We start from the raw sequence: 230686 nt of genomic DNA on the forward strand, positions 1-230686 counted from the left end.
AATACGTGGAGCGTGTGAAATAATCAATGACTCCATTGCAACATCAAACAGGCCCGGTCATCAGATTTGGGCCTATTTTGTTTCGACAGGGATGCAGAGCGCGAATTTGTGCTATTTTTATCCGCAAGTATTTAGACAGTGGAAGAGATTCTGAGGAACCAGATAGAGAAAATTGTTAAGCTAACCGATGAAGAGTTTAGGTTTGTGCTGTCTCACTTCGATATCAGGTCGTATAAAAAACACCAGTATGTGCAACAGGCGGGCAATTCAGCGCCAAATGATCACTTTGTGGTGAAAGGGCTGTTGCGATCTTTTTTTACAGAGGAAAGCGGCAAAGTACATATTTTACAGTTTACTATGGAAGACTGGTGGATCTCCGATCCGCAGGCTTATCACAATGCGCAGGCGGCAACGCTAAATATTGATTGCCTGGAAGATACCCAGTTATATACCATTTCATTAGCAAAGCGGGAGCAGCTTTGTGCTGAACTTCGAAAAATGGAATACTTTTTCCGCAAAAAAACGCAGGCGGGTTATATCGCCCTGCAAAAACGGATTCAGTCGTTAATGAGCCAAAGCGCAAAAGATCGTTACGATCAGTTCCTTTCGCTTTATCCGCAACTTTCACAGCGTTTGCCTAAAGCGCTTATCGCCTCCTATTTAGGTATCTCCCGCGAAACACTCAGTCGCATGGCCGACCATTGATGTGACTTTTGTCACTTGATTTTTGTGAGCTATGTCCTTTGTAGCGCAACATTGCTTCCCCACCTTTGTTGCGTAAATACAATCGTAACAAATACCATGAATAAAATAGCATTAGTAGTAGGCGCAAGCGGTATCACCGGCAGTAATCTGGCGAATGAATTACTAGCCAACGGATGGACTACCTACGGGCTAGCCCGTAAACCGAATATGGAAATTAACGGCCTTTTGCCGGTTTCTGCTGATCTTTTAAGCACAGAGAGCCTAACCAAGGCATTGGCAGATATTGCCCCCACCCATGTTTACATCACCAGTTGGATGCGGAATGACACAGAGGCGGAGAACATCCGTGTGAACAGCCTGATGGTGCGCAACCTGCTGGACGTGTTATCGGTAAAAAAATCCGTGCAGCATGTGGCACTGGTAACAGGGCTTAAACACTATCTCGGCCCATTTGAGGCTTACGCCAAAGAAGGTTTTTTACCAGAAACCCCGTTAAGAGAAGAACATCCCCGCCTGGACATAGAAAACTTTTACTATGCGCAGGAAGACGAAGTATATGCCGCCGCCGCTCGCGATGGCTTTACCTGGAGCATTCACCGTCCGCATACCGTTATCGGTAAGGCAGTGGGCAATATGATGAACCTGGGCACCACGCTGGCTGTATATGCCACTATTTGTAAAGAAACTGGTCGTCCGTTTATCTATCCGGGTTCTGCTGCACAATGGAACGGCTTATCTGATGTAACCGACGCAAGGGTGCTGGCCAAGCAATTGCTTTGGGCATCAACCACAGATGCGGGTCGCAACGAAGCCTTTAATATCGTCAACGGCGATGTATTCCGCTGGAGCTGGTTATGGAAACAAATAGCAGATTATTTTGGTGTAGAGGCTTCCGGCTTCGATGGTAACATTCACCCGCTGGAAGCAGAAATGGCTAATGATGCACCGGTTTGGAAAGATATTGCCGAGCGCTACCATTTAAAAGAACATGATCTGAGCCGCCTTGCATCCGCCTGGCACACTGATCTTGACCTGGGGAGGCCGATAGAAGTAATGACAGATATGTCTAAAAGCCGCAAACTGGGTTTTGCCGTTTACCAAAAAACCAGCGACTCGTTTTTTGATCTGTTTGACCAGTTAAAAGCTGAGCAGCTGATTCCGTAATTATCGCACTAGAAATTAATAGGAGGCCCTGGTCTATATATATCGTAGTTACGCCATATATAGATCGGGGCTTTTGCTAATAAGTATCGAGTATAATTAGCCTAATCTAAAATGAAATACATAACCGGTTTGATACGCCGATTTGCAGTATCCGATTCCAAGTTATTTTAATGAAGTACTTTCTTTAAATCTTTTGCGGGCTGAAGAATATGGCTGTCTTCCAGCCAATCGGCCAAACGATCCGGCCAGTGGTTGATAGATTTTAGCTTTCGGTTGGTGCCCATGTTAAAGGCATGATCACCTTGAGCGTATAAGTGCATCTCTACAGGCACTTTGGCATCGCGGTAGCGTTGCAATAATTGGATAAGCGGTAGTGAACAGCAGGCATCGTCATTCGCCGCCACTAAAAATGCAGGCGGGGCATCTGGCGCAATCCGTTCCGGCACATAGGAAGGGCCAGGATACACTTGCACAATAAAGTTAGGCTTAGCGTTTACACGGTCTATTGGGTCGACGGATTGAGAGTTGCCCTCGTAGCCGCCAAATGCAATCATATCTACCACTTCGCCACCTGCAGAAAAACCCATCAGTCCAATTCGGTTTGGGTCGATGCCAAATTCAGCCGCCCGGCTGCGAACCAGGCGCAAGGCCCGGTAGCCATCCTGCTTGGCATGGACTTCTATTTTGTAAGGAGATAACGTGTCGCGGCCCAATCGATATTTCAAGATGAAAACGGTAATGCCTAAATCGTTGTAAAACTTAGCCGGCGCGACACCTTCAGCATTATAAACTAATAATCGATGACCACCGCCAGGGCAGATAATCACTGCCGCGCCATTAGCTTTACCCGCAGGAGGGCTATAGACAGTAAGGGAGGGGTTATGGATGTTTTTTACCCAATAGTCTTTGGCCTGCTCGGGTTCATTGCGGCGGCTTTCAAAACCTGGCGCACCTTCCTTCCAAAGAGGAATAACAGTCTGCGCTCCGGCTGCAAAGCCGTAAAATAGCCCAAATGTTACCAGAAGCGATTTAATAGCGTTTTTCATTATGGCGATATAAGTTTTTACAGAAAACAGAAAATTCACTATCAAAATAGCAGAACAAATGGCTTACTGAGACATGAAATTTTTCCACCACGCTGAAACAAGCGGGCCTGTTACTTCTGTTGGTTTACCTGGTTCTGGTAAAAGTAGCTTAATATTTTTGTCTTTGCTAGCATTTACCAGTCTTTCTGCCGGCTCAAACCAGGCGTGCGGAGCCAGGTTAAAAGTACCCCAATGGATACCCATCATTATGTTGCCCCGCAGGTCCAGATGGGCGTTGGATGCATTATCGGGCCCCATGTGGATATCCGCCCAGTGCTGTCCATACGCACCAATTTCCAGCATGGTTAAATCAAAAGGGCCGTAGGTATTCCCGATCTCCTTAAAATCGGGGGAGTAGCCGGAATCTGCACCGAAATAAATATTATGCTTTGGCCCTTTAATTACAAATGACGACCATAAAGTTTCATCCCGGTTGATGATGCCCCGCCCCGAAAAATGCCTTGCCGGTGCAGCGGTGATATTACAATTGCCTATCATCACGCTGTCGCCCCAGTCTACTTCATGTATATAGTTACCTGCAATGCCCCAGCTTTTGAGGTACCGGGCAACGCCCAAAGAACAAATAAAGGGGACATGCTTATCGGCAAAGAACTTGATCGTAGCTTCGTCCAGGTGATCATAATGATCGTGAGAGGAAATGATCACATCCAGTTTGGGGAGTTCGGCCAGGGTAATAGGTGGCTGAAAGAAGCGCTTAGGCCCAAATGCCTGGGAAAATGACACACGCTGGCTCCATACCGGATCGGTAAGAATACGGATGCCATCAACTTCAATCAACAAACTGGAATGCCCCACCCAGGTAACCCGCAAACCGCTGGCAGGAGGCGTATCGTAAACAGATACATCTGTTTTAAAAGGGCCAAGCGGAATTTTTGGCGTATTCTCTGCCTTATTATTGATGTATTCTTTTAGGATAGGCACAAACTTTCCAAATCCGGCGGATTCGGTTGGTATGGTATTGATAAACTTGCTGCCCGATTTGTGTGATCCGGATAAACTCATGATTTCGCTGTTAGCAGTAATATAACTTTGCAAAAACGCTAATGTAAATAGTTTGGTTTATCTGGCTGACTTATTTCAGTAGGAATTCAATACTTGCATCGCAAAATTGCAATAGTGTGGCAGGAAGTGTATTCGGCAGGTAGGGATGTGTTGCATTAAAAACATGGTCGGCCCCTTCTATTACAGTCAACCCGGCATTTGGCTGTGCTTTATGCAGATCTTCGGCGTGGCTTAAGGGTACGCTGGTATCACCGTCGCCATGTACAATGAGCCAGGGCTGGCTTATTGTGGCAGCTTTGGCAGCAATATCCAAACGTTCCGGGTTATTCTCCAGATCGTTTAACAGGCTAACTTTGTATGGCATGTTTTGACCCGTGCGCGAGTTGGGCAGGTACATTACGCCCTGTAACTTCCATTGCTCTTCGGCTTGTTTTGGCCATAGGTTATAAAAGCTGGAAATTGCAGCCATCGTAACCAGTTTAGTTATACGTCTATCTTCGGCTGTTTTAATGATACTAATACCGCCGCCCATGCTGTGGCCAATAAGGAAAACACTACGTACTGCAGGGATATATGATCCGCCGCAGGTAAAATCAATTACTGCATTTAAATCCTCCAGCTCAAAACTAAAAGTGTTGTCACTAAAGGCGATCAGGTCGGTAAAGTCCAGTGGGCTTACAGTTGTGGTGCCATTATGCGAAAAATTAAATTTGAGGAACCGAAAGCCATTTTCGGCAAAGTATCGGGCTACCAGGTTGTGCGTGCCCCAATCCTTAAACCCCCGGATACCATGGGCGAATATTACCAGCGGGGCGCTAGAGTTGGTGTCGTCGAAAGTAACATCGGCCAACATGGCCCTGCCTTTGGCACCCGGGATGGTATAGTAGTTTTTGCGGATCATAAGCGCAATTTAGTCATGATGCAGCAAAAAAATCATCGCGATGAAATTTTTTGTGACTACATAAAACAGGCGCGTTAACTATAGGTCATGCGTGCTTGTTTAGTAGACTTGGTTGTAGCTTATATTTTCTTCCCGTTAAAGCTGATATTGTACAAGTCCGTCCGCCTGTCTTTCAGATTCTGTACACTACCGTATTCGTGCAATTCGTTTAATATGGAAAGATCAACATCTGCTATTACGATCATCTCGCTGTTCGGTGTAGCTTCAGATTGGATCCCATTGGTAGGAAATCCAAAATCCGATGGCGTGAACACCGCCGATTGTGCATAAGAAATACCCATGTTGTTTACATTGGGCAAATTGCCAACGCAACCTGCAATAGCTACGTAACATTCGTTCTCTACAGCGCGTGCCTGGGCGCAAAACTTAACCCGGTTATAACCATTTTGGGTATCGGTAAGGAAAGGGACAAAAAGAATTTGCATATCCTGGCTGGCCAGTATTCGCGATAATTCCGGAAACTCGACATCATAGCAAATGAGGATGCCTATCTTACCTGCATCAGTATCAAATGCGATCACTTCGTTTCCGCCGCGCATCCCCCAGGAATTAATTTCGGAAGGGGTGGGGTGGATCTTAGTGGTTTCTTCCATACTGCCGTTCCGCCTGAAGAGGTAAGATACGTTGTACATCGAATCATCTTCGATCTTGGGCATGCTTCCCGCAATGATATTAACATTGTAGGATACGGCTAGTTTTGCAAAAGCCTCTACAAGCGGCTGCGTGTACTGCGCCAGTTCGCGCATTGCCTTGGCCGAATCAAGGTGATTATAGTCCGCCATCAACGGTGTGTTGAATAATTCCGGAAACAGGATGAAATCCGATTGGTAATCACTCACCGCATCCACAAAGTATTCAGCATGCTTCATCAGCTCGCTAATGTTACTGTACGGGCGCATTTGCCATTGCACCAGGCCTATCCGCACAACCGTTTTATGATTAATTGCCGTAGTTGGTTCTTCAAAATAAACATTGTTCCATTCTATCAGTGTAGCAAATCCTTTACTGCGGCTATCTTCCGGGAGGTAATTACGCAAAATTTTGCGCACATGGAAGTCATTTGCCAATTGGAATGACAAGGTAGGATCATAGATCTCTTTGTATTTTACCTTGTCGATATATTGTTTTGGCGTAAGATCATTTTGAAACTTTTGGTAATTGGGTATTCGGCCACCTGCAATAATACTTTTTAAGTTGAGGTTTTCACATAGTGATTTACGGGCCTCATACAAACGGCGGGCAAGGCGCAATCCTCTATATTTAGGATGCACAAAAATATCTATACCATACAACACATCACCTTTATCTGTATGTGTTTTAAAGGTACTGTCGCCGGTAATTTGTTTGTAGGTATGGGTATCGCCAAATTTGGAATAGTCCACTATGATGGAAAGCGCACAGCCTACCACTACATCATTTACAGTAACACAAATTTGCCCTTCGGGAAATAGTTTGATCAGTTTTTTAATAGACGCGGCATCCCAGTAATCCTCATCCATATCGATGTAGGCCGATTTCATCGATTTTTTTAATTCCTGATAATCCTGTACATCGAGATTACGTAGTTCAATACTTTGCAAATCCATAATTTCGTAACGGGTATTTACTGCAATTGTTTGATGATATTAGTCCGAAAGTACGAGCAGTTGCAAAGGCTGATGATTGATCTGTAAGCTCTTGTAGTAAAATGTACAAGCATTGTTCCGGCTTCCTCTCGGTTACTTACGGTGCCACCAGGCCCAGAAGATCAATAATGGCTGAAGTACGATCAGCCGGATCCAGGCGATTAATGGTGTAACCATTAGTTTACCTAAAAGGAATGGTGCATCTGCAACCATTTGGGTATGAACCGGGATGAAAGCGATCAGCATCAGAATAATTCCGTAAGCGCCAACCTTCCGGGTTCGCGGACTTATTAATAATAATGCAAATGCAATCTCGAAAAATCCGGCCATTATGTTTAAGACCACAGGAAAAGGCAGGTAAGCAGGTATGATGTGGATGTAAGAATCCGGACTGCGAAAGTGGTTAATACCTGCAAGCGTGTAGCCAATGATTAGAATTATCAGGCTGATTTTTTTAAATGTTTGCATTATTCATAGTTGAGATATTTTGAAAAACGAAATAAAGGCCAAATAAGATGAAAGTTTTTGCGAATTACGCTTAATTTATAAACATTCTAAATACTTCTGTTTGACAAAGCCTTGACATTGCAACCCACGTGGTATATTACTTTTGTGGGGTCAAATTTAAAACTGCTTTGAAGTATCTAAAGGTAATAGCTTTTACGCATAAACAGATTGAGCTGAAGGAATTGGGAAAGTTGGTTATATGCCAGGAAAACCTTACCGATAAGTTGCATGAAGTTAAAGCACGTTTTAACATAGGCGAAATATTTTACCTGGCTACCTGTAACCGCGTAGAATTTGTGCTAAGCACCCCTCAAAAGGTAGACAGGCAGTTTGCCCAGGAATTTATTGAGGCATTGGAAATTGGTCTTTGTTCACACGCAATGGGCACTTTTTTAGATGCTGCCTCTATCTACGAAGATCATGCTGCTATGGAGCACCTTTTACGCACTTCATGCTCGTTAGAGAGTTTGATCGTTGGCGAAAAGGAGATCCTTGCTCAATTACGCAAAGCTTACGACAACGGCCGGGAAGCCGGGCTTACCGGTGATAAACTTCGCCTCATTATGGAGTGTGTTGTAAAAACGGCCAAGGAAGTTTACACTTATACTAATATTTCAAAGAACCCAATTTCGGTTGTTTCCCTGGCTTATCGCAAATTGAAGGATTTGAAGCTTTGCTCAAACGCGCGGATCCTGATCATTGGCGCCGGAGAAACCAATAGAAATATCTCCAAGTATCTTCAAAAACATAGGTTCTCCAATTTTTCGGTTTTTAACCGCACCCTTTCTAAGGCGCAGCAATTAGCTAAAGATCTGGGAGGAGAGGCTTTTGAATTGGAAGACTTAAAGAATTATAGTAAAGGCTTTGATGTGATTATTACCTGTACCTCTGCAGTAGAACCCATCATAACCCCGGAAATTTACACCTCGTTATTAAACGGGGAAACCGACCGCAAAACCATTGTGGATTTGGCTATCCCCAATGATACGGCAGCTGAAGTGCTGGAGCAATTTGAAGTTAACTTTATTGAAGTACACTCGCTTAATGAAGTAGCCAAGAAGAACCTGCAGGAACGCTACCACGAACTTACACATGCTGAGGCTATCATTGAGCAAAACATCAGTGAGTTTTTGGTGATGCTGAAGCAACGCCGCATCGAACTAGCGATGCGCCAGGTGCCGGAGAAGATTAAAGAGATCCGTAACAATGCTGTGAATACCGTTTTTGCTGATGAAGTACAAAGCCTTGACAAGGAATCGCGTGAGATCCTGGAAAAGGTGATGAACTACATGGAGAAGAAATATATCAGTGTACCCATGATCATGGCGAAAGATATAATGATCAACAGTAACTAAATCTTATTGCATCCGCATACATTATGTAAGCTGCCGCGAGTTTAGCGAAGCGTAACTCGTGGTGTTGCACAATTTAAGCTTCCAGCTTAAATTATAAAGAAAACAAATATCAATTAATCCTTTGTTAAGCTGCCGCGAGTTTAGCGAAGCGTAACTCGTGGTGTTGCACAATTTAAGCTTCCAGCTTAAATTATAAAGAAAACAAATATCAATTAATCCTTTGTTAAGCTGCCGCGAGTTTAGCGAAGCGTAACTCGTGGTATTGCAATTTAAGCTTCCAGCTTAAATTATATAAAAATCAATTTATCGATTAATCCTTTGCCACCTGCGTAATCTCTAGCACTGCTGTATAGATAATGTTCAGGCTCGTCCACCCAACCTGCAACTACAGGATTATTGTGGATATATTCAAGTTTTTGGTCTAGTACATGATTGCTCCAAAGTTCGATGGGGTGATTTCCCTGCTGCCAAAACTGAAATTTTTCATTATTTGGATTTGCCCGGCCATCACGTTCAAAAAACCAGAGCAGCCAGTCGCGCCTGCTCTCCTGCGGATTTTCGCTTATTGCTGTGGTCAGTTTTTTTGAAGTATGTCGTTTAATATCTCTCATAATGTTTTCCAAAGGCTGGCCGGTTGTGCCGATGATGAGATGTACATGGTTGCTCATGATCACCCATGCATATAACTCTAGTCCTTTCATCTCTATGCAATACTTCAAACTGTCTACAAGTATCTCCTTATACACGCGCCGGGTAAACACATCGATCCATCATATAACTGTAAAAGTTACAAAATACAGGCACTGCTGGTCGCGAAATTTATAGTTACTGCTCATGCAGGTAAATTAATAAATTGTGTTTAAAGCTGGAAGCTTTAAACATGTATTGCCACGAGTTACGCTTCGCTAAACTCGCGGCAGCGTAGGTTACGCTTCGCTAAACTCGCGGCATCAGAGTAACGGGCTACCCTGAGCTAAATTCTCCACAGTCGCCAGTGTTTGAAATTTATTTCATTAGCTTTATTTATAAAAAGCTATGGGCCTTATTACTCCAAATATTATTGTATCAAATCCAATCCCTCGGCAAACAATTATATATTATTCAAAAGATGATGCGGTTGTGAAATTGACTGGGACGCTTATTTTCTTGTGCATAGGCATAAATTTCCTTTGCACAGATTTCACTTTAGCCGGCGCGCCTATTGCCATTTGTGCTATTTATCAGTTCTACCTTAAGAGCAGAATTCTTTTAGACTCCCGTCCGCAAATAATAATAAGTCTGAAAGGTATTCAAACTGCTTCTGCGGCATTTTGTAAATGGGATCAGGTACTAGAGTCCAAAGTATCAGGCAACTTTGAGGGCAGAGGGGCCAGACCATGCCTCGAATATCGATATCATAATGTCAAAGTGAAATTAAGGGTCGATCATTTGAATATCACTCCTCAAAATCTCCATACCCTGTTAGCCTACTATCAACAACCTTGGGTGTTTCGTAGTAACTGTTAATAAGTGCACCGGTCAAATTCACCAGCTTTAACCTTTCGCCTTTAAGCTTTTACCTTTCCTGGGTCATATTGTTGCAATTCGTTCAATTACGGTTCCGTAACCTGCCGTAAAAAATTAAATTTGCAGTAAAAATTAATACCCGTTGGACAGAAAAATAATAATAGGAACGCGTGGCAGCGAATTAGCTTTATGGCAGGCCAATTTTGTAAAAGATAGCCTGGAAGCGATACACATATCCGCCGAACTTAAAATTATAAAAACACAGGGCGACCGCATCCTCAACCTCAGCTTTGATAAGCTGGAAGGCAAAGGCTTTTTTACTAAAGAGCTTGAAGAGGAACTGCTGGCCGGTACGATAGATATTGCGGTACACTCACACAAAGATCTACCTACTGAAAACCCACCCGGATTGGTAATTGCTGCGGTTTCAGAGCGGGAAGACCCTGCCGAACTGCTGCTTATCCTAAAGGATTGTGTAGATGTACGTCAGCGCTTGTCTGTTAAGTTTGGCGGCCTTATCGGTACATCATCCAATCGCCGCAAAGCTCAGCTATTAGCCGTACGGCCGGATTTGGAAATAAAGGAACTTCGTGGAAACGTAGGCACCCGGATAGGTAAGCTGCGCGATGAGAAATATCACGGGATTATGCTGGCAAAAGCCGGTGTGAGCCGACTGGGGATCGACCTGAGCGAATTCCATGTAGAAGAATTAGGGCCCACAGAATTTATCCCGGCCCCTGCACAGGGAGTGCTGGCGATACAGATTCGTGAAAAGGACCATATCCTTTACGAAGCATTGCAGGATCTTAATCATCCTGACGTAGCTGCGCAGCTTTCGGTAGAACGTAATATATTGAAGTTATTTGGAGGTGGTTGCCACCTGCCGCTTGGTGTTTACTGCCGTAAGGATGATGATAAATACCAGGTGTTTACCTCAAAAGCCGAAGACGGCGAGGGTTTTCCGGACAGGCTCTTCATTGAGTCGGATACTTTGGAAAATTTACCTCAAAAGATAGTAGCTAAGTTTGCTAAAGACAGGACGTTCCCATCTAAAGTATTTATTTCAAGGGATATCGGCTCCGGAAGCTACTTCCGCAGGGCGCTGGAAAAAAATAAGATAGAAATAGAAGCACGTTCTCTTATTCGTACCGTACGAACCATTACGCGTTTTGATAGCTATATCCTCAAACATATCGATTGGGTATTCTTCACCAGTAAAAACGCGGTTGAATACTTCTTTCAGCTTAAGCCTCAGTTTACTAAAAATGTAAAGTTTGGCGTAATGGGTACCGGCTCGGAAGACATGTTGCGTAAAAACGGCTACTTTGCCGATTTTGTTGGCGAAAGCAACGATACCACAGAGGTTGCCGCCGATTTTGCGGCTATAGCGAATGGTTTAGCGATATTATTCCCCGGAGCAGATAATCCTATGAGGAGTATACAGCAAGGTTTATCTGCTGATACTAAAATTATCGATCTGCCGGTTTACGAAACCGTGCTCGAAGAAAATGTACAGCAAACCGGTGCTGATATCCTGGTATTTACCAGCCCGAGCAACGTTGAAGCTTATTTTATAGATAATCTGCTTCAGCCGCAGCAGAAGGTCATTGCCATAGGCAAATCTACAGGTAAAAAATTCGAAGAAATGGGTGTAAGCTACAAATTGCCTTTCTCTCCGGATGAAATAGGTTTGGCAGAAGCGGTGTTTGGGATGTGAGCCCTTAACCCCTAAAGGGGAATTGTAGTGGGCCAATTAATAAACAAAAAATTCAAAAAACTCCCCCTTCAGGGGGATGGGGGGCATATGTTACAACGACCAAGAAGAAATCGTAAAAGTGAGGTTATTCGACAGATGGTTCAGGAAACGCATGTAAGTGCGGCTAACCTGATCTTTCCACTGTTTATTGTGGATGGTGATAACCAGAAGACCGAAGTAGCATCCATGCCCGGTATATTTCGTTATTCCATTGATAACCTGCTGCGCGAAATAGAAAGCTGCATGAAATTAGGGTTAAAGTCTTTTGATTTATTCCCAAATATTCATGATGACTTTAAGGATAAATACGCTACTGAGAGCCACCGCGAAGAGAGCCTTTACCTGCGCGCCATCCGTGCGGTGAAAAAGGAATTCCCCGAGGCATGCGTAATTACCGATGTAGCGATGGATCCTTACAGTAGCGACGGCCATGATGGCGTCGTAGAGAACGGTGAGATCATTAACGATGCTACATTAGAAATTTTAGGCAAAATGGCATTGGCCCATGCCCGTAGTGGTGCCGATATTATTGCGCCAAGCGATATGATGGACGGCAGGGTTGGGTATATCCGCAAAACACTGGATGATGCCGGCTTTAGTAACGTATCCATCATGTCATATTCAGCCAAATATGCCAGTGCTTTCTATGGTCCTTTTAGGGATGCGTTGAACTCTGCACCCAAATTTGGAGATAAAAAAACCTACCAGATGAACCCTGCCAACCAGCGTGAAGCTTTGATAGAAGCGAACCTTGACGAACTGGAAGGGGCCGACTTCCTCATGGTAAAACCCGCTCTGGCCTACCTGGATGTGATCAAACTAATAAAAGACAATACCGAACTGCCTGTTGCTGCCTATAATGTGAGCGGCGAATATGCAATGATAAAAGCTGCGGTACAAAACGGCTGGCTAAATGAGCAGCGCGCCACCATGGAGGTGCTTACCAGCATCCGCAGGGCAGGTGCTACAGCTATACTAACTTATCATGCTAAAGAAGTGCTGGAAAATAAGTGGCTGTAGGGCAATATTGAATAAAGCAGCATTGCATCCACCATGGCAATGCCGGTACTAAATATAAAAAGATGCAAATACCTGATATCAGCAGAGCAAAATCTGCAGCATTATACGAAAAAGCAAAGACCTATTTCCCCGGAGGCGTTAATTCCCCGGTAAGGGCGTTTAAATCTGTTTATGGTACACCACTTTTTATTGAAAAAGGCGATGGGAGCCATATCTGGGATGCGGATGGCAATGAGTTTATAGATTTTTGCTGCTCGTGGGGGCCACTGATATTGGGGCATAACCATGCTGCTGTTCGTAATAAGGTGATGGAAGTGATGCAGAACGGAATGTCCTTCGGGGCACCCACTGCGCTGGAAAATGATCTGGCAGAACTTATTCTGAGCAATAACCGCTATATCGAAAAGATCCGTTTTGTAAGCTCGGGTACCGAAGCGGTAATGTCTGCCATCAGGCTGGCAAGGGGCTATACCAAACGCGATAAGATCTTGAAATTTGAAGGCTGCTACCATGGGCATACTGATGCTTTATTGGTAAAGGCCGGCTCCGGACTGGTGACTTTTGGGGAAAGCTCATCTGCAGGCATTCCAAAAGCCTTTGCTGATGAAACAATTGTGGTTGGTTTAAATGATACCTATGCGGTTGACAAAGCCTTTGCCGATTTTAAAGACCAGATAGCAGTAGTGATCATCGAGCCCATTCCTGCTAACAATGGCTTATTACTGCAAACTAAAGAATACCTGGAATACCTGCGTGAGGTGTGTACCGCCAATGGTAGTATGCTGTTGTTTGATGAAGTGATTTCTGGCTTTAGGGTAGGCTTTGAAGGCGCTGCCGGCTATTACGGTATCCAGCCGGATATCATAACTTACGGTAAGATCATCGGTGGTGGGCTGCCGGTAGGCGCTTATGGCGCATCGGCAGAAGTAATGGATCATATTTCACCGGTAGGTTCAGTTTATCAGGCAGGCACTTTATCCGGCAATCCGGTTGCTATGGCAGCAGGCGTAGCGCAGTTGGGTGAGTTGGTAAAACCGGGTTTCTATGAAAGCCAGCTGCAGACAACAGAAGCATTTGTTGAGGGCATTCGTAAATTCGTGGCCGAGCGTGGTTATGAGTTCAAGGTTTTTACCATAGGCTCTATCTTTTGGTTTGCCTTTACGGATAAGGAGAGCATTCGTACAGCAGATGATATCGACCCGGCCAGCATGCTTAAATTTAAGGTAATGCACCGGGAACTGATCAACCGCGGTATTTATTTAGGTCCTTCAGGCTACGAAGTTGGCTTTATATCGTCAGCCCATACAATAGCCGATTTGGAAACAACAAAAACAGCTATCTTTGATAGCCTTGATATCGTGTTTGGAAACCAGTAGGCAGTTAGCAAACACGCAACACCTGCCGCTTATTATTCACACTAAGAAAATGAAGAAATCGCTTGTTATTTTTTATGCCATTATCATTTATGCGGTAGCAGAACTGATGTGGTGGGGGTATATGCTGGTAAATCTGCAGCCCCGGCGGTTTGCCATGATCATGGGTGAAGGCTCTATGTTTGTTATCGTGTTTTTAACAGGTGCATTTTATATGCATAAGTCGCTTGCCAAAGAGCGCAAGCTGATGGAGCAGAAGAAGAATTTCCTGCTATCCGTTACCCATGAATTGAAATCGCCTCTGGCATCTATCAAGATCCTTTTACAAACTATCCAGAAGCGTGATCTGAGTAAAGCGCAGATCCTTGATTTTATAGATAAGTCCCTTTTAGATGTAGAGCGACTGGATGATATGGTGGAGAATATGCTATTGGCATCCAAAATCGAAAACCGCTCTTACAGCTTTCCTAAAGCAGAGTTTAATTTGTCAGTTTTGGTGGATAGTATTGTTAACCGACTGCAGATTACAAAATGTGATTGCAACCAGCAGATCATCAATGCGGAGATAGAGCCTAAGATAGAGATCACCGGGGATAAGTTTGCGCTTACTTCGGTAGTAACCAACCTGGTAGAGAATGCAGTAAAATATTCAAAACCTTGTATGGCTGTGGATGTTAAACTTTTTTCTAAAGATGGCAAGGTGTATTTCCAGGTGGCTGATCATGGCATCGGTATAGCCGATAATGAGAAAACCCGTATTTTTGATAAGTTTTACCGCGTGGGTAGCGAAGATACCCGCAATACCAAGGGCACCGGGCTTGGATTATATATTGTAAAAGAAGTGCTGGATAAGCACCAGGCCAGTATTAGAGTGAAGGATAACCGCCCCGAAGGCAGTGTTTTTGAAGTTGTATTTGCATAAACCAATTATAGAGATGACGCCCACAAAAAAAAGAATTTTACTAGCTGAAGACGAAGACCATTTGTTAGAAGCCATCAAATTAAACCTGGAGCTGGAAGGTTATAAAGTTTCTACAGCAAATAACGGTAAAAAAGCACTCCAGATTTTTAAAGAAGAGCGTTTTAATCTGGTGATACTGGATGTGATGATGCCGGAGATTGATGGGTTTGTGGTTGCAGAAACCATCCGCCTGGAAAACTCTGAAGTACCCATTATGTTCCTTACTGCCAAAAATACCAATGAGGATAAGATCTCCGGCCTTAAAAAAGGAGCGGATGATTACCTAACAAAACCTTTTAACCTGGAAGAACTGATTTTGAGGGTTAATAACCTGGTTAAGCGTAGTCTCAAAGGGGAAGACCTGAAAGAATTTAATAGCTACAAAATAGGTGAGAAAACTATCCATTTTAATTCATTTGAATTGGTGAACGAGGATGGCAGCATTACCCCTTTAACCAAAAAGGAAACAATGCTGCTGAAGCTTTTGATAGAGCGCCGTAACGAGGCTGTATCGCGCGAGCAGATCCTGGAGACGGTTTGGAATTATGATGTATATCCGAGTACCCGCACCATCGATAACTTTATCTTAACCTTCCGCAAGTATTTTGAACCGGATCCTAAAAATCCTGTATATTTTCACTCTATCCGCGGCGTGGGTTACAAGTTTACAGATCAGCACTAGTACATGTTTACAAAACGGGCACGCATATTAGTCACCGGTCTTTTTGTGATACTGCTTACGGTAGTTTTGTATATGCACATTTACCCTTTGGCTGCCGTTTGTGTAATGTTTATTGTGCTGCTGATTTGGGGGTATTATAAACAGGGGCCAATTGTACTGGCCGCCAAGCATTTTCACGACAAAGATTATCGTGGCGCCGAGCGTTTGTTGAATGAGGTTAACCGGCCGGAATGGCTGAGTAAACGGCGCAGGGGTTTTTATGAGTTCATCTACGGCGGTATCTGCATGCAGAAAAAAGATTATGATGAAGCTGAACGCCACTATGAAATAGCAGCCCAGTACCCGCTTCGCAGTGCAAATGACCATGTGGCCGCGCTGATGCATGTGGCCAATATTAATGTACGCAACGGTAATTTTGAAAAGGCCAAAGCCTATTTACAACTCGCCGAAAAGCATAAAGATAAAATAACTGCTAAAATGAAAGACGTAATGAGTCGCGTTGAGCAGGAATTGAAAAAACACTAAAATAGAGGCAAGACTTTAAGCGTCAGGAAGCAAGATGGATTTTTCTTGCTTCCTGGTTCTTATCTTCTTACCTCTCCAATATTATGAGAGATTCGTTATTAATAAAAGCCGCATTTTCAGAAGCAATAGAACGTCCACCCGTATGGATGATGCGCCAGGCAGGCCGTTTTATGCCACAATACTGGGAAATCAAAAACAAGTACTCCTTCCTGGAAATGTGCAAAACGCCGGAGATCGCTGCTGATGTAACCATGCTACCGGTTGATCTGCTGGATATTGATGCAGCTATTCTATTTTCCGATATACTCGTAACCGGTGAAGCAATGGGCGGCGACTTAAGCTTTACCCAAGGTATCGGCCCCAAATTTGCCAACCCGGTACGCACGCAGGCCGATATAGATAACCTGCAAACTGAAGTAGGCGATAAACTGCAATATGTGGCCGATGCCATTAAAGTCATTCAGCAACGGCTGAACGGTAAAATACCTTTGATCGGTTTTGCAGGTGCTCCATTTACTGTAATGAGTTATTTAGTGGAGGGCGGATCATCTAAAGATTTTAAGCTAACCAAGTTGATGCTGCACAACCACCCGGAAATGGCGCATCAGTTATTGTCAAAAATAGCAACGGTTACAGCCGACTACCTAAACCTGCAAATTGCTGCCGGGGTAAATGCCGTGCAGATCTTTGATAGCTGGGCTCAGGCTTTATCATGGGATGATTATACCGAGTTTTCGCACCGCTACATTGTGGAGATCATTAGCAAGCTTAACCGGAAAGATATTCCGGTAATCTCATTTTGTAAAGGCAGTTCGGTATTTGCACCGCTAATGGCAGAGGCCAAGCCGGATGTAGTATCTATCGACTGGAATGTTGATCTGTTAGATATCAAGAATCGTTTACCGCAAGGTATTGCTGTACAGGGTAACCTGGATCCGCATATTTTGTATGCCGATAAGAAAGTGATCAAAGAACGCATTTACCGCCTGTTCGACCGTATGAAAGGTGAAAAAGGCTTCATCTTCAACCTTGGGCACGGCATCATGCCGGATATTCCGTTTGATAATGTGAAGTACGCGGTTGAGGTGATAAAAGAGTATAGATAAGCCCCCCAGCCCCCTGAAGGGGGAGTAGGAGGATGAATTTCAAATTGTCATTGTGAGAAACGAAGCAATCTCTAAACTATGCAGATCGAATATGCAGATCGGGAGATTACTTCGTGCCTCGCAATGACGTGTTAGGAAAGCATGTACCAATACGTTTTAGCCATACATATCATCTTTGTAGTCTGCTGGATGGCGGGGCTATTTTATATTGTACGTTTGTTTATATATCACCGCGAGGCGCAGGATAAGCCGGAACCTGCGCGTAGCATCCTGTCGGAGCAATTCGAAATCATCGAGAAGAAGCTGTGGTGGATCATCGCAACTCCAAGTATGTATTTCGTGATCCTTGCCGGTGCTACCATGCTGCATCTTAATCCCGGTTTGTGGAAAATGCCCTGGCTGCATGTAAAGCTCACTTTTGTGGTGGCACTGATCGCCTATCACTTTATTTGCCAGAAAATTATGAAGCAAATGGCAAAAGGTACCTACAAGTGGACTTCCCTACAGCTTCGCCTTTGGAACGAAGTAGCCACTATTTTCCTGTTCGCTATTGTTTTCCTGGTGGTATTAAAAAGTGCCGTCAATTGGATCTTTGGCGTTATTGGTATTATCCTTTTTAGCCTCATTATCATGTCGGCGGTAAAGGTTTATAAGTATTTTAGGGAGAAGAGGTAAGTTATGCAATGCTGCCTTCATGTAAATTGCTTACCGGGAAAATCAGATCGCAATTGTTCCAATTTAAATTTCCCTGATTTAGACTGAATTTGCAAACAGTTTTTCATCCAGATATTTTGATATTGACGGGTGTTGAGCTTTGATCAGAAATGGTTTGAAATCAACCCGTTTGGTAGTGTTATCACTAAATTTTATTTCGATTACAAAATTTCCTAATAGTTCGCCGAAGTGACTTCTATAACTTCAATGGAAACTAATTCTGTGTAATCCTGGGTAATTTTCATTTTAATCTTTCTGTAATATTTATTTGCCCAAATAAACAACCCCATCCTTCATCACAAAGCCTACCTGCTTTACGGCTTTAATATCTACGGAAGGATCACCGCTAACGGCAACCAGATCCGCTACGTAACCTGCCTTGATATTCCCCGAAGTCTTCATTCCGAAAACTGCTGCGTTCACCGATGTAGCCGACCGAAGCACGTCTATAGGTTTCATGCCATACTCCACCATCAGCAGCATTTCCAATGAGTTATTGCCATGAGTAAACACGCCTACATCGCCGCCCATGCAAATGGTTACACCGGCCTTTAGTGCTTCGGTGAAGATGTAATGCTTATGCTTTACACTTTCCGGCTCCGGGTCGATGCCTTTCTTCCAGCCGTGGTAGAACTGGATGGATTCTGTAGCAGCCAGCGTTGGGCAAAGGGCAATTCTTTTTGCTTTCATCTGTTTAAATAACTCCGGTGTGCCGCCATCTCCGTGCTCAATGGTACTTACACCGGCAGCTATGGCTCTGCGCAATCCCTCTTCGGTACCAGAATGTACCACCACCTGCCTGCCGCTGCTGCCAGCAACCGCTACGGCCGTTTTTAGTTCCTGCTCGGTAAAAGTAGGCTCCGACGCCCCGTCCACTCCCCACCGGTAATCGGCATAAAGTTTTATCACATCCGCGCCGTATCCAATCTGCGAGCGTATTACGCGGGTAAGTCCTTCGCTGCCATCCGCTTCTTCTGCACCTTTTATCAGGTTCAACTCGCTCACGCCGCTTTTGGGCCCGTAGCTGCCCGTGGCAACAATAGCCCTTGTGGCAACCAGCATCCGCGGTCCTGGCACTACCCCCTTGTCAATGGCGGTTTTTAATCCCGCATCGTCATACCCGGCACCTTCAGTACCTAAATCCCTAACTGTCGTAAATCCTGCCATCAACGTTGCTCTGGCGTGTTCTACGGCCCGGGCCGTACGTTCAGCGCGGCTTTCGGTCAGCACCTGCTGGTCCCAGGAAGTTTCGTTGTATGGATGCAGGAATAAATGCGAGTGGCCTTCAATCATGCCCGGCATCAGCGTGCTCCCTTTAAGTACTATCACTTTAGCGGAGGCTGGTACCGCCATAGATGATGGTTCTCCCGCGGCTTCAATATGCTTACCTTTTACCAATACCCACCAACCCTGATGAATCTGGTTACCATCGAAAACACGGTCGGGTTTTAGAATGGTATAAGCATCCTGAGCAGAGAGTTGAATTTGGAGTAAAATTAGGGCTACTATTAACGAAAGGAACTTTTTCATAAATGATTTAGGTAGAGGATTGTAATTTAGGCATTATTGCCTTTATTAATGAAAATATAGCCAGTTTTTTCAGTTGGGGGTCAGCTGTCGTTTATATACTTTACAATGATCTATATTAGGAAGATCATTCTCTTGTCTTGTTTCCGAATTATTTACAACCTCATGCAACCATTAGGCAACAATCGCCATCTTACTTTTAAATGATGTTTGTGGAACCTAGGCTCACTATTGACGAACTGGTATTGCGTTGCAAAGCCGGGCAGCGTAAGGCGCAGGAAATGCTGTACAAGCTGCTGGCTGCAAAAATGATGGGCGTGTGCCTGCGATATGCCACCGACCGGATGGAAGCCGAGGACATGCTGCAGAATGGGTTTATCAAGGTTTTTCAAAAGATGCAGGACTACCGGGGCGATGGATCTTTTGAGGGATGGGTAAGGCGCATCATGGTGCACAGCTCCATCGAATATTACCGCAAACATCACCGCATGATGCAGCTGGTTGAATTTGATGAGGCAGGGCTGGAACCGTCAGTAAATGCAGCAGCGGCATCGAGCCTGGAGGCAAAAGACCTGTTAGCGCTGGTAACAGCCCTATCGCCGGGTTACCGTATGGTATTTAACCTTTATGCCATTGATGGGTATTCGCACAAGGAGATCGCTGAGATAGTTGGCATTAGCGAGGGTGCCAGCAAGTCGCAACTCTCCAGGGCCAGGGCAGTTTTAAAGGAACAAATTTTACAGATTGAAAAAAAAAGCTATGAGTATGCAGGATAAAGAATTTGATGAATTATTCCGCTCCAAACTCGGGAGTTTTGAGTCGGAACCCTCCAGAGAGCGTTGGGACAGCATAGCTTCAGAAGTAAACTTAAGTAAACCCGGGCGTTCGGCCTTACCTTTTATCGGCATAGCTGCCAGTATACTGATAGTGATCACAGCCGGTGTGTTCTTTCTAAAGCCATCAAAAGTAACGAACGTTAAAGCGGATCAGGTAATAGTAGCCCGTAACCGCCAGCAGCCTAAAGTAACTATGGCCCCGCAGTATATCCCTCCGGCAGCAGTAGTAAAAGTGCAGGAGCCAGTTATTGCCTTGGCCCCCCAAAACATCATAAAACGGCGGAACATAGAAAATAGCGGTGTAGTCAAACAAGAAGTCGCTTTAGCTGTCGTTAACCCCGGGGAAGCGGCAATTGAAGAGCATCCTTTGGCCGGTGTTCAAAAACAGCCAGACGTGTTAGCAGTCACTTTGCCGCCTGTTCAATCGCTGGTGAGTAACGCGGAAAAGGCACCGGCTAAGCTCAATGCACAGCCAGACGTGGCTGTAGGATCGGTACAAGTGCCACCGGTTAAAGCTATTGCGTTAACCCGCCTTAAAAAGCGTGGTATTAGTACTTTTGGCGACCTTATTAATGTAGTGGTAGCCAGTGTGGATAAACGGAAAGACAAGCTGATCGAATTCAGTAACAAGGATGACGATGAATCATTAGTTACAGGTTTAAACCTGGGCATTGTAAAAGTTAAAAAAGAAGAAGTTATAGCAACCAATAAATAAAATGAAACACACCATATTTACCCTTATTATATGTTTTGCTGCAGCCAGCGTGTTTGCACAGACTAACCCGGCGGATACCGCCAAAAAGCCAATGGCCGATTCGGCTACCACGGTTGTTGATACCATTAAAAAAGTTAAAAAAAGAAAACTTAACATAAGCTTTGGCAAAAATGATGACGATGCAAAACCCGATACCTCCTACACGTCATCAAAAGCACCGGGCTTCTCGTTCGGGCTTACCTTTACACGCTTTGATATCGGTTTAACCACCCTCAACGATAATGGCAGCTTTAAACTCTCGCCTGCAAACAATTTTCTGCGGTACCGGTCATGGCGGAGCAGTAACATCGGTTTTGATGTATTGCAAATCGGTTATAGGTTCAGCAGTTCGTTCAGGATCTACACTTCCGGCGGGTTCGACTGGATCAACCTGCGCCTGCGCGAACGCGGCACCGTATTGCGCGACCAGGACGTGTTAACTTTTGTGCCCGATAATGTGAACTACAGTAAAAACCGGCTTACCGCCAGTTACCTGCGCGTACCGGTAGCGTTCGACTTTCGCACCCGCGATGATGCCGACGGCCGCAGATTTCACTTTGTAGGGGGGCTGGATATGGGCCTGCTGCTGAGTAGCAGCCTGAAGCAGGAAAGCCAGCAAAACGGCGATCAAAAACGCAGCGGTGATTACCACTTTACTAAATTTCGTTATGGTCCATTTTTAAGAGTAGGCTATGGCGCTATAGGTTTCTATGCTAAATATTACCTCAACGATACCTTCGACGATAGCCCCGCACAGGCCGGTTTAAGAAGCTTTAACGTGGGGATGAGCGTAGGCTGGTAAGATACCGGTTGGATTAAATCTGCAGGGTTTCCCGACGTTAATTTGCGGCGAGTGTTCATTTGTGTAGCATTTCGGTTTTAAGTTCTTCCGCTTATTTGGTCAGTCTTTTGTTGTGCTAAATCACTGTTCCTGCTTTTGTGCTACAAACCAGGGTACAGATTTGTATATTGCACCCCATGGATCATGTTCCTTTTCTGCAGGCGGTTTCGGTGAGTAAGTTGTATCCTGGTGTTATGGCATCAGGGGTTAAAGAGATCAGTATCGAGATCCAACCCGGTAAAATAACCGCTATTATTGGTGAAAGCGGCAGTGGTAAAAGCACCTTACTAAGAATGCTGTATGGGTTACTTTCTCCTAATGAGGGAACGGTTTTTTTTAAAGGTGAGCGTATTTGGGGGCCGGAGGAAAAGCTGATACCGGGCCATGAGCAAATGAAGATGGTTACGCAGCACACCGACGATTTAAACCTTTTTGCCCGTGTGTGGGACAATGTAGCTGCTATGCTGCCAAGTACCAACGTAAAGCTGAAGGAAGAAAAAACGGAGGCAGTACTTACCCAGCTGAACATGATGCAAATGGCCTATAAGCGTGTTGCCGATCTGAGCGGTGGCGAGAAACAGCGTGTTGCTATTGCCCGTGCTATTATTACCCGCCCGCAGGTGTTATTTTTAGATGAGCCCTTTAACCAGGTGGATACCTCTTTTAGGGAGGGCCTCCAGCACGATATCCGGCAGATAGTAAAAGAGAGTGGCATCACCGTGGTAATGGTATCGCATGACCCGGCAGAAGTGCTGTCAATGGCAGATGAACTGGTGGTGATCCGCAACGGCGAAATTGTAGAGGCCGATCATCCCAAGAAGCTCTATCAACACCCTAAATACTTATATACTGCCGAGCTGCTGAGCAATTGCAATGTGCTTACGGCAAATGAGGCCGAAATGTGCGGCATATCAACCACCAAAGAGTTTGTAGTGGTGTATCCCGAATGGATCAGATTGAGTGCATCACCTGATGCGATGATGTGGACGGTTGAGGAGGTATTATTCAAAGGTTTTTACGAGGACCTTATCCTCAGGAACGAGTGTGTACTGCTGCGTGTGGTAAACGGCGAGAACGACCGCTTTAAACCCGGCGACCAAATTGGCATTAAGATCAAAAAATGGCTGGAATATTAAAATTTGCCCAAGGTATTGACTACATGTTCCTAATGTAATATCCAGGATTTCGTTTAATGATGGCACCCCCTGCGGACCGGGCTTTTCAGGGCTTCGCTTCGCTGCGGCCCTCCGGGCTAATCCCTTACAATCCCTCGTGCGGCATCATGCAGATATTTACCCCATGGAAAAGCAATACCCCTGATCAGCTTATCGAAGGCATCTAATTTAAGGGCGCTGCTGGTCTGTTACCCTTTCTCTTTTTTCCACTGCGCTTTTAAGGTTCGGTAAGGTTCAATGCCTTCTGCAGCCTTCCACTTTTGGTAAAAAATGGCAGCGGCTTTGGCTTTTTCGTCCTCGCCGGTCCCGCGTTGCAGCTGCTGGTAGTTGTGCGCTTTATCGTACTTTTTGCCGCCTTTGTAATTAGCGTAGCGCCTTGCCCTGGTATAACCCATCTGCAAATACTTGCGGGCCATATCCATCCCCACAAAATCATCTTGCTTCACAAAATCAAGGAATTGGTTATAGATGGCATCACTGCTTTCTATGGCGATGGCTTCCGTTTTAAAGCGCCAGTGCCGGCCAATCTCACCTTTGTAAGGCTCGCAGATCAGTACGCCCTGCTCGCCCTTGCCAACGCGGTATAGCTCCGGATGAACGCGATAGTTGATGTCCGGCTTCCATGCATATTGGTCAACTTTGAAATTTAAATAGCTGGGTTTATCCATCAGTGATAAACCTTTACCGTTCTTAAACTGCTTCTATTGCCGGGTGTCATCAACACCACGTTAGCTATCTCGGTAGCATAATCTTTAATTTCCATTAGCTGATTTTTGTAGGCTGACTTATCGTCGGCTTTATACGAGGTTATAGTTCTTCTCTTTCAGGCAAAATAACAATCTGAACACGTAATAGTTTATCCCTGTCTTTGTGTTACGTTCGCGCCCGCAACAATGGAAACACTGTAAACGCCTCTGAACAGCCCGAACACCCCCGAACATACCCGATTTTGGGACGATGAAAAAGAATAGTTTGAAATTGAACGGCAATTGTTAAAGGTTGTCTAAGTCCCAGCGCTTATTTAAAAGGCCGCAACGCGTAGCCAGTTTGTTGTATATAGACTATATCGAAAATATCAGCCTCAAAATATGTCAGGCGATACTGTGCTTAGCATTCAATTTTCACGAAAGCACCAATTTGAACCAGGCGCAATCACAAGTAGCGCTAAAGTATAACGTGGCGATGAAATTGTCTACGAGGCGCTTTGCCAACCTTTTTGATCCGATAGCATGTGGTCATTACCAAAAATCGCCCATAACCGCCTTTTCTTTGTGATCTAAATCAAATGATAGCAGACTGGCTCTGCCGTTACTTTGTGTAATAAATACAAGGTATCATGAACAGTAAAAACCACTTAAAAGAGAACCGTGAGCAGCTCATGGTTCTATCTATCCTTATTTCCGTGTTAGTTCCCAGATCTGCAACCAATAACAGATATGCTGTTTGGGAAGAAACCGTTCCGCCGCTGGCTGGGCCACCACCGCATTCGCATACCGACGAAGAAGTTTTTTATGTGCTGCACGGCGAATTTGAATTTATGTTAAATGGTGCGCTGATACCAGCTTTACCAGGCAGTGTAATTCATATCCCGTCAAACGATCTGCACACGTATAAAAATACCGGCAACAAAACAGGCAAACTATTGACATTAGCCACGCCAGGGTTGCTTGTTGATTATTTTCATGTAATTGGGCAACCGGTAAGATCGGTTAATGATATTCCTGACTTGAATATCCAACCAGATGTTTCGAAAATAGACCCGGGAAAAGCCTTCGCATTTGCAGCTAACTATGGAGTGACTTTTCATCTGTAATTCTTAAATTAGTCAGCAATTCAAAAACCGTGATCGCAATTCAAAAATTCAGGAATGAAGCTGGTGTTATTTATGCAACATTAGTTTATCAACCAGTAAAAAACTATTTGCTGATGCGTTGGATCGGCAATTCCTCGGAAGACGAAGTGAAAAGAGCTTCGATGGGGATGATGCAGTGGCAAAAAAATGAAGGACAAGCCAAAAAATGCCGCTTTCACGTTCATGATACCAAAGAGATGCAAGGTGCCTGGATTGGTGTTGTAGATTGGATCCGGGACGAAATGTGGCCCTTTTGTTACCAATGCGGTTTAAGATATAATATCAGCGTTACCTCGCCCGATCTATTCTCAAAAATGTCGTCTATCGCGCTTAAAAAACAAAATTCGAACCAAGTGACTACGGTGCTTTTTGAAACCCTGCCTGCTGCAGAAAGCTGGCTTACTGAAAAGTACAAGTCATTGAATTAGCCCGGATATTTGGCACCCGGAATGCCCAAAAAAGTCTGCAGTCTTGTTATCCTTAAAACAAATTTAAAATTAGTCATGATTTGTTGGTCAGGACAAGCACAGCAAGCAGTATCAAACGCTTCCCATTTGTAATCAGCGCAATTTGCTGATCTCTCAGTGACGGCGATTGCCCGTATAATGTTGTGGATGCCGAAACTAAATATGCGGGTAACACCATCATCATGCCGTGTTTTATTTCTGTATGTTGGTAGGTCGGAAGTTTAGATTGGCAGCAGCCTCTGATAAGCTAAGTATATAATTGCTTGATATTGTAACGTTTATCTGCATTTTGTCGTCTTATTGAGATGAGAGTGCTCTACAATATCGAACGGCTCATCAACCCATCGCCTGAGGAAAGACAAGCGCTGGAGGCATTGGTAAGTATCCGGCAACTGGAAAAAAATGAACATTTTTTAAATGAAGGAGATTTTTGTGAATCTATCGCATTTATTGAAAAAGGGAGTATCCGTTATTACTACCAACTGGAGGACCGGCAGGTATGTAAGGGTTTCCTGCTGGAAAACGGTTTGGTTTGTTCCTTTGGCAGCTTGTTTTCACAGGAGCCCTCTACCATTTACATCCAGGCAATGGAAGAAACCGAGCTTGTGGAACTGAATTACCGCGCAGTGGAGGAGTTGTGCATTAAATACCCGGTGTGGAATAAGCTGGCGCGCATCATTATTCAGGAGCAGGTAATCCATGCAGAAAAACGCGAAAGCGGGTTTTTGAAAGATTCCCCAGAAACGCGCTTCCACACGCTGATAGCGGAACATCCCACTATTTTTAAGCGCGTACCGCTGCAATATATTGCCAGTTATTTGGGCATGAGCCGCGAAACGCTTAGTAGATACCGTCATAAATTGAACAAGTAAGAGTTGCTTTTGTGATTTAAATCAAATAGAAAACCAGTAGTGGCTAACGTTCTTTGCATGATTAATCAACACCGGCAAGAGTGGTAAAATTAAAACGTAAACCAATAAAATGCGATGATGCAGGTGTTTGAAAAGAATAAATTTTATACGTAATTATTAAAAAAATGAAAACAAACCTAACCTTTGCGCTATGCGCAATTTTATTACTGTGCGCTTGTAAAAAATAAAAAAGCGACTACAAAGCTCCATTAATTCAAGTAATTCCAGAGCAGGAGACGATCCAGCCTGTGGATGGTACAACGGCCACTAAGAATAGTATTGTTTATACCCAAATTAATCAGCAGTTATCTTACAACAAATTCATAACCATTGATGCCGACCACAATGGAAAGAATGATTTTTACTTCACCAGCGTTTTAATTGGGCAGGATAATCAGTCGCATTTGTTTTTAATGGCGAGCCCGGTTTCAGCAAGCGGGGCCAAATTGTTACTGGATGTTAGCCAGGAACTGGTGGTTGGTTTTTGGGGAAAACCCGTAGATGCTGATATGCAGATAGGGGCTGCCGAGCCGGCCAACACCAGCTGGAGCAACTATTTAACAAAGGGAATGATGCTGGATGTGATAGAAAATAGCCAGCAAGGGGATTTGTATGACGGGCCTTGGGTAGCCAAAGCCGATAAATACCTGGCTATGCAAATTATTATCAGCGGTAAAGTTCATTACGGATGGATCCATTTTACCCATAACGTAAATGAAAAGCGCATGATGATACTTGGCTTTGCTTACAATGATGTAGCTGGAGCAGCAATCAAGGCGGGGCAGACGCAGTAATAACGCAAATAGGAGATACAGAGCCACAGTAATTTTTCCTGTTTTAATGGATTAATTGCAAAAGCAAATTAGGTTACGAATGTGATCGATATAACACTTATCACATTTGTAACCTAATTAAACTAGAATAAAGATTTTAAAGTAAGCTGCCTTAGATAGCAGATCAGGTTTTCTCTTTCCTAGTAGCGCAAAATTGTTAGATCGTAATTATACCATCTCTATAATTTTTAATTACCGTAAACAGCTCCGGCGCTTCAAGATCGAGGGCGGATGCCGTTAGGTGAACTTCTAAATTTCCGTTGTCATCTTCTGCGCCATCTGTCAGCAATTTAGAAAGCTTTTTGCGAATAATCGGGATGTATTTTTCCGGCTTATCTATTGTTAGTGTGATCAAGGTATCACCCCCTACTTTATTGAGAGTCATATCTGCAATGTCCTCCCAACGCATCAGCCCTGCGGCTTTACTCACCGCGGTAACTTTTGCAATTATGCCTTCGTTATTAAGTATAATTAGCGCAGACTTATCTGTCAGGGAGATGAACATTTTGGTAATAACGATCGCCAGGATCAATCCAAATAAACCCGAAGCTGCGGCTAATTTAGCACTGAAAACGTCGCCAAATGCACCGATGCTGTATAAAAACAATAATACAAGTACCACCAATATTCCAGCGCATGCTAAGATCAGCTTGACTGACTTTTTTTTATTTCTGTAAAATTCCATGACCAATTTTGAGGTTTGAAACCGGAATTTAATTCCAGGTTACATTTAGGTTATTGTCTTTAGCGAACGCTTTGCCCTTGGAGAGCAACGCAGCATAGTGCTTTTCAAACTGCGCACTATATTTTTCCTCAATCGATCTGATGATCTCATCTTTTTGCGCTTGCGAAGCTTTTGCATCGCACAACTTTGCATATGCAGTATACTCATTTTGATATACTGGAATCACAAACTCGTAGAGTGCCACTGACTGTTCTTTGATAGCTTTTCTGTGATCATCATTTGCAGTTAGCGCTTTGATATCTTTAAGCGCTTTTTCCATAAATAATATATTATTCTTCACATAGATGGAGGCTTCATCGCCCTTTTTTTTACTCGAAGGAATGTCCGGGAATTCAGTTGTTTCATCATTGATGTGTTTTGCTAATTTAGGTGTTCCGAAATCTACTATCGTATTGGTATTTAAAACAGCCACGTCAAAAAACTTGTCTGCAGGTTCCGAACAGGATTGCATCAATAAAGAGCATGTTAAAAGCAGTGCCAAGGAAAATTTACTGGAAGTGGTGTTAAAAATACTTGTCATGTAATTAAGTGGTTGATTCAATTGTTTCTAAACTTGATTGGATGATTATGCCTGCATTTTGCAGAGATTGAAAGAACGAACCGGTCCTCATTGTTAGCAGGGACGGCATCAGTTAGCACAGCGTTATATTTACATCGTGTTCTCCGAGGCCTACGATTTGAAATTATAACTCTTGACCTTCAGTAAAGCTGAAACCGTATTGCCTTTTGCACGATAGCGTTCAGTATCGATTTAAAAACGCCAACGTCCCTAAATTTCTGTTTGGTAAGGTAGCAGCAGCTATATTGAGCTGAATTTTTACACCTTATCATCAACAATTAGCCAAAGGCTGGTAAAGGTGGTTGCTATGTGCAACGCTTTATAGCAGATATGGTTTTACCTGATTCCCTTATCCGCCCGCCCTTTATTGGAAAGGGCCAATCATTTGCCGCTACTCAGCCAATTTTATCAGTTAAATTCTTTCAATTTCAATTTGGTACTTATACCCACGTAATGCATAACAGATTCAATTGATCAAATGCATTACAAACTAATATCTTTACTAGATAAAATTATGAACCAGGCAAATTCCAATCGACACATTTTGTTAATAGCGTTATTAGTGCTATTGGGTTTAACCTCCCCAAATATTAGCCAGGCACAGCTACGCAATGCTCGATTTAAAAATAACCCGCCAGTCGCCGACACACTATTGACGCGGTTCCAATCTCCGCCGGATTCTGCCAGATCAAGGGTCTATTGGTTTTGGATATACAACCGGGTTACAAAAGAAGGCATCACCAGAGATCTCGAAGAATTCAGAGCGAAGGGTATTAGTGGCGTGAACCTGATCTGCAACGGTGGCTATGGCGGTAAGGAACCATTACTGGGAGTTGACTTTTTAGGTAAAGAGTGGCGGACGCTTTTCAGACATGCTATTCGTGAAGCAAAAAGGCTGCATCTGGAATTTGGTTTCAACCTGGCAGGAGGATGGACGTTAATGGGTCCTTCTGTTACGCAGGACGATGCCATGAAAAAAATTGTAACAGCAGAGCTTACCGTTAATGGCGGGACAAAATTTTCCGGAGCGCTGCCGCAGCCTGAGCAGATTGAGGGGTATTATCATGATATTACCGTTCAGGCCTATCCATTGCCAGCCACTGATAAAATCGTTGATCTAAAAATGGTCATAGATATTTCATCGCATTTAAATCCTAATGGCGTTTTGAACTGGACTGTACCACCCGGAAAATGGGTGATCTTAAGAAGCGGTTATACGCTAACGGGCCATCCCTGGAGCAAATGGAAAGCGTACCCGGATGGTGACACGTTTAAAGGCGGCGAAGGTTATGAGATCGACTATCTAAGTAAAGCTGCATTGGACAATTACTTTAACTATTTAGGTAAAACCGTTATTGAAGAGGCAAAAAAGGCAGGAGGGAAAATCGACTATCTGTGGAGCGACAGTTGGGAATGCGGTAAACTAACCTGGACGCAGGATTTTCCCAATCAGTTCAAGAAATTCCGTGGTTATGACCTGAAACCTTTCTTGCCGGTTTTAGCAGGGTACACTGTTGTCGATTCTGCAATCACTGCACGTTTCCGGGAGGATTTTGATAGGACGATTCAGGATTGTATCGCTGAGAATTGCTATGGACATTTTGCCTACTTATGCCATCAATATGGAATGAAAGTTGGTAACGAAGCGGGCGGGCCCAATGATATCCCTCCACAAGATGTTTTAAAGAATTTTAGTACCAGTGATATATTAGCCGGCGAATTTTGGGTAAACGGACATCGAAATGCGCCGGGCGGATACAATAAAAACCGAAATTCGAGACTTAATCTGAAGCAGACTGCTACCGCAGCGCATGTGTATGGTAAAAAACAAGCGGAAGCCGAAGCTTTTACAGAACAGGAAAAAGATGCCACCCATTGGACACTTGGCCCATCTGATTTAAAACCTTACGCCAATGATGCCTTTGTTGAAGGTATCAATCGCTTAATGCTACATTCTGCAACCAGCCAGCCCCCGTCTGACGGCAAGCCGGGCTATGAGTATTGTGCCGGAACTCATTTTTCTCCAAATATTACCTGGTGGGAACAATCGTCTGCCTTTTTCAACTACCTCAATCGTTGCCAGTACATGCTTCAGCAAGGAAACTTTTTTGCAGATGTGTGCTACTATCTGGGAGAAAGACCGCCGCTTTTGGCACCCCCCAAATACAGTATACCGACACTTGGTGCCGGCTATGACTGCGATTACATTAACCCGGATGTGCTTCTTAACAGGATGACCGTAAGGAACGGGCGTATTGTATTGGCCGGAGGAATGGTTTACAAACTGTTTGTTTTACAAAATTGTGTTTCCCCAACGCCGGAAATTGCGGCCGAGGTTGGGCGGTATCAGGGGCTAAAGGTTTCGCCAATTCCTTCCAGAGAAATGTCATTGCCTGTAATCAGGAAAATAAGAAGCTTAATTTATATGGGGGCTACAGTGGTTGGCGCACCTCCTGAAAATGCCGGGGAGCTTAACGGTCACCCGGTAACTGATGCGGAGGTTAGAAAAATTGCCACAGAAATTTGGGGCGACCTTGACGGTAAAACACGAACAGAGCGCAGATTAGGTAAAGGCCGTGTAATTTGGGGGAAAACGGAGAGAGAGATCTTAAAAGCTGATGGTGTAATACCAGACATGACCTTTACTGGCCAAGCTGAAGATGCAGATCAGTTTAATTATATCCATCGTCAGGATGGTGAGACGGAAATTTATTTCGTAATCAACCGGACTAATAAAAAACAAACACACGACTTTACTTTTAGAATTGCCGGTAAACAGCCCGAAATATGGGATGCATTAACTGGTAAAAAGACCAACGCAACGGCTTACAAGCAAACAAACGATGAAACAACGATGCCGTTGGACCTTGACCCATTCGGTTCTTATTTTATCGTGTTTCGGAAATCTGGTCATTCTAATGGTACTGCCGCACATAACTTTCCGCAATTGGTTCAACTGAGTACTTTGGTTGGGCCGTGGAACGTATCATTTGACCCTACCTGGGGTGGCTCGTCGAAGACTACCTTCCCTGAGTTGGTCAGCTGGACTAAACGCCGGGAAGAAGGGATTAAACACTACTCGGGTTTGGCAACCTACAGCAAAACTTTTGATCTGGAAGCTGCCGCAGCTGAAAGTTTATCAGAAAAAGATAAAAGAATATTTCTTGATCTTGGTGAAGTGAAAAATGTGGCGGTGGTACGCGTTAACGGAAAAGATTTAGGTGTTTTATGGTGCGCCCCCTGGCGTGTTGATATTACTGATGCATTAAAACAGAAGGGCAATGTATTACAAATTGATATCATCAATTTATGGGCAAACCGGGTGGTTCATGATCTCAGCCTTCCGAAAGAAAAAAGATTAACTAAGACTCACGAAAGCTTTCGGTTTGACATGTTGAATGTGAACACTCCTCCGCTTGAGTCTGGATTAATTGGCCCGGTCAGGCTTTTTACGGCAACAAAATAAACGATTGGGGCAAAAAAAGGCATTTAAACGATTCGGGTAATGCAGAGCAACCAGCGTTCTAAGTCTAATTATTGGCGTTAACTGTTGAAATAGATGTTGATGGAATGTTTGACTGGGTTCAATTAGCTGGCGTTGGTGACAATACGCCCTTTTGGGATGAAAGTGTTCACAGCACAGCTGATGCACGAACGAAATATGGAGCAAATGCAGTAGACGCCAGCGGCCAAACTCTAAAGACCCAATACAGGATACCAATATTATTTTGGCTATAGCCAAAATGATTGGGGTATTCAGATGAATCAAGCTCAGCAAGCGCCATATGAGCAAACCTGGGCTGCTTTCCAGAATGGTGTGAATGGAAATAGTCGTGGTTTAGCTATGGCCCAAGGTACTGCCATGCTAGCTACAATGGTAATGGGTGGTGGCTTGACTGCAGGAGAATCCGCAGGTAACTTTTTGATTAATGGGGTGGGAAGAAAAGCCGCTATTGCTGAAGGTATAGCTTTAGAATCACCTGCAAGTAGCCAAGTATTGAATTTTACATCGAAAGTTTTACAATCTAAATTCAAGCATGCCGGAGATTTTGGGGTATTAAGCAATTACGGTAGAGGGGCGGCTAGCGAGTTCAGTGCTGCAATCAATCAACATATAAATGCTGAGGGTACGCAACTTATTCAGGGTGCTTATCGTAATGGGAATAATCTAGTAAACTTCTATTTGAATGTCGAATCCGGTTTAAACGTAGTTTCAAGTAGAGCAGGACAATTCATCACTGGTGCTAGATTAAGCCCGGAACAAGTGCAATCAATATTAACTAGAGGATTTTTATGGTAGGCTTATGAAATTAATAGACAAAAAATCAGTAGAAAAATATGTTATTCTGTCCCGTCAATTTATAGATAAAGCTATTACCGGCGCCGATTTTGAAAATATGTTTATTAAAACAAGAAGGGAGGATAAATATTGGCTCGAAGGTCGTTTTGATAAGGATATAGGTAAGATCCTAGATGTTTTATTTTTGGATGTGAGTGATTATGTCCCGGATGAATTATACGATATTGATGATCCTATCAACATAAATGAAAACGAATTAAATAACAGAGTAAGAGAAGCTCTTGTGAAACTGGAGAAATTGATTTTATAAAAATGTTGGGAATTTCGAACACCTAAAAAAGTGAGCTTATTTAACGACTACAAGACTCACAGCCTGGCGCCTACTGGCGCGGGTTGCAGCGTAAGCCAAGCGCGGGGCGTACTCGTGTCTAAGCACTTGCAAAGTAGCCCCCCGCTCCCGCAAGAGATCGCTGCCGCCAGCGTCCCCGCTGGTGTGCCAGTATGCAAAGTAATCGGTATGCAGATACCCGCAACTTTTAGAAGATATGTGCAGCTTCGGCATAGGGATAGGAGTGGATACCGGCCTTGTGGCTAATGCCTGCGCAGTATAAACGGATAGCCCGGCCCGGAGGGAATGCCCAAAAAGATAATTTGGCGCCGATGCAGTTCCATGCTATAATAGACAAGGGGCACAGGCTACGTACGCATGCTAGCGGCGATGAAAAGAAGTAAGCAACACCAGCTAACGATCGCAACGTTCTACCTTTCTCTTGTAGCTTCAGTATAAATTTACACTTGTTTTAGCAGGGAGAAATTTCTATCAGGATGACAAAAACATGCGTAATTGCATCAAAAAGCCTATTTTACGGCAACAAAAAAGGGTAAGCGACCATTAAAATGTGCTTACCCTTTTGCTCCTGAGCCTGGACTCGAACCAGGGACCCTCTGATTAACAGTCAGATGCTCTAACCAGCTGAGCTACTCAGGAATCTGGTTATTTACTCCTTGCTTTTTGTCTGCCGCTAACTTGCTGATGCAAATTGTTGGCGTTTTTTCCGTTTGGAGTGGTGCAAAAGTATGATTATTGAGGTAATTTCACAATATTTGCGAAAAAAAAATTAAAAATATTTTTACATGAGTTTGTTAGTTATTGGTACTGTGGCGTTTGACGCAATTGAAACCCCCTTCGGAAAAACAGAAAAAATCGTTGGAGGGGCTGCAACCTATGCCGGATTGGCCGCTTCTTACTTTTATGACAAGGTAAAAATCGTGGCTGTAGTGGGTGATGACTTCCCTGCCGAAGAGATTGCCGATTTAAATGCGCATAAAATCGATACCGAAGGACTGCAGATTAAGAAAGGTGAAAAATCCTTCTTTTGGAGTGGTAAGTATCATAATGATATGAACACGCGTGATACGCTTGTTACCGATTTAAACGTGCTAGCCGATTTTGATCCTGTGATCCCTGAGAGCTACCAGGACTGCGAATACCTCATGCTGGGTAATCTAACCCCACAGGTGCAGCAAACGGTTATCAGACGCCTTAAAAACCGCCCAAAACTAATCGTAATGGATACGATGAACTTCTGGATGGATATTGCACTGGACGATTTGTTGGAAACCATTAAAATGGTGGATGTATTAACCATTAACGATGCCGAAGCACGCCAGCTTTCAGGAGAGTATTCGCTGGTGAAGGCTGCCGCCAAGATCCTGGCGATGGGTCCAAAATATTTGATCATAAAAAAAGGTGAGCATGGTGCGCTGCTTTTTCATGAGGACCATATCTTCTCGGCCCCTGCTTTACCGTTGGCAGAGGTTTTCGACCCGACCGGTGCGGGGGATACCTTTGCAGGTGGCTTTATCGGCTATATGGCAAAAGTAGGCACTATCAATTTCAACAACATGAAAAACGCCATCATATTCGGTTCGGCACTGGCGTCGTTCTGCGTAGAGAAATTTGGCACCGAAAAAATTAAAAATCTTACTGCCGAAGAAGTAGCGGCGCGCATACAGCAGTTTGTTCAGCTTTCTTCTTTCGAAATTTAAAAGGGCATTATCAATTACTAAAGGCGCAAAGCGGATTTCATCCCGAACTTTGCGCCTTTTTTATTTCTCAACAGGATCATAATAATACTGCGGAACCAGCATTGTTAACTAGTTATCCCCGCCCGGGGATGCTAAACTGTTATTTTTCAATCAATCTGGCAGGCATGATTCCAAAGACGGTTCTATAGCTTTCTAAGAACCCTCGGCGCTTTTTACAGGCGCAAGCACTCAGTTTTTCAAGGTCAGCAACAATTCATCCAGCTGGTGCAGATCTTTGGTAAAGCCTTCTTCAAAATTCATAGCTAAAGTTTTTTCAAGGTCAGCAAGGGTATCGAAGGTGTATAGCAAGTCTACCTTCACCTTATTGCCTTTTGTGGTGAACGTGCCGTTCCACAAGTTTTGGGCAAAGTTCGGACTCATGCTTCCATTTTCGTCACAAAAGCCATCGATAGCCGAAAAGGATGTTTCAGTTTCAATAGCCACGTAGTTTACCCTACTCCAAAACGTGCCCACATCCGGTACAATCATGGCATAATGCCAATAGCCCCCCGGGCGGAAATCCATTGTTTTGGTTTCCACACGGCAGGGTTCTGGTCCCCACCATTGGTCCAGCAATTCGGCAGTTGTCCATGCCTTCCATACCAGTGCCGGGTCACCATTAAACTCGCGAATCACGCGAATGGTGTTGTTTTTCTTGTTGACAGAAAACTCGAAAAATAGATTATTGCTCATTTTCTTCAATGCTTTTAGCGCATTATAGCCGCCTGTTATTGGCTGCATTGCACGGAATTGACGTCGCCCTTTCTATCGATCTGGGTTTATCAAAATCCGCTTACAAATATACGCAACTGGCTGTTTGTTAAAGTATTCTGAATTTATTTTGGGTCAATTAAATATTGTAAGTCATACGACTGTTGAAAAACCTTAAAAAAATCCCTCAAACATCTGATGTTTAAAATAAACATCGTATGTTTGTATCAACAATAACATAATGACGAATCAAAAATTATCAGACCAGGTTGCTGCGAAGCTAAGGCAGGATATTGCCGGAGGGAAATATAAAAGCGGCGAAAAAATACCTGCTGAACCTGAGTTGATGAAAGTTTACAAGGTTGGCCGTTCATCTGTCCGTGAAGCGGTTAAGAGCCTCGTTAATGCCGGGATTTTAAAAGTGCAACAGGGGGCGGGGACATTTGTGAACGAAACACTACCTGAAGAAAATATAGCCGATCGTTTACGGATAGCCGATTTTGAGGAGATCAACGTTGTGCGGATATTGCTGGAAGAAGAAATTGTAAAACTGGCAGTGGAAAACCATACACCGGCCCACCTGGATGAGATGGCAAATCAGCTGGCATTACGTAAGCAGGCTATTGCAGATGAAGACAGGCAAGCCTGCACCAATGCTGATGTAGCTTTTCATATGGCTATGGCTCACGCATCCAATAATAAGGTGCTGGTTGCTTTATACCAGAATTTCACGCATACCATCCGGACCTTCTTTTCTCAACGTGAAGAGATGGGAATTGGGCATTTTGCCATGAGCCACCATCTGCACCAAGATCTTTTACGGGCGGTAAAAGCGAAGCGGAAAAAACAGGCGCAGGAAATCATCCGGAATATTTTAGCTAATAATTACTAACACAATCCAATCATGACAATTCTCACATTTACATTAATACTACTGGCAGGGGTATATTTGGCCGGGCTGGTTGGTTCGCTTACCGGCTTGGGTGGTGGCGTAGTAGTGATTCCATTACTAACGCTGGTTTTTCATGTAGACATCCGGTACGCCATTGGCGCGGCATTGCTGGCTTCCATTGCTAATTCATCAGGTGCAGCCAGCGCCTACGTAAAGGAAGGCATCACCAATATCCGCCTGGGTATGTTCCTGGAGATAGCAACTACAATTGGTGCGGTTGGTGGTGCGGTAATTGCCGTTTATACGCCCACCAATACCATTGCTATACTTTTCGGGGTCATTCTGCTTTTTTCGGCCGCCATGACTATCCGTAAAAAAAACCAGGAAGCTCTGGTAACCGGCAGTGCACTGTCTTTAAAACTAAAGTTAAATAGCAGTTATCCTACTAAAGATGGTGTGGTTAGCTACCAGTTAAAAAATGTGGGGGCCGGCTTTTCTATCATGACGCTGGCGGGCGTAATGTCGGGCTTGCTGGGTATCGGGTCTGGCGCGCTCAAGGTTTTGGCTATGGATTCAACCATGCGGATTCCGTTCAAAGTCAGTACTACCACAAGCAACTTCATGATTGGCGTAACGGCCGCAGCAAGTGCAGTTGTATATCTGCAACGCGGCTATATGGATGCCGGAATTGCTTTCCCGGTTGTGCTGGGTGTATTGGGTGGCGCATTCACAGGGTCGAAATTATTGACCCGCATAGACCCCAAATATTTGAAATACCTGTTTTGCATAGCTATCTCTTTTGTGGCAATAGAGATGATTTATAACGGCTATAATCACCAATTTTAATACCCAATTCTTTTACAATGAAAAAGCTAATTTCAAAACATTTTTTTGCCGATCAGGATATCGAACAATTTATAGGCCTGCAGTTAAGATACGGAGTGGTGACTGCGAGCCTGATCGTTCTTTTTGGTGGATTGATCTATCTTGCCCAGTCCGGGCAAATGCCATTACCTGCCTATCACCATTTTATTGGTGTCAGCGGTGGTTACACTTCCTTCGGCCAAATTATTACAGGCGTGAAAAATATGCAGGCCAAAGGAGTGATTGAATTAGGCGTGGTTGTACTTATTGCAACGCCAATTTTGCGGATCTTTTTTTCGCTGATTGGCTTTATAATGGAAAAAGATAAAATGTATATCGTGATTACAACCATTGTATTAACAGTGATGATGTTAAGTATTTTCGGTGGACTGAAAATATAGGCTCTTGCTGCCCCAAGGGCATTGAAAATCGTTATTAAATCCGCTACCGGCTATTGATCACAATGAATTTCAGTGCCAGATACAAAAACTAACGAAATCAAACTGCGAAATTATGCCAGCAAATAAAGCCATCAATCAGCACCTGCTTCCGCAGGTATAAAAACAAAAAAGCTGCTTCCCTGGCCATGTACGCTTTCAAAGTTTATCCGTCCGCCCTGGCGTTCTATAAATTCCTTGCATAGCAGCAACCCAAGGCCTACACCTTTTTCATTGTTGGTGCCGTAGCCGGGTTCGGTATTAATAGTAAATATTTTATCCTTCTTGCCCGGGTGTATGCCCTGGCCGTTATCGCTAACGGTTATCTTACACTCATACTGCAATAGTTGGGCATCCACATGAATATTGCCGCCATTCGGCGTGAATTTAATTGCGTTGCTAACCAGGTTGCGAATCACCAATTGCAGCATATTGATATCTGCAATTACTTGCAACGCCGGGTCAATATGATAATTCAAGGCAATAGATTTTTTATGAGCCTGCATCTTGCCCATTTCCAATGTGCTTTTTATCAGATCGAGCAGGTTTGCCTTTACCAAATTGATAGCAGGTCCCTCCATTTGCGTTTTAGACCATTGTAATAAATTGGTAAGCATTTCCATAGTGCTATTGGTAGCCCTAAGCAATTCCTGCTCAATCTTAAGGCGTTGCGGGCTCTCCAGTTCATTTTCGTTTAGCAGCTCCAGGTAACTTTGTATGTTAATCAGCGGCGTGCGCATATCATGCGATATGATAGACATCAACTTGTTTTTTTCGATGTCGCTCTTTTCCAGCTGCTCTTTTTGCTGTAGTATATGCTGATTTTGTACTTTAATAGCCATTGCTTTTTCTTCTGTAGCTATTCGTTCTTTATCATAATTTTTACGGATGTACTTGATAACGATATACATGGTAATCACCGGCAGCGGGAACGCCGTGATCCTGTCAATTAGTTCGCCTGCACCGGCAGCGAAGGGGTGCTTCACTATGTCAGGGTGATAGTAGGCCACAAGGTGCAAAGCCAGGAAACTTATGATATAGACAATTAACCAAACCAGGTGCTGCCGGTAAGGGGAGATAGCAAATAACAGTAACAGGTATGCGGGCCAGATGATATCTGTTGAACCATTGATGCCGGAATTGGCGAAATAATTAATGGAAAAAATAATTATGCCGATCACCCCAAATAAAAAACTACTGTGCGGTTTGTTTTGATAACGGGATTTATAGTACTCGTACAAAAAAAACAAACTAAAGAGCAAGCTGGAAAAAGAGGCTACATAGATGCCGGCAAAAAAGTTATATGGAACATAAAAAGCAGCAAGAATACTTAAACCGATACTAATGGAGTGGAATATTCTGCTTTCTAATGGGAAATCTGAAGAACATCCTATCAGCTTAAGCCAAAGGGAATTGATTTTTTTTATCATAGGTAGTAGCAGCCTCTAAAATTAATAATTTAATTTATAAACAAATCAGGTTGCTGTGACCGAATAAACGTAGAACCTACCCATTAATTTTCTTGTAAGTAATTTCCGCTATAGCGCCATGTAAACATTCTGTTTAATGCATTCATTACTGATTTTGTGGTTGGTTTTGATATCTAATTTTTCTCAACTCACTGGTAGCCAGTATGTTTTTGGTCAACGCCACTAATCAGGCGTGGTTAATTTTTTATTTTTTAATTTTGCCAGAGCTAATACTTCTACAATGTCTATAACCACCGAAAGCGAAAGAGCCGGAATGCAGGAGGCTAGTGATGCCGTTGCCATAACACTCAAAAAGATGCGCGAGTTTGCCAAACCGGGCATTTCAACCAGGGAACTTGACGAATACGGCGGTAAATTGCTGACTGAAATGGGTGCACGGTCGGCTCCAAAGCTTACCTATAATTTCCCGGGGCATACTTGTATCAGTATAAATAATGAAGTGGCCCACGGCCTGCCTTCAGCTAACACGATACTGCAGGAGGGCGACCTGGTAAACATTGATGTATCGGCAGAGCTGAATGGCTACTGGGCAGATAATGGCGGCTCATTTGTACTGGGCGAAGACCTGCACGGCCATGGCAAATTAGTAGCCGCCTCCAAAGAAATTCTGCAAAAAGCAATCAGCAACATTAAAGGTGGTGTCCGGATCTCGGATATCGGCAAACTGATAGAAACGGAAGCAAAAAAAGCGGGCTACACGGTTATAAAAAACCTAACCGGGCACGGTGTTGGCCGAAGCTTGCACGAAAAGCCACATGAAATAGCTAATTATTGCGACAGGTATAATACAGAACGATTCAGGAAAAATTCGGTTGTAGCGATAGAGACCTTTATTTCAACCCGGTCTACCATTGCCGAAACCCAAGCAGACGGGTGGACACTGACCGGCAATAAAGGTGGTTTTGTTGCCCAGCACGAACACACCATTATGGTAACCGGCGGCCAACCGGTAATATTTACTGCACAAAATGGCATCTGGGATTAATTAGCATTGCCCATCCGGGCTTCCAACAGTCCATCCACTTTAAACTTGCCAATGGGCATGGCAGCCCGCTATGCTCAATGGCAAGTTGCATGCTTTTCAATAGCCACGCTACTCCATCATTTTTTTGTTAAAATATGTTAAAACACCTATTTTTCATACTGGGCACAGATTTGCCTGCTAATATTGTTGTATATCAAAAGCGAATTTTATATTAGTCGATACAACATTGTTTTCTGCCGTGACTAGGCTGCGATCCCTGATTGTCAGTAATAATTTAACGTGTTAATTAATAATAACTGAAAAATGGACAGAAAAGAATTTTTTGCATCAATGGGTGTAGGCGCGGCATCATTGGCGGTATTAAGCTGCCTGGGCTGTGGCAAAGGCTCCGGCTCTTCAAACGGAACTGCTACAGTGGCACCTGTCGGCGTTGATTTTACATTGGACCTTAGCGCTTCGGCCAATGCCGCTTTAACCGCAAACGGAGGTTATTTAATATCGCATGGTGTTTTGGTGGCCCGTAACGCGGCGGGTAATTTTATGGCGGTACAGGAATCCTGTACGCATGCAAACTATCCGTTGGTTTACCAGGCTGGAGCCACACGTTTTTATTGCAACAATCACGGTGCTACCTTTACGGAAAAAGGAATTGTTACCGGGGGGCCAACCAGCAGGTCGCTGGCGGTTTACAGCACAAACCTATCGGGCACATCATTACGTATTTACTCATAAAATAAAATCATGAAACTTTTATTTGTCATATTTTTATCGTTGTTTACAGTCCCTGCCATTCAATGGTCTGGAGATTTCAATTCCGCACAGGCAGCAGCAAAGCAAACGCATAAACTAATTGTCATCAATTTTTCTGGCAGCGACTGGTGCGGGCCCTGCATCCGTACCCGCAAAGAGATATTGGAGACAAAAGCCTTTGAAGATACGCTACCGATCACTTGCTGTTGGTCCGCGCTGATTTTCCCCGTCAAAAGAAAAATCAATTACCAAAGGATCAGGTAAAGCGGAACGAGGAACTTGCAGATAAATACAATCCTGATGGTGAATTCCCGCTTACTTTGCTGGTTGATGAAAATGGAAAGGTTTTAAAAAAATGGGACGGTTTCCCAAATGTAACGCCTCAAAATTTTGTTGATCAAATTGCGCAGCGTACAAATGCAGCCCGTTGAAACCATGACTGCTGAAACAGTTCACAAACGGGTACTAAAACTGATGGGCAACCGCTTTGAAATAAGCGTTGTTGCTGATGATCGTATTCGGGCAAATGAACTGATAGATTTGGCAGTTGCCGAGATAAACAGGATAGAGCACTTATTAACCACCTTTAGTGATGATAGCCAAACCAATCAGGTAAATGCAAACGCAGGGGTTGCCCCGGTTAAGGTGGACCGGGAAGTGTTTGATCTGATTGCCCGCTCACTAAAGATCTCCGAACTTACGCAAGGCGCATTTGATATCACCTATGGTTCCATAGATAAAAGTCTCTGGAATTTCGACCTGAATATGAAATCCTTGCCCGATGCTGAAACAGCACAAGCATCTGTTAGGCTCATCAATTATAAAAACGTAGTGCTTGATAGCGAAAACACAACGGTGTTTTTAAAGGAAGCCGGCATGCGCATAGGCTTTGGCGGAATAGGTAAGGGCTATGCAGCGGATAAGGCAAAAGTTATATTACAGCATAATGGGGTGAAAAGTGGCATTGTAAATGCTGCCGGGGACCTGATTACCTGGGGAACACGGCCAAATGGTAAGCCCTGGACTATCGCAATTGCCGATCCGGACCAGGAAAATACACCGCTATCTACCTTAAACATAAGTAACATGGCGGTTGCCACATCTGGTAACTATGCCAAATATGTGATCATTGGAGGGAAAAAATATTCTCATACCATCGATCCAAAAACCGGCCTGCCGGTAAGCGGCATAAAAAGCGTAAGCATTGTTAGCCCAAGCGCTGAATTTGCGGATGCCATGGCTACCCCCGTCACCGTTATGGGAGCCTACGTAGGGCTCAATCTGATAAACCAGCTGCAAAATGTAGCCTGCGTAATTGTAACCGACGATAGTAAAATATATACATCAAAAAATATCAATATTAAATAAAATGAAAAAAATGCCCCCTAAGTTTTTTCTGATGCTTGGCGTAGCCGGGCTGCTTGGCCTTGCATCCTGTACAGCGGTTAAGCCTTACCAAAAAAACCGTTTAAACGATTCAGAAATGGATCTGACTGCCCGTAAATCTCAAAAGTTCGAGCAAAGTTTCCAGCTATACCGCGAAGGTGGTTCTGGTGCTAATGGTGGTAAAAGCGGCGGTGGCTGCGGGTGTAATTAATTTTAGGATATCTAAATGAGAAAAATATATTTAGGTGTGCTTGCCCTTTATTTGGGTATCTTATCGTCACACGCACAAACCAAACCGCAACCAGCAAAAGACTCTACCAATTATGAGTCGAGAAAGCTTAAAATCGATGAGATCAACTTCGTATCTGCCTATTATCACCAGGATGGTAACAACTCGGCTGTAACGGGTGGTATCGGTACCGAAAAACTAACCGATTTTGCCAATACGCTCGATCTGCAGATGTCCCGTTATAGCAAAACCGGCAAAAAGCATACCTTCAATTTCGAGTTGGGCGTAGATCATTACACCTCGGCATCATCAGATAAGATAGATCCCTACAGCCTATCTTCTGCGTCAATGCAGGATACCCGTATATACCCCTCTCTCAACTGGACAATATCTAACGATAAAACCGGCAATGCATTTGGTGTCACTGCTTCTTACTCGCATGAGTTTGATTACCAGTCATTCGGGGGCGGAATTAACCTAACCCGATTATCGAAAAATAAAAACACGCAGTTTGATTTTAAAGCTAATGTTTTTTTAGATACCTGGAAAGTTATCCTGCCGGTTGAACTACGCCCGCCCGGTTACGGATCGGGTTCTGAAAAGGATGATAATCGCCCGGTAGACTACAAGCCTCGTAACTCCTTCAGTACATCGTTTTCGCTATCGCAGGTGCTTACCAGCAGGCTGCAGGCCGCTTTAATTGTAGAGCCATCTTACCAGCACGGGTTGCTGGCTACCAAATATCAGCGCGATTATTTTACAGACGGATCTGCACGGGTAGAAAACCTGCCGGATAACCGCTACAAATTGCCTATCGGTTTAAGATTTAACTACTTTTTAGATGACCATTTTATCATCCGCACCTTTTACAGGTATTATATGGACAACTGGGGAATACGTGCCCATACCGCCGAAATAGAAATCCCGGTGAAACTGACCTCCTTTGTCTCTGTTAGTCCGTTTTACCGTTACAATACCCAGGTTGGTACCCGGTATTTTGCGCCATATGGCCAGCATAATCCTAACGCACAATTTTACACAAGCGATTATGACCTCTCCAGCCTGCATAGCAATTTTGTAGGAGCAAATATCAGGTTGTCGCCTCCAAATGGTGTGTTTGGATCAGAACACTTTAGTTCGCTGGAGCTGCGTGCCGGGCATTATATGCGATCCACAGGTTTAAATTCAAATATTGTAACGCTGGCGATGAAATTTAAATAAGATACCAATAGGATGAGGAAAAGCGGGGCTCAACCAGCTCCGCTTTTTTATTTTTCTAGAGGAATTGATTGGTATAATTTTTTAAGGTTTTGCAATAGGTGTTCAAGGTTTTTTATGTTAAATACTTCAGCAAAGTTAGCCTCTTAAAGTCTGTGAGGGTAAAGCCCTGTAAGCAAACTTATTACTTATGATATGTATCTTCTCGATCAATCCTGCATCTACAGCCTCTTTAAGCCGGTTGTAAAAAGAGCTGATACTCATTTTGAAGCCTTTTTGAGAAAGTGCTGACCAGAGAAATTCTGCATCAGCGGTCTCCTTCGTATCATTAATTATTTCTACAATTAATGCAATGATCCTGCTATGGGCTATTTGTTTACTGGTTAATTTAGACCTGGACGACCTGAAAGTTTGCGATTGTCTATCCATCACACGATTAATTTTCGTTTCGGCCACCGTTGATCATGTCTGATACGATGCCTTTGCCTTCTTTGCGTTCGGCCATTAACACGCCTGCTATATGTACCAAAATAAATGCAATGATCAGATACATGCAAAATCCATGAACTTCTTTTACAGCATGCCTGATAGATTTATAAGCGGCAAAAGCGTCCTCAAAAGCAAGGAACAAACCAGTAATAACCATGATAATAAGCAGCACATAAAATACCGAGTAGATAGCTTTTACGGTAAGTTCATGCCTTGCCAGTTCGCGCTCTTTTTTAATGGTTTTATACTGATGGTAAGCCGTATTTATTTTTCGGATAAACTTTTGATCGGCTAATTGAAAAAACTCCAGTACCAGTCTAAAAAGAAGCAAGGCTGCAAGTGCATAGCCAAAATAAATATGTATTCCCCATACACTATCGCTTAAAACATGAGCTACAGACCTTGTTTGCTCGTCGCTTAACTTAGCTCCCGATTTTTCAAATTCGGTTTTCATTAGCTCAGCGGTGGTGTGGTCGTCTGTAATGGTTGCATTAATAGCAACGGTAATCAGCGATCCGCTTATTCCAATTAAATTTATCCAATGCCATAAGCGTAGCGGCGATGAAAATCGTTTAATCTTTGAGGGCTGCTGCACATCATGCCTGATAGGTTCGATAATAGCCATAGGGTATAAAGTTTAAATATTAAAAGTAGTAGCCAATACTGAAGTAAAACTGAATTAAGCCTGGGTTAATGTTATTATGCGTGTTTAAAGTTTGAATACAGATTGTATTCAGATTAATTGGGTAACTAGCGTTACTTTTATTAAAGATAAATGTATGCTTTTTAAACGCGTAAATTTAAAGCACTGTGAAGATACTTATAGTTGAAGATGAACAAGGCCTGCGCGATAATATGCTCAGCTATTTAAGCGGTGACAACAACGTTTGCGAAAGCTGCGGCAACCTGGCAGCAGCTACGGCTAAACTGGCCAGTTATAGCTATGACTTTGTTTTATTGGATATTGGCTTGCCGGATGGTGAGGGCTTTACACTACTGCGTTACCTTAAGGATGAAATGCGAAGTGAAGCAGTGATTATCATTTCTGCCAGGAACTCGTTAGACGACAGGATAAAAGGATTGGATATTGGCGCGGATGATTACCTGGTGAAACCATTTCACCTGGCCGAGTTAAAGGCGCGTATTTTCGCGGTATTTCGGCGGAAAGCCAGCAACAGTAATAACAAACTTGTTTTTAACGAAATTGCTATCGATCTTAATGGGCGTACGGTTACCATAAATGGTACTGAAATGGTATTAACCCGGAAGGAATACGATATGTTATTGTACCTTATTGCCAACAAAGGCAAGGTGGTGGCTAAAACTGCCATTGCAGAACACCTTTGGGGCGATGAAATGGATATGCATGACAACTTCGATTTTTTGTACTCTCATGTAAAAAATCTTCGCAAGAAAATTCTCGATCTTACGACTAACGATTATCTGAAATCGGTTTATGGCATTGGATATAAGTTTACCGATAGATGAAACTGGCAGCTCATTATAACAGGGTAAATATTATCGCCACGCTTTCCGTTTTAGTTTTCGGTGCAATAATCTATTATTTTGCCATTAACCAGATTGCTACCAAATTACTGGATGATCATCTATCAGAAGAAGTATCGGAGGTTTTAGGCTATATCGATGCCAACCAAAGGTTACCCAAAGAGGCAGATTTTGATGAAGACCAAACCCGGTTTTATAAAGTAAACGGCAAGCCCCTGCCTACCAGGTTTTACGATACGGTTTATATTAAAACAAAATTAGTAAGTAACCGGTCGGGCAGGGCAGTAGAAGGCAGTGTGCTGTTCAAAGGCGATTTGTACAGGTTTACCATCATTATATCTAAAGAGGGAACAGAGAATTTTGTGCAGATCATCGCAATGATCACATTGGCACTGATGCTCGGGCTTTTCCTGATTTTATTTTTAACCAACAGATACCTGCTCAACGGCTTGTGGCAGCCCTTCTATAAAACCCTAGGTCAGTTAAAAGCTTTCAACATAGAAGCGCCTGCTAAATTTTTAGGCGGCAACACAAAAGTCGACGAATTTAAAGAACTGGATAACGCTGTTTATATCATGACGAACCGCGTTGCAAGCGATTATCAAAATCTCAAGCAATTTACCGAGAACGCATCGCACGAGATGATGACGCCGCTCTCGGTTATTACCGCTAAACTGGATACGCTGATACAGGACGAAACGCTGCAACAAGAGCAATTTGAACAGATTACTGATATTTACAGTGCTGCGGGTAAATTGGCAAGGCTTAGTCAATCGCTGCTGTTGCTGGTTAAAATAGAAAACGACCAAATTGCTGATATCGAGCGATTAGATCTGGAACAGCTTGTAAACGAAAAGCTAAAGCAGTTTCAGGAATTATTCGCCTCTAAAGTCATCATCATAAATGTTTCGCTAGCAAATAAAGAGGTGCAAGCCAGCAGATACCTGGTAGATATCTTGCTGAACAATTTGTTCAGTAATGCGGTGAGGCATAATGTCAACGGGGGGAGGTTGAATATCTATCTGAACAGCGGACAGCTCATTTTTCAGAACCAGGGAACGGCAACTGCGCTCGACGGCGAAAAGATTTTTGATCGTTTTCAAAAAGGTAATAGTTCAGAAGGGGTGGGGCTGGGTTTAACCATTGTTAAAAATATCTGCCATTCTTACGGATGGAAACTGGCGTATAAATACACCGATGGACTTCACACCTTTATTATTCAATTTTAAACAGGTTTATTTTACTCAAAGATATGCATACGCAAACCGAAAAACATTTTATTACCAGAAGCGGCTGGCTGCGTGCAGCCGTATTGGGTGCTAATGACGGCATCCTTTCTACCACCAGCCTTGCAATAGGTATTGCCGCGGCCAGCCAAACCAGGAACCCAATTGTGCTTGCCGCCATTGCCGGCGTAGTAGCGGGTGCCTTATCCATGGCTGCGGGGGAGTACGTTTCTGTTAGTTCACAAGCGGATGTAGAAGCTTCCGATCTGGAAAGAGAAAAACTGGAACTAGCTACCATGCCTGAATCTGAACTGGAGGAACTGGCCAAAATTTACGAAGGCAGGGGCCTGACAGAGGAACTGGCGAAGGAGGTTGCCGTACAGCTAACAGCGCACGATGCCTTAGAAGCTCACGCGCGGGATGAGTTGGGGATTAACGAATTTACCCAGGCCCAGCCGCTTACTGCGGCGCTGACGTCTGCGCTTGCCTTTACTGTGGGAGGCGCGCTGCCGGTGCTTGTGTCTTTTTTTGCCCCGGTAAAAGAAATGATCTACTACCAGTACGGGTTCTCTATTTTATTTTTAGCTTTTTCAGGTGCAGTCGCATCCAGCGCGGGTGGCTCGGGTATGCTTAAATCAATTGTCCGCATTTGTATTTGGGGAACGTTTGCAATGGGGATGTCGGCCTTGGTGGGTCATTTGTTTGGCGTGCAAACACCATAAATGTAGCCCTGCCCGGTTTTTAATATTTTACCATTGCAGTTCTGCATCTAACAACCTGGTTTCAAAGTCCTCTATCGGGAATTTGCTGGTAATTATTTTGATGAGCATCTCTGCAGCTATTTCGCCCATTTCAAAAGCGCGTTGCCTCACAATGGAAATTTGCGGGTGCAAAAGGTCTATCACATCAGAATTGGAGAAACCTATAATGGGTAGGTTTAAATGGGCCGGAAGTTTTTTAAAAGCTCGTAAGCTGGCCGTACTTAACCTGTCGCTGGCAATAAACATCGCATCTGGCTGGTAGTTTAAAAGCTTTTTTATTTCGGCTTCAACCTCCTGCTTATCCCTGCCGCCGGCGTGGCAGTAACTCACCAGGTCTTCATTAAGTTCAACGCCGTGTTCTTGCAGTGCTTTTTTATAGCCGTTTAACCTTTCAATGGTGATTGATAAATGCGGAGCGTTAGCCAGGTGAGCTATCCTGCCGTACCCTTTACTCAGGAGCAGATTGGTTGCATCGTAAGATGCTTTAAAGTTATCCGTAGTGACTTTATAGGTATCGATAGTATCTACAATGCGGTCAAAAAAAACAATGGGCAGGCCCTTATGATGCAGATCTGCAATGTGGCTGTAATCTGTGGTTTGTGCAGACATTGATATCAGTAAACCATCTACAGATCTGTTAGCCAGGTGCTCTATATTGACCAATTCACGCTCGTATGAATCATGGCTTTGCGAAATGATGATGTTGTAGCCGTTTTTGTAGGCAACCGATTCGATGCCGTTTATTGTTTGAGCAAAAAAGCTGTTTGCTACATCCGCCACCATCACCCCTATGGAATAACTCTGTTTATTGCGCAAACTAAGTGCTATTGGGTTAGAATGATAGTTTATTTTAGTGGCATAATCCAGAATCGTCTTCTTGGTTTTTGCTCCAATTTCATGGCTGTCACGCAATGCCCTCGAAACAGTAGACGGCGATACGGATAATGCAAGGGCGATATCTTTGATAGTAGCAGCTTTAAACATGATTACCGGGATAGATGTACTTTCAAAACTAACATTAAAGTTTTTAAAACGGCTTTAAACGTTTGGCAACGTTTGCGTAGTTATTTATACCCTTATCTATGGTTAACAGCCATTTACTCATTAATATCGTGTAATCCTAATGAGAATTCCCAACCCGGCCCAGCAATTCCATCAAGTAGCCGGTGAAATAATTAGCCGGATATAGACGAATCGCAACCGTAAGCGAGCGGGGTACCTTTCGATAAAATCTGTTAGCTTTAATTTAAATATTAACTGATGAAAACGATCATTCTGCAAATATTCCTGACAACCCTCTATCTAAGCAGCTCTGCACAAAACACCGTGATCAAGTACCTTTCCGGTACAGATAAAGATCATACTGTGCAATGGGATTTTTATTGTACTGGTGGCCGCAAAAGTGGCAGCTGGACAAAAATTGCCGTCCCATCCAATTGGGAGCAGCAAGGCTTTGGTACCTATAATTATGGGCACGATAAGGTAAAAGCCAACGAACAGGGCCGTTATAAATATCAATTTGCTTCGCCCGTTTTGGCCGGCAAAAAAGTATTTATAGTTTTTGAAGGCTCCATGACTGATACGAAGGTAATGGTAAACGGTAAGCAGGCGGGTGAAGTGCACCAGGGTTCTTTTTACCGGTTTAAATACGACATAACCGAGCTGCTAAAACCTATGGGGGACAATCTTTTAGAAGTAATGGTTGATAAAACATCCGCTAACTCATCAGTAAACGATGCCGAAAGGGGGAATAGCGATTTTTGGGTATTGGGTGGTATCTACCGGCCCGTATACCTGGAGATAGCGCCCGCCACCTTCATAGCGCGTACATCGGTCAATGCCAAAGCCGACGGATCTTTTTTACTAAACGTTTTTGCCCTTAATTTAAAAGGAGGCGAGACTATTGTTGGGCAGGTACAAACGCTGAGCGGCCAAAATGTGGGTGCCCCAATGGTAGTGAAGGCTGACGCCAAAGCTGATAGCCTGCAGTTGAAAGGCCGGTTTAATCAGCCTTTATTATGGAGCGCGGAGTTTCCAAATCTGTACCAGGTTATCGTAAGTATCAAAGGCAAACAGGGGATCGGTCACACCATTAAACAAAAATTTGGTTTCCGCACAGTGGAGTTGCGTGTTAACGACGGATTTTATGTAAACGGAGCCCGGGTGATCTTAAAAGGTACCAACCGCCATAGCTTTTGGCCCGAAACCGGGCGCACATTGAGCAAGGCCGTGCAATTAATGGATGCCGGGTTGATGAAGCAGATGAACAATAACGCCGTGCGGATGTCGCATTACCCGCCCGATCCTGAATTTTTGGATGTATGCGATTCACTTGGACTTTATGTGCTGGACGAGTTAACCGGCTGGCAGGCAAAATATGATACGGTGGTTGGGCATAAGCTGGTAAAAGAACTGGTGATACGCGATGTAAACCACCCCAGCGTTATTTTTTGGGATAATGGTAACGAAGGCGGATTTAACCGCGGGCTGGATAATGATTATGCTTTATACGACCCCCAGAAACGCACCGTGCTGCATCCATGGGAAAAGTTTAACGGTACTGATACCAAGCATTATCCCAATTATGTTTACATGGTTAAAGCGGCAGCCACCGGGCAGGAAGTGTTTTTCCCTACCGAGTTTATGCATGGCCTTTACGATGGCGGGGCAGGAGCGGCCCTGGATGATTTCTGGTCGGCTATGCTGCAGCACCCCCACGGTGCGGGTGGTTTTATCTGGGCATTTTTAGATGAGGCCATTATCCGTACCGATAAAGACAATAGCTATGATTCGGACGGAAACCATGCGCCCGACGGTATTGTTGGGCCACACCGCGAAAAGGAAGCCAGTTTTTATACCATTAAAGAAATTTGGTCGCCGGTATATATCAATCAGCAGTCGATTGATAAAGCTTTCAACGGCAAGATCCCAGTAGAGAACCGGTATTCCTTTACCAATTTTAACCAGTGCAGTTTCAAATGGAGGCTGATTAAATTTCCACTGGCAAAAAGTAAAACTACGGCAGCTATCACATCGGCAACAGGCAGGCCTGCTATTTCAAATTTAAAGCCCGGCCAAAAAGGTATGCTTAGTTTAAACCTGCCGGCATCCTGGCAGAAAAATGATGCACTTTACCTCAGCGCATACGGCCCGGATAAAAAAGAGGTCTTCACGTGGAGCTGGGCTATTCATCCTCCGGTCGCGTCACAGCCGGGCATTTCCCCAGCTGTTAATAGATCGGCAATAAAAATTACCGGGACCGGTAATTCATTAGCTATTAATTGCGATGGCATAAGCTATTATTTCGATAAGACTACCGGTTATATACAAAGGGTAGTAAAGCCAACAGGCACAGTTTCTTTATCTGGCGGCCCCGTTTTGGCCGGTGTTACTACCACATTAAAGCATTTTACTTATCAAGCTGAAAAGGCGCAATATGTAGTAGAGGCCGATTACCAGGGTGAAGCACCGTTGCATATCAAATGGACATTTACACCGGGCAAACCGGTGATGCTGGAGTATCAATATACACAGCAGGGCGATGTGGATTTTATGGGCATTACATTCAATTATCCCGAAGAGAAAGTTACCGGGATGAAGTGGCTTGGCCGCGGCCCTTACCGCGTTTGGAAGAACCGGTTAAAAGGCCAGCAGTTTGGCGTTTGGCATAAAGCCTATAACAACACCATTACCGGCGAAACATGGAACTACCCTGAGTTTAAAGGCTACCATGCGGAGGTAAACTGGGCGGTGATAGAGAATAAAGAATCGCCGTTTACGGTTTATACCAGTGATAACAACATGTACCTGCAAATGTACCAGCCGGCAAGGGAACAGGCAGCTTTAAGCAATAACAACGTGGAGCCAGCATTCCCTAAAGGTAATATCGGGTTTATGAAAGCCATCAACGCTATAGGGACCAAATTTCAAGCGTCGGAGGTTTTAGGCCCGCAAAGCCAAAAAAACCATGCCGATGGCAAGCCAATTACCAGCACCTTATGGTTTGATTTTGCCGATTGACGGCCGGGATAGGGCAAAAAATTACAAATGTGAGCGCTAAGCCTGGCCTCCGTAGGATTTGATTAATAAATGGACAAAGAATTTTAAATGTAAATTTATGTTTTGGTAAGTTGCGTGGCTTAACTTTACAGGCATATTGAAAAAAGCATATCTTCAACTTCATATTGCATTGGTACTTGCCGGTTTTACCGGTGTCTTCGGCAGGCTCATTACGCTAAATGCAGGGCTAATCAGTTGGTACAGAACGTTGATCTCGGCAGTTTTTATGCTGATCGTGTTTGCATTGCGGGGTAAACAGGAAATCATAACGGGTTCATCAAAAGTCAGGATTGGCTTTGCCGGTGCCCTACTGGGTTTTCATTGGCTGTTCTTTTACGGCAGTATCAAATACTCAAATATTTCTGTTGGTGTAGTATGTTTTGCGCTGACAAGTTTTTTTAACGCGCTGCTGGCACCGCTCCTTAACAAAAAGAAAATATCGGTGCAGGAACTTTTACTGAGCAGCCTTACGCTTTGTGGTATAGCATTGATATTTGGCATGGATACCCATTTCAGAACCGGAATTGTACTGGGCGTTATCTCATCAGTCTTGGCAGCACTTTATACCGTTTACAATGAGCGGCTGGCTACAAGTTTTAGGGGAGAAACGATCATCCTTTTTCAGATGCTTGGGGGGCTTGCAGGTTTAACGCTCATTATGCCCATCATTCTGTACTTTACGCCGAAGGCTTCATTATTGCCAACCCTGCCCGATTTTGGCTGGCTGCTCATCCTGGCTATCGTTTGTACGGTGGGCTTGTATTTGTTAATTGTGAGTGCCTTAAGGCATATTTCGTCTTTTACGGTAAGCCTTACATTTAACCTGGAACCGCTGTATACCATATTGCTGGCTATTTTGATCTATCACGAAAACCGGGACTTATCAGCCAGCTTTTATATCGGGCTTTGCCTCATTCTGATTTCGTTGGGCATGCAAATGTGCCGGGTATGGTATAAAAAAAAGAAGGAAAAAATAAACGCGACGGTATTATTGTAAGATGTTGGCACTGATAGCTTATACTTTGGAAATGAGTCCTGATCAGAAAGCGTTATTATTAACCTTTTTGTTTAGATTAGTGAGATGAGGCATTGTTGCGCTGCTTTAAAAACCATTAAATTGAAAAGAACATTCTTATTGTATGCCGTACTGTTTTGCCTGTGTGTAAGTGCATTCGCTCAGCAAAACAACCAGTATGTTAAGTTAGAGACGCCGCAGGGTTGGTGTATCATCAAATTGTATAACGAAACCCCTGTGCACAGGGATAATTTCATCAGGCTGATTAAAAGCCATTATTTTGATGCGACTACGTTTAACCGAATTCTCAAAAATTTTGTGATTCAGGGCGGGGATCCAGATTCGCTGTATGAAAAAGGGCACATGCTCAAACCAGAACAAAAATGGATCGCACCGGAATTTGTTCCGGGGCTATTCCACCGCCGTGGCGTAGTGGCTATGGGGCGGGACGATAACCCGGAAGAATCATCTTTTACTACCCAGTTTTATATTGTAGATGGCCACACCTGGACAAATGAGCAACTGGACGCTACCGAAAAGAAGTACAAACACCATTTTACGGACGCAGAGCGGGAAGTTTATCGAAAGATCGGCGGTACGCCGCATCTGGATGGGCACTATACTATTTTTGGAGAGATTGTAAAAGGCATAGAACTTATCAACCAAATCACCGCCGTAAAGGTTGACAAGGCCGGCAATCCTGATACCCCAGTGTGGATGAAGCTTACTTTGCTTTCCGCAAAGCAAGCCAATGCGGTTTTAAAATAGGAGTGGTGCATGAAAAACTTCAATTATTTTAACTGGTAACTTCGCCAGTTCGTTAGTTCGGTTTCTTTAAAGTGTTTTTATTCTCGTTTCACAACTTTATCAGGTGAATTCGAGCTGCCGGCAAACTTATTAACTATTAGCAGGTTAGGTAATTATTACCACATTTAATCGCATTGGCATTATATTGATCATACAGTATTGAGGCCCTTTGTTTCTTAGTGATTTTGCGCATAACCCCTACATTATTTTCTACTAGCCGATGCATCTACCATTCAAATTAAGAGCCGTTACGTTCAGTGGAATAATAGGCCTGATCATTGGTGTTACTGTTACTATCGGGTGGATATTTAAAATCCTGTCCTTCCAAGCAATTATACCAGCCTATACTGCCATGAAATTTAATACTGCTTTGGGCTTTATATTCATGGGTATACTATTACTGGTAAAGCAGTTTCAGTTTACCAGGTATTATTGGGCGATTACTGTTTTCTTGTCGATGATCATACTAATCATCGGAAGCATTTCTTTGTTACAAACGGTTTTTAGTTTTAATACGGGTATTGATCAGTTTTTTATTATTGATGACTCAGACATCGCCAGGCAGGTGCCATATCCGGGCCGTATGTCGGTTAATACGGCTGCTTGCTTTATATTGCTAGGCTTTTCTTTTTTGGGGTTTAAATTTAAAAACAGGTTTTTGGATTTCCTTTCGCAACACCTGCTAACATTAGTTACAGCTATTTCCTCTGTAGCACTAATTGGTTATTTGTATGGGCTTTCTTTATTTTATAATTTAAATTATGCCGGCGCAATGCCTGTGCATACATCACTTTTGTTTTTCTTTATATCAATTACCGCATCTTTATTGCACCCCCGCATTGGGATCACCGGTTTATTTACCGGTAAGCGTGTAGGGAATAAGGTAGCGCGCCGTTTACTATTCCTGGTTGTTTTTATTGCTGTGATATTTGGCGCGTTGCGAATTGAATCGAAGCAGCTCAAATTGTTTTCGTTTGACAGCGGCCTGGCCGTTCTTATCATTTGTTTTTTGTGCGCAGGTTTGGGGCTGGCCTGGTATATGGTGAATTGGCTAAACGCTTTAGACGATAGCCGCCATGAAGCCGAGCAGGAAGTAAGGCTGATTAATCAGGAACTGGAAAAAAGAGTTAAAGAGCGGTCTGCGAAACTGGAAAGCCTGTTGATTAAGTTTAGAGACAGTGAATCTAAGTTTCAAGCCGCATTTGAGCATTCTGCTATAGGCATGGCACTCGTATCGCTTAAAGGTAAATGGTTAAGAGTAAATAAAACGCTGTGCGATATGGTAGGGTATAAGGAGCAGGAACTCCTCTCTATGTCTTTTTTAGATATTACCCATCCTGATGATTATTTGGAAACGGATAAGCTGACGAATGCGGTATTGGAAAACGAAAGTCGTGCAGGCCGGATAGAAAAGCGGTACGTATGTAAGAATGGCTCGGTTGTCTGGATCTCCTTAAATATTGCGACCGTTTTAAACAAAAAAGGCGGACCGGAATATTTTGTAAGCCAGTTTGAGGATATAACTGAACGCAAAAAAGCGGAGGCCTGTTTGAAAACTGCTTACCGGGAAATAAAAAAGCATGTAAGTAATATCGAAGATATAGCCTGGAAACAATCCCACCTGATCCGTAGTCCGCTGGCAAATCTAAAAGGACTTACTGCTCTTTTATTGGACAACCCGGGGGACAGCGAGATTTTGCCCCATATTAAAACGGAATTGGAGCGGCTGGATCTGGTTATTATTGAGATGGCCGAAGACGCTGCCGAACGTGGTATAAAGCATGTGGTGGCCAGGAAAAGGTCATTTAAGGTAAAAGGGTGATCATTTTGATATTCATTGATTGTAACAACGGTACAGCCGCTGAAAACATTAATAAGATGACGCCAAATACTAGCAAGCTTGCTGTGATCAAGATCATCAACAATTCTTTGTTGCCCTATAATAGTTCTTCGCAGATCTAGTTCTGAAAGTTTAACGCTGTTGCGCTCAATTGTCAAACAATACCTTGAAGGTGTGGATCTCGTTGGAGTAATCATACTCCAGCTTTAAACCGTAACTGGTACAAATCTGACTGCAGAGCGTAAGACCCAGCCCTATGCCTTCAGACTCGTTTGACTTATTGAACCTTTTAACCACCTGCTTTATATCAAACGCGTGTTTGCCAGTATTGCTGATGGCAAGGCCCCGTTCATCTAAGGTTATTGCTAATTTCCCATTTGAGTAGTTGTGGCGAAGTGCGTTGCTTACCAGGTTATTTATCAGCACTTCCATAACCGGCTGGTTTGCCCAAACGTTTTTTTGGCCCAGGTTTGTTATTAGGCTGATATTTTTGCGTTGCAGCATTTCTTCATGCATTTCCAAAGCTTCTTCCACCAGTAGTTTTACATCAACATCCTGCTGGTCGCCTATCAAACCATTCTCTATCTTGGCCAGTAACAACATCGACTTGTTGAGGCGGGTTAAACGCGCTACCGTTCCGTAGATATCATTCAGGATCTTGCTTTGGTTGTGCGTAAACTCATCCGTCTGCAGCAGCGTATCCAGTTTGGAGTTGATTACCGATATCGGCGTCATCAATTCATGCGAAGCATTTTCGGTAAATGCTTTAAGGTTCTGGTAATCTTTTCCAACACGTTCGGCCATGGCAATTACCGCCGCGTCTAATTCGTTAAACTCATCTATAACGGTTGGCGTACTGCTGATTGCTGCCTTATCGGCCAGGCTGAATTTTTTCAATTGGGAGAGTACCGTATAAAATGGCTGCCAGATGCTTTTAAGAATTACCCTGTTCAGTATGGTCAAAACAACAAGCAGGGTAATGATCAGGGCAATGGTGATCAGGAAGATGATCTGGATCAGGTATTCTGTTTCTACCGTAGATTGGGTAACCATGACGCGGTAATTTCGCCCTTTAACTTTTACAGAACTGATAAGGCCGCGCCCCGATTCCATATGGTTTCCATCTGCCTCTTGGTAAACGGTATCTACGAAACGGCGCTTTACTGTTTTATATCCCAGCGGCGAAAAAACTATTTGCTGATGATTAGATTGATAAACATCCGGCAAGGCCTTATTGAGCTTCACGTAATTAAAAATTTCGTTCTCCTCCAGCACCAGGTCTTTATTTAACTGGTTAGTTAAAATATGGCTAATGGTGTAATAGTATACCAGGCCGGTTACCAGCATTATTACAACAGTAACAGCAATGTTTACACGATTGTACTTTTCAATCAGTTTCACGTTCAGATAATTTGTACCCCATGCCGTATGCCGCTTGTATATAGTCGTTAGCCCCTGCTTCCACCAGTTTTTTGCGGATGTTTTTGATATGCGAGTAAATGAAATCAAAATTATCGGCTATGTCGATACTATCGCCCCACAGATGCTCAGCTATAGCATTTTTAGAAACCACCTTGCCCTTATTGGCAATAAAGTACAAAAGCAGTGCGTACTCTTTGCGGGTTAATTTTACAGGATGATCATTTACTACAACTGCTTTGGCGGCAAGATCTATGCTGATCTCTTTAAATTTGAGGATGTTATTACCGTTGTAAGATCGGCGCCTGACGATGGCCAAAACCCGCGACCGCAGTTCTGAAAGGTGAAAGGGCTTGGTTAAATAATCATCAGCTCCCAGGTCCAGGCCGGCAAGGCGGTCATCTAATGAGTTCTTGGCAGAGATGATCAATACGCCATCGTTGTAATCATGTTCTTTTAAATATTTTACAATATCGAGGCCGTTACCATTTGGCAGGGTAAGATCAAGAATGATGCAATCGTAACGGTACATGCCCACCTTTGCCAGCGCCGAGGTAAAATCCTTTGCGGTTTCACATAAGCTATCGCCCCCTGTAAAATAAGCCTCGATACTTTCGCGGAGACCGTCTTCATCTTCAACTATTAAAATTTTCACCTGATAAAGTTAGGGTTTAAAATTGGAGAAAGGCTATTTGGGTGGCCCTGGCTGGCTGTTAAAGTTCCTTAAGCAGTTCATCAATAATAAGCAGTTTTTTCTGCTGCAGGGTTGTTTTGCCATATGCGGTAAAATAGTGATGAGCTACCAGAAAACCTATGCTGGATTGCAGCCACTCCCGGGCAGTATATTCTTTGCCCAGAACAATTTCCCATTCTTTTTGCAATTTAACGGAAAGGTGCATATACTCTTTGATGCACAGGTGGTACATATCGGCATCGCGCATGATCTGCTGCAATAAGTTTTGTGGCAACTGCGGCACTCTGGTTGCCGCAATACAAGCAACAACCTGTGCTATGATGTGCTCGTCGCAACGATGTGCCTTTAGAAAGTCTGTAGCTATGATGATGCTTTGGTCTTCATGGCCATCATAGGCCAAACAATACCCCGTATCATGAAACCACGCCGCTATCTGCAGTATAGTGGTTTGTTTTTTTCCGGCCCCGGTATGCCGCGCTATTTCTGTAACGGCAGTCACCACGCGTTGCGTATGGTCAAGATTATGGAAAAGCATATGCCCGGGCAGCTGCACGCTCAGCATCTGTTTTACAAACTCTTCCGAAGCGGTCACCAATTTGGTCAGATCCATCTAAAACTAGTAGTGACCACTATAATCGCCATGGAATCTGTAGAAATTTTGAGGTAAACAAAAATGCTGATCAAGGATTTGATTTGCCCGGTAAATCTATTGGATGCTGAACAGGCAGCAATCCGGATTTGATGATATTAGTCGGCGACAAAAATTCTCGTACTGCAAAATATATTTTCAATAATAACAGATTCATTATAACATTTCTATGACAATTTCGTATAATTACATCTGAGTGGTGCAGCGGCGAAGGATGATAAAAAATAACTGAATTTGCTGAGGCTCTCTTGTTAAACCAAATCCCTGATTAATATACTTAAGGTTAACCGTGTTCTATCGATAACTTGGTATGGTGCTGTTAATTTTACGATAAACAATTGCAGTAATGATGAATGTAAAGCATTGTTTTGCGCAGGTTGCGCTGCCTTTTTGTTTAATGCTGCTTAGCTGTGCGGCATTCGGCCAAAACGTTTCTTTAGAGAATGCATTTGCTCATAACGACTATTCTCATAAGAGGCCCCTATATGATGCGCTTGATAACGGCTTTACGCATGTGGAAGCTGATATCTACCTGCGAAATGGCAGGTTGCTGGTTGCACACATCCTGCCGATGGTGGAGAGTAAAGGCACGCTGGAAAGTTTGTATCTGGCCCCGCTTAAAGATTGTATCAACGGGAAAAACAGGATGGCCTTGCAACCAAAGTCGCCAATAACACTAATGGTGGATATTAAATCCAACGCCAACAAAACCTATATTGTGCTGGAAGCCTTGCTTCAGAAATACCGGTCCATAATATCCGGTTATGAAAACGGTACCTATGTGCAACGCCAGATCAATGTTGTAATTACTGGTAACAAGCCCTACAAAAAAATAAAAGATGAACGCAACCGCCTTGCTTTTATAGATGAAGACCTCACCAAAACCTATCATGACACGCTAACCAATAATTTATATCAAACCGCCAGCTGCAAATACTCTAAAATGCTCGGATGGAACGGCAAAGGCGAAATGCCGCAGGCTCAGCGAAAAAAATTATGCGCCTTTGTAAGTATGGCACATAGGTTTGGTAAGAAAGTAAGGCTTTGGGCTTCGCCTGAAAATGAAAAGGTTTGGAATGGCCTGCTCAGCTGCGGCGTAGATTTGATCAACACCGATAAACTAGCAGAGTTAAAGAAATTTCTTCAGGCTAAAAACACGGTTTATGCAGACGCGGAGCAGACTGATGTTTTAATTCAAAATTAACTAACGTGAAATATAAACACGACGCCCGGCAAAAGCCGGGCTTTTTTTTTGCCTTTTTTTTATCCAGAATGGCTGGTAAACTCGTACTTGAAGCAGTTAAACAACCGGCATATTTAAAATTATGATATTATCTTCCGGGATTTGACTAATTTTCCGCCAGATTTTATCTCTTTTACATTTCACATATACCTATGAAAAGAAGGCAATTTATTGGCAGCACTGCTATGCTAGGAGCAGGCGTATTAGCAAACAAGGTAGCATTTGCAGCAGCAGAAACCTACCCGGTTGTGCGGATTCCACAGGGGCAGCGCAAATTTACCAGCAAAGTTATAGAAAAAGCCATTGTAGAATTTAAATCAAAAGTAAAGAACCCTGAACTGGGATGGCTTTTTGAGAACTGTTTCCCAAATACTTTGGATACCACCGTAACTTATAAAACAATTAACGGTAAGCCCGATACCTACGTTATTACAGGCGATATTGATGCCATGTGGCTGCGTGATAGTTCTGCACAGGTTTGGCCGTATATTGCTTTCATCAATAAAGATGCTGAATTGAAAAACCTGGTTGCAGGTGTAATTAATCACCAGGCCACCTGTATTCTGCGCGACCCGTATGCCAATGCTTTTTACGATGATCCGAATAAGGTAAGTGAATGGCAAAGTGATGTTACTGATATGAAACCCGGCCTGCATGAGCGTAAATGGGAGATTGATTCCTTATGCTACCCCATTCGCCTGTCTTATAAATATTGGAAATTAACTGGCGACACGTCTCCTTTTGATGCTAAATGGAAAAGTGCCATACAAAATGTGTTGAAAACATTTAAAGAGCAGCAGCGTAAGGAAGGCGACGGGCCGTACTCGTTCCAGCGCAAAACCCAATTTGCTACCGATACTGTACCCATGTTTGGCTTCGGTTACCCTGTAAAACCAGTTGGGTTAATCTGTTCGTCATTCCGCCCGAGCGATGACGCCACCGTTTATTCCTTCCTGATTCCATCCAACTTTTTTGCAGTAACCAGTTTAAAGCAGTCGGCAGAGATGGTGAAAACCATATTTAAAGATGAGACTTTATCTGGCGAGTTATTGGCACTGGCGACTGAAGTTAGCACTGCCTTGCAGCAGCACGCAATCATCGAAACGCCGAAATACGGCAAAGTTTACGCCTACGAAGTAAACGGGTATGGTAGCTATAACCTGATGGACGATGCTAACGTACCCAGCCTGCTGGGCATGCCCTACCTGGATGCTATAAAAAATACTGATCCGGTTTACATCAATACCCGTAAAATGCTGCTCTCGCTGGATAACCCTTTCTTTTACAAAGGCACAGCCGCCGAAGGTATTGGCGGGCCGCACGTTGGTAAAGATATGATCTGGCCAATAGCCATCACTGTACGGGCGCTTACTAGCAACAACGATCAGGAGATAAGGGAGTGTATTGACACATTGCGTAAAACACACGGGGGCACAGGCTTCATGCACGAGTCGTTTAATAAGAACGATGCAAGCAAATTTACCCGTAAATGGTTTGCCTGGGCTAATACCCTATTTGGTGAACTGCTTTGGGAAACCTATACAACCAAGCCGCAGCTACTGGGCTAACATTTAGAGATCTACCTATGAAAAAAATAGCATTGATAATGGCCTTTGGGATTGCTGTGGCTTTTAGTTCCACTGCACAAACGCCGAATTATAAGGCCCGTATTGCCATTATCAACAAAAATATTGCGCAAAGTTTTTATGATAAAAGTACGGGGCTTTACCTGGAGACCAACAACGAGGCCGAGAACAAAGGCAACCATTCTTTTTTGTGGCCATTAACCGCTTTGCTGCAGGCCGCCAACGAAATGGAAAGGCTGGAACCTGGAAAGCAATACATAGCCCCGGTAATGAAAGCTATAGCGCAATACTACAGTGACCGGGCACCTGCGCCAGCCTACCAGGCAATGGTAGTTAAAGAGAAGGTTGATGCACGCTTTTACGACGATAACGAGTGGATTGCCATTGCGCTAATGGATGCTTATGACCGTACCAAAAAAAAGGAATACCTGGAGAAATCACAACTTATTTACCGGTTTCTGCTCACCGGCCATGATCAGGTTGCAGGTGGTGGTTTCTACTGGGAAGAAGGTAATTTGAAAAGTAAGAATACCTGCTCCAACGGCCCGGGTGTATTGGTAGCGCTGCGCCTGTACCAGGCTACTCATGAAAAGGCTTATTTGGATACGGCCATTTCCGTTTACAACTGGACGAAGAAAAACCTGCTTTCGCCCAAGGGTACTTACTATGATGCGATCCGCGTTCCGTCACTTACCATCGACTCTGCATTTTATACCTACAATGCAGGCTCCATGCTGCAATCAGCTGTTATACTATACAATATCACAAAAAACAAAAAATACCTGGATGAGGCCATGTTTGTTGCCGATGGTGCCGAAAAATTCTTTTTTAAAAATGGCAAACTGCCGGGCAACTATTGGTTCAATGCAGTGTTAATTCGCGGGTATATTGAGCTGTACAAGGTTGAAAAAAACAAGCAGCGATTGCAGTTTATCATGGATGATGCCGAACATGTTTGGAAAGATGAACGGGACGGGCAGAATTTGCTGGGGGCAAAAAAGGTAAAAAGCCTCATCGATCAATCAGCTATGCTGGAGACCTACGCCCGGCTGGCTTATTTGAAATAGCGATTGACAACAATTTATCTTTGCGGTTAGCTCCTTGCGGAATGACTTTGAGAAAGATCAATAGCTCATATACTCCGTAAAAACCTCCTGCAGAAAGGCTTTACCTAATGTTAAAGCTTCGCTGGTTTCCTGTTTAGTGGCTTTGTTGTCTTTTACATAGGTTACACGCCTGCCGGCGTTATCGTATGATACAGCCTGGCCGGGTAAAATAAAACCCATGCCATCGTCCCAATCGAAAAATGCAAAGGGTTTAGCATAGGGGTTGAGCAGGTCTTTGGACCATTTAAATTGTTTGTGCCGCAGGTTGAGTTGCGCCAGCAGCGTTGTAGCCAAATCATTTTGATTTCCAAGCTTGCTGAAGCGTTGGCCGCGATACCTGGGTTGAATAGCATCCCCAAAAAATAACAGCGGGATATGGTATTTGCGCGGGTTATACGGTTCGGAATGATTTAAAGGTAACCGGTGACCATGATCTGCTACCAAAATAAACAGCGTATTTTTATACCAGGATTGCTTTCTGGCTTCATCGAAGTATTTTTTCAGGCTGGCATCTGTATAATAGGCTGTGCTCCGGAATTTATTGGGAAGATCCTCACCGGAAAAATGGGGGGTGCCGGGTACTTCAAAAGGTTCGTGATTACTTAGCGTTTGTACGTAGCTGAAAAAAGGCTGCGGCTGATGGTTAAGCTCCAAAATATTTCTTTTCAGCATTACATCATCATGCGCACCCCATTTGGAATTCATGTCCTTATCGGCAAAGCTATATTTATCAACTATTTTGGAGACTTTATGGCTTAACAGATAAGCTTTAAAATTCATGAAATCGCTGGCGCCACCGTAAAAGTAGGAAGTGTGGTAGCCATAGTCTGCAAATACATTGCTTAATGCAGGCAGGCGTTCCTGCTTGGCATTATCAATTACCATAGTGCGGGAGGCTTGTGAGGGGAAAGCACTTAAAATAGCTACGATACCTTTATCGGTACGGTCGCTTGCCGAATAAATATTGTTGAACAGAACACCTTGTTTGATGAAGGTCTCAAAGTTTGGGGCATCCCCCTTTTCGCCGCCGAGGGATTCAATGACATCAGCGGTAAAGCTTTCCAATTGAATGATGACGATATTTGGATGTTCTGTAGTGAGGATGTGCTCCGTTGTATCTTTCTTTACCGCGTACATGCTGTCTACGAGCATGGTTGCTTTATCAGCCGGCATAAAAAGATAGGGGTTATCCGGCGTTTTTAGGTTCTCGAACGTATTGGCAAACAGATTCCATTCTGTACTCAACGCCCCCTGATTAAGAATTGGCCTGTCGGAAAAGTAAACAGTGCTTTGGCTGATGGGGGCCAGTTGTAAGCCGCTTCGGCCAATAAAAAACAATACCCCAAAAACAAAGGCGAAGACCACCGGCTTTGCCGCCATTGGCACCTTTGGTTTTCTAAAATTGAAATCGATGATGTAACTGGCGAGAAATACTCCAGTAGCCATCATTAGCAGTCCAATGGTAATCGTAAGTGCAATAGGAGAGGAGCCTGAAGATGCCATAGCTTCAGATGGTGAATTGAATAAATTGGCAAAAACCCTGAAGTTGACCTTGGTGCCCCACTCGCGGAAGATATTAAAGTTCACCATGTTAATGAGGCACAGCATCACCAGCACCAGGTAAACATAAATACGTAGCCAAATGGGTTTAATATGGTAAGGCGTAAACCAGTTAACGCCAAAAACTGCCAGCGGAAGTAGGCAAATATAGGCCGCCGCGGAGGCATCCATCCTGAAACCATAAAGGAAAGTTTTGAAGATATCCCAGGAAGTACTGCCCGCAAATTTTTCACTAAAGTATACCTCAAACACCCCGCGGGTGATCATGGCAAATACGATCCAAAAAATAAGGAAACGACAGAAACTGAAAAGGCTTTTTAACATTGGGGCACAAAAGTAATGTTAAATCCCGATGTTAAAAAGCCGTTAAAATAACGTTAGATTAGGATGAGATAATCCCTGTAATTACTTCGCACATAGTATCGATCTCCTCGTCGGTGTTGTAGTAATGTACCGATGCCCGCACGATGGAAGCCAGGTGGTTTTTGTTCATATAAATAAGTGTGGAGATTGCTTTTGCCAGGGATACATTAATGCCCTTTTCAAACAATTTGGATTTTACCTCCATACTGTCTATCCCTGCTACCGAAAAAGTAACGATGCCGCATTTTTCCGCGCCAAAATCATGAACCGTGACCCCGTCGATGCTATTAAGTTGATTACGGAGCAGATCGGCGAGGTACTGTACGCGCTGCCAGATGCTGTCGACTCCAATATTGAGCGCGTATTCAACTGCTTTACCCAAGCCCAGGATTAGCGCCCGGTTCTTTTCATAAAGCTCAAACCGGCGGGCATCATTCCTGAGTTTAAAATCGGTTTCGGTTACCCAGTCGGCTGCAAAGCTATCCATCAGGATGACTTTGATCTTCTCCAGCGCATCTTTCCGTACAAACAAAAAGCCTGTACCGCGGGGTGCGCGTAAGTATTTGCGGCCGGTTACAGATAGCATATCGCAGCCAATGGCTTTAACATCCAGCGGGATCTGCCCCGCACTTTGACAGGCGTCCACGAGGTAAAGGATCCTATTATTCCGCGCTATTTTACCTATCGCTTCAATCGGCATCATTCCGCCTGCTGTAGAAGGGATGTGAGTAATGGCGATGAGTTTCGTTTTGTCGGTAATCGCTTCTTCCAGCCCGGCAAGCGAAAAATTCCCGTCAGCATCATTCGGGACCACTTTAAATATAACGCCGTGGTTGTTTTTCATGTTCAGGAAGCCCATCACGTTAGTGATGTATTCCATTTCGGAGGTAATGATCTCATCACCCGCCTTAAAATCTATTCCATTAAACACCAGTCCCCAGGCAACGCTCGCACTTTCTACCAGCGCAATTTCATCGCGGTCGGCGTTAATGAGTTTTGCCACCAGGTCATACGTGTTATTTAATGCTGCCTGGTATTTGGCTTCGGTTTCATAGCCGCCGTAAGTTGCCTCTTCCTCCAGGTAATTAGTAATGGTATTTAACACAACATCCGGCGGAAAAGATGACCCTGCGTTATTAAAATGGATTCGTTTGGTTGTTCCTTTTGTGTCGGCCCTGAATCGTTGTATATCTTGCGGGGTAATTGGGTTAGTTTCCATTTTTAAATTTGGCGCAATTTAAAGGGGTTGAACCTCCGCGAAGAATAAAATTAAAATTTTATCTGGGCAGCGCAATCGCGTGTTAATCGACACAACCACGGGTTTTACCGTTACATCTTTTCGTTTACCTGCGTAATGCCTGTTATTTAACTCCAAATAAATATAAGCTTATCTAACCTGCATGAAAAAACTTTCCTTCATCACTCAATCTTTCCTGATTATAGCCATCGCCGGGCTAGTTGCCTGTAACAAAAGCACTGATGATACCGCTACGCCGGTGTTGAATACAACCGACGTAGTCATTGATGCGGCAGGAACAACCGCTTACAGCGGCGGTATTCTATCTTCCACCAGTGCCGCTACGGCATATGGTGTGTGCTACAGTTCAACCAATCATGAACCTACTACAGCCGATAGTACTAAGTCGGTAGCTGTTACCTATTCGTCGTTCAGTAACACCATACCTTATTTACTCCCGAATACCACTTACTACTTAAGGGCCTATGCAACGTATCTTACCAAAACAGGGTATGGCGAGGTGATACAATTTAATACAGGCAGTAATTTGTCGGCTACTTTTGGGCAGGTAAGCACCTATGCAGGCAGCCTGGCGGGGGGCTTAAGCAATGGACCTTTGCTAACCGCCCAGTTTGATAACCCTATGGGTATTGCTGCGGATGCTGCAGGTAACCTGTACATAGCAGATTCTTTTAATTGTGCTATCCGGAAAATCAGCACGGGGGGTGCGGTGACAACCGTGGCCGGCAGTGGCAGCCTCGGCTATGCCAATGGCACCGGCAATGCGGCACAGTTTTATTCTCCGTCTGCATTGGTGGTAGATGCTACAGGCAATATTTTTGTTGCCGACCGTGGTAATAATGCTATCCGCAAAATTACCCCTTCCGGGGTGGTTACCACATTTGCGGGTAATGGCACAGCCGGGTATACAGATGGTACGGGCGAGGCAGCCTCATTCAACACGCCAAGCGGCATTGCTATCGATCCATCGGGAAATTTGGTTATTGCCGATGCCGGGAATAACCTCATTCGCAAAATAACCCCTGCAGGGGTGGTGACCACAGTTGCAGGCAGCCGCACAGCAGGTTATTTGAACGGCACCGGAACCGCTGCCAATTTTAATAAGCCTGCTGCAGTTGCAATTGATGCCGCAGGAAATATTTATGTGACGGAAGCCACGAACAGCGCTATCCGGAAAATAAACGCCGACCTGCTGGTGACCACTTTTGCAGGTGGCCCAGGTATCAATTCTTTATTGGGTAGCCCCAATGCTTTAAGTATTGATGCCAGCGGCAACTTCTGGATCAGCGACGGGTCGGGGAGGATCCTGAAGATCAATACGGATAAAAAACTGCTGGTTATGGCAGGGACGTCAGGCACCACCGGCGCTACCGATGGAGCAGGGAATGTTGCCTTATTCAACGGACCAACGGGCGTTCTGGCAACCTCCAGCGGCGTATATGTTGCAGATTTCGGCAATAACGAGATCCGTAAAATTAACTAAAGCCAAACAAGCTTTAATAAATGTTGCTATCTGTCCCCGGCTACATATGAGCGGATTACGGAAGGGTGATCCGCTTTTTATTGGTTCTTTTTTGAGATTTAATATTTATATTAGTTGAATTAAAACCGATAAGCCCTTTCACCATGACCGATTTTGAAGAACCTGTATATGCCGTAACGGCTGCGTCTCCTAAAGTTTACCAGCCAAATATGATCCGGGTGGCTACCTTTATCGGCGGCCCGTTGGTAGCCGGTTACATGATTGCAGAAAACTTTAAGGCTTTTAATGCATACGATAAGGCAAAGAAGACCTGGCTCTATACCATCGTTTTTACCATAGCCTTATTTGGACTGGCAGCTGCTATACCCGCTAGCGTAAACATTCCAAGAATTGTTTTTCCGGTTATTTATGCATGGTCTGCTTATGGGTTGGTTAACCAATACCAGGGCAAGATGATCGCTGCACACATCAATAACAATGGCGAGGCCTTTAATTGGGGCCGTAGTATTGTAATAGGATTGATCGGCATGGTAGTACTGCTGGTGCTTATTGCGGTTCCTTTATTTTTGTATTACTCCATGTATTCGGGGGTATAAACGACAATTTGCTATATATGATTTAGGCGCTTATGATAGCTGTTAAAATTGAGGCTGGCTTTCTGAAAACTATTTCATGGTTAGGTGATAAAATAATTGATTGGGCGTGCGGCGGGGTCCTTTATGATTGCAGAGGTAAAGTAAAAGAGTCAGTTTACTATAATCTGCCGTTCAACTTTAACGCGGCAATCACATCGGCGGACGGTACCTATGCTTTTGTTTATAGCAAGTTAGGAACAAAGGGTGTATTGTTAAAAAACGGTAAGGAGCTGAGAGAAATAAACAGGCCTTATTATTGCGCCAATGCTTTCGAGTATCCTGCGGCATTTACAACCCTTGATGACGTTACTTATCTAATCCATTGTCCGTTAAGGTATGATAGATTAGATTTTGAAAATGTAGAAACAGGTAAAATAGTTACCAATAAAAAGGGACGAAAAAACTCCGATACTTTTCATTCCCGGTTAGAAACTAGTCCGGATGGTAACTTATTAATATGCAGGGGTTGGGTATGGCATCCAAGGGACGTGGTTGAAATTTATGATATCAGGGATTGTCTACTCAAGCCAGCTCATTTGGATCGAAAAACACTGTATCCCGACATAGGAGTTGAAATTTGTACGGCCAGTTTTATAAATGATTCGCTGATATTAATAGGTTCAACAGACGAAGTTTACGATGATGAACAATCTTGTGATTTTAGCAAAAAACTTGCAATCTGGGATGTCAAGTCAGATACCATTATAAGCCACACAAATGTAAATGCAGAATTTGGCAATCTGTTTGTGATTGACGATACCTATGCCTGGGATTTGTTTATATATCCCAAAATTGTCAATTTTAAGACTGGTGAAATTGTAGATGAAGATCGAACCATAGATTCAGGTAGACAGAATTCAAGTATAATTGGAGATGGTACGCCGCAAATAATATATAATCGGCAAACCAAGCAAATTGCCATTGCCAGAAATGAATCGATAGTAATATTAACACCAGGCATCATTTAAATCAGCGGCTGAATGTTTGACTTACAATCCTGTCGTTTCTCTACCACCGTTTATCCATCAAGTCAAAATGATACACCTGGGCGTTGTAGTTGGGTAGTTCGTTGTAAGATTGGTAATAGATGTATTTGTTATTCTTTTCCAGGCCCGGGATCAGTACGCTAATCACTTTGCGCATCTGAATATTTTCTTTCCTTACAGCAGCGGTGTCTTTCAAACTAATTTTGGTTTGATAGCTAACGATTGGGAAGTTCCCCTCATTCGTCATTTTATTAAAAATGCCAAGTATCCGTGGTTTGCCGGGCAGATCAGCCAGCACAACCGGAAATTTGTATTTTTTATCTGCTTCTTCCTGTAGTTTATTACGGAAACTAAGTACATCCCCATCAATATTGTAAAGCCAGATGGCACTTGGCCGCAGGGTGCTGTTGGCCATATTGGCATAACTAAGAGCATCCATCAGGTAGTGTTTGCTATAATAGCTTTTAGCCAATTTAAAGAGTTCAGGAGCGGTCTTGCCATTTAAGGTATAGGGCTGGAATTCTAAAAAGCTCAGCTTCCAGCCATATTCATAATTAGCATAAATGGCGGTAACCATAATTTTATTCTGCACATCCTTGCCGGTGGGCGTGTAAAACACCATATACATTTCCTGTGCATAAGCATGGTAAATAAGCTTGTAAGCGTTATCACCGGTAGCCTGCCCTTTGATACTGTCGCGTTCGATATATTTATTTATGGTGTAATACTCGTCAGATTTGGCGAACGTGTCAGTGGTCATCCGGTGGCCGATATTCTTCACCGCCGCATCAATACTGTTGCTGGTCAATAACTCTTTGGAAAGGAGGCCCTCCATCCCTTTCGTATCACCGGCTTTGATATAGTTGAATACTTTATTATTCAACTCATGCAGGTCATCCCGTTTGCTTGCTTTTATCTGGTCGTTTCTCCAGCTGCCAATTTCGTTACTGCAGCCTGTTGCAAACACAAGCAGCACAAGATATAAAGGTGATAAGTGATAATTTAGGCGAATCATGCCACTAATATAAAAAAGCAGGGGCATATGGCAGGTGTCAAATTAAAATATAAATTTACGGGGTTTATAATTCAAGATGCGTAAAAACTGGTTCTCAAAAAGTAATATCCTCAACGCTGTATTTATACTAACCCTGCTATCGGTAATTTTTGTTCCAACCGTGAAAACGCTGATGATCCGCGGACTCATGAGCATCGGTTTTTTCAACCCTGATGTAAGTAAAGCCGCTACATCCAAACGAGTTGCGGTGAGCGACCTGATATTCAGCGATCCGGCCGGGCAAACCCTGAGTCTGCATAATTTAAAGGGCAAGGTGGTTGTTATTAACTTTTGGGCTACCTGGTGCCCGCCCTGCCGCGCCGAGTTGCCATCCCTGAATAGTCTTTATGAAAAATTTAAAGCTAACAAGGATATTGTTTTTATTACCGTTGATGCAGATGGCGACTTCGCCAAATCTGCCGGCTTCCTGCAAAGCAATGGTTATACTTTACCGCTTTATAAAATAGCCAGTAATGTTGAAGAAAGTGTTTACGCTGGCACCTTGCCCACAACGGTCATCATTGATACAGAAGGTAAAATGGTGTTGCGCCACCAGGGTGCTGCTGATTACGATAGCAAACGGGTGATCGATTTGCTAAAGTCTTTAATAGCAAAGAATTAAGTATACACTGATTTACTTAAAGATAAATTTTCCAGGTAAAATAGACAGGATAATTTGAATTGGCTAAGTGACGCATGGTACAAATCAAGAAAGCCGAAAAGCCATGGATTGAAAGCCGGGAATTTTTCGGATTAGTGATCCTCATTGCAGTTATTGGCATCAATTATGCCTATATGAAAAGACTGCAAAAATTCGGTAATTATAAATTTGAGAAAGGGTTGAAAACGTGCATGTCGAAATTGAAGTCACCTGGTGAGTTGACTTACCACCAACGCTTCTCTGCTGCGCAAAGAGTGGAGCTATGGTGGCAAGTATAGATTTTACCCTCTTTTTGCGTAGCAAAGAGAGGGTCGGGCAGCGGAGCGAACCCGGGGTGAGTCAAACTGCGAGCGGTAAAAATAGGATAGGACTGATGCCCGTTTCGAATAACCAATCATTAAACACCCATTTATTATTAATCTACACACCATGAACTACAGAAATCTAGGAAATACAGATGTACAACTTTCTACCATTGGTTTAGGCTGTATGGGCATGAGCCATGCCTATGGCGAACCCGACGATGTGGAATCGATAGCGACGCTTAATAAAGCGATTGAATTGGGCATTAACTTTTGGGATACAGCCGATGTATATGGCAACGGGCAGAACGAAAGCCTGATCTCGCAGGTGTTAAAGCCAAACCGGGACAAGATCTTTATCGCTACCAAGTTTGGGTTTAGGGCAGCGGCAGATGGTAAGTTGAGCACCTTTGATGGCTCGCCCGCCTATATGAAAACAGCAGTGGAAGCGAGTTTGACACGCTTGAAAACCGATGTGATCGATCTGTATTACGCTCACCGGATTGACCCGAATGTGCCTGTTGAAGAAATGGTAGGAGCCATGGCTGATCTGGTAAAGGAGGGCAAGGTGCGCTACATCGGCCTGTCTGAAGCTTCTCCAAACAGCGTTCGCCGTGCCCACGCGGTGCACCCCATTTCGGCTTTGCAAAGCGAGTATTCGCTGCTCACCAGGGATGTGGAAAAGGAGATCATTCCGTTGTGTAAAGAATTAAAGATATCTTTCGTACCTTTTAGTCCGCTGGCTCGTGGATTGGTAACAAACACCTTAAAACTGGATGAGTTGAAGGAGGGTGATTTCCGTAAATCGCTGCCGCGTTATCAGCAGGGCCATGCAGCAAACAACCAAAATCTGGCGCAAGGCTTTGCGGAAATAGCGGAGGGCCTCGGCTGTACTCCGGCGCAACTGGCTATCGCCTGGGTAATCAATCAGGGTGAAAACATCATCCCAATACCCGGTACCAAAAAGCGCAAATATCTGGAAGAGAATGCAGGAAGCGTTGATGTACAGTTAAACGGCGAAAACCTCGAAGCTATTGAAGCGTTGCTGAAGAAATATCCTGATACCGGAGAAAGATATAATGAAGGCAACTGGAAGTTTGTAGACAGGAACTAATAAATGCCTTGCCTGATGATCGTAATGAACTCTTAGGTGTTTTATATTAAATGAATAAACAAGGCAAATACTATTCGGGAACCAGCGGTTTAACACTGCCGGTTCCCAACAAATCGCTTTACCCTGCCGAATACCAGGTTAAGAGCCGGTTGTATTATTATGCGTCGTTATTTAGCAGTATCGAAATTAACAGCTCGTTTTACAAACTACCCATGCCTAAAACGGTAAGCAAATGGGCGGCAGAGGTACCTTGTAATTTCAGGTTCACCTATAAACTTTGGCGCAACATTACTCATAACAAAGGCCTGGCCTTTGATTCTGCTGATATTGCTTGCTTTATGCACATTATAAACCAGGCCGCCGAAAAGAAAGGCTGCCTGCTGGTGCAGTTTCCTCCCAGCATAACCATAGCCAGCAGGGTGCAATTGGAAAAACTGTTGCAGTTGCTGTATGATGCTAATACTGGCGGGTGGCATATCGCTATAGAATTTCGCAGCAAAACCTGGTATCGGGATGATATTTATAGCCTGCTGCGCCGGTATCAAATGGGCGTAGTGCTGCATGATATGCCAAAATCCGCACCGCCAATGCTGGAGCAGGAGGTGCCCTTTGTCTACCTGCGTTTCCATGGCCCGGGTGGTAGCTATCGTGGCAGTTACCCGGACGACTTTTTAGTAGAGTATGCGCAATATATTCAAACCTGGCAGGAGGAGGGCAAGGCTGTATATGTTTATTTTAACAACACCATGGGCGATGCCGTTAAGAACCTGCAAACACTAAATAGTTTTGTAGCTAACGGTTAAATTACTTGTACTGCTGAATCTCCGTGTTAACGTTAGGTTTTGTACTTTTGAGGCAAATCACATCTACTATGCGTCGTTTATCTTATTCCCTGATCGTTTTAAGTACGCTTTCCTTTTTTATTGCCACGGGCTGCAAACAAGCCGGCAAGGGCAGCGCCGGTAAAGCGGATTCTGTTAAGGCCGACAGCTCTTCAGGATTAAAAGCTACATCGTCAAAAACAGGTAAACTGGTAGGCGCCTGGCACGATGAAACCATTAAATCTGATAAGGGCGAACAGATTGCTTATGAAGTGATCAGCAGCGGCAGTAAGGTTTATATCCAGGCCATTACCTTTGTAGGCACTAACCTTAAGCTGAATGATACCCCGCCAATTACCGATTCGGCGTCAGAAATTGTAAAAGACGGCGATAAATACCACAGTGTAGAACGGCCAACCGAAATATATGTGGTTGATAAAAGCGGTGATTTGCTTATTTACGATGGCACCGAATTGGTTGCTAAATGTAAGCGACTGATCTAAGCCTGCTTCTCGTCTTCCGTTACAACTTTCATTTCGCTTAGGGGCACCCCGCCCTTTATGCCAAAATCCATGGTGCGGATAGGGAAAGGGATCATGATGCCAGTTTCGTCGTACGCTTTTTTGATGCGGATAATGGCCTCACTTTTTACCTCTAAAAAAGCCATCGGATCTATGGTACTTACCCAGATGCGCATGATGAAATTGATGGAGCTATCCGCAAATGAAGTATAAAACATGGTCGTTTCATCTTCTTCACTGATGCCGGGAATGCCCTTGACCGCGGCGAGTGTAATTTCTTTCACCTTTTCAAGATCATCACCGTAAGAAACGCCTATCTCCATATCTATCCTTCGCTTGCCAAGGATAGAAAAATTCTCAATTGGGTTTTGGAAAACGTCCTTGTTGGGGATGATCACCATTTGCCCCTGGAAAGTGCGGATCACCGTATCACGCAGGTTGATCTCTGCAACTTTGCCCATATAGCCTTTCAGTTCAACCGTATCGCCCACATTCATGGGTTTGCGAAACAGGATCAGCACGCCCGACATGAAATTAGCCGCAATATCCTGGAAAGCAAAAGCCAGCGCCAGGCCAATGATACCCGCCCCGGCAAGCAGGGTAGTTACCGCCTGGCCAAGGTTAAGCACTGATAATACCGTAAACAGTGTGATGCCAATTAATGCGATGTATACAATGGATATAATTAAATTGTTAAGACTGGTATGGATAGAAAGCCTGTTAATCAATTTGGCGACAAGGTTTTTAAGCACCTTGGCAAGGTAGAGGCCAATAACCAAAATGATAGCCGCTAAGATAATATTCGGGAGCAGTTTGATCAGATCGCGAAGCCAGGTATACAGCTTTTGGGTGATCAGCTGGTATGCTTTATTAATGTCCATCCTATTAAAAGGTTAAACGGGGCAGAATGTTTGCGAAGAGTATATTATGGAAATGGGCAATCATTCAGGTTGCGTACAAATATCGCCTCGCCGTAGGCTTTACCCTTGTCAAAGGTTGCTAATCGACCCATCTGCACATAGTTTGCCCAACCGGCGACGAATATCCTTTAAACCCTTTCATCGCTTAAATATGTCCCGTTCCTGTAACAAAAACCAATACATTAAACCATCCTCGCCCGGGGCCGTCTATCTATTAAAATAACGAAAAAAAGATATGAAAAAGATCCTGTTAATGATAACTATGGTGTTGGGCTTAAGCGTATTAGCCCAGGCACAAACCAAGCAGCATAATGGCCACGGTACCCCTGCAAAAAAGGCAGAACACCTAACCAAAATGCTGCAAACGAAATTGAATTTAAGTGCCGACCAGTCAACAAAGGTGAATGAGATTTTGCTGGCCCGCGCCACGCAAATGGACAGCCTCCGGGCCAAAAAAACCGGCGACAAGCAAATAAATCGCCAGGCAGTTAAAAGCCTCTTAACAAAAACTGATGGTGAGCTTTCTGCCGTGTTCAATGCAGACCAAAACAAAACTTATACTGAGTTAAAAACGCAGATGAGGAACAAGTTTAAAGGCGGCAAAGGTTTAATTGCGAAGAATGGCAGAGGAAGGGCTCATAACCCGGCCGAGAAAGCACAACGTTTGACCGGCATGCTGCAAAAGAAATTGAATTTATCAGCAGATCAGTCTGCTAAAGTGAATACTATTTTGCTTAACCGTGCTACCCGGATGGATAGCCTGAAAAACAACGTGGCTGCCGATGATAAAAAAATCAACCGTAAAAGCCGCAGGCTGATCATGCAACAAACAGATCAGGATTTAAAAACGGTTTTTAACGCAGATCAATTAAAGACTTACGACCAGGTAAAATCTGAGATGAAAGAACGCCACAAGAATAAAAAAGATGTGATGGCCGCTCCGGCGGATGGTAAATAATATTTTTAGCCGATCCAGTGTGATTATGTAAAGGGGGTAGCCATTGGTTATCCGCCTTTTTTTTGTGCTTGACTCCCCCCGCCGTCATGCCGAATTTATTTCGGCACCCCACGGGACAGGTGGCCGTCATGAAGTTCACCAATCCGCCGCCATCATGCCGAATTCATTTCGGCACCCCACGGGACAGGTGGCCGTCATGATGTTCACCGAGCAAGTGGGGTGCTGAAACAAGTTCAGCATGACGACGTAAGAATTAGCAATTATCCTATTCACCCCACACGCCGTTATGCCGAATTCATTTCGGCACCCCACAGGACAGGTGCCCGCCATAAAGGTGACCAACCCCCACACGCCGTCATGCCGAATTCATTTCGGCACCCCACAGGACAAGTAACCGCCATGAAGATGACTTAGCATTGGGGTGCTAAAACAAGTTTAGCATGACGACGTGAAAGTGACTAATTGCGTTTTTTCAACCCCCAGCCGTCATGCCAAATTCATTTCGGCATCCCACGGGACAGGTAACCGTCATGACGTTCACCGAGCAAGTGGGGTGCTGAAACAAGTTCAGCATGACGACGTAAGAATTAGCAATTATCCTATTCACCCCGCACGCCGTCATGCCGAATTTATTTCGGCATCCCACGGGACAGGTAACCCCCCCAAAAGTTGACCTTGCACGTGGGGTGGTGAAACCAATTCAACAGGACGTTTTCATATTTATAGTTATCTTAGAGCCTCCAAATAACCTATGAGTATTACACCGCCGCAACTACGCACCGTTAACGTTACCCGCTATGTTACCCCGCTTCGCGAGGGTGGCTCGCTGCCGGCTATTGCCGAAGCCGACGACGGGTTTTTATATGTCCTTAAGTTTCACGGTGCCGGGCAAGGGCCAAAAGCGCTGATCGCCGAATTGATCGGCGGTGAAATAGCGCGCGTACTAGGCTTCCGAATGCCGGAGCTGGTGTTCGTAAATCTTGATGAAGCCTTCGGTCGCACAGAGCCGGACGAAGAGATCCAGGATCTGCTAAAGTTCAGCGTAGGACTTAACCTGGCGCTGCATTATTTGCAGGGTGCCATTACTTTCGATCCTACGGTTACCCTTGTCGATGAAAAGCTCTCCTCACAAATTGTGTGGCTGGATGCACTGCTCACCAATGTGGACCGTACCCCGCGCAACACCAATATGCTGATGTGGCATAAAGAACTTTGGCTGATTGACCATGGTGCAGCCCTGTATTTTCATCACAGTATGGACAACTGGGAGGAGCAATCGCGGCGGCCATTTGTGCAGATCAAAGACCATGTGCTGCTAAAAAAAGCATCGGAACTGGAACAGGTGGACGCCGAATTTAAAGCCATCCTAACACCGGAACAGATAGATGCGATAGTATCGATCATCCCCGACGCGTGGCTCACCGACAGGTCCTTCGAAACGGAAGACGATCAGCGGCAGGTGTACGCCAGATTTTTAAAAAGCCGGCTGGCAAACTCAGGTATATTCTTAAAAGAAGCGCAAGATGCAAGATCGTTACTTATTTGAGTATGCCATTATCCGCGTGGTGCCCAGGGCAGAGCGCGAAGAGTTTATGAATGTGGGGGTGATATTATATTGCGCAAAGCACAAATATTTAAGGATGATGTACAAGGTAGATAGAGCGCGGCTCACCGCGTTATTCAAAGATCTCGATTTGGACAATCTGGAAGATAACCTCGATTCTTTCCAGCGGATCTCTAACGGCGGCGCAGATGCCGGGCCGATAGGTTTGCTGGACGCTCCTTCACGGTTCCGCTGGTTAACGGCTACGCGCAGTACCGTGGTGCAAACATCTAAAGTGCATCCGGGCTTTTGCATCGATGGGGATGAAACTATAGAGCGGTTGTATCAGCAGTTGGTTTTATGAGTAGGAATAGAGTTGTCGACATCAAGTTTTTCTTGATCATAATTCCGTTGGCGGTGTCCTGGCTGGGCTTTAACTCGTGCCATCGTGCACAAAAAAAGGTAGATCCATTTTATATTAATCGGGGCGAATGGGATGATTATGAAATTCCTCTGCTGAAGCCATATAAACTTATAAATTTGAACGGCATGAAGGAGTGGTCTATGAATTTAGAGTCCGATTCTGTTCTCATGTATTTAGGTTCGTCCATTCAAAATATTGAGAAGGCAAATGTAATTGATGGAGTTATTTGTCTGTATAGTTCAAAAACTATAGTAAACGCTAAGCTTCCAATGAGGTTGATCTGGGCAGTAATCATCCCATCAAAAAAAACTGAAAAAGGTTTTATTTCGCATGCCTCGTATATTGAATATCTTAAGGAAATAGGCTTTAGTACTGAACCTGGCTTATACAACGTCGAAGATATTTTAAAATATGCAGGTCAAAATGATGTAATCAATTGGAAGGAAATTAGATCTAACAACTAAATCTCATAAATCTCAAAACATGAAACTCAAATTTTTATTTATCCCGATGGTTGCTTTTGCGGCCTGTAAACAAACCGCAAAAGACGCCTTCGTTGTTACTACTGATAGTGCGCCGATCCAGGGCACCTGGAAGCTAATTGCTGCCGTAACCGTAACAAAAGGCGATAGTGTAGTAACCTACCCGGTTAAAGGGCAGGAAGACGAAATGATCAAAGTACTCAATGGAGATCATTTTGCATTTTTTAAACATGACCTGAAGAAGGCCGGCAGCAAACCGGTATTTGATTCGGGTGCGGGCACCTATTCGTTTAAAGAGGGTAACTATACCGAAAACCTACAATACTGCAACTACCGTGAATGGGAAGGTCATTCCTTTGATTTCAAGGTGACCTTTAAGGGCGATACCATGCAACAGAAAGGGATTGAGAAGATAGATAGCCTGAAAATTGATCACGAAATAGTGGAAACCTATATCAGGATCAAAAAATAGCCAGGACTAATCTTTAAGCAAATGAATTCATCTCTTAAAACTAAAGCGATCGGGCTTTGCATTGCGTGTGTTTTTGTAGTCACCGGCATTTTTGCGCAGGGTAACCCAAAATTCAGGGTGATCGCTTTTTACACGGCCAAAAGCGACCAGGCGCATATCAGTTTTGTGCATGAGGCCAACAAATGGTTCCCATTAATGGCGAAGAAGTACCATTTTGCGTACGACTCTACCAATAACTGGAGCAACCTGAATGCGGCCTACCTGTCCAAATACAAAGTGGTGATCTTCCTGGATACCCGCACCGAGGATACCGCACAACGCGCCGCGTTTGAACACTATATGAAAAATGGTGGTGGCTGGATGGGGTTCCACTTTTCGGCATTTGCCCTTACCCCGTCAGATTTTAATGCCGATTGGGATTGGTATCACAACCAATTTTTAGGCTCGGGCCAGTACGTTAGCAATACCTGGCGGCCAACTTCAGCAATATTAAAAGTAGCGGATAGCAAACATCCGGCAACCAAAAGCTTGCCGGTAACTTTCAAAGCATCACCCAACGAATGGTACCGGTGGGAAAAAGATCTGCGCCAAAATCCAGATATCAGGATTCTGGCTTCGATAGATTCGCGCAGCTTTCCCCTGGGAACAGGACCGAAGCCGAACGAGATCTGGCATAGTGGGTACTATCCTGTGGTTTGGACCAACCGGAACTATAAGATGATCTATTTTAATATGGGGCATAACGATATTGACTATCAAGGGAAAACTAATAAAGATCTATCGCATACGCTGGGCAACCCTGTGGAAGACAAATTCATCATTAATGCCTTGTTGTGGATGGGTATGGGCAATAAGGTCAAATAAATCAGCAAAACTCGTCCCTGCGGTTGAGGCGTATTGCGGTTTCAGCGCCGATGTTAGAAACAACCTGAATATGAGTTTATTTAGTGTGGTTGAACTTGGTATCTAACCGTATCAATAATTTAACAACACGTTGTTTATCAATTATTTATAGAAATTTTGATACGTTAGTATTAAAAACTTTTATAGATTTGATTTCTGTAAATCTTAAAAACAGTAAATCAACTAAATCTCATCATCAAAGGGGGCGCCGGCAACGGAGTTCCCTTTGTGGTTTTAACCCGGTTGTGATTGGATCGACTATCATCTTTTTGAAAGAATGAGTTGGAACTGATTTTATCAAACGAATTGAATTTCACGGATTATATCTGGTGATTAGCTTAGCATTCTCCGGGTCTTCTTGGAGCCGTTTGTGTTTAGATCCAGGAACCACCAACCGAATTTATTCGATTTTCGAGTAATAAGATTAAGAAATTAATTTAACTAATTCTAACAAATTATAAAAGGTAGTGTTAAGCAGGGAAGAAAACAATAACACTACCAAATGAAAATTAAAGCACTTAATTACGCGGCACTATTTTGTATAATGGGCGCCGTGGCTTGCAAAAGCAACTCGTCTTCATCTAGCGCAACCGACAGCGTAAATACAGACTCCTCTGTTAGCAGTTCGGCTGATACTACTAAAAAAGCAGAGATCAAACCTAGAGGTGATGCACCAGCCTGGGCACCGGATATCAAACCGGAAATGCAGGCCGTAATAGAAAAATTAGCCAGTTATGGTGATAAACCTATCCCCGAATTAACTGCGGTTGAGGCCCGTAAAAACCACACCCCAACCGATGCGGTGATGGACCTGATGAAAGAGAACAATATCCCTAAACCGGTATTTAATGTAGATACAATGGGTAAAGACATTCCTGTAGATGGCGGTTCTATCCACGCCCGTATTTATGTACCTAAAACCGGCAAAAGCAACTACCCGGTAATTGTTTACTACCACGGCGGTGGATTTGTAATTGCCAACCTGGATGTTTATGATGCATCTGCTAATGTACTGGCTGATAAAGTTGGCGCCGTTGTGGTATCGGTAGCTTACCGATTGGCTCCCGAGCATAAATTCCCTATTGCGCACAACGATGCTTTTGCAGCTTACAAATGGGTATTGGCCAATGCCGCTGCTATTAAAGGTGATGCTAAGAAAGTTGCGGTTGCGGGCGAAAGTGCTGGTGGTAACCTAGCTATTAATACAGCGATCAAAGCACGCGATACCAAAATCATGCTGCCAACAGCTATCGTAGCGGTATATCCGGTTGCTGGATCAGATATGACCACAAAGTCTTACGTAAAAAATGCAGCCGCGAAACCTTTGGATAAACCAATGATGATGTGGTTTGTGAAAAACTACCTGAATAACATGGGCGAAGGTAAAGATCCGCGCATTAATTTGGTTGCTGCCAACCTGAAAGGGCTGCCCCCAACAACAGTTATAACAGACGAGATCGACCCGTTGCAGAGTGAAGGTATGACGTTGGTTGAGAAATTAAAAGATGCAGGCGTAACTACCGACAGCAAAAACTGGGATGGTGTAACCCACGAATTCTTCGGCATGGGTGCCATTGTACCAGAAGCCAAAGACGCTGAGATGTATGCTGTAGATCAGTTGAAAAAAGCATTCGGAATGTAAGCTCAATGGCTTAATATTTTTAATGGCTGCCCTTTAGGGCGGCCGTTTTTGTTTGTTGACATTTTTTTAAACCACGGAGAGCGCAGCGTATGCGCAGGGAATCAAGAAAAAATTAGAGCTGGGTTTCATTTAAAAGCGCTATTATAAAATTGCTTGGCTCTAAATTTTTCTTTGCGGACTCAGCGGTTAAAAATCGCCTATCTGGGTTAAGTAGCCAACATTATCTATATTTGAATTAACCAATTGCCCATCCTGTTATGAAAGTTACAATACTGATCACCTTGTTCGTTTGCTGTTTTGCGTTTGGCACATCCGCCCAAACTAAAAGGCTAACTTATTGCAATCCGCTTAGCCTCGACTATGGGTATACACCGTTCGAAAATTTTGCCGCATGGGGTAAACATCGCGCTACCGCCGACCCAACCGTAACACTTTTTAAGGGCAATTACTACCTTTTCAGTACTAACCAGTTTGGTTACTGGTTTAGCCCGGATATGCTGAGCTGGAAGTTTGTTCCCCGCAAATTTGTACGGCCCTACAACCAGGTAAAAGGTGATGAACTTTGTGCACCTGCTACTCTGGTTTTAGGCGATACGCTGCTGGTGATCGGTTCTACCTACAATAAGGATTTCACCCTGTGGATGAGTACCGACCCAACCCACGATACCTGGAAAGCCGCCAAGGATTATTTCCAGGTAGGGGCATGGGACCCCGGGATGTTTGCAGATGATGACGGAAGGGTTTATATCTACCACGGCAGTAGCAATACGCTGCCACTGTACGGGCAGGAGATCGACCGGAAAACATTTGAACCTATCGGCCCAAAAAAGGAGATGATCCGTCTGAACTGGCAGGAGCATGGCTGGGAGCGTTTCGGCGAAAACAATGATAATGTTTTCCTCACTGGATTTATGGAGGGCAGCTGGATGAATAAGCATAACGGCAAATACTACCTGCAGTACGGCGCACCCGGTACCGAAGGCAAAGGCTATGGTGATGGCGTTTACGTGGGCGATCAACCGCTTGGTCCGTTTAAATACCAAAGCCACAATCCCTTTAGTTATAAGCCCGGCGGCTTTGCAAAAGGGGCAGGGCATGGGGCCACCTGGGCAGACAAGTATGGCAACTATTGGCACATCAGTACCATGGTAGTAGATGTAAAGAATAATTTCGAAAGGCGCATTGGCTTCTGGCCCGCCGGGTTTGATGATGACGGCATCCTTTACACCAACACCGCTTATGGAGATTACCCTCATTATTTATCGGCAGGTAAGGAGGACCATCTCAAAAGCAATTTTACTGGCTGGATGCTGCTGAATTATAATAAACCTGTGCAGGTGTCGTCAACATTGGGTGCCTATGTGCCTAACCTTGCTGTGGATGAAGATATTAAAACGTACTGGAGCGCCAAAACCGGCAACCAGGGAGAATGGCTGCAAACCGACCTGGGGGAAGTAAGCACCGTAAAAGCTATCCAGCTTAACTATGCCGACCAGGATGCCACCTTTATGGGGAAATCACTCGGTGTGTTTCATCAATATTTGATCTCGTCATCAATAGATGGCAGAACCTGGAAGCCATTGGTAGATAAGCGCCAAAACAAAACCGATGTGCCGCATGATTATGTTGAACTCAAAACAGCCGCAAAGGCCCGTTACTTAAAGATCACCAATTACCACATGCCTACCGGCAAATTTGCTTTGTCGGGCTTTAGGGTGTTTGGTAAGGGCGCCGGTGCCGTGCCAGATACGGTGAAGAACCTCATTGTATTGCGTGGCAAGGAAGAGAACCGTAACTCCTGGCTCCGCTGGCGCCAAACGGATGGCGCTGTTGGCTATACCATTTACGTGGGCATAGCGCCCGATAAATTATATAACAATATAATGGTATACAATGTAAATGAATATTATTTTAACGGGATGGAAAAAAACGTGTCGTACTATTTCCAGATAGAGGCCTTTAACGAGAATGGAATTAGTAAACGGACCAAGGTGATAAAGGTGGAGTAAAGTTTGCAATGTTTTATAGTAAATCGTCATTGCAAGAATGAAGCAATCTCTACTCAGGACATGCAGCCAATGCACGTGGCTTTGCTTTTTTAGCGATTGCTTAGTGTCTCGCAATGATGTTTTAGTAGTGCAGATACAAAGCGATTTTCGTAAATTATGTTTCCGTTATCTTAAGTCAAAACTATGGTAAAAATAAATTTGGTGATTATCTTTTTCTTGGTAGGATTTTCCGCCCTAGCGCAAACGCCAGATAGCCTCCTCAAGCCATCCCCTGTAAAAACCATAACCAACGGGAATACAACGCCCTGATGAAGGGCCAGGATCAATACCACATGAGTTTGGTTGCTGATCTGAATGGCTTCCCATCGGCACAAAAGGCGCTGAAATATAAAAAGGAATTAGACTTGAGTCCGGCGCAGATTACTGCATTGACGAAGATCAATACTGAGCTGAACCGCAAGAAAATAGAAATGGGTGGCTTTATTGTAAAAAATGAAAGCAAACTGGATGAGCTGTTCCAATCCAAAAAGTTAACCGAAGGCGATGTGCTTTTTTACGGCAACCGCAGCGGATTATACTACGGCGAACTGCGGAATGCTATTTTGATGGCCGCTTATAAAACGTATAATTTACTGGCGCTGCAGCAGGTAAATAAACTAAAGGGATACAAAAATGATAATTAATCAATATGCCGATTGAATTTTTTAATTTAGCGGCTCAATAAATTGTATGAAGATTACATTTGATTTTGAAAAACCGCTGGCAGAGCTCCAGGGGCAAATAGAGAAAGTGCAGCAAGTGGAAGAGAAGAATAAACTCGACATGAGCGCCACTATTGCCGAACTGGAAGCTAAAATGGAAGCCGCCAAAAAAGAAATATACAGCAACCTTAGCGGTTGGCAAAAAGTGCAGATCTCGCGCCATCCCGAGCGCCCCTACACCCTGCAATATATCGAGCTGATGTGCGATGATTTCATTGAGCTGCACGGCGACCGTACGGTAGGGGATGATAAAGCGATCATTGGTGGTTTTGGTACTTTAAACGGACAAACAGTGATGTTCATCGGTCACCAGAAGGGCCGTAACACCAAAGAGCGCCAGTACCGTAACTTTGGTATGGCTAACCCCGAAGGTTACCGCAAGGCTTTGCGATTGATGAAAATGGCCGAGAAATTCGGCAAGCCTGTTGTTACGCTGATAGACACACCCGGAGCATTCCCTGGTTTAGAAGCAGAAGAACGCGGACAAGGTGAGGCCATTGCCCGTAACCTGTTAGAAATGTCGGTGTTAAAAGTGCCGGTTATTTGTGTCATCATAGGCGAAGGTGCATCGGGCGGTGCATTAGGTATCGGTATCGGAGATAAAGTAATGATGCTGGATAACAGCTGGTATTCGGTGATATCACCGGAGAACTGCTCCACTATCCTGTTCAAAACCTGGGAGCAAAAAGAACGTGCGGCAGAAATGCTGAAGCTGACCTCCAGCGAAATGCTGAAGAACAAGCTGATAGATGGCGTGATCAAAGAACCTCTTGGTGGTGCCCACCAGGATCCCGTTGCCATGGCAGCCACGCTTAAAAAACAATTGATCAAAGATTTGAAAGTACTAACCGAACGGAACATTGATGAGTTGGTTACCGAACGGATCGATAAGTTCTGCAACATGGGCGTTGTAGTGGAGGAATAGATCTTATCGATTCAAGACGGTAAGAACCAAGATTAAAGATAATAGAAAAGCGGCGATGAGCCGCTTTTTTGGTTTACAGTAATGCTTTTAAAGTGTTGCTTCGTGCCACGCAATGACGGTTTGATACGCTGTCAAATCCTTACTTCTTCTCCAGTTCCCCAATAATCGCCTTTGCTGCGTTGTTGGTTGGATTTAGCGCTACCGAACGTTTGTAATTCAGCAGGGCTTTGGCTTTATCGCTTTTGTTATAATATGCTTCTCCTAAACTATCAAACACATTGCCTGATGCCGGAAACAGCTTTGTATTGTATTCAAACACCGTAATTGCATCATCAGTTCGTTTAGCATTCAGCAGCCCGTAGCCAATCTCATTCAGCGTTGCTTCTTTGTCAAAAGCATATTTTTCCGGATCTTTTTGTTTAAGCTGCTTATAGAAAGTCACGATTTGCTCACCGCTTAAAGTATCGAGGTCTCTTTTAAAATCATTCCCTACCGATCTTTTGGGTTGGCTGTATGGTTTGCCATCCAATATGTTTTCTATGGCATCATCAATGTCAAAAATGTTGTTTTGCCTGTTATTGGTCATCAGGATCACCACACGGCCTTTTTTTGGCTGCCCAACTAAAATAGCCTGGTAATTGATGCTTATGCCATCATGCTTGTGGAACAATATTTTGTTGGCATCCATTGCGCCGCCGCCTAAGCCACATTGTTTACCTGGGCCAATTGGTGTAAGTAGTATCCGGGTAGATGCAGGGCTGATCAGTTTAAATTGTTCCAGCGCCAGTTCCCACTTATAAAAATCATCAAGGGTAACGGCTACCCATCCGGTAATCGGATAGATCAATGCGCCTGTTTTATAGTCGTTGTTGTAGGATATCGCCATCAGTGGCGTGCTTTCAACAGGGTCCACAATTGCGGTGTTCATCCCTGCCGGCTTCAACTCTTTTTCAACTACAAACTGGTTAAAGGGCATGCCGGTAATTTTTTCAATAATGCGCCGCTGCACAAATACATTCATATTATTGTAGTCGTAGCTGGTGCCAGGTTTAAAATTGAGCGAATCGGTCTTCAGCAGATCAGCCATAATATCGGCATCACCTTTTACAGTCTTCCATTTAATATCGGGCAGGCCGCTGGTGTATTGCAAAAGATTTTTTATGCTGATGGTGTTTACCCAGGCAGGCAGCTGCGGTAAATATTGCGATACTTTATCATCCAGCTTTAGTTTGCCCTGTTCCGCCAGTATCATGATGCCAACCGCATTAAACTCTTTAGCAATGGAACCGATATGGAAACGATAGCTTTCTGTAAGCGGTGCCGTGCGACTGGCATCAGTATAACCCATAGCACTCTTGTAGATTGTTTTGCCGTTGTCTACCACCAAAATATTACCGCTGAAAAGACCATTTCGATTGGTGCGGTGAATCATGCTATCGATAAGAGTGGCTTTGTTTTGCGCAAAAACGGTAGCGGTGCCCAAGATGAGCAAAAATATAGCAAAAGGTGTTTTGTAGATATTATTCATTTGATCTTTTGTGGTAGTAAGACGATGAAGACCTAGAGATGTTACAAAACTGCTCGTCCTTGCAAGGCAAGAAGCAAATTATTAGGGTTAGTTATGGCGTTGCCTTCGGCCCGCGCTTTCCAGGGCTGCGCTTCGCTCCGGCCCCGTTTTCCATACGCGCATGCCATTACACACGTGGCTAAACCCTTCCAATCGCTAACGCGTATCAGTTTGGTATGTATGGGGAAGATTTGACAAATTTCTAAAAGTTGTCAAATCTAATTTTCAAAGATCTTATGTGAATTTCTTATTGCCCCTGCGCCGGTGCCAGGCCCTGAAACTTAATGCTGTAATCTTTGAGCTGCGCCGCGGTTTTATTACTCATGGCTGGATCATAGCCTTTTGTCAAACCGGTGATCCCGTTTAATAACGATAAAGACAGTTGAACCATATGGGTATCAACCTGCGTATTATCCTGCTGGTAAACAATAAAATTGTAGCTCAGCTGCTCAACTATAAACTGATCCAGTGCGTTAATAAACTGATTGCCCAGGGCAACATCACCCACCTGGTAAGCGTTTTGCGCAAGATAGTATTTGCGGATAGCCAGTTCATCCGAAAGAATTTTTTCCGGCATCTCTGCGTAGTACTTTTTAATCGCATTTTTAGCCAGGTCGTTATGCCCTTGTTTCACCAGGGTTTCTACCAGGTTGGCATACATACGGGTGATCACCGGGTAAAACAACGTAATTGAGGTATTGTCCAGGTTTTTGGCCTTCTTCATATTGCCATACTTAAACTTATTTACCATGTTGTTATACATCACCATGGTGTTGGTTGCCTCAAACGGGCGCAGTGCCGTATCCGGTTTAAGCGGCATCAGGTGGTAAGCAAATCCCTCGTTATACATATACTTATCCAGGCCAAGCATGTTCTCATTGCCTGCGGTCACCGTAAAGTAAATCGGGCGTTTCCAGTTGTTATGGGCTATGATGTCCATCACCGCCAAATTATCCTTGGTTACAAACTTACCGGGGTAGGTAAAGTCCAGTTCAGGTGCAATCTGGTCTTTCTGGCTTGCAGGTACCACGCCGTTTTTAACCACTTCATCCGGGTTAACGGTCATTTTAAAGTTTTTGGTAGGCAGGTAATTAGCTGTTTCGCCACCTTCGTAGCTTACTTTGGTTTGCGGATCATCCGACGTGATGAAATCGAACAGTTCTTTTAATTCAAATGCACCGGGAATTTTAGCATCGTTGTAATAGATCACATCGCGTACGCCGGTTTTGAATTTATCATTGCTCATGGTTATCGGCAGCGGGGCAGATTCGTTCATCTTCTGCTTCATCTGGCGGATGTACCAATCGGTACCCAGTAAGCTCAGGTTTACAATCCGCACATCCGGGCGAACGCCTTCCACTTCCTGGATATACCAAAGCGGGTAGGTATCGTTATCGGCGAAGCAAAACAATATGGCATTTGGCGCACAGGAATTTAAATAGTTATAGGCCATATCATGCGGTGTAAGTTTGGTAGACCGGTCATGATCGTCCCACTCCTGGCTGGCCATTAATACCGGGGCAGCCAGCAAACAAACAGTTGTGGCGATAATGGCGCCGTTCCTGGCACTAAGTTTCTTACTCATGAATTCGGCGATCATCAATACACCTAAACCAATCCAGATGGCAAACGCATAAAAAGAGCCTGCATAGGCATAATCACGTTCGCGGGGTTGCATAGGGTCCTGGTTAAGGTAAAGTACGATAGCCAGACCTGTAAAAAAGAACAAAACGGTAACAACACCTGCATCGCGCTGGTTATGGCGAAAATGGTATACCACACCCAGTAAACCAATAATCAGCGGTAAAAAGAACAGGCGGTTATAAGAGTTGCTCTGCGTTACCGAAGCAGGAAGGTCTTTTTTCACATTTAAACCACTGAGCCAGCTGCCATCTACCGTATTGCTTTGCCCGTCCGTATCATTGGCGCGGCCGGCAAAGTTCCACATGAAATAACGGGTATACATCTGGCTGATCTGCCAGGTAGCAAAAAACCCAAGATTAGTGCCCATGGTAGGCTCATCCGTAGGGCCCATCTTCATCCAGTCGCGGTAAAACTCTGCGTGCCCTGCTTTTTGGCTGAACATGCGGGGGAACAAGGTGTTGCGGTCATAAATGGTATTCAGTTTATGGCCTGCCTCTTCGTATTTCTTTTCTCCGCGGCGATAGATCACCGGGCCGTCGGTTTGCTCGATCGCCTTGGAATCGAAAAAGTTCCCGTATAATAAAGGCGTATCGCCATACTGATCCCGGTTTAAATAGCTGTTCAGTGCAAACGCATCCTGCGGATCGCTGTTATTTAAATTGGTACCCGCTTTGGCGCGGATAACGATCATTACGAAGGAACTGTATCCGAATAAAATAAATACCGCGCAGATCAGCACGTTGTTAAGCGCCACACGTTTCTCTCGTATTTTCAGGCCGTATTCCAATCCTGCTATAACTACTGCTGCACCAATAAGGCCGATAATGCCGGCACTAAAAGTAAGCAGCAGCACAAAGCTGGCGGCGGCTGTTATGATGAGCGCATTGGATGGCTTAATAGTGTAATAGATGCCTGCAGCCAGCGTAATAGCTACCAGTATAAAGAATACAATAGCCCCGCTGCCGAAGCTCATGCCCAGCGTGTTCACAAAAAACAGATCCGTAAAGGCAGCACCTTTAACCGTAAACTGGATAACCCCCCAAAGAATAACCGCAACGGTGATAACCCCCAGGATAAAAGCCCAGATCGTACCGGCGGTAGTAACGTTTTTTGATCTTTTAAAGTAGATGATGAGCGCGATAGCCGGGATCACCAGTAAATTAAGCAAGTGGATACCGATAGAAAGGCCCATTACATAGGCGATGAATACGATCCATTTATCGGCACGGGGCTCATCTGCATGCGCCTCCCATTTAAGTATTGCCCAAAAAACGATGGCCGTACAAAGTGATGATAAAGCGTATACTTCAGATTCTACAGCAGAGAACCAGAAGGTATCAGAGAATGTATAAGCAAGCGCGCCCACCAGGCCCGAACCGATAATGAGGATCGTGTTGGTTAGGCTGATCTCTTCGCCGGCCTTCACCAGCATTTTTTTAGCGAGTGCAGTAATGGTCCAGAACAGGAACATAATAGTGGCCCCGCTGGCCAGTGCTGATGAGGCATTGGTAAAGTAAGCTACCTTATTATTGTTGCCAAATGAGAGCAGGGAGAACACTTTCCCGATCATGGTAAACAGCGGTGCACCCGGCTGGTGGGCCACCTGCAGGCGGAAGATACAGGCAATAAACTCCCCGCAATCCCAAAAACTGGTAGAGGGTTCCAGCGTTAAAATGTAAGTAACAGAGGCAATTATAAAGGCTGCCCAGCCGAAAATATTGTTGTACTTGTTATAGTTCATCGCTCAGTCTGCTGTATGATCAGGTTTTTTACGATTCGAAATTAGTAAAAGAATTAAGGTTTTTTGGCGATAAACCTAATACTTAACACTTTTTAACGTAACGGCAGGCTGCTAAACACAAAGCCCTCTAAATCTTCCCTGCATCAGGCCTTTAAAAACTCCATCCCGGCGGGGTGGTTTTAATGGCTTGCATTTTTTTTACAATTTGCTTTTGAGTTCTAAAAATTCGTTCTATATTTGCATTCCTTTTCGGGGAGCTTGCTAACCGAAGGAGATTGCCTGATAGTATAAAGGTAGTACGACGGTTTTTGGTACCGTTTGTCTAGGTTCGAATCCTGGTCGGGCAACAAGAGAAATTTCGGATTTCGGATTTTCAGTTTCAGATTCAGTTCTGAAGGAAAATTAGAAATCCGAACTTGTTTATACACGTTGCCGGGCGAAAGTGAAAGGGCAGGAGAAGGTTCCTGAATTCTGCATTCGAAATCCAAAATCAAAAAGAGATGCCTTTACAGTTTAATACAGTTAAGCTATTTGCAGGTTCCGGTTCGCTGGACCTGTCAAAACACATCGCGGCATCTTACGGCCAGGAACTGGGCGACGTGGTGCTTTCGCGGTTCAGCGATGGCGAATTTCAACCACACTTTAACGAGAGTATCCGCGGTTGCGACGTGTTTTTGATCCAGAGCACTCATCAGCCTACCGATAACCTGATGGAACTGCTGATGATGATAGATGCCGCCCGTCGTGCATCTGCCCATTACATCATCGCCGTAATTCCTTACTTCGGGTTAGCCAGGCAGGATAGAAAAGATAAGCCACGCGTGGCCATCGGTTCAAAACTGGTTGCAAATTTATTGGTAGCCGCCGGTATTAACCGCATTATGACGATGGACCTGCACGCTGCGCAGATCCAGGCGTTTTTTGATGTGCCGGTAGATCATTTGGATGCTTCTATCATATTTGTGCCTTATATTAAAAGCCTTGGTTTAGGTAACTTAACCATTGCATCGCCGGATATGGGCGGATCCTACAGGGCCCGCAGCTTCGCGAAGTTTTTTAATGCCGAAGTTGTTATTTGCGATAAGCGCCGTAAACGCGCCAACGAGATAGAAAGCATGACCATTATTGGTGATGTAACCGACCAGGACATTGTATTGATAGATGATATCTGCGATACTGCCGGTACGCTGGCTAAAGCTGCAGGTTTAATTATGGAGCGCGGCGCCAGAAGTGTTCGGGCAGTTTGTACACACCCTGTATTATCAGGCAAAGCGTATGAAACTATTGAGAACTCGGCTTTAACAGAGCTGATTGTTACCGATACCATCCCTTTAAAACACAGCAGCCCTAAAATAAGGGTACTTACCACGGCCGAGCTGTTTGCAAAAGCGATAAGCAATGTAAATGAGCATGGGTCGATAAGCCAGTTGTTTAGGGTAGATTAAGTAAGTGCATGGTCGATTGTCCAGTCGAACAGCATGGCATAAAAGTAGAATAAAGATATCCATACCATGTTGGTATGGCTGAATAAATAATAAATAATGAAATCAATTGCTATTAGCGGTTCTCCAAGAGAGAACGTAGGGAAACGTGACGCAAAAGAGCTGCGCTACCAAGGTTTGGTACCTGCAGTACTTTACGGTGGGCCAACCCAAACCCACTTTTCTGTGTCCGCAGCTGATTTGAGAGCCGTAATTTATACTCCGGTTGTTCATTTCATCGACATTACAGTTGCAGGTGTTACTTCACAGGCTATCATTAAAGATACCCAGTTCCACCCGTTAACAGAACAACTTATCCATATCGACTTTTTGTTGTTAGATGAGAACAAACCAATCACTATCGAGATCCCTGTAAAATTAACAGGTACTTCTCCGGGTGTTAAAGTGGGTGGTAAATTGGTACAGAAATTACGCAAACTGCGTGTTAAAGCTTTACCGAAAGATCACCTGGATAACATTGAAGTGAGCATCAGCGAGCTTGAAGTTGGTAAATCAGTAAAAGTTAGCGAGATCAACTTGCCTAATTTAACATTGACCAACGCGCAGGAAGATACCATCGTATCGGTTACTACTTCACGTGCATTGCGCCAGGCTGAACAAGAAGCTGGTAAAAAGTAAGCCTCAAAGTCCCTGAACGGGGAAACAAGAGAAAATGATTATAGCGATGGGTTTAAACCCATCGCTATTTTTGTATAAAAGGGTTTCATAATCGCATTTTAACTTAAAATATATTTTTTCTCAAAATTTGCTAAAACGATTTATAATAATAAAGTTTGTGCTAAACCAATTTAGCAAACCTATTATCATGAGAAGACTATTATTACTGCTTTCGGCACTTGTACTTGTTATGTCCTGTTCTAAGGAATACAAAAGATTTCCCAGTCCGGGAAGAGTGATCAAGCAATTTTCGCTTGCCGCAGGACAAATAGGCCCCGCGTTGATCGACATTCCCAGCCACACCATTACCGTTACCGTGCAAAAGGGCCTTGATATGACTGCACTTACTGCCAATATGGTGATATCAGACGGATCTACGGTGTCGCCTGCATCGGGTGCAATTTTTAACGCAACTGGGCTAAAACAACTGTTTGTGGTCACCTCCGAATCAGGCGAAAAAGAGGAATGGAAGGTTGTATTTAAAGTTTACGATTTTTATAGTATAGACTATGGCGTTTTTGCCATTACCGCCAACGATGGTAAATTGTTACAGGTAGCAGGCAATTACACCTTCAATGAAAAATATAACGACAACCAAAAAATAGAAACGGGAGGAAGCTTAATCAATATGCCTGTTTGGCAAAAATGGCACCTGATATATAACAGCACGGCTGCAGGGATAAGATATTACCAGTTGCGCAATCTGTACACAGGTAAGTTTTTGAATGCAGGCGCTGATGCCAAATCAGGGAAACAGGCGGAGCAATATCGCGAATCGGCTGCGGCGGGCGAGTTGTGGCGAGTTGGGCAATCATCAACCCCGGGCATATTTAACATTGTTAATAAAAATACCGGCTTGGCGTTGAGTACCGCTGCAGATGGTAAAGTGACGCTTGAAATTGTGGACGACAAAAAGAGCGCCCAACATTTCACGTTTAATCCACTGCCAATGCAAGCTTACCGGGACGACTCTGCTATTGGTTTTTTTGAGCGAAATAATCCTAATCAGGGTTCGGTAGCGTTTGACCAGGGCACTAGTGTACCGTTAAACAATGGCAGTGTGCTGTGGATTACCCAGGATGCCTGGGACGGTTCGAAGCTGCGCGATAATCATCAATTTGCGTGTTCAGATTTCTTTAATTACAATAATTCGATCATGATTCAGCCAACGGCTACGGACTGGAACCCCGAGCATACCACCAACATGACCATACCAAACAGCGCGCATGGCAAGCCGAAGCAGATATTTAATAACCAGCCGGGAACCGATTGGTCATGGCCCGGGTTAGGTGTGCAGATAGGCGGCAATGTTTGGGTACAATGCAACGAGGGTAGGGGCCTGAACGCCACCAACCAGTCGCTTTATAAGCTTACACCAAACGCGGGGAACGAATGGAATGCGGTACGTTATACACCAAGCGGCATGGCGAACCAAACAGATATCAATTACGCTGTAGGGATGGTAAAGGCCAGTGATGGGTATGTGTACTCTTTTGGTTCGCAGACATTTAGCTTTGGTTATGGAAATAATATTTTCGTGGCCAGGTTTGCACAAAGTGATCCGCTAACGTGGTCTTTCTGGGATGGTTCTTCATGGGTAAGTAAGCCTGCAGCAACAGATGCAGCGAAAATTGCGGTGGGGCCAGGCAATAATACCATTTCCTACCTCAATGGTAAATACATTATGATGTCTATGGATCAGGGCTTTAACTGTGAAGATAAGCGCGACATTTATATCGCTACAGCTGATAGCCCGACGGGGCCTTTTACAGCACAAAAATACATCTATACAATTAGCGAGTATTTGGCCGGTAAGTACGCGCGTTTTTACACGCCTGCTATTCACCCCGAATCGGGTAATGGCCGCAACGAATTGTTACTCACCTTTTGCCTTAATTTTTCGGGGTGCGGCGTTACAGATTGCCAGAATGGTTTTCTCGACCCATACTACTACAGGGTGAAAAATATCCGCGTACCATATTCGGTGGTAGGTTTATAAAATAACTCAATCTCTGTACTCTCAGGCCTGCGGAATTTCCGGAGGCCTGATTTTCAGCCACAGTCTGATCTCTTTTCCCGGTATTAACCAATAGCGGGTGCACAATTATGCAATCCAATTTCGGGCATATTGGCTTAAGCGTTATCTTTGGGCTGAGATAAAATTTTAAGGCTGAAAGCCGGTCTGAGATTTTATTATAATAGTATCGTTTTGTCCGAATGAAATATCTGATCGTAGGTTTAGGAAATATAGGTCCGGAATATGCTGATACACGGCACAATATTGGTTTTATGGTGCTGGATGAACTGGCTAAGCAGGAAGGTTCCAAATTTTACAATATGCGCCTGGCTTATTATACCGAGGTTACGCATAAGGCCCGTACTTTATATCTGATAAAGCCAACCACTTACATGAACCTGAGTGGTAAGGCCGTTAACCACTGGATGAAGGAACTGAAGATACCGGTGCAGAATGTGCTGGTGATTGTTGATGATATAGCCCTGCCATTAGGTACGCTGCGCCTTAAACCCAAAGGCAGCGCTGCCGGCCACAACGGTCTTAAGCACATCGAAGCTACTTTAGGTAACAACGAATACGCCCGGCTGCGTTTTGGTGTGGGTGATCATTACCCTAAAGGCCGCCAGGTTGATTATGTGCTGAGTGGCTTTGACAAAGAAGAATTGCCGGAATTACCTGCACTGATAGACCGTTCTATAGAGATGATCAAAAGCTTCTCTACCGTCGGTACGGAGTTGACGATGACGAGGTTTAATAAGTAGGTACAGCCTTAATAAATGCACCTGTTGCAGGCATGTGTTTGATTTGGGGGGCGGCATCCTCCTCGGGCTGGTCCTTTTCTTTGGGTAGCGCCCACGGCGCAAAGCGCTGTTTCTTTTTTCTACAAAGCGGTTATGCCGATGGCGCACAGGGTGGTAATTGTTGCCAAATCATCCATTTGCCATTATGAAAATTTTTGACCCCTTACGGGCCGCCGCGTTGTAGCCCTTTAACGCATTAATTCTTGTGCAACGTAGCTACTACCCATCGCCACCAGGATTGCACCGTATTTGATTGCGCCTTAAAGGGATGTGAGGCATCTGTAATGCTTTTGTTACCTAATTTTTAGTTAAATTATTGTTAAACGCAAATTTGCCTGCAACGAAAGTGTAATTTTAGGTGTCTGTTTCCTAAAACTATTACATGAAGAGATTTTTACTGGCAGCAGTTTGCTGTTTGTTGTTTTCGGTTTCCTTTGCCCAAAACATCAAGCCGACTATCACAATTAAAGGTATCGTAACAGATTCTTTAACCAGCAAACCGTTGGATTATGCCACTATAGCTATTACCGATGCCGTAACCAATGCCCCGGTAAAAAGCACGCTCAGTAAGGATAATGGTACTTTCGAACTCCTTAATCTCCCGGCGAAACCCTATAAATTATCATTGATCTCTGTCGGCTATAAAACTAAAACCATCAGCCTCAAGGGTGCAATTAGTATCGATTTGGGTAAACTTCCCATCTCTCCATCTAACAACCAGCTCAAGGAAGTTTCGGTTGTGGCAGCTAAGCCACTAATGAAGCAGGAGGTAGACCGCCTGAGCTACGATGTGGCCGCCGACCCGGAAAGTAAAACACTTACGGCCCTGGATATGATGCGTAAAGTGCCCCTGCTTTCTGTAGATGGCAATGATGCCATCAAACTCCGCGGAAGCGGTAATTATAAAATTTTGCTGAACGGCAAGGAGTCGGCTATCATGTCTCGCAGCCCTTCGGATATTCTGAAAGCGATGCCCGGCACCAATATTATAAAAATAGAAGTGATCACCACCCCGCCCGCCAAATACGATGCGGAAGGCTTGGCCGGTATCATCAATATCATCACCAAAAAAAATGCCGACCAGGGTTACAACGGCTCGGTAAATACCAATTACAATACGGCTTATGGCTACAGGGCCAATTTAAACCTTACGGTAAAGCAGGGTAAATTTGGTTTAAGCGCCTTTGGCGGTACCGGTCACCGGCCGCAGCAAACTACCGGTTTTTATAACCAAACAGATTTTTTAAACCAGCCATCCAGCATTATACAAAATGGCAGCCGGTACAATGGGGGTAATAATGGTTATGCGAGTACCGAACTCAGTTTCGAAGCAGATAGCCTTAACCTGTTAACAGGATCGTTCAACTACTTCAAGAACAGTAATGCACGCGGCAGTACCCGGTTTACCCAGGAAAATGATAATGGCAACCTAAGCAACTATACCACCACCAACGTGGCCGATGGTCAGTTTGAAGATAAAGATTTCGGTATTAATTACCAGCGTGGGTTTAAAGGGAATAAAGAACGGCTTTTAACGGCATCCTATAAGTTTAGCCAAAGCAACAGCGATATAGCAAGTATGGTGAGCCCCGGTAACGCTACTGATTACCGCCAGTTTAACAGCTCGGGCACTAAAGAGCATACCACCCAGCTGGATTATATTCACCCGTTAAAAGTAATTACCGTTGAAGCAGGCGGCAAGCTGATAGACCGTAACAACTTCAGCGATTTCCATACCGACCCATACAACGCTGCCAGCGGGCAGTACATCCGCAATCCTGCGCAGGACAACAACTTTGATTACAAACAGGATGTATACAGCCTGTATAATTCCTACACGGTAAAGTTAAATAAATGGACGGCCAAAGGTGGCATCCGGTATGAACGCACCAACATCAACGCCAACTTTTCATCATCAGGTACCAATCTCGATCAAAACTTTACTAACGTGGTGCCCTCGGTATCGATTCAGCGCAGTTTAAAAAACAGTAGTATTACTTTTGGGTTTACGCAACGCATTCAGCGCCCCGGTATCAGTCAGTTAAACCCTTTTATAGATAGCACCAATAACCGGTACATAAATACCGGTAACCCGGCTTTGCGCCCGGCAGTAAACAATAATTTTGAGCTAAGCTATGGCAACTTTGCAAAAGGATCGGTCAATATCAGTACCAGCTATTCCTTTGCCAATAACACTATTCAGCAGCTGGCGAGCGTAAACGGAACGGTTACTACGACCACCTATGCCAATGTTGGTAAAAACAAGCAACTTGGGCTGGATCTCAGCATGAATTACCCAATCACCAAAAAGTTCAATGTTAATATCAATGCAGAACTGCTGCGCGTGTGGCTGGAAGGCTTTTATAGTAGTCAGCTTTTTAAAAATAGCGGCTACCAGGGCCATGTGTTCACCAATAGCAGCTATAAGTTTGACGATGGCTACCGTATAGGCCTCAACGTTGGTTTCGACAGCCGCTATGTACTGCTGCAGGGAACGGACAATTATTACCTGGGCTACGGTGCCAACGCCTCGAAAGAATTGTTTGGGAAAAAAGCGTCGGTATTTGTATATACTAACGGACCATTCAGCCGGTTCATCAAGCTGGACTTTTACACCCGCACAGCTGATTTTAATAATATCTCCTACAACTACCAGATCTTTAGAACATTCGGTATTGGCTTCAACTACAAGTTCGGCAAGCTCAACAGCGAGCTCAAGAAGAACAAACGTGGCATCAACAACGACGATACCAGCAGCGGAAGCCGCAATTAGGGTATCGTTAACTCACCCCGACATCGCTATCGCTTGTCAGCCCTCTCTATTTTGTAGAGAGGGGACGTGCTATTCAGGAAAAATAATGATCGCTATTCCTTTTACGTAGCAGAGCGGGGGTGGGGGTGAGTAGCATCCAGGCAATGGTTTCCCCGGCCAATTTCCTACCTTTGCCATCATGAAAGTATACGGCATCACCAATTGCAACACGGTTAAAAAAGCGCTCGACTGGCTTAAAGCCAATAACGTATCCTATGAATTCCACGACTTTAAAAAGCTGGGCATAAGCGCCGAAAAACTGCAGGAATGGGATGGCAAAGCGGGCTACGAAAAGTTCATGAACAAGCAGGGCCTTACCTACAAACAGCTGGATCCCGAAGTGAAAGCCGGCATCAAAACCAATGCCGATGCCCTGCACTTGCTGCAGCAAAAAACCAGTATGATCAAACGGCCAGTGATTGAAAAGGATGGATTTTTGTTCTTTGGGTTTGACGAAGCGATTTATACTAAAGCATTATTATAACAGGGAGTAGATTTTTTCGCCAAACTCTAATCGGCACTGGGGTACGGCTGTGTAATGCACCTCTTGCTTTGGCTATCCGGGGCAAAAGCTTAACATTCCTTTAGCTGAAAGCGCGTGGTTTTTAATATTGCATATTACAGCGAAGTCTCAGAATAAGCCAATCCCGAATGGATCAGGTCGGCTAAAGTTACAATTCTTCGTTTAAGGTAATTATTGTTAAAATCCGTTTCGCCCTGGCGAAAAGCTAACTGCCGGAGATCCATAGCAACCTCATTAAATTCCAGGGTGTTCTCAGCCGCTGCCGCGGCATATTTAACTTTCAATGTTTTATTCCGGCAAGCCATGTAGTAGCCCGAAATGTAATCTGACAAAAGCACTTCTTCTTCCACTGGTATATCCAGTTTATACTTTTTAACAATTATACCCGTAAATTGCTGTATCATCATATTGATAACCGAAGTGCCCGCCGCTTCCTTGCGTGCCTTTACCGTATTAATGTTTAAGTATATATTGTTAGATTCAAAGTCAGGCGTTGCCAAAGCACTTTTATCAACTTTTACACTATCAAAGAAAAAACAACGGGCATCTACCATAAAGAAATTCGACAAAGAACGATGTTCCTGTGTAATCGATGCATTGATGGTACTATCGGGCAATGAACTATAAAAAAATACTGTTTTATCCGGCAATGCCTGGCCAGCCGGTTTACTTGATTGTAAATCTTGCGCTTGCACCATTAAAATGGAGAAAACAGAAAGAATGATTAAAGCGAAGGTTTTCATTGCAATAATAATTGTTGCAATAAAGTTATGTTAGTAGCTGTTAATTAGATAGTTGATGAATTGATTGTGCCTATATCGTGGAATACTGTCCCGGATTTGTGTACATTATGAGTGCGCGCTCCTGCGGATTCACATCTGGCACACCTGGCAGCATGCGTATTTATTAAGATAGCCCTTCAATAGGTTTTCCGGGCGGGTACTGCTTCCGCGAATTCAGCCCGAAGTGGCTGTTATTAACGCACCGTGTGCAAAGGGGAAGCCCCTATTGCCCATCCGCGTATAACTACCTGATTTTAAAATAACCCATTGCAATAGGGAATGCCTGGTGTAATTTAGTGCACTACACCCATCACTATGAACTACACAGAAGATCAAAAACACCATCCCGGTGCTGATCATCAGCTCACCGAAAGTTATTTAGATGGACTGCTCCACGGCCCCTGCAGCTCGAGTGTCATGGATATAAAACTCGCGCGACTGAAGCAGCTTTTCGCCAAAAGAGAACGGCACAACGCCATGTTTGCGTTGGTGTTAAGCGTTATCCTGCTGGCCGCCCTGCTTGGCTTGGTATACTACTGGCACCAATTCCCGGGTGCGTTTACTGCGCTGGGGAAGTAAGCTTATCCTATGGGCAATGCCTGCGGCCCGGGCTGTGCAGGGCTGCGCTTCGCTCCGGCCCTCCGGGCTAAACCCTTACCATCCCTATTGCTAAAGCTGCAAAGGCGGCGGGCAGGGTAGCGTGATACAATAGCGTTCACCATGCCTATTGTTGTTGATCAATCTTTGATTTAAGTATTTAAACCTATACGCAGATCAAATGTAAACCCCAATGATTTCCAACTTCGTCAGCGCTTAGCTTTAATAAGTTAAGTTGGCATAAAAATGTGTAAAATTTACCCAAAATACCCACTATTTGGGTAAAAATATCTACGATAATTTAGGCTTAAATAGGTGCAATTCGGCAAATTTATTTTCTTAAAAGAAAATATTAATTAATAAGGTAACCGTAAGGGCGTTTATTCTCATTAGTTGTTAAATGTGACTTTGGCAAACAAATTGCATATTTCAATATTCAGTTACTGTAGATGGAAAATCATAAAGGGCAAATAGTAGAGTATATCGTGCGAAGAAACGGTTATAGTATAACCGATCTGGCTAACGAGTTGAAGGTTAATAGAAGGTCAATCTATAATTACTTTCAAAACCCAAATCTTAAGTTTGACGTTATCTATAAAATCGGACTGATCGTAAGGCATGATTTTTCGAAAGAATTTCCTGAGATCTTTACAGGTGAAGAATTCGAGGTTAAGAACCGGCAAGCCCAAAGTTTTGAAGCTGTTGGTAAAATGAGTGCCAATGCTGAACAATGGAAAGACAAATACATCCGGTTATTGGAAGAATATAATGAAGCCTTGAGAGTTGATTTTTCAAAACAGATAGACGAGTTAGAATTTGCAGTTTGCTAATTAAATTATTTCATTCGTTAAACTAATTTTAAGGAATGGTGTCTGAAAAAATAGCTGAAGAGCAGGGGTGTTCTTAAGTCAATAGTGAGACTCTTCGGATCAATTCCGAAGAGTTCTTAGTTTATAGCCCTCCGCAACGCTCTTTCTAAAAATTTTACAGTGAAAAATCGAGTACACAATTCTACGAGCCAGGCATCAATGGGCAGCCTTATTTTGTGGGCAATGCCTTCGGCCCGGGCTGTGCAGGGCTGCGCTTCGCTCCGGCCTTGCGGGCTAAAGCCTTACCATCCCTATTGCTGAAGCTGCGAAGGTTCGGGGAGGGTAGCGCGGTACAACTCAACATTTACCATGCTTATTGATTGTGATCAATCTTTTCCTGTAAGTCTTTAAATCCCCGCCTATCCAAGTGTCCACAGTTGGATACCAATAATTGTAAACGTCTACGCTTACCTGTTTCTTGCGTTGAGCGTATCAGCTGCATGCAGCATTGCTCAACACCAAATAACTGTTGGAGTTACAAACGTATGCGTGGACGCTTTAAATTCTTTTGTCCAAATGCCCACACTTGGATAGGCGGGTAAGAAATTATCCCGTTCGTGTACAAATTTTACCAGGGGCTTACTCCGCTTTCATCTTCTATATCATTGCTAAAAAATGTTCCAGTGGGTGCATTCTCATCTGTCAATGTATGTTTAATTATGAAATTTGCTGCACTTTCCACTGTTCCTGGTCCGCTATGTTGGTTAAAATCAGTCGCAGTATAGCCCGGGTCAATCGCATTTACTTTAAATGGCAAATCTTTTAATTCATATGCTAAAAGAATAGTATAAGCATTTACAAGAGCCTTTGAAGGCACATAACTTGCAAGTTTAACCTGATAATATTTCCAATTTGGGTCGCTTTGCAAATTTAACGAACCGAGTCCCGAAGTAATATTGCTTATTCTTGGATTTTCTGACTTTTTGAGTAATTCAATAAAAGTTTGCGTTACTCGAATTATGCCAAAATAGTTGGTATCAAATACTTCTTGGATGTCGTTAATGGAAGTTGTCAAAACACTTTCGGGAAAGCCTTTGCTTATACCGGCATTGTTTATCAAAATGTCTAATTTTCCTTGTTCTTTTTCTACAATATCTTTTGCTGCTAAAATCGTATCAAGTTTGGTAACATCAATTTGAATAGCCTTGATATTCTGAAAACCGGCGTCATGTAAATCTGCTACAACTGCTTGTCCTTTTTCAAGGTTACGTGTGCCTAAATAGACAAACAATCCTCTTTTTGAAAGTTGTTTGGCTGTCTCTAAACCAATGCTTCTGTTCGCGCCTGTAATTAGTACTGTTTTCATTTTTTTTATTTGTTTTAAATCAATGATTCAAAAATGCACCTTATAAAAATGAAACCATTTGCCATTTGGCAAAAAGCAATTTATCTTATATTTTTTCTGATTCTACTCAATGAAGATTGCGTAATGCCTAAATAGGAAGCCAAATAAGAAAGCGGAATACGGTTTGCAAGATTTGGATACTTTTCTAAAAAAGTTAAATAACTGGTTGTGGCATCTTGAGCAACAATTGAGCTGATTCGTTCAACTTTTTGTAGCAATGCCTTTGAGATAATTTTGTGCACAATTGCGTCCCAACCAACAATGGTGTTCAGCAATTCCTGCCAATCCTTTTTTGAGAATACAACAATTTTGCAATCGGTAATAGCCTGCACATAAGCAATTGAAGGGATTTCATTTTCAAAACTCTCTAAATCCACCAAAATATTATTTTCGTCGACAAAATATTTTGTAATTTCTTCACTTTTATTATTAAAGTATGAAACTCTGGCAATGCCTTCAATGATGAAGCCGAACCTTCGGGAAACGTTTCCTGCTTCCAAGTAATATTCATCTTTCCGAAGTTCCACTTCAGTTGTTTTTTTTGAAATCAAGTCAATCTGGTGTTGGTTTAAGTTTCCAAACTGTAAGATGTAGTCGATAAATTCTTTCATTGTCGAAAGGTAATCAATGTCGTTTTTGTGGCAATTGTCATTTGGCAAAAAAAATAGATATTTTAAGTTCCAAAGCTGTTACAGGCTAAAGCAATGACTACCATCTTTCGTCCCCGCAGGTCTCTTTGAAAAAGGACCTTGCGGCTTCTTTCTTGCCGCGAGTATGCAGTGCTGGCTGTCGGTTGGCGTACTCGTGCCTAACCGCTGGCAATGTAACCGCCTATCCAAGTGCCCACACTTGGATGCCAACGTTTGTAAGCGACGCTTACAAATTATTTGTCCAAGTTTGTACAATTGATAGGCGGGGGAGATCCGTTGGTTACGCAGATGAAAGGCACGAGTACGCCCCGCTCTTCCTGGCGCTGCCTACTTGCGCCATCGTGGGGAAATATTTAGAGTTAAGGGCCAGCTTATCGTTTTTTAGGAATTGCGAATTCCTAAAAGAAAATCAGAATAATTATTTACTTATTACTTTTCCCAGTTGACTCTGGTTATCTCTAAACAATGTCGTTGTATCTTGCCAGGTAAGATCATCGGGATAAAGTGCGCTGATGAGATATGCCCAGGTAAGTTGTTGTACAGCAAGTACTCTTTCCGGATTTTCATCCGTAGTCTCTTTAACCAGATACCCAGAGATACCGCCAAGCATATGCTCCCCACCAAATAGAACCAACAAATTGTTTGCCCCCGGACTCTCGTAAAAAGCATCAGTGAACCACTCCGGGCCCTTAACTGTAAGCGGAGATCTATCGTGGTCACCTGCCACAACTAGTGTCTGGACCTTCATTTCGGCATAACTTTGATTTAAATGCGGAAAATGTTCCTTCGCAAACGGGCTCAAGGCCTCGCCTCCACAACCACCAACGCTTAGCAAAATACCTGCCTTAATCCGGGAATCAGTAAAGTCCTCACTTAAATTGCCATCAGTACCAATGACCCGCGTGCCCAATAAGGTTGCTGTAGTTTGGGCCCCAAAAGAATGACCTACAGCCGCTATTCGGTTTTTGTCAAGCCGTCCTTTTAGACCTGGCACTGCATCTTCAATAAGCTCCAACTGGTCGAGTGTGGTTTTTAAATCATCCACACGATATCGCCACATTACGGATTTTAAAGGATTATGAAGGTATGCTTTAATTGCTTGGCTATGGTCGTCCTGCAAGTTCAGGCTAAGTGTCCTTGAATCAAGAAAGGTGGGTTGAATCACGACGAACCCATGAGCAGCCCAGTAATTTACAAGTGGAGCATAGGCATCCATTGATGAACCAAAACCATGCGAAAAAATAATTATTGGTAAAGCCGTGCCACTTACTGGCGCAGACACTCGTACTCCAAGTTCATGATCCCGATTTGGAACTAAAAGTTGTACAGGACTCATAGAAACGACTGCTGATATAGAAATAACTGATTTATCTTTTGATATGTGCTTTTTCATTTGATTAAATTAGATACAGTGTGATGCGAAACTAAGGTGAATTAGATTTAGTTTTGTAATGAGTTTACTGAAGGAAACCAGTTTCCTTCAGTAAACTGCTCCTAAATGAAAGACAAACTTAACTACAGTCAGGAGGCGTGTGATACCCATCATAGGGCTATACAAGATACGATGGACATCCTGTCGGGAAAATGGAAATTACGGATTGTTGGCTCATTAAGCCTCGGCAAGAAGCGCTTTACGGCACTGAAAGTTCATATTGAAGGTATCGCTGCCAAGATGTTGTCTAAAGAGTTGCAAGATCTTGAAACTAATGGATTGGTCAGCCGTAAAGTAATAAAAACGAAACAAATATTCGTTGAATACGAGCTTACAGAATACGGTAATTCACTAAAGCCTATAATTGACGAAATGGTTACATGGGGAATACGGCACAGACAACGCTTAAAAGATTAGATTACTTATTGCTTTTAATCTCCTCAATAAGCATCCACCCAGCCTGTCCAAGTGTGGACACTTGGACAGGCTGGGTACGCCCCGCTCTTGCCTGGCGCTGCATACTCGCGCCAGTGTGGGGTTATTTCCTTAAATTAAAGGCAGACGTAAAAAACCTGTTAGTTTCTGCTGCAATGCGAGCTTTTTCATGGAGCACCTCGGTTAAAGACATTTTTTCATCCAATATGAAGTAAATATCCTGGCCGTCCATCCCAATTAGGTTTGTCGATTTACCCTGGCCAAATGCAATTAGGCCCTGATCTGTAAAGCCCGCATAACTAATAAAAACACCTCTTGACCAAGCGGCCTTACCTTGTACTTTTCCGCTGAATACTAGCAGTTCATTCTCACTGGATTTTTTTGCCTGCCATTTAGCTTCTATTAGATAGGTGTCTGCTCCTAACATGCAGCTTCCGTCGATCTCCTCTCCGGTAATTCTAAAGGATTTTTTAGGATTTAATCCATACGCGGTAAACCATTTGTTTAGAAAATCTTGAAAAGCATACCCCCTAGGTTGAGGAGCTAAGCTGTTTAAATTTATGAAATCTGTTTTTAATGTAGTCAGTGTTTGTTCAGCCACCTCATCAATTGTTGCTATTGGAGTACTCGAAGGTAGACTCCTCAAAAAGTCTGTAGCCCAAAGTTCCGGAATCTTAAACCCCACCATTGCGATTTTTTGATTTACAGCCTCAATCGTTTCTCGGGTTAATGGCTGTTTTTTTCCTTGCCTGTAAACTATAGCTGTCTTAACAATGCATACTATAAGTGTGCAAAACCTTCCCCGTTGGTATTCCAGCGTACGTTCGAGTAAGGAGGCTACTGCGTTCAGCTTACTTCCTTTTACCCAAAGGTTTGCTACTCCGACTTTGTCGGCACAACCCGGAAAAGAGATTCTAGAGTCCGCATAAGGATGAGGTGTTGCCGGTAGAAAGTCATAAATTAATTGCGCAATTTCGGTAATGCCTTGAGTTTCTTTTAAGCTGATCGCCATTTTACGAGGATAGATTGTATTAGGTAAGACCCAAATCTATCAATTATATTTTATTTAGTAAATAACCGTTTGGGCTGACAAAATTAAATTTTAACCTTCTAAGGCCTTTTGTTGCTACTCACGTACCGCACATTCCCTATTCGCCACCACACATCCAAACCCTCTCCCCAAAAATTGACAGTTTCCATTTTATGCGTAACTTTATTTAAATTAAATCTGCAACGATGTGTTACTACATTAGCCAAAAAGTAAGTGGTTACCAGCAAATTAAACTGGCCGATATGGAGGCACCGGTTGGTGAAATTAACCACCCGCATGCCCACATGCACAATGGTTTCAGTTATAAACCGGCGGTGTCGGTTATACCCAACGAGGCGGAGGATAATATCAGGCTGGTTGAAATGGAGTGGGGGTTTTTACCCAAATATATTACCTCGCGCGAGCAGGCCGAAAAAATGCGCCGGGGCTTTAAAGATCCGGTGAAGGGTTTTCAGCCGCCGCTTACCATGCTGAACGCAAAAAGCGAAGAGCTGATGCAGCCCCGCAAGGTGTTTAGGGATGCGGCCTTAAAGCGCAGGTGCCTGATGCTGGCAACCGGTTTTTTTGAATGGCGCCACATGCCAAAGTTTAATAAGAAAACGGGGGAGCAGTTAAAAACCACCAGCAAGTACCCTTACCATATTAATATAAAGAACCGGCCCTATTTTTTCATGGCCGGCATTTGGCAGCCTTTTACAGATGCAGCAACCGGCGAAACAATTGCCACTACCGCTATTGTTACCACGGAAGCAAACCCCCTGATGCGGGTTATTCACAATTCCAAAATGCGGATGCCTACCATTTTGCCGGATGATATGGCCAAGGAATGGTTGCTAGGCGATCTTAGTGAAGAACAGATCACCGGACTGGCCACTTACCAGATCCCCTATGATGAAATGACCGCCTGCACCATACAGGATAACTTTAGGGAACTGCCGGAACCCGATGAGCCCTACATTTATGAAGATTTGCCGGACTTTAAACTGGCAATTAACTAAAACCGGGATAGATATGCATTTTGCGGCTGAGCTTTTTACCATTACAAACAATGGTGACATCCATGCTGAATTTATGCCGCCCCATGCGCATCGCCCTATCCTTCATCACCAGGCAAACCTGTTTCATGAGCAGGGCGGCGTTCTCATAAAAGGCTTCGTTTTTAAAATACTTATCGCGGTAGTGTGCAGCGCAATTGTCAAGATCAATCTTTAATCCTAAAACCAAATCTATCTTAAAACAACGTTCGCAAGCCAGCGGGTATAACGCATGGCCTAACTTAGGGCTATCCAGCGCCCATTGCTGCAGCTGGTGCTCCAGCACCTTATAAAAATTCATGACCCCTGCGGAACGTTCTGGCATGCTACAAAAATGCTAAAATAATTAGCAATTTTATTGCCCGATACAAAAATTTATTAACAGTTTGCGTGCCTGCAGCTGGTAGTCAGTGGCATCATCAGGTCATTTTTCCGGTGCTCGCGTTCGCGCATCGGTATTGGATAATTCTGGCAAGGGGTGGTGTTTCCGCAGCTCAGCGGTAGGGGGAGTAGCGGATACCGGCCTGTGGCTAAGGCCTGTGCAGTATGAGCGGATAACCCGGGCCGCAGGCACCGCCATACAAATGCTACTTGGAAACGCCGTCGTTATCGTCGTCCCGCTTAGTCAGCCGGTAAACAAAGCTGAAACTGGTACTGGTTGTTTTGGCTATTTGCCTTAGGCTTTGGCCCTGGCCATGCAGGCGCATGATCTCGGCTTCAAGCGCCCGGCGAACCTGGCCGGTATAGGCCAGCAGGTGAGGGCCCTCGCTGCCATGCCCCTCCAGCCGGAACATCAGGAAGCTGTTCTGTTGTACAAGGCGGCAAAATTTTACATTGTTTGCGCCATACATAGGGCCGCTGCTGCGCTGTTTGATTTGTTTGAGATAGCGCAGGCCGTTACTGGTTTGGCTTTCGCCAATGGCAAAGGCACTGTCGGCAAAGTTCATGAGCATTTTGCTGCCCTGCAGATCGTTGCGGGTAATGGGCCGGGCAGGGTTGCGCTTGGGGGTATGGGCCAGCACCAGCAGCGATGCCAGGTACAGGTTTTTGATGTTTTGCAGACTGCGCATGAGTTTGATGGCGGCGGCGGCATTTTCGGTACCGCTGCGCAGGCAGGTAATATTATCGAGAATGATGGTGCGCGAGCCGGTAGTAATAATAATGTTTTCGAGCGAGTTGATGAGGTAATCGTGATAGGTGGCAAATTTACCTTCGCGACTGGCATTGGGGTTGATCACCACGCGGTAAAAGTTAGGCGGGAAGCGGTGGGCCCCGCCATTTTTGCTGCTGTAGCGTTTGGCAAACTGGGCCGCGCTCAATTCAAAATCAAAGTAGAGCACCGGCTCGGGCTGCCGCTGCACGGAAAGATCGCCAATGGCGGCACCACGGGCAATGGCATCGCCAATTTGCACGGCCAGGATAGACTTGCCGGCGTTGGTATCGGCAAACAGAATGCAGAGTTCGTTTTTAAACCATAGGTCGCCGAAGAGCATGTCGCCCATTTCCTCACCGTCGGGCAGGGTAAGCCAGTCGTCGGCTTTTTTAATGATAAAGGCTTCGTCGCCGGTCACCTGGCTGGCCTCTAAGTCGCGGAGGTCTTTCAGTTGCTGGGCTTCTATCCGCTGCAATTGTTTACGCTGGCGGGCGGTGATGGGGCCGCGTTCGCGGGCGCGGGCAAGTTCCAGCTCAAGTGGCATCCGGAGCGTGGGGCCGGGGAGGGATGATGTATTCATAAAATTTGGGGTTGGAGCCTGCAAGTTAGGTTAAAGCCGGCACCGGGATGGTGACACTGTTTTGTCAGTAGGGGGGATTCGCTGACTGGCGACTTGGCTCAGCGGGCGGCGGGGTTAACCTTTCCGGTGTCCGTCCCTTGAAAGGGACGGCAATTAAGCGATGTTGGGGAGAGGAAAGGCTTCGATGCCGGCGGTTTTATCCTTTCGGTCCGTCCCTTGAAAGGGACGGCAATGAAGCGGTGTTGGGGAGAGCAAATGTTTCGATGCCAGCGGGGTTAACCTTTTCGGTATCCGTCCCTTGAAAGGGACGGCAATGAAGCGGGGGAGGGGCTAGGAAATGCTGCACTGCCGTCGGTTTTAACCCTTTCCGGTGTCCGTCCCTTGAAAGGGACGGCAATGAAGCGGTGTTGGGGCGAGGGAAGGCTTCGATGCCGGCGGGGTTAACTCTTTCCGGTGTCCGTCCCTTGAAAGGGACGGCAATGAAGCGGTGTTGGGGCGAGGGAAGGCTTCGATGCGGTTGGTTTTACCTTTTCGGTGTCCGTCCCTTGAAAGGGGCGGCAATGAAGCGGTGTTGGGGCGAGCAATTCTTCACTGCTAGCGGTTTTAACCGACGGAGAAAAGGATAACATAAAATGATACTTTGGTTTGATCAGTGAAATCCCGGCAGGATTAACAGCCCGAAGTGTTAAAGTATCGCAGGAATTTACAGCAGGAGGGGTGTTTCATTGAAAGTGATTCACGCCGTTTTATGGTCTGCTGTTTTTTTATTCAAATAGTTGATAATGAATATTTTATAAATTTTAAGGATTGGAAAAGGTGTTTCATTAAAAAATGTAAAATTCTGATAGTCAAATACAAAGGTGTTTCACCCGATTCACATTTTCCGAATGAAACACGGCCCCAGATCCCCGCACCCCACTCCCCATCCCCCGCACCCGCACCCCGCACCCCACTCCCCGCTCCATCCCCCGCTCCCCACTCCCCGCTCCCCACTCCCCGCACCCCACTCCCCGCACCCCATTCCCCGCTCCCCACTCCCTACGGTAACTAACTCATTACAACATATTAATTCTGTAAATCACTAATTCAATAATTGCTATACTTGCAAATTATTTAACTACTGACTTATTATTATGAGATTAAACCTGATCGCCGGCTGCTCGCTGGCTATTATGGCCGTTAGCGGTGTTAGCCAGGCACAGCAAACCCCGCCAGCCCCCCCCGTGTCTACCTACAATTACCATGATGCCTTTGCGCCGCTGTTCTATACCAAAAATGGTTCGGAATTCAGGGCAGCGGATGGTCAGCCTGGCCCAAAATACTGGCAAAACCGTGCGGATTACCAATTAGCCGCCACGCTGAACGACCAGAGTAACGAGATCACCGGCACCGAAGTGCTTAATTATACTAACAACAGCCCGCAAAACCTGGGTTTTTTATGGATGCAGCTGGATCAGAATTTGTTTAAAGCAGATTCGCGCGGTACGGCTATTATCCCGCCAAGCGGAAGCCGTAACGGCGGCCGGGGACAAATGCCCGATGGCGGTTACAAGATCAAATCTGTAAAAGCAGGCGGCGTTGATGTAAAATACATGATCAATGATACCCGTATGCAGATCTTTTTACCGGAAGCGGTAAAAGCCAACGGCGGTCAAATAAAGCTCAATATCGAATACTCCTACATCGTTCCGGAGTATGGGTCTGACCGTACCGGCATCCAAACTACCAAGAACGGTAAGATCTATACCATTGCGCAATGGTACCCGCGCATGTATGTTTACGATGATGTAATGGGATGGAATGCATTGCCCTATACCGGTCCCAGCGAATTTTACCTGGAGTACGGCGATTTTGACCTGAGCATTACCGCACCGGCTAACCACATTGTTGTAGCATCGGGCGAGTTGCAGAATCCACAAGAGGTGTATACCCCCGAGCAATTAAAACGCTGGGCGGAAGCAGAGAAAAGCGAATCGACCGTGATCATCCGCTCTGCCGACGAGGTAACGCAGGCGTCGTCGCGCCCGGCAGGCAAAAAAGAACTGACCTGGAAATTCAAGATCAAGAATGCGCGTGATGCTTCATGGGCTTCTTCTGCAGCTTTCATCATCGATGCTGCTAAGATGAATTTGCCAAGCGGTAAAAAATCAACCGCCATATCTGCCTACCCGGTAGAAAGCAATGGCAATGATGCATGGGGCCGCTCTACCGAATATGTGAAAAAGTCTATCGAGTTCAATTCACAAAAATGGTTCGAATATCCTTACCCTGCTGCAACAGCTGTTGCGGGTATCGTAGGCGGTATGGAGTACCCGGGTATTGTTTTTTGTGGGTCGAGAGCAAAAAAGAGCCAGCTTTGGGGAGTTAATGATCATGAGTTCGGCCACACCTGGTTCCCGATGATCGTGGGTTCTAACGAGCGTCTTTACGGCTGGATGGATGAAGGTTTTAATACTTTCATCAATACCCTTACCACCGCCGATTTTAACAAAGGGGAATATGCACCCAAGAGGCCACAGGACATGCAGCGCGTGGGAGAGTTTTTGACCCGCCCCGCGCTGGAACCAGTGATGAGCAATCCCGAAAATCTGAAAGAAGCAAATAACGGCATACTTTTATACTTTAAACCGGGAATGGGTTTAACCCTGTTGCGCGAGCAAGTCTTAGGCCCAGAGCGTTTCGATTTTGCATTCAGGACCTATGTAGCCCGCTGGGCATTTAAGCACCCCACACCAGATGATTTCTTCCGCACGATGGAAAATGCATCGGGCGAAAGTCTGCAATGGTTCTGGAGGGGCTGGATCTTAAATAACTGGCGCCTGGATGTTGCTGTTAACGATGTGAAGTACGTAAACGATAGCCCGGCTAACGGCGCGCTGATCACCATAACCAATATGGATAAGATGGCCATGCCGGCGATATTGGATATCAAACTGAAAAGCGGCAAAACAGACCGCCTGAAGTTACCTGTAGAGATTTGGGAGCGTAACAGCACCTTTACAATAAAATATGCTTCTACCGAAGAGATAGAATCGGTAACCTATGATCCGGATAAAGTATTACCGGATTACAATCCGGATAATAACGTCTGGAAAAAGCAATAAAGAAAAGAAACCCGGTCTAGGCCGGGTTTTTTGTTGTGTTATATCAGATCTTTACAAACCTTTACAACCATATGAGGTTAAACAAGCATATCTACCGCTATGAAAAAGATCTTATTTGCCGCAGCACTGCTACTTACAGCAACTCATGTAACTTTAGCCCAAAGTTTATTAAAGGGGACCGTGTACGAAAGTAAAAGTAACACGAAGGTGAACAACGTTTTTGTTCGGGATAATAACAACAAGCAAATAGGCCTTACTGATAAGAACGGCGATTTTACGATCAAAACCGCTACCGGGCATGTGCTGATATTTACCTCACCGGGTTATGATTCGGATACGCTTTATGTAGTTGACCTGCGCCCAAAGCGAATAGAACTTACCTCCCAAACCATTGCTCTTAATTCAGTAACGGTAAGGTCAACCCGCCTGGCTTTTGATCCACGCAAGGAATACCCTGAGGTTTATGAAAAAAGCCGTGTATATGCCTTTTCACCATCTACCTGGTTTAGCAAGGAAGGGAAGGACGCCCGCCGCTTAAAGAAATATTTCCGGTCAGAATCTGAGCAGCGCCATATCGATGAGGTATTCAATAAGGCTTATGTAGGCAGTATAGTGCCTTTAAAAGGCCAGGATCTGGAGAACTTTGTAACCCTTTACCGCCCAACTTACGCTTTTTTGCGAAGCAACAATTCAGAGTCGATGGTGGCTTACATTAACGATAGCTATAAAAAATTCCAGGCTTTACCGGCAGATAAGAGATCATTGCCACCGCTTGTTACGCAGTAAACGTGCCAGGCATAAGCGGAAGGGAAATGTAAAAGGTAGTACCCTTATCTTCACTGCTTGCAAACCATATATGGCCGCCCTGCAGCTCGGTATAATCTTTACATAAAACTAGTCCAAGCCCCGTGCCATGCTCGTTTGCGGTTCCGCTGGTTGAGGAAGTGTTCATCGAAAAAATTTCTCCCTGCCTGCCCAGCGGGATCCCTGTGCCATTATCAGCTACCGATATAATACAATTGTTGCCATCGGTAAGTGTACGTAAGGCTATCCTTCCGCCTGGCCGGGTAAATTTCACGGCATTGTTGAGCAGATTTCTTACTACTATTTGCAGCATATCCGGATCTGCCTTTACAGTAATGTTTTCATCAGCAAAAGAGTCGAGGGTGATGTTTTTCTTTACGGCGATAGTTTCAAACAACTCGGTTGTAGTGGCCAGGTAAGAGCTTAGCTGTACCGCCTGCAGGCGCACAATAGTACCATCCATTTGGTTTTTGGCCCACTTAAGCAGGTTAGTGAGCAAGTCCTGGGTTTTGCCAATGGTTTCCAACAGTTTCTGTTCCATCTCTACACGTTCGTGTGTATCTACGCCGAATTCTGTCATCACATTAAAGTATTGCTGCACCGATGCCAGCGGACTGCGCAGGTCATGCGCAATGATTGAGAAGAGCTTAACTTTTTCTGCATTTAAGAGTTCAAGGGCCAGTGTTTTTTCATCTGCAAGGTTTTTTTGTTTGGTATAGCTCCTGCGGATGGCGGCCGTGCCTGTATAAATCAATATAAGTGTTATGATGTAGGAAACCAAATTGTCTGCAAACTGCTCTGTGCGGCTGGCGTAGTGCTGCCTGATGATATCAGGGTTAAAATATTCTGACGCGGTAAGACTAACAACAACCAATAGATTAATACCCAGCAAAAAAGGCCAAAGCCTTTTTTTTGAAACCGACATCAGTATAAAAAGGGAAGCTGCAAAAAGTAGCAGGGTAGCACCCGTGATACCATCATTATAGTAGTAGCCTATACTTTTAATCAGGTTAACCTCGATAGCCGAAAGAATAACGGCTAGTTGCAGTTTGTTTTTTACGCGGCTCAAGTAAAAAAGATAGCCCTGGATACCTAGAACCAAAAATGCCAGGCCTGCCGATACATTAAGGTGTATAGTTAAGTTAAAAAAAAACTCAAAAAAGAGAATCAGCAGAACGAAGAATGAAAAGGTGTGGAATATTCTGCTTTCAAGGGAGAATTGGTCGGGATCACCTATCAGGAAGTTTCTATATTTTTTAAATTGAACTGTAAAACTATGGAGCATCAGGGATAAAAATTATCCAAATTTATATAAACAAACTGAATTTGAGGGGGGCGCAAACCACAAAATAAATATTAAGATATTGTATTTCAGAATTTAAAACATTTCCTTACCTTTGCCATCCCTGAAAGGAGGTATTTGGGATTATGATCATTATTAACGTAAAAGACGGAGAATCATTGGATAAAGCTTTAAAACGCTTTAAGAAGAAATTTGAGAAAACAGGTGTTTTGAGAGAACTGCGCAGTCGCCAGGCTTTCGAGAAAAAATCCATCACCCGTAGGCACGAAATTAAACATGCCATCTACAAACAGAATATGAATTTAGAAACCGTTTAATTTTTTCTCCGGAAAGAATTTTACGAATTTTCTTGTCACTATAAAAAAACTATTTGTACATTCAATCTCTTGGGTGTTCAAATAGTTTTTATGTTTTTAGGGAAATTTATACAGTACATACAATACGAGAAAAGGTACTCACCACATACTGTATCTGCCTACCAGTCGGATCTGGAGCAATTTCTCACATTTTTAAATCCGCCCCACGCCGCGCCGGCCGTTACCCACCCTTCTGAAATAACCCATCACGACATCCGTAGCTGGATGGTGAGTGATGAAAAACTTGCACCGAGATCTGTCAACCGCAAGTTAGCTACGCTGCGCAAATACTTTAAATTTTTATTACAGGAAGGGGATATCCAAATTAATCCCACCTCACGCCTTACCGCCCTTAAGGCACCTAAGAATCTGCCTACTGTAGTAGAGAGCCAAAAGCTAACAGCTATGCTGGATGGCCGTATGGATAAAACCGATGAACCGGTTTTTGCAGATAATTTTGAAGGCATCCGCGATAAAACAGTTATTGAGATGCTTTTTGGCACAGGTATGCGCCTTGCCGAAATTATTGGATTAAAAGAAACTGATGTGGATTTTTACGAAAAGACCATTAAAGTTTTAGGTAAGCGCAACAAGCAGAGGATTATACCGCTAAATAACGAGCTCGTACTACTGCTGAAGGATTACCTGGAGGCTAAGAAATGTGAGAATTTTCATAACAATTCCTTAACCTTGATCGTTACAAGTAAAGGAGCAGACGGATATCCGAAGCTGGTTTATTTAATAGTGCAGAAATACTTATCAAACATATCAACTCAGGAAAAAAGGAGCCCTCACGTGCTTCGGCATACCTTCGCAACAAGTTTATTAAACAATGGCGCTGATCTCAACGCTATTAAAGAGCTTTTGGGCCATGCTAACTTAAGCGCAACCCAAATTTATACCCATAATTCAGTTGAACGTTTAAAGTCTATTTACAAACAAGCCCATCCAAAGGGTTAAAAAGGAGGAAAAATGAAAATTACAGTGCAATCTATTCACTTTACAGCAGATCAGAAACTGCTGAGTTTCATCCAAAAAAAGGTTGACAAGCTGGAAACATTTTATGACCACATTATTAGTGGTGAGGTTTATTTAAAATTGGAGAATGTAAAAGACGAGGCTAACAAAATAGCCGAGATCAAATTAATGATTCCTGGTAACCAGATCTTCGCAAAAGAGAAATGTAAAACATTTGAAGAAGCGACGGATCTGGCGGTTGAGAGCCTGCGTATGCAGATAGAAAAGCATAAAACCAAAAAATCGATAGCTGCCGAAGCTGCAAAAAAAGCAATTCTACTACCGACAGAAGACGATTTTTAATTAAATACAAGAAAACTAAATATTAAAAATCGGCAGGGTTGACACCTGCCGATTTTTTTTGCCTTGAACTGAGGCAGCTATTAAAGCAAGAATTGCCAATTTACAATGCCAAACCGTGCAAGTTGAGTTAAGTAAGTGGGAAACGATACAGCCATACAAAGCTAAAATCCTATAAAATAGGGCACTCCGCTTGCCTATGAATTTTTTTGAAAAATTATTTTGCAGAGCTTTAAATTTTTGTAGATTTGCAATCCCTTTCAGAGACGGTTTAACGGCCCAACTGATATCGGGAATGGTTCTTTAAAATAAAACAAAATAGCGCAATATTAATTTGCCGCCAATTTTCGGAATACTGCTAAAAGAGTGCTACGAATTGGTAACGATTAAGCCTCCTTAGCTCAGCTGGTAGAGCGACTGACTTGTAATCAGTAGGTCATTGGTTCGATCCCGATAGGAGGCTCTGTTTATTTCGGAAATGATGTGTTTAGCTTCCAAGTAAGCACGTCAGATCCGAAATCGACAAACGGGGGGATACCAGAGCGGTCAAATGGGGCGGACTGTAAATCCGCTGCTTCGGCTACGAAGGTTCGAATCCTTCTCCCCCCACATTTAATTAGTGAGTTATTGAATTAGTGAAGTGAATGGTTTTTAAATCATCCAGTCACTAGATCAGTAATTCACTAATTATTTTGCGGAAGTAGCTCAGTTGGTAGAGCGATAGCCTTCCAAGCTATAGGTCGCGAGTTCGAACCTCGTCTTCCGCTCTGATGAACTAAAAAAGCCGACGTAGCTCAGGGGTAGAGCACTTCCTTGGTAAGGAAGAGGTCATGGGTTCAAATCCCATTGTTGGCTCATTATATTAAGTATAATACGTTTTAAATTATAAATTAACCTACAAACAAATATAAATCATGGCAAAAGAAAAATTTGACCGCAGTAAACCGCACTTAAACATCGGTACTATCGGTCACGTTGACCACGGCAAAACAACCCTTACTGCAGCTATCACTAAAGTATTAGCTGATGCAGGTTTATCAGAAGCCCGTTCATTTGATTCAATTGACTCGGCTCCTGAAGAAAAAGAACGTGGTATAACAATCAACACAGCGCACGTTGAGTATTCAACTGCAAACCGTCACTACGCACACGTTGACTGTCCAGGTCACGCGGATTACGTGAAAAACATGGTTACCGGTGCTGCTCAGATGGACGGTGCAATTATCGTTGTTGCTGCTACTGATGGTCCGATGCCACAAACTCGTGAGCACATCCTTTTGGCTCGCCAGGTAGGTGTACCTTCATTGGTTGTATTCATGAATAAAGTGGATATGGTTGATGATCCAGAATTATTAGAATTAGTAGAAATGGAAATCCGCGAACTATTATCGTTCTACGATTTTCCAGGTGATGATATCCCGGTTATTCAAGGTTCTGCCTTAGGTGGTTTGAACGGTGATGCACAATGGGTTGCTAAAATTATGGAATTGATGGATGCTGTTGATAGCTACATCCCAATCCCTCCTCGTTTGACAGATCTTCCTTTCTTGATGCCGGTTGAAGATGTATTCTCGATCACTGGTCGTGGTACTGTAGCAACAGGTCGTATCGAGCGTGGTGTTATCAACTCAGGTGAGCAAGTAGACATCCTTGGTATGGGTGCTGAAAACTTAAAATCAACTGTTACAGGTGTGGAAATGTTCCGCAAGATCCTTGACAGGGGTGAAGCTGGTGATAACGTAGGTTTATTGTTACGTGGTATTGAAAAAACTGATATCCGTCGTGGTATGGTTATTTGCAAACCAGGTTCGGTTAATCCACACACAGATTTCAAAGCTGAGGTGTACGTATTATCAAAAGCAGAAGGTGGGCGTCACACGCCGTTCTTTAACAAATACCGTCCGCAATTCTATTTCCGTACAACTGACGTAACCGGTGAAATTTCATTGGCTGAAGGTGTAGAAATGGTAATGCCAGGTGATAACGTTACCATCACTGTAAAGTTGATCAACGCTATCGCAATGGAAAAAGGCTTACGTTTCGCTATCCGTGAAGGTGGCAGAACAGTAGGTGCCGGCCAGGTAACTGAAATTTTAAAATAATTTCTTACCCTTAAAGGGTAGCAAAACGGTTAATTTTTGTGTAAAGTACCGGGGCAATTGTCTCGGTACTTTATTCACAATATAAGTAACATACTAATTTCCTTAAAAGGAAATATTATACACGGGAATAGTTCAACGGTAGAATAGAGGTCTCCAAAACCTTTGATCAGGGTTCGAATCCTTGTTCCCGTGCTTAAGTATTAATAGATATGGCTGGCGTAGCTGAGTATATAAAAGAATCATACATCGAGTTGACCGAAAAAGTAACCTGGCCAACCTGGAGAGAACTGCAAAGCAGTGCGGTATTGGTATTAGTAGCAGCCATGATCATAGCTATGCTGATTTTTGGTATGGACCAGATCATCGGCTATGTACTTAACCAGTTTTACACATCGTTAGCCTAATTATATATTATATAGATGAGTGATCAATTAAAATGGTACGTAGTTAGGGCTATCAGCGGTAAAGAAAAAAAGGTAAAGCAATATATTGATGCCGAAGTTAACCGTTTAGGTATCACGCACCTTGTACCGCAGGTATTGATCCCTACAGAAAAATACTACCAGATGCGCGACGGCAAGAAAATTGCCAAAGAGCGTAACTATTTTCCGGGTTATGTTTTAATGGAGGCCGCACTTGATGGCGAATTAGAACACATCATCAAAAATATCAATAGCGTTATTGGTTTCCTTGGCGATAAACAAGGTAATGCAATCCCTTTACGTCAGGCAGAAGTTAACCGCATCTTAGGTAAGGTTGATGAAATGAGCGCACAGGGCGAAACCATGAATGTACCATATTACGTTGGCGAGAACGTTAAAGTAATGGATGGGCCTTTTAATGGTTTCAGCGGCGTTATTGAAGAAGTGAACGAAGAGAAAAAGAAACTAAAAGTAATGGTAAAGATCTTCGGGCGCCGTACGCCGCTTGAATTGAACTACATGCAGGTTGAAAAAGAATAGTTTTGAGCTGTGACGAGTGGGATGTTCACATCTTAAAGTCATATCGCCAATCTATCACAACAATATAAAAATATAAAGGTTTGATTACCTGGTACGAGTTTCAAATCTCCTATCTAACAATTCAGATCTATAAACGTCTTAAATGTTACTTAGCTTCCACTTACTAACATTGAGTTATAATTAAAACAAAGTAAAATGGCAAAAGAAGTCGGTGCGATGGTAAAGCTACAAGTGAAGGGCGGCGCTGCAAATCCATCTCCTCCAATTGGCCCTGCATTGGGTGCAAAAGGTGTGAACATTATGGAGTTTTGCAAGCAGTTCAACGCACGTACCCAGGATAAACCTGGTAAAGTGCTTCCTGTAGTTATTACTGTTTATGTCGACAAGTCTTTCGATTTTATCATCAAAACCCCTCCGGTAGCCATACAGCTTTTAGAAGCAACAGGCTTAAAGAGCGGTTCTGCAGAGCCCAACCGTAAAAAAGTTGCCAATGTAAATTGGGAACAGGTTGAGACCATTGCTAAGGATAAAATGACTGATTTGAATGCATTTACAGTAGAATCAGCCATGAAAATGGTGGCAGGTACTGCCCGCAGTATGGGAATAACCGTATCAGGTACGGCTCCCTGGAACTAATTGATCCGGAACATCAGGATCAAAAATTAATTAATTTATACAAATCAGTTTAAGACAGTGGCTAGATTAACAAAAAATCAAAAAGCGGCACTATCCAAAATTGAGGCGAACAAATCGTACTCATTAGAAGCAGCATCAGCTTTGGTAAAGGAATTAACCTTAACCAAATTTGATTCATCTGTTGACATCGATGTACGTTTAGGTGTAGATCCGCGTAAGGCCAATCAAATGGTGCGTGGTATTGCAACCTTACCTCATGGAACCGGTAAAACTGTACGTGTATTGGTGCTTTGTACTCCTGATAAGGAACAAGAAGCAAAGGATGCAGGTGCGGATTTTGTAGGTTTGGACGAATATATTGCCAAGATTGAAGGCGGATGGACTGATGTTGATATTATCATAACAATGCCAAGTGTTATGGCTAAAGTAGGTCGTTTGGGTCGTATTCTCGGTCCGCGTAACTTGATGCCTAACCCTAAATCAGGTACAGTAACACCAGAAGTTGGTAAAGCTGTAACTGAGGTAAAAGGTGGTAAAATCGATTTCAAGGTTGATAAAACCGGTATCATCCATACCTCAATAGGAAAAGCGTCTTTTCCTGCAGATAAAATTTATGAGAACGCATTAGAAGTATTGCAAACCATCTCTAAATTAAAACCATCAGCAGCAAAGGGTACATATTTTAAGAGCATTCACATCTCTTCAACCATGTCTCCGGGTATAACAGTTGAAACTAAATCAGTAACGGGAATTTAATCATGAATAAAGAAGAAAAATACGACCTTGTCGTTGCTCTAACCGAGCAGATGAAAGAGTATGGTAATTTCTATATTACTGATACGTCTGATCTTACAGTTGCAAAAGTTAACAATATCCGTCGTCAGTGTTTTGAAGCTGATATCATGATGCAGGTTGCAAAAAATAGCTTAATTAAAAAAGCTATGGAAGCAGCAGGTGGTGATTTCAGCCCGATATATGATGTTTTAAAAGGTTCATCATCTATCTTATTTTCGAAATCAGCAACTGCCCCGGCAAAGTTGATTAAGCAATTAAGAAAAAAAGGTGAAAAACCAGTTCTTAAAGCAGCATACATCGATTCAGCAATATTTGTTGGAGATGACCAGTTAGATACTTTGATCAAATTGAAATCAAAGGAGCAACTGATTGGCGAGATAGTAGGCTTACTGCAATCACCTGCAAAAAACGTTATTTCTGCATTACAATCAGGCGGAAATATACTGGCAGGTGTTGTAAAAACATTACAGGAAAGAGGTTAACTAACACCTTATCAAAGTTAGATTTAAACAAAAAGCATTAAGTAAAAATAAAAAATAAAATGGCGGATTTAAAAGCGTTTGCTGAACAGTTGGTAAACTTAACAGTAAAAGAAGTAAACGAATTAGCTCAGATATTAAAAGATGAGTACGGTATCGAGCCAGCTGCTGCAGCTGTTTCTGTTGCTGCTGCTCCTGCTGGTGGCGATGACGCTCCAGCTGCTGAGGCAGTTCAAACTGCATTTGACGTTATCCTGAAAGAAGCAGGTGGCGCTAAATTAGCAGTTGTTAAATTAGTAAAAGATCTTACAGGCTTAGGTTTGAAAGAAGCTAAAGATTTAGTTGACGGTGCACCTAAAGAGGTTAAAACTGGCGTAACTAAAGAAGAAGCTGAATCTCTGAAAAAACAATTAGAGGAAGCCGGAGCAGTAGTTGAGGTTAAATAATTTAACCCACACACAATAGCATCAGACTCCGACCGTTTTTGGTCGGGGTCTATTGCTGTTTATATCCGTTAGATTTGAGACGTAGGATATGAGATATAACAATCTTGCGTTTTTTTACATAGCATGATTTTAACGTCGGTCTCAAATCAGAAAAGTATCTCGTATCAAATACAGGTTTAATAAACTAAAATTATAATACCTTGGCAAACAATAATAACCAAAGAGTAAACTTTGCAACCAGCAGAAAGGTACTTGATTACCCCGATTTTCTGGATGTACAGTTACAGTCTTTCCAGGAATTTTTTCAATTGGAAACCACGTCAGACAACCGTTATAAAGAGGGGTTGTTTAAAGTATTTGCCGAAAACTTTCCAATATCAGATTCAAGGAACATCTTCGTTTTAGAGTTTCTTGATTACTTTATTGATCCGCCACGTTATGATATACGCGAGTGTATCGAGCGCGGTTTAACCTACAGCGTACCATTAAAAGCAAAACTTCGCTTATCATGTAATGATGCAGAGCACGAAGATTTTGAAACAATTGTACAGGATGTTTATTTGGGTACCATCCCTTATATGACGCCTAAAGGTACCTTTGTTATCAATGGTGCAGAACGCGTAATTGTATCTCAATTACACCGTTCACCAGGTGTGTTCTTTGGCCAAAGCCGCCACACCAACGGTACAAAATTATACTCTGCCCGTGTTATTCCTTTTAAAGGATCATGGATTGAGTTTGCTACAGACGTTAATAACGTGATGTATGCTTATATCGACCGTAAAAAGAAATTCCCGGTTACTACGCTGCTTCGGGCAATTGGTTATGATTCTGATAAAGATATATTAGAATTATTTGAACTTGCCGATGAAGTAAAAGTAAGCAAATCTGGCCTGAAGAAATTCATTGGCCGTAAGCTTGCTGCAAGGGTGCTTAAAAAATGGGTAGAAGATTTTGTGGATGAGGATACCGGTGAAGTGGTATCTATCGATCGTAACGAGATCATCCTTGAGCGCGAAACCGTTTTGGAAGACGACCATATTGATATGATCATCGATGCAGGTGTTAAAACCATTATCCTGAACAAGGAAGATGCAGCCACCAGCGGTGATTACACTATTATATACAATACCCTACAAAAAGATACTTCGAACTCGGAGAAAGAAGCGGTGGAGCACATCTATCGCCAGTTACGTAACGCTGAACCACCTGATGAGGAAACTGCACGTGGTATCATTGATCGTTTATTTTTCTCTGATAAAAGATATGATTTGGGTGATGTGGGCCGGTACCGCATCAACCGTAAATTGAAGCTGAATACCTCTGATGAAACCAAGGTTTTAACCAAGCAGGATATCATCGCGATTGTTAAGTACCTGATCAAATTAATCAACTCAAAAGCTGAGGTGGATGATATTGATCACTTGTCTAACCGTCGTGTTCGTACTGTTGGCGAGCAGCTTTATGCGCAATTTGGTGTTGGTTTAGCACGTATGGCCCGTACCATTCGTGAGCGTATGAACATTCGTGATAACGAGGTGTTCACACCTACCGACCTGATCAATGCACGTACACTTTCATCTGTGATCAACTCGTTCTTCGGAACCAACCAGTTGTCACAGTTTATGGACCAAACCAATCCACTGGCAGAGATTACGCACAAGCGTCGTCTGTCAGCCCTTGGGCCCGGTGGTCTGTCTCGTGAGCGTGCAGGTTTCGAGGTTCGTGACGTACACTACACCCACTACGGTAGGTTGTGTACCATTGAAACTCCGGAAGGGCCGAACATTGGTTTGATCTCTTCTCTTTGCGTACATGCCAAGATCAATAATTTAGGCTTTATCGAAACACCATACAAGCGTGTGGTTGACGGTAAGGTGCAGGTGAATGAGCCGGTGATCTACCTTTCTGCAGAAGATGAGGATGGAAAAACGATTGGCCAGGCTAATGCAGTTTATAACGATAATGGTGAGTTTGCAACTCCGCGTGTTAAAGCACGTTTTGAGGGTGACTTCCCGATCATCGAGCCAGACAGATTGGATTTGATGGATATTGCGCCAAACCAGATCACGTCTATCGCAGCTTCGTTGATTCCTTTCCTTGAGCATGATGATGCTAACCGTGCCTTGATGGGATCTAACATGCAACGCCAGGCGGTACCATTGTTACGCCCTGAGGCGCCAATTGTTGGTACTGGTTTGGAAGGCCGTGTAGCAAAAGACTCTCGTACCCTGATCAACGCTGAAGGCGATGGTGTGGTTGAGTATGTTGATGCTAACGAGATCAAAATTAAATATGACCGTAACGAATTAGATCGTTTGATCTCTTTCGATGGCGATACACGCAGCTACCTGTTAACCAAGTTCAAGAAAACCAACCAGAGCACTACCATTAACCTAAAGCCGATTGTTAAAAAAGGCCAGCGGGTTACTAAAGGTGAAGTGCTTTGCGAAGGCTACGCTACGCAAAATGGCGAGCTTGCGCTGGGCCGTAACCTTAAAGTGGCATTCATGCCTTGGCAGGGTTACAACTTTGAGGATGCGATTGTAATTTCTGAGCGCGTTGTGTCTCAGGATATCTTTACATCGCTTCACGTTGAAGAATTTGAGCTTGAGGTGCGTGATACTAAACGTGGTGAAGAAGAATTAACACCGGATATCCCTAACGTTTCTGAAGAAGCTACTAAGGATCTGGACGAAGACGGTATTATCCGTGTTGGTGCCGAGGTTAAAGAAGGCGACATCCTGATTGGTAAGATCACCCCTAAAGGCGAATCTGACCCATCACCGGAAGAAAAGTTATTGCGTGCCATATTTGGTGATAAAGCAGGCGACGTTAAAGATGCATCGTTAAAAACTCCGCCTTCTATCGCGGGTGTTGTTATCGATACTAAATTATTCAGCCGTGCCAAGAAAACCACTAAGGCAGAAGAAAAAGCTCAGATTGAAAAGCTTGATATTAAACATGATAAAGCTGTAAAGGATCTTAAAAATACTTTAATTGAGAAGTTATTCGAGATTGTTAACGGTAAAACATCACAAGGTGTTTACAATGTTTACAAGGAGTTGTATGTAGCCAAAGGTGTTAAATTCACTCAGAAAATTCTGACTGAATTACATTACGAAAACATCAACCCAACTAAGTGGACAACTGATGATGATAAAAACGACCAGATCAAAACTTTGCTTCACAACTATAACATTAAAGTGAACGAAGAACTTGGAGCTTACCGCCGCGATAAATTTGCGATAAGTGTGGGTGACGAGTTACCGTCAGGTATCGTACAGATGGCCAAAGTTTACATCGCTAAAAAGCGTAAGCTTAAGGTTGGTGATAAAATGGCGGGCCGTCACGGTAACAAGGGTATTGTTGCCCGTATTGTGCGCGACGAGGATATGCCTTTCTTAGAAGACGGAACACCGGTTGATATCGTGCTGAACCCATTGGGTGTACCATCACGTATGAACCTTGGCCAGATCTACGAAACCGTATTGGGCTGGGCCGGTAAAGAACTGGGTGTTAAATTTGCTACTCCTATTTTTGATGGTGCAAGCCATACCGAGGTAGAAGAGTGGGTGAAAAAAGCAGGCTTACCAGAATCTGGCCGTACCTATTTGTACAACGGTTTAACGGGTGATCGTTTCGATCAGCAAACAACTGTAGGTATTATCTACATGCTTAAACTGGGCCACATGGTTGATGATAAGATGCACGCACGTTCAATCGGGCCGTACTCTTTAATTACTCAACAGCCATTGGGTGGTAAAGCACAGTTTGGTGGTCAGCGTTTTGGTGAGATGGAGGTTTGGGCACTGGAAGCATTTGGTGCATCAAACATACTGCAGGAAATATTAACCGTTAAATCGGATGATGTTATCGGCCGTGCCAAAACCTACGAAGCTATTGTTAAAGGTGAAAACCTGCCAACACCATCAGTTCCGGAATCATTCAACGTATTGGTTCATGAATTAAGAGGTTTAGGTTTGGATATCACGTTAGAATAATTAGTGATTTAGTGAGTGAATGAATTAGTGATTGTAAAATCGGGTTCATTCGCTCACTAATTCAATTATAGTAAAGCAGGTGATTCAATTCACTAATTCACTAAATCGCTAATTCAACAATTAAAAAAAAGGGAGACTATGTCTTACAAAAAAGATAATAAAATCAAAAGTAATTTCACCACGATTACGATCAGTTTAGCTTCTCCGGAATCTATTTTGGAGCGTTCAAGCGGTGAAGTTTTGAAACCGGAGACCATCAACTACAGGACTTATAAGCCTGAGCGTGATGGTTTATTCTGCGAGCGTATATTCGGCCCGGTGAAGGATTACGAGTGCCATTGCGGTAAATACAAACGTATCCGTTACAAAGGTATCGTGTGCGACCGTTGCGGTGTTGAAGTAACTGAGAAAAAAGTACGTCGTGAGCGTATGGGCCACATTAACCTTGTGGTGCCAGTTGCACATATCTGGTACTTCCGCTCGTTGCCAAATAAAATTGGTTACCTGCTGGGCTTACCAACAAAAAGACTGGATCTGATCATTTACTACGAGCGTTATGTAGTAATTCAGCCGGGTATTAAAGAATCTGACGGTATTTCCCGTATGGATTTCCTTACAGAAGAAGAATACCTGGATGTATTGGATACTTTACCAAAAGAAAACCAATACCTGGATGATAAAGACCCACAGAAATTTGTGGCTAAGATGGGTGCCGAGGCTTTAGAAGATTTGCTAAAACGCCTTGACCTTGATCAGTTATCATACAACCTGCGTCATCAGGCTGCAAATGAAACTTCACAGCAACGTAAAAACGAAGCTTTAAAGCGTTTACAGGTTGTTGAGGCGTTCCGTGATGCAAAAACAAGGATAGAGAACAACCCTGAGTGGATGATCGTTAAGATCGTTCCGGTTATTCCACCAGAATTGCGTCCGTTGGTTCCATTGGAAGGTGGCCGTTTTGCTACTTCCGATTTGAACGATTTATACCGCCGTGTAATTATCCGTAACAATCGTTTAAAACGTTTGATCGAGATCAAAGCACCGGAAGTTATTTTGCGTAACGAAAAACGTATGTTACAGGAAGCTGTAGATTCGTTATTTGATAACTCACGTAAAGTAAATGCAGTAAAAACTGAAGGTAACCGTGCATTGAAGTCACTTTCGGATATCCTGAAAGGTAAACAAGGCCGTTTCCGTCAGAACTTGCTTGGTAAACGTGTGGATTATTCGGCACGTTCGGTAATTGTTGTAGGTCCAAACCTTAAATTACACGAATGCGGTTTACCAAAAGATATGGCTGCTGAGTTGTTTAAACCATTTATCATTCGCAAGATGATTGAGCGTGGTGTGGTTAAAACAGTAAAATCTGCCAAAAAGATTGTTGACCGTAAAGACCCGTTAGTTTGGGATATTTTGGAAAACGTATTAAAAGGCCACCCTGTATTATTAAACCGTGCGCCTACACTGCACAGGTTGGGTATTCAGGCTTTCCAGCCAAAACTGGTAGAAGGTAAGGCAATACAATTGCACCCGTTAACCTGTACCGCCTTTAACGCGGATTTTGACGGTGACCAGATGGCTGTGCACGTACCCCTAGGTAACGCAGCAATTTTGGAAGCCCAGGTATTGATGCTTGCATCACACAACATCTTAAACCCTGCTAACGGTACGCCAATTACAGTACCTTCTCAGGACATGGTGCTTGGTTTGTACTACATAACCAAAGGCCGCAAAACAGATGAAGGACGTGTGGTAAAAGGACAAGACTTAACGTTCTATTCTTCTGAAGAAGTGATCATCGCTTACAACGAAAGAAAGATCGATCTGCACGCCTTTATCAAGGTTAAAGGAAAAATTAAAGAACGCGATGGTAACATCGTTTCTAAAATAATTGAAACTACGGTAGGCCGCGTTTTATTTAACGAACACGTGCCTGAAGAAGTTGGTTACATTAACGAACTATTAACCAAGAAATCACTGCGTGATATCATTGGTGAGGTTGTTAAAATGACCGGTATGGCACGCGCAGCACAATTCCTTGATGATATTAAGGAGTTAGGCTTTAAAATGGCATTCCAGGGTGGTTTATCATTTAACCTGAAGGATATTAATATTCCGGAGGAAAAAGTGACGCTGATCGCCCAGGCTTCTAAAGAAGTAGAAGATGTTATGGGTAACTATAACATGGGTTTCATTACCAACAACGAGCGTTACAACCAGATCATTGATATCTGGACACGTATCAACAATCGCTTAACTGCGAATGTGATGAACATCCTCAGCAACGATAACCAGGGTTTCAACTCTGTATATATGATGCTTGATTCGGGTGCGCGTGGTTCTAAAGAGCAGATCCGTCAGCTTGCAGGTATGCGTGGTTTGATGGCTAAGCCGCAAAAATCAGGTTCAGGTGGTGAAATTATTGAAAACCCTATTCTTTCAAACTTTAAAGAAGGTTTGTCGGTATTAGAGTACTTTATTTCTACCCACGGTGCGCGTAAAGGTTTGGCGGATACGGCGTTGAAAACAGCGGATGCTGGTTACTTAACACGTAGGTTGCATGACGTTGCGCAGGATATGATCGTTGGTGAGGTTGATTGCGGTACCTTACGTGGTATCTACACAACTGCATTAAAAGATAACGAGGATATCGTTGAACCATTATACGATCGTATTTTAGGTCGTACTACACTTCATGATGTTCATGACCCGATTACCGGCGAACTGTTGGTAACTGCAGGGCATGATATCACGGAAGAAATTGGTAAGAAGATAGAAAATTCACCTTTAGAAGGTATTGAGATCCGTTCGGTATTAACCTGCGAAAGCCGCAGAGGTGTATGTACGTTATGCTACGGCCGTAACCTTGCAAGTGGTAAACGCGTGCAAAAAGGTGAGGCAGTAGGTGTAATTGCAGCACAGTCAATTGGTGAGCCGGGTACACAGTTAACTTTACGTACATTCCACGTGGGTGGTACCGCCTCTAACATTGCTGCTGAATCACAGATCAACGCAAGGTTTGAAGGTATCATTGAATTTGAAAACGTACGTACCGTTGAGTACAAAACCGACGAAGAAAATGTTGAAGTGGTGTTAGGCCGTTCAGGCGAATTCCGTATCATCGAGCCGGGTACCAACAAAATCATCGTAACCAACAACATTCCATACGGTTCATACCTGTATGTGAAAGATGGTGCTAAAATTGCTAAAGGCGACCGTATCTGTTCATGGGATCCGTACAATGCGGTGATCATATCTGAGTTTGCCGGTATTACCACTTTTGAGGCAGTATTGGAAGGTATCACGTTCCGTGAGGAAAGTGATGAGCAAACAGGTCACCGTGAAAAAGTTATTATCGATACCAGGGACAAAACTAAAAACCCGGTTATCCAGATAGCTGATTCAAAAGGTAATATCATTAAAGGATACAACATCCCGGTAGGAGCCCACATTTCTGTTGAAGAAGGTGAGAAACTGCAAACCGGACAGGTTATTGCGAAAATCCCTCGTTCAACTGGTAAAACACGAGATATTACAGGTGGTTTACCACGTGTAACCGAGTTATTTGAAGCACGTAACCCATCTAACCCTGCTGTAGTAACCGAGATTGACGGTGTGGTAACTTTAGGTGGTGTGAAACGTGGTAACCGCGAGATCACTATAGAAAGTAAAGACGGCCAGGTGAAAAAATACCTGGTGCCTTTATCTAAGCACATCCTTGTACAGGATAACGACTTTGTTAAAGCTGGTATGCCATTGTCAGACGGTTCTATCTCTCCGGCAGATATACTTGCCATCAAAGGCCCTGCAGCAGTGCAGGAGTACTTGGTTAACGGTATCCAGGAAGTATACCGTTTACAGGGTGTGAAGATCAACGACAAGCACTTTGAGGTGATTGTTCACCAGATGATGCAGAAAGTTGCCATTGAAGATGCAGGTGATACTCGTTTCCTTGAAAGGGAAGCAGTTGATAGCTGGGACTTTATGATTGAAAACGACGAGATGTTTGATAAGAAGGTAGTTACCGAGCAAGGTGATTCTGCCAACTTAAAAGTAGGTCAGATTGTTTCTTTAAGAAAACTAAGGGACGAAAACTCAATCCTGAAACGTAAGGATGCGAGATTAGTAGAGGTAAGGGATGCAATTGCAGCAACTTCCAGCCCGATGTTACAAGGTATCACAAGAGCATCATTAGGTACCAAATCGTTTATTTCAGCCGCATCGTTCCAGGAAACTACCAAAGTACTGAACGAAGCAGCCATAGCAGGTAAAAAAGACAATATGCTGGGCTTGAAAGAAAACGTAATTGTGGGTCACTTAATTCCGTCAGGAACAGGTTTACGCGAATACGAAAATATCCGCGTAGGTTCTCAGGAAGAGTTTGATCGCCTGATGGCTTCAAAAACTGAAGAAGTAGAAGCTTAATCAGTTTTTTTTAAATACTTTTGCAAAGCCTTCTATGAAAATAGAAGGCTTTGCTATTTTTAATACCATGGAAGAACAGAACGAAAACCAGCTTAATATTGAACTTTCTGAAGAAGTTGCAGAAGGTGTGTATGCTAACCTTGCCATCATTACACACTCGAGTTCAGAGTTTGTGCTCGACTTCATCAGGGTAATGCCGGGCGTTCCCAAAGCCAAAGTTAAATCAAGGATCATATTAACTCCGGAGCATGCCAAAAGGCTTTTAACTGCCCTGGAAGATAACCTTGAAAAGTTTGAAGCTGCAAATGGCCGGATCAAGATTGGCAACGACCCCAATGGGGGTGGATTTCCAATGAGCTTCGGCGGCCCGATAGGACAAGCTTAGACAAATCCTTCCATATTTGATCAAATCGAATCTGCATATTTCTAACCGTGGTGGATCAACAATAAACTACGGACTAAACAACATCTACGAATGAATAAAACCATAGTTTTTGGCGCTGCCGGTCAATTAGGCCAATGCTTCAAAAAATTAGCCGGTGATGAAAAACTTGATTTTTTCGTGTTCCCGGATAGGGCCCAAGCCAATATTTTAGATTTGGACGCCCTGAATCTTTTATTTGCTAAACATAAGCCTGCTTACGCAATTAACTGCGCTGCTTATACCGCGGTAGACAAGGCAGAGGATGATGCCGAAATAGCTGAACAGATAAACAAAACCGGGGCAGAAAATTTGGCCCGTTGTTGCGCACAGCATGGTACGGTTTTGGTGCAGGTTTCAACCGATTTTGTTTTTAAAGGTGATAAATCATCGCCTTTAAACGAAAATGATATAACTGCCCCAATAGGCGTTTACGGGCAAACAAAGCTGGATGGTGAGCAGGTTATCCCGGGCTTTATCAATAAATACTTTATCGTGCGCACTTCATGGCTTTATTCGGAATTTGCTAACAACTATGTTAAAACAATGCTTCGCCTAGGCAGTGAACGACCGGAGCTTAAAATAATAGCCGACCAGGCAGGTACTCCAACTTACGCCATAGATCTCGCCGCCTTCATTATCAATATAATTACTTCCGGCAGTTCTGCCTACGGTATATATCACTATAGCAACGAGGGTATAGCGTCCTGGTACGATTTTTCAAAGGCTATCTTTGAGATTTCCGGTTTCGACGTAAAGGTGATACCTATTCCTACGAGTGATTATCCCACAAGGGCAGTGAGGCCTCCGTACTCCGTAATGGATAAAACCAAAGTAAAGAAAACATTTGGCATTGAAATTCCGTATTGGAGAGATAGTCTGCAAGTTTGCATTAACAAAATAAAACAACTAAACTAAACACAATGAAGGGTATCATATTAGCAGGAGGATCGGGCACCAGGCTTTATCCCATAACCAAGGCCATTAGCAAACAGTTAATGCCCATTTATGATAAGCCAATGATCTACTATCCGCTGTCGGTATTAATGCTGGCTGGTATAAAAGAGATCCTCATTATCACTACTGCCGAAGATAACCCCGGCTTTGTGCGTTTGTTGGGCACCGGTGAAGAACTGGGTTGCCGTTTTGAATATGCTATACAGGAGAAACCGAATGGCCTTGCCCAGGCTTTTGTTATCGGCGCGGATTTTATTGGTAACGATAAAGTAGCCCTGGTACTTGGTGACAACATCTTTTACGGATCGGGCTTCAGCCGTTTGATCCAAAGTTTTAATGATTTGGATGGAGCTGCAATATTTGCCTACCCGGTGGCAGATCCGGAGCGTTATGGTGTAGTGGAGTTTGATGCTGAATTTAAAGCTATATCGATAGAAGAGAAACCGGTTAAACCTAAATCGAAGTTTGCCGTTCCCGGACTTTATTTTTACGATAATAGTGTTGTCGCAATTGCCAGAGATATCCCTATGTCGCCACGTGGCGAATATGAAATAACCGACGTTAACCGCGTTTACCTGGAACAGGGTAACCTTAAAGTTGGCGTAATGGACCGTGGCACAGCCTGGTTAGATACCGGCACCTTTGATTCATTAAGCGATGCTACTGAATTTGTACGGGTGATAGAAAAACGCCAGTCGCGTAAAATTGGCTGTATTGAGGAAGTTGCTTACGCGATGGGTTTTATTGATGATGAGCAGTTGAAAGTGCTTGTTCAGAAATATATCAAGAGCGGTTATGGGGCGTATTTGCAGTCACTGCTCGATCAATAGTTTGCTCACCAACAGAAAGAATATTAGCCTGGCTTTTTAAGCTGGGCTTTTTCGTTAACAGCAGTCAGGATTTGATTCAACAAATTTGGTCCTAACGCATCTACCCAAACTATTTCTTTGTCTTTCCTAAACCAGGTCATTTGCCTTTTAGCAAAGCGGCGGGTATTTTGTTTAATGAGCCCAACGGCGTCAGCTAAGTCGGTTTTACCATTAAGATATTCAAATATTTCACTATAGCCAACCGTGTTTAGTGCGTTTAACGTTCGGTAGGATGTGAGCGACTTTACTTCCTCAACCAATCCTTCATCCAGCATCAGGTCCACCCGCTGATTAATCCTGTGGTATAGTATCTCCCGGGGTAAATCCAACCCAATCTTCACAATATTGAAGGGCCGCTGGTTGGTTTTTGCGGTGCGAAAAGAGGAAAAAGGCTGGCCTGAACTTTCGTATACCTCTAAAGCGCGAATTACCCGCTGTGGATTGCTGATATCGACCTCGGCGTAATAAGCGGAGTCTATGGTTTTCAATCGTTCCTGCAATGGCGCAATGCCCTTTTCAGCAAGCTCGTTATTTAATCGCTCGCGTATAGCAGGGTTGGCATCCGGAATGTTGTCGAAACCTTCACAGATCGCTTTGATGTATAAACCCGAACCGCCTGCCAGAATAACTACCTGCTTTTTTTTAAAAAGGTCATCCAGTAGCGCCAGGCATTCGCGCTCAAAATCACCAACCGAAAAACTTTCTGTTACCGAATGTGAGTTGATAAAATAGTGGGGAGCAGCGGCCAGTTCATCTGGAGTAGGTTTAGCTGTACCTATGGACATTTCCCTGAAGAATTGCCTTGAATCTGCAGAAATGATAACGGTATCAAGATGTTGTGCAACGCGGATAGCGGCGGCTGTTTTACCCGATGCGGTGGGGCCTGCTATGACGATAAGGGTTGGGGGGGCTGTGCTCATAGTTTAGTCCATGGTCCACAGTCTATGGTCCATGGACTAAATTAAATTGTAGTATTAGCTATTAATAATCATCGTGTCGGCTGGGTTTGTCTTCGTCTTCAAACTCATCGTCGCCAAAGCCGAATTCATCCTCTTCTTCTTCCTCTTTTTTATCTTCTTCCGGGTCGTCTATACCTGTATCAGTCACTTCAGAAAAATCTTCGGCATCCTCAGGGTTATAAAGCATCTCCGCTATAAAATCGTTATCCTCGTCTTCGGTAGCAACTGCTTCTGCCGTGGTGTTAAACACGTTACCGAATTGTTTAGGTGCTTCACCGGCAGAGCGTACAACTAATGGATAGGTAACACCCGGTGTTTCATCTAAAATAATTTTCATGAGTTCCACATGGAAATCAAAAGGGCGGTCGAAGTTGAAGGTATAATAAAATTTTTGGTGCGGGTCATCTATAAAACTGCTCAGTTTTATTTTTTCCATCAGCGGGATCTTCCTGTCAACCCTTTTTTTATTGGGCAGGTAGGTGATCTCTTCACCTTTCATCCACTGGTCATTACTGATATAAAACGAAGAAGGGAATTCAGGATTGTAACCGGTGCTTTGGTGAATAGCGCGGTGCAGATCCTCGAACGTTTGGTTTGATTTTACGTCGATATCCCGGCTAACCTCGTCATAATCCTCAAAAGTAACCCTGAACCTATATAGTGCCATTTTTTGTAAATTTTGTCAAAAATAATAATGTTTTAATTTAATTTGAGTGCGCCGCAACTTTCAAGCCAATTTCCAGGCCTTTTTCAATTGTAAAATTTATTGCTGCTTCGCGACTATTAGGAATTTCGCCCTCCAGTATAGCCTCACGGATCTTATTTTTAATAATTCCCACTTCGCGGCCCTCTCCAATGCCAAAAAGCTGCATGATATCCAGCCCGGTAACCGGCGGCTGCCAGTTGCGGATGCTGTCGCGCTCTTCAACATCTTTCAGTTTTTGCAATACCAGTTCGAAATTGTTACGATACTTTTTAACCTTGTATTCGTTTTTCGTGGTCACGTCTGCTTTACACAACAGCATTAATGGTTCTATGTCCTCTCCCGCCTCAAAAAGTAAACGGCGTACTGCCGAATCGGTAACGATAGACTGCGACAAAACGATGGGCCGCAAATGCAGTTGCACCAGTTTCTGCACAAATTTCATTTTCTCGTTCAGCGGCAATTTGAGCTGTGCGAAGATCTTCGGTACCATGCGTGCGCCTTTATCTTCGTGTCCGTGAAACGTCCAGCCGTGGCCGGGTTCAAAACGCTTGGTAGGGGGCTTAGCAATATCATGCAATATGGCCGCCCAGCGCAGCCAAAGGTCATCGGTTGTTTCGCAGATATTATCCAATACCTGCAGCGTATGGTAAAAATTATCCTTGTGACCCTTACCGTTGATGATCTCCACCCCGTAAAGTGCCACCATTTGTGGAAAAATTAGGTGAAGTAGACCCGTATCAAACAAATAATTAAAGCCAATGGATGGCTTTTGGGATAGGATGATCTTGTTCAACTCATCTGTTATGCGCTCCTGCGATACGATGTTGATGCGGCTTAAATTGCTTTTGATAGCAGCAATAGCCTCATCATCAATCCGGAAATTCAGCTGCGATGCAAACCGGATGGCGCGCATCATGCGCAAGGGGTCATCTGAAAACGTTTCTATCGGGTTAAGCGGCGTGCGGATCAGTTTCTGTTCAATATCTGCAATGCCATTAAAAGGATCGACCAACATGCCATAATTATCCTGGTGCAAGGTGATGGCTAATGCGTTAATGGTAAAGTCGCGGCGTTTTTGATCGTCGTCCAGGGTGCCATTCTCTACAATAGGCTTGCGCGATTCCGAGCGGTAGCTTTCCTTGCGGGCACCTACAAACTCCACTTCCACGTCCTGGTATCGCAGCATAGCCGTACCAAAGTTTTTAAAAACCGATACTTTGACATTCAGCTTTGCGGCAACAGCTTCGGCAAAGGCAATGCCATTACCCAAAACAACAACATCGATATCTTTAGAAGGGCGGTTTAAAAAAATATCGCGCACATATCCTCCAATAGCATATGCCTGAACATTATGTTCTGCAGCAAGCTTCGAAATAACAGAAAATACGGGATGTTGCAGGTGTTTTTTCATAAATAAAGCCGCAATGCAACTATATGGGACGCCGTAAATTTAAGGATATTAAAAATTAACGGCGAATAAATTCAAAACTGCCATTAGGGTCCAGCCGCATAATGGTGCTTGGCTTCTTCACTTCGGTGCTGTACTGGTCAATATCGACCACGTAATCCACTCCGTCAATAATTTCCTGCTCTATCTTCCCAAAATATTCAGGCGAGGGATGGCCGCTTATATTAGCAGAAGTAGACACGATTGGTTTGCGCAACCGTTGGATGAGCTGCTGGCAAAACGGGTGACTGCTTACCCGTACGCCCACGCTGCCGTCTTCGGCTATCAGGGAAGGGGAGATGTTACGGGCGCCTGGCATTACCAGTGTAAGCGGATTTTCTGCATACTCAATTAATTGATAAGCAATCTCCGGTACCTCGGTAATATAGCTTTGCAGCTTATTATCGGTATCGATAAGAATGATCATACTTTTGCTTTCCTCACGCTGTTTAAGGGCGAAGATCTTTTTTACGGCCTCGGTATTGGTGGCATCGCAGCCAATACCCCAGATGGTATCGGTAGGGTAAAGGATGATGCCGCCCTCCTGGATCACTTTAAGTGCTTTATTTACTTCGTCCTTAAGCATGGCGGGTTACCTTATTGTATATGTTCATCATTTGCGCCGCTAAGTTACGGTCTTCAAACCGTTGGGCATAGGCCAGCCCTTCTTTTATCATTTGCTGCTGCAAATTTCCATCGCTCAATACCTCGTCTATTGCTTTCGCCAAGCCTTGTACGTCATCCGGCCCAACATACCGGCTAAATGGTCCTCCCGCTTCCTCCAGGCATGAACCCGTTGCTGCAATAACCGGAATGCCGGAAACCAGCGCCTCGAGTACGGGGATACCAAACCCCTCGTAACGCGATGGGTAGACAAATAGTTTCGCCAATTGGTAAATTGCCGGAAGATCATCAAAGCTCACATCGTGCAAAAATGTAACACTATCAGCCAATCCCCGCGAAGCCAGGAAAACTTTTACTTTATCCAGGTAGCCGGTAGGCTTACCTACAACCACAGCGTTTGTATTCGTTTTGGTGTAAGCTAATGCTTTTGCCAGCAGCAACAGGTTCTTACGCTCTTCTATTGTTCCTACGTTTAATATAAAGCTATCCGGCAGATGGTACTTTTGCTTAACGGCTGCAAGTTTGTCTGCTGATTGCTTCAGCGCAAACTCCGGAGCGCAGCCTTGATAGACTACGTCAATTTTGTTGGTGTCAATGTTCAGCAACTCAACAAGATCCTGTTTGGTACGTTCGCTGATGGCGATAATTCGGTGCGCCGTTTTGCAGGCACGTTTGGTTTTGGCGGTGTAGATCAGTCTGTCTATGAAGCCATAGTATTGCGGAAAACGCAAAAAAATGAGATCGTGAATACTCACAACCGATTTTATACGGGTGTTATCAATGCCAATGGGGAGTTCATAACTTAAGCCGTGGTAAAGATCGATGCCGTCTTTTTCAAGGTTACTCACAATGCCCTTACTACGCCACAAGGCGGTTAGGTATTTTCCCTTAGGGGTGATGATACTGATGCCGGGAAATTGATCGAAAAAGTTACGCCACTTGTTGGGTTTAAGTTTCGGCGTGTATAGCAGGTAGGCGTTTTCAGGATAATGCTCCGCCGTGGTTTTTATCAGCCACCGGCTAAAGTTACCCAGGCCGGTATTGTTTAAAAACGCACGTTTGGCATCGTATCCAAGTTTCATTAAATGTGAGATATTAGATATGAGATGTGAGACAGAAGAAAAGTTTAATCTCAAATCTCATATCTCACATCTCAAATCTATATTATACGGCTACGTTATTTTCCCTTAAAGCATCATTCAGCGATGTCTTTTTATCAGTAGATTCTTTACGCGTGCCGATGATCAGCGCACAAGGCACCTGGTATTCGCCGGCGGCAAATTTCTTGGCGTATGAGCCTGGTATCACTACCGAACGCGCAGGCACTCGGCCTTTATATTCAATTGGCTCTGGCCCTGTAACATCTATTATTTTGGTTGATGCAGTAAGTACTACATTAGCACCTAAAACCGCCTCAGATTCTACGTGGACACCTTCAACAACAATAGCACGTGATCCAAGGAAGCAATTATCCTCAATGATAACAGGGGCAGCCTGCACCGGCTCTAACACACCACCGATACCAACACCACCACTCAAATGTACATGCTTACCAATCTGCGCGCAGGAACCTACAGTAGCCCAGGTATCCACCATTGTGCCTTCATCCACATAAGCACCAATGTTTACGTACGATGGCATCATGATAACGCCTTTAGCCAGGTAAGCACCATAACGGGCAATACCATGAGGTACCACGCGTACACCAAGCTCTTTGTAGTTGGTCTTCAGTTTCATTTTATCATGAAACACAAAAGGGCCGGTTTTAATTTCTTCCATGGCACGGGTAGGGAAGTATAAGATCACGGCTTTCTTGATCCAGTCGTTAGTATGCCAGCGGGTGCCAATCAGTTCGGCAACGCGCATCTCACCTTTATCCAGGCGATCGATAACCGTATTTATAGCATTGATGTAGTCGTTCTCGCTCAGCAGCGTACGATTTTCCCAGGCTTCTTCTATCAGTTTTTTAAGTTCTTGCATTATCAAAAATAAATTTTGTCAAATTAAAGGATTTTTGGGGAGATTTGTTTGTCATTGCTGTAGCCAAGGATTAAAATATTAAATAACAGGGTGATTATGTCTGATAAGAAACGGAAGAACTTTCTTAAAATAGTAAATTACAAAAAAACAGGAAGAACAATTTTTTGAGTGGCCTGCCCATTCCTGTCGCTGAATTTGTAGAATTGTTTGATTTTGTAAACGACAAACTTGAGCAATTGGTTGTGACCATACCGTATATTACGTTACCCATTATTACAGTGCAAACAAGTTAACTGAAGAGAAGGTTATACACTGGATAAAGAAAAATGACGGGTTATTCTGACTGCGAAGTAATTTATAATGTTGAGGGGTTGTTAAGGCGCTTTACGCGCAAAGCTGTATTGATAATATTATGCCTGAAAAAGAAAAATTAAGAATCGATAAATATTTGTGGGCCATCCGCATGTTTAAAACGCGTACACTGGCTTCTGATGCCTGCAAGGCTGGCCGTGTAAAATTAAATGGCACCAATATCAAACCGGCCCACGAGGTGCGCGTTGGCGAAACCTACCAGATCTCCAAAGGGCCAGATCGGAAGATCATTATGGTAGGCGGTTTATTAGAGAACAGGGTAGATGCCAAAACTGCCGTAAACTTTTACCAGGACCTTACCCCGGTAGAGCAAACGGTGGCCTTTAAATCGATGTTCCATGCGCCGCTGTTAAAACGTGACCGCGGCACCGGCCGCCCCACTAAACGCGATCGCCGCGAAACAGATGACCTGAAGGATAATTTGTTTGATAAACCGGAAGAGGAGCGTAAAGATGAATAAAATGAGTTAGGAAGTAGTCAACACATTAGTAAATGATAATGATCCGCAAATTGCTGATGCCGCACCTACGGATAAAATATTATCGTCTTTTTACTACAACACGTTACTTCTCCGGAGCGCAAGTGCGTTAGGCGCTGCAGGAGCCAGGTGTTTATAGCCGTTAAAATAATTTCTTAAAGCTCCTTAGGTGCTACCTGCCCGAACCCCTCTCACGCCGCTCTTTATCAAAACGGATGTTAGAATTTATCCCTATTTTTGGCCCTTTATAACCGCCCGCGCACAAAATGCTGCCGGCTGTGTTAATCTATCTACATGAAAGACAGCTACCAGGCTTCAGAATTTAAAATAGCGGTAATAGGTTTGGGCTACGTGGGCCTGCCGCTGGCTATTGAGTTCGCCAAAAAATATAATGTATTAGGTTTCGATACCGATGAACAGCGTGTGCTGGAGCTGAGCCTTGGAACCGACCGTACCCAGGAAGCCAACGCGGATGATCTGCAAACGGTAATGAAACATTCCGCTACCGCCGGGTTGAAGATCTCGGCTGATGTGGAGGAACTGAACAATTGTAATACCTATATTGTAACTGTACCAACACCTATCGATCAGTTCAAAGCACCTGATCTGGGTCCGCTTTTAAAGGCATCGGAAATGTTAGGTACTGTTTTAAAACCCGGCGACCTGGTGATCTACGAATCTACCGTGTACCCGGGCTGTACCGAAGAAGATTGCATCCCGGTATTGGAACAGGCATCCGGACTGAAATTTAACGAAGACTTTTTTGCCGGCTATTCACCTGAGCGGATCAATCCAGGCGATAAGATCAATACCCTTACCAAAATTAAAAAGGTGACCAGCGGCTCTACCCCGGAGGTTGCGCAACGGGTGGATGACCTGTACGCATCTATTATAGAAGCGGGCACTCATAAAGCGCCGAGCATCAGGGTGGCCGAAGCGTCAAAAGCGATTGAAAATGCCCAGCGTGATGTAAATATCTCGTTCGTAAACGAACTGGCGCTGATCTTTGACCGGATGGGTATCGATACCAATGATGTTTTGGAAGCGGCTGCTACCAAATGGAACTTTTTGAAATATAAACCCGGCCTGGTTGGCGGCCATTGCATCGGGGTAGATCCCTACTACCTGGCCCATAAGGCCGAGTCTTTAGGTTACCAGCCTCAGGTGATCCTTTCCGGGCGCAGGGTAAATGATATTATGGGCGAATTTGTGGCAGGCAAGGTCATAAAGCTGCTGATTGCAAAAGGGCATGATATTTCACAGGCCAATGCGCTGATGCTTGGCATCACCTTTAAAGAAAATTGCAGCGATGTGCGCAACAGCAAGGTGGTTGACATCTGCACTGAATTGAAAGCCTTCGGTATCAACGTAGACGTATACGATCCCTGGGCTGACCCTGAAAAGGTGAAACAGGTATACGATATCGAGATGATCCCGGCGATAGAAAAGCAGTACGATGCCATCATTTTAGCAGTAGCCCACCGGGAGTTTCTGGAAATTGATTTTACGACGATCACCAACGGCAGCGGCAGCGTTATTTACGATACCAAAGCTTTTTTAAACCGGGATATCGTAGATGCCCGTTTGTAATGAGGATTAGCATCCTGATTTGATCGTTTTTACAATTAATTGACAGTCAGTTTTTTATAAAGAGTTGATTTTAAATTACGTTAAGTTGTGTTAAGTTGAATTTGGCTTGCAGGTATGACTTGTGCACTTGTAAAAGCGAAGCAGCCCACCGCTTACCGCCTTTATGCTATGTGATTTTTTGAGTATTATTGCAGCTTCCAAAGCATCGGAGCTTTTATAGCCAATGAAGAGTATCGCCCAAAAAGTATTTGATATAGAGATTGAATCATTGCAGCATGTGGCATCTATGATAGATGAACAGTTTTCGCAGGCTGTGGAGGCTATTCTGCAATCGAAAGGAAAGCTGGTTGTTTGCGGCATGGGCAAAAGCGGGCATATCGGTAAAAAGATTTCGGCCACGCTCACCAGCACTGGTACACAAAGCTTTTTTATGCACCCTGCCGAAGCATTCCATGGCGATTTGGGCATGGTAGGGGAGAACGATATTATCCTGATCTTATCCTACTCCGGCGAAACAGAAGAAGTGCTTAAACTGGTGCCGTTTATAAAGTGGCACAAAAACCTATCAATAGCCATCACCGGCAACCCCGAATCTACATTGGCAAAAAATGCCACTTACCATTTAAATGTAGGGATTAAACAAGAGGCTTGTCCCCTGGAGCTGGCGCCAACCTCGTCTACCACGGCCACTTTGGTAATGGGGGATGCGCTTGCTGTAGCATTGATGACAGCGAGAGATTTTAGTCCCGATGATTTTGCGAGGTTCCATCCCGGTGGCCGTTTAGGCAGAAAGCTTTTAGTGAAAGTAAAAGATTTGATGCGAACCGATAACCTGCCTTTTTTGGAGGAAGATGCTACGTTTACACAGCTCATCATCCGCATGTCGGAAGGGAAACTGGGCATGGTGGTACTGGGTACGGCGGATAGGGTAGTCGGCGTAGTAACGGACGGTGACTTGCGCCGCGGGTTAGTTAAATATAATAACCTGCAGCAATTGCCAATCACCACGATCATGAACGGAAATCCCATTATTGTAAATGATAATCTGCTGATATACGATGCCGAGGCATTGATGCTGGAGCGGAAAATAACCACGTTGCTGGTAAAGGATGCCGGGGATAAAGTAACAGGTGTTTACCAGATTTTTAACCAGGTATGAAAACCATAATTGTAATCCCAGCCCGTTTAAAATCTACCCGTTTGCCGGATAAGGTTATGCTTGATCTGGGCGGGAAAACTGTTATCCAACGGGTGTATGAAGCTTGCATTCAAGCCAAGCTGCACCAGGAAGTTTGGATAGCGGCTGATAGCGATGTGGTGTTTAACCTGTGCAAACAGTTTACGCCGAATGTTGTCATGACCAAAGAGAGCCACCCCAGCGGTACCGACCGGATTGCTGAGGTGGTGGAGAAGATCCCCTGCGATATGGTGATCAATGTACAGGGCGACGAGCCTTTTTTTGATGCCAGCATTATTGACAGGTTGATTGATGCCATGCAAAACAGTGATGCTGCCATGGCCAGCGTTTGTGCCCCGGTAGAAAGTATGGATGAGCTGCATAACCCCAACCTGGTTAAAGTGGTAACAGATGTAAACGGCTACGCTTTGTATTTTTCGAGATTCAGGATCCCGTATTCACGGGATAAGATCCTGGAGGATGCTGCAGGGTATAAAAAGCATATGGGTGTTTACGCTTACCGGGCGGATTTTCTGCCTGAATTTGTTCGGTTGCCGGTATCTTTTTTAGAGGGATCGGAAAAGCTGGAACAATTGCGGGCTTTAGAGAATGGTTATAAAATTAAAATGATTGAAGTTGCTGGTTTTGAAAAGGGCATAGACACCCCTGAGGACCTGGAACTTGCACGTAAAAAATTAGCGAACAATGGCATTATATAAAGACATTACCGAAAAACCTTTTTTTATTGTTGGCCCCTGTGTGATGGAGAACCAGGAGCTTTTGTATACCGTTGCCGATAAGGTGGCGGAGATTAAGAGCAAGTACCCGGTTACGATGGTTTTTAAATCATCTTTTGATAAAGCTAACCGCACCAGCATTAGCGCGTATCGCGGGCCGGGTATTGATAAAGGCCTGGAGATGCTGAACAAGGTAAAAGAGAAGTTTGGCTTGGAGGTAACTACGGATATTCATGAGCCCTTCCAGGCGGCCATAGCTGCGGAGGTGGTGGATATATTGCAGATCCCGGCATTCCTTTGCCGCCAAACCGATCTGCTGGTAGCAGCCGCGCAAACCGGGAAGGTGGTGAACGTAAAGAAAGCCCAGTTCCTTTCTGGCCAGGATATGTTTTATCCGGCGCAAAAAGTGAAAGAGGCAGGTAACGACCAGATCATCCTGACCGAACGTGGCAACTCGTTTGGTTACAACAACCTGGTGGTTGATTTCAGGAATATATATGATATGAAGGAATTCGGTTACCCGGTTTGTATGGATTGTACCCATTCGGTGCAACGCCCCGGCGGAGCAGGTGGCAAAACCGGTGGCGACCGTAAGTTTGTACCTAACATGGCTCATGCTGCGCGTGCCTTTGGTGCCAGCGGCTATTTTATAGAAACCCACCCTGATCCGGACCATGCGATGAGCGACGGCCCTAATATGCTATACCTGAAGGATCTGGAGGAATTGATTAAATCATTGATAAGTTAGCGTTTTTAACTGCCACCCGTTATTGCGAGGTACGAAATAATCGCGAAGCCAAATAGCTGTCTGGCAAAGTCGCCCTGTATAGTTAATAGATTACTTCGTTCCTTGTGGTGACGATTGAAAACGGGCAATGCGCCACCTAAAACTTGCATACCTTAGTACTCCGTTTTATTTTCAACGGCTTCCCAAAGCTTAAAGGCAGGTTGTGCATCACTGCGCATCAGCTGGGTAAAGGGCATTTTTCGCTGCTCCATAGGTAACTCCAGTTCATCATAAATAAAGTGGTCGTCAAAGCCTATCGCTGCGGCGTCGGCTTTTGTATTGGCATAGTACACTTTACTGATCCGCGCCCAGTAGATAGCACCAAGGCACATTGGGCAGGGTTCACAGCTGGTGTAGATCTCGCACCCCTCCAGGTTAAAAGTACCCAACTCCTGGCAGGCCAGTCGAATCACCGATACTTCGGCATGTGCGGTCGGGTCGTTAGAAGGCACTACCTTGTTAGCACTTCGGGCTACCACCATACCATCTTTAACAATAACGGCACCAAAGGGGCCGCCTAGTCCCTGCTTTACATTATATTCCGACAGATCGATAGCCATCTGCATAAATTGTTCGTTCGTCATAACGCTTATTTTCAATAAAAAACCCCAACCAAAGGCCGGGGTTTCAATTATAACTTTTTTATTTCAGCTGCACATCCGCACATTTGAAATTTGCACATTTTATTTTTTATCCTTAGCGTAAGCTTCGTTTAATCTTTTAATTACTTCTGTAGTTACATCAAGGCTTGGATCACCAAACAGCATATTAGTATTACCTTTCTGGAAAGTTAATACCATTTTGTAGCCTTTTTCTTTAGCGAATGATTTTGTGAAGTCAATCAGTTTGTCATACAATTTAGCCTGTTCGCTGTATTGCAGGTTCTGAACCTCAGCACCGGCATTTTGCTGGTATTGCTGAAACTCTTGTCCTTTTTTTTGCAGGCGCTGCTCTGTGGCCTGGCGCTGGTCTGCCGCCATGGTAGCAGCAGCTTTTTGGTATTCGGCAACTTCACGCTGAATAGCCTGCTGGCGTGAACTAACATCACTTTGTGCAGCTTTGCCTTTATCTTCAAGGCGTTTATTCATATCCTTGATGTAATCGTATTTAGCAATAATGGAATCCTGGTTAATGTAAACTATTTCAGGGGTTCCGGCAGCAGCAGTTGTTGCAGTTGCAGCAGCTGGTTTATCAGCAGGCTTGTTTTGGTTACATGCAGTAACACCAGCGGCAATGGCTAATGCTAAAACTGATTTGGTAACGATTGACGCGTTGATTTTCATTCTGTTTTCTCTAAAAAAAATTTTGACAAAGATAAACTTTCGCAACAAGTTTCCTAATGCGGAAGTATAAATGCAGCGATGTATCAATATGCAAATTTACCGATGTAAAGTTTGAGGAAATGATGTTGAAAAAAACAGGGGATAAGCAGGGCGAAATGGTTAGCTTACAGGCTTTGGTATGGTTGATATGTGGTATTAAAATCGTATTTTTGCATTAGAGCTCCACCCGGAGTGTGTTATTGTTTTAGATAAATTATGAGCGAAGAAAATCAGGACAAATCGAATTATTCAGCGGATAATATACAGGTTTTAGAGGGTTTAGAGGCCGTACGTAAAAGGCCTTCGATGTACATAGGTGATACAGGCGTAAAAGGCCTTCACCACTTGGTTTACGAAGTTGTAGATAACTCCATAGATGAGGCCCTCGCCGGTTATTGCGACACCATCAACGTTACTATTCATAAGGGAAACTCCATTACGGTTGTGGATAACGGCCGCGGGATCCCCACAGGTATCAATACCAAGGAGCAAAAATCAGCCCTTGAAATTGTAATGACGGTGCTGCACGCCGGAGGTAAATTTGATAAGGATACTTACAAAGTATCGGGTGGTTTGCACGGTGTAGGGGTAAGTTGCGTAAACGCACTATCTATCCACTTGAAAACGGTAGTTTACCGCGAAGGCAAAATTTTTACGCAGGAGTACGAACGTGGTAAGCCGCTGTTCCCGGTAAAAGAAATCGGTGTATCTGACAAAACAGGTACTACCCAAACTTTCCAACCGGATTCGGAAATTTTTACGACCACTACCGAGTACAAATTTGAGACACTGGCTACCCGTTTACGTGAGCTGGCTTTCTTAAATAAAGGCATCCGATTAACACTTACAGATGAGCGCGAGCCTAACGAAGATGGTACTTTCCCGATGGAAGAATTCTTCTCTGAAGGTGGTTTAAAGGAATTTGTAAAATACCTGGATGGTACCCGTGTAGCGATCATCCCCGAGCCGATTTACCTGGAGGGTGTTAAAAACGGCATCCCCGTTGAACTTGCTTTGCAATACAATGATACCTACACCGAGAACGTGCACTCGTATGTAAACAATATTAACACCATTGAAGGCGGTACCCACGTTGCCGGTTTCAGGATGGGCCTAACCCGTACTTTAAAGGCTTATGCCGATAAGGAAGGTTTGCTGAAGAATGTGAAAATCGATATTACCGGTGACGACTTCCGTGAAGGATTGACCGCTGTTATCTCGGTAAAAGTTCAGGAGCCGCAGTTTGAAGGCCAAACCAAAACCAAACTGGGTAACAGCGAGGTGAGCGGTGCAGTTAACATTGCAGTAGGCGAAATCTTAGGCAATTACCTGGAAGAAAATCCCAGGGAGGCTAAGATGATTGTTCAGAAGGTGATCTTAGCAGCCACAGCACGCGCGGCGGCCCGTAAGGCGCGCGAGATGGTACAGCGTAAGAGCGTAATGAGTGGTTCCGGATTACCGGGCAAGCTATCTGATTGTGCCAACAACGACCCTGCTTTATGCGAATTATACCTGGTAGAGGGTGACTCGGCGGGTGGTACAGCTAAACAAGGCCGTAACCGCGAATTCCAGGCGATACTACCCTTACGTGGTAAAATCCTGAACGTGGAGAAAGCTATGGAGCATAAGATTTACGAGAACGAGGAAATAAAGAACATGTTTACCGGCCTGGGTGTAAGCATAGGCACTGCGGAAGATGCCAAGGCACTTAATATGGCGAAACTTCGCTACCATAAAATTGTGGTAATGACGGATGCGGACGTGGATGGATCGCACATTACAACGCTGATCTTAACGTTCTTCTTCCGTTATATGAAGGAACTGATTGAGTACGGCTACATTTACATTGCATCGCCACCGCTTTACCAGGTTAAAAAAGGTAAAGAGTTTGAATACTGCTGGAATGATGAGCAACGCGATACGGCTGTACAACGCCTTAAAGGTGCCGGTAAGGAAGATAGCGTTCATATACAACGTTACAAAGGTTTGGGTGAAATGAACGCTGAACAATTATGGGATACCACCATGAACCCGGCTAACCGTACCCTTAAAAAAGTTAGTATAGAAAACGCCGCCGAGTGCGACCATACTTTCAGTATGCTGATGGGTGATGAAGTTGCCCCACGCCGCGAGTTTATTGAGAAAAATGCTAAATACGCACGTATCGATATATAAGCAATATCCAGATGTTGTGAAATTTGTTATTGGCCCCGTTCGTTGAGCGGGGCTTTTTTGTGGGGTTGGGTTTGACTTTAGTGATTAGGTAGATTTGCTTTGACTCTTTGAATTAGCATATTTCACCCATCCCGGAATTTCGTTCAATTCGATATCAGGTGTATCGCTTCCAACCTTACTTCAATATCAGCACCTGTTTCCCAAAGTCAATCACCGCTTTGTATCTCATTAATATATCACTGCCAATCACCCCTAACACTTCGGGATGGCCCAACTGCCTGTAAGCAATATTGATGGAGGATAGGTCAAGCACGGCCACTTCCAGTTCGGGAATTAGCAAGCTACCAATCCATACATTGTTTAACAATGCAGTGGCGGACTGCATACTATTGGTTCCCAATCCGGTAGAGAGGCGTTCGCTGGCAATGATATCAGTAGCTTCATTTGCAGCCAGCAACAATTGACGATCGAAGGCCGTACGCGAGGCACCCGTATCCAGCACCACTTTAAATGGCTTGTTAAAAAGTTGAATATCCAGCAGGGGATGATAGCCATCATCATGCAGATCTATCATTTGCAGCGGTACGGTGATCTTAGCCATCAGATTATGCTGTTGCAACAGACTTTATACTTTAATCAATATTTCACTAAATCACTAACTCATTTATTGATTAAAACGGATACCCAATAGCAATATTCAAAATTGCATTATTAAAGCTAGGGCTAACCGAGCGAGATGCACCGTTGTTTGAGTATGGGACTAATACCGGGAAACCCAGATCGGTACGCAGCACCAATACCGTTGCGTCAAAACGCAAACCAAAGCCCACGTCGGCAGCTAATTGCTGGTAAAATTTAGGCCCGAAAGTACCGCCCGCCTGGTGTGTCTTGGCGTTCCAAACGTTACCGGCATCGGTAAACAAAGCACCGTAAACAATACTGAATAATTTCACCCGGTATTCTAAATTAGCTTCCAGTTTTATATCGCCCGACTGATCTGCAATAAAACCGCCATTCAGTGCAGTTGCATCAACACTGCCCGGCCCGATTGACCTGGCACGGAAACCTCTTAAACTATTCGGGCCGCCGATGAAGAACTGTTGGCTGTATGGCAGAATAGTTGAATTACCATAAGGCAATCCCAGCCCTACCAGGAACCGTGCTGCAAACTTGCTGCCCAGGCCCAGCTTATGGAAAAAGCGGATCTCATTTTCAAGCTTTAGATATTGATTAAATGGTGTTCCGAATAAAGTTTTGACTTTTCCACCTAAGGTATCGGCACCGGTAACCAGCCCATAAATATTGTTGGATAAGCTCAATTTACCACGATAGAAAAGGCTGTTGGTACGATAATCTTCGGTAGTATTGTCATAGGTATAAGCGTAGCTTGGTCCCCATGTAAATTGCGGATCAATAACGTGTTTTAGTGCAGGATTCCGATTATTAGGATTGTTAATACTGTCAGTATAAAGCGGACTTACGTTCCTGGGCTTAGTATATGTAATCTCCAGCAAGTTAAGTTCATTCAGTTTATGTACATTGGTTTTAAAACTGTAGCCAAATGATCCGCTGAATGAGTTGAGTGAATATAATTTACTCCGTACAACCGAAGTGTAGTTTAGCGTGAGCGTAGTCCTTGGGATATAGGCATTATCCGATTTGAAATTGAACGGACTAATGATTCTCGGCCAGGAAAGCGATGGCTGGATCCCGTACTGAAACACATTGAAGCCACCCGCTGTACCACCAACCTGCACATCAGTACTGGCAAATAAGGTAACGGTTAGTAATTCTCCACCTTTAAAGGCATTACGGTTTCTCCAGCTTAGGTTTACCTGTGATCCGGTGTAGCTTGCGGATGAGGTACGGCCCAATAGTTCCAGCTGTAAGGATTTCTTTTTGTAGGGAGTAAGGAAATAATAAACGTCCAGTTTCGGAGAATCTGGCGTTACATCTTCAAATTTATTTTTTACGTATTGGTACGGGCCCAGGTTAATAAATCTGTTGAGTGAGTTGTTATGCGTTGTGCGGCTGTAAGTATCGTTAGGGTGCAGCAATACGGTGTTGGCGAAAATATAAGGCTTAACCGTTTTGCGCGGATCAACAATGTTGTACCACCGGTAAAACTCCGACTGATTTAACTTTAGAGTAGTGTCACGCAAAGAGTAGTTTGGGTAAACGTAAATGTTTCTTACAGAATAAATATCCCGTGCGCGAGATGGTGTTTCTGGCTTTATCCGTACCGTTAAGTCAACCTGGTGAGTTGCAACCGTACTATCTACCCTTATAATCAGTTGCTCTGGTGCGAAGTAAAAAAAACCTTTTTCTTTCAACCTGGCATCTATTCTGATCCGTTCGGATTTGATTACATCCAGGTTGTATTTGTCGCCGGTTTTTAATAGCGTTTGTTTCTTCGTGCCCAGCACTGCGGTATCCAGGCTATTATCTGTAGCTAATGGGAAGGTAATGTTGCGGATAGTGTAAGACGGACCTGCATTAACCGTGAATTCGGCACGGGCTGTCCTGTCTTTACCTATCGTATCACCACTTACTGTTGATTGAAAATAACTCTCGTTTTGCAGGCGGTTCTGCATAATATTGCTGTTCTTGGCCAAATCAACCTGGCTTACAAATACAGGCGGTTCGCCAAACTTGCTGAAGAATTTTTGGATAAAACCCTTGCGCGCTTTGGTTTTGTAATAGAACCAAAGTTTTGCTCTCAGCCCCAATATAGATGAATTAGGAGCAGGGCGAACCAGCGCATTCATTTCCGCGCTTATCGCTTTCGCATCGCTTTTCTTAATATCCTTATCCACCACTTTAACCGAGCTGCCTGTATACAATTTCTCGTTTTGAGGGATGTATTTGGTAGTGCTGCAAGCGGTTAAAAATGCGGTAATAAATAGTAAATATTTTAGTCGTTTTATCATTGCAAAGTTGTGGTCTGAGTTTTAGCGCGTTCGTCTTTATCCTGTTGTTGCGAAGCTTTTTCTTTTTCGTCTTTTAATTTTTGTTCTTGCTGGTAGCGTTTGCGCATAGCCCGTTCTTCGGGGCTGCGTTTACGGAAAACTTCGCGGAAGCGATTATAGTCTACCGTGAGCGTAAAGGCCAGCCCCGTTTCTACCACCTGCCCTTGTATTACGATATATTCATCTTTTCGATATGCGCGGATAGCAAAGCGGCCGTCTTTTGTGAGTTTGTAATTCACTGACAGATTGCCCGCAATGTTAGAGGTTTTTTGCCCTGCCTGTGCACCTTCCAGGTTAAAGTTATTACCTACAGATACGGTAAGCCTGTCGTTAAGGAATCGTTTGGAAAGTCCTACATTCAGGTCTGTCCGGTTTTGGGCCGTGCCGGTAGAATAGTCCTGCCCTGAAGTTAAGCCGAAGTTTAAATCTACCCCGGTTATCAGGCTGCCCGCCAAATTATTCAATTGGTCGGTGAGCAAGCCACTAACGCTGCTCCGGATAGCACCTTCTACACCAGCGCTGCCGCCTTGGCTTTGTAACGGGTTATCACCAATAAAGTGGCCCAATGCCAATACGCCCAGCACCTGTTTGTTCATCTCATTAGGATCCTGCCTTATCTGCGATAGGCGCGTATTTACTATGGTAGTAACATCGCTGGAAACGTTGTAATTACTATCCGGCAGTACGATATCAAAACTGATATCAGGTTTCATTAATTCATTCTTTAAGTTCAGATTAACGTTGAACGGCAACTTTTGCTTGTACAACCCGGAGTTTGAATCCGAAAGCTGATTAGCAACCAAATCGATAGGAGGGACGTTGGCTACGTAAACCGCAGTCAGGTCAATGTTAGCACTGGTTGGGTCGCCCGTCCAGGTGATAGTACTGCCTTGTTTAAAGTTGAATTTACGGCTAATGGTGGCGTATGATAAATTGTACGAGCCCTGGTTAACCACATAGGTTCCAGTGAGGCTTGTCTTCCCGCTTGGGTCGATACCACCGCTAAGGTGGGCTTCGCCTTTCAGATGCACGATGTCACCGTTGCGCTCATCCACTACAATATTGAAGTTGGCATTCTTATCCACGTTTACAGTAGCAGTCACATCCAAGCCGGTCAATTCAGATTTTTTTAACGAATCAAGTTGTTTGGCCAGCAGCATCGAGTCCATTTTCGGTGCATCCTTATCTATAAACTCCACTACGCCTTTCCGGTCTTCTACACCGGGGTCAGCAGTAGGTATCACGATGGTCAGATCAGTTTGCTTGTTAACGGTAAGGTTAGCATCAACCACCGGCTTTACCATATCCCCGCGAATTTTCACATTGGCATCCATAAACAGCTTACCATAAAATAACTGGTTATCGGCTTTTGTGGAGTTGATCACCCGGAAATTATTCATCCGGATATCCATCCCGAATTTAAAGTCGGTATATGTTTTTGTATAAACAGATCCGGTTACGATAGCCTTATTGCCGGTAGAATCTACCAGGGTAAAGTCGTTAAAGCGAATGCCTTCATCATTAAAGGTGATGCTCTCCTGCGGCATTGTAAAATAGGAGTTCAGCATGGATACATTGAAGGCAGCTTTGTTGAAGTTTATATTTCCCCGTACCGCCGGTGCAGTTGTGGTTCCAGTTACTTTAAGGGCACCGGTAATGTTACCACTTGCATTGCGAATGCTGCCGAAGCTGAAGCCTTCAATACTCTTCATATTCAGGTTTACAATATTCAGGTTAAGATCAAAGCGACTTTCTGGCAAGGTATAATACATACCGTTCAAATCCACCTGATTGCCTTTACCGGTAATATTCATCTGCGCGGCGTAGGCATTGGCTGTTTGGTTATTCACCTTCAGCGCAATATTGCCTACTGTGTCTCCCTTAAAACTAAAGTCGATAACATTTATAGCAGCTTCAAATACCGGCGATTTTTGGAAGTTACTCACCACCGCGTTACCATTGATTGTGCCGCCAACCTGCAGGGTATCCTGCTTGGCCATTTTGGTAAGTGTTTCTATTTTGAAGTTCTTAAAATCAACCGTAATAGGCGAATTGAATTCACCTGAATTACTGTTAATGCTCAGTACCTGGTTACTATTAGTTAGGCTAAAGCTTCGGGCTAAAACACCTTTATTGCCATACAGTAAAGCGTTATTTGGATTAACCGCCCATGGCATATAATCCAGCATTACGCCATCCTGCAAAAAGCTGAACTGGTAAACGTCTGGAGTAACACTAAAGGTACCGGCTACGCGGTAACGTTCTTTTTTGGCCGCATCGCGCACTTGCAAACTAATGCCCAGCTGGTTGTTTTGGGCACTGCCGGTAATGCTAGGGTAAAGAATATCCAGTGATGAGCCCACCTTGGCTTCATCAAGGGTAAGGCTATAGTTAAGCGCGTTATTGCCCGTATTAATAGCCAGTTTACCGTTGTTAATCGTGTTGGTGCCGTAGATTACTTTGGGTATGGATGCGTTAACTACCAGTTCGCCACTGGTACTGTTAAACCGGCCGTTCAATAATACCGGGTCCAATTGTTTCAAATCAGGAACGAATTTCTCAACCAGTGGTGTCTTCACCAGGCGCGCATCGAATGTAAACTGTTGCGGTGAGTACTTCGTTTTTGCTACCGGGGTTTTACTTACCAATGCGGTATTGTAATATTTATTGATCACATCGGTAACTGCGGGCGCTATTTCCGTCAATTTATATTTGCCACCCAGGTGCGCGTAGAACATCGGGGTCTTTAGACGTAAGCTGCTGCTATCTGCATTGGCTGTAGAGATCAGGCTTACGGTATCCAGGTTAATTCGGGTGCCCGCATTGTTTACCAGCAATTCTGTAGCCAGGATGTTGGCGTTTAAATAATCCGGATCGGCGGTTGGTACATCTGCCATTATCTTGCCGTGGAAACGCATTACTGTTTTAGTAAAGCCAAGCTTCTGCAGGTCTATGCTATCCACCATCAGCGTAGCATTAACCGCCGGATATTTCTTGTTCATATTAGCTTTGGCATCCAAACTAAAGTTAATGTTAGGGTCTATCATCCGGGCATTAGCCACATAACTACCGTTACGCGCTGTTCCTTTGACCACAAGGTTTTTATAATTATACCCCTTAACGTAAGCGCTGGCCACGTTGCCGTTGAACTTTAGGCTGGCAGTCTTAGGATCGAGCCCGGCGCCGCTGATGTTAGCCGTCATGCTAACCATTCCCACCATTTGCGGCTGTTTGGTTAAGGCCCCAACATTAAGATTGTTGGCCTTTACGTTGGCGGTATAGGTCTCGCTGCCTTTGCGGGCACCACTCTTCAAGGCAGCCACTAAATCAACCGCGCCATAGCTGCTGCGCAGGTTCATTTTGGTGCTAAAGTTTTTCATGGTTCCCTTAAAGGTCCCTTTCAGATCCATGTTTTCGGGGATACTCACATTTGGCGGGATGGTACCTTTGGGTACCAGGCGCAAAATATCACTCCTGCTGGTGCGGAAGTCGTTTATGTTAAGATCGATGTAAGCTTTATTCACATCTGGTAATCCTTTAGCAACTGCAGATGCTTTAACGTAGGTATTGCCGAAGCCGCTCAGCTCCAGGCTGGGTATGCGCAGATTGGCAACGGTTCCGTTTACACGGCCATTGATCTTTAAAACGGTATTTGGGGATGATTTAAATGGCTCCATAGATGCCATTGTTGGCATCAGCAGTAAAATATCTTTTAAACTTAATTTGCTGCCATCCAGGTTTGCATTAATGCTTAATGCGCCCAGGTTTTTAGTGAGCGATTCGATAGAAGGGTAACCAACAACCAGCTCTTTTTGAATAACCGATTGCGGGGTCTCCAAAAGCAAGTCTTTCAGATAAGCTCCCTTAGCACCATAAAAGAAATTGGTGTGGAAGGAATTGATCTTTAAGCCGCTTTTCTCATTAAAAGTAAAAGTGTTTACCCGGCCAGAAAGGCTATCCGGATTATATTTCAGGTTCTCTATATCAGTATTAAGGTTTTGGATGTGCATATGCGCAAAATCCAGACCGCGTTTAACAGGAGCCTGTGCGTCATTATCAAACTTAATATCGTCATTAACCAGTTTAATAGTACCGAGAGCAGCCGTCCAACCTTTTGCTGTTTGTTTTGCTGATACTAGTGTATCAAGTTTTTTAACGGCCTGTACGGCAGCTTTCACCACTGTTTTAGGCTTGGCAAAAGTAAGGGCAGCCTTCGTATCATCCAGGTTGATAGATTTAACCCCCACAAACTGGTTCTTTAAGTCAATCTTATCCATGTTCACCAGGAACTTGCCCAGGTCAACTTTGGCACTCATCTCATTGCTGCGATAATCAACTTTCACCTTATCTACATTGATCTCTCCGAGGCTTAGATCCATGTTTAATGGTTTCACCGCAGTGTCAACGGCAGCTGTTTGCGCTATGGAGGAACCCGCCAGAGTTTGAATGATACGCGCGTTGACACCACTCAAGTTAATCTTAGGGATAGTGAATTTCATCTTATCCAAGTCGAAATCCTTTATCCGTGTATCAAAATGGCCCAACAGGAATTTCACATCGTTACCAGTAGTGGCATCTTTGTAGGCCACATTAATCTTGTCTAATATGATCTTATCTACCGAGAATTGCATGGCAGCAGCGGTGTCAGTTGGTTTCGGCTCTTTCTTCTGCTCACCTGCGAAGGCTTTGATAATGTAATCAAAGTTGAAAAGGCTATCCGGACCACGGCTGATCTTGGCGGTAATTCCTTCCAGGTTAATCTCGTTGATCTCTACCTTATTTTTCAATAGTTTGAGCAGGGTGATATCAACCTTAAGTTTTTCACCGGCAATAAGTGTATCTTTTTTCTGATCCTCAAAATAAACGTTTTCCAGCACCAACAGCTTCGGCAGGCCAAGGCTGATATGACCGATCTCCACCTTAGTGTGAATTTTATTCTGAAGAAAAGTAACCGCTTTATCCTTTGCAAAATTCTGCACGGCGGGTACCTGTATTAAAATAACTACAAGCAATATCAAAAAAATGACACTTGCAATTATCCAAAGTATTGTTTTGAGGGCTATACGTCCAAATCGTTCCAAATTTGTAAAGGTTAAGAGTTACTACCTGTAGTTGTACATTTAATATGCTAAGTGCTTCCGAATACAGGGCTAAACACCCTGCTATAGCTAATGTTTGCAGAATTGACCGGAAATGCACAGAAATATTCGATAGCTGCAGCTATGTATTAATTTATTTTTACCGAAAAAGTATGCCACAGATTTTAAATGAACAATGTAATGTAAAATAATGGCTGTGGAAATCTAATAATTGTTTTTGTTGGCCACCGTTTTTGTTTTTTGGTAAATTTGTAAGCTACACGATTTAGAGAGACAGATTCATTATGCCCGATTTTTCGCACTTACACGTTCATACCCAATTTTCTTTACTTGATGGGGCAGCCGATATTACAAAGCTCTATAAAAAGGCCGCTGCGGATGGAATGAAAGCCCTGGCGATAACCGATCATGGTAACATGTTCGGCGCGTTTAAATTTGTGGCCGAAGCGGGTAAACACGGTATTAAACCGATTGTTGGCTGCGAGTTTTACGTAGTAGACGACAGACATAAAAAGCAATTTACCAAAGAAAAGAAAGATAAACGTTATCACCAGCTTATGCTGGCGAAGAATGCGGAAGGTTACCAAAACCTCATTAAACTCTGTTCATTAGGCTATATAGAGGGCCTGTACAGTAAGTGGCCCCGGATAGATAAGGAACTGATCTTGAAGTATCATAAAGGTATCATTGCTACTACTTGCTGCCTGGGCGCATCTGTTCCACAGGCTATTTTGCGCGATGGCGAAGCTGCTGCAGAAATTGAATTTAAATGGTGGCTGGATTTATTCGGTGAGGATTTTTACATCGAAATGCAGCGGCACGACATCCCCGACCAGGACATTGTAAATATTGTGTTAGCCAAATTTGCCAAGAAATACAACGTTAAGGTGATCTGCTCCAACGATTCACATTACGTGGATCAGCAGGATTCCAACGCACATGATATTTTGCTTTGCGTAAATACCGGCGATTTGCAGAGCACCCCCATTGCTACCGATGAAGAAGGTGGCAAGGGATATCGTTTTGGTTTTACCAACGATCAGTTTTATTTCAAGACCAAGGACGAAATGGGCAAGGTGTTTCATGACATGCCCGAGTCATTGGATAATACCCAGGAAATTGTAGATAAGGTGGATGTGCTGAAGCTTAAACGCGACATCCTGCTGCCTAACTACGTTATCCCGCCCGAATTCAAGATCCATAGTGATATGACACCGGATGCGGATACCCTTAACCAATGGGAGTATCTCAAGCACCTCACCTTTAAAGGCGCCAAGGAACGTTACATAGATATCAGCCCGGAAGCCGAGGAGCGCATCAATTTCGAGCTTTTTACCATCCGCACAATGGGTTTTGCCGGTTACTTTTTAATCGTGGCCGATTTCATCCGCGCCGGGCGTGATATGGGGGTATTTATTGGTCCGGGCCGTGGTTCCGCTGCAGGGTCGGTAGTGGCCTATTGTACGGGTATCACCAATATCGATCCGCTGAAGTATAATCTCCTGTTCGAGCGTTTCCTTAACCCCGATCGTAAATCGATGCCCGATATTGATACGGACTTTGATGATGCCGGCCGCCAGAAGGTAATCGACTATGTGGTTGATAAATACGGTAAAAACCAGGTGGCGCAAATCATCACTTACGGCTCAATGGCTGCCCGTACCAGCATACAGGATGTGGGCCGCGTATTGGATATGCCCTTATCTGATGTAAATGCGTTGAAAAAACTGGTGCCGGATACGTTGGGAATTAACCTGAAGACAGCTATTGAACAGGTGCCCGAATTGCAAGCGATCTATAAATCAACTGATTTGAAAGGTATTGTGCTGCGCGAAGCAGAAAAGCTGGAAGGGTCTGTGCGTAATACAGGTGTGCATGCGGCGGGGATAATTATCGCCCCTTATGATTTAACGGAGATTGTACCGGTGGCAACCGCTAAGGACTCTGATTTGCTGGTTACCCAGTATGACGGTAGGGTAATTGAGGATGCCGGGGTAATTAAGATGGACTTTTTGGGCCTGAAAACCCTGACCATTATAAAGGATGCCTTGCGGATGATCAAGCTGAATCATGACGTAACCATCGATATAGATTATATACCGCTCGACGACCAGAAGACCTATGAACTTTATCAGCGTGGGGATACCAACGGTACATTCCAGTTTGAAAGCGATGGCATGCAAATGTACCTGCGCGATCTGAAGCCAGATAAATTCGAGGATCTGATTGCCATGAACGCGCTTTATCGCCCGGGCCCAATTGAGTATATCCCAAACTTTATCAAGCGTAAGCATGGCCAGGAACCAATTGTATTCGATTTGGCAGATATGGAAGAATACCTGGGCGAAACCTATGGTATTACGGTTTACCAGGAGCAGGTGATGCTTCTTTCGCAAAAATTAGCAGGCTTTAGTAAAGGAGATGCCGACGTTTTGCGGAAAGCGATGGGTAAAAAGCAGATCGAGATCCTCAATAAAATGGAGTCGCAGTTTATGGATGGGGCGATTGCAAAGGGGCATGCTAAAGATAAGCTTACCAAGATCTGGAACGACTGGAAGGCTTTCGCCCAGTATGCCTTCAATAAATCGCACTCAACCTGTTATGCTTTCGTGGCGTATCAAACGGCCTTTTTAAAAGCGCATTATCCGGCAGAATATATGTCGGCAGTATTGAATAACCAGAACAACATGGAGAAGATCACCTTCTTTATGGAAGAATGCCGCCGTATGGGCCTGGAAGTTCTTGGGCCGGATGTTAACGAAAGTGCCCTGGCTTTTGCGGCCAGTAAAAAAGGCGTAATCCGTTTTGGATTGGCGGGTGTTAAAGGTGTAGGTGAAAAAGCAGTTGAAAGTATTATTGAGGAGCGTAACGAACGTGGTCCTTACCAAAGTGTTTATGATTTTGCACAGCGATCAAACACAAGGTCGGTGAACCGGAAATCATACGAGAACCTGGTTTATGGCGGTGCATTTGATGAGTTTGGCTTAAACCGTGCACAGTTCTTCGCCAAAACCGAAAACGGCTTGCTTACAGGCGTAGAGCGGCTAATTAAATACAGTAACGATTATCAGAACACAAAAAATAGTTCACAGTCTTCCCTGTTTGGGGGCTCGGTGGCGTCCTATATTCCTGAGCCAACCATGCCCGAGGCAGACGAGTGGCCGCTGATAGAAAAACTGAAGTACGAGAAGGATGTGATCGGCATTTATCTTACCGGCCATCCGCTGGATAATTACAAACTGGAGCTGGAAAAATATTGTAATACTACCATTAGCGAGTTGAAAGATGTTCAAAAAGCGCGCTCGGGCGAGGGCGGTGAAGAGGTAATGGCTAACCTGGCCAACCTGCGCAAACGCGGGGAGATCTGTATAGGTGGTCTGGTGGGTAATGTACAGCATAAAATGACCAAAATGGGTAAGCCGTTTGGCACCTTTGTGCTGGAAGATTACAATGAATCTTACGAGTTTGCATTTTTTGGGGAGGACTACGTGAAGTTCCGTAACCTGATGGTAGATGGGTATTTTCTGCACATTAAAGGTCTGATAGAGGAAAAATACAGACAAAAAGATAACTGGGATATCAAAGTAACGGTGATGTCTTTGCTCTCCGAGATGCGGGACAGGCTTACCAAATCTATCACCGTTAGCTTGGATGTAAAGGCGCTGAATAATCAGCTGGTGGATAGCCTGCTGCAATTGGTTAGCACCAATAACGAAAAGTACCCGGCCAAGAGTTGTTCGCTTAAATTCAAGATCAATGATGGGGAAGATTCAATGTATGTGAACCTTTCGTCCAAATCGCACAAGGTAAGCCCTACAGATGATCTGATGGCAGAGATCTATACATTAACTAATGTGGCGGCGGTGTTGGCTTAGGAGAGGGTGTGAACTATTTTATGCTATTCAGCAGAATTAGTATTTGCTTGTCTGTAATATTTGCCTGTTCGGATTTGTCGAATATGGCGAGCAGATAAATAACGTCCTCGTCATTGTTTATTACTGATGTGAGTAACTATCCTGGCACCACCGCTTTTGCCTTTGTTCTTGCTGGTTATCGAAAAGCGTAGTTTATAGCATGAGTTGCCTAAAGATAGGCCAGACCTAGGATTTTCTAGTAATTGCGTCTTTAGTTTTAATAAATCTGATTTTAGCGATTTGTACTTTTTACTTAATCGTTTAATGTCCTTTTCAAAACTCGCAACGGCTTTTATCCTATAATTCATTTATCAGATCATCAAAATCATTGGCTTCGGCGTTGCCTGATTTTACCTCATTTAATTCTTTAACCGCCTCTTTAATTTTTGATATTAGTTCGTTTTTCGAGTCGATTTTTTTTACCGATACGCCTAATTCTTTCAATAATATCCTAACTGCTTTTTCTTTTTTGTCGGGTATGGAAATTTGGAGTGTAGTCATTGGAATTCGCTTTTAACAAATATGATAAAGATTAGAATTATCTTCAGCATCATAATTTAAAGAAACAGTTATGCTATTTTTATAGCATAGATGAAAAAATTAGAGCAACTAAAAGAAACACCTTTCAGATTAAAAAGAGAAATTCAAGCAATGTATCATTTCGTTATTAAAAGTGCCGATTATGACCCGAAAATCGTCGGATTGGTACAAGCAATGGCAAGAAGGTTAGGTGGATAATTCCAAAGCCGCGTATTGCATAAACTTGTCAATATTTAAAAAGCCTCTTTTATACCCTGTAAAGTTTTTTGAAGAATTTCGATTCGCCCGGGTAAATGTATTTCCCTTTTTTATCGTATTAGAGATCGTTGGAAAAGAGGTGAGGGTTAATGCTGTTTTCATACAAGCCGTAATTCGGTAAATTTATAATTACACTATCCATTTATTTTACGTCTGTCATTCTTATCCATATTGTTAATATAATTGTCACATTGTCATACAGCAACTTGTGGCAAGCTATTTGAATACTCTATATTTGTACATTAAAAATTAAAATAAAAAATATCATGGCTTTAGAAATAACTGATGCAAACTTCGAAGAACTTGTTCTTAAATCGGATAAACCGGTACTTGTAGATTTTTGGGCAGAGTGGTGCGGTCCGTGTAGAATGGTTGGCCCGGTAGTGGAAGAGCTTGCTAAAGAATACGATGGCAAAGCCGTTGTAGGCAAAGTAAATGTCGACCTTAACTCGGGGATTTCTATTAAATATGGTATCCGTAATATCCCGGCCTTATTATTCTTTAAGAACGGCGAGATTGTAGACAAACAAATCGGTGCTGTACCAAAATCAGTATTAGCTGATAAACTGGCTAAACAATTAGCATAAGCATTAAAACATATTAATAAAAAGGGCTTCGATTTTATATCGAAGCCCTTTTTGTTTGGCGAAAAGCTGAAAGACTAATGGTAACAGCACTATAAGCTTTGAGCTCTAGTCTCTCAGCTTCCATCTTAATTTACATTTTGCTAATATCACCGCTGCCGGATTTGGTGGTGTGCACATTTTTTGCCGAGCCGGTGTAATGAACATCGCCCGAGCCACCAACCGATATATCCAATTTTTCTGAGGCGTTTACGCTGGCATCACCACTGCCACCCACGCGCACAATTGATGTTACAGTAACCAGGTTCCGGGCTGTAAAATCACCAGAACCGCCAACCTTTACATTCGAGATGTCTGCCGAGCCACTGATGGTCATATCGCCGGAGCCACCTACACTGCTTTCCAATTCTTTAACTGCAACTTTACCGGTAATATCGCCAGACCCACTCAGGCTTAGTTTTAATGAAGGTGCGCGCAAGCCATCTTTAAAGTCAATATCGCCGGACCCGGAGAGCGAAACCGCCGTTACATCTTTAATAGACACATAAACAATCATTTTTTTGTTGTTGTTGTCCCAATGCCAACCATTGCTGTTTTTTGTGTATATTTTAAGTGTGCCGCCATCAACTTCTGTAATGATGCGATCTATTACATTTGCAGGGGCTTCCACATTTACCGATTCTGAAGAGCCCTGGGTGATGCGTACATCAAAAGAACCTGCCAGGTGTACGGCGTTAAAACCGGTTAAATGACGATCCTGTTTGCTTGTTTGTGAAAATGCTAAGCTCGTTAAGGTTAACAATGCTGTTGCCAGTATAGTTGCTTTGAATGCTTTCATGGTGTTTTTAGTTTGTGTTTGATCTATTAGACGCACGCTGTTTCCAGGAAGTTGCATTTTACCGAAAAAAAATATTGATGTTCGAAAGGTAAATAGACCGGGTTGAATTCACCAGTTTTAAAAAGGAAAGCGCAGAGATCAATAGATTTCTGCGCTTTCCTGTAAGTTTTTTAAAATCAATCGATCATAGTAGCAATATAGTAGTTGAAATTATCAACTTCAATGTTATCCTTTGTTGCGCCATCCAGTTCTACCGGAGTAAACCTGCCTTTAGGATTAATAAATTTATATTCGCCACCTTTCACGCGTACTTTTACCGGCATACTAAAACCCGGTACATCGGCAATCCAGCGGCACATCAGTTTGCCGTTGATGGTGATGAAATTCAATGTTGGCACATGTGGATGTTTTAGATACTGATCAAAAACAGTATTCAGATCGATTCCGCTCTGCTGGTTAATGTAACCTACAATATCCTGGTAGGTAACCGTTTTGTGATAAAAGGTTTTGTTGAGGCCACGCAGAATGCTGCGCCATTTCTCGTCGTCGTTGATAATGGTGCGCACTTGGTTAAGCAGATTGCCGCCTTTGTAATACATATCGCCGCTGCCTTCTTTATTTACACCGTAAGCGCCAAGGATTGGTGCATCGTTCTGGATGTTCATTCGCGTGCCGTGTACGTAGTCCTGGCCCGCTTGCTTGCCGTAATAGGTTTCTATAAACAGCGATTCGCTATAGTTAGTAAAACTCTCGTGGATCCACATATCTGCCAGATCTTTACTGGTGATGTTATTTCCAAACCACTCATGCCCGCTCTCATGTACCACAATAAAATCCCATTTTAAACCCCAGCCTGTGCCTGAAAGATCACGACCCAAATATCCGTTACGATAGTGATTGCCGTAAGCTGTACCGCTTTGATGCTCCATACCCAAGTGTGGCGTCTCTATCAGTTTATAACCGTCTTCATAAAAAGGGTAGGGGCCAAACCAGTGCTCAAACGCTTTCAACATGCGTGGTGCATCCAGCCCCCATTGCTTTTTAGCTTTGTCGAGATTATAACTTAACGGCCAAAAGTCCATTTCCAGTTTGCCTTTTTCGCCCTGGTAGGTTCCGGTATAATGGGCATAGTTGCCTATGTTGGCTTCCAGGTCATAGTTGTTAATCGGGTTTGCCACAAACCAATCGAAGCGGGTATAGCCATCCTTCAATTTAGTGACTTTACGCAGGTGGCCGTTTGATACATCTTTTAAACCATCCGGCACGCTGATACTCACCATGGCGCTGTCTACCTCATCATCCTGTACATCTTTGGTTGGCCACCAAACGCTGGCACCCATGCCCTGGCAGGCCGTAGCTACAAAGGGTTTGCCAAGCGAGTCGGTTGCGTACTGCACGCCGCCATCCCATGGGGCACGCTTGGCTATGGTAGGGTTACCGGCATAATACACGGTAAACTCATCCTTACTGCCTTTGGCAATGGTTTTCGGGAAGGTGAGGAATACCGCGTTAAACTCGCGGGTATAAATAAGTTCTTTGCCTTTGTAAACTACTTTTTCAATTTTCAGGTTGTTCCAAAGATCAAACTGTAACTTGGTAAAATCCGCTACCGCCGTAAACTTAAATAGCACATTACCGCTTATATATTTTTGAGCAATATCAAACTTAATATCCAAATGATAATAGTTGATATCGTAGCAGGTACGCAGCGGCGTGGTCAGCGATCCGCGCAGGGTATCGGCACGGGTAAAAGTTTCTTTGTGTGTGCCGAGTTGGGCATAAGCGGCTGAGGATATTATAGCGAAAACCGCCATAAACAATGTTTTGCGGATTTGTTTTTTTAACATATTTATATAACTATTTGCAATTTTCTAGTAAATTTTTTTCCAAAGGCACGCGGCATAGTCTCTAAACAAATGCTGCGCGGCTTTAAATACTTCATCGAACGTGTATTCACCACCATCCTCTTCCACCCGGGAAACTTTATTTAATGGTTTGTTTCGTTGAGCATTGTGACCTTCAACTGTGCTGCACTAACCCGTGTAACCTTATCAAAAATAATACATACAGCGTTATTCTCATTTGTAGTTCATCCCAGATCGCTTTTGCGGTTTTATTATCAAACTTTTGGGCAGTGAACGACATAGGTGTCGCTCACTTACCTATTCGGAGATTGCTTCGTTCCTCGCGATAACGCCGTCAGATTGATGATTTGTTAAAAACTACTCAGTCCTTAAAAACCTATTTTAACACTTCCACATCAAAGTAGCTATCGTTATATACGGTATGCGTTGCTTTGATATAATCGCTTTCATCGGCTTTGTATGGGTTCTCCACAAACTTTTGCGGGTTACGTGCAAATAGCGGGAACGCAGTGCTTTGTACCTGGATCATGATGCGGTGGCCTTTTTTAAAGGTGTGCAGTACATCCTGAACACGGAAGTTGAGTTCTGTTTTCTGGTTGGCTACCATTGGCTCGGCCTTTTCAAAGCTCTTGCGGAAACGGGTTGGCATCACTTCGCTGCGTACCATTTGCTGATAGTTGCTCAGTGTAATACTTTTGTTAGGCATGTAGGGGTTATTAGGCTCGTCGGCAGGGTATACATCAATCAGTTTTACAAAGAAATCGGCATCGGTGCCGGTAGTTGCCACTTTTAAGTGCGCCATTATTTCGCCGCCCAGGGTTACATCATCGGTTAAAACATCACTTTGGAAAACCAGTACATCGGTACGGCGGCCCGCAAAACGCTGATCCTCGCTCATATAGTTATGCGGAGTAAAACCCATAGTGGTTGGGATATCCTCGGTGTAAGGGACAGGTTTCAGCGGGTCGCTTACAAACGTGGTTGCGCCTTGAGCTGCCGGTTGGGTATTGGCCAGTTTTCCATCGTTGTTTAAGTACAACTTTTCATGCACCGCGCCCGGGGAAGGCCATTTATCAAAAGTCTTCCATTCGTTTTTACCGGTATTGAACATGTAGGCTTTAGGCAAGCCGCTGTTCTTGTCGCCATTGCCTTTCAGGAAATGATTGAAAAATTTCTGCTCGATGTTCTTTTGGTAAAAAGTAGCTATGCTATCTCCAAAATAAATGTTGCTGTGCATGGTGTGTCCTGTTTCGCGCGACCACCGGCCATGCCCAAACGGACCCATTACAATACTATTATAAGCGCCCGGATCTTTCTTTTCTATGGTTTTAAAAATAGCCAGTGGTCCTGTAAGGTCTTCGGCATCAAACCAGCCGCCTACCAGCATTACGGCAGGCTTTACTTTATTGTAATGTTTTAATAAGCCGCGTTTTTGCCAGAATTCGTCATAGCTGGGGTGGTTAATGGTTTCCTGCCAGTAAAAATTGTCTTTGTAATACTTGTCGGCGTTTTTAAGCGGACCCATATCCAGCAGAAACTGGTAACCGTCTTTTGTACCGGTATTAATAATGCTGTTATTATACCAGGCCTTAGTAGTGGTATCAGTTTTCTGTACGCCGAATACCGGGTAGGTAAAAAAGTAGCTTTCTAACAAAACACCGTTGTGATGGAAATCGTCAAAAAAGAAATCAGAGATGGGGGCCTGCGGCGATGATGCCTTTAATGCAGGGTGGTTGCTCAGAATTCCTGCGGCTGTATAAAACCCGGGGTAGCTGATACCCCACTGGCCCACGCGGCCGTTATTTCCGGTCACATTTTTTACGAGCCAGTCGATAGTGTCGTAAGTGTCCGATCCCTCGTCCACGTCTTTTTTGCTTTTCTTGTTGTCAATCACCGGGGTCATATTGGTCCAGGTGCCTTCACTTTTCCAGCGGCCGCGCACATCCTGGTACACAAAAATATATCCTTCCTGCATCATGTATTTGGATGGCCCTAAAGATCCCGGATACTTCGTTTCGCCATAAGGTGCAATGCTGTAGCAGGTTCGCTGCATTATCATAGGGTACTTGTTTTGTGCCGATGCATCTTTTGGGGTATAAATGGAGGTAAACAGCTTTACGCCATCGCGCATGGTAATGTATACATCTTTTTTGGTGTAGTGCTCTTTTACATAATCGCTTTGGGCGAATGCGCCGGTGTAAGCAGCGGTAAATAAGAAGAGAATGGTTAAGATTTTTTTCATAAGCGGGCTGGATAATTGATGAGCCTAATTTAGGAAGTAAATCAATAATATGCTAATAGCGACGATAGTGTTACAAAAAGCGGGTAAGATTTAGTTGGTTTGGGATAGGATTTGAACGGGCTAGTACTATCATTTTGTTATTTCGGCTTTTGAATTATGTATTGCTAAATAACAGCATTGGCCTGCCCATTGCCGCGGTACACTAGTTCTTTTTTCTTGAAAAAAAAAACAAAAATTCAAGTCAGAGCGAATGCTACCCTGCCCGCCCTGCCGGTTTTTAACGCTTTGTGCTTGGTACTCGCTTCACTCCGTACCCATCGCAAAAAGCTAAACCGGCATTCCCGCCATACGCCCGGCCCGCCCGCTCTGTCGAAAAAGGCCCGAGCCCTTCAAAAGGCAGCAACCGCTGCGCTATTCCGACAGCACTTAGCTTACCGGAAGATTCTGCATCATTACCAGGTTAGCAAATTCCGATAAATCTGTGCAATCCCGGTTCCTTTCCTTAACTTTGCCAGCCATAAAATACACTACTATGCAATATGATGTCATCGTTATAGGTTCTGGTCCTGGTGGGTACGTTGCCGCAATCCGTTGCGCGCAATTAGGTATGAAAACCGCCATTATTGAAAAATATCCTACGCTAGGCGGTACCTGCCTTAATGTGGGCTGTATTCCATCCAAGGCGCTGCTGGATTCATCTGAGCACTACCATAACGCTGCCCACACTTTTACTACCCACGGTATTACACTAGACAATCTGGGGATAGATTTTGGGCAGATGATCAAACGCAAACAGGAAGTTGTGGATGCCAATACCAGTGGCATCACTTACCTGATGAAGAAAAATAAGATTGACGTACACATAGGCGTGGGTTCTTTTAAAGATAAAAATACCATTATTGTTACTACTGCCGAAGGCACAGCCACCGAACTGACTTCCGAAAAGGTAATCATTGCAACCGGTTCAAAACCATCCGGCCTGCCGTTTTTAAAGATGGATAAGCAACGCATCATTACGTCTACCGAGGCTTTGAAGTTGAGTGAAATACCCAAACACCTGATCCTGATCGGCGGTGGTGTGATCGGGTTGGAACTGGGTTCGGTTTACGCCCGTTTGGGTTCCAAAGTATCGGTAGTAGAGTTTATGGATGGTATTATCCCAACCATGGATAAGGGCCTTGGTCGCGAGTTGCAAAAGGTGCTGAAGAAATTGGGTATGGATTTTTACCTGGGCCACAAAGTAGCCGGTGCTACTGTAGCCGGCGATGAGGTAACTGTGACTGCGGATACCCCTAAAGGAGAGAAATTAGAATTAAAAGGCGATTACTGTATGGTAGCCGTTGGACGAGTAGCTTATACCGATGGCCTGGGCCTGGATAAAATTGGCATTACCGTTGAAGAACGCGGCCGTAAGATACCGGTGGATGAGCATTTGGAAACCAGCGTTAAAGGCGTTTATGCTATTGGCGATGTAGTTAAAGGTGCAATGCTGGCCCACAAGGCAGAAGATGAAGGTACCTTTGTTGCTGAATTGATAGCGGGCCAGAAACCACACATTAATTATAACCTGATACCGGGCGTTGTTTACACCTGGCCTGAAGTTGCAGCTGTTGGTTTCACCGAGGAGCAGTTGAAAGAGCAGGGCGTGGCTTATAAGGTAGGGTCGTTCCCTTTCAAGGCAAGTGGGCGGGCGCGTGCCAGCGGTGATCTGGATGGCTTTATTAAAGTGTTAGCTGATAAAACTACCGACGAGATACTGGGTGTACACATGATAGGCCCGCGTGTTGCAGATATCATAGCCGAAGCAGTCATAGCAATGGAATTCCGTGCAAGTGCAGAGGATGTAACCCGGGCGAGCCACGCACACCCTACTTATACCGAGGCCATGCGCGAAGCTTGTTTAGCAGCTACGGAGAACAGACCCATACATATTTAAAAATATTTCGGAATTTCGATTTCGCATTTTATAAATAGGGCAGAACAATTACGGTTGATTCTGCCTTTTTTGATTAAAAGAGAATTATGCAGGCACTCATAAATATTGGGATTGTTATTTTAACCATTGCCGGGATGGAGGCAATCTCCTGGGCTATGCACAAATATTTGTTTCATGGGCCGCTATGGTTCATCCATAAAACGCATCACCAGCAGCGCCATGGTTTGCTGGAGTTGAACGACTTGTTTAGCATCGGCTTTGCGGCATTAGCTCTATGGCTGATGTGGGCAGGGCGCGTTAGTTTAGATTATCGCTTTTGGATAGGTACCGGCATCAGCACCTATGGCACTATCTACTTCATCTTCCATGATTGGTTTATCCATAACCGATTCAAGGCTTTTAAAAGTAGAAACTGGTACCTGATGGCCATCCGCAGGGCGCATAAGATCCATCATAAATCTACCGAAAAGAATCCTTCTGAAGAGTTTGGGTTATTGGTAGTGGGCAGGAAGTGGTTTAAGCGGTGATAAAAGTCTGAACTGGAAATAAATATGTTAACGTTGCGCTATGAAATTGGCTGCTTTAGGAAATCAGCCATAGTTATGTTTCTTGTTAGGCCATGTGTCTTTAGATCGAGCAGGTCGCTATCTCCTGTGACCAAGTAATCTGCATTTCCGTCGATTGCCAAGGCCAGCAAAAAGTTATCCTTTTTGTCCCTGCAAACATCCACCTGGCTCTTTATTTGGATAGTTTCAGAACTCTTGTCGATTGCTGAGATTAGCAATGTGACTTGTTCAATGTCGAAATACTTCCTGAACTTCTGGCGAAGGCTAACCTCTAGAAATTCTGATAATAATTCTTCACTAAAGAGTATAGTCACTTCATCAGATAAAAGTAGCGCGTCTATTTTTGTAACGTTTTTTGTGATAAGAAAGCTGATCCAAAGATTGGTATCTAAGATAATTCGTGTAGAATTATTTGCCATAACGTTGGGCGCGTACAGCTTCCACCTCTTGCGTTATTTCTTCCATCGAAGGGGCCGATTGGCTATTGGCTCTTAATTGTTCGAGAATGTTTTCCAGGTCTTTTTTAGGCTCTTGTTGTATCGATATCAAATCCATTTCAGCAAGATCTTCAATTAGCTTTAAAGCTTTGGGGTTTATGATATTGATTGTTAGCGTATCCATACAATCAAATATAAGATAATTCAAAGTAATATGGACTTCAGACCAATTGTTTTAAGGCGAAGTTTGTTTGCTGTACGGTAAATGATTGTTAGAAGATAGTTGCCTGAACTCGAATTTTTAGCAATTTGTTTATAGAAAAATTAAAGGTTTTACAATTTCAATTCTGTAAGTTCCTTAATTCAATAATTCGAGTCCAGACAAAGAAATTACGATACTACTTTCTTACCAGCCTTATAGCCAACCGCTGCATAATACAGGATAAATAGGTAGATAGGTACCAACATCCAGTAGGCCATCTGTGATGCATTGGCAACACCATGTGCAACTTTCAGCTTATCGATTAATAAACCGTAGATGGGCGGGAACACCGCGGCACCAGCTATGCCCATTACCAATAAAGAGGAGCCTATCTTGGTAAACCTGCCCAGACCGGAAAGCGCCAATGGCCAAATGGCCGGCCACATTAGCGAATTAGCTAAACCTAATAGCGCAATACATGCTATAGAAACATATTTAGGCGTAAATAAGGCTAGTAAGGTAAGAATCACACCCAGGATAGCCGATATAACTAATGCTTTTTGCTGGGTAATATATTTTGGGATAAAGGCAATCCCAGCCAGGTAACCCAGCACCATACAAATGAGCGTACCCGAGGCGAAATATTTGGCGGTGGAAAGCGGAATATTATGTGCACCGCCATAGCCGATGATAGAATCGCCGGCGATAACTTCTGCACCTACATATACAAACAGGGCAACAACGCCCAATATCAAATGCGGAAACTGGCTAATGCTGGTTTTACCGGAATTTGCTGCCGCAACGGTTTCGTCTTCATGATCGGTATCGATTTCAGGCAGGCCCGAAAAGTAGATCAGCACTGCAAGGACTAATAATACCACTACAATAATGCTGTAAGGCAATATTACCCGAGAAGCCAGTTCATTCAACTGTACTATTTTATCTGCTTCGTTTAGAGTTAACAATTTAGCCGAAAAAGCGTCTATATCCTTTAATACCACCGCGCCGAGCGCAATAGGGGCTAGCACGCCCGCAAATTTATTGAAGATGCCCATGATGCTGATCCGCTTTGCGGCACTTTCAGGCGGTCCTAGTATCGTGATATAGGGGTTAGATGCCGATTGCAGCACTGCCAACCCACTGCCCTGTACAAATAAACCAATTAAAAACACAGCGTACGTGCGGGTAAGCGCGGCAGGGATAAAGATCAAAGCCCCCACGGCAATCAGCACAAGCCCTGCGGCCATACCATTTTTAAAACCAAAGATCTTGAGCAGCCAGGCTGAGGGCTTGGCCATCAATAAGTAGGCAATATAAAACGCGCTGGCAACCAGGAATGATTCGATATTGTTTAGCTGACAGGCAATTTTTAAATAGGGAATAAGTACCGAGTTAAGCCAGGTTACAAAACCGAAGATGAAGAACAAAGCACCAATAATAATGATGGGGTTAAGTCCGGATTTTTTCTCCTGAACATTTAGCGAATTGGTAACGGCTGCCATATAATGATTTTAAAATTTGTTAATAAGTAAACCAAGTTTCTAAAATAATTAAAAAAGGCGACCTTTTATAATTTCTAAAATAAAATTATTCACTAACCTTACCTTTGCCCAATGCCTGCAAGCAAATGAATATACTTTTTGTAAACAATTCCAGGATCCCCGCAACCAAATATGGCGGCACAGAGCGGGTGATCTGGTGGCTGGGCCGCGAGTTGGTGCGGCTGGGCCACAAGGTAACTTACCTGGTAGGTGCCGGGTCGGTATGCCCTTTTGGTAAGGTGCTGATATTTAATCCGGCAGTAGTAATGGATTTGCAAGTACCCGATGATATTGACATTGTTCACTTCCAGTTCCCGGTATATGGATTCACAAAAAAGCCTTATTTAATTACCGTTCATAACAACCCGGGTGGGGGAAATGTAATGGATAACAATTCGGTTTTTGTATCGGCTAACCATGCAGCGCGGCATGGCGCTACTACCTATGTATACAACGGGATCGATTTTGCCGATTACCGCAAACCCTCGCTCGAAAACAAACGCAGCTACACCCACTTCCTGGCTAAAGCCGCCTGGCGGGTAAAAAACGTACAGGGTGCCATTGTTGTAGCTACCCAAAGTGATAATAAACTGGTGGTAATGGGCGGCACGCGCTTAAACCTGAAAATGGGTTTCCGCTTTACGCCAAACCTAAACGTAAGTTTTAAGGGTATGGTTAATAACGATGAGAAATCTGCAGTGATGAACGGGTCAAAGGCATTATTATTTCCTGTTAAGTGGCACGAGCCCTTCGGTGTAGCTATTATAGAAAGCCTCTACTTTGGCTGCCCGGTGTTTGGAACCCCATATGGGTCGTTGCCGGAATTGGTGCCCGCAGAAGTTGGGTTGTTATCTGCCAGTATAACTACCCTTGCCAATGGATTGAAGAATGCAGATGATTTCAACAGGCACCTTTGCCACCAGTACGCTGTAGAACATTTTAACATCAGCAAAATGGCGCTGGACTATCTAAAGCTTTACGAGATCGTATTGAATGGCGGCCAATTAAATGCGGTGAGCCCTGCGTTGCAGGAAGCGAATCAACCGAAGTATTTGCCCTGGGGAGCGTAAATGAATGGACACGAATTATTGCTAATTGAATCGAATTTCACGAATTTTAGCTTCGGCGTATTCTATGCTTGAGTGTTGTATTGCATGATGGGATTCAGCCGAAGTATTTGCCCTGGGGAGCGTAATGAATGGACACGAATTGAATGGACACGAATTATTGCTAAATGAATCGAATTTCACGAATTTTTAGCTTTGTCTTATTCTGTGCACTATTGGTAAAATTCGTTTTGTTAGAGAAAATTCGTGGTCGCTCAATAAATACACCAATATAGCCAGTTGGCAAATCTTGATAAAATACCGAAATTCGCCGCTATGCTGCAAATCCAGGAAAACGTATCGCTTAAAAACTTCAACACTTTCGGTATCGATGTAAATGCCCGCTTTTTTGCAGAGATCAACCATGCTGATCAACTTACTGAGCTTTTCGCCGATCCGCAGTGGTTGCACGCACCCCGCCTCGTTTTAGGCGGTGGCAGCAATATGCTGATGATAAATGATTTTGACGGCCTGGTTATCCGGATGAACATCCGTGGTATTGAACATCGCATTAGTCATGATGATGTTTTTGTAGAAGCAGGTGCCGGGGAAGTTTGGAACGACCTGGTAAATTACTGTGTGGACTACGGTTACGCCGGCATGGAGAACCTCAGCCTGATACCTGGTTCCGTTGGTGCATCGCCCATTCAAAACATCGGCGCTTACGGTGTTGAACTTAAAGATGTATTTGAAAGCTGCCAGGCTTTTGAGATTGCAAACAGCACCATCAAAACCTTTGGTAAGGCAGAGTGCAAGTTTGGCTATCGCGAAAGCATTTTTAAAGGAGAGCTTGCGCGGCAATTCATTATCGTATCAGTAAAATTCCATTTATCACTCATCCCTCAATTCAATTTAAAATACGGTGCGATAGAAGAAGAGCTGGGTAAACGTGGTATCACTTCTCCAACTTTGAAAGATGTATCGCAGGTGGTTTCGCACATCCGGGTGTCTAAATTGCCAGATCCCTCTACTATTGGTAATGCCGGTAGCTTTTTTAAAAACCCGGTGATTAGTGCTGAAGAGTTTGCGCCGGTGCAAAAACAATTTCCTGATGTGGTGAGTTATCAGGCAGGCGATGGTAAAATTAAACTTGCTGCCGGCTGGCTGATTGAACAGTGTGGCTGGAAGGGGAGAACTGTTGGAAACACAGGCACCTGGAAGAACCAGGCTTTAGTGTTGGTAAATCATGGCGGTGCAACGGGCGAAGAGGTGTACCGCCTTTCGTCGCAAATCATAGACAGTGTGTACAGTAAATTTGGCGTTACCCTGCAGCGCGAGGTTAATATGATTAGTTAATATCTTTAACTAAAAAGATAAAACCTTAACATCCTAGCCAGTAGGCATTTAAAAATAAAAATCTTTTATTTTATTTTGAACCGACAAAATTCGCTGATTTCGGGATGAATTATGCTAATTAACTTATTTATAGTGTTTTAGGAAACAAAAGTGCCTGAATTCAGTAAAATAGCCCTTTCCTGTTCTGTGGGAGACTATCTGTAAATTTCATTAGGTTTTCATAATGTGGTACCATGTTTGAATAATACTCAATACAAAACATTTACAGAATGACAAAGATTGAGTTTAACACCCTGGTATTACGTCAAGCAAGTTCACTAAGGTCATATGCCTTACATTTTACACATGACGCAGACGATGCAAACGACCTTGTTCAAGATACAATGTTGAAAGCGATAACTTATTACAATAAGTTTAAAGAAGGAACAAATTTGAAAGGTTGGTTATATACTATCATGAAAAATACCTTTATTAACAACTATCGCCGTTTTGTTAAAATGAGCACATTCGTTACAAAAAGTGACGAGATTTCATCTCCTAACCTGGTGTTCAGTTCAACAAAGAACCAAGGTGAAGCAAAATTTGTGATGGATGATATAAAACGTGCTTTAGACCGTTTACCATCTGATTACTATGTGCCATTTACCATGTATTTTGAAGGGCATAAGTATCATGAGATTGCAGATCATTTAACTATCCCTATAGGTACTGTTAAAACTCGTATCCACGTTGCACGCAAGCTGCTTAAGAAAAATTTGAAAGCTTATGATAACGGCGTTGCAAAACCGGTTTATGCCGAAATGTAATATATAAACTCAACTACCACATATATAGAAACCCGCTTCAATTAAGGCGGGTTTTTTTATGCCAGTAGTTTGCGTATTTACCATTCCAATAACTGTCCCTTCAACGTGTTGGGGATTGCAGCCTTCCGATTGCCACAAACCGCTCGAACACCTTTTCTGTATGCGGAGCGTCGGCTAATTCTTCGGTGAGATCTTGCCCTGCCCAATGTTCGTAGTGTTTACCATTGCGCCAAAGGCGGCTTTCGGTAACATCATATATTATCCCGTTAAGCGCAACCCAAATCTGCGGTTTGTCCTCCCCGTTGCGAAGCGCCAATTGCGATTTTGTATAGATGGGCAGTTCCGTCATGCTGATTTCCGGTTCTTAAAGTATTCAAAAAATCCTACGTTCATCATCAACAAGGCCATGCTGTAAAAATGGTCCTCAAAAGGAATGGTGCCAACCCTAATCCCCATATTTTGTGCGTTATTATACATCACCACGGGCCATGCCGTTAAAATACCATTTACAATGTAGAAGGGGAGTAGCGAAACAAGAAATGCAAGGTAGAATCTGCCCAACCACTCCACTTTAAAATAGTATACCAACGTCACCAGCAATACCGCCAGCAAGCCAAAAGTTACAGCCGTATAAAGTTTGTTATGGTTGATGGCCAATAATGCAACAGACAGGCCGACGAGCAAGTTGGATATTGCACGGGTTGCGTCTCGGTTTGGTTGCCACTTTATGTAATAATTTAGGCAAGCGTAGATAAATACACAGGAGAACGGAACAGTTAAAAAGAAAAGGATTTCCTCCAGCGGTAAGCCTAATAATTTGATGCCGGTAATATACCGGTCATTGAAACTCCAAACGCCATAGATAGTGAACAGCACATCCCAAAACAAAAACACCAACCCGGTAACAGCCATTCCCGGCCACAAATATTTCCAGCTTTTGGCAAAAGCTACACGTTTATCAAATGATAACAGCACCGGGAAAAGGATGGTTAAAAAGTTGATGATCAGATAAGTATACTTCACGCTATAGGGCAGCTAATTGTTGTTGCAGTTTGTTTGTTTCCGAGGCGGTACACCTTTTGGAATCAATCAAAAAAAGGATGATTGCTTTAACCAGGTGTTGATCGGCCGCCGAATAGTTTTTATTATCAATCTGTTTTATCATCTCCAGCCGGTCGCTGATCAGGTTATCATCATAGCCTAAAAATTTTGGTAAGTTATGTTCTATTGAAAAGCGCATAAACCTAATTTCGATATTGTGCGGGTCCTTTGCAACAGCCGCTTTAAAAGTTGTTTGAGAATCATTTAGATATTTGATCTTAAAATAAGGATTCCAAACGTGTTTCGCTTTAAGTGCTTCCAGCGTTGCCATATAGCCGTTAATAAGTGCCGATCTGTTTTTAATAGCTGCCAAACTGTTGTACAACGAGTCGGTAGTTTGCTTATTATCAAGTGCGCTTACCAGCTGTTTACGAATAGCGTGCAAATCCGGATCGGAAATTTGCTTATCAGGGCGTACTTCAAATGAATTGAAAGATGAAAAAGTAAATAATAATATTGCGAGCAGCAGGCTGCAATATCTGGCAGTGGTTAATTGGCTTGGCATCGGCAAATAGTTAACGCTAAATTACTTTAAAACGCGTATGCAGTTTAGCTTTAAAATAAAGGCTGATCTTCGTGGAATCCGATATCCTGATGCGCTTCTGCATGATTACATTAGCAGGGGTGCTGCGTATTTTTTTAAATAATTGCAGGTAATATACATAGGCTACATATACCCCCAGTCTGCCTGGCCGTGGCAATAGTTTTATACCTGCCAAGGCCTCATCAAAATCATTTTTAATATCTTTTTCAATTAACGCTTTATCCTGTTCTGTAAATTTGTCAAAATCTACCTCCGGGAAATAAGTGCGGCCCCGTTCTTCATAATCCGACTTGATATCCCTCAGAAAGTTAATTTTTTGAAAAGCCGAACCAAGGCTCCTTGCTTTTGGCACCAACTGGTCATATAATGCCGGGTCATTTTCGCAAAACACCCGCAGGCACATCAGGCCCACTACCTCGGCTGAGCCATAGATATAGACTTTGTAACCATTCTCGTCATACTCCGTTTTATCCAGATCCATGATCATGGATGTTAAAAAGGCTTCTATCAGATCTTTTTCTATGCCATATTTATTTACTACCTGCTGAAACGATTGCAATACCGGATTGGTACTAATGCCACGGTCTATCGCCTTAAACGTTTCTTCCCGAAAATCGCTGATGAGCTGCCGCTGATCATATCCATAAAAGGTATCAACGATCTCGTCGGCATACCTCACAAACCCATAAATGGCATAAACCGGGTAACGCAGTGGTTTGTCGAAAGCGTTGATACCCAGACTAAACGAGGTACTATACTTTTCAGTGATTATTTTGCTGCATTCAAAACAGGTTTCGTCGAATAGATTCATTTATAGCGCTGTATATCCAAAAGTACAAAATGTAACTGGTATTGTTTTTTAACGCTGTGTATTGTTTACTTTTGGTTCAATGGGTATCAATAAACAAGTGGTTGTAATTGGGGCAGGTTTTGCCGGTTTGGCTGCAGCGTGCGTGCTGGCCAAAGAAGGTTATAAGGTAACTGTTTTGGAAAAAAACGACCAGCCCGGCGGCCGGGCACGGGTTTGGGAAAAAGATGGTTTTAAATTTGACATGGGGCCAAGCTGGTATTGGATGCCTGATGTTTTTGAAAACTTTTTTGCCCTGTTTGGGAAAAAGCCTGCTGATTTTTATGAGCTAAAACGCCTTGACCCGGGCTACAGAGTTTATTTTGGGCAAGATGACCTGATGGATGTGCCTGCCGATATGCAGCAACTGGAGGCGCTTTTTGAAAGTATAGAACCCGGGAGCAGCAAAGGCTTGCAAACTTTTTTAGCACAAGCAGCCTATAAATATAAAGTCGGGATGGGTGAATATGTATTTCGGCCTTCGCACTCTATAACCGAGTTTATTGATCTTAACCTTATTCGCAAAAGCTTTAGTATGCAGTTGCTCACCAGCATGAGCAGCCATGTGCGTGAATATTTTAAAAATCCGAAACTGATCAAACTATTGGAGTTCCCGGTATTGTTCCTCGGCGCCCGCCCGCAGGATACGCCTGCCATGTACAGTATGATGAACCATGCCGACCTTGCATTGGGTACCTGGTATCCGCTTGGCGGGATGAATGAGATTGTAAAGGCCATGGTGAAAGTTGCTGAAAGCTATGGTGTTAACATTCAGCTGGAAACTGAAGTGACGAAGATTGATGTGGAGCATAAGCAGGTAAGCAATATTAAAACCACCAAAGGGGATTTTAAAGCAGATTTTGTGATTACAGGGGCCGATTATGAGCATGCCGACCAGCACTTGCTGGAGAAACCCAATCGTAACTACACTGAAAAATATTGGGATAGCCGCACCATGTCGCCATCTAGCCTGTTGTTTTATATCGGCACTAACAAGAAGATCCCCAACATTGAACACCACAGTTTGTTCTTTGATGAGGATTTTGAACAGCACGCCAAAGAGATCTACACCGACCCACAGTGGCCAACAAAGCCTTTGTTTTATGTGTGCTGTAGTTCCAAAACTGACGTCAATGCTGCGCCGGAAGGTTGTGAAAACCTGTTTTTCCTGATGCCGCTTGCCCCGGGATTAAAGGATAGCGAAGAATTACGGGAAAAATATTTTGATGTGATGATGGATCGCTTTGAGGCGATAACCGGTCAGCAGGTAAGGGAAAGCATTGTGCTGAAACGCAGCTACGCAATGGAAGACTTTAAAGCCGATTACCACTCATTTAAAGGTAATGCCTACGGGCTCGCAAACACCCTGAGCCAAACGGCATTTTTTAAACCGGCAATGCGGGCAAAACATATCAGCAATATGCTTTATACAGGTCAGCTAACGGTTCCTGGTCCGGGAGTTCCCCCGGCGTTAATCTCCGGGCAGATAGCGGCGAGCGAGGCTATGAAGATGATGGAAAAAGGTGTTTAAGAATGTTGTTCGGGCCTGTTCGGGCTTGTTCGGGTTGTTTACGGCCGTTTTGGGCGTTTGTATTGATTTGGTGTAAACAGCACAAAATAAATTACAGCAGCCCCATTACCGCGTTAGGGAGCGGCGCGGATACCGGCTATTGCGCGTAAGGCCTGCAGGCGTATGAGCAGAGCGCCCGGGCCGAAGGCAACGCCATTACCCGATCCTGATAAACAAAAAAAGACGCGAAGTATCGCGTCTCTACAAAAAGATCATTGTTGGTTTTACACCAGATATTCAAACAACGTAGCATCCTTATTAATCTCAATCACCTCAAAACGGTTTTCTTCCATCCTTTGTAATAAAGCAGCATAGTCTCCTGCATTTTTTAGTTCGATACCAACAAGGGCCGGACCGTTCTCTTTTGAGTTTTTCTTGATGAACTCGAAGCGGGTAATATCATCACCCGGACCTAGTACCTTGGTTACGAAGAGTTTTAATGCTCCCGGGCGCTGAGGGAACCGAACGATGAAGTAATGTTTTAAGCCTTCGTACAACAGGGATTTCTCTTTGATCTCCTGCATCCGCTCGATATCGTTATTGCCGCCGCTAACAACGCAAACTACGTTTTTGCCTTTTATTTGGTCTTTAACAGCATCCAAAGCAGTAACCGATAAAGCACCTGCAGGCTCAACTACAATAGCATCCTCGTTATATAGCTTTAAAATGGTGGTACACACCTTGCCCTCCGGCACTGTGATCATATCATCCAGGGCATCGCGGCACAGCAGGAAGGTTTTTTCGCCAACACGCTTTACAGCTGCGCCGTCAACAAAGCGGTCGATAGTTTTTAGGGTTACCGGTTCACCTTTTTCAATGGCGGTCCACATGCTTGGAGCGCCGTCGGGTTCAACGCCGATCAGTAAAATGTCAGGATTTTGTTGCTTCAGGTAAGTGCCTGCACCTGCAGCCAGTCCACCGCCGCCCACCGGCATAATCACCACGTCAACTTCCGGCAGATCTTCAAAGATCTCAACCCCAACCGTACCCTGGCCTTCCATGATCTGCTCATTATCGAAAGGGGGGATAAAGGTCATGTTATGTTCCTGGGTATAGATCAATGCTTCGCGCAGGCAATCATCAAAAGTATCGCCTACCAAAACCAGTTCTACATTACCGTTACCAAACATCTCTGTTTGCTTAACCTTCTGTTTAGGTGTGATCTCCGGCATGAATATAACGCCGCGGGTACCCAGTTTTTTGCAGGAAAAAGCAACTCCCTGCGCATGGTTTCCCGCACTGGCGCAAACCACACCCCGGCTCAGTTGCTCCGTGTTTAGTCTGCTGATCATATTGTAAGCACCGCGCAATTTGTACGAACGTACAATTTGCAGGTCTTCGCGTTTCAGGTAGATCTCACATTCGTATTTTTCTGAGAGGCCCGCATTATGCTCCAGTGGAGTATGCCTTACTACACTTTTCAGCCTTTCATACGCTGCTTCAAAATCCAATCCACTTGCTGTTACCGTATCCATTTTTAGTTCTTTACCAGCTTAAAAGCCATGAGTTGCTGCAAGTCGTCGTCATTGATGTCCAACTTTACATCAGCAAGTGTTAAAAAGCGTTTATATGCGTCGTAAAGCTCGTCTTTATCTAAATTGTGGCCAAGTCTTTCCAAATGATATTTAAGCGCGTGGCGGCCGCTGCGGGCGGTTAAAACAATGCTGGCGCTCGGGAAGCCAACGTCTTCCGGGCGAATGATCTCATAATTTTCACGATTCTTCAAAAAGCCGTCCTGGTGAATGCCCGAGCTATGTGCAAAAGCATTTGCGCCCACAATAGCTTTGTTGGGCTGTACCGGCATCCGCATCTGGCTGCTGACCATGCGGCTCATTTCAAAGAAATTGCGGCTATTGATATTGGTATGCAGGCCAAGCACCGCATGGGTTTTCAGGATCATCACCACTTCTTCTATAGCGGTGTTACCGGCGCGTTCGCCGATGCCGTTAATCGTACCCTCTATCTGGCGGGCACCGTTTTGCAAACCGGCAATAGAGTTGGCCGTAGCTAAGCCCAGGTCATTGTGGCAATGAACCGAGATAATAGCCTGATCGATATTCTTGACATTATCCTTCAGGAATTTGATCTTACTGCCATATTGATCCGGCAGGCAGTAACCATTGGTGTCAGGAATGTTCACCACAGTTGCACCGGCAGCTATAACGGCTTCAACCATTTGTGCCAAGAATACCACATCAGCCCGACCGGCATCTTCAGCATAAAATTCGATGTCTTCTACCGATTTTTTAGCGTATTTAACGGCTTCAACGGCACGTTCCAGAATTTCTTCCCGGGTGCTGTTAAATTTGTTTTTGATGTGCATATCGGATGCACCGATGCCGGTATGGATCCGGGGGCGTTTGGCATACTTCAGCGATTCGACGGCTACGTCAATATCCATTTTGTTAGCACGGGTAAGTGCGCAAACAACAGGCTCTTTAACCGCTTTGGAAATTTCCACAACGCTCATAAAATCACCCGGACTTGAAACCGGGAAACCTGCTTCAATCACATCTACGCCCAGTATCTCCAGCTCACGGGCAATATCGATCTTTTCGGGAGTGGTAAGCTGGCAGCCCGGTACCTGCTCGCCATCGCGAAGCGTGGTATCAAAAACATAAACGCGGTTAGGATCGTGTAACATAATATTTTTGTTTTAAATTTTAGTATCAAGTAGTTAGTATCAAGTATCAAGACATGATGCATATTTTTATCTTGCTACTTGATACTATATACTCGCTACTCTTTTACTGCTATAAATCTTAATCTTTTATAATCGGCAAACCATTGGCCGTTCTCATTATATACTGGTTCCAGCAGGGCGGTGATCTCTTCCAGTATCTGCTGCTTTTCTTCTTTGGCAATGCCAACGAGGTACAATGGTGCAAACATACTGATCCATTTGGAAACACCCTGGTCGCCATCCTGAAGCGGCGTTTTCCTATCGAAGTGCGAGGCAAAAGTTACCCTGAAACCTGCTGCTTCCAGCCTGGTAGTGTATTCGCTTAACGAAGGGAAATACCAGATCTCTGTTTCGGCTTGTTTGGCATGGCCATGCTTGCGTAATACTTGTTTGGTAGCATTGATCAGGTGCTGTACATTGCCTTTGCCACCCATTTCTGCAACAAAGCGGCCGCCTGGTTTCAGCGAATTATAAACGCATTTAATGGCAGCATCTGCTTTCTTGATCCAGTGCAGCGTAGCGTTAGAAAATACTGCGTCAAACTGGTCATCAAAATGGAACTTAGCACCATCGGCAACCACAAAATCTACTTCCGGGTAGGTTGCATGCGCTTTCTTAACCATGTCTGCAGAGGCATCGGCACCGGTCACCTGCGCGCCCTGCAACCTGATCTGATCCGTTAAATAGCCTGTACCGCAACCCAGGTCCAGAACCCGTTCACCCGGTTTAGCATCCAGCAGCTCCAGCACATTCTCACCAAACTGGTAAACAAATGCGTGCTTTTCGTCATATAATTCAGCGTTCCATTTCATATTTGTGGTGATTACACCGATTTTGTTTAATTACACCAACGGTGTTTTCACCTATTGATTTTGTAGATCAGTCAGCTGCTGTCTTTATTCTTGGATCTTGTCATCCTGCCGCTAATTCCTACTCCCCCTTCAGGGGGCCGGGGGGCTTCAGCTTACAAGTACCCCAACACTTTTTCGCCCATGGCTTTAGTGCCTAATATTTTGCTTTTGTCGGTGTTGGTATCTGCAATATCGCCGGTGCGGTAACCCTCTTTTAAGGTTTTGTCTATGGCAGCTGTAATCGCTTTCGCTTCATCCTTTAGTCCAAAGCTGATCTCCAGCATTAGTGCCACCGATAGGATGGAGGCCAGCGGGTTAGCTTTGTCCTGCCCGGCAATGTCATGTGCTGAACCATGGATAGGTTCAAAGAAGCCGGTTCCATCACCGATAGAAGCCGATGCCAGCATCCCCATCGATCCCGCTATCTGCGATGCCTCATCAGTAAGGATATCGCCAAAAAGGTTAGCGGTTAACACAACGTCAAACTTTTTAGGGTTTTTCACCAATTGCATTGCAGCGTTATCTATGAACATATGCTCGGTTTCTACTTCCGGGTATTTTTTGGCGATGTCCTGTACCACCTCACGCCATAAACGAGATGACTCCAATACATTTGCCTTATCTACCGAACAAAGCTTCTTACCACGCACCATGGCTGCTTCGTAAGCTTTGATGGCAATGCGTTCTACTTCATAACGGCTGTAAACCATCAGGTCGGATGCCGTATTGTTGTCTTCGCTGCGTTTCTTTTCGCCAAAATATACGTCGCCTGTCAATTCTCTGAAGAACAAGATATCTGTCCCTTTCAGGATCTCCGGCTTTAAGCTCGATGCGTCCAGTAATTCATCAAAAAGCATAATTGGGCGCAGGTTTGCATAAAGCCCCAGTTCCTTGCGGATCTTTAACAAGCCCTGCTCCGGGCGCACCTTGGCAGACGGGTCGTTGTCATATTTGATATGGCCTATTGCACCAAACAAGATGGCATCGCTTGCTTTTGCTTTTGCCAATGTTTCGTCCGGTAAGGGACTACCGGTAGCCTCTATTCCGGCATGGCCCATCAGTGCCTCATCGAAGGTGAACTCATGACCGTATTGATCGCCAATTTTCTCTAAAACAGCTTTACCCCAGGTGGTCACCTCGGGTCCGATTCCATCACCAGGTATTACTAAGATTTTCTTATTCATAAGCCCCAACCCCCTAAAAGGGTATTTTAATTATCTTATTTGTTATTTACGCCGCGGACTTCCTTCAACTTCATAGTCATCTGTTCCGCATCTGTTTTAATCCAGTTATCATATTCTTCAATGGCTTGCAGGCGATCTTCATTGCTGATATATCCTTCATCCACCATTTGCGTCATTTGTGCTACCGATGACCAGATGCCAATTTTGTGCTCGAAATTCGCATTTCCTTTACTGTAAACCTCATTTGCATTTAAAACCTCCATATGGCTCAAGCCTGCCTCGCTAAAATACGCCGGCAGATCTTCGGCAATGTGATTATTCATGCCGGCATCTCCGCGCCATCTTAAGAAGGTGGCGTAAAACCTCAGCATACTTGCCGGCGGTTGTGGCTGCCATTCTAAATCTTCATGGTTATAATCCAGTATGGATAATATGCCACCCGGTTTTAGCAGCGACTTTAATTTCAGCACTGCCTCCTGCGGATTATTGAGCCATTGCAAGGTCCTCGCTGCGGTGATCAGATCGAACTTTTCTGCCGGCTCATAAGCAAACAGGTCGGTGTGGATCAGCTCAAGGTTTTTAATATCAGCATATGTCTCTTTACCAGTTTGAATAAAATAGGCTGTGTTATCAATTCCGGTTACCTGGCCGGTTGGCCCAACAGATAAGGCTATATCTTTTGAAATAGCCCCCGTGCCGCAACCAACATCTAAAACTTTCCAGCCAGACTGCAATAGCGGTGGCAGGGTAGCATAATCTGCCTTCAGGCTTCGCTCATCAAATAGCTTTGCGGTGCCTTTGCCTTCCCGTTTTATTTCCTTTTGCTGGTTCATTACTTTATTTGTTCATTGAGCCTTAAACTGACGTTTTTATGCTGAATTTGTGTTAGACCTCAAGCTGAGCCAAATTGTATTGCCGAAACAAGTAAGGGATGAAGGTTTATTATTTACCTTGCCTCCTCAAATTCCTCAACCAATTCCTTTTTGCTGAGGATGTAGTCGATGTCGTCGTAACCGTTGGTCATGCAGGCTTTTTTGTAAGGGTTTACCTCAAAGCTTTCCTGCTCGCCGGTAGCTACTATTTTAATAAACTGATCTACCAGATCAATTTCAATTACCGCATGCGGATCTGCATATACAGCTGCAAATATCTTGGCCAGGAAATCCTCGCTCACCTGTACCGGCAAAAGGCCATTGTTTAGTGCGTTGCCTTTAAATATATCTGCAAAAAAGCTGCTTACTACGGCATCAAAGCCATAATCGGCAATGGCCCAGGCGGCATGCTCCCGGCTACTTCCGCAGCCAAAGTTTTTACCAGCTACCAGGATCTTCCCGCTGTATATGGGCTCATTAAGAACGAAGTCCGTTTTTGGATTGCCGTCGTTATCAAAACGCCAATCGCGAAAAAGATTGTTGCCGAAACCTTCCCGGGTAGTCGCCTTTAAAAAACGGGCGGGAATGATCTGATCCGTATCGATATTTTCGATAGGCAGCGGTACCACACTGGTTTGTATATGTTTGAATATTTTGGTTGCCATATATTTAGATTTGAGATGTTAGATATGAGATTTGAGATTGCCAGAGTCTTTTGTCTCATATCTCAAATCTAAGATGTTAGATATGAGATTTGAGATTGCCAGAGTCTTTTGTCTCATATCTCAAATCTCACGTCTCATATCTGACTTAAACTAATTCTTCTTCCTTTAAAAATTCCCTTATATCCGTCACTACACCTGTTATGGCACTTGCGGCAGCCGTTAACGGGCTTGCCAAAAAGGTACGGGAGTTTGGCCCTTGCCTGCCCTCAAAGTTGCGGTTGGAGGTGGATACGCAGTATTTGCCTGCTGGTATTTTATCCTCGTTCATACCCAGGCAAGCGCTACAGCCGGGTTCGCGTAAAGGGAAACCTGCAGCGTCAAATACTTTATCCAGCCCTTCGCGGATGGCTTGTTCCTGCACTTGCTTGGAACCGGGTACTACCCATACGGTAACGTTATCTGCCTTGTGCTTACCTTTTACAAATTCGGCAACCTGGCGCAAATCTTCAATCCTGCTGTTGGTACAACTGCCAATGAATACGTAATCAATTGGTTTGCCTAACAATTGTTCATCATCCTGCAGGCCCATATAGGCTAATGCCTTTGCATAAGAGCCCTGCTCTTTTTGTTCAAAAGACGATGTTTCCGGAACGTGTTGCGTAACACCGATGCCCATACCCGGATTGGTTCCGTAGGTGATCATCGGCTCAATATCTTCAGCTTTAAAGCTTAATATACTGTCAAACGCTGCATCTGCATCAGAATACAAGGTTTCCCAATAAGCTACGGCCTTATTCCATTCTTCGCCTTCGGGGGCAAATTCGCGGCCTTTTACGTAGTTAATTGTTGTTTCATCAGGCGCAATGAGTCCGCAACGGGCACCCATTTCGATGCTCATGTTACAGATGGTCATGCGGCCTTCCATACTTAACGATCGGATGGTATCACCGGCATATTCTACCGCGTACCCTGTACCACCGGCTGCAGAGATCTGCGAGATGATATACAGGATAATATCTTTAGCGCCAACACCTTTTTGCAAAGTGCCGTTGACTTCTATCTTCATGCGCTTAGGGCGCTGTTGCAATAAACACTGGGTAGCCATTACCTGTTCCACCTGTGAGGTGCCGATACCAAAAGCTATCGCACCGAATGCACCGTGTGTAGAGGTGTGGCTGTCACCGCAAACGTAAGTGCCACCCGGACGGGTGATACCCAATTCTGGGCCTATAACGTGGACGATACCCTGGAAAGGATGGCCTAGACCATAAAGCTCGATGCCGAACTCTGCGCAGTTTTTAGTAAGCATATCCACCTGGTATCGGGAAAGTTCTTCTTTAATGGGGAGGTGCTGGTCCCAGGTTGGGACGTTGTGATCGGCCGTGGCAACGGTTTGTTTTGGCCTGAAAACTGGTAAGCCTCTTACCCGTAAGCCATCAAATGCCTGCGGACTGGTTACCTCGTGGATAAAATGCGTATCGATGTATAAAATATCTGGAAAGCCCTCGTTACTACTGACGACGTGCGCATCCCAAATTTTATCGAATAATGTCTTTGCCATTTCTATTAGTATCAAGTATTTAGTATCAAGTAGTTAGTATCAGATATATAGTACCAACGATTTAGTATCAAAACTGTGCTTATTCTGCCACGTCTACTTTTATACTGCATATCGGTATTTATAACAAGTAGTTAGTACCTGCAGCAAATCAAAATCTTGCTACTTGATACTAACTACCTGATACTTTTATTAAGCTTCTACGGCCTGGTTTTCCGGGCGCAAGCTGCGCACAGTTTTACCTGCCTGCCATAATTCACTTTCGCGTAATTCAGCTAATTCAGCATCCAGTTTTTCGCGGTAATCGGATTTACTGTTGCTGTCGATAGATTTTTGTGATTCAACACCGGTTGCTACGCTATTGTATAATTCTTCAAAAACAGGTTTTGTAGCGTCACGGAATTTTTTCCACCAGTCTAAAGCACCGCGTTGTGCAGTGGTAGAGCAGTTGGCGTACATCCAGTCCATACCATTTTCTGCAACCAATGGCATTAACGATTGGGTAAGCTCTTCAACTGTTTCGTTGAAAGACTCAGACGGTGAGTGACCGTTAGCGCGCAATACATCGTATTGTGCAGCAAAGATTCCCTGGATACAGCCCATCAGCGTGCCACGCTCGCCGGTTAAATCGCTATATACCTCTTTTTTGAAATCTGTTTCGAACAGGTAACCGCTGCCCACAGCAATACCCAAAGCGATTACACGCTCAAAAGCCTTACCGGTAGCATCCTGGAAGATTGCGTAGCTAGAGTTTAAGCCACGACCCTGCAGGAACATACGGCGCAATGAAGTGCCCGAACCTTTAGGTGCAACCAAAAATACATCCACATCTGCAGGAGGGACAATGCCGGTCTGCTCTTTAAATGTAATACCAAAACCATGAGAAAAGTAAAGTGCTTTACCCGGGGTTAAGTGTTTTTTAACGGTTGGCCATAACGCAATTTGTGCGGCATCGCTTAGCAGGTAGCAAATGATGGTTCCTTTTTCAAGTGCTTCCTCAATTTCAAAAAGAGTTTCGCCGGGTACAAAGCCATCGCTAACCGCTTTATCCCATGATTTTGAATTTTTACGCTGGCCAACAATTACGTTTATGCCATTATCTTTTTGATTGAGCGCCTGGCCCGGACCCTGAACACCGTAGCCAATTACAGCTACTGTTTCGTTTTTTAATACATCCTGAGCTTTTGCTAAAGGGAACTCCTCGCGGGTTACTACATTTTCTTCACTACCGCCGAAATTTAGTTTTGCCATTGTTTTATTGTTGTTTATGATTACACCGACTTTGCTTTGATTATACCGATGCTTTTGTTTTATTTTGATTTATACTTTTATTCTTTTTAGATGCTCCACTTGTATTTCATAGCTTCCAGCCTTGGTACTATGCAAGTGTTATGTTCGTCGGTTTTAGAAATGAAGATTTTTATCACATCGCCTTCTTTCTTATCATTCAATATCAGGAGATCAGTTGTATTTGATTTTTCAAATATCTTGTCTTTTACTTGATTGAGGTAATAATAATTTACCTCAATACTTTGCCTGAAGCGTGTCGCAAGCAAACCTCCGGTAATTGATTCCATCGAAATCAGATAGGCATCTTTAACCAATCCGGTTTTGTATAAATTGTAGACCCTCAATGCTGGTATAAGTCCGATCAGTAGAAACGGTATTCCTATCAGCAAAAAGATGCCAGGTAAGATATAAAATGTATCGATAGGAAATGAAAATTGATCCAGATCTTTAACTACTGATTGATTTTTATAAACAAACACCGTGGCAGTTTTGCTGCTATCTAAACCAAGAGCTGTAATTTTTTCCGAGCCAAGTGTTTCAAATTTATCCTCAGCGACAGTTCCATTATTATCGTATCTATAACTCAATACTATTGGGTGTTGCCCATTATAGCTTAAGTTATCTACCGAATGTATAAGGGTAATTGCAGCTTGTAGTTCAGTACCCTTCTGTTTTATTTCCCTGTAGTCGTACTTCTCGTAAGGCTCCATTATTGTAAACGAATGGAAGGTTATTATTGGCAATAGCACGAAAAGGGAAACCGAACTAAATATTAGCCCTACAATAGAAAACGGGCGCTTACTCCTCAGCAAGCCGAAGAGTATGCTTAAAGTTACTTTGCGGTTTTCGTTCATCTTATTAGTGCCAATTATTCCTTCGGGTGCCGAAGATATTCTACATTGTAAACACCTTCTGGCCCTTATTCAGGTATTCGTTCTCTACTACATCTTCTCCCGGTTCCAGTCTTTCAAATTCGCGGAGCTTGCTGTTGAAACCGTCGCTATTTTTGATAATGGCCACCCGAGCGCTGCGTACAAATTCTATCAAGCCGTAAGGTTGCAGGATCTTGATAAGGTTGTCGGTTTCTTCGCGATGGCCGGTAGTTTCAAATACCGTGTAATCTTTACGGATCACTACAGCGCGTGCACCATTCTCGCGCAGCAAACGCTCAACGCTCACCTTTTCAGCAATAACATCCGTACTCATTTTGTATAACGCCAGTTCCTGCCAAATTACATCTTCGTTGGTATGGTAGTAGACTTTCAATACCTCCACTTGCTTTTCTATCTGGCGGGTAAGCTTGCGCACTACTTCTTCAGATTCGGTTATCACGATATTGAACCGGTGAATGCTGTCGATCTCCGATGGAGATGTGTTCAAACTGTCGATATTGATCTTACGACGGGTGAAAATGATGGCAATGCGGTTTAACAAACCGATCTGGTTTTCGGTATAAACCGTTATATTATATTCCTGCTTTTCGTTCTCTATTGTGTCCATTGTTGATTTTGTTATTCCCCCTTTCGGGAGTAAGGAGCCTATTTTAACCTGATTTCTGATACACTGCATCCCTGTGGAACCATCGGGAACACATTGTTCTCTTTGGTTACCATCACTTCCAGCAGGTAAGCGCCGTCATGATCCATCATTTCTTTTAGCGATGAAACCAGGTTGTCGCGCTCATCTATCATTTTTCCTGCAATGCCGTAACCTTTAGCTACCATTACAAAATCCGGACTTTGAATGTCTACGAATGAGTATCTGCGTGAGTTAAACAGCTCCTGCCATTGGCGCACCATGCCCAGGAAACGGTTATTGAGGATGATGATCTTAACGTTCACCTTACTTTGCATAATGGTACCCAATTCCTGCAGGGTCATCTGGAATCCACCATCACCAATAATGGCAACTACATCGCGGTCCTTTGCACCAAATTTAGCGCCAATAGCCGCAGGGAGGGCAAACCCCATAGTACCTAAGCCGCCGCTGGTAACATTGCTCCGGGTGTTGTTAAACTTAGCGTAACGGCAGGCTACCATTTGGTGCTGGCCTACATCAGTAACAATAACCGCTTCACCTTTAGTGATCTCGTTCAGTTGTTTAATCACCTCACCCATGGTCATCTCGCCCGTGCCCGGGTTCAATTCGTTGTCTATAACGGCTTCAACTTCTTTTGCTGTGTATTCGTTAAATAATTTCAGCCAGTCGGTATGTTGCTTCTCCGCTACCAAGGCTGTTAACATGGGTAAGGTTTCTTTACAATCGCCCCAAACCGGTACCGTTGATTTTACGTTCTTGTCAATCTCAGCAGGGTCAATGTCCAGATGGATAACCTTGGCCTGTTTTGCATATTTATCTAAACGGCCGGTAACACGGTCGTCAAAACGCATACCTATCGCAATAAGCACATCACAATCATTCGTTAATACGTTTGGCCCATAGTTGCCATGCATGCCTAGCATCCCTACATTTTGTGGGTGATCTGTAGGGATAGCGCCAACACCCAGGATAGTCCAGGCCGCGGGGATGCCGGTTTTTTCTACAAAGGTTTTAAATTCATGCTCGGCGCTGCCCAAAAGTACACCCTGCCCCCATATGATAAATGGTTTCTTTGCAGCGTTGATCAGTTCTGCAGCCTCCTGGATATATTGTGGCCTAACAATTGGTTTTGGCCTGTAACTGCGGATATGGTTACATTTTACATAACCCTCGTAATTGAACTTCTGGATCTGCGCGTTTTTGGTGATATCGATTAAAACCGGACCAGGTCTGCCGCTCTTGGCGATATAAAAAGCTTTCGCAATTACTTCCGGAATTTCGTTTGCATCCGTTACCTGGTAGTTCCATTTGGTTACCGGCGTAGTAATATTGATCACATCTGTTTCCTGAAAGGCATCGGTGCCTAAAAGGTGTGCGAAAACCTGCCCGGTGATACAAACTAAAGGCGTGCTGTCAATTTGAGCATCAGCCAAACCGGTAACTAAGTTAGTGGCACCGGGTCCGCTAGTTGCAAATACTACACCTACTTTGCCTGATGTGCGTGCATATCCCTGCCCGGCGTGAATACCGCCTTGCTCGTGGCGGACAAGGATGTGGTTCAGTTTTTCTTTATAATCGTATAATGCATCATAAATTGGCATGATAGCGCCGCCGGGATAACCAAAAATGGTTTCCACACCTTCCACTATCAAAGCCTCCAGTAATGCTACCGAGCCTGAAACTTCTTCAAATGATTTCACCGATTTTTCTTCGATTTCACCGATTTCCTGTGTGATTGCTTGTACTTCCATTTAGTCCCCCAACCCCCTTAAGGGGGAGTTTTTGATTAATATTATTGTTATTTATTCAGCACTTTGTTCCCCCTAAAGGGTTAGGTGCTTACATCTCATCTGTTACGCAACCCTCTGCTGCTGATGTAACCGTTTTTGCGTAGCGGTATAATAAGCCTTTAGTCACCTTTAGTGCCGGTTGTTGCCAGGCCGCCTTGCGCGAGGCCATTTCTTCATCGGATAGGATTACATTGATCTTGTTGGTTGTTGCATCAATGATGATCTTATCTTCATCTTTAATCAAGCCAATAGCACCACCATCATAAGCTTCAGGTGTGATGTGCCCCACCACAAAGCCATGCGTACCGCCGCTAAAGCGCCCGTCAGTAATTAAGGCTACCGAGCTGCCTAAACCTGCGCCAAATATGGCAGATGTTGGCTTCAGCATTTCCGGCATGCCGGGTGCACCTTTCGGGCCCACATTACGAATTACTACTACATCCCCTTTTTGAACACGACCGCTCTGGATGCCAGCAATCAATTCAAATTCACCATCAAATACGCGGGCAGGGCCTTCAAAATGGGTTCCCTCTTTACCGCTGATCTTAGCTACACTACCGCCTTCGGCTATATTTCCGTAGAGGATCTGCAAGTGACCAGTGGCTTTAACCGGTTTTTCAACCGGCCATATAATTTTTTGGGTGTCAAAATCCAATTCTGGTACCTCTGCTAAGTTTTCGGCTATGGTTTTGCCGGTAACGGTAAGGCAATCGCCATGCAGCCAGCCCTGGGCCAAACAATATTTCATTACAGCAGGCACACCGCCGATGTTGTGCAGATCCTCCATCATGTACTGGCCGCTTGGTTTCATATCTGCCAATACCGGGATGCGGTTACTTACGGTTTGGAAATCGTCCTGTGTTACTTTAAGATCAACACTTTTCGCCATTGCAATCATGTGCAGTACTGCATTAGTGCTGCCACCTAAAACCATAATCACCACCATTGCATTTTCAAATGCTTCGCGGGTCATGATGTCAGATGGCTTAATGTCTTTCTCTAACAATATTTTAATTGCGGCTCCTGCTGCCAGGCACTCCGCTTTTTTCTCTTCGCTTAACGCCGGGTTAGATGAGGAGTATGGTAAACTCATTCCCAGTGCTTCGATAGCTGCGGCCATTGTATTAGCCGTGTAAACACCACCACATGCACCAGCGCTTGGGCATGCGTTTTTAATCACGCCCATGAAATCCTCAGGTGTAATAGTGCCTGCCATTTTTTTACCCAAAGCTTCAAATGCCGATACTATATTAAGATCTTCACCCTTCCAATGTCCGGGTTTGATAGTGCCACCATAAACCATAATGGATGGGCGGTTTAACCGGCCCATAGCCATAATAGAGCCAGGCATATTTTTATCACAACCCGGAAGGGTAATTAAGCCATCATAATATTGTGCACCGGTAACCGCTTCAATCGAATCGGCAATGATATCGCGGCTCACTAAAGAGTAGCGCATCCCTTCGGTGCCGTTACTCATGCCATCGCTTACGCCAATGGTATGAAATATCAGGCCCACCATATCTTCATTCCAAATGCCTTGTTTAACCAGTTTGGCCAAATCATTCAGGTGCATGTTACAGGTATTGCCATCATAACCCATGCTGGCCACGCCAACCTGTGCTTTACGCATATCATCATCGGTTAAGCCAATACCGTATAGCATGGCCTGTGCCGCAGGCTGGGTAGGATCCTGCGTAAACGTTTTGCTATACTTATTTAATTCTATAGCTGCTGAAGTATCTGATGATGAACTCATTTTTCTATTTTTTAGGACTAATACAACCGTTAAATCTTATTGCTGACTATTAGGTTGTAATCTGTTTCTGTTAAGTTAGATATAGCTATATTGATTTGCAACTGATCAAAAAAATATTTTAAAAAAGTATTAAATTTTTATAATTAGTAAAATACGGAATTAAAAGGTGTAAAAATATTTTAAAATAAAATATAATTTTTTACATCTTATACCAAAGTTTAAAACGGTATTCGGTATGTATTTTATGCATGCATAGCAACATCTCGAAATTCTGCCTGAAATGATGATCAGAACTAAAAAAGTTGTCAAAAAAAAAGTCTGGACAATACTGACCAGACGCTACACTACCAGTATAAAATTTCTATATATTAATAATGACTTGTGCCACTATCATGTTGTTGTTATTTAAAATGTTCATATATCTGGTTGCTGCTAAACGCATCCAAATGTAGTCATTCCGATTGTTAATAGAAGCGCTCAGGTATATTTTTGGCAGGTGATGTTTGAGCTGTTGATATTGGTACAAACAATATGCATATTTACACCAATCACAAACAAATGAAAAAACTCCTAACCTTATCACTGCTACTGGCCAGCCTGTGCAGTTATTCGCAAAAAGTAAAGCTTGCACTCAATCTTGAAAAAGACAGCATTTATTATTTATCTACGAATGCAAGGATGGATATCGACCAGTTGATAAATGGGTGCATCAGCAGGTGATAACTTCTATTTTCGGTAAAATGTCTCATAAAGTTATCTCTATTAAAGATACCGTGTACGAGATGGAACTAGCCTACCGAAAAGTGGGTATGAAGATGCAGATAGGGGACAAGACAATGGATTTTAATTCTGATGGCGCTAAGGAGGATCTGTTTTCTAAGTTAATGATGGGAATGATGAATAAGCCTTTTTTAATGACGATGAGCAAAACGGGCCGGGTGCTCGCTATCAAGCACATCGACACGCTTTATTCGACTATGTTTAACACCCTTCCTACACTTAGTGATGCACAGAAAACACAGTTTAAAGCCCAGATGCAAAAAGCTTTTGGTGAAAAATCAATTAAAGGAAAAATCCAGGATGCATTTGTGATTTATCCAAAGATGGATTTGAGTCCTAAAACTACCTGGGTTACGCAAACCACTATAGAAACGGGATTTGCATCGGTAAATACCAGGATGACGTACATGCTGGATAACGTTGATACGGATAATTATTTGGTTAGCGGTAACGCAGTGATTGTATCCAACAAAACTGAAGTGCCCACCTTTAAGGAATCTAATGGCATAACGATGCGCTTAACAGATGTTACCGGCACAGCTGCGGCCAAGCTTAAGATAAACAGGAAAACCGGATGGATTACCGAAACGAAGGTAACCAAGATCATTACAGGTACTGTACAGATAAAGGATAGCCCCAATACTCCCGGAGGGTTAACCTATCCCATGACCATTACTGCAGTTTTAGAGGGTGGGAGTTTGTAGTATAGCACCACCTTTCAATATTTTTAGCACAAAAAACGCCCGGACAAATTGCCCGGGCGTTTCCGTATCATTATTAAAAGTTCTATTTGTGTGTAATACCTTCGGCTAGTACAGTTACTTTATTGTTTAAAGCTTCTACTACACCACCATGGATAAAAAAAGTCTCTTCTTTTCCATTGTCTCTCACCACAAGTTTACCATCATTTAAAGTAGAAATGATAGGAGCGTGGTTGTTCAGGATCTCGAAAAAGCCTAAAGTACCAGGTAAGGTAACCGAGGTAGCCTCGCCTTCGAAAACTTTTTTATCAGGGGTAAGAATTTCTAATGTCATTTCGTTGGTATCAAGTATTTAATAGTTAGTATCAAGTATCAAGTAGTTAGTATCAATTAGGAATCTGTAGTGTCAGGCAGCTAGAAATCTTGCTACTTGATACTAAATACTTGATACTATTTAACTGTTACCAAATCTTAATTATTAGCTTCAGCCAATAATTTCTTGCCTTTTTCTATAGCGTCTTCAATGCTGCCCACCAGGTTAAATGCTGCCTCAGGGTACTCATCTACTTCGCCATCCATGATCATGTTGAAACCTTTTATGGTGTCTTTGATGTCAACCAATACACCTTTCAAACCGGTGAATTGCTCTGCCACAAAGAACGGCTGAGAAAGGAAACGCTGAACACGGCGTGCACGGGATACTGTTAATTTATCTTCTTCAGATAACTCATCCATACCTAAGATGGCGATGATATCCTGTAACTCTTTGTAGCGTTGTAAAGTTTCTTTAACGCGCTGAGCGGTGTTGTAATGCTCGTCGCCCAAAATAGCTGCACTCAAGATACGTGAGGTAGAATCCAAAGGATCCACCGCCGGATAGATTCCCAGCTCGGCAATTTTACGTGAAAGTACGGTTGTAGCATCTAAGTGGGCAAATGTTGTTGCCGGTGCAGGGTCAGTTAAATCATCCGCAGGTACGTAAACGGCCTGTACAGATGTAATTGAACCACGTTTGGTTGAAGTGATACGCTCCTGCATGGTACCCATTTCTGTTGCCAGCGTTGGCTGGTAACCTACTGCAGATGGCATACGGCCCAAAAGTGCAGATACTTCAGAACCTGCCTGGGTAAAGCGGAAAATGTTATCAATAAAGAAAAGGATATCACGGCCTTTACCTTCTTCGTCACCATCACGGAAGTATTCCGCAAGGGTTAAGCCTGATAATGCCACACGTGCACGTGCACCGGGAGGCTCGTTCATCTGGCCGAAAACGAATGTTGCTTTTGATTCTTTCAAAGCTTCAGGATCGATCACTGAAAGATCCCATCCGCCTTCTTCCATGGAATGCATAAATGCATCACCGTATTTTATAATGCCCGATTCCAGCATCTCGCGCAGCAAATCATTACCTTCACGGGTACGCTCACCTACACCTGCAAATACAGATAAACCTGCATAAGCTTTCGCGATGTTGTTGATCAATTCCTGTATCAATACGGTTTTACCAACACCGGCGCCACCAAACAAACCGATTTTACCACCCTTTACATAAGGCTCCAGTAAGTCGATAACTTTGATACCGGTAAATAGTGCTGTAGTTTCTGTAGAAAGGTCTTCAAAACGCGGAGGAGTGGCGTGGATAGACCGGCCCTCGCTTTTGTCAAGATTAGGGATACCATCGATAGCATCTCCAACAACATTGAATACGCGTCCTTTGATCGCATCACCAACCGGCATCTTAATCGCTGCTTCAGTATCTAATACTTTCATTCCACGCAGTAAACCGTCGGTTGAATCCATGGCGATTGCACGCACACGATCCTCTCCTAAGTGTTGCTGAACTTCTAAAATAACTTTTTGTCCGTTGTCCTTAGTGATCTCAAGCGCATCGTAAATCTTAGGAAGATGTGCATCATCAGCGAAACTTACGTCAACTACCGGACCGATGATCCGTGATATTTTTCCAATGTTTGGCATATATTACCTGGTGTTTTAAAGAATTTTAATTGAAACGGATGCGATGTAACAACAACGGTACTATTTCAGAGGCGCAAAGTTAAGGTTTATTGCCAAATATTTAAATAGTTATCTCAGGAAATTTATTCCTATTTTTTTTATTTCTTTTTCCTAATTTTGAATCCCAATTATAAATAAATTTTCTCTGACTCAATTTTCTTTATTAATGAAAAAACTATTACTACTCATTTTGTGGTTTGCGCCTGCTTGTGTCTTTGCGCAAGGTTTCCAGGTGAACCTTGGCGGCCAAAAACAAATAGGGATGGGCCACACGGGTACCGGGCTGGTGCAGGATGGCGCTTCGGTGTTTTTTAACCCCGGTGCTGTTGCGATGCTGCCCGAAAATTCTATCCAGGCAGGGATCAGTCCGCTTTTGTTCAAGTCGGATTTTAATCCGGCAGGTACAAATACGCAATATTTCACCAAAAATAAAGTAGCTACACCGTTTAATGCCTATGCTGTTTGGGGGCCAAAATCTGCCAATTGGAAAGTTGGATTGGGTGTTTACACACCATTTGGCGGCTTAACCGACTGGGGCAGAACCTGGCAGGGGAAATATTCTCTGGAAAGTCTCGACCTGAAAGCTATTTACTTTCAGCCAACCGTGAGTTATAAATTAGCCGACTTTTTAAGCATTGGTGCAGGCTTTGTTTACAACCACGCCTCTGTTGATCTGCAGCGTGCTATCCCCCTTGCCGATGCAAATGGCGAGCCGGGCCAGGCCAGGCTTACCGGTAGCGGCCATGGGTACGGATGGAATGCAGGGATTTTGCTTAAAACGGATGGCTTTTCAGCAGGTTTAGATTACCGCAGTAAAGTAAATACCAATATTAAAGGAGGGGATGCCATGTTTACCGTGCCTTCATCGGTACAAGGGAGTTTTCCGCAGCCAAATACATTTTCATCTGGGATACCTTTGCCACCAACCTTATCTTTAGGTTTAGGTTTTTATCCAACCAAGAAATTAACCCTGGCGTTTGATGCCAATTTAGTTGGCTGGAGTTCTTACAAAGCGCTAGCGTTTGATTACGCCTCAAACACAACTGCCCTTGCAGACACCTATTCTCCGCGAAACTATAAAAATGCCTTTGCGCTAAGGGCTGGGGCCCAGTATGGCTATACAAACAAACTGGCACTTCGTGTTGGCGGGGGCTACGCAAGCACTGCCGTTAAAGATGGCTACGTTACCCCGGAAGTTCCGGATGCTAACCGTTATTATGTAACCGGTGGTGTTGGCTATAAAGTAGCCAAGCGATTGGAACTGGATCTTTCTTTTGAGTTTGAGCACTTGTTTACACGTACGCAAACCAATATTGAATCGCAATTAGCCGGTACATTCAAAAGCAATGTGTATATTCCCGGTATCTCCATTTCTTATCACTGGTAATTTTTTTAATCCAACACATGAAATCAATCAAACAATATCTATACATAGCAGCCGGGCTTTCCTTATTTACTGGCTGCAAACCTGAAATTCAAATTGCAAAACCCACGCCAGGCACGGCCGACTTTAGCCGGTACATTGCCGTTGGTAATTCTTTAACCGCAGGCTATGCCGATGGCGGTTTATACCTGGAAGGACAACTAAATTCGTACCCGAGCATTATTGCCAAACAAATGGCATCCGTTGGCGGCGGTACTTTTACCCAGCCTTTGTTTAATGCCGAACAGGCAAACGGTTCGGGGTATATAAAGCTTACGGGCTTTTCTGCAACAGGTTCACCAGTTACTGCGCAGGTTACTACCAACCTAGCAGTTAAGGGCACGGCGGCAATTCCGGGCTTCGGTACGGTAATTTTATACACCAAATACGCTGGGGATATTAACAACTACGGCGTACCGGGCATTAAATTACAACAGATCACCTATGCGCCTTACGGCAATTTAAACGGCTTTTTTGAACGGATGCTGCCGGGCAATGCGGGTACCAACACCACTACTTACCTTGATTTTGTAACTTCCAAGCCGTTTACATTTTTTACCAACTGGCTGGGTAATAACGATGCACTTGGGTATGCAACAGCCGGAGGTGCAAGTGATGCGCTAACCGATAAAACCCAGTTTTCCGGTTTGTATAACCTGGCTGTCTCCAAGCTAACGGCAACCGGCCAGAAAGGGGCATGTGCAACTATTCCGGATGTTACGGCGATCCCGTATTTTAATACGGTTACCATCGGTGCTATTTTGGCCGGGGTTCAAAAAACGGCCCCAACGGTAACCGCTTTGTACGTAAATGCGCGTTCCAGTGCTGATGCCGGCACGACAACTTATGCAGCCCGTGCAGCCACCGCTGCAGATTTAGTTGTATTAACCTTTCCGACCACTAAGATTGGCCAGCCGGTAGCTGTGCCCGGTGTTGGCACGGTGCCTTATGGTTTAACGCCTTATGCGCCAATTGAAAATCAATATGTGCTGGATGTAAACGAGGTGACGCTGGTTAAAGATTACGTAACATCATACAATACCACCATTAAAGCAGCAGCTGCAACTAAAGGCCTTGCTGTTTTTGATGCATACACTTTCCTGAACAACATTAAAACCAACGGGATGGTTGTTGATGGTGTCAGCGTAAACTCTAACTATATCAGCGGTGGTATTTTCTCGCTGGATGGTGTGCATTTAACGCCGAGGGGTTATGCACTGGTAGCCAATGAGTTCATCAAAGCTATTAATAAGCAATATGGTTCAAATATTCCGGCGGCAAATGTATCAGCTTATATAGGTGTTAAACTACCATAATCGTATCAATTAGGCGCCGACAAACGGGGTTTTTTAGACAGGTGTTTCATTCCGAGAATGTGAATCGGGTGAAACACCTTTCTGTTTGATTATCAAGCGTTTAGTGTTTTCTGTGAAACGCCCTTTTTTATAGACGATGCGTTATAAACAGTTCATTAACAGGTGTTTATAGAAATTTGAAACCGGTACTCAACGCAGTGAAACACTTTTTGTGAATCACCTCTGGCGGTTAATGATCCCGGTTGCGCTTTACATTTTTTGATGGTTCCTTAACAACATTGAAACCGTCTGGTTTGACATTAGCAGGGCAATTGATCATCAACCCTTACCAGTGCTTAGATCTTTAAATCTGGTCATCCCCATCATTAAAAGTCAGTATTATTTTACCCATGTGGCTGCTGCTTTCCATAAGTTCGTGTGCTTTTGCTGCTTCTCCGGCAGGGAAGATCTTATAAACAACAGGTTTTATTTTGCCTGATGCGAGGAGCGGCCAGGCATGCTCCTCCAGCTGGCGGGCGATAGCCGCTTTGAATCCAACATCCCTTGCACGCAGCATCGACCCGGTAACGATCAGCCGCTTGCGCATAATTTCGGAAAGGTTCACCTCCGCCCTGTTTCCTTTCATCGCATTAATCAGCACTAAGCGCCCGTCATTAGCCAGGCATTTGATGTTTAGGGCTGTGTAATCCCCGCCAACCATATCCAAAATTACATCCACGCCTTTACCGCCGGTTAGCTGATCAATAGCTTCGCCGAAGTTTTCATCGTTGTAATTAATGGCTTTATCTGCACCCAAATCCTCGCAAAACCTACATTTTTCCGCGTTTCCTGCAGTGATATATACCTTGTTACCAAACGATTTTGCCAGCTGAATAGCGGTAACACCAATGCCGCTGCTGCCACCATGTACCAGCAGGCTTTCTCCCGGCAATAATTTTGCTCGGTCGAACACGTTGCTCCATACCGTAAAAAAAGTTTCGGGGAGCGATGCGGCTTCTGCATAAGTTAACCTTTCGGGGATGGCTAAGCACTGGCCCTCCGGTACGTTGCAGTATTCGGCATAAGCGCCGCCCATCACCAATGCACATACTTTGTCGCCGGCTTTCCACCTGGTAACGTTTGCACCCACTTTGGTTACCGTGCCTGCCAGTTCCAGTCCGGGGATATCCTTTGGTGCACCTTGCGGGGGCGGGTAATTACCCTTTCTCTGAAAAACGTCAGGCCTGTTAATGCCTGCGGCCATTACTTTTACTAATACCTCGTCGGCGCTGTAGGATGGAACCGGGCGCTCCTGTAATTCTAAAACCTCTGGGCCGCCCGGCTGGGTAACAATAATCGCTTTCATAACAATGTAATCTCCAAGTTACAAACTTTGCATCGGCGGATATGTTTCAACGGGAATCAATATACCAGATCATTCTCTTCCTTCACCTTACATGATGCAGGCCGGGATTATTTGTATCGCAAACAACTATACTCAAATTCTTTCCCCCCAGGCGTTTTAACGTAATTCTTCTAGTGTAATGTCTTTGCCTTCCCAAATTCCTGCTAAGGCAGTAATATCCGGATCTTTGGCGTACGCTAAAGGTGAAATTTTGGGTAGTTCACCTTTATTTCCAGTATCTTTCAATGATTTTTGAATAACAATGTCAAAAATCTTTGTCAATTCCTGCAAAGCTTTTAAGGCCCTTTCACCCTTATATTTTACAACTACTTCCGGCATTATGTATTGTTTACACAAATATAGCGGTGCCAAACTTTACAAAGGATATTTTTTAAATGCAAATTACTCTCCCCGTAAGCTATCTGCCGGGTTGATCAATGCCGCTTTTATCGATTGATAGCTGACTGTTAGGAAAGCGATCATTATGGAAAGAATGCCCGGTGCTAAAAACACCCACCACTGGATGGTTTGGCGATAAGCAAAGCCCTGCAGCCATTTTTGCATCACCAGCCAGGCAATGGGTGTTGCGATCATAATAGCGATGATGACCAGCCTTATGAAATCCATAGAAAGCATGTTAACTAATTGTGAAACGCCTGCACCAAGCACCTTGCGGATACTAATTTCCCGGCTACGCTGTTCTGCAGCATAGGCGGCCAGGCCAAATAAGCCCAGGCAGGCAATAACGATAGCCAGCGAGGTAAAAATGGTAAATAGTTTACCCAGCCGTGTTTCGGTGCGGTATAAGGTATCAAATCGCTCATCCATAAACTCGTACCCAAATTGCTGATCGGGCGATACGCTGCGCCAGGTGGCTTTCACTTTATTCAACAGCGGGGGCAGGTTTTGGGTACTTACTTTTATACTTAGGCTGGCCATCCAGTCGCTGGCGGATATCAGCACCAACGGTGAAATATTATCCCGGAGTGAATGGAAATTAAAATCTTTTACCACACCAATAATATGATATTGCCGGGCATTGGGGCCAGAACCGGTGGTGATGTTTTTGTTGATAGGGCTGCCATCGTACCCCAAAATTCTGGCAGCTGTTTCGTTGATAATGGCGGCAGCAGAATCTGATAGGAATTGTTTGGAAAAATCACGGCCCTCCGAAAGTTTGATACCCATAGTGCTCAGGTATTCTTCATCTACGGGCCACAGATTGCTTAGGGTGCCCGGTTTGCCGGATTGTGATATAAACTGACTTGGCCACTTATCACCCACAGGTAAGTGGCTGGTTAAGGTAGCGCTTGATACGCCCGGCAATTTTTTCACTTCGTTTTTAAACACATTTGGATCTGGTAGCGCGTGTGCGTTTTTAATAACCAATACCTGGTTGCGGTTAAAGCCAAGATCTTTATTTTGGATATAGGTAATCTGGTTGTAAATAACGATGGTGCTGGTGATCAGGAATATCGATATAGCGAATTGTAAAACCACCAGTGAACTGCGTAATGCACCGCCCTTAAAGCCCGCGGTTAACCTGCCTTTTAAAACGTTGATAGGTTTAAAAGCCGACAAGAAAAACGCCGGGTAGGAGCCGGCCAGTAAACCAACCACCAGCACAACAACCATCAGGGCGGGTAGTATCAAGGCAGCCGCTTGCCCCGTAACGGTTAGTTGTTTATCGGCCAGCTGATTAAACAGCGGCAGCAGGGCCCATACAATTAGTATAGCGATAACCCCGGCCGTGAAAGTAACCATGAGCGATTCGGCAAGGAACTGGGCAACCAGGTATGCGCGCGATGAGCCAAGTACTTTGCGTACGCCCACCTCGCGGGCGCGATTTGCCGAGCGCGCTGTAGACAAGTTCATGAAATTGATGCAGGCCAGCAGCAGAATAAAAACGGCAATGGTTGCAAATATGTAAACGTATTGGAGGTTTCCGTTAATCCCCAGTTCGTTTACCCGGTTAGATTGCAGGTGAATCTCCTTTAACGGCGTAAGATTTAGCCGCAGGTAATTGCCGTTTGCTTCAAACTTATCGTAATCAAACGCGGGAGTATTGAGATTTTTTTTCATCAGCGCGCCAAATTTGCTTTCCAGGCTTTTTGGATCCGCATTGTTGGCCACTAAAATGTAGGTGCTGAAAGGGCTGATACCATTCCAGTTGTTATTTGGCGGGGCGTTTAACGGCATGATGATATCTGCCCTGAAATGAGATTGTGCAGGGATGTCTTTTATCACTCCGGTTATTTTATGATTTAAACTATCCGTAATCATAAACATGCTTTGGCCCGCTACGTTGGTACGGTTAAAGTATTTTTTAGCGATAGATTCGCTTATTACCACTGCATGAGGATCTGTTAATGCCGTTTTTGGATCGCCATCAATCATCGGGAGCGTAAAAACGTCAAATATGCCCGGGTCGCTATATATAACGCTGGTTTCGCTAATGCTTTCTTCGCCTTTTTTAAAACGGATATTTAATGCCGGGGTGATGCGGGTTGTTTTCTCCACCACGGGGAAGTTCTCTTTTAAAGCAGCAGCTACCGGGTTGGCCGCTATAGCAAACCGGGTAATGGTGCCTTTTATCTTAAGATCAGTATTTACCCTGTAAATTCTTGCATAGTTGGTGTTGTAGCGGTCATAGCTTAGTTCATCGGCTACATAAAATACAATCAGCAGGCAGGTAGCCAAACCCAGTGCAAGGCCAAGGATGTTGATCACCGTAAAGCCCTTGTTTTTTTGCAGACTGCGAAAAGCTGTTTTTATTAGATTTTTAAACATGGTATAGCATTTACTTAAGTTAGCAAGTAAAGTAAATGTATAACTAAATGTTTAGTTATAAAATAATATTATTATTTTTTTTCCTGGATCAAATCCCAAAGGTTGCCATACAGATCTTCAAAAACTGCCACGGTACCATACGATTCTTCGGAAGGAGGACGGACAAATTTTACATCCTTAGCACTTAGGCAATTGTATTCGCGCCAAAAGTCGCCGGTGTACAAAAAAAGGAACACCCTGCCTCCGGTTTGGTTACCTATTTGCTTTAACTGCTCTTCGCCAACTGCTTTTGCAAGTAATAAGCGAAAGCCGGAGCCCTGGGGTGCTACCACAACCCAGCGCTTAGTATTGGATAGAGCGGTATCTTCTATTAATTCAAAGCCTAGTTTTTGGGTGTAAAATGCTATAGCTTCATCGTAATCCCTAACCAGTAAACTTACCTGTCCGATTCGCATTTTCGTGGATTAATTTAGTTAGGAAATCCTATTTACGGATCGCCTTTAAAGACTTCCCAGAAAGGATAACTGCAGCGCTATCGGTAATATTTAAATTTACTTTATCGGCGTAACCGTGTCCAATATCCAATATAGTATAATCTTTCAAATTGGCGGCAACATAGCCAAAACGCATCGTTTTTGATCCTTTCAATTCAGGAGCCATCTCGAAGGTCACCTGGCTTGAATCTGCCTGGACTACCTTAAGCGTATCAAAACTGTGATTATAGCTCTCTACTTCCAGCCTCGATCTGCCTTTTAAAATGATGCTCAGGTTGGGTTGTTTAAAACGCTGCAACTCAAAGTTGGTATCTTTGGCATCAATCGATAGTAGTTGCGGTGCAAACAAGCGTACCAGCACCCTATTCTGCATCCAGTTTTTTTCACCGGGATTTTGATATTTGTTCGGGAAGATCAGGTGCAGGGTGTCATTTTTAACAAAGGCTTTAAAGGTTATATCCTTTTTGTATTCCCGCCAATAGTTAAGCACCCTTACAGAGGCATTTTTATTTTGCTCAAACACAATTTGGGTAATGTTACCGCCATCCAGCTGCAGGTGTTTAAAAGGTTGTGTATTTACCTTATTGTAATTCCAATACAGATCGCTTTTATCTACGTTATCGTAAACATTTTTAAATACAAGGTTAGATGCAAAAACGCCCAAAACCATTAATACAAATACGCTGGTTAGTATAATGGTGCTTAATTTTGCTGCTTTAGTCTTCATGCTTTTTCTCTTTAAAATTCTGATCGATAAATTTTTCGTACCTCATCTCAATTTCTTCCATCGGGATATCAAGCAGGTACATGCTTCGTAAAAACACAGGGAGTTCGTTTTCCAAAAATTGTTCTTTCCTAACGTTGATCACTTTTTTCATGGCTCCATCTTCCACAAAATAGCCTACGCCACGCTTATTGGTTATAATCTCCCGTTGTTGCAGAAAATCGTAGGCGCGCTGCACCGTGTTGGGGTTTACTTCCATCATAACGGCCAATTCACGGATGCTGATGATCTTAGTACCCAGTTTCCACTGTTTAAGCAAGATCTGCTCGCAAACGTATTCGGCTATTTGCAGGTATATTGCCTGTTTCTCTCTAAACTCCATTTTAAATTTCTTTCTCTCTTAGCCTTATATAAGCCGTTAACCATAGTATGACCGGCAAAATGTATTGAAAAAATGCATTGGGCACTGCTACTACTCCCTCGGGCAATTCTACATTGCCAACCTCAGACCCCATGTTTATTAAAACTGTATAATAAGGAAAAGCTATATCTATTTTACCTAGTAGCATGGTGGCCACTGCTAAATTTAAAAAGTAAATAAAGCCCATAATAGCACAGGTTACCAGGGCCACTTTTACTAATGCAACTTTATTGAAGTACAACTGCCCCACCAGCATGATGCCGGTAAAGTTAAGAAACAGGGTGGTGGACTGCCTTACGATGTTCCCTTCGAACGGAAAGATATACACGGCATTATACATATTTTTGTATAGCGGGCTATTGCGGTCTAGTCCGTTATGATAGGCGGTTACAAAGCAATAATCGATTAGCCGGTAAAAACCGAAAAATATAAGGCAAAAGAAAACGCCCGTTAAGAGTACGCCGCAAAGCCATTTTTCTAATGCGGAAGCTGGCAGGGTTAAATACGCCGACCCACCGGCATTGGTGTTAAAGTAGCTAAACACCATGGAGGATAAAAACACGCCGCCCCCTATAAAACCCCAGACAAATGACATGGTTTGTGCACCAACCCAACCCCCAATGTATACCAAAATGGAGTAGGAGATAAGGGTAAAGCAAAGTACAAAGGCCATAAGGCCAAGGATTTGCATTGCCCGTTCTAATACCGATTTTTTGAGCAGCAGCCCAAAACGGGTAAGATTGAAAGTATCATTCATGATCAAAAGATTTTAATTGATTGCAAATAGTTGTTTGGCCATAGCCGGATTTTCTGTCACGCCATTAAAAAGATGCTCCAGGTTAATTGCCGAATCTTCTCCCGTGGTGTTTTCTAAGATCACCGCCGTGCCCCGCAGCATTTTTTCCGCATATAATACTTGAGCACCCGGGGGTATTTCTGATACGGTTTTAAAGCAAAGTTTATCGGCAATATCTGCAATAGAAGAATGCAGCAGCAGGTTGCCGTTATCCACAATTATTACCTTATCTATCATGGTCTCCAGATCGCGGATCTGGTGGGTTGATATGAAGATAATGCGGTCTTCAGTCATTACCGAAGCAATCAATTTTCTGAATTGAACTTTGGATGGAATATCCAATCCGTTTGTAGGCTCATCCATCAGCAGCAATTTGGTATTGCAGGCCAGCGCAAATGCGATAACAAACTTTTTTTGCTGCCCGAATGATAGCTTGTTCAGCTTGCCATCAACCGCTACATCAAGCTCCTGCAGATAATTGTAAAAATCATCCTTGTTAAACAAAGGATAAAAAGGTGCAAATAGATTATGGTATTGTTTAATGGTGAGGGCCGGTACATAAACATCTTCGGGCAGGTAGTAAATAGTTTGCAGGAACGATGGTTTGCGGCTTCCGGGGGTCATACCATCGATAGTTATACCACCACTTACCGGGAATAAAGTGCCTGCCATATTTTTAAGCAGCGTTGATTTCCCGGCGCCATTTTTGCCCAGTAAACCGTAGATACTTCCGCTTGCTATTGAGAGTGTAAGGTTTTTGTACAGCAGCTTTTTGCTTGAATAACCAAAAGACAAATTATTAAATTCAATCATTAGTGTATTAGTTAGGTAGTACACTTCAAATTTAGGTGATAATTTAACAATTCCAAATATTTTGCAGGGATTTTGTAAAAAAAACACAGTTTACGCAGGTAGGTATTGTAAGGTGGTGTTAATACCCTTTATTTGCATAAAATTTAAACACCATGCCATTACAATCAGGTAACCCCGCCCCGCAGTTTACATTAACCTCATCAGATCTTAAAGAAGTTTCCCTGGCCGATTTTAAAGGAAAAAAGGTAGTAATTCACTTTTTCCCTTTAGCGTTTACCGGTGTCTGCACCACCCAGCTATGCACCATGCGCGATAGTTTTGGTTACTATGATGGCCTTAACGCGCAGATCCTGGGCATATCGGTAGATTCACCATTTACTTTAGCAAAATTTAAAGAAGAGAACGCTTACCAGTTTCCGCTGCTGTCTGATTTCAATAAAGAGGTATCTGACGCTTACGGTGCCTTATATGCCGAATTTGCCTTCGGGATGAAAGGTGTATCCAAACGCGCTGCTTTTGTTATCGACGAACAGCAAAATATCATTTACGCGGAAGTATTGGAAAACGCAGGCGATTTGCCAAACTTTGATGCCATAGCCGAAGTGGTAAAGTAAGCTGCGGCTTTGCTTTATAGTGCTGTAAAACAAGGCTCTCTATATTTTTTTCAAAAAAAGTAGTAAGATTAAAAAGAAAGTTCTATTTTTGCAGTCCGTTAAAAAAGGGTCATATATCGGTTTACGATTTAAGATACCATTAACCGGAAAGGCACTTGTAGCTCAATTGGATAGAGCATCTCACTACGGATGAGAAGGTTTGGGGTTCGAATCCCTACAAGTGCACATATTACAACCACTTATCAGAGATTCTGTCTCAATCGAAGTGAAAAAAAATTAAGCCTCTGCGGATTGTTCACAAAGGCTTTTTTAATTTTTAAACAAAAGGGATGCTTAACTTAGTACTGTTTGGTCCCCCCGGAGCAGGGAAGGGTACTCAATCACAAGATCTTATTGAAAAGTTCGGGTTAATTCATCTTTCAACAGGTGACTTATTGCGTGGCGAAATTGCACAAGGCACAGAACTGGGCCTGGAGGCAAAAAAACTGATGAATGAGGGCAAGTTAGTTCCCGATGCTGTTGTGATTGGCATGATCAGTAATAAGCTGGATTCGAATAAGGATGCCAAAGGATTTATTTTCGATGGCTTTCCGCGCACCGTTGCACAAGCTGAAGCATTGGATAATTTGCTTGCATCAAAGGATGCAGCGATATCCGGTATGATTGCCCTGGAAGTGAACGACGATGAATTAGAGCACCGTTTATTATTGCGGGGAAAAAGCTCGGGCCGGCCGGATGATGCCAACCCGGAGGTGATTCGCAAACGAATTAAAGTATACAATGATGAAACTGCACCTGTTGCAGGGTTTTATCAAAACCAAAATAAGTTTACAAGTATAAACGGCATTGGATCGGTAGAAGATATTTTTGCTGCTATCCTCACAGTTGTAGATACTTATTAAGAAATAGTCCGTAAGTCGGATGAGTCGGTAAAGTCCGAAAGAAGGAAGTTAAATTTCTATCTTTCGGACTTTACTGACTTTCGGACTTTCCGTCTTTAAAAAAAGAGTTATGTCGCAGGGTTCAAATTTTGTTGATTATGTAAAGATCTGCTGCCGTTCCGGCCACGGAGGTGCAGGTTCTTCGCATTTACACAGGGATATTTTAACCTCGATGGGTGGACCAGACGGTGGCGATGGCGGCCGGGGAGGCCATGTTATTGTAAAAGGTAACGCCCAGTTATGGACATTGCTGCACCTTAAATTCCGTAAGCATGTTATTGCAGGCGACGGGGATGCCGGTGGCAGCTCGCAAAGAAGCGGTAAAACAGGCCGCGATGAGATCCTTGAAGTACCATTGGGAACAATCTGCAAAAATGCAGAAACCGGCGAGATCATTTTTGAAATTAACCACGACGGCGAAACAAAGATCCTGACCAGCGGTGGCAGGGGAGGGCTGGGTAACTGGCATTTTAAAACCGCCACCCGCCAAACACCGCGTTTTGCGCAACCGGGCGAAGACGGACAGGAGGACTGGAATATACTGGAGCTTAAGATCCTGGCTGATGTAGGTTTGGTTGGTTTCCCTAATGCGGGTAAATCCACCCTTCTTTCGGTCGTATCTGCCGCCAAGCCGGAGATTGCAGATTATGCCTTTACAACGCTTGTTCCTAACTTGGGTATCGTAGCATACCGTAACAACAAATCGTTTGTTATGGCCGATATTCCGGGTATTATAGAGGGAGCGTCACAGGGTAAGGGTCTGGGGATCCGTTTCCTGCGCCATATCGAGCGTAACTCGGTGCTGTTGTTTATGGTACCTGCAGATACTTCGCGCAGCATTAAAGAAGAATATGATATTCTACTACGGGAATTGAGCGAATACAATGAAGAATTGATGCACAAACCCCGCGTGCTGGCCATTACGAAAAGTGATATGCTGGATGCCGAATTACAGGCAGAGATGGAGAAGGAAGTGCCGGAGGGGATTCCTTATGTATTTATCTCGTCGGTGGCGCAGAAGAATATCACCGAGCTGAAGGATTTGCTTTGGAAAGAGATCAACCGGTAGTTTACCGTTGCTGATCTGAATAATACACCACGTAATTTTCGCTGAGATCTTTGAGCGTAAACCCTTTATATGCCGGGAAGCATTTAAGAATCACTGATGCCCTGATGCCCGTGTAATAAGCCGGCAGCAGGATGTACAAGGGGCCCATATATTCCTTCCGCACATATGCGTCATAATTGATGCGGAGATCCTGATTAAGCGGTTTAATGATGATCTTGCTGTTTTTTAAACGCTTCGTTTCGGGAAAATCCTTGGTAAACACAAAAACCGCCGTAGTATCGTTTTTGCTGACCGATTCTAGGTAGGCTAACGCGGTGCTATCGATCACCCTGTTTTTCTCGCGCGGGTCTTCCGTTGATTGGGACTTGCTTTTGCAGCCTGCTCCGGAAATGATGATCACCAGTATCAAACAGAAAGCTATTCTTTTCACTATCATATTATTCAATCGCTCTCGGGCGGATCTTTACCGCCGGGTTGCCCTGGTAGATAAAATAGGGTGCTAAGTTTTTAGTAGCAATTGATCCTGTAGTAAGCACAGCATGCGTACCAACCCTAATGCCCTGGTTAATGATGGCGGAGCAGCCTATCCACGCACCATCTTCCAAAACAATGCCCCCGGTTATCAAATCGAAGGCGTGCTTTTTATAATTGTGACTGCCGGTTTGCAGTATGGCGCCCTGGGAGATGCAAACATTGCTGCCGATAGTTACCATTACCAGGTTATCTATCCATACACCTTCGCCAATCCAGGTGTGGTTTGCCACGCTGAGTAACCACGGATATTTAATGTTTACGGCAGGTTTAATAACCACACCAACACCAATTTTAGCCCCGAAAAGCTTTAATAAAAAAATCTTCAAGCCACTCACCGGGAAAAGATGGGTGTTAAAAACAATCGCGTTTACATAATACCAAAGCAAGCGCTTTAAGACGTTGCCGCCGGGGTTATAAGGGTGATTATTATAAATGGCGAGATCAGTTTTTTGCATCGGGATTGCTGCGCTTGTTATTGATCCAATAATACAAAGTAACGATGATAACCAGGTAGATCATCACATCAAATAAAACGTGATGATCAATTATCCGGGCTTTGCTGCGGTCCCAGTACAAAGCCAGCAGCATCAGGCGGATCACGTTTAGCAGCTGAATGCCCAGCAAGCCGCCGAATAAAAACAAGAGTTTTGCCTTGAGTTTTTTTGGATAAGTAAGAACAAAGGCCGTAAAAAAACTCATCACCCCTAAGCCAAGGCAGGTATAGATCAATTGGATAATGCCATGGCCCGCTACCAGCAATTCTGTTTTACTTACAATTACGGTAAACCCAAAGGCACGCAGCAAAGTAGCAGAAAGATGCAGCAGGCCCCAGCGCAGCCAGTCGATATAGTTTAAGTGCTGATCCAGAAAAGCAACGTAATTATGTCCGGGTTGGGTGATGCCAAAGAACATAATATTAAAATAGTAGCAAAGCAGGAACAGCCCCAAAAACCTGATGCTAAACCAAATGGCAACGTTATTTTTTATCGCGATCTGCATTTTCGGAGTGTTTTATCAGTTCGTCTATTTTTATATCTACCACCAATCTAAACCAAAAGGCCTGCAAAAAATGGAAAATGATACCAGTTCTGCCATCGAGGATGCCCAATTTAAAAATTATCCGGTAGGTAAAATACAGCGTGGGCCTTACATAGCGCGGCAGCTGCCACCATAATTGTTTGAGCCAGGCGGTGCGCTCATCCGGCGAACCCCAAAAGCGGGGCTTTATGGTTTGGCTGCGCAGGCCCAATATGCGCTCGGTTTCTTCCAATGCCAGCAGGTCGCTGTATTTGTTATGCTTATCAATCCAGAAGCTGATCTTATTTTCTTTCAGATTCTCTTCCAAAAGATGTCCGTCTTTCCAGATCACGGTACTGCCGGGCACAATGAAGCGATGATCCATATTCTCGTTCAGATCTGAATAGCCGACACCATACCTGATCATTTTAAGCAGATAGAAAGGGTAGTAGCCGCCATGTTTTATCCATCGGCCTTTGAAGTAGTTTTTGCGGCTAAAGTAAATGCCGTTAACGTGTTTAAAGTTTTTGTCATCAAAGTTTTGCAAGCGCAGGTAAAGCTCAGGTGTTAACACCTGGTCGGCATCTAAACAAATTACCCAGGGGGTGTTGATTGCAAAGTTTTTAAGCGCAAAATCCCATTGGGATGGATGGTTTACAAAAATGTTTTGCTGTACAGTAGCTCCGGCGGCCTGAGCGATAATACAGGTGGTATCGGTACTAAAGGAATCAAGGACGAAAATGGAGGCATCCAGCCCGCGGATGGATGCCAACAGCCGCGGTAAATGAATTTCTTCATTATAAGTTAATATGATGAAAGAAAAATGCTGGTTCAATTCAGGCGTGCTTTAATGATCATGCTCATCCAAAGATACGGAACCCGGCCGCAGCCTTCAAACTGTGTTACGGTAAACCCTTTGCCGGTTAGCAGCCTTGTTAAAGTTGCCGCCGACCACATTTTGATATGCCCCCCCAGCCATAGCGGGTTAATATGCTGGTCCCACTTGTTGGTAATACTCAGCAGCAGATTTTTTAAATAGCCGTGGTAGGGCGTAGAGAGAATGAGTTCACTGCCGGGTTTTAACTGCTGTTTACAAAAATCGATAAAGGCTTCCGGATCGTACAGGTGCTCAATCACTTCGGTAGATATAATGGTATCGAAGCTGATGCCCTGCAGTTCATCCGGCAATTTGCCGGTAGACAGATCCTGTACAAAGAACCTTTCGGGGTTGGTTTGTTTGGCTATTATAATGCCTTTTTCAGATGCGTCGGTACCGTAAGCATTATAGCCTAACGAAACCAGGTAGTTGACAAGGTATCCATTGCCGCAACCGAGATCTAAAATGCATTGATTTTTGTTCAAATCCAGCATTTTAATCAGCGGGCCAAGCATGTACTTTAAATTATGGGTGATAACATTCGTATGGAAGCCGTAATCTTTATAGTCGCTCATGCGCGGATGATTTTTTGGTAAAGGTTGATATACTTTTGTACGAGCGCCTCACCGGTAAAGTTTTGTCTCACGATACCCGGTGCTGTCGCTGTAATGCTGTTAAGTTTTTGCAGTTGGTTTTTACCGATGTTGTTTATAGCATCAGCTACAGATTGCGGGTTGGTTTTACACACCCAGCCCAATTGATGTTTAAGTACATAATCTGCCAGGCCAACCTGTTCGCTGATTAGAACCGCTGTGCCGGCGCTTAAACTTTCTATCACCACATTGCCGAAATTCTCATCATGCGAAGGCAATACCAACAGGTGATGCTGCTGAATCAAATGAAACTTGTCGTTGCCATAAAAACCTGCCCAGGTGATGTGTGCCGCACTATCTTCACTTAATGTTTTTAGTTGTTTGAGGTAAGCGGCATCGCCATCACCGGCAATGGTTAGGTGATAGGGCACCGAAATTAATTTCAGCGCCTTTAATAGAATGTCAAGCCCCTTTTTTTCTTCTATCCGAGAAAGAAAGAGAAGCTTTAGCAGGTTTGCTACCGGCTTTTCGGTTAACGGTAAGGCCACATCCAGCTTTACAAAATTTGGTAATTCGGCTATGCTGACAGGGCTCACCAGCTTCGTTATTGCAGCAGTTTCACGGGCCGATGTTGTATGCAGGTGGCTTTTGCGCAAAAGCCACCTGCCCGCCAGCAAATGGATCATTTTTTTAGCACCGGTGTTTCGGTTTCCGAAGGAGTAGGCGCTTAAGGTGCCCCGCGGTGATAGGAACACGGGTACCCCCCGCGCTATGGCTACCATTGCAGCAAATAGCGAAACCAAATTCCACCAGGCATGAATATGTACCGCATCAAAAGTTTTAACCTCGCGCCAAAGGTGCTTTATCAGCGCTGGTGAAAAGTGCGTATGATCTTTTGTGATGCGATTAAAGTAAGTTACGGTTACCCCATCGATGTTTTGGGGTAGGTTTGTTGCTACAGGCAGCTCAACGGCGCCGTTGGCTGTGGTTGCATAAACAGTAACCGATATGCCCGCTTTAGCTAATTCTTCGCAAAGCATGGCAGCCGACATGGTTGGGCCGCCATAAATATAGGCTGGTTTATAAGCAGCAATAACGTGAAGCAACTTCAAATTTCTTTTAAAATATCCCGCGATCTTAGAACCCGGAAAATGACGATCATGCTGATATAGCTCCAAAATATGGCGTTGATCATAAACTCGAAACTCAGGCCCCGCCAGAACGCCTGAAACAAGCCGCTGAATATAAGGGCACTGCCCAGGATATATCCTCCAAATAGTTCTTCGGCCTTTACCGAAATCAGCTGCGCAATAGCACCGTAAGCCCATAGGCATAGCACTATGCCAATAGGCCCTGCTGTTAAGTAGGCATCAACAATAACGGCGGGTTTTGCAGATACCTGCGACCCCCGGTTAACAACACCTGCGTTGTAAACACGCTCCATAATCAGTGTTTCGGTTATTGGTTTTGAAGGCCAGAATACACGCGGAACGATTGCAATGGCTGATTGTTTAAACAATAACGTTCCATAATAATCCACGGTTTTGGGGGTCGATTGCACATAATTGGTGAACATGTCAATTTCGCTCAACCGGAAAACAAGGAACCCCCAGTTAGAACTGTCTTCCTCATTTAAAGTAGCATCAAGGGCGGTCTGTGCGGCTTCATCTGCGTTGGTATCGCCTTCCGCAGCTGCCCCGCGAAAAGCCCCCATATAAGTTGGCAGGACAACGAATAACAGAAACAGGACCGGGACAAATATGACAGTCACCATTTTTTTATAATTCGGATACAGAAAGATGCCAAAAACAAGTACGCTGATGATGATGGGTTCTTTAAAACCCGATGTTAAAGCATTATAGAAGTTAAACAGGTAAAGCAAACCGCAGATCATCGTGTTGGCCGATTTCCTGAGCGGTATGGCAAAAGCAAGAGCCAGCGTACCAGCTATAAAACTTAGGGAACTAAACTGGAAATAAAACTGGGTGAACCCAGGCACTTTTAAAAATAGGGTCGACAATGGAAATGTGATCAGCGCGAGCTTCATGAGCAAGTTAGCCAGTGTATCTTGTTCTATGTAGTATTTCTTCTTTTTCGGGTAGTTCATAAACATCAAAATTCCCGATACGAAAGAGGCATGGCCAAGGCTGTAGTAGCGCTGGCATTGGGCAGTGATGAGCAATTTATCCTGATTTACGGTAACCAATGCGGGTTTCACAAAGTTATCATAGCCCAAAACGTTCATGAAATAGAATATGGATGTGCAACACATGTATCCGGCAAAAATGATCTGCATTACAAACAGCGGCCTCATCAGTTGTTCGCTAAAACTGCGGTCGGATGGGATTGGCGTTACCCAGCCGGTTAATGTTAGCGCAAAAATCAGGAACGATCCAGCCCAGGCAATCAGGTACGATAATGCGGGATCTGAAGCCAACAGGGATGCCAGCGCCCAGGGTATAAAAAGTACTAAATAGCGTTCGAGACCTTTGTTGCCCATTTATATTGATATCCCCCAACAATTATCGGGAGTGTAAAGATACATTTAGCCTGAGATAAATTGGTTAACGATAGTATCTGCAACTTTTTGGAAATTCCAGCCGGCTATTAACTCTCCAGACTGCTCTCCAAACCGCTCCAATACATCGCCGGCTTGAGTGAGCTTAGTTAAATACTGCAACAGATCTGCTTCATCGCCATTTTTAAAAACATAACCGTTAACGCCAGCCGCTACTAAATCAGCCGCGCAACCTGCTTTATCAGATACCAGAACGGCCTTTTCGCAGGCCATTGCTTCGTTGACAGCGAGGCCCCAGCTTTCACCCGGCCCTTTGGAGGGGAGGCAAAATAAATCGCAAGCCTGGTAGATCACCGGCATGTAGGATTGATTTTGAAAATCCATAAAGTGGATGTTATCCGTTCCTGCGGCGTTGCGCTTCAGTTCAGTTTCCAGGTGGCCGTTACCCACAAATAGCAGGTGGCAGCTTTTGTCCGTAAGTTTTAAAAAAGCGTTCAGCAACAATAAAGGATCTTTTTTAGCTTCAAACTTCCCTGCGAAAAGGATCAGAATATGATTAGTGGAGATATGTAACTGCCTTCTCAACGCGCTAACTTCTGCTTTCCTTGGCTGCCCAAACCGGTGGTTATCTATGGCATGCGGCGCGAAGATCAACTGATCTTCTTTTAAACCATATTTTGTAAAATACGCTTTGTTATTTATCCCGTTATAAAATGCAAAATCAATACTGTTATATACCCACGTTAAGAATATGGATTTGAGGATATGCTTTATTCCGGGTTGCTGATCAAGCAGGGTGGAATCCCCGCGAAACAAAACCGGGATCTTGCCTTTAAAAAAGCGAAGCACTTTCAAATGGCTTTGATATGCCCAGCCAATTACCAATACCGCATCAGCCTGCCAGTTTTGAATTTGATGCGTGATATCAGGATTTATGATGCCCTTGAAATGATGAGATCCCGGATCGCCCGCTGTGTTGTTGAGCCAAACGTAATTATACCCCTCCAGCAAATCAAGGTCCCAGGTAACTGTCTTGCCAAAGCCGGGGTCAGTTTTTGTAAGCGACTGCTGTCCCCAGGTATAAAATACGCATACATCAACTTGTTGCGCAATCAATTTAAACACCGGCGCGTAGTACTGGATCGGGTGAGTGGTTACGATGGCCAGCTTTTTCATTTGGTGGTTAGGTTACCCATGTTTAAAAAGGGCTTCTCCAAACAGGTATAGCTTAAAAGCGATAAAGGATACAGGATAAGCGCACTGATAAGGGTTGTCATCAGCGGTGCAGCAATGCCGGTTGTAAATGTAAAATGTGCCTTGGTAAAATCGCCTACCACCGGGAAGATAATTCCGTGCAGCAAGTAAAAGCTAAAGGAGATGCGGCCCATTGTTTTAAAAATCCGGTTGCCCAGGATGATATTAAGCCATTTGGTTGAGGTTACCGCAAGATATAAAATACCCGAAAAGCCCAGGCTCATTAATGTAAAACCACTCAGCCTGTACAGATCGAAATAATCTTTAGAGAGACTTAATACGGGTTTGGAGATAAAGATCCGCCCGGTATAGGTTACAATGATGAATAGCAGCATCCAGGCCGCACGATAGGTTTTTATGGTGATATTTTTCAGGATCAGCCTTGCTACTATGATGCCCCAGCCAAACTCTATGCCGCGGAAAAGAATGGAACCGCCCAACTGGTAATAACTGCCTTTAGTGATAAACACCGATACGATGGCGGCCATAAGAATAAAGCCGAAGATAATGCCGAACGTTTTTTTGAAGCCTATTTTATTTTGATAGATGAGCAGGAATGGAATGATGAGATAGAACTGCCATTCCACGCCAAGTGTCCAGTAATAGGAAGCGGTGATGTACTGGTCAAAAAAGTAGCTTACATAAAATACATTATGCAGCATGTTGTAAATGATATTGATATCGGAATGATAAAAGATTTTCAGCACCAGGATGTAGATCAACGTTATGGTATAAAAAGCAGGGGAAAGCCTTATCCAGCGTTTAAATAAAAAGCGCCCAAAATCGGGGTAAGTAAAATCGGTTTTGCGGGTGTAAAAGTAGTACATACAAAAGCCGCTAATGGCAAAAAACATATCTACCCCATTAGCGCCAAGCGCTAGGATGTTGGCCAGGTCAAACTTACCCATATACCAGCGCGGATTACCGTGGTATGTCCAGGTATGGGTCCAAAGCACGCCCAGGGCAGCCAGGAATCTCAGTCCGTCAAGCGTTTGTATGCGTTCTCTCAAAATAATTTATTGCCTTTACAAATAGTGCTACCTGCTGCGCAGCCAGATGAGCGGCATTATAGTTTTCGATTTTTTCGCTCAGTTCGATCGGTTTAAAAATGCCTTTTCCCCAGGCCTCCAGCGTTTGATAGAGTGATTCTTTGCCATCTGTTAAAGTAAATAAAACGGCATCAGTGGTGCAGCTTTTTAAAGTGTTTACTGCAGGGCTATCCGGGTGGAAGATGGCAAGCAGCGGTTTTTTTGTAAGCAGATAGGGGTAAAGTTTGGATGCCGTGTATTTAGGGTCATCCGAACCCGGTATAAAAAGGGCATCAGCTTGTTGCAGGATGTTCAGCGTATGATAGTAGCTTACCCTGTCGGTCAGCTCCACTACCTGTTTTTCTACGCCATATTGTGCCGCAAGCGGTAATATAGTTGGTGTGCCCATACCTTTGGGCGCATAACTTGTACCAATAAAATAGAATTTCAGGTGGCCGAAAAGTTCCGGCTGATGGGTCAATCCTTTTTGCAGGGCGGCAAATACCGGAGCGATGGCTCTATGCAGATCTGCGCCACCGCGACCAATATAAACGATATTCACGGTGTCTTTACCTAATACATTCTCAAAGGACTGTTGATTTTGCAGTGCAATGGGCAGGTCGGGCGTAAAAAAGCCAAAGGTGATGGTAGCCCCAGGAACATTTTCTATTTCACGGTAGCGCAATTTCAGATCAGCGATATAATCCGGAGATACACTGATCAGCCCATTAACACCTTTTAGGGCCATCGGCTCCAGCCATTTATTTAAGCGATAGCTGAACCAGTATTTTTTTGGCCGCTGATTTTTAGGCTTGTCGCGGTAGTAGTCAGAATGCCAGGGATCCTGCATATCTATCACATATGGCACCTTAAACTTCTTTTTCCAATAAGCTCCCAAAATACATACCGGGAACTGCGTGGTAGAAAAGTAGATCAGGTCGAAATGCGATCTGCGCATTAAATCGGTCACATACTTTTTATAGTACCATAAGGCGCGCAGCGCAATACTCCCGAGACCTAATTTGCTGGTCCAGCTTTTATCAAAGGCTTTTACCTTATGGATCTTCAGATCCGCAGGAATGCTCTGCAGGAGCAACTCGTCCTGCGCCATATCGGTATGAAACGGGTCAACTATAACCACTTCAGCTTCCCAGTCCAGGTGCTTAAAATAAGGCAGACTGGTACGCACCCGGTGCATATCCGCAGCATTTACCGGCGGAAAGTAAGGTGATATGATGAGTACCCGTTTCATTATTCTGCCAGTTTGGTTTTGATCAATGCCAGATACTTTTGGCTTTCCTCCTCCCAGTTCAACACCTCCCTGGCTACCCTAATTGCGTTTTTACGGACCTTTAAAAGCTCCTCGGGGTGATGATAATAGTATGAAATAGCTTCGGCTAAGAAGGCGGCGTTGCCATTTTGATAGATTTTGCCAAGCCCCTGATATTCCGACAGCAGTTGCTGTTGAGCCAAAGTGTCGCTGGCTATCAGGGCCAGCCCGGCTTGGATGTAGGTAAAAATTTTATTAGTAAGGCAAATATTACGGTTAAACGGCACGCTTGTTTCCATAGCCAAGCCAATATCAAATTGGGATGCATAAGAAATAATATGATCTGAAGGGATAGGCGAATTAAAGGTGATGACTACGCTATCCCCGGCTAAGGCTAATAATTGCTTCTTTACTTGCTCGCTTGCATGCCCAAGTAAATGAAGTTCGATACCCGGTAAGTTGAGCTGTTTTAAAGCTTCGATGCAATCACCAATTCCGCGGTCTGCTGCTATCGTTTGCGAAAACCAAAACAACTTAAGCTTACCGGCATGGGTATTGGCCGGTGTTAAGATTTTTTCTGAGCAAAAAGTATTTAAAATGGTAACCGGCGCAACCGGATATATTGCAGCATAGGCAGCACTGATGGCCGGGCTGCTGGTGGTTAAGTAATCTGCCTGCGGCAGATACTTGTCTTCAATAAATTGCTTGAGCTTTAGGTCGATGCTTTTGATATCATCTGTTACCTCGTTCCTGTGAAAATCTTCGGCATCAAAACCGCATTTTGCCTGATGCTTCTTGGCTGCTAATACTGCAGCAGGCAGTGCGGCAAGGTTGTGAGCGATGTACAGGTCAGCATGATGTTTCAGTGCTTCGTTAGTTAGCAGATGCGTACACCTGCCAATCGCCATTTCAGCAAAGGGTGACCTTATCCTAAGGCAATCTATAAATTTTTGCCCGCTTTTATGCCTGATCCTGCTCAACCAATAAGTTGCTTTATTTTGCTCCGGAGTGCCGCCAACCCGGATAGCACTCCATTTTTTGGACGCCAGTAGCGGTTTATCCAGCTCGGTTCCCCAATGGTTCCAGAATTGGTAAATAACCAGTACATCGTAACCGGCCGCTGCAAGGGTATCAGCCTCCTTAACCAATCGCGGGTTAAGTGAGGGCTGGCCGGAGGTGATCAGCGCTATTTTATGCGGTTTACTCATTTATGGCTTGGCCAGATAAACGCTGATTTTATTGAGTCTGTTGACCATCGGTTTTAGTTGAGCAAGTGAACCTCAATACGGAACGGAGGGATGTAAGCAAAGCGGTTTTATCTTTGAGTCAGGCATCAGGCTTTGTGCAGGGACAGGTATTTTAAAGCGATTATTTTATTGTCGAACCTTTCCCGGGCCGATTGGCGGCACAGATTGCGGTCGATTTTTTTTAGCGACGGCAGTTTGGTAAGCATTTCTGCTTCGGTATTCACTACAAAACCGTTTACGCCCTCGGTTACCACTTCGGGTACAGAACCCCGCCTGAAAGCGATAACCGGTGTGCCGCAGGCCATGGCCTCTATCATCACCATACCAAAAGGCTCATCCCATTCAATTGGGAATAAAAGGGCTTTTGCTTTGCCAAGGTATTCGTTCTTCTGCTCATCGTTTAAGGGTCCCAGGAAGCTGATCTGATCGTTATCGATCAGCGGCTCAATCTCTTGTTTAAAATAAGCATAGTTATCCGCTGTGTGCGAAACGTTCCCTGCAATGATGAGTTTGTTGCCGCTCGCTTTGGCAACACTTATAGCGGTGTGTACCCCTTTTATTTTATCCAGCCGGCCTAAAAACATCAGCGGCGCATTATCGCCTATGGTTTCCTGTAGTTGGTATTTAGAAAAATCAATGGCGTTGTAAACTGTTTCCCACCTGCCTGCTATGTTGCCGGTAGCAACGCAATAATTGCTGCATGCGGTAAATACCATATTTTTATTGGGCAGGCTGTTGATGATCTTAATTCCCTTGGCGGTAACCGGGCGGCCATAGGTCATGATCTTGGTAGCGGCCGCGTTCACCGCAGGCAAGAGGTAGATCAGCCTGCCGAAATTATGGATGATATCAAAGCGTTTGCTATTTAAAGCCAGGTATTTCCATACAAAGGCGGTTTCTTTGGCTTTAATTACCGACGACCGCTCAAGATCATTAACCCCGAAGGTAACCGTATTGCCGCTGCAATAAGAATCCGGCCCGGCAAGCAAAGTTACCTCATGGCCAAGCCTGGTGTATTCTTCAGCAAAGAGATAAACCAGCCGTTCGTGCCCGCCGTAGGTAGCCGGCGGAACAGAGATTCCGGGGTCCATTATCAATAAGATCTTCATGCTATTTCTGCGGCAACACTTTTATAGATCCGCAGGTAGAGTTCTGCGCAATGCTCCATGGTCAGGTTCTCTAAAACGTAATTTCTCGGTTTAAATTCAGCTAATTTGGATTGAAATACCTGCAATTGCGTCTCAAAATCCCGGGCATTTTCAAACTTAATGCCACAGCGTTCATCCCAATAGGGAACAGAACTTACCGGCCCGTATTTTACCCGATGCGGATAGTACGCCGGATCCTGCCAGTAGCCGCCCCTGTCCCAGGCCAGCACGGGGGTATTCGTCGCCAGGATCTGCTGATAGGCTTGTCCCTGGGTTTCATGCTCACATAGAAAGATCACTGCTTTGGAGGTTTTAAGTTTGGCAGTCAGTTCATTATGAGTGTAGTTGCCATAGCGGATAAACTGGTAAGTTAAATTTAGTTTATCCAATATTTTGATGATCGGGTTGATCAGGTCGCCCTGGTATTGATCATGTTCCCAGCGCACTTTATCGTATAGCAGAAAATCAAATTCTTTTGGAAGAGAATTTAATGGCAACCATTGTTTGGTATCAATACCTACCGGCCAGGCTACCACTTTGTCTCCATAAAAAGGCTTGAACATATCGGCCATCCAATTGCCGGGCACCAATATTTTTTTAATGGTAGGATGCAGTGCCAGCAAATTTTGATCATCGATAGGATGGGAGAAGATCCCCGCACCGAAGATGATGGGGTTGGGCCATATTTTTTCGGTAAGTAAATGTGGCTTGCCTATAATACAAGCTATTTCTTCAGGATGTTTTTGGATGTGCGCATAGTCATTATAGCGAAAGGGTACATTTATTTTTTTTAAACCCTCCATCAGGTTTAGCGCAACCATCATTACGCCACCCGGCTTTTGTTTGCCACGTATTAGCCTGCGAATAAGGCGCCGCGGGTAGCGGTCGTACCTGATCCACCGGTCGGGATCCGGCTCGCTATAAAAAATGTTAAGCGGTTTTTCCAACTTTACGGGCTAAAACGCCATAGCTCATTCCAATGGATGATGGGTCTCTTCTTTCAATAAACTTTTTAATTCCCCTGGCAGGCAGTTGCACAAATGATGATGAAGCTTTTAGCGCTTTATCAAACAATTCAGTAGGTCCGTCAAGGGTTACGTATTCTACTACTTCAAGGCCGTTATCGTTCAGCAATTTCTCCAGAATATGTGGCCAGGCAGTAAATACGTGATGATTTAAACGCAGATCAGATTCGGTAAAGCAGGTTAAAAATCCCTTAAACAGTAAATTTACCCTGCTGCTGCTCCAACCGGGATTAGGTGTGCTAAGGATAAGATGCGCACCCGGTGCCATTACCGCTGCAAGGTTTTTTATGCAAAGCCAGGGATTATTCAAATGCTCCACGATCTCTAAAAACGTAACGAAATCTGCCGGCGGGCAATCATAAGGAAATGGCTCCTGGATATCCCATTGCTTCACTTCGTTGTTCGCAGGAAAAAGATCGAACGAATAGTTTTCTCTTGTTTCGGTACCAATTGTTTTAACCAATGTGTTCGGCCCGGCCCCTACATCGTAGTAAACGGGCTTCTTTTGTTGATGATATTGATCAATGAGGCCTTTTGCTGTTAAAGCTGCCCATTCAAACCGGTTGATTGATAAATTGCCTGTGAGTTGCATTTAGATCCCTATGTTTCTTTTTAATTTGAGAAGCCGCTCGGTAGTTACAAAACCTAAATTCTTGTACATGCCCGCAAGGCCTTTATTTGTTTCCGGTGTAAATCCGGGATTAAGTTGATATACCCACCGGTAAACGCTATGAGCTTCCTGTAAATCTGAATCCGCCATCCAGTGAGCGAGGTGCCACAGGTTGTTGCAAACGGCGTTTTTTCGGCGCTGGGTTAATTCCCCGCGTATTTCCAAAGCAGATAAAGCTTTGTTGAAGATGTTATAATACGCTAAATGGTAAGCGGCTTTTTGCAAGCCGCCTATCCGCTGCAAGCGTGCTTTATTGTGCATGCGATGGGCCAGCGCGGGGAGTTCAATATAGCCGGTTTTTGGCAGCTTCATCGCAGTTTCTATAATAAACTGCCGGTCGTCCACACCGCCAAATTCCTGCCGGTGGGGAATATCTTTAATAAATTCTTTTTTAAACAGGTAAGCGCTATAATGAGATGAATCGCATTCGCCCAATTGCTGAGCCAGGAAGTCATCACAAATGGTCCACTCAACTTTTTTAACAAATTGTTCCGTCTCATTATAAACCTCATATCCGGCACAAACAATGTCTAGCTGCTCCGCTTCGGCCCTGGCAAAAAGGTGGTCGGTTGAAAATGGTAAAACCCAGTCATCAGAATCCAAAAATCGCACGTATTTCGCTTTTGCCATGGCAAAGCCTGCGTTTACGGCCCAGTCCTTCCCCTGATTTTCCTGCCGGATGGTGATAATACCCGGTTGTTTTATCAACCATTCCCAGGTGCCATCGGTACTTCCATCATCTATAACAATTACTTCAACAGCCAGCGCGGTTTGCCTGCAGCTTTCAATCGCTTTGGGCAGGCTCCATAAACGGTTATAAGCGGGTATAATGATGCTTACGTCCATATCAGTCTACTATCCTTTCCGATTTTTTGATCTGCCGTGTTCCAAACAGGGAACGAAACACCGGACGCAATATATTTGTAAGCAATAGCCTGGATTTTACGGGCAAAGTTACCTGTAAAAATGTAAGCCTTTTAGCCGTGGCCACGCTCTTTTTATCGGCATAAAAATATTTCAGTTGCTTTGCCTCCTTCATATAGGGTAGCAAACGGGTATGGTGCCCAAGGTAGTGGATCACAAGCGGGTTACCTATTGTAAGGGGCCACTCGCTATTGTATGCTTTATCATTGGGTGTATTGTACAACTTGGCAATACCGGCCAACACATCGGCCTTTACCCCCGATGCAAAGTTTACAAATTCCCCGAGTATACTGCCATCGTCGGCTACGGGTGATTGATCGTTAAGCTGCATAGCCAGCGCCATCAGCACTTCATCGTTGGGGCGGCTGCGTAAACGCACAAAGCCAATTTCATCGTATTGCTGTTCCAGTTCCCTTGCCGTTTGGTAAACCTTATCCGTCTCAACGCTTTTTTCGAGATAATAGATCCCGCCGTTAAACTTCGGCAGATGTGGTACATGAAATTTTTTGCAGATCGCTGCCACATCGCCAAACCATTCGCCGGATGATACATAGCTGCCAGCAACTGATACTTGTTTGCCTTTAAAGCGGTCAAAAACTGTAGTGAGATCACCGTATATGAGGCAGTCGCTATCTATAAATAAAGTTTGCCCTTCCTTAGCCAACTTATCCAGGTGGAGTTTGGCAGAAAAACCCGTACCCAACTCGCCGGGCTTTAAAATACCGATGTCAATATGATCTTTCACATCAGCGGGTATCAGTTCGGGCTGATCGGTAAACAGGCAGAATTTAATATCGCTGGTTTGATGCCACCACATAAATGAGCGGGCAAGGTTAACCGCCATCTCCACATAAATTGCTTTGCCGGTTGCCAGGGTGATTACGCGCCGTTCAGTAGATGCTATCAATATCCGTGTTTATAAAAGCTAAGCAACCGGGCGGCTTTCCAACCAAAGATGCGGCTCAACAGCATACTTGCCTTGCCTGATACATATTTGGGGCCGCTGTAGCCATATTTGTTTGCTTGGTTAATAGCCCTGGCCGATACATCCTTAACCGCCGGATAAGCCGCAACGCCTATTTGCCAATAGTGCTTTGCCAAGGCGCGCTCTACTATTTTATCGGTAGTTTTCTCCCTCAGGTATTTTAATTTAAGATCGGTAGCCAGCAACAGGTTCTCAAACGCTTCCCTGTTTTTTTGTGCCGACAATGTTTTGCCTTTAAGATGCTTTCGGTAATAGTTGATACCCTTTTTACTGAATTTAACGCCTTTGCCTGCCAAAATCACCCTGGCAAAAAACTCGCCGTCATCGTCCGGGCACCGGAACTCATTCCAGGGGCCGGCCTTGTCTATCAAGGACTTTGGAGTAAGCCAGGCATTGGTCTGGATCATGCCGCCAACACCGGGAATTACCTCCGGGCCGGCGTATAGCCTGATCAAAAAATCTACCGGATCATCAGAGCCGCTATCAAACCATTCGCCGGTAACCGGTAGGGTAGTGTAGTCATCGGTGTCGTTAAAATGAACCGTGCCACATAGCGCGATATAATCGTTACTTCCGTTCAGGACTTCTACCTGGGCTGCGATCTTATCCGGAGATAAGATATCATCCGCATCTAAAAATTGAATGTATTTACCGCCAGCATGTTTAAGGCCGAGGTTACGTGCCGCACTCGCGCCTTTGTTGATCTGTGTGAGTACTGTTACCTTGTTCCTGTATTTGTTCGCGATAGCCAGTGATTCATCTGTAGATTGATCATCGATTATGATAACCTCGGTGTTAGGCCAGGTTTGCCCAAGTGCCGACAAGATGGTTGCTTCAATATATGCAGCAGCATTATACAACGGTATAATAATAGTTACTAGTGGTTGCAGATTGGCTGGCATTTAGGAAGCAGAGAAAATTTCTATCCACCGGTTGCGCAGGGAGGCGTTTTCAGGGGGCGTGTTATTATTGAACCAGGGTTGTTGTAAGCAGGCGATATATTTATCCTGATCTTTATCCAGTGCAATTACCTGGTCCACCAGGTCGCTAAAGTTCAAGCCTTTAAATTGCAGTTTCAGTTTGAGCGACTTGCCCGTTGCTTTAAGCTTTCGCTGGATCCGGTCCGTAGGCGAGCGGTAAAACTGTGGCCGGATGTCCCTGAAGTTAAATTGCGACCGGCGCTCCAGAAATTCAACCACAGGGGAGCTGGCGGGTTTAATGTAGTCGGCCGCATTTAAAAAGCTTTCGGTATTGAAAATCTCGCCAACGTTTGGGTCGCCGCAATATATGGGCAGGCTTTTGCAAAGCATGGCATCGTACAATTTCTCTGTTTGATAACCAGGATAAACATTGTTCTCGAATGCTATGGTAAACTTATATTCCGACAAAAACTGATGCTTAACCGCCCATTTATCACCTTGGTAAATCTCTTCTACGGGGCGCATGTTGTTCATGCTTTTACCGGGAGCATCTACTCTTTTATATTTTGATAGTTGCCTGAAGAACTCCTCGCGATAAGGTACAGGGTGCGAATAAAAAAAATTACAGAATTTGGTTTTGGATTCGAGGATTTTTCCGGCATCCCAATCTACTTTCACCAACTCCTGCGGGTCGAGGTTATGCCATTGGATGCGCCTGTATTTCGGATTGTTTATCTCTGTCTCTAAAGGAATTCCGAAGGCCCAGTCGCAGGCTTCCAGATCCGGCGTGATGTTTTCGCAAAAATAGCCAATGCGGGTGTAAGGGCCCGGGGCAGGTACGTCGTTGCCGTAGGGAGCAAAAAATATAAAATCGGGTTGATCGCTTTCTATAAACTCAAATTTATCCAGTACAATGTTCAGGATCTCTTTCAGGGCCCATTCCTTACTCATGCCATTTTGAAAACGGATCTTAACCTGCTGTTTCATCCTGCAATAAAACTGAAATCGCCTCTGCTGTTGTGATCGGCAATGCTTTCGTAAAGTTTGTTATAAAGCTGGTTGAGCTCATCAAACGCCGGTATTTGCGCCGGGGCGTGTTGAATGGGTTGGTTTTTAAGCTGATAGTTAATGGCCTTACCAATAGCGATCTTTATTTCAGAATACAGTGAAATATCTGACCTGTCGCCGGCGTAACCGTATTTGATCCGGCCAATTTCACCCTCTTTTTTTAGGCGCAACCCGTTAGTAGACGAAGTAACGTTGCCCGGCGTATGTACCGACATGCTGTTATAACCGGTGTAGTAGGCAATATTTGCTTGGAGGTACGAACAGCGCAGGGAGTATTCCCAATCCATCATGGCAAATTGGGTATCAAACAAGCCTAGATAGCTTAATGCGCTTTTCCTGATGAGCATATACGCATCGCCAAAACTAAAGCAGGGGGTTTTGCCGTCGCGCCAGGCCTGGTAGTACTTTAATCTGCTATCGGTTGCTATATGGTCAGATGTAAGTATGGTGGTTAAAGAATTGGAGATGCATATATCCGTTGCCGGGTTTTCCAGCATAAAGTTGCAGCACTTCCGGATATCCGGCAACGAGTAAACATCGTCGTCGATGATCTTTTTAATAATGGTTCCTTTGGCCATCAGCAATGCCTTGTTCCAGCCGTGGGCCTGGTTGTGGTCGGGTTCGCTAATAAACTGGTGGATCTTATCAGCATCATACAGCTCCTGCAGGAATTCCTGGGCACCATCGTTGCTGTTGGCATCCACCACAACTATTTCTTCTCCCGGCTGCAGCGCAGCGATTAATCTCATCAGATTAATTTTCAAGAAAGGTAGTCTGTTGCGGGTAGCTATGATCAATGAAAGGTGGATGGCCGGCATATAAGTTCAGATTATTTAGCGCCTAAAATGCGCTTTATCCGGTGATATGTTTTATATGGGAAATGGATAAATAAGGAAACTATAACACCCGCCACGGTAACCGGAACCCCAGTACGGGCCAGTTTTAGCAGCATACTTTGCGATAGATAAGGATAGGTTTTAAGATTGCTTCCTCCAAAATGTATGATCACCGGGGAATAAGTTGCGGGATACCAGCTTCGGGATACATTGCCAGCACCTGGGTTACGTATTACACGGGCACCTGTTAAAACATTTAATGTGCGCGGCCGGCGGTCGGTAGTAAAGTCTGCCATGAAAGTTCCGTCATCTTTTATAGGGAGCTGTTTGTTAGCGTTCATGGCGATGCCGAGCAGATTTTCCTCGTTTTTCCATTTGTTTTTGATGCGATGGAATCCATATTCATCATACCGTTCAGAAATCTCCCTTGCCCTTGCGAAGATTCGTTTGGTGAGGTCGGTTTTTTTAATGAAATAGAAGCCGCCGTTAAAGATGATCGATTGATCTATCGAAAACTCTTTTCTGGCGAATTCCGGGTTGGGGGACCAGTAGTCCTCAACGGGGATGGCACGGCCAATTACGGTTACATCAGAATTTTTGCACTCATCGAACAGCGGTGATAAGTCGGCATACACGAGGCAGTCTGAATCGATAAACAAGGTTTCTTCTGTTTGTAAAAATGTATCCAGATACAATTTGGTCTCTATAAACAGTTTGGCAATTTCCGCTGGTACGGGTATGAATTGTACGGAGGGGTAGGTTGCTGCAGGTGCTATATTAGTTGCGATATAAACCGGCAAACCGGGATTATGCAGCTGTATAGACTGAGCACAATTGAGCGCAAATTGCAGATAATCTTGCTTGTTGGTGGCCAATAATAGTACCGAACGCTTACTCATATATTTTGTAAGTTTTGTTTATGAGCAAGGATCTCCTTATAAATTTTAACCGTGTTGAAATTGTATTTAAAGTAGCTGCCCGCGATTATTGCCCAGGTGATGTGCCTGATTTCCTCTGCTGTACCTTCTCCCTTACTATATACCAGGTATTGCTTAAACCAGTATTTGAAGTTAATGCCTAAATAATATAATGCCTTGCTGAGCCAGTAGAAGCGGGGAAGGGTTGCGGGGGCAGGCGTTTTTAATGCGGTTTCGTACATATCTACGATAACGTAACTATGGGCAAACCCGGCATGTAAGCGTTTTAAGTACGTCCACGTAAGCCGTTTAGATGGGAGGTAATGCCTGTAGATCAGTTTTGGAGAATATAATATCTGGTGACCTGCAAGCCGTACCCGCAGGCAAATTTCAGCATCCTCGCCAGCGGACAACGCGTTTTTCTTCCGTCCGTCCAGCAGCATTTTACCGCTGTTGATCACCTCGCGGATTACAGCAGTTCGCATCGCCATACCTGCACCAAATACACCGTTCAACAAGCATTCCTGTTCACCTTTGGAGCCTACCGCGTAACCATCGCTAAAAGCATCAAACCAAAAGGGTTTGTCGTTTGGATTTTCAAACGCTGCAATACCAATTCCACTTAAAATTGCGGCTTCCGGGTGCGCATCAAATAATTCTATCGTTTTAATTATATAATTATTATTGAGCCAATTATCGTCGTCGCAAAATACTGATAATTCAAATTTTGCTTTATTAATACCGGTAGTTCTCGCATTAGCTACACCAGGTATGGGCTCATCAACGATATTAAAAGTGATCTCATCATTGCGATACTTTTCCCAGGCTGTTGCTGCTTTCACTTTTGTATCGTCTGATGAAGCATTGTCCACCAGGATGATCTCGCAAGCAACACCTTCGGAATCCAACTGAGACAATTCCGCGAGTGTTTTTTCAATTCTCGACGCGCTGTTGTAACAGCAAATAATAATAGATACACCTTTTAACATCTAAAAATCAAGTTGGATCCAGTTATCCGGATAGATCTCTGCAGGTGTTTGTTGCTGGATACGCCAGCCAAGGAAGTACTTTGGTGCATACACCAGCGTGTTCGCTTTTTTATTGAGCCATGCTCCCCACCAGCTGAAAGTGCTGTTGGAAATGATACAAGCGTCGGCGTTCAACAGGTGTTGGAAATCGTTGATCTCGGTATCTGCCGAAATGGTTTTATGAGCAATATACCCAAAGTTATCTTGTACAAAGGGCAGGTCATCACTTATAAAAACAAAATGTACACTTTGCCCGTTGAACCGGGCGATGGCTTTTTTGTAGTATGCTAACGGCAGAGACAGATCATCACCGCCTAAATTTAGATGTGCCAGATTTTGGTAATCAGTTCTGCGGATGTGTACCGTGACTGTGAAATTATTGCGGTACAAATCCCCGTATTTTTTTTCAAATTGATTTACCAAACCTTGTTTTAAACTGAATTTTTTGCGAATCAGCTTTTCATGCCCTTTAAAGAAATTTTCCGATTGGAAAAAGCCCAGATACAGGGATTTGTCGGATGCAATTACGGGTGAACTTCCTGGCTGCTCCTGGTAATCTTTGACGGCCAATTTGTGAAAACCTTCCAAAAATCGGTAGCTCTTTTTTCTGAGATGATAATTGAATAGATTTTTATAACCCTTAATGTTGAAAATACAAGATGCCGCCTGATGTGTGATGCCGGTTAATCCATCAAAATATTTATCCAGTACGGATATGTAAATATATTGATCGAGATAAAAGCTGGTGTTCAATTGATTTGCACTGATGAGTATAAAAGCATACTGAAACATCTGATTACCTAACCGCCCCTGCAAACGTACCGCTATCATTTAAAGATCCGTTTTAACCTGCGCATCGCACGCGTTAAGAAGGTAGGTTTTGGATATTGGATTTTGAGCAGCTTTTTTTGTAACGACTGGTACAATTGTTCTTTGGCACCGTTGCCCACCAATTTTAAATTGCGTTTCTTAAGCTCGTAAAACCAGGTGTACCTACCGGCGCCAAGCATGTAGTTGAGATAACTTTCTTCTATCCGGTTATAAAACGGGAACAAAGCGTGAGCAGCCTTTAAGGAAACCGACCACATATTAGCCTCTGCATCCGTCATCCAATAAGATTCGCCATAATTTAACCGGTGATAATAAAAACTGTCTTTTAAAACAACCGTTTTAGCACCGCTTATGGCTTGCCTTAAACCAAAGGTCCAGGTATCCAATGCTCCGGTCCCTTCGGCATAACCATGGGCATTTCGCCAGCTTTGTTTGGTGAACAGGTAATTGCCATGTTGGCCCGGCGTATTTTGACCACTAAGGTAGAGTTCCAGCGCAATTTCTCCTGCCGGCAATGTCCAGGTATAATCGGGCTTTAACTTGTTGTTCAGAAAAAAGTGCTGATTTTGGAAAGATGCCACATCAGCATTATTAATTATCAAATAATTCAGCAGCTGTTTAATGCTATTTGGTGCCAATACGTTGTCGGCATCAAGGCAAAACAAGAGATCATGCTTAGCATTTTCTACAGCGGTATTACGCGCTGCAGCACCCCCTTTATTAATGCTATGGCTAAATGTACTGATTCCCGGATATTTTGCTTTAAGGTTAGCCAATGCCGTGGCAGTATCATCGGACGAGCAATCATTCACAATGATAAGTTCATCGCCTTGTGCAAAATTAGATTCCATGATAGAATCTACTGCCTCGCCGATCGTGTTTGCACAGTTATAGGCAGGAATAAAAAAACTAAGGCCCGGCATGTTTGTGTTTTCTCTGTGAATGTGCGTCAATTCGACTTGTTGGTAACTATGGCAGGCCGGGATTTAAGTGCTTCAAGTTCCATAATAATGTACTTGCACCATTTTTGGTAGTAAAGCTCATCATTGAAATATTGAAGTGCTTTTTTGCCTTTCTGCAAAGCTTCGTCCTTGTCCAGGTGCTTAAGCAGATAGTCCAATTCGTTTACCGTAGCTGCATAGTAACTGATGTCATTCCAGGCGATAAATTCTTTGAATGGCCTTACATCAACATCACCTACCAGGCAGGGTGCTACCCCAAGCTGCATCGCCTCAAAAAAGCGGAATGAATTGCAGCTGGTACCTCTCGGGCACAAAGCAATGTATGATGCCATTGTATTAAGGTTATAGTTTTTTGCCCAGAGCCACCTCTTATAAAAACGGGTTGGCACACCGCCGCCAATTAAAATTTCGGGGTTGCCATTAAAAAGTTCCGCCATTTCGGTACGGATTGGGTGCGTGCTATAGGTTCCGTTAAAAGATGCTAAGTACTTCTTACGTACCGGCAGCGGTGGTTTTTTGTGTTTGCTGCAGAGTATTGGTATATCCAGCCCGCTGTTTATTGTACGTGCGGCAGTAAACTCGGTCATTTTGCCGGGTTGCAGCAGGGTACCGCCATCAAACTGGGTAATGGTAAACGTTTTTTTGTTATCTAATATGGCTTTATCTACTTCGGTACTTAGCGTTTCCAATCCGTTACCGTCAACCGCAAAGTTGTGTGTAATGTGCCAGCGGGTCCAATAAACCGGCAAATAATGGTAAACGGCCTCCTCCGGGTCATTGCAAAGGAGTGATGGATGAGCATTTAACCAAATCAAAAAATCCTGTTCAACACCATAATCTTTATTATGCCCCGGGTATTTAAAACCCTGTTTAAGTGGCTGAAGCATGGCCGGTACATTCAGGATAAAGATCTTCATCGGTTTTACGCTTGCGGTAGTTAAATGGGAGTATTAGTTGTTCTAAAAATTAATTCCGAGCCTACCGTATCAAGAACAGAGAAGCCTATTGTGCTTATACTGCAATGGATGGCTTTATTAAATTGATGGTTTTTGATAGTGAACCCAAAGGGATTCGCCCAGACTTTTGCGCTTTAGTAAAGCCTGCACGCGCATAGATTTAATTTGGAAGTATAGCCGGATTTTGTAAAAAAGGCTTTTTTTGACAGGCGGCACCTGTGCGCTTTGCAGGGACCTGTAGTACATTATGCCCTTCATGATAGCTAAAGGCGTTGTTGGTTCAACGCCAATTTCTGCTATTTGCCAGCCAAACTTGTCGCCCAGAATGCGGAATGATGCTTCATTGAAACGGCCGATATGGTTGGGCGGCAGATCTAACAGGGCTCCGTTTCGTTCGTTAAAGGCTATTCTTGCGCTGTTTGGTACGCCGATAAATAGATGCCCCCCTGGTTTTATAATTGAATTAAAGGTTGCAAACGTGTCTTCCATACGATCCAAATGTTCTAAAACCTGGAACAGGCAGATGATATCGAAACGGTTGGCAAACTCCTTTTTCGAATGTAGCTCGCGGAAATCCCAGGCCTCGGCAGCAATTCCCATTTTCCTGATCCGTTCTATTCCAATGGTAGAATATTCCAGGCAAAAAAGATTCTTTTTATCAAGCAGTTGGCTAATGGGACCAATGAAATTCCCTGTGCTCGCGCCTATTTCCAGCAGTTTGGGCTGTTTGCCGCCGGCAATTAACCGGGCAATGGTATCATAAGTCTTGCTTTGGTCCCATTTCCAAAGCCCTGCATCGTCAGCTGTGGCATGAGGCAGTAAATTATAAAACTGGTAATCACCGGCTATAAAGGGATCGGCGAAAGCAAACCTGCAATTATTGCATTGTACAACAGCTGCGGTATCGCTATTCCACAAGCTTTTTATAGCGGCTTCAATAGTATCTAAATTGCTATAGTTACCGCTGGTGACTAAAAAGTGACGCGCTGCGGCCGTAGTCCCTATTTTATATAGCAAGCTGTTTTCTTTATGGCCGCAAACCGGACAAGGTGCGTTATATTTTATGTTCAAATATTTCAAACGCTTGCCTAAGTTTTATCGATCATCATTTTTAATTTGTATAGTGTGGTTTCCGCCAGGTACCTCAGGTACGAGTGGTGGTGCCACTTATAGCTAAAATAAAACCGGGGCAGCTGGGTAAGCTTTTTATGTTCTTTACTATCCACCCGGATGATAGATTCACTGCCCAGGTGAGTTACTACCGATGTTGGAACCAGGCAGTTTTTAACTTTAAATTTCTCCAGTGTGTTTGAATAATCGTAATCGCAATACCAAAAAACGAAGTTTTCGTCCAGCATGCCTATAGTATCGAAGATTTCGCGTTTTACAAAAATACACCAGCCTATGAGCAGTCCAAAATAGCCTTCAACCGGTGGGCCATTCGGTTTAAAACCTTCTTTTAGGTGAAAGTTGGGGCAATAAGGCACAGCGCTTAACATAGCCGGGTCGTTATCCATTGCATTTACAATTTCGCTGGCCCAGCCCTTATGAAAAATAAGATCGTTGTTGCAAAGGCATACATAGGGGCTATCTGTCATTTTGATGCCCAGGTTCAAATATTTATGGAAGCCAAATTTTTCTGCCGGATAAACGGTGGTTGAATTTTTGAATTGGTACGGTGCCAAAGCTTTGTTAGATTCCATAACGATCACATTGAAGTGAATCTTCTCCGGGTCTTCTGAAGCCAACAAGGTATCTATGGTTTGGATGGTTACACTTTTTAAATGTTCGTCTTTAGCGTAACTTAAAATGATGATATCGATCTGTGTTTTTGCGGGCATGATTAGAAAGTGTAGAACGGGGCGCCTTTTTTAAATAAGTATTTGAAAAGGAATTTTACCAGGTATCCGGGCGTTTTGTGATAGCCATATCCTTTTTTAAACTCAAACAGGTATTTTAAGGCCAGCTGATAGATTTGCCTGTTGGTAAATTTATTGTAAAAGCAGGTCCAGATGAAGGCGTTTAATGTTTTGTATTCGTAAGCAAAAACAGGTTTGCCCGGGGTAAGGCAGTTTGCAGGTAAAATGTGCTGCCACTTTTTATGAAAGGTAAGTGCGCCATCTATCCAGGGTTTGTTTAAATCGCCTAAAGAAGCATGATCAATAAGTACATCGGCTACGGTATAAATAGGATGGCCGGCGGTATGCAGCTGCATGCAAATATCCGCATCGTAAAAATGATAGCCGGTGAATGTTTGTTGATCAAAGCTTAACTCTGTAAATACACTTTTTTTCATACACATCCAGCACCCATCTATCAACACTACCTCCTTTTGCATCGTGCCTTCAGAATTGGATTTCAGGGAAGGCGCTGTGTCCTTACCGGCCTGCAATAGATGCTCATAAATGTGGCCGCTTCCCCACCATGGGCCAGGCATAAAAGGATAATACGGTGTACCTGCAATACCAATAGCTTTTACCTTTGGATTGGCAAAATGAGCAAGTACTTTTTGTCCCCAGTTATTAGTGTGATAGGCAATATCATCATGCATAAAACACAAGACATTATACCTGCTTTGCTGTACCCCGAGATTATAGGCCTCGCAAATGCTGTAGCGGTTATCAGCGTTATTTATCAAAACGATTTCGTAAGGTATGCCGATGGTAGCGCTAATGTTAGTACTCAATTCATTGTTCAGGCGTTC

The 230686-nt window shown here is 44.0% G+C and carries 212 protein-coding genes, 8 tRNA genes and 4 pseudogenes (2 of these 224 running past the window's edge); 117 read left to right on the plus strand and 107 right to left on the minus strand.

From position 1 onward, the window contains the following. The 3 genes from A0256_09445 to A0256_09455 form a co-directional block, all read left to right on the plus strand. Window positions 1-23 carry the final stretch of an elongation factor P gene (locus A0256_09445; protein ID AMR31633.1) on the plus strand. 538 nt of this gene lie to the left of the window's left edge, so only the last 23 of its 561 coding nucleotides appear in the window; its start codon lies off the left edge, out of view; its stop codon occupies window positions 21-23. A 115-nt stretch (window positions 24-138) separates the two neighbouring features. Then, the gene (locus A0256_09450) at window positions 139-705 is read left to right on the plus strand and encodes a Crp/Fnr family transcriptional regulator (protein AMR31634.1); all 567 of its coding nucleotides are present in this window, start codon (window positions 139-141) and stop codon (window positions 703-705) included. Between the two features lie 96 nt (window positions 706-801). After that, the gene (locus A0256_09455; GenBank protein ID AMR31635.1) at window positions 802-1869 is read left to right on the plus strand and encodes an NAD-dependent dehydratase; all 1068 of its coding nucleotides are present in this window, start codon (window positions 802-804) and stop codon (window positions 1867-1869) included. Window positions 1870-2036: 167 nt separating this feature from the next. Here the strand turns inward: A0256_09455 and A0256_09460 are convergent, their stop codons facing one another. The 5 genes from A0256_09460 to A0256_09480 form a co-directional block, all read right to left on the minus strand. Then, window positions 2037-2903 carry a 1,4-beta-xylanase gene (locus A0256_09460; protein ID AMR34494.1) on the minus strand — a complete coding sequence of 289 codons (867 nt, stop codon included), beginning with the start codon at window positions 2901-2903 and terminating at the stop codon, window positions 2037-2039. A gap of 75 nt (window positions 2904-2978) precedes the next feature. Then, the gene (locus tag A0256_09465) at window positions 2979-3977 is read right to left on the minus strand and encodes an MBL fold metallo-hydrolase (GenBank protein AMR31636.1); all 999 of its coding nucleotides are present in this window, start codon (window positions 3975-3977) and stop codon (window positions 2979-2981) included. A 70-nt stretch (window positions 3978-4047) separates the two neighbouring features. Continuing rightward, complete coding sequence (locus A0256_09470; protein ID AMR31637.1) at window positions 4048-4878, minus strand: hydrolase; 831 nt, start codon at window positions 4876-4878, stop codon at window positions 4048-4050. A 119-nt stretch (window positions 4879-4997) separates the two neighbouring features. Continuing rightward, window positions 4998-6524, minus strand: coding sequence for a carbon-nitrogen hydrolase (locus A0256_09475; GenBank protein ID AMR31638.1), 1527 nt, complete (start codon window positions 6522-6524; stop codon window positions 4998-5000). A gap of 132 nt (window positions 6525-6656) precedes the next feature. Further along, a complete protein-coding gene (locus A0256_09480) occupies window positions 6657-7031 on the minus strand; it encodes a DoxX family protein (GenBank protein ID AMR31639.1) in 375 nt (124 codons plus the stop codon). Window positions 7032-7198: 167 nt separating this feature from the next. Here A0256_09480 and A0256_09485 point away from each other — a divergent pair, with 167 nt between their 5' ends. After that, a complete protein-coding gene (locus tag A0256_09485; protein AMR34495.1) occupies window positions 7199-8425 on the plus strand; it encodes a glutamyl-tRNA reductase in 1227 nt (408 codons plus the stop codon). A gap of 287 nt (window positions 8426-8712) precedes the next feature. Here A0256_09485 and A0256_09490 read toward each other — a convergent pair. Beyond that, a pseudogene (locus A0256_09490) lies at window positions 8713-9261 on the minus strand (transposase). Window positions 9262-9460: 199 nt separating this feature from the next. On the opposite strand from A0256_09490, the gene A0256_09495 reads away from it, so the two are divergent. The 9 genes from A0256_09495 (at window position 9461) to A0256_09535 (ending at window position 18029) form a co-directional block, all read left to right on the plus strand. Beyond that, on the plus strand, window positions 9461-9931 hold the full coding sequence (locus tag A0256_09495) for a hypothetical protein (GenBank protein AMR31640.1): 471 nt from the start codon (window positions 9461-9463) through the stop codon (window positions 9929-9931). 142 nt (window positions 9932-10073) lie between these two features. Continuing rightward, window positions 10074-11648, plus strand: coding sequence for a porphobilinogen deaminase (locus A0256_09500; GenBank protein AMR31641.1), 1575 nt, complete (start codon window positions 10074-10076; stop codon window positions 11646-11648). An 87-nt stretch (window positions 11649-11735) separates the two neighbouring features. Beyond that, window positions 11736-12707 (plus strand): delta-aminolevulinic acid dehydratase, encoded by a 972-nt coding sequence (locus A0256_09505; protein ID AMR34496.1) that lies wholly within the window; start codon window positions 11736-11738, stop codon window positions 12705-12707. Between the two features lie 62 nt (window positions 12708-12769). Further along, complete coding sequence (locus tag A0256_09510; protein ID AMR31642.1) at window positions 12770-14083, plus strand: glutamate-1-semialdehyde aminotransferase; 1314 nt, start codon at window positions 12770-12772, stop codon at window positions 14081-14083. A 49-nt stretch (window positions 14084-14132) separates the two neighbouring features. After that, a complete protein-coding gene (locus tag A0256_09515; GenBank protein AMR34497.1) occupies window positions 14133-15002 on the plus strand; it encodes a two-component sensor histidine kinase in 870 nt (289 codons plus the stop codon). Window positions 15003-15015: 13 nt separating this feature from the next. Next, window positions 15016-15723 (plus strand): DNA-binding response regulator, encoded by a 708-nt coding sequence (locus A0256_09520; GenBank protein AMR31643.1) that lies wholly within the window; start codon window positions 15016-15018, stop codon window positions 15721-15723. Window positions 15724-15726: 3 nt separating this feature from the next. Next, window positions 15727-16248 carry a hypothetical protein gene (locus A0256_09525; GenBank protein AMR31644.1) on the plus strand — a complete coding sequence of 174 codons (522 nt, stop codon included), beginning with the start codon at window positions 15727-15729 and terminating at the stop codon, window positions 16246-16248. An 83-nt stretch (window positions 16249-16331) separates the two neighbouring features. Beyond that, window positions 16332-17354, plus strand: coding sequence for a uroporphyrinogen decarboxylase (locus A0256_09530; protein ID AMR31645.1), 1023 nt, complete (start codon window positions 16332-16334; stop codon window positions 17352-17354). Between the two features lie 141 nt (window positions 17355-17495). Continuing rightward, window positions 17496-18029 (plus strand): protoporphyrinogen IX oxidase, encoded by a 534-nt coding sequence (locus A0256_09535; GenBank protein ID AMR31646.1) that lies wholly within the window; start codon window positions 17496-17498, stop codon window positions 18027-18029. Between the two features lie 303 nt (window positions 18030-18332). Here A0256_09535 and A0256_09540 read toward each other — a convergent pair whose 3' ends face one another. After that, a complete protein-coding gene (locus A0256_09540) occupies window positions 18333-19598 on the minus strand; it encodes an amidohydrolase (GenBank protein ID AMR31647.1) in 1266 nt (421 codons plus the stop codon). 203 nt (window positions 19599-19801) lie between these two features. On the opposite strand from A0256_09540, the gene A0256_09545 reads away from it, so the two are divergent. From A0256_09545 to A0256_09560, 4 genes are all read left to right on the plus strand, one after another. Then, a complete protein-coding gene (locus tag A0256_09545) occupies window positions 19802-20371 on the plus strand; it encodes an RNA polymerase subunit sigma-70 (protein AMR31648.1) in 570 nt (189 codons plus the stop codon). Continuing rightward, on the plus strand, window positions 20355-21146 hold the full coding sequence (locus A0256_09550; GenBank protein AMR31649.1) for a hypothetical protein: 792 nt from the start codon (window positions 20355-20357) through the stop codon (window positions 21144-21146). Before A0256_09545 ends, A0256_09550 begins: the two co-directional genes overlap by 17 nt. Before the next feature lies 1 nt (window position 21147). Next, window positions 21148-21987: a hypothetical protein gene (locus tag A0256_09555; protein ID AMR31650.1), complete on the plus strand. Its 840-nt coding sequence runs from the start codon at window positions 21148-21150 to the stop codon at window positions 21985-21987. Window positions 21988-22163: 176 nt separating this feature from the next. Beyond that, the gene (locus A0256_09560; GenBank protein ID AMR31651.1) at window positions 22164-23162 is read left to right on the plus strand and encodes a hypothetical protein; all 999 of its coding nucleotides are present in this window, start codon (window positions 22164-22166) and stop codon (window positions 23160-23162) included. Window positions 23163-23389: 227 nt separating this feature from the next. On the opposite strand, the gene A0256_09565 is transcribed toward A0256_09560, so the two are convergent. Further along, window positions 23390-23869: a cytoplasmic protein gene (locus A0256_09565; protein AMR31652.1), complete on the minus strand. Its 480-nt coding sequence runs from the start codon at window positions 23867-23869 to the stop codon at window positions 23390-23392. Window positions 23870-24537: 668 nt separating this feature from the next. Here A0256_09565 and A0256_09570 point away from each other — a divergent pair. From A0256_09570 to A0256_09585, 4 genes are all read left to right on the plus strand, one after another. Further along, complete coding sequence (locus A0256_09570; protein ID AMR31653.1) at window positions 24538-25014, plus strand: hypothetical protein; 477 nt, start codon at window positions 24538-24540, stop codon at window positions 25012-25014. 29 nt (window positions 25015-25043) lie between these two features. Next, complete coding sequence (locus tag A0256_09575) at window positions 25044-25481, plus strand: hypothetical protein (GenBank protein ID AMR31654.1); 438 nt, start codon at window positions 25044-25046, stop codon at window positions 25479-25481. A 344-nt stretch (window positions 25482-25825) separates the two neighbouring features. Beyond that, a complete protein-coding gene (locus tag A0256_09580) occupies window positions 25826-26392 on the plus strand; it encodes a hypothetical protein (GenBank protein ID AMR31655.1) in 567 nt (188 codons plus the stop codon). A gap of 287 nt (window positions 26393-26679) precedes the next feature. Then, window positions 26680-27225 carry a hypothetical protein gene (locus A0256_09585; protein ID AMR31656.1) on the plus strand — a complete coding sequence of 182 codons (546 nt, stop codon included), beginning with the start codon at window positions 26680-26682 and terminating at the stop codon, window positions 27223-27225. Between the two features lie 196 nt (window positions 27226-27421). Here A0256_09585 and A0256_09590 read toward each other — a convergent pair whose 3' ends face one another. Both A0256_09590 and A0256_09595 read right to left on the minus strand, forming a co-directional pair. Further along, window positions 27422-27949 carry a hypothetical protein gene (locus tag A0256_09590; protein ID AMR31657.1) on the minus strand — a complete coding sequence of 176 codons (528 nt, stop codon included), beginning with the start codon at window positions 27947-27949 and terminating at the stop codon, window positions 27422-27424. A gap of 28 nt (window positions 27950-27977) precedes the next feature. Beyond that, entirely contained in the window at window positions 27978-28529 is a 552-nt protein-coding gene (locus A0256_09595; protein AMR31658.1) for a hypothetical protein, read from the minus strand. A 553-nt stretch (window positions 28530-29082) separates the two neighbouring features. Here A0256_09595 and A0256_09600 point away from each other — a divergent pair. The 3 genes from A0256_09600 to A0256_09610 all read left to right on the plus strand — a co-directional run bounded on the left by A0256_09600 (window position 29083) and on the right by A0256_09610 (window position 33178). Then, window positions 29083-32034: a glycosyl hydrolase gene (locus A0256_09600; protein ID AMR31659.1), complete on the plus strand. Its 2952-nt coding sequence runs from the start codon at window positions 29083-29085 to the stop codon at window positions 32032-32034. 294 nt (window positions 32035-32328) lie between these two features. Further along, the gene (locus A0256_09605) at window positions 32329-32868 is read left to right on the plus strand and encodes a hypothetical protein (protein ID AMR31660.1); all 540 of its coding nucleotides are present in this window, start codon (window positions 32329-32331) and stop codon (window positions 32866-32868) included. Window positions 32869-32872: 4 nt separating this feature from the next. After that, window positions 32873-33178, plus strand: coding sequence for a hypothetical protein (locus A0256_09610; protein ID AMR31661.1), 306 nt, complete (start codon window positions 32873-32875; stop codon window positions 33176-33178). Window positions 33179-33214: 36 nt separating this feature from the next. Here A0256_09610 and A0256_09615 read toward each other — a convergent pair whose 3' ends face one another. Further along, window positions 33215-33430, minus strand: a complete 216-nt coding sequence (locus tag A0256_09615; GenBank protein AMR31662.1) for a hypothetical protein — start codon at window positions 33428-33430, stop codon at window positions 33215-33217. A gap of 349 nt (window positions 33431-33779) precedes the next feature. Further along, a tRNA-Asn gene (locus A0256_09620) sits at window positions 33780-33856 on the minus strand. Window positions 33857-34002: 146 nt separating this feature from the next. Here A0256_09620 and A0256_09625 point away from each other — a divergent pair. After that, complete coding sequence (locus tag A0256_09625; protein ID AMR31663.1) at window positions 34003-34917, plus strand: sugar kinase; 915 nt, start codon at window positions 34003-34005, stop codon at window positions 34915-34917. Between the two features lie 228 nt (window positions 34918-35145). On the opposite strand, the gene A0256_09630 is transcribed toward A0256_09625, so the two are convergent. Continuing rightward, entirely contained in the window at window positions 35146-35649 is a 504-nt protein-coding gene (locus A0256_09630) for an ATPase (protein ID AMR34498.1), read from the minus strand. A gap of 259 nt (window positions 35650-35908) precedes the next feature. Here A0256_09630 and A0256_09635 point away from each other — a divergent pair, with 259 nt between their 5' ends. The 3 genes from A0256_09635 to A0256_09645 are packed head-to-tail and all read left to right on the plus strand — an operon-like array spanning window position 35909 to window position 37824. Beyond that, window positions 35909-36559, plus strand: a complete 651-nt coding sequence (locus tag A0256_09635) for a transcriptional regulator (GenBank protein ID AMR31664.1) — start codon at window positions 35909-35911, stop codon at window positions 36557-36559. Window positions 36560-36571: 12 nt separating this feature from the next. Beyond that, complete coding sequence (locus A0256_09640; GenBank protein AMR31665.1) at window positions 36572-37405, plus strand: permease; 834 nt, start codon at window positions 36572-36574, stop codon at window positions 37403-37405. A gap of 17 nt (window positions 37406-37422) precedes the next feature. Beyond that, complete coding sequence (locus A0256_09645) at window positions 37423-37824, plus strand: hypothetical protein (protein AMR31666.1); 402 nt, start codon at window positions 37423-37425, stop codon at window positions 37822-37824. Window positions 37825-37955: 131 nt separating this feature from the next. Here the strand turns inward: A0256_09645 and A0256_09650 are convergent, their stop codons facing one another. Continuing rightward, window positions 37956-39290, minus strand: a complete 1335-nt coding sequence (locus A0256_09650; GenBank protein AMR31667.1) for a histidine kinase — start codon at window positions 39288-39290, stop codon at window positions 37956-37958. A 280-nt stretch (window positions 39291-39570) separates the two neighbouring features. Here A0256_09650 and A0256_09655 point away from each other — a divergent pair, with 280 nt between their 5' ends. The 6 genes and pseudogenes from A0256_09655 to A0256_09680 all read left to right on the plus strand — a co-directional run bounded on the left by A0256_09655 (window position 39571) and on the right by A0256_09680 (window position 43921). Further along, window positions 39571-40335: a type I methionyl aminopeptidase gene (locus tag A0256_09655; protein ID AMR31668.1), complete on the plus strand. Its 765-nt coding sequence runs from the start codon at window positions 39571-39573 to the stop codon at window positions 40333-40335. Window positions 40336-40638: 303 nt separating this feature from the next. Then, window positions 40639-41067 carry a (2Fe-2S)-binding protein gene (locus A0256_09660; GenBank protein AMR31669.1) on the plus strand — a complete coding sequence of 143 codons (429 nt, stop codon included), beginning with the start codon at window positions 40639-40641 and terminating at the stop codon, window positions 41065-41067. 9 nt (window positions 41068-41076) lie between these two features. Next, window positions 41077-41516 (plus strand): annotated as a pseudogene (locus A0256_09665) (thiol-disulfide isomerase). A gap of 4 nt (window positions 41517-41520) precedes the next feature. After that, window positions 41521-42453 (plus strand): thiamine biosynthesis protein ApbE, encoded by a 933-nt coding sequence (locus tag A0256_09670; protein AMR34499.1) that lies wholly within the window; start codon window positions 41521-41523, stop codon window positions 42451-42453. 10 nt (window positions 42454-42463) lie between these two features. Next, the gene (locus A0256_09675) at window positions 42464-42682 is read left to right on the plus strand and encodes a hypothetical protein (GenBank protein ID AMR34500.1); all 219 of its coding nucleotides are present in this window, start codon (window positions 42464-42466) and stop codon (window positions 42680-42682) included. Between the two features lie 15 nt (window positions 42683-42697). Continuing rightward, entirely contained in the window at window positions 42698-43921 is a 1224-nt protein-coding gene (locus A0256_09680) for a hypothetical protein (GenBank protein ID AMR31670.1), read from the plus strand. Between the two features lie 135 nt (window positions 43922-44056). Here A0256_09680 and A0256_09685 read toward each other — a convergent pair whose 3' ends face one another. Beyond that, window positions 44057-44347 carry a hypothetical protein gene (locus A0256_09685; GenBank protein AMR31671.1) on the minus strand — a complete coding sequence of 97 codons (291 nt, stop codon included), beginning with the start codon at window positions 44345-44347 and terminating at the stop codon, window positions 44057-44059. A 7-nt stretch (window positions 44348-44354) separates the two neighbouring features. After that, a complete protein-coding gene (locus tag A0256_09690) occupies window positions 44355-45032 on the minus strand; it encodes a Ni,Fe-hydrogenase I cytochrome b subunit (GenBank protein ID AMR31672.1) in 678 nt (225 codons plus the stop codon). Window positions 45033-45217: 185 nt separating this feature from the next. On the opposite strand from A0256_09690, the gene A0256_09695 reads away from it, so the two are divergent. The 3 genes from A0256_09695 to A0256_09705 are packed head-to-tail and all read left to right on the plus strand — an operon-like array spanning window position 45218 to window position 47861. Further along, window positions 45218-45895 (plus strand): DNA-binding response regulator, encoded by a 678-nt coding sequence (locus A0256_09695; GenBank protein AMR31673.1) that lies wholly within the window; start codon window positions 45218-45220, stop codon window positions 45893-45895. Continuing rightward, window positions 45892-47142, plus strand: a complete 1251-nt coding sequence (locus A0256_09700) for a hypothetical protein (protein ID AMR31674.1) — start codon at window positions 45892-45894, stop codon at window positions 47140-47142. The genes A0256_09695 and A0256_09700 overlap by 4 nt, the downstream gene beginning before the upstream one ends. Window positions 47143-47165: 23 nt before the next feature. Continuing rightward, entirely contained in the window at window positions 47166-47861 is a 696-nt protein-coding gene (locus tag A0256_09705) for a hypothetical protein (protein ID AMR31675.1), read from the plus strand. 27 nt (window positions 47862-47888) lie between these two features. On the opposite strand, the gene A0256_09710 is transcribed toward A0256_09705, so the two are convergent. Continuing rightward, on the minus strand, window positions 47889-48884 hold the full coding sequence (locus A0256_09710; protein AMR31676.1) for a LacI family transcriptional regulator: 996 nt from the start codon (window positions 48882-48884) through the stop codon (window positions 47889-47891). Between the two features lie 276 nt (window positions 48885-49160). Between A0256_09710 and A0256_09715 the strand changes: the two genes are divergently transcribed. The 4 genes from A0256_09715 to A0256_09730 all read left to right on the plus strand — a co-directional run bounded on the left by A0256_09715 (window position 49161) and on the right by A0256_09730 (window position 55603). Next, on the plus strand, window positions 49161-51920 hold the full coding sequence (locus A0256_09715; GenBank protein ID AMR31677.1) for a hypothetical protein: 2760 nt from the start codon (window positions 49161-49163) through the stop codon (window positions 51918-51920). A gap of 136 nt (window positions 51921-52056) precedes the next feature. Beyond that, complete coding sequence (locus tag A0256_09720) at window positions 52057-52956, plus strand: hypothetical protein (GenBank protein AMR31678.1); 900 nt, start codon at window positions 52057-52059, stop codon at window positions 52954-52956. 84 nt (window positions 52957-53040) lie between these two features. Then, window positions 53041-53742 (plus strand): hypothetical protein, encoded by a 702-nt coding sequence (locus A0256_09725; protein AMR31679.1) that lies wholly within the window; start codon window positions 53041-53043, stop codon window positions 53740-53742. 259 nt (window positions 53743-54001) lie between these two features. Next, complete coding sequence (locus tag A0256_09730; protein AMR31680.1) at window positions 54002-55603, plus strand: hypothetical protein; 1602 nt, start codon at window positions 54002-54004, stop codon at window positions 55601-55603. A 165-nt stretch (window positions 55604-55768) separates the two neighbouring features. On the opposite strand, the gene A0256_09735 is transcribed toward A0256_09730, so the two are convergent. The 3 genes from A0256_09735 to A0256_09745 are packed head-to-tail and all read right to left on the minus strand — an operon-like array spanning window position 55769 to window position 58344. Then, on the minus strand, window positions 55769-57022 hold the full coding sequence (locus A0256_09735; GenBank protein ID AMR31681.1) for a hypothetical protein: 1254 nt from the start codon (window positions 57020-57022) through the stop codon (window positions 55769-55771). After that, complete coding sequence (locus A0256_09740) at window positions 57009-57695, minus strand: DNA-binding response regulator (protein ID AMR31682.1); 687 nt, start codon at window positions 57693-57695, stop codon at window positions 57009-57011. Before A0256_09740 ends, A0256_09735 begins: the two co-directional genes overlap by 14 nt. 58 nt (window positions 57696-57753) lie before the next feature. Next, complete coding sequence (locus A0256_09745; protein ID AMR31683.1) at window positions 57754-58344, minus strand: hypothetical protein; 591 nt, start codon at window positions 58342-58344, stop codon at window positions 57754-57756. Between the two features lie 385 nt (window positions 58345-58729). Between A0256_09745 and A0256_09750 the strand changes: the two genes are divergently transcribed. The 3 genes from A0256_09750 to A0256_09760 all read left to right on the plus strand — a co-directional run bounded on the left by A0256_09750 (window position 58730) and on the right by A0256_09760 (window position 62279). After that, complete coding sequence (locus A0256_09750; protein AMR31684.1) at window positions 58730-59587, plus strand: hypothetical protein; 858 nt, start codon at window positions 58730-58732, stop codon at window positions 59585-59587. A 191-nt stretch (window positions 59588-59778) separates the two neighbouring features. Continuing rightward, window positions 59779-61194, plus strand: coding sequence for a Tat pathway signal protein (locus tag A0256_09755; GenBank protein ID AMR31685.1), 1416 nt, complete (start codon window positions 59779-59781; stop codon window positions 61192-61194). 17 nt (window positions 61195-61211) lie between these two features. Beyond that, window positions 61212-62279, plus strand: coding sequence for a glycoside hydrolase (locus A0256_09760; protein AMR31686.1), 1068 nt, complete (start codon window positions 61212-61214; stop codon window positions 62277-62279). Window positions 62280-62336: 57 nt separating this feature from the next. Here A0256_09760 and A0256_09765 read toward each other — a convergent pair whose 3' ends face one another. Together A0256_09765 and A0256_09770 are read right to left on the minus strand one after the other, a co-directional pair. After that, window positions 62337-64202 carry a hypothetical protein gene (locus A0256_09765; protein AMR31687.1) on the minus strand — a complete coding sequence of 622 codons (1866 nt, stop codon included), beginning with the start codon at window positions 64200-64202 and terminating at the stop codon, window positions 62337-62339. 58 nt (window positions 64203-64260) lie between these two features. Beyond that, window positions 64261-65460, minus strand: a complete 1200-nt coding sequence (locus A0256_09770) for an aminotransferase V (protein ID AMR31688.1) — start codon at window positions 65458-65460, stop codon at window positions 64261-64263. 181 nt (window positions 65461-65641) lie between these two features. On the opposite strand from A0256_09770, the gene A0256_09775 reads away from it, so the two are divergent. From A0256_09775 to A0256_09785, 3 genes are all read left to right on the plus strand, one after another. Next, the gene (locus tag A0256_09775) at window positions 65642-66982 is read left to right on the plus strand and encodes a hypothetical protein (GenBank protein AMR31689.1); all 1341 of its coding nucleotides are present in this window, start codon (window positions 65642-65644) and stop codon (window positions 66980-66982) included. 143 nt (window positions 66983-67125) lie between these two features. Further along, a complete protein-coding gene (locus A0256_09780) occupies window positions 67126-67578 on the plus strand; it encodes a hypothetical protein (protein ID AMR31690.1) in 453 nt (150 codons plus the stop codon). 32 nt (window positions 67579-67610) lie between these two features. Continuing rightward, entirely contained in the window at window positions 67611-68585 is a 975-nt protein-coding gene (locus tag A0256_09785; protein AMR31691.1) for a hypothetical protein, read from the plus strand. A 40-nt stretch (window positions 68586-68625) separates the two neighbouring features. Here the strand turns inward: A0256_09785 and A0256_09790 are convergent, their stop codons facing one another. After that, window positions 68626-69645, minus strand: coding sequence for a hypothetical protein (locus A0256_09790; protein ID AMR31692.1), 1020 nt, complete (start codon window positions 69643-69645; stop codon window positions 68626-68628). Window positions 69646-69694: 49 nt separating this feature from the next. Here A0256_09790 and A0256_09795 point away from each other — a divergent pair, with 49 nt between their 5' ends. The 5 genes from A0256_09795 (at window position 69695) to A0256_09815 (ending at window position 73058) form a co-directional block, all read left to right on the plus strand. Then, on the plus strand, window positions 69695-70279 hold the full coding sequence (locus A0256_09795; protein ID AMR31693.1) for a thioredoxin: 585 nt from the start codon (window positions 69695-69697) through the stop codon (window positions 70277-70279). Between the two features lie 74 nt (window positions 70280-70353). Continuing rightward, window positions 70354-70596, plus strand: coding sequence for a hypothetical protein (locus A0256_09800; protein AMR31694.1), 243 nt, complete (start codon window positions 70354-70356; stop codon window positions 70594-70596). A gap of 151 nt (window positions 70597-70747) precedes the next feature. After that, entirely contained in the window at window positions 70748-71734 is a 987-nt protein-coding gene (locus tag A0256_09805) for an aldo/keto reductase (protein AMR31695.1), read from the plus strand. Window positions 71735-71784: 50 nt separating this feature from the next. Continuing rightward, complete coding sequence (locus A0256_09810) at window positions 71785-72537, plus strand: hypothetical protein (protein ID AMR31696.1); 753 nt, start codon at window positions 71785-71787, stop codon at window positions 72535-72537. A gap of 68 nt (window positions 72538-72605) precedes the next feature. Continuing rightward, a complete protein-coding gene (locus A0256_09815; GenBank protein AMR31697.1) occupies window positions 72606-73058 on the plus strand; it encodes a hypothetical protein in 453 nt (150 codons plus the stop codon). Here A0256_09815 and A0256_09820 read toward each other — a convergent pair. After that, a complete protein-coding gene (locus tag A0256_09820; protein AMR31698.1) occupies window positions 73055-73957 on the minus strand; it encodes a mechanosensitive ion channel protein MscS in 903 nt (300 codons plus the stop codon). The two genes, A0256_09815 and A0256_09820, sit on opposite strands and share 4 nt — an antisense overlap. 274 nt (window positions 73958-74231) lie before the next feature. On the opposite strand from A0256_09820, the gene A0256_09825 reads away from it, so the two are divergent. The 10 genes from A0256_09825 to A0256_09870 all read left to right on the plus strand — a co-directional run bounded on the left by A0256_09825 (window position 74232) and on the right by A0256_09870 (window position 84115). Continuing rightward, window positions 74232-74954 (plus strand): hypothetical protein, encoded by a 723-nt coding sequence (locus tag A0256_09825; GenBank protein AMR31699.1) that lies wholly within the window; start codon window positions 74232-74234, stop codon window positions 74952-74954. Between the two features lie 751 nt (window positions 74955-75705). After that, window positions 75706-76500 carry an aminotransferase class I and II gene (locus A0256_09830; GenBank protein AMR31700.1) on the plus strand — a complete coding sequence of 265 codons (795 nt, stop codon included), beginning with the start codon at window positions 75706-75708 and terminating at the stop codon, window positions 76498-76500. Then, complete coding sequence (locus A0256_09835) at window positions 76478-76861, plus strand: hypothetical protein (GenBank protein ID AMR31701.1); 384 nt, start codon at window positions 76478-76480, stop codon at window positions 76859-76861. Before A0256_09830 ends, A0256_09835 begins: the two co-directional genes overlap by 23 nt. Beyond that, window positions 76858-77385 (plus strand): hypothetical protein, encoded by a 528-nt coding sequence (locus A0256_09840; protein AMR31702.1) that lies wholly within the window; start codon window positions 76858-76860, stop codon window positions 77383-77385. Before A0256_09835 ends, A0256_09840 begins: the two co-directional genes overlap by 4 nt. A gap of 19 nt (window positions 77386-77404) precedes the next feature. After that, window positions 77405-77875 (plus strand): hypothetical protein, encoded by a 471-nt coding sequence (locus tag A0256_09845; protein ID AMR31703.1) that lies wholly within the window; start codon window positions 77405-77407, stop codon window positions 77873-77875. A 21-nt stretch (window positions 77876-77896) separates the two neighbouring features. Further along, window positions 77897-78739, plus strand: a complete 843-nt coding sequence (locus tag A0256_09850; protein ID AMR31704.1) for a hypothetical protein — start codon at window positions 77897-77899, stop codon at window positions 78737-78739. 541 nt (window positions 78740-79280) lie between these two features. Then, complete coding sequence (locus A0256_09855) at window positions 79281-80420, plus strand: lipase (GenBank protein AMR31705.1); 1140 nt, start codon at window positions 79281-79283, stop codon at window positions 80418-80420. Between the two features lie 257 nt (window positions 80421-80677). After that, window positions 80678-82429 carry a xylosidase gene (locus A0256_09860; protein AMR31706.1) on the plus strand — a complete coding sequence of 584 codons (1752 nt, stop codon included), beginning with the start codon at window positions 80678-80680 and terminating at the stop codon, window positions 82427-82429. A gap of 308 nt (window positions 82430-82737) precedes the next feature. Continuing rightward, window positions 82738-83112 carry a hypothetical protein gene (locus tag A0256_09865; GenBank protein ID AMR31707.1) on the plus strand — a complete coding sequence of 125 codons (375 nt, stop codon included), beginning with the start codon at window positions 82738-82740 and terminating at the stop codon, window positions 83110-83112. 46 nt (window positions 83113-83158) lie between these two features. Beyond that, window positions 83159-84115 carry an acetyl-CoA carboxylase carboxyltransferase subunit alpha gene (locus A0256_09870; GenBank protein AMR31708.1) on the plus strand — a complete coding sequence of 319 codons (957 nt, stop codon included), beginning with the start codon at window positions 83159-83161 and terminating at the stop codon, window positions 84113-84115. A gap of 139 nt (window positions 84116-84254) precedes the next feature. Here the strand turns inward: A0256_09870 and A0256_09875 are convergent, their stop codons facing one another. Next, on the minus strand, window positions 84255-85643 hold the full coding sequence (locus A0256_09875) for a serine hydrolase (protein ID AMR31709.1): 1389 nt from the start codon (window positions 85641-85643) through the stop codon (window positions 84255-84257). Between the two features lie 286 nt (window positions 85644-85929). Then, the gene (locus tag A0256_09880) at window positions 85930-89067 is read right to left on the minus strand and encodes a multidrug transporter (GenBank protein ID AMR31710.1); all 3138 of its coding nucleotides are present in this window, start codon (window positions 89065-89067) and stop codon (window positions 85930-85932) included. 276 nt (window positions 89068-89343) lie between these two features. Between A0256_09880 and A0256_09885 the strand changes: the two genes are divergently transcribed. The 7 genes from A0256_09885 to A0256_09915 all read left to right on the plus strand — a co-directional run bounded on the left by A0256_09885 (window position 89344) and on the right by A0256_09915 (window position 97339). Then, a tRNA-Gln gene (locus A0256_09885) sits at window positions 89344-89417 on the plus strand. Window positions 89418-89567: 150 nt separating this feature from the next. Beyond that, a complete protein-coding gene (locus A0256_09890; protein AMR31711.1) occupies window positions 89568-90512 on the plus strand; it encodes a ribose-phosphate pyrophosphokinase in 945 nt (314 codons plus the stop codon). A gap of 96 nt (window positions 90513-90608) precedes the next feature. Continuing rightward, window positions 90609-91187, plus strand: a complete 579-nt coding sequence (locus A0256_09895; protein AMR31712.1) for a 50S ribosomal protein L25/general stress protein Ctc — start codon at window positions 90609-90611, stop codon at window positions 91185-91187. 229 nt (window positions 91188-91416) lie between these two features. Next, window positions 91417-93225 carry a hypothetical protein gene (locus A0256_09900; GenBank protein ID AMR31713.1) on the plus strand — a complete coding sequence of 603 codons (1809 nt, stop codon included), beginning with the start codon at window positions 91417-91419 and terminating at the stop codon, window positions 93223-93225. Window positions 93226-93443: 218 nt separating this feature from the next. Then, complete coding sequence (locus A0256_09905; protein ID AMR31714.1) at window positions 93444-94004, plus strand: aminoacyl-tRNA hydrolase; 561 nt, start codon at window positions 93444-93446, stop codon at window positions 94002-94004. Between the two features lie 454 nt (window positions 94005-94458). Further along, window positions 94459-96816 (plus strand): hypothetical protein, encoded by a 2358-nt coding sequence (locus tag A0256_09910; protein ID AMR31715.1) that lies wholly within the window; start codon window positions 94459-94461, stop codon window positions 96814-96816. A 178-nt stretch (window positions 96817-96994) separates the two neighbouring features. Then, window positions 96995-97339 carry an arsenate reductase gene (locus tag A0256_09915; protein AMR31716.1) on the plus strand — a complete coding sequence of 115 codons (345 nt, stop codon included), beginning with the start codon at window positions 96995-96997 and terminating at the stop codon, window positions 97337-97339. Between the two features lie 134 nt (window positions 97340-97473). On the opposite strand, the gene A0256_09920 is transcribed toward A0256_09915, so the two are convergent. Then, window positions 97474-98121 (minus strand): hypothetical protein, encoded by a 648-nt coding sequence (locus tag A0256_09920; protein AMR31717.1) that lies wholly within the window; start codon window positions 98119-98121, stop codon window positions 97474-97476. Window positions 98122-98475: 354 nt separating this feature from the next. Here A0256_09920 and A0256_09925 point away from each other — a divergent pair, with 354 nt between their 5' ends. Together A0256_09925 and A0256_09930 are read left to right on the plus strand one after the other, a co-directional pair. Beyond that, window positions 98476-98739: a hypothetical protein gene (locus tag A0256_09925; protein AMR31718.1), complete on the plus strand. Its 264-nt coding sequence runs from the start codon at window positions 98476-98478 to the stop codon at window positions 98737-98739. 467 nt (window positions 98740-99206) lie between these two features. Then, complete coding sequence (locus A0256_09930) at window positions 99207-99587, plus strand: hypothetical protein (protein AMR31719.1); 381 nt, start codon at window positions 99207-99209, stop codon at window positions 99585-99587. A 607-nt stretch (window positions 99588-100194) separates the two neighbouring features. Here the strand turns inward: A0256_09930 and A0256_09935 are convergent. From A0256_09935 to A0256_09945, 3 genes are all read right to left on the minus strand, one after another. Further along, a complete protein-coding gene (locus tag A0256_09935) occupies window positions 100195-100932 on the minus strand; it encodes a short-chain dehydrogenase (GenBank protein AMR31720.1) in 738 nt (245 codons plus the stop codon). Between the two features lie 80 nt (window positions 100933-101012). Then, complete coding sequence (locus tag A0256_09940) at window positions 101013-101582, minus strand: cyclic nucleotide-binding protein (GenBank protein AMR31721.1); 570 nt, start codon at window positions 101580-101582, stop codon at window positions 101013-101015. 457 nt (window positions 101583-102039) lie between these two features. After that, window positions 102040-103014 carry a chlorophyllase gene (locus A0256_09945; protein ID AMR31722.1) on the minus strand — a complete coding sequence of 325 codons (975 nt, stop codon included), beginning with the start codon at window positions 103012-103014 and terminating at the stop codon, window positions 102040-102042. A 105-nt stretch (window positions 103015-103119) separates the two neighbouring features. Between A0256_09945 and A0256_09950 the strand changes: the two genes are divergently transcribed. Beyond that, complete coding sequence (locus A0256_09950) at window positions 103120-103470, plus strand: HxlR family transcriptional regulator (GenBank protein ID AMR31723.1); 351 nt, start codon at window positions 103120-103122, stop codon at window positions 103468-103470. Between the two features lie 121 nt (window positions 103471-103591). Here the strand turns inward: A0256_09950 and A0256_09955 are convergent, their stop codons facing one another. Then, window positions 103592-104500 carry a hypothetical protein gene (locus A0256_09955; protein AMR31724.1) on the minus strand — a complete coding sequence of 303 codons (909 nt, stop codon included), beginning with the start codon at window positions 104498-104500 and terminating at the stop codon, window positions 103592-103594. A 224-nt stretch (window positions 104501-104724) separates the two neighbouring features. On the opposite strand from A0256_09955, the gene A0256_09960 reads away from it, so the two are divergent. Beyond that, window positions 104725-105537: a hypothetical protein gene (locus tag A0256_09960; GenBank protein AMR31725.1), complete on the plus strand. Its 813-nt coding sequence runs from the start codon at window positions 104725-104727 to the stop codon at window positions 105535-105537. On the opposite strand, the gene A0256_09965 is transcribed toward A0256_09960, so the two are convergent. The 3 genes from A0256_09965 to A0256_09975 all read right to left on the minus strand — a co-directional run bounded on the left by A0256_09965 (window position 105530) and on the right by A0256_09975 (window position 108341). Further along, the gene (locus A0256_09965) at window positions 105530-105874 is read right to left on the minus strand and encodes a hypothetical protein (protein ID AMR31726.1); all 345 of its coding nucleotides are present in this window, start codon (window positions 105872-105874) and stop codon (window positions 105530-105532) included. The two genes, A0256_09960 and A0256_09965, sit on opposite strands and share 8 nt — an antisense overlap. A gap of 286 nt (window positions 105875-106160) precedes the next feature. After that, window positions 106161-107306, minus strand: a complete 1146-nt coding sequence (locus A0256_09970) for a hypothetical protein (GenBank protein ID AMR31727.1) — start codon at window positions 107304-107306, stop codon at window positions 106161-106163. Between the two features lie 768 nt (window positions 107307-108074). Beyond that, window positions 108075-108341 carry a hypothetical protein gene (locus A0256_09975; GenBank protein ID AMR31728.1) on the minus strand — a complete coding sequence of 89 codons (267 nt, stop codon included), beginning with the start codon at window positions 108339-108341 and terminating at the stop codon, window positions 108075-108077. A gap of 98 nt (window positions 108342-108439) precedes the next feature. On the opposite strand from A0256_09975, the gene A0256_09980 reads away from it, so the two are divergent. Next, window positions 108440-110410, plus strand: a complete 1971-nt coding sequence (locus A0256_09980; protein ID AMR31729.1) for a peptidase M1 — start codon at window positions 108440-108442, stop codon at window positions 110408-110410. A gap of 99 nt (window positions 110411-110509) precedes the next feature. Further along, window positions 110510-111196, plus strand: coding sequence for a hypothetical protein (locus A0256_09985; GenBank protein ID AMR31730.1), 687 nt, complete (start codon window positions 110510-110512; stop codon window positions 111194-111196). Here the strand turns inward: A0256_09985 and A0256_09990 are convergent. Then, a complete protein-coding gene (locus tag A0256_09990; protein ID AMR31731.1) occupies window positions 111186-112499 on the minus strand; it encodes a hypothetical protein in 1314 nt (437 codons plus the stop codon). The genes A0256_09985 and A0256_09990 overlap by 11 nt on opposite strands. A 143-nt stretch (window positions 112500-112642) precedes the next feature. Here A0256_09990 and A0256_09995 point away from each other — a divergent pair, with 143 nt between their 5' ends. From A0256_09995 to A0256_10090, 20 genes are all read left to right on the plus strand, one after another. Continuing rightward, window positions 112643-112834: a 30S ribosomal protein S21 gene (locus A0256_09995; GenBank protein AMR31732.1), complete on the plus strand. Its 192-nt coding sequence runs from the start codon at window positions 112643-112645 to the stop codon at window positions 112832-112834. Window positions 112835-112924: 90 nt separating this feature from the next. Continuing rightward, the gene (locus tag A0256_10000; GenBank protein AMR31733.1) at window positions 112925-113833 is read left to right on the plus strand and encodes an integrase; all 909 of its coding nucleotides are present in this window, start codon (window positions 112925-112927) and stop codon (window positions 113831-113833) included. Between the two features lie 12 nt (window positions 113834-113845). Beyond that, on the plus strand, window positions 113846-114193 hold the full coding sequence (locus A0256_10005) for a 30S ribosomal protein S30 (protein AMR31734.1): 348 nt from the start codon (window positions 113846-113848) through the stop codon (window positions 114191-114193). A 387-nt stretch (window positions 114194-114580) separates the two neighbouring features. Further along, window positions 114581-114653 (plus strand) — tRNA-Thr (locus tag A0256_10010). A 65-nt stretch (window positions 114654-114718) separates the two neighbouring features. After that, a tRNA-Tyr gene (locus tag A0256_10015) sits at window positions 114719-114799 on the plus strand. Window positions 114800-114884: 85 nt separating this feature from the next. Next, a tRNA-Gly gene (locus A0256_10020) sits at window positions 114885-114957 on the plus strand. Window positions 114958-114973: 16 nt separating this feature from the next. Continuing rightward, a tRNA-Thr gene (locus A0256_10025) sits at window positions 114974-115045 on the plus strand. A 59-nt stretch (window positions 115046-115104) separates the two neighbouring features. Further along, on the plus strand, window positions 115105-116292 hold the full coding sequence (gene tuf, locus A0256_10030; protein AMR31735.1) for an elongation factor Tu: 1188 nt from the start codon (window positions 115105-115107) through the stop codon (window positions 116290-116292). Between the two features lie 121 nt (window positions 116293-116413). Then, window positions 116414-116484 (plus strand) — tRNA-Trp (locus tag A0256_10035). Window positions 116485-116501: 17 nt separating this feature from the next. Continuing rightward, on the plus strand, window positions 116502-116696 hold the full coding sequence (locus tag A0256_10040; protein ID AMR31736.1) for an elongation factor Tu: 195 nt from the start codon (window positions 116502-116504) through the stop codon (window positions 116694-116696). 15 nt (window positions 116697-116711) lie between these two features. Then, a complete protein-coding gene (locus tag A0256_10045) occupies window positions 116712-117254 on the plus strand; it encodes a transcription termination/antitermination factor NusG (GenBank protein AMR31737.1) in 543 nt (180 codons plus the stop codon). Window positions 117255-117449: 195 nt separating this feature from the next. After that, window positions 117450-117890, plus strand: coding sequence for a 50S ribosomal protein L11 (locus tag A0256_10050; GenBank protein AMR31738.1), 441 nt, complete (start codon window positions 117450-117452; stop codon window positions 117888-117890). Window positions 117891-117947: 57 nt separating this feature from the next. After that, window positions 117948-118646 carry a 50S ribosomal protein L1 gene (locus A0256_10055; protein ID AMR31739.1) on the plus strand — a complete coding sequence of 233 codons (699 nt, stop codon included), beginning with the start codon at window positions 117948-117950 and terminating at the stop codon, window positions 118644-118646. A 2-nt stretch (window positions 118647-118648) separates the two neighbouring features. Continuing rightward, window positions 118649-119167, plus strand: a complete 519-nt coding sequence (locus tag A0256_10060) for a 50S ribosomal protein L10 (protein ID AMR31740.1) — start codon at window positions 118649-118651, stop codon at window positions 119165-119167. 59 nt (window positions 119168-119226) lie between these two features. After that, window positions 119227-119610, plus strand: coding sequence for a 50S ribosomal protein L7/L12 (locus A0256_10065; protein ID AMR31741.1), 384 nt, complete (start codon window positions 119227-119229; stop codon window positions 119608-119610). 200 nt (window positions 119611-119810) lie between these two features. Beyond that, window positions 119811-123614 carry a DNA-directed RNA polymerase subunit beta gene (rpoB, locus tag A0256_10070; GenBank protein ID AMR31742.1) on the plus strand — a complete coding sequence of 1268 codons (3804 nt, stop codon included), beginning with the start codon at window positions 119811-119813 and terminating at the stop codon, window positions 123612-123614. Window positions 123615-123752: 138 nt separating this feature from the next. After that, window positions 123753-128039, plus strand: coding sequence for a DNA-directed RNA polymerase subunit beta' (locus tag A0256_10075; GenBank protein ID AMR31743.1), 4287 nt, complete (start codon window positions 123753-123755; stop codon window positions 128037-128039). A gap of 67 nt (window positions 128040-128106) precedes the next feature. Then, on the plus strand, window positions 128107-128424 hold the full coding sequence (locus A0256_10080; GenBank protein ID AMR34501.1) for a hypothetical protein: 318 nt from the start codon (window positions 128107-128109) through the stop codon (window positions 128422-128424). Window positions 128425-128514: 90 nt separating this feature from the next. After that, window positions 128515-129378, plus strand: a complete 864-nt coding sequence (locus tag A0256_10085) for an NAD(P)-dependent oxidoreductase (protein AMR31744.1) — start codon at window positions 128515-128517, stop codon at window positions 129376-129378. 5 nt (window positions 129379-129383) lie between these two features. Beyond that, window positions 129384-130247 (plus strand): glucose-1-phosphate thymidylyltransferase, encoded by an 864-nt coding sequence (locus tag A0256_10090; protein AMR31745.1) that lies wholly within the window; start codon window positions 129384-129386, stop codon window positions 130245-130247. 23 nt (window positions 130248-130270) lie between these two features. Here the strand turns inward: A0256_10090 and A0256_10095 are convergent, their stop codons facing one another. From A0256_10095 to A0256_10120, 6 genes are all read right to left on the minus strand, one after another. Continuing rightward, the gene (locus A0256_10095; protein AMR31746.1) at window positions 130271-131206 is read right to left on the minus strand and encodes a tRNA dimethylallyltransferase; all 936 of its coding nucleotides are present in this window, start codon (window positions 131204-131206) and stop codon (window positions 130271-130273) included. 61 nt (window positions 131207-131267) lie between these two features. Beyond that, on the minus strand, window positions 131268-131912 hold the full coding sequence (locus tag A0256_10100) for a hypothetical protein (protein ID AMR31747.1): 645 nt from the start codon (window positions 131910-131912) through the stop codon (window positions 131268-131270). Window positions 131913-131949: 37 nt separating this feature from the next. Beyond that, window positions 131950-133362 (minus strand): tRNA nucleotidyltransferase, encoded by a 1413-nt coding sequence (locus tag A0256_10105; protein ID AMR31748.1) that lies wholly within the window; start codon window positions 133360-133362, stop codon window positions 131950-131952. Between the two features lie 55 nt (window positions 133363-133417). Beyond that, a complete protein-coding gene (locus tag A0256_10110) occupies window positions 133418-133984 on the minus strand; it encodes a translation factor Sua5 (GenBank protein ID AMR31749.1) in 567 nt (188 codons plus the stop codon). Beyond that, window positions 133977-135104 carry a mannosyltransferase gene (locus A0256_10115; protein AMR31750.1) on the minus strand — a complete coding sequence of 376 codons (1128 nt, stop codon included), beginning with the start codon at window positions 135102-135104 and terminating at the stop codon, window positions 133977-133979. Before A0256_10115 ends, A0256_10110 begins: the two co-directional genes overlap by 8 nt. Before the next feature lie 82 nt (window positions 135105-135186). Next, a complete protein-coding gene (locus A0256_10120) occupies window positions 135187-136008 on the minus strand; it encodes a 2,3,4,5-tetrahydropyridine-2,6-dicarboxylate N-succinyltransferase (protein AMR31751.1) in 822 nt (273 codons plus the stop codon). A gap of 406 nt (window positions 136009-136414) precedes the next feature. Here A0256_10120 and A0256_10125 point away from each other — a divergent pair, with 406 nt between their 5' ends. The 5 genes from A0256_10125 to A0256_10145 all read left to right on the plus strand — a co-directional run bounded on the left by A0256_10125 (window position 136415) and on the right by A0256_10145 (window position 141104). Next, window positions 136415-136834 carry an RNA-binding protein gene (locus A0256_10125; protein ID AMR31752.1) on the plus strand — a complete coding sequence of 140 codons (420 nt, stop codon included), beginning with the start codon at window positions 136415-136417 and terminating at the stop codon, window positions 136832-136834. 312 nt (window positions 136835-137146) lie between these two features. Next, a complete protein-coding gene (locus tag A0256_10130; GenBank protein AMR31753.1) occupies window positions 137147-138442 on the plus strand; it encodes a Vi polysaccharide biosynthesis protein VipA/TviB in 1296 nt (431 codons plus the stop codon). Between the two features lie 223 nt (window positions 138443-138665). Next, window positions 138666-139601 (plus strand): arabinose-5-phosphate isomerase, encoded by a 936-nt coding sequence (locus A0256_10135; protein ID AMR31754.1) that lies wholly within the window; start codon window positions 138666-138668, stop codon window positions 139599-139601. Further along, entirely contained in the window at window positions 139598-140338 is a 741-nt protein-coding gene (locus A0256_10140) for a hypothetical protein (protein ID AMR31755.1), read from the plus strand. Before A0256_10135 ends, A0256_10140 begins: the two co-directional genes overlap by 4 nt. Beyond that, window positions 140325-141104, plus strand: a complete 780-nt coding sequence (locus tag A0256_10145) for a 3-deoxy-8-phosphooctulonate synthase (GenBank protein ID AMR31756.1) — start codon at window positions 140325-140327, stop codon at window positions 141102-141104. The genes A0256_10140 and A0256_10145 overlap by 14 nt, the downstream gene beginning before the upstream one ends. 152 nt (window positions 141105-141256) lie before the next feature. Here A0256_10145 and A0256_10150 read toward each other — a convergent pair whose 3' ends face one another. Then, window positions 141257-141727: a tRNA-specific adenosine deaminase gene (locus A0256_10150; GenBank protein ID AMR31757.1), complete on the minus strand. Its 471-nt coding sequence runs from the start codon at window positions 141725-141727 to the stop codon at window positions 141257-141259. 99 nt (window positions 141728-141826) lie between these two features. Next, a complete protein-coding gene (locus A0256_10155) occupies window positions 141827-142426 on the minus strand; it encodes an outer membrane chaperone Skp (protein ID AMR31758.1) in 600 nt (199 codons plus the stop codon). Window positions 142427-142681: 255 nt separating this feature from the next. On the opposite strand from A0256_10155, the gene gyrB reads away from it, so the two are divergent. Continuing rightward, entirely contained in the window at window positions 142682-144640 is a 1959-nt protein-coding gene (gene gyrB, locus A0256_10160) for a DNA topoisomerase IV subunit B (protein AMR31759.1), read from the plus strand. 175 nt (window positions 144641-144815) lie between these two features. Here the strand turns inward: gyrB and A0256_10165 are convergent, their stop codons facing one another. From A0256_10165 to A0256_10175, 3 genes are all read right to left on the minus strand, one after another. Beyond that, on the minus strand, window positions 144816-145241 hold the full coding sequence (locus A0256_10165; protein AMR31760.1) for a clan AA aspartic protease: 426 nt from the start codon (window positions 145239-145241) through the stop codon (window positions 144816-144818). Window positions 145242-145311: 70 nt separating this feature from the next. Then, window positions 145312-147570, minus strand: a complete 2259-nt coding sequence (locus A0256_10170; GenBank protein AMR31761.1) for a hypothetical protein — start codon at window positions 147568-147570, stop codon at window positions 145312-145314. After that, a complete protein-coding gene (locus A0256_10175) occupies window positions 147567-152690 on the minus strand; it encodes a hypothetical protein (protein AMR31762.1) in 5124 nt (1707 codons plus the stop codon). Before A0256_10175 ends, A0256_10170 begins: the two co-directional genes overlap by 4 nt. A gap of 302 nt (window positions 152691-152992) precedes the next feature. Here A0256_10175 and A0256_10180 point away from each other — a divergent pair, with 302 nt between their 5' ends. Next, on the plus strand, window positions 152993-156583 hold the full coding sequence (locus A0256_10180) for a DNA polymerase III subunit alpha (GenBank protein ID AMR31763.1): 3591 nt from the start codon (window positions 152993-152995) through the stop codon (window positions 156581-156583). 13 nt (window positions 156584-156596) lie between these two features. Here A0256_10180 and A0256_10185 read toward each other — a convergent pair. Together A0256_10185 and A0256_10190 are read right to left on the minus strand one after the other, a co-directional pair. Continuing rightward, window positions 156597-156930 (minus strand): annotated as a pseudogene (locus A0256_10185) (hypothetical protein). Further along, window positions 156920-157123 carry a hypothetical protein gene (locus tag A0256_10190; protein AMR31764.1) on the minus strand — a complete coding sequence of 68 codons (204 nt, stop codon included), beginning with the start codon at window positions 157121-157123 and terminating at the stop codon, window positions 156920-156922. Before A0256_10190 ends, A0256_10185 begins: the two are co-directional and overlap by 11 nt. A 563-nt stretch (window positions 157124-157686) precedes the next feature. Here A0256_10190 and A0256_10195 point away from each other — a divergent pair. Then, window positions 157687-158007, plus strand: coding sequence for a thiol reductase thioredoxin (locus A0256_10195; protein ID AMR31765.1), 321 nt, complete (start codon window positions 157687-157689; stop codon window positions 158005-158007). 130 nt (window positions 158008-158137) lie between these two features. Here the strand turns inward: A0256_10195 and A0256_10200 are convergent, their stop codons facing one another. From A0256_10200 to A0256_10210, 3 genes are all read right to left on the minus strand, one after another. Next, window positions 158138-158842: a hypothetical protein gene (locus A0256_10200; GenBank protein AMR34502.1), complete on the minus strand. Its 705-nt coding sequence runs from the start codon at window positions 158840-158842 to the stop codon at window positions 158138-158140. Window positions 158843-159018: 176 nt separating this feature from the next. Then, window positions 159019-160656, minus strand: coding sequence for a peptidase M1 (locus A0256_10205; protein ID AMR34503.1), 1638 nt, complete (start codon window positions 160654-160656; stop codon window positions 159019-159021). 427 nt (window positions 160657-161083) lie between these two features. After that, complete coding sequence (locus tag A0256_10210; protein ID AMR31766.1) at window positions 161084-162949, minus strand: X-Pro dipeptidyl-peptidase; 1866 nt, start codon at window positions 162947-162949, stop codon at window positions 161084-161086. A 532-nt stretch (window positions 162950-163481) separates the two neighbouring features. On the opposite strand from A0256_10210, the gene A0256_10215 reads away from it, so the two are divergent. Beyond that, a complete protein-coding gene (locus tag A0256_10215; GenBank protein AMR31767.1) occupies window positions 163482-164885 on the plus strand; it encodes a dihydrolipoyl dehydrogenase in 1404 nt (467 codons plus the stop codon). 86 nt (window positions 164886-164971) lie between these two features. After that, window positions 164972-165412 (plus strand): fatty acid hydroxylase, encoded by a 441-nt coding sequence (locus tag A0256_10220; GenBank protein AMR31768.1) that lies wholly within the window; start codon window positions 164972-164974, stop codon window positions 165410-165412. Window positions 165413-165450: 38 nt separating this feature from the next. Here A0256_10220 and A0256_10225 read toward each other — a convergent pair whose 3' ends face one another. The 3 genes from A0256_10225 to A0256_10235 all read right to left on the minus strand — a co-directional run bounded on the left by A0256_10225 (window position 165451) and on the right by A0256_10235 (window position 167592). Beyond that, window positions 165451-165870, minus strand: a complete 420-nt coding sequence (locus A0256_10225) for a putative toxin-antitoxin system toxin component, PIN family (GenBank protein ID AMR31769.1) — start codon at window positions 165868-165870, stop codon at window positions 165451-165453. Further along, on the minus strand, window positions 165860-166072 hold the full coding sequence (locus A0256_10230; GenBank protein ID AMR31770.1) for a hypothetical protein: 213 nt from the start codon (window positions 166070-166072) through the stop codon (window positions 165860-165862). The genes A0256_10225 and A0256_10230 overlap by 11 nt, the downstream gene beginning before the upstream one ends. A 206-nt stretch (window positions 166073-166278) precedes the next feature. Then, a complete protein-coding gene (locus A0256_10235) occupies window positions 166279-167592 on the minus strand; it encodes an MFS transporter (protein ID AMR31771.1) in 1314 nt (437 codons plus the stop codon). Window positions 167593-167717: 125 nt separating this feature from the next. On the opposite strand from A0256_10235, the gene A0256_10240 reads away from it, so the two are divergent. The 3 genes from A0256_10240 to A0256_10250 all read left to right on the plus strand — a co-directional run bounded on the left by A0256_10240 (window position 167718) and on the right by A0256_10250 (window position 170839). After that, complete coding sequence (locus tag A0256_10240) at window positions 167718-168701, plus strand: hypothetical protein (GenBank protein AMR31772.1); 984 nt, start codon at window positions 167718-167720, stop codon at window positions 168699-168701. 312 nt (window positions 168702-169013) lie between these two features. Further along, window positions 169014-170033: a UDP-N-acetylenolpyruvoylglucosamine reductase gene (locus A0256_10245; protein AMR31773.1), complete on the plus strand. Its 1020-nt coding sequence runs from the start codon at window positions 169014-169016 to the stop codon at window positions 170031-170033. A gap of 269 nt (window positions 170034-170302) precedes the next feature. Beyond that, window positions 170303-170839 (plus strand): RNA polymerase subunit sigma, encoded by a 537-nt coding sequence (locus tag A0256_10250; protein AMR31774.1) that lies wholly within the window; start codon window positions 170303-170305, stop codon window positions 170837-170839. Between the two features lie 100 nt (window positions 170840-170939). Here the strand turns inward: A0256_10250 and A0256_10255 are convergent, their stop codons facing one another. From A0256_10255 to A0256_10270, 4 genes are read right to left on the minus strand one after another with little or no spacing between them, the layout of a single operon-like run. After that, the gene (locus A0256_10255; protein ID AMR31775.1) at window positions 170940-171188 is read right to left on the minus strand and encodes a cytochrome b5; all 249 of its coding nucleotides are present in this window, start codon (window positions 171186-171188) and stop codon (window positions 170940-170942) included. After that, window positions 171185-171862 (minus strand): hypothetical protein, encoded by a 678-nt coding sequence (locus tag A0256_10260; GenBank protein ID AMR31776.1) that lies wholly within the window; start codon window positions 171860-171862, stop codon window positions 171185-171187. The genes A0256_10255 and A0256_10260 overlap by 4 nt, the downstream gene beginning before the upstream one ends. Before the next feature lies 1 nt (window position 171863). Further along, the gene (locus tag A0256_10265; GenBank protein ID AMR31777.1) at window positions 171864-172445 is read right to left on the minus strand and encodes a hypothetical protein; all 582 of its coding nucleotides are present in this window, start codon (window positions 172443-172445) and stop codon (window positions 171864-171866) included. A 16-nt stretch (window positions 172446-172461) separates the two neighbouring features. Beyond that, the gene (locus tag A0256_10270) at window positions 172462-173295 is read right to left on the minus strand and encodes a phytoene synthase (GenBank protein ID AMR31778.1); all 834 of its coding nucleotides are present in this window, start codon (window positions 173293-173295) and stop codon (window positions 172462-172464) included. 85 nt (window positions 173296-173380) lie between these two features. Between A0256_10270 and A0256_10275 the strand changes: the two genes are divergently transcribed. Continuing rightward, window positions 173381-174862 carry a phytoene dehydrogenase gene (locus A0256_10275; GenBank protein ID AMR34504.1) on the plus strand — a complete coding sequence of 494 codons (1482 nt, stop codon included), beginning with the start codon at window positions 173381-173383 and terminating at the stop codon, window positions 174860-174862. 263 nt (window positions 174863-175125) lie between these two features. On the opposite strand, the gene A0256_10280 is transcribed toward A0256_10275, so the two are convergent. From A0256_10280 to A0256_10335, 12 genes and pseudogenes are all read right to left on the minus strand, one after another. Beyond that, complete coding sequence (locus A0256_10280; GenBank protein AMR31779.1) at window positions 175126-176376, minus strand: threonine dehydratase; 1251 nt, start codon at window positions 176374-176376, stop codon at window positions 175126-175128. 38 nt (window positions 176377-176414) lie between these two features. After that, window positions 176415-177545: pseudogene (locus A0256_10285) on the minus strand (2-isopropylmalate synthase). A 95-nt stretch (window positions 177546-177640) separates the two neighbouring features. Further along, on the minus strand, window positions 177641-178396 hold the full coding sequence (locus A0256_10290) for a methyltransferase type 11 (protein AMR31780.1): 756 nt from the start codon (window positions 178394-178396) through the stop codon (window positions 177641-177643). 152 nt (window positions 178397-178548) lie between these two features. After that, window positions 178549-179619: a 3-isopropylmalate dehydrogenase gene (locus A0256_10295; protein ID AMR31781.1), complete on the minus strand. Its 1071-nt coding sequence runs from the start codon at window positions 179617-179619 to the stop codon at window positions 178549-178551. A 35-nt stretch (window positions 179620-179654) separates the two neighbouring features. Next, window positions 179655-180452 carry a methyltransferase gene (locus A0256_10300; protein AMR31782.1) on the minus strand — a complete coding sequence of 266 codons (798 nt, stop codon included), beginning with the start codon at window positions 180450-180452 and terminating at the stop codon, window positions 179655-179657. Window positions 180453-180565: 113 nt separating this feature from the next. Beyond that, entirely contained in the window at window positions 180566-181156 is a 591-nt protein-coding gene (locus A0256_10305) for a 3-isopropylmalate dehydratase (protein AMR31783.1), read from the minus strand. A 145-nt stretch (window positions 181157-181301) separates the two neighbouring features. Then, window positions 181302-182717 (minus strand): isopropylmalate isomerase, encoded by a 1416-nt coding sequence (locus A0256_10310; protein AMR31784.1) that lies wholly within the window; start codon window positions 182715-182717, stop codon window positions 181302-181304. 189 nt (window positions 182718-182906) lie between these two features. Continuing rightward, window positions 182907-183965: a ketol-acid reductoisomerase gene (locus A0256_10315; protein ID AMR31785.1), complete on the minus strand. Its 1059-nt coding sequence runs from the start codon at window positions 183963-183965 to the stop codon at window positions 182907-182909. Window positions 183966-184051: 86 nt separating this feature from the next. Continuing rightward, window positions 184052-184714 carry a hypothetical protein gene (locus A0256_10320; GenBank protein AMR31786.1) on the minus strand — a complete coding sequence of 221 codons (663 nt, stop codon included), beginning with the start codon at window positions 184712-184714 and terminating at the stop codon, window positions 184052-184054. 184 nt (window positions 184715-184898) lie between these two features. Continuing rightward, window positions 184899-185504 (minus strand): acetolactate synthase small subunit, encoded by a 606-nt coding sequence (locus A0256_10325; GenBank protein ID AMR31787.1) that lies wholly within the window; start codon window positions 185502-185504, stop codon window positions 184899-184901. A gap of 38 nt (window positions 185505-185542) precedes the next feature. Further along, a complete protein-coding gene (locus A0256_10330) occupies window positions 185543-187294 on the minus strand; it encodes an acetolactate synthase catalytic subunit (GenBank protein AMR31788.1) in 1752 nt (583 codons plus the stop codon). 88 nt (window positions 187295-187382) lie between these two features. After that, window positions 187383-189062, minus strand: a complete 1680-nt coding sequence (locus tag A0256_10335) for a dihydroxy-acid dehydratase (protein ID AMR34505.1) — start codon at window positions 189060-189062, stop codon at window positions 187383-187385. Window positions 189063-189623: 561 nt separating this feature from the next. Between A0256_10335 and A0256_10340 the strand changes: the two genes are divergently transcribed. After that, window positions 189624-189812 carry a hypothetical protein gene (locus A0256_10340; GenBank protein AMR31789.1) on the plus strand — a complete coding sequence of 63 codons (189 nt, stop codon included), beginning with the start codon at window positions 189624-189626 and terminating at the stop codon, window positions 189810-189812. A gap of 20 nt (window positions 189813-189832) precedes the next feature. Continuing rightward, a complete protein-coding gene (locus A0256_10345) occupies window positions 189833-190576 on the plus strand; it encodes a hypothetical protein (protein AMR31790.1) in 744 nt (247 codons plus the stop codon). 82 nt (window positions 190577-190658) lie between these two features. Here the strand turns inward: A0256_10345 and A0256_10350 are convergent, their stop codons facing one another. Then, entirely contained in the window at window positions 190659-190907 is a 249-nt protein-coding gene (locus tag A0256_10350) for a hypothetical protein (protein AMR31791.1), read from the minus strand. Window positions 190908-191044: 137 nt separating this feature from the next. Beyond that, window positions 191045-192550, minus strand: coding sequence for a F0F1 ATP synthase subunit beta (locus A0256_10355; protein ID AMR31792.1), 1506 nt, complete (start codon window positions 192548-192550; stop codon window positions 191045-191047). A gap of 205 nt (window positions 192551-192755) precedes the next feature. Here A0256_10355 and A0256_10360 point away from each other — a divergent pair, with 205 nt between their 5' ends. Continuing rightward, window positions 192756-193976 (plus strand): long-chain fatty acid transporter, encoded by a 1221-nt coding sequence (locus A0256_10360; protein AMR31793.1) that lies wholly within the window; start codon window positions 192756-192758, stop codon window positions 193974-193976. A gap of 17 nt (window positions 193977-193993) precedes the next feature. After that, complete coding sequence (locus A0256_10365; protein AMR31794.1) at window positions 193994-195328, plus strand: G-D-S-L family lipolytic protein; 1335 nt, start codon at window positions 193994-193996, stop codon at window positions 195326-195328. 343 nt (window positions 195329-195671) lie between these two features. Here the strand turns inward: A0256_10365 and A0256_10370 are convergent, their stop codons facing one another. From A0256_10370 to A0256_10405, 8 genes are all read right to left on the minus strand, one after another. Next, window positions 195672-196673, minus strand: a complete 1002-nt coding sequence (locus A0256_10370; protein ID AMR31795.1) for a zinc-binding dehydrogenase — start codon at window positions 196671-196673, stop codon at window positions 195672-195674. A 156-nt stretch (window positions 196674-196829) separates the two neighbouring features. Next, on the minus strand, window positions 196830-197051 hold the full coding sequence (locus A0256_10375; protein AMR31796.1) for a hypothetical protein: 222 nt from the start codon (window positions 197049-197051) through the stop codon (window positions 196830-196832). Window positions 197052-197114: 63 nt separating this feature from the next. After that, window positions 197115-199502: a hypothetical protein gene (locus tag A0256_10380; protein ID AMR31797.1), complete on the minus strand. Its 2388-nt coding sequence runs from the start codon at window positions 199500-199502 to the stop codon at window positions 197115-197117. Window positions 199503-199573: 71 nt separating this feature from the next. Next, the gene (locus A0256_10385; protein ID AMR31798.1) at window positions 199574-199957 is read right to left on the minus strand and encodes a hypothetical protein; all 384 of its coding nucleotides are present in this window, start codon (window positions 199955-199957) and stop codon (window positions 199574-199576) included. 28 nt (window positions 199958-199985) lie between these two features. Further along, on the minus strand, window positions 199986-200723 hold the full coding sequence (locus tag A0256_10390; protein AMR31799.1) for a hypothetical protein: 738 nt from the start codon (window positions 200721-200723) through the stop codon (window positions 199986-199988). Continuing rightward, window positions 200713-201102, minus strand: a complete 390-nt coding sequence (locus tag A0256_10395) for a GntR family transcriptional regulator (GenBank protein AMR31800.1) — start codon at window positions 201100-201102, stop codon at window positions 200713-200715. The genes A0256_10390 and A0256_10395 overlap by 11 nt, the downstream gene beginning before the upstream one ends. A gap of 1 nt (window position 201103) precedes the next feature. Then, complete coding sequence (locus tag A0256_10400) at window positions 201104-201898, minus strand: hypothetical protein (GenBank protein AMR31801.1); 795 nt, start codon at window positions 201896-201898, stop codon at window positions 201104-201106. Window positions 201899-201910: 12 nt separating this feature from the next. Continuing rightward, entirely contained in the window at window positions 201911-202750 is an 840-nt protein-coding gene (locus A0256_10405) for an ABC transporter ATP-binding protein (GenBank protein ID AMR31802.1), read from the minus strand. A 152-nt stretch (window positions 202751-202902) separates the two neighbouring features. On the opposite strand from A0256_10405, the gene A0256_10410 reads away from it, so the two are divergent. The 4 genes from A0256_10410 to A0256_10425 all read left to right on the plus strand — a co-directional run bounded on the left by A0256_10410 (window position 202903) and on the right by A0256_10425 (window position 205374). Then, window positions 202903-203364, plus strand: a complete 462-nt coding sequence (locus A0256_10410) for a peroxiredoxin (GenBank protein AMR31803.1) — start codon at window positions 202903-202905, stop codon at window positions 203362-203364. A 151-nt stretch (window positions 203365-203515) separates the two neighbouring features. Continuing rightward, window positions 203516-203589: transfer RNA gene (locus A0256_10415), tRNA-Arg, on the plus strand. A 104-nt stretch (window positions 203590-203693) separates the two neighbouring features. Continuing rightward, the gene (locus tag A0256_10420; protein AMR31804.1) at window positions 203694-204266 is read left to right on the plus strand and encodes an adenylate kinase; all 573 of its coding nucleotides are present in this window, start codon (window positions 203694-203696) and stop codon (window positions 204264-204266) included. 109 nt (window positions 204267-204375) lie between these two features. After that, window positions 204376-205374: a GTPase ObgE gene (locus A0256_10425; GenBank protein ID AMR31805.1), complete on the plus strand. Its 999-nt coding sequence runs from the start codon at window positions 204376-204378 to the stop codon at window positions 205372-205374. A gap of 1 nt (window position 205375) precedes the next feature. Here A0256_10425 and A0256_10430 read toward each other — a convergent pair whose 3' ends face one another. The 27 genes from A0256_10430 to A0256_10560 all read right to left on the minus strand — a co-directional run. Continuing rightward, complete coding sequence (locus tag A0256_10430; GenBank protein ID AMR31806.1) at window positions 205376-205810, minus strand: hypothetical protein; 435 nt, start codon at window positions 205808-205810, stop codon at window positions 205376-205378. A 1-nt stretch (window position 205811) separates the two neighbouring features. Further along, window positions 205812-206363, minus strand: a complete 552-nt coding sequence (locus tag A0256_10435; protein AMR31807.1) for an acyl transferase — start codon at window positions 206361-206363, stop codon at window positions 205812-205814. Beyond that, a complete protein-coding gene (locus tag A0256_10440) occupies window positions 206350-206907 on the minus strand; it encodes a hypothetical protein (GenBank protein AMR31808.1) in 558 nt (185 codons plus the stop codon). Before A0256_10440 ends, A0256_10435 begins: the two co-directional genes overlap by 14 nt. Continuing rightward, window positions 206885-207760, minus strand: a complete 876-nt coding sequence (locus A0256_10445; protein ID AMR31809.1) for a glycosyl transferase family 2 — start codon at window positions 207758-207760, stop codon at window positions 206885-206887. Before A0256_10445 ends, A0256_10440 begins: the two co-directional genes overlap by 23 nt. Further along, entirely contained in the window at window positions 207757-208377 is a 621-nt protein-coding gene (locus A0256_10450; protein AMR31810.1) for a methyltransferase, read from the minus strand. The genes A0256_10445 and A0256_10450 overlap by 4 nt, the downstream gene beginning before the upstream one ends. Next, window positions 208374-209507, minus strand: a complete 1134-nt coding sequence (locus tag A0256_10455) for a hypothetical protein (protein AMR31811.1) — start codon at window positions 209505-209507, stop codon at window positions 208374-208376. The genes A0256_10450 and A0256_10455 overlap by 4 nt, the downstream gene beginning before the upstream one ends. Beyond that, the gene (locus A0256_10460; GenBank protein AMR31812.1) at window positions 209504-210895 is read right to left on the minus strand and encodes a hypothetical protein; all 1392 of its coding nucleotides are present in this window, start codon (window positions 210893-210895) and stop codon (window positions 209504-209506) included. Before A0256_10460 ends, A0256_10455 begins: the two co-directional genes overlap by 4 nt. A gap of 45 nt (window positions 210896-210940) precedes the next feature. Further along, window positions 210941-212026 carry a glycosyl transferase family 1 gene (locus A0256_10465; protein ID AMR34506.1) on the minus strand — a complete coding sequence of 362 codons (1086 nt, stop codon included), beginning with the start codon at window positions 212024-212026 and terminating at the stop codon, window positions 210941-210943. A 59-nt stretch (window positions 212027-212085) separates the two neighbouring features. Next, window positions 212086-213177 carry a hypothetical protein gene (locus A0256_10470; GenBank protein ID AMR31813.1) on the minus strand — a complete coding sequence of 364 codons (1092 nt, stop codon included), beginning with the start codon at window positions 213175-213177 and terminating at the stop codon, window positions 212086-212088. Further along, complete coding sequence (locus A0256_10475; protein ID AMR31814.1) at window positions 213152-214447, minus strand: hypothetical protein; 1296 nt, start codon at window positions 214445-214447, stop codon at window positions 213152-213154. Before A0256_10475 ends, A0256_10470 begins: the two co-directional genes overlap by 26 nt. After that, entirely contained in the window at window positions 214447-215673 is a 1227-nt protein-coding gene (locus A0256_10480) for a hypothetical protein (GenBank protein ID AMR31815.1), read from the minus strand. Before A0256_10480 ends, A0256_10475 begins: the two co-directional genes overlap by 1 nt. 125 nt (window positions 215674-215798) lie before the next feature. Next, on the minus strand, window positions 215799-216821 hold the full coding sequence (locus A0256_10485; protein AMR31816.1) for a hypothetical protein: 1023 nt from the start codon (window positions 216819-216821) through the stop codon (window positions 215799-215801). Next, window positions 216818-217807 (minus strand): hypothetical protein, encoded by a 990-nt coding sequence (locus A0256_10490; GenBank protein AMR31817.1) that lies wholly within the window; start codon window positions 217805-217807, stop codon window positions 216818-216820. The genes A0256_10485 and A0256_10490 overlap by 4 nt, the downstream gene beginning before the upstream one ends. Next, window positions 217791-218477, minus strand: coding sequence for a hypothetical protein (locus A0256_10495; GenBank protein AMR31818.1), 687 nt, complete (start codon window positions 218475-218477; stop codon window positions 217791-217793). Before A0256_10495 ends, A0256_10490 begins: the two co-directional genes overlap by 17 nt. After that, window positions 218478-219401, minus strand: a complete 924-nt coding sequence (locus A0256_10500) for a hypothetical protein (GenBank protein AMR31819.1) — start codon at window positions 219399-219401, stop codon at window positions 218478-218480. It lies immediately after the preceding gene. A gap of 1 nt (window position 219402) precedes the next feature. Further along, window positions 219403-220386, minus strand: a complete 984-nt coding sequence (locus tag A0256_10505) for a hypothetical protein (GenBank protein AMR31820.1) — start codon at window positions 220384-220386, stop codon at window positions 219403-219405. After that, window positions 220383-221366, minus strand: a complete 984-nt coding sequence (locus tag A0256_10510) for a hypothetical protein (protein AMR31821.1) — start codon at window positions 221364-221366, stop codon at window positions 220383-220385. Before A0256_10510 ends, A0256_10505 begins: the two co-directional genes overlap by 4 nt. Further along, entirely contained in the window at window positions 221367-222371 is a 1005-nt protein-coding gene (locus A0256_10515; protein AMR31822.1) for a hypothetical protein, read from the minus strand. Further along, window positions 222368-223270, minus strand: a complete 903-nt coding sequence (locus tag A0256_10520) for a hypothetical protein (protein AMR31823.1) — start codon at window positions 223268-223270, stop codon at window positions 222368-222370. The genes A0256_10515 and A0256_10520 overlap by 4 nt, the downstream gene beginning before the upstream one ends. A gap of 11 nt (window positions 223271-223281) precedes the next feature. Further along, window positions 223282-224187, minus strand: a complete 906-nt coding sequence (locus tag A0256_10525) for a hypothetical protein (GenBank protein ID AMR31824.1) — start codon at window positions 224185-224187, stop codon at window positions 223282-223284. Then, window positions 224184-225194, minus strand: coding sequence for a hypothetical protein (locus tag A0256_10530; protein AMR31825.1), 1011 nt, complete (start codon window positions 225192-225194; stop codon window positions 224184-224186). Before A0256_10530 ends, A0256_10525 begins: the two co-directional genes overlap by 4 nt. Next, window positions 225195-226064, minus strand: a complete 870-nt coding sequence (locus A0256_10535) for a hypothetical protein (GenBank protein AMR31826.1) — start codon at window positions 226062-226064, stop codon at window positions 225195-225197. Next, entirely contained in the window at window positions 226061-226987 is a 927-nt protein-coding gene (locus A0256_10540; protein ID AMR31827.1) for a hypothetical protein, read from the minus strand. The genes A0256_10535 and A0256_10540 overlap by 4 nt, the downstream gene beginning before the upstream one ends. 26 nt (window positions 226988-227013) lie before the next feature. Further along, complete coding sequence (locus A0256_10545) at window positions 227014-227943, minus strand: hypothetical protein (GenBank protein ID AMR31828.1); 930 nt, start codon at window positions 227941-227943, stop codon at window positions 227014-227016. Between the two features lie 117 nt (window positions 227944-228060). Continuing rightward, window positions 228061-229053: a hypothetical protein gene (locus A0256_10550; protein ID AMR31829.1), complete on the minus strand. Its 993-nt coding sequence runs from the start codon at window positions 229051-229053 to the stop codon at window positions 228061-228063. A gap of 17 nt (window positions 229054-229070) precedes the next feature. Continuing rightward, the gene (locus tag A0256_10555) at window positions 229071-229823 is read right to left on the minus strand and encodes a hypothetical protein (protein AMR31830.1); all 753 of its coding nucleotides are present in this window, start codon (window positions 229821-229823) and stop codon (window positions 229071-229073) included. A 2-nt stretch (window positions 229824-229825) separates the two neighbouring features. Continuing rightward, window positions 229826-230686, minus strand: the 3' portion of a protein-coding gene (locus A0256_10560) for a hypothetical protein (protein ID AMR31831.1). 30 nt of this gene lie beyond the right edge of the window; 861 of the gene's 891 nt are visible here — the last part of the coding sequence; the start codon falls outside the window, past its right edge — the gene reads right to left on this strand; it ends in the stop codon at window positions 229826-229828.

This window comes from Mucilaginibacter sp. PAMC 26640, assembly GCA_001596135.1.
Lineage (GTDB): Bacteria > Bacteroidota > Bacteroidia > Sphingobacteriales > Sphingobacteriaceae > Mucilaginibacter.

Excerpts from the sequence above, each read along its gene's own strand:
- A0256_09455 (AMR31635.1), top strand. The coding sequence starts at position 802 with ATGAATAAAATAGCATTAGTAGTAGGCGCAAGCGGTATCACCGGCAGT.
- A0256_09465 (AMR31636.1), bottom strand. The coding sequence starts at position 3,977 with ATGAGTTTATCCGGATCACACAAATCGGGCAGCAAGTTTATCAATACC.
- A0256_09470 (AMR31637.1), bottom strand. The coding sequence starts at position 4,878 with ATGATCCGCAAAAACTACTATACCATCCCGGGTGCCAAAGGCAGGGCC.
- A0256_09475 (AMR31638.1), bottom strand. The coding sequence starts at position 6,524 with ATGGATTTGCAAAGTATTGAACTACGTAATCTCGATGTACAGGATTAT.
- A0256_09480 (AMR31639.1), bottom strand. The coding sequence starts at position 7,031 with ATGCAAACATTTAAAAAAATCAGCCTGATAATTCTAATCATTGGCTAC.
- A0256_09495 (AMR31640.1), top strand. The coding sequence starts at position 9,461 with ATGGGCCTTATTACTCCAAATATTATTGTATCAAATCCAATCCCTCGG.
- A0256_09505 (AMR34496.1), top strand. The coding sequence starts at position 11,736 with ATGTTACAACGACCAAGAAGAAATCGTAAAAGTGAGGTTATTCGACAG.
- A0256_09510 (AMR31642.1), top strand. The coding sequence starts at position 12,770 with ATGCAAATACCTGATATCAGCAGAGCAAAATCTGCAGCATTATACGAA.
- A0256_09515 (AMR34497.1), top strand. The coding sequence starts at position 14,133 with ATGAAGAAATCGCTTGTTATTTTTTATGCCATTATCATTTATGCGGTA.
- A0256_09520 (AMR31643.1), top strand. The coding sequence starts at position 15,016 with ATGACGCCCACAAAAAAAAGAATTTTACTAGCTGAAGACGAAGACCAT.
- A0256_09525 (AMR31644.1), top strand. The coding sequence starts at position 15,727 with ATGTTTACAAAACGGGCACGCATATTAGTCACCGGTCTTTTTGTGATA.
- A0256_09530 (AMR31645.1), top strand. The coding sequence starts at position 16,332 with ATGAGAGATTCGTTATTAATAAAAGCCGCATTTTCAGAAGCAATAGAA.
- A0256_09535 (AMR31646.1), top strand. The coding sequence starts at position 17,496 with ATGTACCAATACGTTTTAGCCATACATATCATCTTTGTAGTCTGCTGG.
- A0256_09540 (AMR31647.1), bottom strand. The coding sequence starts at position 19,598 with ATGAAAAAGTTCCTTTCGTTAATAGTAGCCCTAATTTTACTCCAAATT.
- A0256_09545 (AMR31648.1), top strand. The coding sequence starts at position 19,802 with ATGTTTGTGGAACCTAGGCTCACTATTGACGAACTGGTATTGCGTTGC.
- A0256_09550 (AMR31649.1), top strand. The coding sequence starts at position 20,355 with ATGAGTATGCAGGATAAAGAATTTGATGAATTATTCCGCTCCAAACTC.
- A0256_09555 (AMR31650.1), top strand. The coding sequence starts at position 21,148 with ATGAAACACACCATATTTACCCTTATTATATGTTTTGCTGCAGCCAGC.
- A0256_09560 (AMR31651.1), top strand. The coding sequence starts at position 22,164 with ATGGATCATGTTCCTTTTCTGCAGGCGGTTTCGGTGAGTAAGTTGTAT.
- A0256_09565 (AMR31652.1), bottom strand. The coding sequence starts at position 23,869 with ATGGATAAACCCAGCTATTTAAATTTCAAAGTTGACCAATATGCATGG.
- A0256_09570 (AMR31653.1), top strand. The coding sequence starts at position 24,538 with ATGAACAGTAAAAACCACTTAAAAGAGAACCGTGAGCAGCTCATGGTT.
- A0256_09580 (AMR31655.1), top strand. The coding sequence starts at position 25,826 with ATGAGAGTGCTCTACAATATCGAACGGCTCATCAACCCATCGCCTGAG.
- A0256_09590 (AMR31657.1), bottom strand. The coding sequence starts at position 27,949 with ATGGAATTTTACAGAAATAAAAAAAAGTCAGTCAAGCTGATCTTAGCA.
- A0256_09595 (AMR31658.1), bottom strand. The coding sequence starts at position 28,529 with ATGACAAGTATTTTTAACACCACTTCCAGTAAATTTTCCTTGGCACTG.
- A0256_09600 (AMR31659.1), top strand. The coding sequence starts at position 29,083 with ATGAACCAGGCAAATTCCAATCGACACATTTTGTTAATAGCGTTATTA.
- A0256_09605 (AMR31660.1), top strand. The coding sequence starts at position 32,329 with ATGAATCAAGCTCAGCAAGCGCCATATGAGCAAACCTGGGCTGCTTTC.
- A0256_09610 (AMR31661.1), top strand. The coding sequence starts at position 32,873 with ATGAAATTAATAGACAAAAAATCAGTAGAAAAATATGTTATTCTGTCC.
- A0256_09615 (AMR31662.1), bottom strand. The coding sequence starts at position 33,430 with ATGCCGAAGCTGCACATATCTTCTAAAAGTTGCGGGTATCTGCATACC.
- A0256_09625 (AMR31663.1), top strand. The coding sequence starts at position 34,003 with ATGAGTTTGTTAGTTATTGGTACTGTGGCGTTTGACGCAATTGAAACC.
- A0256_09630 (AMR34498.1), bottom strand. The coding sequence starts at position 35,649 with ATGAGCAATAATCTATTTTTCGAGTTTTCTGTCAACAAGAAAAACAAC.
- A0256_09635 (AMR31664.1), top strand. The coding sequence starts at position 35,909 with ATGACGAATCAAAAATTATCAGACCAGGTTGCTGCGAAGCTAAGGCAG.
- A0256_09640 (AMR31665.1), top strand. The coding sequence starts at position 36,572 with ATGACAATTCTCACATTTACATTAATACTACTGGCAGGGGTATATTTG.
- A0256_09645 (AMR31666.1), top strand. The coding sequence starts at position 37,423 with ATGAAAAAGCTAATTTCAAAACATTTTTTTGCCGATCAGGATATCGAA.
- A0256_09650 (AMR31667.1), bottom strand. The coding sequence starts at position 39,290 with ATGATAAAAAAAATCAATTCCCTTTGGCTTAAGCTGATAGGATGTTCT.
- A0256_09655 (AMR31668.1), top strand. The coding sequence starts at position 39,571 with ATGTCTATAACCACCGAAAGCGAAAGAGCCGGAATGCAGGAGGCTAGT.
- A0256_09660 (AMR31669.1), top strand. The coding sequence starts at position 40,639 with ATGGACAGAAAAGAATTTTTTGCATCAATGGGTGTAGGCGCGGCATCA.
- A0256_09670 (AMR34499.1), top strand. The coding sequence starts at position 41,521 with ATGACTGCTGAAACAGTTCACAAACGGGTACTAAAACTGATGGGCAAC.
- A0256_09675 (AMR34500.1), top strand. The coding sequence starts at position 42,464 with ATGCCCCCTAAGTTTTTTCTGATGCTTGGCGTAGCCGGGCTGCTTGGC.
- A0256_09680 (AMR31670.1), top strand. The coding sequence starts at position 42,698 with ATGAGAAAAATATATTTAGGTGTGCTTGCCCTTTATTTGGGTATCTTA.
- A0256_09685 (AMR31671.1), bottom strand. The coding sequence starts at position 44,347 with ATGGATAGACAATCGCAAACTTTCAGGTCGTCCAGGTCTAAATTAACC.
- A0256_09690 (AMR31672.1), bottom strand. The coding sequence starts at position 45,032 with ATGGCTATTATCGAACCTATCAGGCATGATGTGCAGCAGCCCTCAAAG.
- A0256_09700 (AMR31674.1), top strand. The coding sequence starts at position 45,892 with ATGAAACTGGCAGCTCATTATAACAGGGTAAATATTATCGCCACGCTT.
- A0256_09705 (AMR31675.1), top strand. The coding sequence starts at position 47,166 with ATGCATACGCAAACCGAAAAACATTTTATTACCAGAAGCGGCTGGCTG.
- A0256_09710 (AMR31676.1), bottom strand. The coding sequence starts at position 48,884 with ATGTTTAAAGCTGCTACTATCAAAGATATCGCCCTTGCATTATCCGTA.
- A0256_09715 (AMR31677.1), top strand. The coding sequence starts at position 49,161 with ATGAAAACGATCATTCTGCAAATATTCCTGACAACCCTCTATCTAAGC.
- A0256_09725 (AMR31679.1), top strand. The coding sequence starts at position 53,041 with ATGAGGCATTGTTGCGCTGCTTTAAAAACCATTAAATTGAAAAGAACA.
- A0256_09730 (AMR31680.1), top strand. The coding sequence starts at position 54,002 with ATGCATCTACCATTCAAATTAAGAGCCGTTACGTTCAGTGGAATAATA.
- A0256_09745 (AMR31683.1), bottom strand. The coding sequence starts at position 58,344 with ATGGATCTGACCAAATTGGTGACCGCTTCGGAAGAGTTTGTAAAACAG.
- A0256_09750 (AMR31684.1), top strand. The coding sequence starts at position 58,730 with ATGATGAATGTAAAGCATTGTTTTGCGCAGGTTGCGCTGCCTTTTTGT.
- A0256_09755 (AMR31685.1), top strand. The coding sequence starts at position 59,779 with ATGAAAAGAAGGCAATTTATTGGCAGCACTGCTATGCTAGGAGCAGGC.
- A0256_09760 (AMR31686.1), top strand. The coding sequence starts at position 61,212 with ATGAAAAAAATAGCATTGATAATGGCCTTTGGGATTGCTGTGGCTTTT.
- A0256_09765 (AMR31687.1), bottom strand. The coding sequence starts at position 64,202 with ATGTTAAAAAGCCTTTTCAGTTTCTGTCGTTTCCTTATTTTTTGGATC.
- A0256_09770 (AMR31688.1), bottom strand. The coding sequence starts at position 65,460 with ATGGAAACTAACCCAATTACCCCGCAAGATATACAACGATTCAGGGCC.
- A0256_09775 (AMR31689.1), top strand. The coding sequence starts at position 65,642 with ATGAAAAAACTTTCCTTCATCACTCAATCTTTCCTGATTATAGCCATC.
- A0256_09780 (AMR31690.1), top strand. The coding sequence starts at position 67,126 with ATGACCGATTTTGAAGAACCTGTATATGCCGTAACGGCTGCGTCTCCT.
- A0256_09785 (AMR31691.1), top strand. The coding sequence starts at position 67,611 with ATGATAGCTGTTAAAATTGAGGCTGGCTTTCTGAAAACTATTTCATGG.
- A0256_09790 (AMR31692.1), bottom strand. The coding sequence starts at position 69,645 with ATGCCCCTGCTTTTTTATATTAGTGGCATGATTCGCCTAAATTATCAC.
- A0256_09795 (AMR31693.1), top strand. The coding sequence starts at position 69,695 with ATGCGTAAAAACTGGTTCTCAAAAAGTAATATCCTCAACGCTGTATTT.
- A0256_09800 (AMR31694.1), top strand. The coding sequence starts at position 70,354 with ATGGTACAAATCAAGAAAGCCGAAAAGCCATGGATTGAAAGCCGGGAA.
- A0256_09805 (AMR31695.1), top strand. The coding sequence starts at position 70,748 with ATGAACTACAGAAATCTAGGAAATACAGATGTACAACTTTCTACCATT.
- A0256_09810 (AMR31696.1), top strand. The coding sequence starts at position 71,785 with ATGAATAAACAAGGCAAATACTATTCGGGAACCAGCGGTTTAACACTG.
- A0256_09815 (AMR31697.1), top strand. The coding sequence starts at position 72,606 with ATGCGTCGTTTATCTTATTCCCTGATCGTTTTAAGTACGCTTTCCTTT.
- A0256_09820 (AMR31698.1), bottom strand. The coding sequence starts at position 73,957 with ATGGACATTAATAAAGCATACCAGCTGATCACCCAAAAGCTGTATACC.
- A0256_09825 (AMR31699.1), top strand. The coding sequence starts at position 74,232 with ATGAAAAAGATCCTGTTAATGATAACTATGGTGTTGGGCTTAAGCGTA.
- A0256_09830 (AMR31700.1), top strand. The coding sequence starts at position 75,706 with ATGAGTATTACACCGCCGCAACTACGCACCGTTAACGTTACCCGCTAT.
- A0256_09835 (AMR31701.1), top strand. The coding sequence starts at position 76,478 with ATGCAAGATCGTTACTTATTTGAGTATGCCATTATCCGCGTGGTGCCC.
- A0256_09840 (AMR31702.1), top strand. The coding sequence starts at position 76,858 with ATGAGTAGGAATAGAGTTGTCGACATCAAGTTTTTCTTGATCATAATT.
- A0256_09845 (AMR31703.1), top strand. The coding sequence starts at position 77,405 with ATGAAACTCAAATTTTTATTTATCCCGATGGTTGCTTTTGCGGCCTGT.
- A0256_09850 (AMR31704.1), top strand. The coding sequence starts at position 77,897 with ATGAATTCATCTCTTAAAACTAAAGCGATCGGGCTTTGCATTGCGTGT.
- A0256_09855 (AMR31705.1), top strand. The coding sequence starts at position 79,281 with ATGAAAATTAAAGCACTTAATTACGCGGCACTATTTTGTATAATGGGC.
- A0256_09860 (AMR31706.1), top strand. The coding sequence starts at position 80,678 with ATGAAAGTTACAATACTGATCACCTTGTTCGTTTGCTGTTTTGCGTTT.
- A0256_09865 (AMR31707.1), top strand. The coding sequence starts at position 82,738 with ATGAAGGGCCAGGATCAATACCACATGAGTTTGGTTGCTGATCTGAAT.
- A0256_09870 (AMR31708.1), top strand. The coding sequence starts at position 83,159 with ATGAAGATTACATTTGATTTTGAAAAACCGCTGGCAGAGCTCCAGGGG.
- A0256_09875 (AMR31709.1), bottom strand. The coding sequence starts at position 85,643 with ATGAATAATATCTACAAAACACCTTTTGCTATATTTTTGCTCATCTTG.
- A0256_09880 (AMR31710.1), bottom strand. The coding sequence starts at position 89,067 with ATGAACTATAACAAGTACAACAATATTTTCGGCTGGGCAGCCTTTATA.
- A0256_09890 (AMR31711.1), top strand. The coding sequence starts at position 89,568 with ATGCCTTTACAGTTTAATACAGTTAAGCTATTTGCAGGTTCCGGTTCG.
- A0256_09895 (AMR31712.1), top strand. The coding sequence starts at position 90,609 with ATGAAATCAATTGCTATTAGCGGTTCTCCAAGAGAGAACGTAGGGAAA.
- A0256_09900 (AMR31713.1), top strand. The coding sequence starts at position 91,417 with ATGTCCTGTTCTAAGGAATACAAAAGATTTCCCAGTCCGGGAAGAGTG.
- A0256_09905 (AMR31714.1), top strand. The coding sequence starts at position 93,444 with ATGAAATATCTGATCGTAGGTTTAGGAAATATAGGTCCGGAATATGCT.
- A0256_09915 (AMR31716.1), top strand. The coding sequence starts at position 96,995 with ATGAAAGTATACGGCATCACCAATTGCAACACGGTTAAAAAAGCGCTC.
- A0256_09920 (AMR31717.1), bottom strand. The coding sequence starts at position 98,121 with ATGAAAACCTTCGCTTTAATCATTCTTTCTGTTTTCTCCATTTTAATG.
- A0256_09925 (AMR31718.1), top strand. The coding sequence starts at position 98,476 with ATGAACTACACAGAAGATCAAAAACACCATCCCGGTGCTGATCATCAG.
- A0256_09930 (AMR31719.1), top strand. The coding sequence starts at position 99,207 with ATGGAAAATCATAAAGGGCAAATAGTAGAGTATATCGTGCGAAGAAAC.
- A0256_09935 (AMR31720.1), bottom strand. The coding sequence starts at position 100,932 with ATGAAAACAGTACTAATTACAGGCGCGAACAGAAGCATTGGTTTAGAG.
- A0256_09940 (AMR31721.1), bottom strand. The coding sequence starts at position 101,582 with ATGAAAGAATTTATCGACTACATCTTACAGTTTGGAAACTTAAACCAA.
- A0256_09945 (AMR31722.1), bottom strand. The coding sequence starts at position 103,014 with ATGAAAAAGCACATATCAAAAGATAAATCAGTTATTTCTATATCAGCA.
- A0256_09950 (AMR31723.1), top strand. The coding sequence starts at position 103,120 with ATGAAAGACAAACTTAACTACAGTCAGGAGGCGTGTGATACCCATCAT.
- A0256_09955 (AMR31724.1), bottom strand. The coding sequence starts at position 104,500 with ATGGCGATCAGCTTAAAAGAAACTCAAGGCATTACCGAAATTGCGCAA.
- A0256_09960 (AMR31725.1), top strand. The coding sequence starts at position 104,725 with ATGTGTTACTACATTAGCCAAAAAGTAAGTGGTTACCAGCAAATTAAA.
- A0256_09965 (AMR31726.1), bottom strand. The coding sequence starts at position 105,874 with ATGAATTTTTATAAGGTGCTGGAGCACCAGCTGCAGCAATGGGCGCTG.
- A0256_09970 (AMR31727.1), bottom strand. The coding sequence starts at position 107,306 with ATGAATACATCATCCCTCCCCGGCCCCACGCTCCGGATGCCACTTGAG.
- A0256_09980 (AMR31729.1), top strand. The coding sequence starts at position 108,440 with ATGAGATTAAACCTGATCGCCGGCTGCTCGCTGGCTATTATGGCCGTT.
- A0256_09985 (AMR31730.1), top strand. The coding sequence starts at position 110,510 with ATGAAAAAGATCTTATTTGCCGCAGCACTGCTACTTACAGCAACTCAT.
- A0256_09990 (AMR31731.1), bottom strand. The coding sequence starts at position 112,499 with ATGCTCCATAGTTTTACAGTTCAATTTAAAAAATATAGAAACTTCCTG.
- A0256_09995 (AMR31732.1), top strand. The coding sequence starts at position 112,643 with ATGATCATTATTAACGTAAAAGACGGAGAATCATTGGATAAAGCTTTA.
- A0256_10000 (AMR31733.1), top strand. The coding sequence starts at position 112,925 with ATGTTTTTAGGGAAATTTATACAGTACATACAATACGAGAAAAGGTAC.
- A0256_10005 (AMR31734.1), top strand. The coding sequence starts at position 113,846 with ATGAAAATTACAGTGCAATCTATTCACTTTACAGCAGATCAGAAACTG.
- tuf (AMR31735.1), top strand. The coding sequence starts at position 115,105 with ATGGCAAAAGAAAAATTTGACCGCAGTAAACCGCACTTAAACATCGGT.
- A0256_10040 (AMR31736.1), top strand. The coding sequence starts at position 116,502 with ATGGCTGGCGTAGCTGAGTATATAAAAGAATCATACATCGAGTTGACC.
- A0256_10045 (AMR31737.1), top strand. The coding sequence starts at position 116,712 with ATGAGTGATCAATTAAAATGGTACGTAGTTAGGGCTATCAGCGGTAAA.
- A0256_10050 (AMR31738.1), top strand. The coding sequence starts at position 117,450 with ATGGCAAAAGAAGTCGGTGCGATGGTAAAGCTACAAGTGAAGGGCGGC.
- A0256_10060 (AMR31740.1), top strand. The coding sequence starts at position 118,649 with ATGAATAAAGAAGAAAAATACGACCTTGTCGTTGCTCTAACCGAGCAG.
- A0256_10065 (AMR31741.1), top strand. The coding sequence starts at position 119,227 with ATGGCGGATTTAAAAGCGTTTGCTGAACAGTTGGTAAACTTAACAGTA.
- A0256_10075 (AMR31743.1), top strand. The coding sequence starts at position 123,753 with ATGTCTTACAAAAAAGATAATAAAATCAAAAGTAATTTCACCACGATT.
- A0256_10080 (AMR34501.1), top strand. The coding sequence starts at position 128,107 with ATGGAAGAACAGAACGAAAACCAGCTTAATATTGAACTTTCTGAAGAA.
- A0256_10085 (AMR31744.1), top strand. The coding sequence starts at position 128,515 with ATGAATAAAACCATAGTTTTTGGCGCTGCCGGTCAATTAGGCCAATGC.
- A0256_10090 (AMR31745.1), top strand. The coding sequence starts at position 129,384 with ATGAAGGGTATCATATTAGCAGGAGGATCGGGCACCAGGCTTTATCCC.
- A0256_10095 (AMR31746.1), bottom strand. The coding sequence starts at position 131,206 with ATGAGCACAGCCCCCCCAACCCTTATCGTCATAGCAGGCCCCACCGCA.
- A0256_10100 (AMR31747.1), bottom strand. The coding sequence starts at position 131,912 with ATGGCACTATATAGGTTCAGGGTTACTTTTGAGGATTATGACGAGGTT.
- A0256_10105 (AMR31748.1), bottom strand. The coding sequence starts at position 133,362 with ATGAAAAAACACCTGCAACATCCCGTATTTTCTGTTATTTCGAAGCTT.
- A0256_10110 (AMR31749.1), bottom strand. The coding sequence starts at position 133,984 with ATGCTTAAGGACGAAGTAAATAAAGCACTTAAAGTGATCCAGGAGGGC.
- A0256_10115 (AMR31750.1), bottom strand. The coding sequence starts at position 135,104 with ATGAAACTTGGATACGATGCCAAACGTGCGTTTTTAAACAATACCGGC.
- A0256_10125 (AMR31752.1), top strand. The coding sequence starts at position 136,415 with ATGCCTGAAAAAGAAAAATTAAGAATCGATAAATATTTGTGGGCCATC.
- A0256_10130 (AMR31753.1), top strand. The coding sequence starts at position 137,147 with ATGAAAGACAGCTACCAGGCTTCAGAATTTAAAATAGCGGTAATAGGT.
- A0256_10135 (AMR31754.1), top strand. The coding sequence starts at position 138,666 with ATGAAGAGTATCGCCCAAAAAGTATTTGATATAGAGATTGAATCATTG.
- A0256_10140 (AMR31755.1), top strand. The coding sequence starts at position 139,598 with ATGAAAACCATAATTGTAATCCCAGCCCGTTTAAAATCTACCCGTTTG.
- A0256_10145 (AMR31756.1), top strand. The coding sequence starts at position 140,325 with ATGGCATTATATAAAGACATTACCGAAAAACCTTTTTTTATTGTTGGC.
- A0256_10150 (AMR31757.1), bottom strand. The coding sequence starts at position 141,727 with ATGACGAACGAACAATTTATGCAGATGGCTATCGATCTGTCGGAATAT.
- A0256_10155 (AMR31758.1), bottom strand. The coding sequence starts at position 142,426 with ATGAAAATCAACGCGTCAATCGTTACCAAATCAGTTTTAGCATTAGCC.
- gyrB (AMR31759.1), top strand. The coding sequence starts at position 142,682 with ATGAGCGAAGAAAATCAGGACAAATCGAATTATTCAGCGGATAATATA.
- A0256_10165 (AMR31760.1), bottom strand. The coding sequence starts at position 145,241 with ATGGCTAAGATCACCGTACCGCTGCAAATGATAGATCTGCATGATGAT.
- A0256_10170 (AMR31761.1), bottom strand. The coding sequence starts at position 147,570 with ATGATAAAACGACTAAAATATTTACTATTTATTACCGCATTTTTAACC.
- A0256_10180 (AMR31763.1), top strand. The coding sequence starts at position 152,993 with ATGCCCGATTTTTCGCACTTACACGTTCATACCCAATTTTCTTTACTT.
- A0256_10190 (AMR31764.1), bottom strand. The coding sequence starts at position 157,123 with ATGACTACACTCCAAATTTCCATACCCGACAAAAAAGAAAAAGCAGTT.
- A0256_10195 (AMR31765.1), top strand. The coding sequence starts at position 157,687 with ATGGCTTTAGAAATAACTGATGCAAACTTCGAAGAACTTGTTCTTAAA.
- A0256_10200 (AMR34502.1), bottom strand. The coding sequence starts at position 158,842 with ATGAAAGCATTCAAAGCAACTATACTGGCAACAGCATTGTTAACCTTA.
- A0256_10205 (AMR34503.1), bottom strand. The coding sequence starts at position 160,656 with ATGGCGGTTTTCGCTATAATATCCTCAGCCGCTTATGCCCAACTCGGC.
- A0256_10210 (AMR31766.1), bottom strand. The coding sequence starts at position 162,949 with ATGAAAAAAATCTTAACCATTCTCTTCTTATTTACCGCTGCTTACACC.
- A0256_10215 (AMR31767.1), top strand. The coding sequence starts at position 163,482 with ATGCAATATGATGTCATCGTTATAGGTTCTGGTCCTGGTGGGTACGTT.
- A0256_10220 (AMR31768.1), top strand. The coding sequence starts at position 164,972 with ATGCAGGCACTCATAAATATTGGGATTGTTATTTTAACCATTGCCGGG.
- A0256_10225 (AMR31769.1), bottom strand. The coding sequence starts at position 165,870 with ATGGCAAATAATTCTACACGAATTATCTTAGATACCAATCTTTGGATC.
- A0256_10230 (AMR31770.1), bottom strand. The coding sequence starts at position 166,072 with ATGGATACGCTAACAATCAATATCATAAACCCCAAAGCTTTAAAGCTA.
- A0256_10235 (AMR31771.1), bottom strand. The coding sequence starts at position 167,592 with ATGGCAGCCGTTACCAATTCGCTAAATGTTCAGGAGAAAAAATCCGGA.
- A0256_10240 (AMR31772.1), top strand. The coding sequence starts at position 167,718 with ATGAATATACTTTTTGTAAACAATTCCAGGATCCCCGCAACCAAATAT.
- A0256_10245 (AMR31773.1), top strand. The coding sequence starts at position 169,014 with ATGCTGCAAATCCAGGAAAACGTATCGCTTAAAAACTTCAACACTTTC.
- A0256_10250 (AMR31774.1), top strand. The coding sequence starts at position 170,303 with ATGACAAAGATTGAGTTTAACACCCTGGTATTACGTCAAGCAAGTTCA.
- A0256_10255 (AMR31775.1), bottom strand. The coding sequence starts at position 171,188 with ATGACGGAACTGCCCATCTATACAAAATCGCAATTGGCGCTTCGCAAC.
- A0256_10265 (AMR31777.1), bottom strand. The coding sequence starts at position 172,445 with ATGCCAAGCCAATTAACCACTGCCAGATATTGCAGCCTGCTGCTCGCA.
- A0256_10270 (AMR31778.1), bottom strand. The coding sequence starts at position 173,295 with ATGAATCTATTCGACGAAACCTGTTTTGAATGCAGCAAAATAATCACT.
- A0256_10280 (AMR31779.1), bottom strand. The coding sequence starts at position 176,376 with ATGGATACGGTAACAGCAAGTGGATTGGATTTTGAAGCAGCGTATGAA.
- A0256_10290 (AMR31780.1), bottom strand. The coding sequence starts at position 178,396 with ATGAAATGGAACGCTGAATTATATGACGAAAAGCACGCATTTGTTTAC.
- A0256_10295 (AMR31781.1), bottom strand. The coding sequence starts at position 179,619 with ATGAATAAGAAAATCTTAGTAATACCTGGTGATGGAATCGGACCCGAG.
- A0256_10300 (AMR31782.1), bottom strand. The coding sequence starts at position 180,452 with ATGAACCAGCAAAAGGAAATAAAACGGGAAGGCAAAGGCACCGCAAAG.
- A0256_10305 (AMR31783.1), bottom strand. The coding sequence starts at position 181,156 with ATGGCAACCAAAATATTCAAACATATACAAACCAGTGTGGTACCGCTG.
- A0256_10310 (AMR31784.1), bottom strand. The coding sequence starts at position 182,717 with ATGGCAAAGACATTATTCGATAAAATTTGGGATGCGCACGTCGTCAGT.
- A0256_10315 (AMR31785.1), bottom strand. The coding sequence starts at position 183,965 with ATGGCAAAACTAAATTTCGGCGGTAGTGAAGAAAATGTAGTAACCCGC.
- A0256_10320 (AMR31786.1), bottom strand. The coding sequence starts at position 184,714 with ATGGAGCCTTACGAGAAGTACGACTACAGGGAAATAAAACAGAAGGGT.
- A0256_10325 (AMR31787.1), bottom strand. The coding sequence starts at position 185,504 with ATGGACACAATAGAGAACGAAAAGCAGGAATATAATATAACGGTTTAT.
- A0256_10330 (AMR31788.1), bottom strand. The coding sequence starts at position 187,294 with ATGGAAGTACAAGCAATCACACAGGAAATCGGTGAAATCGAAGAAAAA.
- A0256_10340 (AMR31789.1), top strand. The coding sequence starts at position 189,624 with ATGCATATTTACACCAATCACAAACAAATGAAAAAACTCCTAACCTTA.
- A0256_10345 (AMR31790.1), top strand. The coding sequence starts at position 189,833 with ATGTCTCATAAAGTTATCTCTATTAAAGATACCGTGTACGAGATGGAA.
- A0256_10350 (AMR31791.1), bottom strand. The coding sequence starts at position 190,907 with ATGACATTAGAAATTCTTACCCCTGATAAAAAAGTTTTCGAAGGCGAG.
- A0256_10355 (AMR31792.1), bottom strand. The coding sequence starts at position 192,550 with ATGCCAAACATTGGAAAAATATCACGGATCATCGGTCCGGTAGTTGAC.
- A0256_10360 (AMR31793.1), top strand. The coding sequence starts at position 192,756 with ATGAAAAAACTATTACTACTCATTTTGTGGTTTGCGCCTGCTTGTGTC.
- A0256_10365 (AMR31794.1), top strand. The coding sequence starts at position 193,994 with ATGAAATCAATCAAACAATATCTATACATAGCAGCCGGGCTTTCCTTA.
- A0256_10370 (AMR31795.1), bottom strand. The coding sequence starts at position 196,673 with ATGAAAGCGATTATTGTTACCCAGCCGGGCGGCCCAGAGGTTTTAGAA.
- A0256_10375 (AMR31796.1), bottom strand. The coding sequence starts at position 197,051 with ATGCCGGAAGTAGTTGTAAAATATAAGGGTGAAAGGGCCTTAAAAGCT.
- A0256_10380 (AMR31797.1), bottom strand. The coding sequence starts at position 199,502 with ATGTTTAAAAATCTAATAAAAACAGCTTTTCGCAGTCTGCAAAAAAAC.
- A0256_10385 (AMR31798.1), bottom strand. The coding sequence starts at position 199,957 with ATGCGAATCGGACAGGTAAGTTTACTGGTTAGGGATTACGATGAAGCT.
- A0256_10390 (AMR31799.1), bottom strand. The coding sequence starts at position 200,723 with ATGAAGACTAAAGCAGCAAAATTAAGCACCATTATACTAACCAGCGTA.
- A0256_10395 (AMR31800.1), bottom strand. The coding sequence starts at position 201,102 with ATGGAGTTTAGAGAGAAACAGGCAATATACCTGCAAATAGCCGAATAC.
- A0256_10400 (AMR31801.1), bottom strand. The coding sequence starts at position 201,898 with ATGAATGATACTTTCAATCTTACCCGTTTTGGGCTGCTGCTCAAAAAA.
- A0256_10405 (AMR31802.1), bottom strand. The coding sequence starts at position 202,750 with ATGATTGAATTTAATAATTTGTCTTTTGGTTATTCAAGCAAAAAGCTG.
- A0256_10410 (AMR31803.1), top strand. The coding sequence starts at position 202,903 with ATGCCATTACAATCAGGTAACCCCGCCCCGCAGTTTACATTAACCTCA.
- A0256_10420 (AMR31804.1), top strand. The coding sequence starts at position 203,694 with ATGCTTAACTTAGTACTGTTTGGTCCCCCCGGAGCAGGGAAGGGTACT.
- A0256_10425 (AMR31805.1), top strand. The coding sequence starts at position 204,376 with ATGTCGCAGGGTTCAAATTTTGTTGATTATGTAAAGATCTGCTGCCGT.
- A0256_10430 (AMR31806.1), bottom strand. The coding sequence starts at position 205,810 with ATGATAGTGAAAAGAATAGCTTTCTGTTTGATACTGGTGATCATCATT.
- A0256_10435 (AMR31807.1), bottom strand. The coding sequence starts at position 206,363 with ATGCAAAAAACTGATCTCGCCATTTATAATAATCACCCTTATAACCCC.
- A0256_10440 (AMR31808.1), bottom strand. The coding sequence starts at position 206,907 with ATGCAGATCGCGATAAAAAATAACGTTGCCATTTGGTTTAGCATCAGG.
- A0256_10450 (AMR31810.1), bottom strand. The coding sequence starts at position 208,377 with ATGAGCGACTATAAAGATTACGGCTTCCATACGAATGTTATCACCCAT.
- A0256_10460 (AMR31812.1), bottom strand. The coding sequence starts at position 210,895 with ATGGGCAACAAAGGTCTCGAACGCTATTTAGTACTTTTTATACCCTGG.
- A0256_10475 (AMR31814.1), bottom strand. The coding sequence starts at position 214,447 with ATGAAACGGGTACTCATCATATCACCTTACTTTCCGCCGGTAAATGCT.
- A0256_10480 (AMR31815.1), bottom strand. The coding sequence starts at position 215,673 with ATGAGTAAACCGCATAAAATAGCGCTGATCACCTCCGGCCAGCCCTCA.
- A0256_10485 (AMR31816.1), bottom strand. The coding sequence starts at position 216,821 with ATGAAGATCTTATTGATAATGGACCCCGGAATCTCTGTTCCGCCGGCT.
- A0256_10495 (AMR31818.1), bottom strand. The coding sequence starts at position 218,477 with ATGCAACTCACAGGCAATTTATCAATCAACCGGTTTGAATGGGCAGCT.
- A0256_10500 (AMR31819.1), bottom strand. The coding sequence starts at position 219,401 with ATGGACGTAAGCATCATTATACCCGCTTATAACCGTTTATGGAGCCTG.
- A0256_10510 (AMR31821.1), bottom strand. The coding sequence starts at position 221,366 with ATGCCAGCCAATCTGCAACCACTAGTAACTATTATTATACCGTTGTAT.
- A0256_10515 (AMR31822.1), bottom strand. The coding sequence starts at position 222,371 with ATGAAACAGCAGGTTAAGATCCGTTTTCAAAATGGCATGAGTAAGGAA.
- A0256_10520 (AMR31823.1), bottom strand. The coding sequence starts at position 223,270 with ATGCCGGCCATCCACCTTTCATTGATCATAGCTACCCGCAACAGACTA.
- A0256_10525 (AMR31824.1), bottom strand. The coding sequence starts at position 224,187 with ATGAGTAAGCGTTCGGTACTATTATTGGCCACCAACAAGCAAGATTAT.
- A0256_10530 (AMR31825.1), bottom strand. The coding sequence starts at position 225,194 with ATGTTAAAAGGTGTATCTATTATTATTTGCTGTTACAACAGCGCGTCG.
- A0256_10535 (AMR31826.1), bottom strand. The coding sequence starts at position 226,064 with ATGATAGCGGTACGTTTGCAGGGGCGGTTAGGTAATCAGATGTTTCAG.
- A0256_10540 (AMR31827.1), bottom strand. The coding sequence starts at position 226,987 with ATGCCGGGCCTTAGTTTTTTTATTCCTGCCTATAACTGTGCAAACACG.
- A0256_10545 (AMR31828.1), bottom strand. The coding sequence starts at position 227,943 with ATGAAGATCTTTATCCTGAATGTACCGGCCATGCTTCAGCCACTTAAA.
- A0256_10555 (AMR31830.1), bottom strand. The coding sequence starts at position 229,823 with ATGCCCGCAAAAACACAGATCGATATCATCATTTTAAGTTACGCTAAA.